Source organism: Pseudomonas sp. S2_B07, assembly GCF_054668435.1.
The window spans coordinates 4,842,200-5,071,869 of record NZ_CP162769.1 but is presented as its reverse complement, the minus strand read 5'-3'; the positions used below and the strand labels follow the sequence as shown (position 1 = coordinate 5,071,869).

Below are 229,670 nucleotides of genomic sequence, written 5' to 3'. Positions count from 1 at the left end.
AAAACCCCATCGAACAGGAAGGCACCTATCCCCTGCCCGAAGCCGAGCTTGATCGCTTCATGCTCAAGGTGCGCATGGATTACCCCGACGTCGAGCAAGAGCTGAACATGGTCCGCCAGGTCAGCCGCTCGACCCGCGCCGACATGCTCGATGTGCAACCGCTGCGCACCCTGATGCAAGCCAAAGACGTGTCGGCCTTGCAGCGCATTGCCAGCGACTTGCCGCTGGACGACCAGGTGCTCGACTACGCCGTACGCCTGGCCCGCGCGACCCGGACCTGGCCCGGCCTGATCCTCGGCGCCGGTCCTCGGGCGTCCATTGCACTGGTGCGCTGCGCCCGGGCCCGTGCCTTGCTGCGTGGCGGTGAATTTGTGATTCCGGACGACATCAAGGGCTGTGCGCTGGCGGTATTGCGTCATCGCGTACGCATCGCGCCGGAGCTGGATATCGAAGGGCTGGACGTCGATCAGGTGCTCGGGCAATTGCTCGACCAAGTACCGGCGCCGCGCCTGTGAAACCCTCGCGCCTGCTGCTGATCTGGCTCGCAATCCTGCTGGCCATCGGCATCGTGCTGGGCGCGTCGCGGGCGCTGGACATCACCGTCCCATCGCCCCTTCTGTCGATCAACTGGGGACTGCTGCTGGCCCTGTTCGCGCTGGCCGTGCTCGACGCCTTGCGCCTCAAACGCCTGCCCTCGCCGCGCCTGCGCCGACACATGCCCGGCAGCCTGGCGTTGGGTCGGTGGAGTGAAGTGCGACTGGATGTTGAGCATGCGTTCACCCAACCGCTGAACGTGCAGCTTTTCGACCATGTGCCGTCGGGACTGAGTGTTGAAAACCTGCCGCTGACCGTCGAATTGCAACCCGGCCTACAGAGCCAGATGGGCTATCGACTGCGCCCGCTCAAACGCGGCCACTTCAGCTTCGAACACTGCGAAATCAGCCTGCCCAGCCCGCTCGGATTATGGTCCGACAAACGCCTGCTGAACGCAGTCGACTCCACCCGCGTCTACCCCGACTTCGCTCGCCTCTATGGCGGCGAACTGTTGGCGGTGGACAACTGGATCAGCCAGCTCGGTGTACGCCAAAAACAACGTCGGGGGCTGGGCCTCGAATTTCATCAACTGAGAGAGTTCCGTGAAGGCGACAGCCTGCGCCAGATCGACTGGAAAGCCACCGCCCGCCAACGCACACCCATCGCCCGCGAATATCAGGACGAGCGAGACCAGCAGATTATCTTCATGCTCGACTGCGGCCGGCACATGCGCAGCCAGGACGGCGAACTCGCGCATTTCGATCACGCACTCAATGCCTGCCTCTTGCTCAGCTACATCGCCCTGCGCCAGGGCGATGCGGTGGGTCTGAGTACGTTCGCCAGCGACCGCGCGCATTACCTGGCCCCGGTCAAAGGCACTGGCCAATTGAACGTCTTGCTCAACAGCGTCTACGACCTCGACAGCACCCAACGCCCCGCCGATTACCAGGCGGCCGTCACGCAACTACTGGCCCGCCAAAAACGCCGGGCACTGGTGGTGCTGGTCACCAACCTGCGCGATGAAGATGATGAAGAGTTGTTGACCGCGGTCAAACGCCTGAGCAAGCAACATCGGGTGCTGGTGGCGAGTTTGCGTGAAGACTTGCTCGATCATTTGCGGCACGCGCCGGTGCAAACCTTGCCGGAGGCGCTGACGTATTGCGGGACGGTGGATTACCTGAATGCACGGGCAGAACTCCATGAGCGGTTGAGCGCTCATGGAGTGCCAGTGCTTGATGCCCAACCAATGGAGTTGGGGGCAGAATTGGTGACTCGCTATTTAGGTTGGAAAAAAGCCGGAACAATTTAATGGCGAGCCGCAATTGATTGGTCTGGTCTTGAGATGCAAATAAATACTGTAAACGAGCACTAATCACTTCCGCTCATCCTAAAAATCGAAAAAAACCTGACTAACAGCCTCATATCTCAATCACAAGGAATTGTTCATGGACGAGAAAACTATATTCGCTTCAGTGCTGACGAAAATCTATGAGAACCAACTGGCGCTGGGAGCGGCAGTAGAAGAGCTATCAAATTGGGTGGAGCAACATGGGGCTATCGAAGTAGCGGGTAACATCCAAGGTGCGCTGGAAGCACTCGATCGAAACCAAGAATTTATAACGTTGGCACTCCTCTCTATCTCTACAGATTTTAATGAACCACGGAATCCAAAAAAGCCCGGATCCTAACGCCTAGCTAACCTTCAATTTCCTGCCGTCTTTCCTCAGCTGTTCCCCTAGCGCTTTATCGCCTAATAGCTAGGGGAAGATGCTCCGCCACGCGACGTCATACATTCATGACAGGCAACCCACTTTTTGCACCCGCCACATGGTGGAGCATAGCCGTGCAAACGACTACATAATGAAGCGCCACTGCCTACAGATCTCATCGACCCTGTCTGATTGTGGCAAGCCCCGTCCCAACATAAGGTTCTCCTACCGACCGCCACCCATTTCGTCTCGTACAGAAGTGGTGTAGCCCAACAAGGAGTGAACCAATGCCCCCCAGATCCGTGTTACCCAGAATGAATCTTCCTTCCCCCTACAGTTTCCTCGATTCGAGAAAACTCCACGAAGCTGCCAAAAAAGCTCTAGATCACTATCTCAAACGGAAAAACACTGAATCGTGCTTTGCCGACGAAAGCGCTAATGAGGAAAGACACATGAAAATGTTCACCGTTGTCCCGGACGCCAATCCCGAAGCCTTGACCATCGAGACCTACGAAACGTTTTCGACGGTCAGCATTTTGCTACTCGACCTAGCTGAAAGCCTGGACAACACGCCGCGGCATCTGGCGATGGCTATTTATCGGATGAGTGAGTTGGGGTTGATGCTGGTGGAGCGGTCGCTGGATAACGAGAAGGCGATCAAGGTAACCGCCGCTTAACTACCCGTCGATTGTGCTGACGTCTTCGCGGGCAAGCCCGCTCCCACAGGGATCGGCGGCGAACACACAGTTTTGTGAACGACGCCAGACACTGTGGGAGCGGGCTTGCCCGCGATGGCGATGGTGAAAACGCCAATGAACTTCAGGCAGACGCCGGCATCGGCTGAAAACTGAAGTACTGCGTCAGCGCCTCCACCAATTGCCCATACTCCGGCGGTGCCCGTTGCAGGCTGAACCCGGCGTCGTAATGGTGGGGGGTTGCGTCTTCATGGCACCACAGGCAACACGCCGTGAGGTCAATGACCTGCTGGCAACCGTCGGTGGCGGGGATTTTCAGACGCAGGTCAAAGTCGACACCCACCATCATGGGCAACTGACTGATGAGCATCAGCCCGTCTGCAGACACGTTGCCGAGAAAGCCGATGGGTTTGTCGGTGACGCTGTTGAACACTCTCAAGAAATACGGCAGCTGATGCCGCTCGATCCGGCGGTCGGTAAACATGCGCAAATGGCCCAGCAAGGCCCTTAAGCAGGGCCGCACTAATGCTTCGGAACGGGCTCTTCCATTTCGTCCATGGAAGTGAACACGCTCTCCCCGTTCCCGGTGCGACAGTCCGTGCAACCGCTGACGCTTACTCCTGCCGATCACAGGTATGACCTCGGCTTTAAAGGCAAGGCTCTAAAACCGATCTCCTGGACTATAGCTCACCCCCGCCGAGCGGCCAGGGAAAACGGCAATCAGTACGTCGCCGGGCGTGGGCTCGCAGCGTTGCGCAATGGGTAATGGCCCGTACTCTGCAGGGTTTCCAGACGAGCGCGGGCGCGGTAGGCGTATTCGCTTTGCGGGTAGGTGGCAATGATGTACTGGTAAGTCTGCGCCGCATCGACGAACAGCATCTGCCGTTCCAGGCACTGGCCGCGCATCATCGACACTTCCGGCCACACATAAGGCCGCGCACGGCTGGAGCGCTCGACTTTCGACAGTTCGAGCATGACCTGCTCGCAATTGCCACGGTCGTAGGCGCTGTACGCGAGGTTTAAATGATGGTTCATCGACCAACGGGCACAACCCGTCACACTGAGGGCAAGGACGGCAATGAGCGCAAATCGCATGGGGGGATCTCCTGTCTTGAGCGCTGTATCGGCCTGCTGGCGAAAATCTTCAGGAATGTTCATTTCAATAAACAAACGAAAAAGTAGTGCATACGAACAATGACTACACCCACGGAGCATAGTAGCCTCACTCAGCGCTTGAACTCAGGAGTCTTTGAATGTCCGTCCGTCGTACCAAAATCGTCGCTACCCTTGGCCCGGCCAGTAACTCGCCGGAAGTTCTCGAACAGCTGATTCTGGCTGGCCTGGACGTCGCCCGCCTGAACTTCTCCCACGGCACCCCCGACGAGCACAAGGCTCGCGCGAAGCTGGTGCGTGACCTCGCTGCCAAGCACGGCCGCTTCGTTGCCCTGCTGGGTGACCTGCAAGGCCCGAAAATCCGTATCGCCAAATTCGCCAACAAGAAGATCGAGCTGAAGATCGGTGATCAATTCACCTTCTCCACCAGCCATCCTCTGACCGAAGGCAACCAGCAAGTGGTCGGCATCGACTACCCGGACCTGGTCAAAGACTGCGGCGTGGGCGACGAGCTACTGCTCGACGACGGTCGCGTGGTAATGCGCGTTGATACCGCCACCGCCACCGAGCTGAACTGCACCGTGCTGATCGGCGGTCCGCTGTCCGACCATAAAGGCATCAACCGTCGCGGCGGTGGTTTGACCGCACCGGCCCTGACCGAGAAAGACAAGGCCGACATCAAACTCGCTGCCGAGATGGAAGTCGACTACCTCGCCGTGTCCTTCCCGCGTGACGCCGCCGACATGGAATACGCCCGTCAACTGCGCGACGAGGCCGGCGGTACTGCCTGGCTGGTGGCGAAGATCGAACGCGCCGAAGCCGTGGCTGACGACGAAACCCTCGACGCGCTGATCCAGGCGTCCGATGCGGTCATGGTTGCCCGTGGTGATTTGGGTGTGGAAATCGGCGACGCTGAGCTGGTGGGCATTCAGAAGAAAATCATTCTGCACGCACGCCGCCACAACAAGGCTGTGATCGTGGCGACTCAGATGATGGAGTCGATGATCCAGAACCCGATGCCGACCCGCGCCGAAGTGTCCGACGTGGCCAACGCCGTGCTCGACTACACCGACGCCGTGATGCTTTCGGCCGAAAGTGCTGCCGGTCTGTACCCGCTGGAAGCTGTTCAGGCGATGGCGCGCATCTGCGTCGGCGCTGAAAAGCACCCGACCAGCAAGACTTCCAGCCACCGTATCGGCAAAGTGTTCGAAAGCTGCGACCAGAGCATCGCGCTGGCGGCCATGTACACCGCCAACCACTTCCCGGGCGTGAAAGCGATCATCGCCCTGACCGAAAGTGGCTACACGCCGTTGATCATGTCGCGCATCCGCTCTTCGGTGCCGATCTACGCGTTCTCCCCACACCGCGAAACCCAGGCCCGCGCGGCCATGTTCCGGGGTGTCTACACCGTACCGTTCGACCCGGCATCGCTGCCGCCTGAGCAAGTCAGCCAGGCCGCGATCGACGAGTTGCTCAAGCGCGGCGTTGTGGAGAAAGGCGACTGGGTCATCCTGACCAAAGGCGACAGCTACCACACCATCGGCGGCACCAACGGGATGAAAATCCTGCACGTTGGCGACCCGATGGTCTGAGTGACCGGCCGCTGAAAAACAAAAGCCCCGCCATGTGAATGGCGGGGCTTTTTGCATTCTGGTCAAACAGCTGGGTTGTCTGGGCGGGCCTCATCGCGGGCAAGCCCGGCTCCCACAGGTTTTGAGTCGAACTCCAGTTTGTGATCACTACCCACCACTGTGGGAGCCGGGCTTGCCCGCGATGAGGCCGGCCCAGTCACCGAAGATTCAATGCCGCTTGATAAACCCGGTCAACGCCGCCAACGCTTCTGGCGACCGCAGCCGCTGGGTGAATAACGCGCCCTCTTCTTCTATCACCTTGCGCAGCAATTCCCGGTCCGGCGCTTTCATCAATTGCTTGCTGATGCGCACCGCTTCCGGTGGCAACGATTCAAAGCGCAACGCCATCTCCCGCGCCTTGGCCAACGCCGCTTCGCCACTGCCCAACGCCTCGGTGGCAATTCCCCACTCGGCCGCTTGTACACCGCTGAACCCTTCACCCAGCAGCAACAACTCCGCCGCTTTGGCATGCCCAATCAAACGCGGCAGGAGCAGGCTGGAGCCGAATTCCGGACACAACCCGAGATTGACGAACGGCATCCTCAGGCGAGCATCCCGACTGACATACACCAGATCGCAATGCAGCAGCATCGTCGTGCCAATCCCCACCGCCGCACCCGCCACCGCAGCGATTACCGGTTTACGGCATTCCAGCAAATTGAGCATGAAATGAAACACCGGGCTGTCGAGGTTGCCCGGCGGTTGCTGGATGAAGTCGGCGATGTCGTTGCCGGCGGTGAAGCACTCGGCGCTGCCGGCGATCAGCACGGCGTTGATTTCAGGGTCGGTGTCGGCCTGCTTCAGCGCTTCGGCCAAGTGGCTGTACATGGCGCGCGTCAGGGCGTTTTTCTTTTCGGGGCGATTCAGGCGCAGCGTCAGCACACCGCGTTCGCGTTCAATCTGGATGGCATCGGTCATGGTGGGTCTCGCGTCTGAAAAAATCAGCGCTCAACCACGAGGCAGGAACACATCGGCCAGCAGTTGATTGCGCGGCAAACCCGCGAGGTACAGGCGCCGGGAAAAGGCGTCGACACTGTCGGGGGCTCCGCAGACTAAGGCCAGGGTTTGCCGGGAGACAAGCCGCAGTTGCGCCAATGCCTGCGGCAACTCGGCCGGGGTCCAGTGTTCGACGCTGAGGTTTTCACGGCCCTCGGCGATGGCTTGCAGGGGTTTGGCCAGGTAATGCTCATTGGCATCATGGGCAAGGTGAATGACGCGGATAGCGCCCTGATGATCCTGACGCAAGGCTTCGCGCAAGACTCCGAACAAAGGGCCAAGACCGGTGCCGGCGGCCAATAGCCACAGCGGTCGAGTGTGCCAGTCCGGATCGTAATGCAAGGCCCCGCCGCGCAGTTCGCCGAGGCGAATCGGGTCACCGATTTTCAGCTGACGGGCCGCATCGCTGAATGCCCCCGGCTGACGGCAATCCAGGTGAAATTCCAGAAAGCGGTCTTCTTCCGGCAGGCTGGCCAATGAATAAGGCCGCGCCACGTTGCCGGCCCACAACACCAGATGTTGCCCAGCGCTATAGCGCAGCGGACGCTCGGGGGTCAGGCGCAAACGCAACACACTGGCGCTCAACCAATCCACGGCGGCCACCTCGGCCGGGCGACCGTCCTGTTGCGGGTCGAAGGTGTGCACGTGCAGGTCTTCGACTACCTGGCATTGGCATGCCAGGCGCCAGCCTTGTTGGCGCTGCTCGGCGCTCAAGGCATCCGGGCGGCTGTCGCCCGGCAAGCCTTGCACACATTGCACCAGGCAGGCATGGCAACTGCCGGCACGGCAACTGTAGGGCACCGGCACGCCGTTTTGATTCAAGGCGTCGAGCAGGTTGCTGCCCGGCGCCACCGTAAAGTGGCGCTCGCCGACGCGTAACTCAGGCATCGACGTTCTCCCAGGCCGCCGCGCACCGGTTGCGCCCGTCACGCTTGGCGCGGTAAAGCGCCTGGTCCGCGCGCTGCAAGGCATCGTCAAGATCGTCGCCCAGTTCCAGCAATGTCATGCCCGCCGACAAGCTGAGATGGGCGACATCGAGGCCGATCAACTCGACATCGGTGAAGGCGATACGCAACCGTTCACAGCACGCGGTCAAGCGTTCGGCATCGCAATCGGGCACCAGCACCACAAATTCTTCGCCGCCATAACGCGCCAACACGTCGCCGTCGCGCAGGCATGCGGTCGCGACACCGGCAAAGGCTTGCAAGACCTGATCGCCCGCCGCATGGCCGTGCACATCGTTGATGCGTTTGAAGTGGTCAAGGTCGATCAAGGCAAGGCCATGCATCACGCCGGCGTCCATGGCATTGAGTTCGCGGGAGGCCAGGCGCAGAAAATGGCGGCGGTTGAACAGCCCGGTGAGTTCGTCGGTGGCGACCAGGTCTTCGAGCTGGCGCATCATCCCGCGCAGGGTGTCCTGGTGCGCTTGCAACGCGAAGCGCCGTTGCCGCATGCGTTGACGCGACGCCTGGACATAGCGGGCGTAGAGCACCAGCCAGATCAACACGATAAACAGCACAGACACTTGCAACCCGGCCAGCGCCGGGTCGGGCAATTGAAAGCGGTAGCCCTCCCACAGCGTGATCGCGCTGAAACTGAAAAACACCAACAGCGCACACCGCACCAACGCTCGACGCGACAGATGGAACAGCCCGAACAGCAGAATCAGCACATAGAACACCAGGAACGCGCCGCGTGCTTCATCCAGATTGGCGATCAGCCAGGTTTGCCAGCCCAGCCCCATCAGCACTTGCACTTCGGTCAGGCTGGGGTCGGAAAAACGCAGGTTGCAGCCGCTGTAAAACACCGCGAACAACGCCGCCTGGCTGATGATCACCATGGCCGTGCCGACAGCAACACTGGTTGCGGGTTCGTTGTAGTGGCCGGTGAAAAATGCCAGCCACAGCAACATCAAAGCCAGGGCGTAAGTGCCGGCAGCGAGGGCAAAGCGTTTGAGTAAAAGCCGTTGGATGGCGTTATGGGTCAATCGTTGACTCACCATGCGAAAAGAGGCTGTTTGAGTGTCCTACTCTACAGGCCGTCTGCCACTTTAGTGGCGAGCCGGACAAATGACCATTCAATTTTCGGGGCAAAAAACTGGCGTCAAAAGCATGGCCCGTTTTCCCTAAAATTCAACCCTTGCCCCGATCCCTGTAGCCGCTGGCGAAGCCTGCGGCTACAGGGATCGGGGCATTATGCGACCAACGATTGACTGCCGGCGCGTGTACCCGCCCGCGAGGCGCGGTATACTGCCGCGCCTTTTTAGCGTCGCGCCAGCAGCCCCGGCGTGCCCTGACTCTTCGAGCCAGCTTCAAGTTGCAAGCTCCAGGCAGCAAGCTCAAAGCAGTACACACACTGCTCTTGCTTGCCGCTTGTAGCTCAAAGGAAGCTAGCTCGAAGAGCTATTGAATGTTCCCGTCTTTTAGAGGAGCGCGACTCATGACCGTGATCAAGCAAGACGACCTGATTCAGAGCGTTGCCGACGCCCTGCAGTTCATTTCCTATTACCACCCCGTTGACTTCATCCAGGCGATGCACGAAGCCTACCTGCGTGAAGAATCGCCGGCCGCCCGCGACTCCATCGCACAAATCCTGATCAACTCGCGCATGTGTGCCACCGGCCACCGCCCGATCTGCCAGGACACCGGCATCGTCACCGTGTTCGTTCGTGTGGGCATGGACGTACGTTGGGATGGCGCCACCATGGGCCTGGACGACATGATCAACGAAGGCGTGCGCCGGGCTTACAACCTGCCGGAAAACGTTCTGCGTGCCTCGATCCTCGCCGACCCGGCGGGCGCTCGTAAAAACACCAAGGACAACACCCCGGCCGTTATCCACTACTCCATCGTTCCGGGTAACACCGTGGAAGTGGACGTGGCAGCCAAGGGCGGCGGTTCCGAGAACAAGTCGAAAATGGCCATGCTCAACCCATCCGACTCGATCGTCGACTGGGTATTGAAGACCGTTCCGACCATGGGCGCCGGCTGGTGCCCACCGGGCATGCTCGGCATCGGCATCGGCGGCACCGCCGAGAAAGCCGCGGTGATGGCCAAGGAAGTGTTGATGGAATCCATCGACATTCACGAGCTGAAAGCGCGTGGTCCGCAGAACCGTATCGAAGAGATGCGTCTGGAGCTGTTCGAGAAGGTCAACCAACTGGGCATCGGCGCCCAGGGCCTGGGTGGCCTGACCACCGTGCTCGACGTGAAGATCATGGATTACCCGACCCACGCCGCTTCCCTGCCGGTGTGCATGATCCCGAACTGCGCCGCCACCCGTCACGCGCACTTCGTGCTCGACGGTTCCGGCCCGGCCTCGCTGGAAGCGCCACCGCTGGACGCCTACCCGGAAATCGTCTGGGAAGCCGGCCCGTCGGCTCGTCGCGTCAACCTCGACACCCTGACCCCGGAAGAAGTGCAGAGCTGGAAGCCGGGCGAAACCGTCCTGCTCAACGGCAAGATGCTCACCGGTCGCGACGCCGCGCACAAGCGCATGGTCGAGATGTTGAACAAGGGTGAAACCTTGCCGGTGGACCTCAAGGGTCGCTTCATTTACTACGTCGGCCCGGTTGATCCGGTGCGCGAAGAAGTGGTGGGCCCTGCCGGTCCGACCACCGCCACGCGGATGGACAAGTTCACCCGTCAGATCCTTGAGCAAACCGGTCTGTTGGGCATGATCGGCAAATCCGAGCGCGGCCCTACCGCTATCGAAGCGATCAAGGACCACAAAGCCGTTTACCTGATGGCAGTCGGCGGCGCGGCTTACCTGGTGGCGCAAGCCATCAAGAAATCCCGCGTTGTTGCCTTCGCCGAACTGGGGATGGAAGCCATCTACGAGTTCGACGTGAAAGACATGCCGGTGACGGTTGCGGTTGATAGCAAAGGCGAGTCGGTACACATCACCGGTCCTGCGATCTGGCAGAAGAAGATCAGTGAAAGTCTGGCAGTAGAAGTGCAGTAAGCGCTTCAAGCTGCTGATAAGGCCGGGGCCTCTTACAGAGGACCCGGCCTTTTTTTCGGCCAAGTTTTAATGTCATATTGTGTTTAGCAAATCGGTCGAAAAATCGGCATAGCCTCAAAACACTTGAATGAACGAAGCAGCATGAAAGGTGCTACCCAGGCGTGGCTCATGATTTCAGGCTCTCCGTGCTATCGTGCGCGCCCGTATTGCTAACTGTTTCCGACACCATGTTTGCTCGTTCGCGCACATTACGCCTGACGCTATACACCTTGCTGATCGTTGCCGGTGCCGTACTGGCCGCCGGATTTGCCCTGCGCCACACCGAACGCCAGGCCTTAGTTGAAGACGCCGCGCGCGCCAATCAGCAATTGGCGCTGTACGCCAATTCCCTGCACACCCTGATCGACCGCTACCGCGCCCTGCCTGCCGTGCTCGCGCTGGACCCGGAGTTGCGCGCCGCCCTCAACGGCACGGTATCGCCAGAGCAACAGGACGCACTGAATCGCAAGCTGGAAAAAATCAACGGCGCCGCCCAGTCCTCGACCCTCGAACTGCTCGACCGCACCGGCCTCGCCGTGGCCGCCAGCAATTGGCGTTTGCCCAGCAGTTACGTCGGCCACAATTATGGCTTTCGCCCCTACTTCAGCGAGACCCGCACCCAAGGCACCGGGCGCTTTTACGCGGTGGGCGTGACCAGTGGCATTCCGGGGTATTTCCTGTCCAGCGCAGTCACCGGCGACAACGGCGAGTTTCTCGGTGCCATGGTGGTGAAGCTCGAGTTTCCGGAACTGGAACGCGAATGGCGCCAGGGCAGCGACACGCTGCTGGTCAGTGACGCACGCGGGATCATCTTCATCGCCAACCAGCCGGGCTGGCGTTATCGCTTGTTGAAACCGCTGGACGACAACGATCACGCCGCGCTCAAGGCGACCCGCCAGTACGACAAGCAACCGCTGACACCGCTTGAGTTTCAATCCCTGCGCCGCTTCGACGACAACAGCGATCTGGCACGGGTGGTCGGCCCTGACGGGACGGCGGATTACCTGTGGGAATCGCTGCCACTCGCCACCGAAGGCTGGACGCTGCACCTGTTGCGTCGCCCGCAAGTCGCGTTCGAAGACAGTCGCAATGCCGCGCTGGCCGCTGCCGGGTTATGGCTGGCGTTGGTGTTTCTGTTGCTGTTCCTCAATCAACGCTGGCGCCTGGCGAAAATGCGCCAGCGCAGCCGCGAAGAGCTTGAGCAACTGGTGGAAGAACGCACCCGCGACCTGCGCACCGCTCAGGACGGGCTGGTGCAATCGGCCAAACTGGCGGCGCTCGGCCAGATGTCTGCCGCCCTCGCCCATGAAATCAATCAGCCACTGACCGCCCAGCGCATGCAGCTTGCTACTCTGAGGTTGCTGCTCGATCACGGTCGGGTTGACGACGCTTACAAGGCGCTGAAACCGGTGGACGACATGCTCACACGCATGGCCGCCCTCACCGGCCACCTGAAAACCTTCGCTCGCAAAAGCCCCAGCGGCCTGCGCGAACGACTGGACCTGGCGGCGGTGGTCGACCAATCGTTGCAGTTACTCGATGCGCGACTGCGCGATGAACAAGTCAGCACGGTGCTGCACCTGACGCGCCCGGCGTGGGTGCGGGGTGATGCGATTCGTCTGGAACAGGTGCTGATCAACCTGCTGCGCAATGCCCTCGACGCCATGCACGACAAGCCCTGCAAACGCCTGGAAATCCGCCTCGAAGCCGACGAACAATTGTGGCGCCTGACGGTCAGCGACAATGGTGGCGGCATCGCCGAAGAACACCTGCCGAACGTGTTCGATCCATTCTTCACCACCAAACCGGTGGGCGATGGCCTGGGGCTTGGGCTGGCGGTATCGTTTGCCATCGTTCACGAAGCGGGCGGACGCCTGAGTGCCGATAATCACGGCAACGGCGCGGTGTTCACCCTGACCTTGCCCATCGATCTGGAGGCGCCTGCCGCATGCTGAATTCAGTGATGGTGGTCGACGACGAAAGCAGCATTCGCAGCGCCGTCGAACAATGGCTGAGCCTGTCGGGTTTCGAGGTGCAGTTGTTCAGTCGCGCCGATGAATGCCTGGCGCAATTGCCCGCGCATTTTCCCGGGGTGATCCTCAGCGATGTGCGCATGCCCGGCATGACCGGGTTGGAGTTGTTGGCCGAAGTCCAGCGTCGTGATGCGGACTTGCCGGTGATTCTGTTGACCGGCCACGGCGATGTGCCGATGGCGGTCGAAGCGATGCGCGATGGCGCGTATGACTTTCTCGAGAAGCCCTTCAGCCCGGAAACCCTGCTGAGCAGTTTGCGCAGGGCGTTGGACAAGCGTCGGCTGGTTCTGGAGAACCGTGCCCTGCACGAACAGGCCGACAACCGCGCCAAACTCGACGCCACCCTGCTCGGCGTGTCCCGTGGTTTGCAGACGCTGCGTCGGCAAGTGCTGGACCTGGCGGCGTTACCCGTCAATGTGTTGATCCGCGGTGAAACCGGCAGCGGCAAAGAGCTGGTCGCGCGTTGCCTGCATGACTTCGGGCCGCGAGCCGACAAGCCGTTTGTGGCGCTCAACTGCGCGGCGATTCCGGAGCAGTTGTTCGAAGCTGAATTGTTTGGCCACGAGAGTGGCGCGTTCACTGGTGCTACGGGTAAACGTATTGGCAAGCTTGAATACGCCGATGGCGGCACGCTGTTTCTCGACGAAATCGAAAGCATGCCGCTGGCCCAGCAGGTGAAGTTGCTGCGGGTGTTGCAGGAGCAGAAGCTTGAGCGCTTGGGGTCGAACCAGAGTATTCGCGTGGATTTGCGGATCATTGCCGCGACCAAGCCGGACCTGCTGGATGAGGCACGGGCCGGGCGTTTTCGTGAGGATTTGGCGTATCGATTGAATGTCGCCGAGTTGCGGCTGCCGCCGTTGCGTGATCGGCGCGAAGACATTCCGTTGTTGTTCGAGTCGTTTGCACAGCAGGCTGCCGAGCGTTTGGGCCGGACCTTTCCACCGTTGACCGGGCCGCAGTTGAGTCATCTGCTGAGCCACGACTGGCCGGGCAATGTGCGCGAACTGGCGAACGTTGCCGAACGGCAAGTGCTGGGGCTGGGCGAGCCGGAACCGGCGGGGATTGATCCGGGGCAGTCGCTGGCGGCGCAGCAGGAAGCGTTCGAAGCGCATTGCCTGCGCGCGGCATTGACCCGGCATAAGGGCGATGTGAAAGCAGTGCTTGAAGAGCTGCAACTGCCGCGCCGGACCTTTAATGAAAAGATGCAGCGGCATGGACTGACGCGCGAGATGTTCCTGACTGACAGCTGATATTTGTGGGGCCTGGACTGGCCCCATCGCGAGCAGGCTCACTCCTACATTTGAATCGTGTACACCGTCCCCCTGTAGGAGTAAGCCTGCTCGCGATGAGGCCGGCCCATGCAAAGCAATTCCATACCCGCTAAGCAAAAATCCGCTCATACCCCATCCAACATAAGCGGATTTCCGCTCACCCAATTCGCAAAACCCCTCTAAACCGCCCCTCTCCCCCTTGGCACACCTCCTGCTATAGCCCCCACAGGCTGCGTTTCAACGCGCTCCACAAAAACAATTAAACGAAGGATCCTTCAATGGATAACTCCAACGCCCTGCCCCTTGGGTCGGCTGCCGTGCCGGCTAAAGAAAGAACCACTGCCAGTCGCATCAAATCGATTTTCAGCGGCTCCGTCGGCAACATGGTCGAGTGGTACGACTGGTACGTCTACGCCGCCTTCTCCCTGTACTTCGCCAAGGCCTTTTTCCCGAAAGGCGACACCACCGCCCAACTGCTGAACACCGCCGCGATCTTCGCTGTGGGCTTCCTGATGCGCCCGATCGGTGGCTGGCTGATGGGCCTCTACGCCGACAAGGCCGGGCGCAAGAAAGCGCTGATGGCTTCGGTGTACCTGATGTGTTTCGGCTCGCTGCTGATCGCCCTGAGCCCGGGTTATGAAACCATTGGCATCGGCGCACCGATCCTGCTGATTTTCGCCCGTCTGCTGCAAGGCCTGTCGGTCGGTGGCGAGTACGGCACCTCGGCGACGTACCTCAGCGAAATGGCGACCAAGGATCGTCGCGGTTTCTACTCCAGCTTCCAGTACGTGACCCTGATCTCCGGCCAGCTCATCGCCCTGGCGGTGCTGATCGTGCTGCAACAGACCCTGACCACCGAACAACTGTACGACTGGGGCTGGCGCATCCCGTTCGCCATCGGCGCACTGTGTGCCGTGGTCGCGCTGTACCTGCGTCGTGGCATGGAAGAAACCGAGTCGTTCACCAAGAAAGAGAAGGCCAAGGAAAGCGCGATGCGCACCTTGATGCGCCATCCCAAGGAACTGATGACCGTGGTCGGCCTGACCATGGGCGGTACCCTGGCGTTCTACACCTACACCACCTACATGCAGAAATACCTGGTGAACACGGTCGGCATGAGCATCTCCGACTCGACCACGATTTCGGCGGCGACGCTGTTCCTGTTCATGTGCCTGCAACCGATCATCGGCGGGCTGTCGGATAAAGTCGGTCGTCGGCCGATCCTGATTGCCTTCGGTATTCTGGGGACGCTGTTCACCGTGCCGATCCTGACCACCTTGCACACCGTTCAGACCTGGTGGGGCGCGTTCTTCCTGATCATGGCGGCGCTGATCATCGTCAGCGGCTACACCTCGATCAACGCAGTGGTGAAGGCCGAACTGTTCCCGACTGAAATCCGTGCACTGGGGGTTGGCTTGCCTTACGCCCTGACCGTGTCGATCTTCGGCGGTACGGCTGAATACATCGCGCTGTGGTTCAAGAGCATCGGCATGGAAACCGGGTATTACTGGTATGTCACGGCGTGTATTGCGGTGTCGTTGCTGGTGTATGTGACCATGAAAGATACCCGCAAGCATTCGCGGATCGAGACTGACTGACCGCTGGATTGAGGGTGGCTGTACTGGCCTCTTCGCGAGCAGGCTCACTCCTACACTGACCGGGTTCTTTTCATGAGAATGCGGTCAAATGTAGGAGTGAGCCTGCTCGCGATGGGGACGCCTTGGTCTCAAGTCAACTCAGCAGCCGTCCGCTTCCCATATTTATTCTGAGCAAACGAAGCCCCCGCAATCATCACCACCAGAATCCCCGCCAACACCCAGGCCCGAATCGTCGGTCAGGTAATCACCCAGCGCCGTGCCCAAGGTGTTGGAAAACAGAATCGCCATCCAATAGAACATCTCGCCGCGAAAGGTCTGGACCTTGGTGACGTTCAGCGAATCACCGCTCAAGCGCCACGCCGCAAAAATCCCGATCAGGATCGCAATCAGGATCATCGAACCGGTGGCGTAGCCCAGGCCGAGGGTGCGGTCCATGAAGTCCGACATCGTGGTGCCGGCCGTACTGGTCGCCAACACGTTCGCCGCCGATGGCTATGTCAAAACCGGCTCGGCGTCCTACGAGCACGGCGCCAGTGCCCCCATCGAACGTACGCATTCTGACAGCTTCGACAAAACCGGCACCGCCGAAGCGATCGGCTGATCACAAGAGCCCCCCCTGTAGGAGAGAGCCTGCTCGCGATGGCGGTGTGTCAGTCACATAAATGCTGAATGACACACCGCCATCGCGAGCAGGCTCACTCCTACATTGGAATCTCATTGCTGGAAATTATCGGCTCGGCCTTGCACCATGGTGGTCTCCCGAGAGCTCCTGGAATGAACCCCATGCCCGACGACATCCACTATTACGAACCCGCCAACGGCCACGGCCTGCCCCACGATCCGTTCAACGCCATCGTCGGCCCGCGCCCTATCGGCTGGATTTCCTCGCAGGATGCCAATGGCCGCTTGAACCTTGCCCCGTACAGTTTCTTCAACGCGTTCAACTACATTCCGCCGATCATTGGTTTTTCCAGTGTCGGGCGCAAAGACAGCCTGAATAACATCGAACAGACCGGCGAGTTCGCCTGGAACCTCGCCACTCGACCATTGGCCGAGCAGATGAATCAGAGCTGTGCGATGGTCGGGCCAGAAGTGAATGAATTCGAGTTGTCCGGATTGACGCCCGCCGCCTCGACAATCATTCAGGTGCCACGGGTCGCCGAAAGCCCGGTGTCCTTTGAGTGCAAGGTCACGCAGATCATCCAGTTGCAGCGCGCGGACGGGAATGTGGTGCCGAGCTGGCTGATTCTCGGCGAAGTGGTCGCCGTGCATATCGCCAAATGGCTGTTGAAGGAGGGGGTCTACGACACCGCCGCGGCAGAACCGATTCTGCGCGGCGGCGGGCCGGCGGATTATTTTCAGCTGGGGCCAGAGGCGTTGTTCAAGATGTATCGCCCGGGGGCGAACAGGTAACTCACCAGAGCAGGTCGGTGTCTTCCTTGACGTCCTTGAGGCGGGTCAGCTCTTTGGCGGCGGCTTCATCGGCTTCATGGGCGGTCTTGAAGGTCTGGTCTTCGAGGACTTTGTGAAAGCGCGGTGCGCCTGCGCCACCCAGGGCTTTGACGGCGATGGCGGCGTGGTATCCACCCTCACCCGGTACTACTGCGGAAACGGCTTCGAAGTGTTCAAAGGCTTTACGTGCCATGTCGCGGATCCTGGCTGGTTGATAATGCGGTCATTAAACCCTCAACCCGCCATTTTGTGTACCCACGACTGGGTCTGACCCAAGGCCTGGGCCGCCGACACTTCCTTGAAGGTGTGGAAATCCAGGCTGTTGACCACCAGGTCCTGCACCAATTCGGCAAACACGTCCATCGCCGGGGTGCTGAAGTACGCGGTCATGGCCTGCTGGTTGATCCAGAAACCGGACACCAGCCACAACTCGGTATCGCATTGCGACTGTTGCAGGGTAAAGCTCAGGCAACCCGGTGCAGTGCGCGTCGGCTCGATCAGGGCGCTCAGGCGCGCACCGAGTTCCACCGAACGCCCGGCGTGGGCACGGACAAAAGCCATATGACTGACGGGGATCTGCGTAGACATGTTCAACCCTCCCAGGTACTCGAGTGGCAGCCGTGGGACGGGCTGCGACAGGATCAAAGGTTAATCGCGCCCCCGCCAGCGCGGTTAGTCGATTCCTGCCGGCTTGTTGCACAATCCTGCGCGCGTCGTAAAAAACCTCTACCCGCCGGCAAAAAGTTTTCAGGCCAATGAAACAGGGCTTTCAAGCAAGTTTTGCGGGGACTGCCCACTGCCAGAGGCACCGCTAATTCACCCCGTGCAGAATCAGGCAAGGTTGAGGCAGGATGTGTCTACCGCTTCGTCTTGCACAAACATAAGCTGAGCCCATTATCCACGCCCCACCGAGGATGCCTTGCATGTCGTCGCTCGATCATTTTCAAGCCCCGCTGGATGCCGAGATGGAGAAACAGCGCGCGGAACTGGCCGCGATCATCCGTCGCTATACAACCGATGATGGCAATTATGAGACCGCCGTCGGCTCGTTGTTCATGGCCAAACACAGCAAGTCCCACGACTTTGCACCGGTGCTGGCGCAACCGGCGTTGTGCATCATGGCGCAGGGGCGCAAAGAGGTGCGGCTGGCGGACGAATACTTCAATTACGACCCGCTGCACTACCTGGTGGTCTCGGTCTCGATGCCCCTGAGCGGCAGGATCGTCAATGTCACCTCGGAAGAACCGATTCTCTCGGTGCGGCTGGACATCGACCCAGCGGAAATCAGCGCGCTGATTGCCGATGCCGGACCTTTAGGTGTGCCGACCCGCCCCACCGGTCGTGGCCTGTATGTCGAGCGGGTCGACAGCGCCATGCTCGATGCCGTACTGCGTCTGGCACGTTTGCTCGACACCCCGAAAGACATCGCCATGCTCGCGCCGTTGATTCGTCGGGAGATTCTTTATCGGTTGTTGCGCAGCCCGCAGGGGCATCGGCTGTATGAGATCGCGATCGCCAATAGCCAGAGCCATCGCATCAGCCAGGCGATCCAGTGGCTGAACGGCAACTATGAGCAGCCGCTGCGCATTGATGATTTGGCGAAAGAGGTGAACCTGAGCGTGTCGACGTTGCATCACCGGTTCAAGGCGATGACGGCGATGAGTCCGTTGCAGTATCAGAAGCAGTTGCGGTTGCAGGAAGCGCGGCGGTTGATGCTGGCGGAAGGGTTGGAGGCTTCGGCGGCGGGGTATCGGGTGGGGTATGAAAGCCCTTCGCAGTTCAGCCGTGAATACAGTCGGTTGTTTGGGGCGCCGCCGTTGCGGGATTTGGCGCGGTTGCGGTTGAGTATCTGATCCAGAGTTTTCTGGTGTGGCGGATGGCCCCATCGCGGGCAAGCCCGCTCCCACAGGGAATTATTGGCAGTCACAAAATGGCGCGAACACCGACGATCACTGTGGGAGCGGGCTTGCCCGCGAAGAGACCAGCAAGGCTGGCATCAATCCTGAATCAGGCACCGAGTACGCGGCAAGCCTCAGCCGGCAACGTCACCGACACCGGGTTGCCAATGCTCAACCCGAACCCCTGGCACGGTGTGCTCAGCGCGGTAAACGACACCCCGGAACACTCCACGGTGGTTTCAATCGTCGCGCCGATATCACGCACGAACGTCACCGTACCCAGCAAACGATTCCCCGCCGTCGCCTGCGGGTGCGACAGTTGCAGGTCTTCCGGGCGAATCAGCATCTTCACTTTCTCGCCGACCACAATGCTGCTGCAGATCGGCACGTCCAGTGCATCGCCCCCCGGCAGACCGACCTTGCCATTGCCCAACGCCGTGGCCGGGAAGATGTTGCCGGAACCGATAAAGTCCGCGACAAATTCGTTGGCCGGGTGGCGGTAGATTTCAATCGGCGTGCCGACTTGCTGCACACGGTGCTCGCCCAGGACCACGACGATATCGGCCATGGTCATGGCTTCACGCTGATCGTGGGTCACCATGATCGTGGTGATGTTCAGGCGTTGTTGCAGCTGACGGATTTCCACCTGCATCGACTCGCGCAGCTTGGCGTCCAGCGCCGACAGCGGCTCATCCAGCAGGAGGATTTTTGGTCGCGAAGCAATCGCCCGGGCAATCGCCACGCGCTGACGCTGACCGCCGGAGAGTTTGGCCACCGGGCGATCAATCATTTCCTGCAGCTGAATCAGCTCCAGCAACTCCACCACACGCGCCTGCTGATCAGCCTTGCTGACGCCACGCAGTTTCAGCGGATAGGCGATGTTCTCGCCCACGGTCATGTGCGGGAACAAGGCCAGGGATTGAAACACCATGCCGAAATTACGCAGATGCGCCGGGGTGTGGCCGATGTCTTCACCGTCCAGGCGAATCTCGCCGCCGGTGAGGGTTTCGAGGCCGGCGATCATGCGCAGCAGCGTGGTTTTACCGCAGCCCGACGGGCCGAGAAAACACACCAGTTTGCCCTCGGGCAAATGCAGGTTTACATCCTTTACCGCGCAGGCCGAGCCGTAGTGTTTCTCGACGTTTTCCAGAATCAGACCAGACATGTGAATCACCTCAAGAAATCAGAACGAAACGCCACCTTCACCAACCAGCTTCTCCAGCGCCCAGATCAGGACGAAGTCGATCAGCACGATCAGCACGGCAAACGAGAAAACGGTAGGGTCGAGCGAAGACACGGTGCGGCTGTACATCCAGATCGGCACGGTCATGACGTCGATGGTGTAGAGGAAATAGGTCACGGTGAATTCGTTGAACGAGACGATGAACGCCAGCAGCATCCCCGCCAGGATCCCCGACTTCATCAACGGCACCACCACATCGACAATCGCCCGGGTCGGCGAAGCACCGAGCATTTGTGCGGCCTCCTCGACTTCGCTGCCGATGGACAGCATCGCCGCGGTGCAGTTTTTCACCACGAACGGCAACGCCAGAATCACGTGGGCAATCACCAGCCGCGAGGTGGTCATCTGGAACGGCAGGCTGTCGAACACCAGCAGCAACGCCAGGCCCAACACCACCATTGGAAACACCAGCGGCAACGACATCAGTTGCAGCGCCACGGCCTTGCCGCGGAACTCGCAACGGGTCAGCGCGTAAGACGCCGGCACGGCGATGATCGTGGCGAAAACCATGGTCAGGCACGCAACCATCAGGCTGGTGGTCATGGCTTTGCCCAGGCTCAGCACGTCACTGGCGTCCGGCGAGACGAAGGTGTGCCAGGCCGCTTTGTACCATTGCAGGCTGTAGCTGCTCGGCGGGAAGTCGAGGTTCGACGAGCCGCTGAACGACATCACGATCATGGTCAGGATCGGCAACACCGCCAGCAGCAGGATGAAGCCGGAGAGGATGCCGGCAAACTTGCCGGTTTCGCCCGGCAGCAGCCCGTAACGTTTCTTGGTCAGGGTACTCATTGCGAAGCCTCCAGCATGCGCCGACGGCGGCCAGTGATGTATTCGGACAAGGTCATGATCGCGAGCGTGGTGACGATCAGCACCACACCGGCGGCGGACGCGGCGGGCCAGTTCATCAGCGGGGCGATCTGGTCATGGACCATCACCGCCAGCATCGGCACGCGTCGACCACCGAGCAGCAACGGCACCACGAAACTGCTGGCGTTGTAGGCGAACACCAACGTCGCGCCGGTGATGATCCCCGGCATGCTCATCGGCAACACCACCTGGCGGAACACCTGGAAGCGACTGGCGCCCAGGGTCGCAGCGGCTTCTTCGTAAGTACGGGCGACGCCGCGCATGGCGCTGGCGATTGGCAACACAGCGAGCGGGAACGCGGTTTGCACCAGGCCCATCAGCACGCCGTTCTGGTTGTAGAGCAGCATGATCGGACGCTTGATCAGACCGAGGCCCATCAACGCCTGATTGAGCATGCCGCCCGGACCGAGGATCACCAGCCAGCCGTAGCTTTGCAGCAGCAGGTTGACCAGCAATGGCAACAGCACCGCGGCGAGGAACACCCGGCGCACGAACGGTGAGGTCAGGCGCGACATGGTGTAGGCCACCGGGATCGCCAGGACCACAGCGATCGCTGCGCTGATCAGTGCCAGACGCAGGGTCAGCAGCAAGGATTTGAGGTAATACGGTTCCAGCAATTGGGCGTAACTGGCCAGGCTGAACCCGGTCCATTCCGCGCCTTTGGTGCCCACGCTCATGCGCAGGACCAGCAGGCTGGCGGCGATCAGCACACCCAGAAACAGCATCGACGGCGACAGGAAAAACCAGGCGCGGGTCGTTGGCGAAACACCCCGACGGGCACGCTCGGGGGCGATGCTTACCGGATGAGTCAAAGGTTGGTGTTCCATAGCAAGGGTCTCGTCAATGGAAAGCAGCTGACCAACACACCTTTCAAAACCACCACGAACCCTGTGGGAGCGGGCTTGCCCGCGATAGCGATCTGTCAGTCACATCAATATCGACAGGGAGGCCGTCATCGCGGGCAAGCCCGCTCCCACAGTGTTTCGCAGTGTTCTAAAAACGTGTGTTCGTCACTCAATCAGGAAGAAAAGATTTCCGTGTAGCGACGAATCCATTGGTCATGCACGGTGGCCAGGAAGGCGTTGTCGTGCATGATCGCCTTCTCGGCAATCTGCTCTGGCGTGAGGATGTACGGGCTCTTGCGCGCTTCGGCGGAGATGATCGCCTTGGCGTTGACCGGGCCGTTGTAGATGTCTTCAGCCATCTTGCCCTGCACCAGCGGGTCCAGAGAGTGGTTGATGAAGGCGTACGCCATGTCGGTGTCGCCCGGACGGTTCTTCGGCATCACCGATTGCATCAAGTCGGTGTAGAAACCTTCCTTCATGCCAAAGGTTGCGCTCAGGCCGTAGGCCGGGTCGCGGATCTGTTTCGGGAAGAATGCCGGTGCGTACAGGCCGCCCATGTCCAGCGAACCGGTGCGGAACAGCTCGGCGATCTGGTTCGGGTTTTCACCCAGGGTGACCACGCGATCTTTCAGCTCGGCGAGTTTCTTGAAGCCCGGCTCAATGTTGTGCTCGTCACCACCGGCCAGTTTGGCGGCGATGATGATCAGGTCCATGGCCTCGGTCCAGTTCGGCGGCGGCAGGAAGATGTTTGGCGCAGCGTCGGCATCCCACAGGGAGGCGTAGCTGGTTGGCGCTTCTTTCTGGGTGCGGGTGCTGTAGACCAGGCTGTTGCACCAGAGCAGGTAACCGATGCCGTGGCCATTGGCGCCGGTGCGGTATTTTTCCGGGACATCGACCAGGTTCGGGATGCGGTTGAGGTCGGGTTTTTCCAGCAGGTTGGCGGCGGCCAGACCTTCGGCGCCGACGCCGGCCAGGGTGATGATGTCGTACTGCGGACGATCACCGCCGGCCTTGAGTTTGGCGACCATTTCCGAGGTGCTGCCGGTGCGGTCAGCGATGACTTTGCAGCCGTACTTGTCTTCGAAGGTCGCGGCGATGTTGCGCAGGGCTGCCAGGCCAGTGTCATCGGACCAGGTCAGCAAACGCAGGGTCTTGCCCGCAAAGCGTGTGTCGCTGGCATTGGCCTTCATGAACGGCATGCTCATGGCGGCCGCTGCCACCGAGGCTACGCCTACGGTCTTGATGAATTGACGTCTGTTCAGATCATGTTCGCCCATTACGGACTCCCTTTGTTTTTGTAGGTATAAGGCAGGTCGAAACTGTTGCATCCGCGCGACCGGATCTGCATTAGCCCCCGTATTTTCGGGGGTTTGGCTGAACCGGCAAGTTCATCCTGAGGTCGTGTAAAACACCTGACTATCGATAAAAACTCATCGAAGCCATGACGCCAGCGCATGCCTCCTTTCGAGGCATGCGCTGACCTTTTTCGTGCCGTCAGACCGCCCGAATCACGTGTTTGATTTCCTGGAACGCCTGCAAGCCCCACGGCCCCAACTCGCGGCCGATGCTGCTCTGCTTGTAGCCGCCCCAGGCGGTTTGCGGAAAGATCACCTGCGGCGCGTTGATCCACACAAGGCCCGCCTGCAAAGCGTTGGCGACCCTATCAGCGGCCTCGACATTACTCGTGACCACGCTGGCCACCAGGCCGAACTGACTGTCGTTGGCCAGGGCAATCGCCTCGGCTTCAGTGGCAAAACTGCGCACGCAGATCACCGGGCCGAAAATCTCTTCACACCACAGCGCACTGTCGAGGGGCACTTCAGTGAAGATGGTCGGCTGCAAAAAATAACCGCGCGGCAGGTCGGCCGGACGATTGCCACCACAGATCAGCTTGGCGCCGGCGCTCAAACCACGATCGATGTGGCCGAGCACACGCTGGTATTGCGCCTGATTGACCAGAGCACCCATCTCCACCGCCGGGTCGAACGGGTCGGCCACGCGAATGGCTTCGGCGCGCGCCTTCAGGCGCAGCAGGAATTCATCGGCCAGTTCATCGGCGACCAGCACACGGCTGGTGGCGGAACACATTTGCCCGGCGTTGAAGAAACCACCGCCACAGGCCACTTCCACCGCCAGGTCGAGGTCGGCATCGGCCAGCACCAGCAACGACGATTTGCCACCCAGTTCCAGGCTCACGCCTTTGACGGTTTCCGCCGCACGCTGCATGACTTGCACGCCCACCGCGTTGCTGCCGGTGAAAGAAATCTTGGCGATGCGCGGATCAACCGACAGTGGCGCGCCAACGGCCAGACCGGTGCCGCACACCAGGTTGAAAACGCCGGCCGGCAACCCGGCTTTAGCGATGATCGACGCCAGTTCCAGTTCCGGCAGCGGTGTCACTTCCGAAGGCTTGAGCACCACGCAGCAACCGGCGGCCAGGGCCGGGGCGAGTTTCCACGCGGTGGTGACCATCGGGAAATTCCACGGCACGATCAGGCCGACCACACCGGCCGGCTCGCGGCGCAGACGCGCGCTGAAATCGTCGCTCGGCAATTCAACGGGGCTGTCTTGTTTAGCGTCGAGGCCTTCGGCCAGACCGGCGTAATACTCAAACGTCGCGATCACGTCGTCGACGTCGATGGCCGCTTCGAACAATGGCTTGCCGTTGTTGCTCGACTGCAAATGCATCAACTGTTCGCGACCGGCCTGCACGCCTGCGGCGATTTTGCGCAGGATCGCGCCGCGCTCGGCTCCGGTGGTTTTCGACCAGGCGGCGAAGGCGTGGGTGGCCGCGCTCACCGCCTGATCGACAGACTGTGCATCGCCGCCATTGACCGTGGTCAACAAGGCTTCGGTCGCCGGGTTGATCACACGCAAGTGTTCGTGGCCGGCCGACCATTGGCCATTGATGAACAGACCGTCGAGCGTGGTTGGAAAACTCATTTCGACACCGCCTTCATCCACTGGGTCTGATCAATTTCAATCAGGGTCGGGCCTTGGCGATCCGCCGCGGCACGCAGCGCTGTGCGCAGTTGCTCGACGCCGCTGATGGCTTCCGCCGCGCAGCCCAAGGCCTTGGCCACACCGATGAAGTCCGGGGTGTAGATGTCCACGCCGACCGGCTCGATGGCGCGGTTGACCATGTATTTCTTGATCTCTTCGTAGCCCTGGTTATTCCACAGCAGCACGATCACCGGGGTGCGCGCTTCAACGGCACTGGCCAGTTCCGGCAGGGTGAATTGCAGGCCGCCGTCGCCGATCAGGCACACCACCGGAGGACGCGAACCGCCTTCGACGCTGCCGCCGAGCCAGGCGCCAATCGCCGCCGGCAAAGCGTAACCCAAGGTGCCGTAACCGGTGGACGAGTTGAACCAGCGACGCGGGCGCTCGGGGTTGAAGGTCAGGTTGCCGGTGTACACAGGCTGGGTCGAATCGCCGACGAATACCGCGTCTGGCAGCTCGTGCAGGACGGTTTCGAGAAAGCGTGTTTGCGCCAGGGTCGGGGCATCCCAGCTCTCGGCGAGTGCCTCACGCAAACGGGAGGCACGCACCTGACCCCAATCATTGGCGCGCTCGGCCAGGGACTTGTGGGACAGCGCGCTCAGCAATGCCTGAGCAGCGTTGCGCGAGTCGGACACCAGCGCCACGTGCGGCGGATAGTTGCGCACGGTCTGGTCCGGGTCGATGTCCACGCGCAGCAACAGGCCAGGAATCTCGAAACCACCGGCGAAGGTGACGTCGTAGTCGGTCTCGGCCAGTTCGGTGCCGATGGCCAGGACCACGTCGGCTTCGGCCACCAGTGCGCGAGTCGCGACCAGGCTCTGGGTCGAACCGATCAGCAACGGGTGACTGGATTCGAGCATGCCTTTGGCGTTGATGGTCAGGGCCACCGGCGCGTCCAGCAGTTCGGCCAGTTCAGTCAGTTCGGCAGCCGCATCGATGGCACCGCCACCGGCGAGAATCAGCGGGCGCTTGGCGCCGGCCAGCAATTCGGTCATGCGCGAGACGGCGGTCGGCGATGCACCGGCGCGGTCAATGTTCACCGGTACGCTGGTCAGCAGGTCATCGGCTTCTTCAACCAGCACGTCCAACGGAATTTCGATGTGCACCGGACGCGGACGGCCAGCCTGGAACAGCGCAAAGGCACGGGCCAGCACGCCCGGCAACTCGGACGCCGACATCAGGGTGTGGGAGAACGCCGCCACACCGGCGACCAACGCGCCCTGGTTCGGCAGTTCATGCAGCTTGCCGCGACCGCCGCCCAACTGGCTGCGCGATTGCACGCTGGAGATCACCAGCATCGGGATCGAATCGGCGTACGCCTGGCCCATCGCGGTGGTGATGTTGGTCATGCCAGGGCCGGTGATGATGAAGCACACACCCGGTTTGCCGCTGGTGCGGGCATAACCGTCGGCCATGAAACCGGCGCCCTGTTCGTGACGCGGAGTGACGTGGTTGATGCTCGAACGGGCCAGCCCGCGATACAGCTCCACGGTATGAACCCCGGGAATGCCGAACACCTGCTCAACCCCGTAATCTTCGAGTAACTTGACCAATACTTCGCCGCACGTCGCCATTGTGTTTTGCCCTTCTTGTTCGTTTGAGACGCCGGGCCTGCGCAGTGTTTATGATGAGTGGGCAGGTCCAGGGATGGCCTCATTGGAACGGGCGACACGTAGCCGCAACAATGGATAAAAAGTCATACTAGCCATGTCCTCACGTCATACCTTGGATCCCAATGAAACGACTGCCTCCCCTGCCGGCGCTGCACACTTTTCTGATTACCGCGCAGTGCTGCAACTTCACCCGGGCCGCCGAACAGCTGCACATCACCCAAGGCGCGGTAAGCCGGCAGATCGCCGGGCTCGAAGATCACCTCGGTTATGAACTGTTCATCCGCCAGGCTCGCGGCCTCGATCTGACGGCCGAAGGACGGGAATGGCTGCCACGGGTGCAGCAGATTTTCGGCCTGATCGATGAGGCCGTTGAACAGATCGGCGAGAAGCGCGAAACCCTGCAACTCAAGGCGCCGACCTGCGTGATGCGCTGGCTGTTGCCGCGTCTTTTGCAGTGGCAACGGGAGCGGCCGGACGTGCCGGTGGAACTGACCACCACGGTCAAGCACGGCGTGGATTTTCATCGTGAGCAGTTCGATGCGGCGGTGATGTACGGCGTGCCACCGGACAGCACGTTGGCCTCGCAACGCCTGTTTGAAGAAATATTGACGCCGGTCTGTTCCAAACCGCTGCTTGAAGGCCCGGTGCCGTTGCAGACCCCGGAAGACCTTCAGCGGCACATGCTGCTGCACCCCACCCGTGATGAGCGTGACTGGAAAGCCTGGCTGGCCACGGCCAATGTGCGACTGAACAATGTCAGCAAGGGTCAGCACTTCGAAACCCTGGACCTGGCGATGTCGATGGCCTCACAGGGGACGGGGGTAGCGATTGGCGACTGGTCGTTGATTGGCGATGACTTGAGCGCCGGGCGACTGGTGATGCCGTTTGAGTTGAAGGTGAAAACGGGGTTGGCGTATTACCTGGTTTTGCCGCACAAGCCCGCACCTTCGCCGAAGTTGCAGGAATTGTTGGGGTGGTTGGTGGAGCAGGCTCAAGCGCGGTGAAAGCCTAAAATCTTGCTGCAATCCCCTTGTAGGAGTGAGCCTGCTCGCGATGGCGTTGGGTCTGTCGACATCACTGTTGAATGATCAACCGCTATCGCGAGCAGGCTCACTCCTACAGGGGATCGGTGATCTCAGTAGCCTACTGTGAACCGCTGGCGCGAGTGCTTCGGCACGTCCACTTCATCGATCATCGCAATCGCATAGTCGGCAAACGTGATCCAGCTGCGCCCTTCACGGCTCACCAGCAAATCATCCTGGCCGATCCGGAACACCCCCGTGCGTTCCCCTTCGACAAACTCCGCCGACGGTGACAAGAAGGTCCAGTCCAGGTCCTTTTCCTGTCGCAGGTTCTCAAGGAACAACGCCCCGGCACCCGCCTCGGCTTTGTACGCATCGGGAAAGCCCTCGCTGTCGATCACGCGAGTTCCGCCCGGCAACAACAACGAACCGGCACCGCCCACCACCAGCAGACGTTTCACCCCGGCCTTTTTCACCGGCCCGATCACCGCCGCGGCGGGCAGCGTCGAGAAATGCGCGGCGCTGATGACCACGTCATGACCCGCCACAGCGGCTTGCAACGCTGCGCCATCAAGGGCATCGACATGCTTGCTGACCACACCGGCACGCTGACCGATCTTCGACGTGTCGCGGGCAATGGCGGTGACGCTATGACCACGACGCAGGGCTTCTTCCAGCAATTGGCTGCCGGCACGGCCAGTGGCCCCGATGATTGCGATTTTGCTCATGACGTTCTCCAGTTGGCTTGGATGTAGATGTTGATCGTTCCCACTCTGCGTGGGAACGATCATTCACAGGTGTCCGGTCATTCGCCCCACTTCATCTCGCCCTTGGCGACTTTGGCGCTCAGCTCCAGCGAGCTTTCTTCGCCCAGCGTCGGGAAGCGTTTTTTCATCGCGGCGATCAGTGCGGCGGAATCCTTGGCCTTGGCGGTTTCTTCGTCGAACGCCTTGATGTATTCAGCCGTGAACCGCACTGCCGCCAGGGAGCGGGCGCTGTCACCGAGGGAATGACCCGGCACGATGGTGTTCGGTTTCAAGGTTTCGATGGCGTGCAGCGTCGTCAACCAATCGGCGTGGGACTGCGGGGTTTGCGTGTCGGCCATCCAGACATGGATGTTTTCTGCCACAACCACCCCACCGACAACCGCTTTGATCGATGGAATCCAGACGAAGGTGCGGTCCGGCTGCTTGCTGTCCAGCCCCACCACCTGCAATTTCTGCCCTTCCAGTATCAGGCTGTCGCCCTTGAGCACGCCGGGCACGATGGTTTTCGCCGGTACGTCAGCGCCCATTTTCGGGCCCCAGAACGCCAGTTTGCCGTCGACGGTGTGCTTGATGTGGTCCACGGTTGGCTGCGAAGCCAGCACTTTGGCGTTGGGGAACGCGGCGGTCAGGGTGTCGAGGCCGAAGTAATAATCCGGGTCGCCATGGCTGATGTAGATGGTGGTCAGTTGCTTGCCGCTGGCGCGGATTTTCTCGACCACCTGCTCGGCTTGGGATTTGCCGAACTGCGCATCCACCAGAATCGCTTCTTTCTCACCGCTGACCAGCACCGACGTCACCGGGAAGATCGCCTTGTCGCCGGGGTTGTAGACATCCAGGGTCAGGGTCGAGGCCGCCGCTGCATGGGCCGCGAAGCCGAGAGCGGCGGTGGCCAGCAAAATACGCTTGAGGGTGGTGAAACCGATCATCTGTTGCTCCGTAATCCGAATGCCATGCTTGGCGATGGGAGGGAGCTTAGTTGCATGACTCAGTACAAAAAATGCGATGCTTGAACATAGTTTGTTTCTGAAAGCGGGCAAATCATGGATCGTCTTCAAGCAATGCGCGTATTCGTCACGGTGGTCGACCTCGGCAGCCAGTCGGCCGCCGCCGATCATCTGGACCTGTCACGGCCGGTGGTTTCACGTTATCTGGCGGAACTGGAGGACTGGGTCGGTGCCCGGTTGATGCACCGCACCACCCGCAAATTGAGCCTGACCGCCGCCGGCGCCGAGATGCTGCCCCGCTGTCGGCAGATGCTCGACTTGTCCACCGACATGCAAGCCGCCGTGAGCGAGCCGGACGATGCACCGCGTGGGTTGCTGCGCATCAGTGTCAGCACTTCGTTCGGCCAGGCGCAACTGGCGGACGCCATGGCGGCCTACGTCAAACGTTACCCTGGCGTCAGCATCGACCTGCAGATGCTCGACCGCACCGTGAACCTGGTGGATGAGCGCATCGATCTGGCGATCCGCACCAGCAACGACCTGGACCCGAACCTGATCGCCCGACGGCTGACGGTCTGCCGCTCGGTGATCTGCGCCTCCCCGGGCTACCTGCGCGAACATCCAGCGCCGCAGCGGGTCGAGGACCTGAGCCAGCACAATTGCCTGACCCATTCCTACTTCGGCAAAAGCCTTTGGCATTTCGAGGAGGACGGCGAGCCGGTCTCGGTGACGGTACAAGGCAACATCAGCGCCAACGAAGCCAGCACCTTGCTGCGCGCAACTATCGCCGGCGCCGGGGTGGCGATGCTGCCGAGTTATCAGGCCGGTGTGCATATTCACAGCGGCGAACTGATCCGCCTGTTGCCCGAGGCCGAGCCCCGGCAGATGAATATTTATGCGGTGTATGCGTCACGCAAACACATGCCAGCGGCGTTGCGCAGCCTGCTGGATTTCCTGGTGCTCAGATTTCCCGAAGAACCAGCGTGGGATATCGGCCTGTAACTCGCCGCAACCTTTGAGCTCGCTCCCACAGTAGGCACATCAGTGTTCTGAATATCGGGGTACGTACGATGCAGCTTTAGTGGCAACTCACCCGCGCTGACCTATGCTCAAAGTAATACCCAAGGGTATTTCGTTCAGAGGTCCACGCCATGAACATCAAAACAAGAAGGTACCTCACCATTTTCATCACCTGCGCGGTGACGCTGGTGCTGTATGGCACCGCAGCCTGGCGGGTCGAACAGGCACGGCAACTGCCCCGTGAATTTGCGAGCTGCAACTTCGAACGCTGCATCCCCCACAACGCGACCCTCAATGCCCTGCGGTGACCCAGGGGATCAGGCCTCGTTGTCCTGATCGGCCTTCAAGCGGTCGCGGAACGCCTTGGGCGAAATGCCCACGCGACGCCGGAACAGGCGTGTGAAGTTTGTAGGATCGGAAAACCCCAACACATCGGACATTTCATAAATGGTCATGCTGGTGTAGGTCAGCAACCGCTTGGCCTCCAGCAATTGCCGTTCGTGCATGATCTGCAACGCCGGTTGCCCCGCCAGTTCACGGCACGTGCCGTTGAGGTGGGACACGGAAATCCCCAGCCGATGCGCGAGGTCTTCGACCTTGACGTGCTGACGGTAAGTCTCTTCCACCAGCTGGATAAACCCGTTGAGGTATTCCCGGGCGCGCTGCGGACGCTGGCTGGCGTTGCGGCGGGTGATCACCTGCCGGCTGACCCAGACCATGATCACGCTGACCAGTGAATGCATGAGCATTTCACGCGCCGGTTGGTGACCGGTGTATTCGTCTTGCAGCGCTGAAAACAGGCTGTTGAGGTAGTCACCGTCCTTGCCCGCCGGGTAGCTTTCAGCCTGGGCCAGCGCATTCACCGAGTTGCCCAGTTGCGCTTGCAGATGGGCGATCAGCGGCGCGGCGAGGGTCAAGACAAACCCTTCGACGTCTTCGGAAAATCGATAACCGTGCACCGACAACGGCGGCAGGATCAGCACGGTCGGCTCAGTCAGTTGCGTGCGTTTACCTTCGATCTCAAGCTCTGCCTGACCTTTGAAGATGAAGAGTAACTGACACAAATCGGCGTGACGGTGGGGTTTGATTTCCCATTGGTGTTCGCGGCTGCGTTTGGAAATGGTTTCGCAGTGCAGCAAGTCGGGGGTCGGCCAGTCCAGGCTTTCACCGTAGAGCTTGAACACTGGAATCGAAGGCAGGTCAGGCTTGTTCATCACTTCAATCCAGGCCTCGGGGGGTTACGGGCGATAATCGCACCGATTGGCAGAAAGAACAGGTATCGGCTCAGTTTTCACCTTCAATTGACAGACCCGCAAGGGAAAAATGCAAGCACTCGATCCATAAAAATAATTCACCGGCCTTGGTCGCGTGGAGCTTGCGAGTCCTGACAACAATGAAAACGCTGAAAACCCAAATCGCCATCATTGGCGCCGGTCCTGCCGGTTTACTGCTCGGTCAATTGCTGCACAACGCCGGTATCGACACCCTCATTCTTGAACGCCAGAGCCCGGATTATGTGCTCGGGCGAATCCGTGCCGGGGTCCTTGAACAAGGCATGGTAGAGCTGTTGCGTCAGGCTGGTGTGGGTCGGCGGATGGATGCCGAAGGCCTGGTGCACACCGGCTTCGAACTGGCACTCGATGGCCGTCAGGTACACATCGATTTGCAGGCATTGACCGGCGGCAAAACCGTGATGGTGTATGGCCAGACCGAGGTCACCCGTGACCTGATGGCCGCTCGTCGGGAGGCCGGCGCGCAGACGATTTATGACGCCGTCAACGTCATGCCACACGGGATGAAAAGCGCAGAACCTTTCGTCACCTTTGATAAGGATGGCGAGACGTATCGCCTCGATTGCGACTACATCGCCGGGTGCGACGGTTTCCACGGTGTGGCGCGCCAATCGATCCCCGACGACTGCCTCAAGGTGTTCGAGCGGGTCTATCCGTTTGGCTGGCTCGGCATCCTCGCCGACACGCCGCCGGTGCACGAAGAACTGGTGTACGCCCGCCACGAGCGCGGTTTTGCTTTATGCAGCATGCGCTCGGCGACCCGCACCCGGTATTACCTTCAGGTACCGGCCGAGGACCAGGTGCAGGACTGGTCGGATCAGCGTTTCTGGGACGAGTTGAAATTGCGCCTGCCGCCAGCGTTGGCAGCGTCGTTGGTCACCGGCCCGTCCATCGAAAAAAGCATCGCGCCGTTGCGCAGTTTTGTCGTTGAACCGATGCAATTCGGGCGCATGTTCCTGGTCGGCGACGCGGCGCACATCGTCCCGCCCACCGGCGCCAAGGGCCTGAACCTGGCCGCCAGTGACGTCAGCACGTTGTTCAATATTCTGTTGAAGGTCTATCGGGAAGGACGCGTGGATTTGCTGGATAAATACTCCGAAATCTGCCTGCGCCGCGTGTGGAAAGCCGAGCGGTTTTCCTGGTGGATGACGTCTATGCTGCATCGCTTTGACGACCATGACGCGTTCAGCCAGCGCATCAGCGAGTCGGAACTGGACTACTTTGTCGGCTCCGAAGCCGGTCGAAAAACCATTGCAGAAAATTACGTCGGGCTTGCGTACGAGGCTATCGAATAGCTTGCTACCGACTTACACTGCGAGCATTCCCGCTCGCCTTGCCACTTGCGGGTCCATCTCTGCCCGCAGGTTTTACCGTGACCAATCTCAACCAGCCTGAGACGCCCAAACCGGCCATTCGCAGCGTGCTGATCGCCCTGATGCTGGCGATCTTTCTCGGCGCGCTGGACCAGACCATCGTCGCTGTCTCGATGCCGGCGATTTCCGCCCAGTTCAAGGACGTCAGCCTGCTGGCCTGGGTGATTTCCGGGTACATGGTGGCGATGACGGTGGCGGTGCCGATCTACGGCAAGCTCGGCGATTTGTATGGTCGGCGCAAGCTGATGCTGTTCGGCATGGGCCTGTTCACCCTCGCCTCGTTGTTCTGCGGCATGGCCCAGAGCATGGAGCAATTGGTGCTGGCGCGGATCATTCAGGGCATCGGTGCCGGCGGGATGATTTCGGTCAGTCAGGCGATCATCGGCGACATCGTCCCGCCCCGGGAGCGCGGTCGTTATCAGGGTTACTTCAGCAGCATGTACGCCGTGGCCAGCGTGGCCGGCCCGGTGCTGGGCGGTTACATGACCGAGTATTTGTCGTGGCGCTGGGTATTCTTGATCAATCTGCCCCTGGGACTGGGTGCCTGGGTGGTGGCCCATCGAACGCTGGTCGGGCTGCCGGTGCCGCAGCGCAAACCTGTGATCGACTACCTCGGCACGTTGCTGATGATCATCGGCTTGACCGCGTTGTTGCTGGGCATCACGCAGGTCGGTCAGGGTCATTCGTGGCGCAGCGCGCAAGTGCTGGGACTGTTTGCCGGCGCGGTGGTGATTCTTGGGATGTTCGTCTGGCATGAGCGCCGGGCACGGGAGCCGTTGTTGCCGATGCATCTGTTCGCCAACCGCAACGCGATTTTTTGCTGGTGCACGATTTTCTTCACCAGTTTCCAGGCGATCTCGCTGATCGTGCTGATGCCGCTGCGCTTCCAGAGCGTCACCGGCGCCGGTGCCGACAGCGCCGCACTGCACCTGTTGCCGCTGGCGATGGGTTTGCCGATTGGCGCCTATTTTGCCGGACGCCGGACCTCGGTGACCGGGCGCTACAAACCAATGATCCTGAGCGGCGCGGCGCTGATGCCGATGGCGATTCTGGGTATGGCGTTCAGCCCGCCTCAGGCGTTTGTGCTCAGCAGTTTGTTCATGTTGTTGTGCGGGATCGCCAGCGGCATGCAATTCCCGACGTCTTTGGTCGGCACACAGAACTCGGTGGACCAGCGCGACATCGGTGTCGCCACCAGCACCACCAATCTGTTCCGCTCCCTGGGCGGCGCGGTGGGGGTGGCGTTGATGTCGGCGCTGCTGCTGGCGTTGTTGCAGGATTCAAGCTTCGCGCACATTGCCGGTTCGTCGCTGATCGTCGAGGGCAGTTCCGGGAATGTCTTGCTCGACGGTTTGAACGCCGCGCCGGGCGATGCGCAAAACGCCTTGCGTGCGGAGTTGTTGCTGACGTTCAGGTATTTGTTGATGGTGAGTGCGGCGGTGTCGTTGCTGGGACTGGCGGCGGCGATTGCGATGCCGAATATGTTGCTGCGGGGGCGGGAAGACAAGGTCCGGTAGACACACCGAGTCGTCTGCCAATCGCGAGCAGGCTCACTCCTACAGGGGATCTCCGGTGCTCACAATATTTGTGTACGGGCGGAGATCCAGTAGGAGTGAGCCTGCTCGCGATAGCTATCTGTCAGTCACAGTGATTCAAGGGCTGTAATACCCGACTGCCACCAGAAAATGCCCGACCTTCTTCAGGTAGGCATGCTTGTCCTCAACCTTGTTGGTCACCGGGTTTTTCCAGCGGTATTCGTATTCGCCGTAATCCTGCTTGGCCATCAACGCCAGGATAGGCTCGCCCACCGGTTTGCCCTCCGGGTCCTTGATCTTGCCGAAGTCGGTGTTGATCAGCCGCAGGTTGGTGCCGTGGGCCACGTAGCGTTGGGTGTCCAGGTTGACGACGAACACGTACAGGTCATCCTGCAGGTAACCGCCCTTGAGGGAATTGATCGCGGTCAGTGTGCCCTTCTCGTCCTTGGCCAGATCGGTCGCGGCTTTGTTCAACAGCGCCATCGCCTGTTCCGCTGACGCCCGTGGCAGGTAGTAACCGACCGCCAGAATCCGCTGACCGACGCGCTGATAGAACACATGTTTGCGCTCGACCTTGCCGTCAGACCAGTTCTGCCAGCGGTATTCCGCCTGCTGGATGCCATTGCCCTCCGGCACTTTCAAGGCGTCCTTGAAGGCTTTCTGCAAGTCCGGCCCGAGGGTCTCGGTGACATCCCGCCCGATCAATGCCGCCGACGGCCCGCCACTGGCGAGCATCACGCCCTTGGTATCGACCACGAACACATAGCGATCCTTGTCGACAAACTCGCCCTGACGGCTGAACGCCGCAAAGGCCTTGTCGCCATTGTCATGGTAGTAAGCCAGGGCTTTTTCCAGCAAGGCTTTGGCGGCCTGGCTGTCATCCTTTTCCGCCGTGGCGGCGTGAACCTGCCCCAGGCACAGCAAAAGCATCCCGCCCAATAAGGCCAGTTTGTGCAAAACCCCCATAGCGCATCCCTCGTTCTTGTCGGTGTTTCAAGAGCGTAGACGGCAATGGGAGATACACCCGGTCCTGAAGCAGCGGTCGAGCCTTGGCGAGGCTGCGTCTGCGGTCTACCTGAAAGACCGCTGGGTAGATTTTACGACTGCTTCGCAGCCGGACGCCGCCTCGCTGGAGCTCGACAGCGGCTACAGGGGCCCGGGGGTTACTGGCGGGCGCGCAGTTGCTGCTGCAGGTTCTGGATCTGCGCCTGAAGGGTGTTGATGTTGCGGGTGACCTGGGCGCGGAATGCGTCGAACTCGGCGGTATTGGTGGAGCCTTGCGCTGCGGCCGGGCGGTTGTCCTGCTCGCTTTTGAGCACGATCATGTCTTGTTCCAGGCGCTCGATCGCGGCGCTTGGGTTGCCTTGTTTTTTCAGCGCGACGATATCGGCGCCGAGGCTTTTAAGCTGTGCGTCGAATTTGCTGCTGTCGTCCGGGGCGCTTTTCAGGGCGGTCAACTCAGTGCTCAAGGCTTTTAGCTGCGCCTGCAACTGAGTATTGGCCGTCTGATGCTCGGTGCTCTGGGCGGCAAGCTGCGCCAGACGTTTATCCAGGTCGCTGGTTTGTGCGGTCATTTGCGCCAGGCGCTTGTCCAGATCGGTGGTCTGACCGACAACACCCTGCTGCTGTTTGCTCTGATCCAGCAGTTTGGTTTCCAGATCCTTGATTTGCAGTTTCAGCGCTTCGCTGTCGCTGGTGACGTTGGTCTGGCTGGCGACGACCTTGCCGGAAATATCCTGCAAGCGTCCCGCCGCTTCCTCACTGATGCGCGCGAAACTTTCCTGGGTTGCGACCAGTTGTTGTTCCATCAACGAAATCTGCTGAAAACTCCACCAGGCCAGGCCCGCAAACGCAAAAAACAACGCGCCGACCAATGCCCACAGCGGGCCGGTGCTGGCGCTTTTGACCTTCACCACCGGCACTGGACGGGAATGCACGCTGGTACGGACGGTGGGCGGAAAATCATCATCGTCGAGGCTGTCGGCACGCAGGCTCGGGACATCATCGAAATCGTCGTTGGCATCGTTACGCATGGACATTGAGTCAACCTTTGTGGAACGCGGTGATGGCTTTATGCGGCGAGTATAAACCCCACTGCCGCACCGATTGACTCTCTATACCCCACTCGGTTCAGTGCGGGCAGGCAGGTCCTGGCACGTCAGCGGATGTCCTGGGCCTTCCACCAACTGCAAAATTCATCGAGGGCGGCCCAGACACTGACTTTCGGATCGTAGTCCAGATAATGCCGGGCGCGGCTGATGTCCAAGGTGAAATTTTTGTTCATGACCTGCATGCCCAGTCGCGACAAGGTCGGCTCGGGGCGCCCCGGCCACAGCTTGCACACCCCTTCGTTGAGTGCCGCGACGGTGTAGCCCAGACCGTAGGAACGGTAGCGCGTCACTTGTGGGACTTGCATGTTGCGCATGACGTAATTGACCACGTCCCACAACGGAATCGGCGTTCCGTTACTGATGTTGTAGGCCTTGCCCAAGGCCGAGCCACTGGCGAGCAAACTGCTGAGCAACGCTTCGTTGAGGTTTTGCACGCTGGTGAAGTCGACCTTGTTCAGGCCGTTGCCGATGATCGCCAAGCGTCCTTTGCGCTGCATTTTCAGCAGGCGCGGGAAGATGCTCATGTCACCCGCACCCGTGACGAAGCGTGGGCGCAGGGCCAGGGTTTCGAGGCCGAACTCCTGGGCGCCAAAGACTTTTTGCTCGGCGAGGAATTTGGTGGCCGCATAGGGATGCTTGAAGCGCTTGGGCACTTGTTCTTCGGTCAAACCCAGATGATCACGGCCATCGAAGTAGATCGACGGCGACGACAGGTGCACCAAGCGCCGAACCCGCTGTTTCAGGCAGGCTTCAACCACGTTTTCGGTGACCTGAACGTTGCCTTGATGAAAGTCCTGATAACGCCCCCACAGCCCCACCGCCCCCGCGCAATGGACCACGGCTTCGACGTCTGAACACAGGTCGCGCGCCAGTTCCGGGTCGCTCAAGTCGCCCTGAATGAACTCGGCGCCACGGCGCACCAGGTGTTCGACGCTTTCGGCCCGGCGACCGTTGACCCGCACGTCCAGGCCCTGCTCCAGGGCGAAACGCGCAAAGCGTCCGCCGATGAAGCCGCTTGCGCCGGTGACCAGAATTTTCATGTAGTGCTCCACAAATGCAGCGGTGAGCTTCAAGCCACAAGCTGCAAGTTAAAAACGATCCGCAAGCGCTTCACTTGCCGCTTGCAGCTTGACGCTTACGGCTGTGTCCAAGGCACCAGCCATTGCTTCGACGAACGCACCAATTGATCGGTCAACAACCCCAGAAGCTGACCGCCATTGCGCCAATGATGCCAGTACAGCGGCACGTCGATGGGCTTATCTGGCAAAAGCTCCCGCAAAACACCACGTTCCAGTTGCTCGCGCACCTGCAATTCCGGCACCAGCCCCCAACCGAGACCGGCCTCGGTCAAGCGTATGAAGCCTTCAGACGAGGGACATAAATGGTGCTCAAAACCGCCGTCGACCCCAAGGGAGGCGAGGTAGCGATGCTGCAGGAAATCGTCCGGGCCAAACACCAAGGCCGGGGTTTTCGCCAGTTGATCGGCGCGAACACCTTCCGGGAAATGGCGCGCGATGAACGCCGGACTGGCCAACGCCCGATAACGCATCGCCCCCAGCAAAACGCTGCGGGCCCCGGCCACCGGGCGTTCACTGGCGCAGACACAGGCCGCCACTTCGCCGGCGCGCATGCGTTTGAGGCCGACGGTCTGGTCTTCGACCACCAGGTCCAGCAACAAATGTTGTTCGGCACAGAAATCGCCCACCGCTTGCGCCCACCACGTGGCGAGGCTGTCGGCATTCAAGGCGATGCGCAGGCGCTCCGGCAGCCCTTCTTCATCCAGCGCTGGCACCAGGGTTTGCAAGTCGCGCTCCAGCAAACGCACTTGCTGCACATGGTTGAGCAGGCGCCGTCCAATCTCCGTCGGCGCCGGCGGTGTGACCCGCACCAGCACCGGCTGGCCGACCCGCGCCTCCAGCAGTTTGATCCGCTGGGAGATCGCCGATTGCGACAAGCCCAGCACCTGCGCGGCCCGTTCGAAACCGGCCTGCTCGACCACGGCGGCCAGGGCAGAGAGTAATTTATAGTCGAACATCAGTTTTCCTAATGAGCGATCAGCATGATTGGTTTTTCTTATACAGGTTAGCAGCGGAGAATGCCCAGCAAGATCTCTTCAACAAGGAACACCGACATGGCTGGCGAAACTTCATTGGCAACCCTGCTGCGCAGCATGAGCCCGCAACTCAACGCCGGCGAATACGTGTTCTGTACCTTGCGCGACGGCAAGCTGCCAGTGGGCCTTGAGATCGTCGGCAGCTTTCGCGAGCAGGAAGGTCTGACCGTGATCCTGGAACGTTCCCACGCCGAACAGGCCGGTTTCAGTTTCGACTACGTCGCGGCCTGGATCACCTTGAATGTGCATTCGGCGCTGGAAGCGGTCGGCCTGACCGCCGCCTTCGCCACCGCATTGGGCAAGGCCGGCATCAGCTGCAACGTGATCGCCGGCTATTACCACGATCACCTGTTTGTCGGTCAGGCCGACGCCCAACGCGCACTCCACGTGCTGCGGGACCTGGCGGCCAACGCGGAGTAAACCTTATGTGGCAAAGCTATGTGAACGGCCTGTTGGTGGCCGCCGGGCTGATCATGGCGATCGGCACGCAGAATGCGTTTGTGCTGGCGCAAAGTCTTCGTCGCGAACATCACTTGCCAGTGGCGGCACTGTGCGTGGCTTGCGATGCCTTGCTCGTGGCCGCCGGGGTGTTTGGCCTCGCCACGGTACTGGCGCATAACCCGACCCTGCTGGCGGTTGCCCGTTGGGGCGGCGCGGTGTTTCTGATTTGGTACGGCAGCCAGGCACTGCGCAGGGCTTTCTCGAAACAGAGCCTGCAAAAGGGTGAAAACCAGACCGTGCGTTCACTGCGCGCGGTGATGCTCAGCGCCCTGGCCGTGACATTGCTCAACCCGCACGTTTATCTGGACACGGTGTTGCTGATCGGCTCCCTCGGTGCCCAACAAACCGAACCCGGCGCTTATGTGGTGGGCGCGGCCAGTGCTTCGTTGCTGTGGTTCTTCACCCTGGCGCTGGGCGCGGCATGGTTGGCGCCCTGGCTCGCGCGGCCAAGCACCTGGCGGATTCTTGATCTGCTAGTGGCGGTGATGATGTTTGCGGTGGCGTTTCAATTAATCGTCACCCCCTGAATATTCCAAAAGGCTCTGGAACCTCTATCCCACACAGTTGTTGCGTGGTTATGCCGCACCCCCGGTGCTATGATCCGATCCGATGCGCCGCAAAGAGTACAAACTCCCCGGCGCTTGTCTGGCCGCCCGTGATCGGCCTTGCGCTCACCGCAACTGACCTGATTAGGAGAATCATCATGGCTTTCGAATTGCCGCCGCTGCCTTACGCACACGATGCCCTGCAGCCGCACATTTCCAAGGAAACTCTGGAATACCACCACGACAAGCACCACAACACCTACGTCGTGAACCTGAACAACCTGGTGCCAGGCACCGAGTTCGAAGGCAAGACCCTGGAAGAAATCGTTAAATCTTCCTCGGGCGGCATCTTCAACAACGCCGCTCAGGTCTGGAACCACACTTTCTACTGGAACTGCCTGGCGCCAAACGCCGGCGGTCAACCTACCGGCGCACTGGCTGAAGCCATCAACGCTTCGTTCGGTTCGTTCGACAAGTTCAAGGAAGAATTCAGCAAGACTTCCATCGGCACCTTCGGTTCCGGTTGGGGCTGGCTGGTGAAAAAGGCTGACGGTTCCCTGGCCCTGGCCAGCACCATCGGCGCCGGCAACCCGCTGACCAACGGCGACACCCCGCTGCTGACCTGCGACGTCTGGGAACACGCCTACTACATCGACTACCGCAACGTTCGTCCGAAATACGTCGAAGCGTTCTGGAACCTGGTCAACTGGAAATTCGTGGCTGAGCAGTTTGAAGGCAAAACCTTCACCGCTTAAGATCGATGCCAGACAAAAAACCCGGCTTTTATGCCGGGTTTTTTATTGCCTGGAGAAATGTGTCGACTATTCGGGCGCCTTCGCGAGCAGGCTCGCGAAGAACGATAACGCGGTCTACGCCGGATCGACTTTATCCAAGGCCCGGTTCACCGCCAACTCCGCCAGCATGATGATCTGCTGAATCGCCAACACCGTATTACGCTGCGGGCCGATCAGGTTCGCGGCGAAATCGCTGGTCATGACGCTGGCAGAGGCCAGTGACTCGCAGGCCTGGGCCAGGAGGCTTTCGGTGTCCATGTTGGGAGCGATCATGTACATCGTGCTGGGGCGGCGGGGTTTTTCGGTGTATTGGGACTGGGGGATCGAGGTAATAGTCGAGTGCGCGTTTGATGGCTTCGCGGTCTCGCAGGAGAGCTTCGGATTGGGTTTCTTCGGCGTCTGGGTCGGTGGTGTTCAAGGGTGGATCGGGAATCAATTTGTCCATTGTATTTCTCCAGCGTTGGGGCCCCCACTTGCCGCTTCTCACACGGCGAAGAGGTGGCAGCTATGTGCGAGGTGAGAAGACCGGTTATGGACACCCGGCCGGACCGAAGTCCGCCCGCACACAGCCGCCATAACGCAATTACTGGCAGCGAGTAAGCTGGCGGCGATTATGCGTGTACAGACACTGGATGACCATAAGTTGCCGGGCTCTCACACCCGGTCGCTGAGTTTTCAGCGACAGCCAGAGGTTAGAGACAGGGCTTCCTACCCAGCAACCTGAAAAATGCGTGGGAAATCTCTGCGTTTTTTACACATCGTTCAACACAAAAAATGGAACGCGGAGCGTCCCCGGCGGCATTCCCACGCGGGAGCGTGGGAACGATCATTCGGTGTACAGCCGCCGCTTCTCACCACTCATCAGGCCGAGCGTTAGCTCGCCTGCCGCTTTTGATTCACCCGCCCCCTTGGGAGGCTGAGTGGAGGTGTGCATCCGGGGAGTGGCGCGTAGCGCCGTTCGACGCAGTCGAACACGCTGCATGTAGGTCGTAGCGGCCGAGCCTTAGCGAGGGGCCGGACGCTCGGGGCGAGACCTTTTGGTTCCTTTTGGGACGTTCCGCGTTTGCCAAAAGGGACTCGCTGTAAGAGCGAAACCATTAGCGGCCGTTACCGCAGAAATGGATATGTACACCACCCCCTTGCCCCAACGCCATAGCCGGCTACCATCAACCGAGAAGGAAAAATTATCCCAATCCCCTCAAGTTGAAGGACCCAACTACCGACACAGTACTAATAGGACAAACACCCCGGACAACAGCAAATCGGCCACGCCCACAGACAAAATCCCCTGTGAATAAATGTCCCTTTGACTGCCAACACGGGATTGCCAATACTCATGGCAACTTGATGCTACCCGCACGGAACAAGGAATAACCCTTTGAAGCTGGAACTCAAGAACAGCTTGTCGGTGAAGTTGCTCCGGGTCGTGCTCCTGTCGGCATTGATCGTCGGCGTGGTCTTGAGCTGTGCGCAAATCGTTTTCGACGCCTACAAGACACGCCAGGCCGTAGCCAACGATGCCGAACGCATCCTCGACATGTTCCGCGACCCCTCTACCCAGGCCGTCTACAGCCTGGACCGGGAAATGGGCATGCAAGTGATCGAAGGCCTGTTCCAGGACGACGCCGTGCGCCAGGCCTCCATCGGCCATCCCAACGAAGCCATGCTCGCGCAAAAAACCCGCGAATTGCAGCATTCCCACAGCCGCTGGCTGACCGACCTGATCCTCGGCAAGGAACGCACTTTCACCACCCAACTGGTCGGTCGCGGCCCATATAGCGAGTATTACGGCGACCTGAGCATCACCCTCGACACCGCCACCTACGGCCAAGGGTTCATCATCAGCTCGGTGATCATCTTCATTTCCGGCGTGTTGCGCGCCATGGCCATGGGCCTGGTGCTGTACCTGGTCTATCACTGGCTGCTGACCAAACCGCTGTCGCGAATTATCGAGCACCTGACCGAAATCAACCCGGATCGCCCCAGCGAACACAAGATTCCGCAACTCAAGGGCCACGAAAAGAACGAACTGGGCATCTGGATCAACACCGCCAACCAGCTGCTCGAATCCATCGAACGCAACACCCACCTGCGCCACGAAGCAGAAAACAGCCTGTTGCGCATGGCCCAGTACGACTTCCTCACCGGCCTGCCCAACCGCCAGCAATTGCAGCAACAACTGGACAAGATCCTGGTCGACGCCGGCAAATTGCAGCGTCGGGTCGCGGTATTGGTGGTGGGCCTGGACGATTTCAAAGGCATCAACGAACAGTTCAGCTACCAGACCGGCGACCAATTGCTGCTGGCGTTGGCTGACCGGCTGCGCGCTCACAGCGGTCGCCTCGGCGCCCTCGCCCGTTTGGGTGGTGACCAGTTCGCCCTGGTCCAGGCCGATATCGAACAACCCTATGAAGCCGCCGAATTGGCGCAAAGCATCCTCGATGATCTGGAAGCGGCGTTTGCCCTCGACCATCAGGAAATCCGCCTGCGCGCGACCATCGGCATCACTCTGTTCCCCGAGGACGGTGACAGCACCGAGAAGCTGCTGCAAAAAGCCGAGCAGACCATGACCCTGGCCAAGACCCGCTCGCGCAACCGCTATCAGTTCTACATCGCCAGCGTCGACACCGAGATGCGCCGCCGTCGCGAACTGGAAAAAGACCTGCGCGATGCGCTGGCCCGCGATCAGTTCTACCTCGTCTACCAACCACAAATCAGCTACCGCGACCACCGGGTGGTGGGCGTCGAGGCGTTGATTCGCTGGCAGCATCCCGAGCATGGCTTGGTGCCGCCGGACCTTTTCATCCCCTTGGCCGAGCAGAACGGCACCATCATTGCCATCGGCGAATGGGTGCTGGATCAGGCCTGCAAACAATTGCGCGACTGGCACGATCAGGGCTTCCCCGACCTGCGCATGGCGGTGAACCTGTCTACCGTGCAACTGCACCACGCAGAGTTGCCACGCGTGGTGAACAACCTGCTGCAAATGTACCGCTTGCCACCGCGCAGCCTGGAACTGGAAGTGACCGAAACCGGCCTGATGGAAGACATCAGCACCGCCGCCCAGCACCTGCTGAGCCTGCGTCGCTCCGGCGCATTGATCGCCATTGATGACTTCGGCACCGGCTATTCATCACTGAGCTATCTGAAAAGCCTGCCGCTGGACAAGATCAAGATCGACAAGAGCTTCGTGCAGGACCTGCTCGATGACGACGACGATGCCACCATCGTTCGCGCGATCATCCAGCTGGGCAAGAGCTTGGGCATGCAGGTCATTGCCGAAGGCGTGGAGACCGCCGAGCAAGAAGCCTACATCATCTCCGAAGGCTGCCACGAAGGTCAGGGCTATCACTACAGCAAGCCACTGCCGGCCCGTGAATTGAGCGCCTACCTGAAACAGGCCCAGCGCAGCAACGCGGCTATTTTGTAGGCCTGCGACAGACGCAGCCTCGTTTCACTCGACAGCTCCCACAGGCACACGTGGTCCTGTAGCAACTGTCGAGTGAAACGAGGCTGCGTTTATTTTTGATCCCCGCCCCTGTGCGAATAAGAAATATTTCCACCTGCACTCTTTACACATAATGCGAAAGATTTGCATTATGTCGCAGTTTTGCGCGCGTGAAGCGCCCTTCCACCCCTCTCGAAGCAGGATGTTCGCCATGATTCGTATGCCTCTGGCTACCGCCAGTCTGTTGGCCATCGCTATTTCCCTCGCCGGTTGTGGCGAAGGCAAGGACAAGACCGCCGCCGCGCCAGCGCCGACTCCGGCCGCCAGCACCGTTGCTGCGCCAGCTGCTGCCAGCAAAGTCGATGAAGCTGCCGCCAAAGCCGTTGTCGCGCATTACGCCGACATCGTCTTCGCCGTTTACAGCGATGCCGAATCCACCGCGAAAACCCTGCAAACCGCCGTCGACGCTTTCCTCGCCAAGCCGGACGCCGACACCCTCAAAGCCGCCAAGGCTGCCTGGGTCGCGGCCCGCGTTCCTTACTTGCAGAGCGAAGTGTTCCGCTTCGGCAACACCATCATCGACGATTGGGAAGGTCAGGTTAACGCCTGGCCACTGGACGAAGGCCTGATCGACTACGTCGACAAATCCTACGAACACGCACTGGGTAACCCGGGCGCCACCGCCAACATCATCGCCAACACTGAAGTCCAGGTCGGCGAAGACAAGGTTGACGTGAAAGACATTACCCCGGAAAAACTCGCCAGCCTGAACGAGCTGGGCGGTTCCGAGGCCAACGTTGCGACGGGCTACCACGCCATCGAATTCCTGCTGTGGGGCCAGGACCTGAACGGCACCGGCCCAGGCGCGGGCAACCGCCCGGCTTCCGACTACCTGGAAGGCAAAGGCGCGACTGGCGGTCACAACGATCGTCGCCGCGCTTACCTGAAGTCCGTGACCCAACTGCTGGTCAGCGACCTGGAAGAAATGGTCGGTAACTGGAAGCCGAACGTGGCTGACAACTACCGCGCCACCCTGGAAGCCGAACCGGTGGATACCGGCCTGCGCAAAATGCTGTTCGGCATGGGCAGCCTGTCCCTTGGTGAACTGGCGGGCGAGCGCATGAAGGTGTCCCTGGAAGCCAACTCTCCAGAAGACGAACAGGATTGCTTCAGCGACAACACCCACAATTCGCACTTCTACGATGCCAAAGGCATTCGTAACGTGTACCTGGGCGAATACACCCGCGTCGACGGCACCAAAATGACCGGCGCCAGCCTGTCGTCCCTGGTGGCCAAGGCCGACCCGGCTGCCGACACCGCGCTGAAAGCTGATCTGGCCGCTACCGAAGCCAAGATCCAGGTCATGGTTGACCACGCCAACAAGGGTGAGCATTACGACCAGTTGATCGCCGCCGGCAACACAGCGGGCAATCAGATCGTCCGTGACGCCATCGCTTCGCTGGTCAAGCAGACCGGTTCGATCGAAGCCGCCGCTGGCAAACTGGGTATCAGCGACCTGAACCCGGACAACGCTGATCACGAGTTCTGATCAACGCTGGCCAAACAAGAAGGCGACCTTAGGGTCGCCCTTTTTACGCCTGTTTTTTGGGTGATGCTGATGGCCTCATCGCGGGCAAGCCACGCTCCCGCAGGTTCGGTGCAAAACCCTGTGGGAGCGTGGCTTGCCCGCGATGGCCGCGACTCGGTCTCAAGTCAAACCTTGCCCCACATCAAGTAAACGATAATTCCTCTTATTCAAACTCCCGTGCCCTGTTAGACTTTGCGCCCTTGTTTTGCTCGTCTCGCAGGATGTCTGATGCCCCCGCTGCTGCTTCGCTTGTCCGCACTGTTAATGGCCCTGGGCCTGAGTGCCTGCGATGACGCCCCGCGTTTTACCAAGGCCGAACCCGGTGAAGCCCGGTCCGGTGGCAGCGCGACCGTGCGCAAGACCGATCAGAACTCGTTTTCCCTGCCGTCCGCCAACCTGCCGCCATCACGGCGTGTGGACTTCAGCGTCGGCAACAGTTTCTTCCGCAGCCCGTGGGTCATCGCGCCGTCGACCACCACTGCTCGCGACGGCCTCGGCCCCCTGTTCAACACCAACGCCTGCCAGGGCTGCCACATCAAGGACGGGCGCGGCCATCCGCCACCGCCCGACGCGCCAAATGCGGTGTCGATGCTGGTGCGCCTGTCGATCCCCAACGCACCGGCCTATGCCAAGGTTATCGAGCAGCTCGGCGTGGTGCCGGAGCCGGTCTATGGCGGTCAGTTCCAGGACATGGCCGTGCCCGGTGTTGCACCGGAAGGCAAGGTGCGCGTCGATTACACGCCCGTTGCGGTGCGATTCAAGGACGGCACCGAAGTCGAACTGCGCAAACCGAGCCTGAACATCACACAATTGGGTTACGGCCCGATGCACCCCGACACGCGGTTCTCGGCGCGCGTCGCCCCGCCGATGATTGGCCTGGGTTTGCTTGAAGCAATCCCCGACGAGGCGATCCTGGCCAATGCCGAAGCGCAGGCGAAGGACAAAAACGGCATCGCCGGACGCCCGAACCGGGTCTGGGATGACGCCCAGCAGAAAACCGTCCTCGGCCGATTTGGCTGGAAAGCCGGGCAACCGAATCTCAATCAACAGAATGTGCATGCGTTTTCCGGCGACATGGGCCTCACTACCAGCCTGAGACCGTTTGACGACTGCACCGACGCGCAAACCGCCTGCAAACAGGCACCCAATGGCACCGGCCCTGACGGCGAGCCAGAAGTCAGCGACAACATCCTGCGCCTGGTGTTGTTCTACAGCCGAAACCTTGCCGTACCGGCCCGCCGCGATGTCAGCGCGCCCGAAGTGCTGGCCGGCAAAAACCTGTTTTTCCAGGCCGGATGCCAATCCTGCCACACGCCGAAATACACCACCGCCGCCAACGCCGCCGAACCGGAACTGGCCAATCAAGTGATTCGCCCGTATAGCGATCTGCTGCTGCATGACATGGGCGACGGCCTCGCCGACAACCGCACCGAATTCCAGGCCAGTGGCCGCGACTGGCGCACCCCGCCATTGTGGGGCATCGGCCTGACGCAAGCGGTCAGTGGCCACACCCAGTTTTTGCATGATGGCCGCGCGCGCAATTTGCTCGAAGCCGTGCTCTGGCATGGCGGCGAAGCGACGGCTGCGCAGCAACAGGTTTTGTCTTTCAATGCCGAGCAGCGCGCTGCGTTGCTGGCATTTTTGAACTCACTTTAAACACTTATAAAACATCGGGAGCCCGACATGTTCCGCCCCAAATTGTTGTTCACCAGCCTTGCCGCACTCGCACTGGGCGCCTGCTCACCGCAGGACCCGCAAGCCGTGACGTCGGCCGCTATCGCCAAATCGGTGATCCTGCCGACCTACACCCGCTGGGTTGAAGCCGACCGCCAATTGGCCGCCAGCGCCCTGGCCTACTGCGAAGGCAAGGAAAACCTCGACACCGCCCGCACCGACTTCCTGCACGCGCAGAAAGCCTGGGCCGAGCTGCAACCGCTGCTGATCGGGCCATTGGCCGAGGGCAACCGTTCGTGGCAGGTGCAGTTCTGGCCGGACAAGAAGAACCTGGTCGGCCGTCAGGTCGAGCAATTGGTCACCGCGCAGCCGCAGATCGATGCCGCCGCCCTGGCCAAGTCCAGCGTGGTGGTTCAGGGCCTCTCGGCCTATGAATACATCCTGTTCGACAGCAAGCCGGACGTCGCCAACGACGCACAGAAAGCCAAGTATTGCCCGCTGCTGAAAGCCATCGGCGAACGTCAGAAACAACTGGCCGAAGAGATTCTGCAAAGTTGGAACAACACCGACGGCATGCTCGCGCAGATGAGCAAATTCCCGAATCAGCGCTACGCCGATTCCCACGAAGCCATCGCCGACTTGTTGCGTGTGCAAGTCACCGCCATCGATACCCTGAAGAAAAAACTCGGCACGCCAATGGGCCGCCAGAGCAAGGGCGTGCCGCAGCCGTTCCAGGCCGATGCATGGCGCAGCCAATCGTCCCTGACCGGTCTCGAAGCCAGCCTCGCCGCGGCCAAAACCGTGTGGGAAGGCGTCGACAACAAAGGCCTGCGCGGTCTGTTGCCGAGTGATCAAAAGCCGTTGGCCGACAAGATCGATGCCGCCTACGCCGCCTCGCTGAAACTGTTCGCCAGCAACCAGCGTTCGCTGACCGAAATGCTCAACGACGATGCCGGGCGCCAGCAACTCAACGATCTCTACGACAGCCTCAACGTTGTCCACCGCCTGCACGAAGGCGAACTGGCCAAGGCGCTGGGCATTCAACTGGGCTTCAACGCCAACGACGGTGACTGATGAGGACGAGTGCCATGCTGCGACGTCAGGTTCTGACTTTAGGTAGCTTGCTGCTGGGAGCAGTGACACTGGGCGGCTGGACGCTGTTCAAGCAAAAGGACAAAAGCCCGCTGCTGCTGTCGGCGCGGGACGACACCGACGGCAAGCATTACGCCGTCGGTTATCGGCTGGACGGCACCCGGGTGTTTGCCACCCAGGTCGGCCAGCGTTGCCACGACATCATCAACCACCCGACGTTGCCGATAGCGCTGTTCGTGGCCCGTCGTCCGGGCACCGAGAGCTACCTGATCGACTTGCGTGACGGCACGTTGCTGCAAACCGTGACGTCGCTGCCGAACCGGCATTTCTACGGGCACGCGGTGATTCACAAGAGCGGCGACTGGCTGTACGCGACCGAGAACGACACGTCCGATCCGGGCCGTGGCTTGCTCGGTGTGTATAAGTTCGAAGGTGAGCGGCTGGTGCACAGCGGCGAGATGTCCACCCATGGCATCGGCCCGCACCAGGTGTCGTGGATGCCCGATGGCGAAACCCTGGTGGTGGCCAACGGCGGCATTCGCACCGAGGCCGAAAGCCGGGTCGAGATGAACCTCAACGCCATGGAACCGAGCCTGGTGCTGATGCAACGCGACGGCACGCTATTGAGCAAGGAAACCCTCGCCCAGCAGATGAACAGCGTGCGGCATCTGGGGATCGCCAGCGACGGCACCATCGTTGCCGGTCAGCAATTCATGGGGCCGTCCCATGAGTCGTCGGAGCTGCTGGCGATCAAGCGTCCTGGCCAGCCGTTCGCGGCATTTCCAGTGCCCGAGCATCAGTTGCAGGCGATGGGGCATTACACCGCCAGCGTCGCGGTGCACAGCGAACTGCGCCTGGTGGCGTTGACCGCGCCACGGGGCAACCGCTTTTTCATCTGGGACCTGGACAGCGGCGAAGTGCGCCTGGATGCGCCCCTGCCCGATTGCGCCGGGGTCGGCGCCGTGGCCGACGGGTTTGTCGTGACCTCGGGTCAGGGCCGCTGCCGGTATTACGATTGCCGCCAGACAACGCTGGTTGCAAAACCATTGGAGCTTCCGGCGGGGCTTTGGGATAACCACCTTCACCTCATCTGAGCCCGTTTCCTGTGGCGAGGGAGCAAGCTCCCTCGCCACAGGTTATTCATCGTTCGTTAGTCCCCTTGAGTGACAGGCGCTCCAAGGCCTCGCCTGTAATTTCTTCCAGTTGGAATCACCCTGCGACTCAGATAATGTGCCCCACTGTCTCACCTGATTTTCTCCAAGGAACTGGAAATATGCTGCGTCGCCGCATGCTGATCATGTTGGGTGTTGTTCTGCTGATCGTGCTGGTCCTGGCCGGTTATAAAGCCTTCTCCATCTACACGATGATTCAAGGCTTCTCCGCGCCAAAACCGCCGATCAGTGTTGCCGTGGCCACCGCCACCGAACGGCCGTGGCAAGCCCGCCTGCCCACCGTTGGCACGCTCAAGGCGTTGCAGGGCGTGGACCTGAGCCTGGAGACCGACGGCACCGTCGTCGACTTGCAGTTCGAGTCAGGGCAGAAGGTCAAGGCCGGTCAACCGCTGCTGCAGCTCGACAGCGCCGTGGAAAGAGCCTTGCTGGAAACCGCGCTGGCCGACCTCGGGCTGGCCCAGCTCGATTACGGTCGCGGCAGCCAGCTGGTCGGCAGCCAGGCGATTTCCAAAGGTGAATTCGACCGACTGTCAGCCGTGCAGAAAAAGAGCAAAGCCACGGTCAATCAGCTCAGGGCCGCGCTCAGTAAAAAGAGCATCGCCGCGCCCTTCAGCGGGACCATCGGCATTCGTCAGGTGGACGTCGGTGACTATGTCGCCACTGGCACCATGATTGCCACCCTGCAAGACCTCAGCAGCCTCTATGTAGACTTCTTCGTGCCCGAGCAGTCGATCCCGAAGATCGCCCTCGGCCAACCGGTGCAGGTCATTGTCGCGGCCTACCCGACGCGGACCTTCCCCGGCACCATCAGTGCGATCAACCCGAAAGTCGAAAACAGCACGCGCAACGTTCAGGTCCGCGCGACCCTGGCCAATCCTGACGGCACGTTGCTGCCGGGGATGTTCGCCAGCCTGCAAGTGTTGTTGCCCGACCCGCAGCCGCGCATCGTCGTGCCGGAAAGCGCGATCACCTACACGCTGTACGGCAACTCGATCTACGTCGTCGCGCAGAAAAAAGCCGAAGACGGCAGCCTGGAAAAAGACGACAAGGGCCAACCGATCCTGATCGCCGAACGCCGTTTCATCGAAACCGGTGAGCGTCGCGACGGGCTGGTGATGATTACCAAAGGTGTGCAGAACGGCGAAAAAGTGGTCACGGCCGGCCAGATCAAACTGGACAACGGTGCGCACATCGCGATCAGCGACGACAAGACCCTAGCCGAGAAGAACAGTCAGCCGCGCGCGGACTGATCAAGGAATCCCCATGGCTTTTACCGACCCGTTCATCCGCCGCCCGGTCCTCGCAACCGTGGTCAGCCTGTTGATAGTGCTGCTGGGCTTCCAGGCCTGGAGCAAGTTGCCGCTGCGCCAATACCCGCAAATGGAAAACGCCCTGATCACGGTGACCACGGCGTACCCCGGGGCCAACGCCGAGACCATCCAGGGCTACATCACCCAACCGATGCAGCAGAGTCTGGCGAGTGCCGAGGGTATCGACTACATGACGTCGGTCAGTCGCCAGAACTTCTCGGTGATCTCGATCTACGCGCGTATCGGCTCCAACAGCGACCGCTTGTTCACCGAACTGCTGGCCAAGGCCAACGAGGTCAAGAACCGGCTGCCTCAAGACGCCGAAGACCCGGTGCTGAGCAAGGAAGCGGCCGACGCCTCGGCACTCATGTACATCAGTTTCTTCAGCAAGGAGTTGAGTAACCCGCAGATCACCGATTACCTGTCGCGGGTCATCCAGCCGAAACTGGCCACCCTGCCCGGCATGGCCGAAGCCGAGATTCTCGGCAATCAGGTGTTTGCCATGCGCCTGTGGCTGGACCCGGTGAAGCTGGCCGGTTTCGGCCTGAGCGCCAGCGACGTGACCAACGCGGTCCGCCAGTACAACTTCCTCTCCGCCGCCGGCGAAGTGAAAGGCGAATACGTCGTCACCAGCATCAATGCCAACACCGAGCTCAAATCCGCCGAAGCCTTTGCTGCGATTCCGCTCAAGGTCGACGGCGACAGCCGCGTGCTGCTCAGCGATGTCGCGCGGGTGGAAATGGGCGCGGAAAACTACGACACCATCAGTTCCTTCGGCGGCACCCCCTCGGTGTACATCGGCATCAAGGCCACGCCGGGCGCCAACCCGCTGGACGTGATCAAGGAAGTGCGCAAGATCATGCCGGACCTGGAAGCCCAGTTGCCGCCGAACCTCAAAGGTGAAATCGCCTACGACGCCACGCTGTTCATCCAGGCCTCAATCGATGAGGTGGTGAAAACCCTGTTCGAAGCGGTGCTGATCGTCATCGTCGTGGTGTTCCTGTTTCTCGGGGCGCTGCGGTCGGTGGTGATTCCGGTGGTGACCATTCCGTTGTCGATGATCGGCGTGATGTTTTTCATGCAGATGATGGGTTACTCGATCAACCTGCTGACGCTGCTGGCGATGGTGCTGGCCATTGGGTTGGTGGTGGACGACGCCATCGTCGTGGTGGAGAACATTCACCGGCACATCGAAGAAGGCAAAACGCCTTTTGACGCGGCCATCGAAGGTGCCCGGGAAATTGCGATGCCAGTGGTCTCGATGACCATCACCCTGGCGGCGGTTTATGCGCCCATCGGTTTCCTGACCGGGCTGACGGGCGCGTTGTTCAAGGAGTTCGCCCTGACCCTGGCCGGGGCGGTGGTGATCTCCGGCGTGGTGGCGCTGACACTGTCGCCGATGATGTGCGCCTTTTTGCTGCGCCACGACGAAAACCCCAGCGGCCTCGCCCACCGCCTCGACCTGATTTTCGAAGGACTCAAGCGTCGCTACCAAAGCCTGCTGCACGGCACGCTGAACACCCGGCCGGTGGTGCTGGTGTTTGCGCTGATCGTGCTCTGCCTGATCCCGGTGCTGCTCAAATTCACCAAGTCGGAGCTGGCACCCGACGAGGATCAGGGCATCATTTTCATGTTGGCCAACGCCCCGCAACCGGCCAACCTCGACTACCTGAACACCTACACCGACGAATTCATCACCATTTTCAAAGCGTTTCCCGAGTACTACTCCTCGTTCCAGATCAATGGGTTCAACGGCGTGCAATCGGGGATTGGCGGTTTCCTGCTCAAACCGTGGAATGAACGCCACCGCACACAGATGGCGATCCTGCCCGAAGTCCAGCGCAAACTGGAGAGCATCGCCGGGTTGCAGATCTTCGGCTTCAACCTGCCCTCCCTGCCCGGTACCGGCGAAGGCCTGCCGTTTCAGTTCGTGATCAACACGGCCAATGATTACGAGTTGCTGTTACAGGTCATGGACCGGGTGAAAAAGCGTGCCATGGAGTCCGGCAAGTTCGCCTTCGTCGACGTCGACCTGGCCTTCGACAAACCGGAAGTGGTGGTCGATATCGACCGCGCCAAAGCGGCGCAGATGGGCGTGTCCATGCAAGACCTGGGCGGAACCCTGGCGACGTTGCTGGGTGAGGCGGAAATCAACCGTTTCACCATCGAGGGCCGCAGTTACAAGGTCATCGCGCAGGTCGAACGCCCGTTCCGGGATAACCCGGACTGGCTGAACAACTATTACGTGAAGAACAACAAGGGCGAATTGCTGGCCTTGTCGACCCTGATCACCGTCACCGACCGGGCGCGACCGCGACAGCTGAACCAGTTCCAGCAACTCAACTCGGCCATCCTTTCCGGGGTGCCGCTGGTCAGCATGGGTGAAGCCCTCGACACCGTGCGGCAGATCGCCCGGGAAGAAGCCCCGGCGGGCTTCGCCGTCGACTATGGCGGCGCATCACGGCAATACGTTCAGGAAGGCAGTGCGCTGTGGGTCACCTTTGCCCTGGCGCTGGCAATCATCTTTCTGGTACTGGCTGCGCAGTTTGAAAGCTATCGCGACCCGCTGGTGATTCTGGTGACCGTGCCGCTGTCGATTTGCGGGGCGCTGATTCCGCTATTCCTCGGCTGGTCGAGCATGAACATTTATACCCAGGTCGGGCTAGTGACGCTGATCGGACTGATCAGCAAGCACGGGATCCTGATCGTCGAGTTCGCCAACCTGCTGCGCAAGGAAAAAGGCCTGACGGCTCGCGAAGCGGTGGAGGAAGCGGCGGCGATCCGGCTTCGCCCTGTGCTGATGACCACGGCTGCGATGGTGTTTGGCATGGTGCCGTTGATCCTTGCCACGGGCGCGGGGGCGGTGAGCCGGTTTGATATCGGGACGGTGATTGCTACGGGGATGTCGATCGGGACGTTGTTTACCTTGTTCGTGCTGCCGTGCATCTACACCTTGCTGGCCAAACCCGCCCCCAAAGAACACGTATAACCCCCCTGTAGGGGTGAGCCTGCTCGCGATAGCGGTGGATCAGTCGACTTCACTGGTGACTGGCACACCGCTATCGCGAGCAGGCGCACTCCTACAAGGGGATTTGTTTTGGGCAAAAAAAAGGCCTCGCACATGCGAGGCCTTTTATTTTGGCTTCAATCTGGTCAACTTTGCGGCCTCATTCCCTGGGCAAGCCCGAACATGAGCAACAGCAAATCATGGTCAGGTTGCGCAGCAACGGAGGCTTTGATAGCGCGTGGTAATGGACAGTGAGCATCGCTGCTCACTGAACTGAGGACCTGCGTGCGTGGCTGCTCCCAGGCAGCCACCGCCAATGAAGCAACTGCCAAGGCTCCAACTAAAAACAAACCTCGTGCAATTTCGAGTTTCATCGCTATAAACCTTTGATAGCGCTGCCAAACGCCGTCTCATAAAAGTAGACGAGTTTTTTCCAGTCCGCATCGCTGAATGACGAATGGCGACGCAGTTGCTTCATGTCATGCGCGGCCGCTTGGGAAGCGGTCATACGCTGTCGGCACTTCTCCAGATCGATCAAGGCGATTTCGACCTTGGCCGATTCGCCTTCGCCGGTCACTCGCAAGAACACGTGCTTGATGTAGATGCAGCTGTGCTGCCAACGCCCCTTGTGCATGCGGGCGAGGTTCTCGGCCAAATCCTTCAACACACGATCATTTACCGCCTCGCCATGGCGCTCGCGACCACCACCGGCGTACCAGTGTTCGATTTCCTCGAAGCCATCCAGCGACTTGGTCACCAGCAACGCGCGCCATTTGTGCACAGGGTCGCGCTGTGCGCCGCAGAAAACGATTTCAGGAACACGCACGCCAAGCTTGCGCAGGCCGATCAGTGCATCTTGCTCGCGCAACACAGTCGGACGGCCAAACGGATGCAGCCAGCTGCGATAGATGTGGCCGGTCTGGCGCTTGGCATAGAGCAGTTGTCCATCACTGCCCATGACGCGCTGCACGCCACTTTCCCCGCCACGGCGAACGTTGGGTTCTTCTACCCATTCACCACGCTGATTCCAGAAAAAGTCGAAGCGGTCCTTGGGAGCGACTTCCGTTTCTGCTGCACATTGCACTGCCATCCTGTTACCTCTTGCGTAATACGTAAACGCGCCACATGGCGTAGAGCGGTATAAAGTCCAGTTTTTCCTGGATGCGGAAACCCGCTTGCTCGAATTCTTTTTCTACCGTTGCAGCCGGTAACACAAAGCGGTTTTGGTAACCTTCCTGCCCACGCCGCGCTTCTGAACGCTTGCGTTTCCAGGCCTTGAAGTTGCCGTCCACCCACAACGAAATGATCACGCTGTCACGGGTGACACGTTCGAATTCGCGCAGAATCGCCAGTCGATGCTCGGCTTCACCGATGTGGTGCAACAAACGCATGCAGAAAATGCTGTCGACGGCGTTATCAGGCAAGGCGATGTCGAAGGCAGAAGTGTGCAAGGGTTGTACCCGTTTCACCACGTCGGCGGGTTGTGCCTGGCAAGCGATCTTCACCATTGATTCAGAGTTGTCGGCGCCGATGATTGCACGGTTAGCCTTTTCCGCCAGCATTGGCCAGAAACGCCCTGCACCGCAGGGCAGGTCGAGTACCAGTCCGGGCTCGCCGGCCATCGCCAGCGCCTTGCGTGCCAGCTGTACGTCGCGCCAGTGGGACAGTTTGCGACCGAGGCCATCCTGATGCTTTTGCAGATAACGCTTAGCGTGTTGATCGTCGTATTTTTCGGAAAAATCGAGTTTGATCGGGCCGTCCATCATCAGGTCTCCTGAAATGCTGATGTCACCAACCTTAGGTAGTCTAGTGTCAGAGTCAGGTCATTCATTTGTGAAAATTTCGTTGAGGGAAACCCCGAACTATTTCAAGGTTTTACAGGATAACAACGATAGCTCAGGGCCATCGAACTGCAACCGTTCACTCAACCAGCCTCCGATGCGTTTAACTCGACCTGAAAACGACAGCCATTGGGCTCCATGGTCGTCAGGCTGACGGTCCAGCCCTGGTTCTCACAAATCCGCTGCACCAGCGACAACCCCAGACCAAGACCCTCACCCCGTTTTTCCGAACCCCGCACGAACGGCTCGAACATCGCCTCGCGTTTTTCTTCGGGAATGCCCACCCCGCTGTCCTCGACCACAAACCCCGTGGCGGTGAGGGTCAGGCGGATGAAACCGTGTTCGGTGTAATGCAGCGCGTTGCGCAACAGGTTGCCCATTACCGCATGCAGGAGCGTTGCGTTGTAACGGGCAGATGGAGGGGGACCCGGTTCGAAAATCAGTTTCAGCCCCTTGGTTTCGATCGGTTCTCGCCACAGCGTGAGCAAGCCGTCGGCAACCTGTTTCAGGTTCTGCTGCGGCGACATGCTGGCGTCTTCACGCTGTGCACGGGCCAGCATCAGGAAGGTTTGCACCAGTTCACGCATCTCTTCACAGGCCCGGGCAATGCGTTCGACCTGGGCGTGGCCGCGCTGATCGATCCCGGGATTTTCCAGCAGTAATTCACAGGAACTGGCCAACACCATCAAGGGCGTACGCAGTTCGTGGCTGACGTCACTGGTAAACAAGCGCTCGCGGGTCAGCGCCTGGCGCAAACGCCCCAGGGTGGCGTCGAAGGCGACGGCCAGTTCGCCCACTTCGTCTGCGGCATAATCCGGTGCCAGCGGCGGCGCCAGCCCCAACAGTTGATCGCGATGGCGGACCTGGCGGGCCAGTCGTACCACGGGCGCCATGACTTTGCGCGCCAGGACCCAGCCGAGAAAAACCGCCAGCGCCAGGCTCAGGACGAAGCCGACCAGCACCACGGCAAACAGCACCCGCTCACGCTCTTCGAAATCGCTTTGGTCTTGAAGCAGCACATAGCGCCGACCGTCGACGATTTCGACCATGGCGTGATACGACAGCTGATCGCGGAAAACTTCGTGAAAACCCGAATCGAGGTTGCGCAGATCCTTGGGCAGCTCGAAATCCCCTGCCCCGCCACTGAAGTAGAACAGTTGATCCGGCTCGGGGCGGTGGCTCCAGTCCGACATGCTGTCCATCAGCAACAGACGCTGCAGATCGCCACCCAGTCCGGACGAAATCAGCTTTTCTTCCACCACGTGTACGGTTGCCACAATGCCCATGGCAAAGGCACCGGCCACCAATGCGCTCATCAGCGCAAAGGCGATGATGATCCGTTGAGCAAGGCTCTGCTTAAACTCCATCACGGCCCTCGGCCAAGCGATAACCCACACCGTGAACGGTTTGCAGCAATGGCTTGGCGAACGGCTTGTCGATCACCTGACGCAGTTGATGGACGTGGCTGCGCAGGCTGTCACTGTCCGGGCAGTCATCGCCCCACAGCGCTTCTTCGAGAATTTCCCGGCGCAGCACGTGCGGGCTTTTCTGCATCAGCACGGCCAGCAACTTCAGGCCCACCGGGTTGAGTTTCAGCAGTCGCCCTTCGCGGGTCACTTCCAGGGTGTCGAGGTCGTAGGCCAAATCGCCGACCTGCAACGTGCGACGGCCGCCACCTTGGGTGCGACGCATCACCGCCTCGATCCGCGCGGCCAGTTCAGACAGGGCAAACGGTTTGATCAAGTAATCGTCGGCGCCGGACTTGAAGCCTTGTAGCCGGTCGTCGAGTTGATCGCGGGCGGTGAGCATGATCACCGGCGTGTCGCGGCGGGCGTCTTCGCGCAGGCGCTTGCACAGGGTATAGCCGTCGATGCCGGGCAGCATGATGTCGAGCACGATCAAGTCGTAATGCTCGGTGGCCGCCAGGTGCAGGCCGGACAGACCGTCTTGTGCGCAATCCACGGTGTAGCCTTTGAGGCCCAGGTAATCAGCCAGATTGGCCAGGATATCGCGGTTGTCTTCAACCAATAGAATTCGCATGGGCACTCCTCGGTAACACAGTAACAGCCGTCTTGGCCCGCGCAGCTTAAGGCCAAGTGTGGCTGAGGACTAGGGTTTCGCTTCGCAGAATCAATTTGTGCACGCAAATGGTACGGTTGACACCTTTTTCACTATCGATTCACACCCTGGCAACAGCATCCAGGCGAGAATTTCGCGCTGAATGATAATAAGGAAGGTATACACAATGGATTTTTTAAGGACGGCGCCAATGCGCTTTCTCTTGCTGGTCACCGGCGCCTGGCTGGCGATTTTCTTTCTGACACGAACGGTGCTGCTCTTCACACACCTGGACGAGGCCGGCAGCGGCTTCCTGTCGGTGTTCGGCATCGGCTTGCTGTATGACCTGGGCTTTATTGCCTACGCGGCATTGCCCATGGGCCTCTACTTGCTGCTGTGCCCACCGGCGCTGTGGCGTCGCCGCGGTCATCGCTGGTTGCTTCAGGGCCTGCTGACGGTCAGCCTGTTCGCCATGTTGTTCACCGCAGTGGCCGAATGGCTGTTCTGGGATGAATTTGGCGTGCGCTTCAATTTCATCGCCGTCGACTACCTGGTGTATTCCGATGAAGTGCTGAACAACCTGCTCGAGTCCTATCCGATCGGCAAATTGTTGAGCCTGCTCGCGGTCCTGGCGGTCGGCTTGAGCTTCGTATTGCGTAAACCCTTCAATGCCGCGATGAGCGCCCCGTTGCCGCCGTTGCGCGGGCGTCTGCTGAATGCCTTGGGTTTATTGATCGTCGCCGGTTTGAGCCTGCAACTGCTCAGTCAGGATTCACCTCGCGCCCAGGGCGGTAACGCCTACCAGAACGAGCTGTCGAGCAATGGCCCGTACCAGTTTTTCGCAGCGTTCCGTAACAACGATCTGGATTACCCGCAGTTCTACAGCACGCTGCCGGCCGACGTTGTCGCTCAGCAGATTCGGGCCGAGCTCAGCGAGCCCAATGCACGTTTTGTCAGCAATGACCCGCAAGACATCCGCCGGGACATCGATAACCCCGGCACGCTGCGCAAACCCAACATCGTGCTGGTGACCATCGAAAGCTTCAGTGCCAAGTACATGGGCAGCAATGGCGACCAGCGTAACCTGACACCTAACCTCGATGCCCTGCGCCGGCAGAGCCTGTATTTCAACAACTTCTACGCCACCGGCACCCGTACGGATCGCGGCCTGGAAGCCATCACGCTGGCCATTCCGCCAACGCCGGGGCGCTCGATCGTCAAGCGCATAGGCCGTGAGAGCGGTTTTGCCAGCCTCGGCCAACAGCTCAAGGCCGTGGGTTACGACAGCGTGTTCGTTTATGGGGGACGCGGTTACTTCGACAACATGAACGCGTTCTTCAGCGGCAACGGTTACCGCGTGGTCGACCAGAGCAGCGTCGATGAAGCCGAGATTCACTTCAAGAACGCCTGGGGCATGGCCGACGAAGACCTGTACACACAGACGCTGAAACTGGCGGACGCCGACTATGCGAAGCAACAGCCGTTCCTGCTGCAACTGATGACCACGTCCAACCATCGCCCTTATACCTACCCGGATAACCGGATCGACATTAAATCCGGCAATGGCCGTGACGGCGCAGTGAAGTACACCGACTATGCCATTGGTCAGTTCCTCGATCAGGCACGCAAAAAGCCGTGGTTTGACAATACAATCTTCGTCTTCGTCGCCGACCACACCGCGGGCAGCGCCGGTAAAGAAGATTTGCCGATCACCAACTACCAGATTCCGCTGTTCATTTATGCACCGAAGTTGATCGAAGCCCGAGAGACGGCACAATTGTCCAGCCAGATCGACCTCGCCCCCACGTTACTGGGCTTGCTGAATCTGGATTACGAGTCGACATTCTTTGGTCGCAACCTGTTGCAGGACAATCCACTGCCGCCACGCGTGGTGGTTGGCAACTATCAACACCTGGGGTTGTTTGACGGCAAGGATCTGGCGATCCTTAGCCCGCGCCAAGGATTGCGCCGTCACGATGACGCGTTGACAGAGAGTCGCGAGTCCCGTGCCACGGCCAATGATCCATTGATCACCCGGGCGATTACTTATTACCAAACGGCCAGTTATGGCTTCAAGCAACAGCTGCTTGGCTGGAAGGCGCCCAAGGAGGGTGCAGGCCAAGTCAGCGAACGTTAACCGAATCGCCCCGGGCTGATGCCCCGGGGGTTTTTCCTTTGTTCAGGATCCACCATGTCATCAACCGTTGTCCGTCCTGCCTCACGCCCGCTCAATTTCTGGGTGTGCCTGGGCGTGCCCGCCGTCGCGGCGATCATTTTGGTACTGCTCGAACTGACGTCCCTGGACATGGACCTCGCCAAGCTGTTCTACGATCCAGTGGCAGGGGATTTCATCGGACGCCACAGTTACTTCCTGGAAGACATCCTGCATGACCGCGCCAAGCAGGTAGTCATCGCCTTTTCCGTGTTTGCGATCATCGGCTTTATCGCCTCTTTCTTCGTGGACAGGCTCAAGCCATTCAAACGGGAACTGGGCTGTCTGGTGCTGTCGCTGGGTCTGGCAACGTCCTTTGTCACCCCCATGAAAGCAGTGACGGCGGTGCAATGCCCATGGAGCCTTGAGCAGTTTGGCGGCCACGAGACCTACAGCGAATTGCTGAGCCCTCGCCCGCACACGAATAAACCTGGCCGCTGCTGGCCCGGTGGTCATGCCGCCACCGGTTTCACCCTGTTTGCCCTGTTCTTTGTGTTGCGTGACCGTCGTACGCGCATGGCGCGCGCGGCGTTTGTCTTCGCCTTCGCCTTGGGCTCGGTGTTCTCGATTGGCCGGATGATGCAGGGTGCGCACTTCTTTTCGCACAACGTATGGACTGCGATTTTCTGCTGGCTGATTTGCCTGGGATCGTATTACTACGTGCTTTACCGACCTGCTTCCAAAGTTGCGTCGATGGCCAAAGCGAAAACAGTCAACGCCTGAAACACAGATCAAAAACCTACAGGGATCACGCCGTACCTGTAGGAGCGTGGCTTGACCGCGAGGGCGGCGACGCGGTCTCCTGACTGGCCCGATATGAGGGGCAATAAAAAACCCCGCCTGCTTTCGCAGGCGGGGTTTTTTAGTACAGGGGTAAGGCTGGCTTACATCATGCCGCCCATGCCGCCCATACCGCCCATGTCTGGCATGCCGCCGCCAGCTGGTGCGTCGTCCTTGATCTCGGCGATCATGGCTTCGGTGGTGATCATCAGGCTGGCAATCGACGAAGCCGCTTGCAGAGCTGAACGAGTCACTTTAGCCGGGTCCAGGATACCCATTTCGATCATGTCGCCGTATTCGCCGGTCGCAGCGTTGTAACCGTAGTTACCCGAACCCTGCTTGACCTTGTCGACCACTACGCTTGGCTCGTCGCCGGAGTTGGCAACGATCTGACGCAGTGGCGCTTCAACAGCGCGACGCAGCAACTGGATACCAACGTTCTGGTCATCGTTGTCGCCTTTCAGCTCGGAGATAGCCTGCAGAGCGCGAACCAGTGCCACGCCGCCGCCAGGTACCACGCCTTCTTCAACGGCTGCACGGGTAGCGTGCAGGGCGTCTTCAACGCGGGCTTTCTTCTCTTTCATTTCAACTTCGGAACCGGCGCCAACCTTGATCACCGCAACGCCGCCGGACAGCTTGGCCAGACGCTCTTGCAGTTTTTCACGGTCGTAGTCGGACGAAGTGTCAGCCACTTGCTGACGGATCTGCAGAACGCGAGCCTGGATGTCAGCCTCAACGCCGGCACCGTCGATCACGGTGGTGTTTTCTTTGGACAGGATCACGCGCTTGGCATTACCCAGGTGTTCCAGGGTAGTGCTTTCCAGGCTCAGGCCGATCTCTTCGGAGATAACGGTACCGCCAGTCAGAACAGCGATGTCCTGCAGCATGGCCTTGCGACGGTCGCCGAAGCCTGGAGCCTTGACGGCTGCGACTTTAACGATGCCACGCATGTTGTTCACAACCAGAGTCGCCAGGGCTTCGCCTTCAACGTCTTCGGCCACGATCAGCAGTGGACGGCCGGCTTTGGCAACGGCTTCCAGTACTGGCAACATTTCGCGGATGTTCGAGATCTTTTTGTCGACCAGCAGGATCAGCGGACCGTCCAGCTCAGCAGTCATGGTCTCTGGCTTGTTGACGAAGTACGGAGACAGGTAGCCACGGTCGAACTGCATGCCTTCAACAACCGACAGTTCGTTTTCCAGGCCCGAGCCTTCTTCAACGGTGATCACGCCTTCTTTACCGACTTTTTCCATGGCTTCGGCAATGATGTCGCCGATGGAGTTGTCGGAGTTGGCCGAGATGGTGCCGACCTGAGCGATTGCCTTGGTGTCAGCGCAAGGCTTGGACAGGGCTTTGAGCTCTTTGACGATCGCGATGGTCGCTTTGTCGATACCGCGCTTCAGGTCCATCGGGTTCATGCCGGCAGCGACGGCTTTCAGGCCTTCGTTGACGATCGATTGAGCCAGAACGGTAGCGGTGGTGGTGCCGTCGCCTGCGTCATCGTTGGCACGGGAGGCAACGTCTTTGACCAGCTGCGCGCCCATGTTTTCGAAGCGATCTTTCAGCTCGATTTCTTTGGCAACGGAAACGCCGTCCTTGGTGATGGTCGGAGCGCCGAAGCTCTTCTCGATGATCACGTTACGGCCTTTAGGGCCCAGGGTCGCTTTTACTGCGTCAGCCAGGACGTTCACACCGGCGAGCATTTTCTTGCGGGCGGAGTCGCCGAATTTAACTTCTTTAGCAGCCATGATCGATATTCCTTAAATACTTTGTAGTAGCGGGAAAATGAGCGGGGTATCAGCCTTCGATAACAGCGAGAATCTCGTTCTCAGCCATTACCAGCAGGTCTTCGCCGTCAACTTTCACGGTGTTGCTGCCGGAGTACGGGCCGAACACAACCTTGTCACCCACTTTAACGGCCAGTGCACGCACTTCACCGTTGTCCAGCACGCGGCCGGTACCGACAGCGAGGATCTCGCCGCTGTTGGCTTTTTCAGCAGCCGAACCTGGCAGGACGATACCGCCAGCGGTTTTCTTTTCTTCTTCGCTGCGACGGATGACGACGCGGTCATGCAGAGGACGAAGCTTCATTGTCGATCTCTCCTAATTGTGGTTTTCATCGGCCGGTGTATTCCCGGCGGGTTTAACAAATCCGGCGGTGCCGGGTGCGGCTCGACAAGCGAGACGCGGAAGTCTGTCTGGCGTGATCGCCAGAAACCTTGCGGTGACCGTTACATAAGGGCGCATAAGCTTATTACAAGGGCGGGGATCGAAATTTTTTACATCGATGACCCGAAACAGACACGGCACCCGAAGGTGCCGTGCAGGTGAAACGTTTTACTGGGGGTCGCGGTGTTCGAACTCGCCTTCGATCACATTGGGCTCACGGCCCAGCGGCTCGCGTGGAGCAGGACCGCCACGCGGCTGCAGGTCGTCGGCGAAGGCACGCTGACGGATCGCGGCTTCTTCGGCGCGCTGGCGCATTTTGTTGGCCAGCAGTCGACGGGAGATCGGCAGCAGCATGATCAGACCCAGCACGTCAGAGACGAAGCCCGGCAGGATCAACAGACCGCCTGCCAGGGCCAGCATCAACCCTTCCAGCATGGTCTGGGCCGGCAGCTCGCCGCGATTCAGGCTTTCACGGGCACGCAGCGCAGTGGCCAGACCGGCGATGCGCAACACGAACACGCCGAGCATCGAGCCGAGAATGATCAGCAGCAAGGCCGGGAAAAACCCGATGGCGCCACTGACTTTGACGAATACGAATAGCTCCAACACCGGGAACAGTACAAAGAGCAATAAAAAAGGGCGCATCAAATGGTTCCTCAACGCAAGAATGCCTTGCCAGTTAGCCTTAGATGACGTCGCCCTTTCGTGAATTCAAGCGTCGGCGACTTCTTTTTTGGGCCAATGCTCGGCGTGAGCCAGGAAAACCAAGGCTTCCCGGACTTGTGTCGGCGTATTACAAGGTGCTTGAAACGGCAACCAATACAGCGCCTGACCGATGCGTAAATGCATGCCTTCGGTGTCGATGCCGGCCAGTTGCGCCGGTTCGGTTTTCGGCAGGCCCGCCAGGTCGACGTAGTGCGCGATGGCTTTGGCGTGATCGGCATTCATGTGCTCGACCATGCTCACCTCGGCTTTGCCGGCAAACGGGTTGGCCAGAGTCAGGTGATCAACCCAGTGAATTGCGCCGAAGCCACCGATGTAGCGGTGACGCACGGGTTTGAGCACCCAGAAATCGAAATCGTGAGCCTTGTGATAGCTCTGCGATTCAGGGAAATAGCGGTAGTAACGCTCGGCGGCCGCTTCAATGGCCGCTTCGTCCTCGAGCTTTTCTGCTTCGGCAAGGTACGTCAGCCGACCAACGGCTTGCACGTCATCGGCCTCGCGCTCGCCCACGAACAGCGAACATTTCGGGTCTTTTTGCAGGTTGTGCGTGTGCTGGGCGATGCGGCTGATAAGGATCAGCGGCCGGCCCTGCTCGTCCAGGCAGTAAGGAACCACCGAGCCAAACGGGTACCCCGGCATCGACTTGGAGTGGGTCGAAAGCACTCCCCGGTATTCCTTGAGAAGCAATTCTCGGGCATTCTTGGCCGCTTCAACGCTCAATTTATGACTCCTTATATAGAATCCGTCGAAAAAACGGACAGGCGCCTGGGGATAAGTATCCAGTACGCCGTCGGGGCAGTTCTCATGTGCAGCCAGGCCACATCAGGCGCAGATCGAGAGGCCCTCTACTAGGAAACCACTCTGACCTGCTATTGGGGCATGCGAATGCAACTCACTGACAAAGTAATCATTATCACTGGCGGTTGCCAGGGTTTAGGCCGTTCGATGGCCGAGTATTTCGCAGGTAAAGGCGCGAAGCTGGCGCTGGTGGACCTGAACCAGGAAAAACTCGACGACACCGTCGCCGCGTGCAAGGCCAAGGGCGTCGAGGCGCGCAGCTACCTGTGCAACGTCGCCAATGAAGAGCAAGTGACCCACATGGTCGCCCAGGTCGCCGAAGATTTCGGTGCGATCCACGGCCTGATCAACAACGCCGGCATCCTGCGCGACGGCCTGCTGTTGAAGGTCAAGGACGGCGAAATGACCAAGATGAGCCTGGCCCAATGGCAGGCGGTCATCGACGTCAACCTGACTGGCGTGTTCCTGTGCACCCGTGAAGTCGCGGCAAAAATGGTCGAGCTGAACAACAGCGGCGCGATCATCAATATCTCCTCGATTTCCCGTGCCGGCAACGTTGGCCAGACCAACTACTCGGCCGCCAAGGCTGGCGTGGCGGCAGCGACCGTGACCTGGGCCAAGGAACTGGCGCGCTACGGCATTCGCGTGGCGGGCATCGCCCCGGGCTTTATCGAAACCGAAATGACGCTGGGCATGAAGCCTGAAGCGCTGGAGAAAATGACGGCCGGTATTCCGCTCAAGCGCATGGGTAAACCGGAAGAGATCGCCCATTCGGCGGCGTACATTTTCGAGAACGACTACTACACCGGCCGGATCCTCGAAATGGATGGCGGGTTGCGAATCTAAGGCAACACCCAAAACCCTGTAGCAGCTGCCGAGGCACGAGGCTGCGTTGTGTGTCCGCAGGACCGCCCTCGGGGGCCGCTGCGCAGCCCAACGCAGCCTCGTGCCTCGGCAGCTGCTACAACATCACCATCAGCGAATCAATCGTCGCTGATGGTGATGTTCGGCATCGCCGGCGACGCCGCTTCCTGCAACACGATCCGCGCGCCGACGTGGCGAGCGAGTTCCTGATACACCAACGCAATCGGGCTGTCCGGCTCGGCGATCACGGTTGGCTTGCCGCCATCGGCCTGTTCGCGAATGGCCATCGCCAGCGGCAACGAGGCCAACAGTTCGACGCCATACTGGTTGGCCAGCTTCACACCCCCGCCTTCACCAAACAGATGCTCGGCATGCCCGCAGTTGGAGCAGATGTGCACGGCCATGTTTTCTACAACGCCCAGCACCGGGATATTGACCTTGCGGAACATCTCCACGCCTTTGCGCGCGTCCAGCAACGCGAGGTCTTGCGGGGTCGTGACGATGACGGCACCGGCCACCGGGACTTTCTGTGCCAGGGTCAGCTGAATGTCACCGGTGCCTGGCGGCATGTCGATGACCAGGTAATCGAGGTCGCCCCATGCGGTCTGGGTGACCAGTTGCAGCAGCGCACCGGAGACCATCGGCCCGCGCCAGACCATCGGCGTGTTGTCGTCGGTCAGGAACGCCATCGACATCACTTCAACGCCATGGGACTCGATCGGCACAAACCACTTCTGATCCTTGACCTTTGGTCGGGTGCCTTCGGGGATGCCAAACATGATGCCCTGGCTCGGACCGTAGATGTCCGCGTCGAGAATCCCGACCTTGGCACCTTCACGGGCCAGCGCCAGCGCCAGGTTCGCGGCGGTGGTGGACTTGCCCACGCCGCCCTTGCCGGACGCCACGGCCACCACGTTTTTCACGTTGGCCAACCCCGGGATCTGCGCCTGAGCCTTGTGCGCGGCAATCACGCTGGTGATGTCGACACGGGCCGTCGTTACGCCGTCGAGGCCTTCGATAGCCATTTGCAGCATCTGCGACCAGCCGCTCTTGAACAGGCCGGCGGCGTAACCCAACTCCAGCTGGACGCTGACACGATCACCCTGGATGTCGATATTACGTACACATCCGGCGCTGACCGGGTCCTGGTTCAGGTAAGGGTCGGTGTATTGGCGAAGGACGGCTTCCACCGCTGCGCGATTGACGGCGCTCATGGGCAACTCCGATAGCAAGACTGGAAAATCAGGCGGGTATCCTACGCCGGACATACATTTGTGGCGAGGGCGCTTGCTCCCGCTCGGCTGCGAAGCAGTCGCAATCAGGCAGACGCACTCCTTCCGCCGAAAACGGGTTGCAGGGTTTGGGGCGGCTTCGCCACCCAGCGGGAGCAAGCTCCCTCGCTACACACAAGCATTTTCACGCTGTTACTGCCTGTTCACAGGTTTGGGCATTCGATGCAACCGGAAACAGGCTCACAGGGTGAAAAATATGCGCCGGCGCTTTATAGTGGCCGACCTCCGTTTCATCAAGTAGCCGAGCCCCATGTCCGAGCCACGCAAGATCCTCGTCACCAGCGCCCTGCCCTATGCCAATGGTTCGATCCACCTTGGCCATATGCTGGAATACATCCAGACCGATATGTGGGTGCGCTTCCAGAAGCACCGCGGCAACCAATGCATTTATGTCTGCGCTGACGACGCCCACGGTTCGGCGATCATGCTGCGCGCGGAAAAAGAAGGCATCACCCCGGAACAACTGATCGCCAACGTCCAGGCTGAACACAGCGCCGACTTTGCCGACTTCCTGGTGGACTTCGACAACTTCCACTCCACTCACGCCGAAGAAAACCGTGAGCTGTCGAGCCAGATCTACCTGAAGCTGCGCGACGCCGGGCACATCGCCCAGCGCTCCATCACGCAATACTTCGACCCGGAAAAGAAAATGTTCCTGGCCGACCGCTTCATCAAGGGCACTTGCCCGAAGTGCGGCACCGAAGACCAGTACGGCGACAACTGCGAAAAATGCGGTGCGACCTACGCGCCCACCGACCTGAAGGACCCGAAGTCGGCGATCTCTGGCGCCACGCCGGTGCTCAAGGATTCCCAGCACTTCTTCTTCAAGCTGCCGGACTTCCAGGAAATGCTGCAAACCTGGACCCGCAGCGGCACCCTGCAAGACGCCGTGGCCAACAAGATCGCCGAATGGCTGGACGCCGGCCTGCAACAGTGGGACATCTCCCGCGATGCGCCGTATTTCGGCTTCGAGATTCCAGACGAGCCGGGCAAATATTTCTACGTGTGGCTGGATGCGCCGATCGGCTACATGGCCAGCTTCAAGAACCTGTGCGACCGTACGCCGGAACTGGACTTCGACGCGTTCTGGGGCAAGGACTCCACCGCCGAGCTGTACCATTTCATCGGCAAGGACATCGTTAACTTCCACGCCCTGTTCTGGCCAGCGATGCTTGAAGGCGCGGGCTTCCGCAAACCGACCGGCATCAACGTGCACGGCTACCTGACCGTCAACGGTCAGAAAATGTCCAAGTCCCGTGGCACCTTCATCAAGGCCCGGACGTACCTGGATCACTTGTCGCCGGAATACCTGCGCTACTACTACGCGGCCAAGCTGAGCCGTGGCGTCGACGACCTCGACCTGAACCTCGAAGACTTCGTGCAGAAGGTCAACTCGGACCTGGTCGGCAAAGTCGTCAACATCGCCAGCCGTTGCGCCGGCTTCATCCATAAAGGCAACGCCGGTGTACTGGTGGCCGGTAATGCCGCACCTGAGCTGACCGACGCGTTCCTGGCTGCTGCGCCCAGCATCGCCGAGGCTTACGAGGCTCGCGACTTCGCCCGCGCCATGCGTGAAATCATGGGCCTGGCCGACCGTGCCAACGCCTGGATCGCCGACAAGGCCCCGTGGTCGCTGAACAAACAGGAAGGCAAGCAGGACGAAGTCCAGGCCATCTGCGCCTTGGGCGTCAACCTGTTCCGCCAGTTGGTGATTTTCCTCAAGCCGGTCCTGCCGTTGCTGGCCGCCGACGCCGAGGCGTTCCTGAACGTCGCACCGCTGACCTGGAACGACCACGCCACCCTGCTCAGCAACCACCAGCTGAACGAGTTCAAGCCGTTGATGACCCGTATCGACCCGGTGAAAGTGCAGGCCATGAGCGACGCGTCGAAAGAAGACCTGACCGCCAGCGCAACCGATACCGGCGAAGCTGCACCGGCCGGCAACGGCGAACTGGCCAAGGATCCGCTGTCGCCAGAGATCGAGTTCGACGCGTTCGCTGCGATCGACCTGCGCGTCGCACTGATCGTCAAGGCTGAACACGTGGAAGGCGCCGACAAGTTGCTGCGCCTGACCCTGGACATCGGTGACGAGCAACGCAACGTGTTCTCCGGGATCAAGAGTGCTTACCCGGACCCGTCCAAGCTCGATGGTCGCCTGACCATGATGATCGCCAACCTCAAGCCACGAAAAATGAAGTTCGGCATCTCCGAAGGCATGGTGATGGCGGCCGGTCCTGGCGGTGAAGAAATCTACCTGCTCAGCCCTGACAGCGGCGCCAAGCCGGGTCAGCGCATCAAGTAAGGTCGTGCTGTAAACCGATCCCACAGTCGTGCCTGACGCGACTGTGGGATTTTCATATCTGGCCCACCCTCCGTCCTTGCCGGATAATGCCTAAGCTTTTTAGACCACTCGTTAAAAAGCCCCCGTTCTTGCCGGCACGATCATGACCGAGATACTTCTTACGCTTATCAGCGCTGCCCTGATCAACAATGTCGTGTTGCACTGGCCGCTGGGCGCCGATCCGCTACTGGGCAACGCGCATCGGCAAGTTCATGCACTGGGCATTGCGACCACCTGTTTGATGCTGCTGGTTGGCACGCTGGGCTATAGCGCTGACCGTTGGATGCTGGTGCCGCTGGAGCTGACCTCGCTGCGTCTTTTCGTGTTCCTGCCCTTAAGCGTGTTGCTGATCTCACCATTGTTGAAAGCGCTGTCGCGGCTGTTGCCCAGATTGGTGTTCGACGGGCTCTGGCCGCTTCTTTTGGGCAATGCTGGCGTGCTCGGGTTGACGTTACTCAACGCTCAGGACGACAAGGGATTCTTTCACGCCGCCTTCCTGTGCCTCGGCGCCGGGCTGGGGTTTTGGCTGGTGCTGAGCCTGTTCAGCGATTTGCGCCAGCGCACACTCGATAACGATATCCCCCTGCCCTTTCGTGGCCTGCCGATCGAGCTGATCGGCGCCGGACTGATCGCAGTGGCATTTCTCGGATTTAGCGGACTGATCAAAACATGAGTCTGATTCAACGCATCGACGCCCTCCTGCCGCAGACTCAATGCGGCAAGTGTGGCCACCCCGGATGCAAGCCCTACGCCGAAGGCATCGCCAGCGGCGAGCCGATCAACAAGTGCCCGCCCGGCGGCAGTGAGACCATTGCGGCATTGGCCGACCTGTTGAAAGTACCGGTGCTGGAACTGGACACCAGTCGCGGTTCAGCCCCGGCGCAGATTGCCTATATTCGCGAAGCCGAATGCATCGGTTGCACCAAATGCATCCAGGCCTGCCCGGTCGACGCCATTGTTGGCGCGGCCAAGTTGATGCACACGGTAATCATCGACGAATGCACCGGTTGCGACCTCTGCGTGGCGCCCTGCCCGGTGGACTGCATCGAGATGCGCCCGTTGCCGCTGGCCACGGTACTGCCGATTGTCGGAGGCCTGGCCTTCAGCCTTGAAGAGCAACGCGCTCGCGCCGCCAAACGCAACCATGCAAGGCGCCGCTTTGAACAACGCAACGCCCGCTTGCAGCGCGAGGAACAACAGAAAATCGCAGAACGTCAGGCCCGCGCCCAACGCGCTGTTGCACACAGTGAAGTGACGACGGCTGACCCGGTGCAAGCGGCGCTTGAACGCGTGCGCGCACAAAAAGCGGCGAACGCTGATGCGGCGTTGAAAAAGGCCAAGATCGATGTGGCGATGAGTCGGGCGCAGCTGAACAAGTCGCTCAAGGCCTTCGGGCATCCACCGACCTTCGAGCAGCAATCGCAACTGATCGTGCTGCAACAACAGTTCGAGGCCGCCGAACAGGCTTTGGCGCAACTGGAAAGCACTTCAGCAGCCCCCCGACGCCAGTGGTCCCGGCGAAGGATGCCGAGTTGAAGCGGGCGAAGATTCAGTTGGCCATGCGTCGCGCCGAACTCAAGAAAGCCCAGACCAACGAAGCACCGGCCGAACAGCTCGAAGCCCTGCAACAAGCGCTCAATGAGGCGGAACAGGCGTTGCACGTCGCGGAAGCGGCGAGTGAACAACCGCTGCCGGACCTGACACGCATCGAAAAGCGCCCCATCGACAGCCAGCTTCGACAGCTGAAAACCGAATTGGCCTACGCCCGTGCCGACGTCAGCAAACTCGAACGAGGTGCGGACACCCCGAACGAATTGATCGCCAAGGCCCGCGCGCGGCTGCTGGAAGCCCAGCGCCAGGTGGATGCCTATGTCGCCCCTTGAATCGGTGGACGAACGCCTCCAGCAGGCCATGAAGCTGGTGTTGCTGGCCACCGTGCCGGGGATGCTGACGTTGTTTTGGCTGTATGGCTGGGGCGTCTTGATCAACCTGATACTGGCGGCCGCCACCGCGCTGGCGGTTGAAGGTGCCGTGTTGCGACTTCGCCGGCGTCCGCTCAAACCCACGTTGAGCGACGGTAGCGCGCTGGTCAGTGCGACGTTGCTGGCGCTGGCATTGCCGCCGTACTGTCCGTGGTGGTTGACGGTCTGTGCAGCGGCGTTCGCGATACTCGGCAAACAGTTGTATGGCGGGGTGGGCAAGAATCCGTTCAACCCGGCGATGCTCGGTTTCGCTCTGGTGCTGGTGACGTTTCCCCAACAGATGACGCACTGGCCATCCTCCCACGGCATGGACTTGCTCGGCGGCCTGCAACAGATATTCGGCTTCAACCTCAGCGCGACACCAGACGCTTGGGCCCAGGCCACCGCACTGGACAGCCTGCGCATCAACAAAAGCCTGACCATGGACGAACTCTTTGCCGGCAACCCGGCATTCGGTCATTTCGGCGGACGCGGCGTGGAATGGGTCAACCTGGCTTTTCTCGCCGGCGGCCTCTTTCTCCTGCAACGTCGAGTGTTCAGCTGGCATGCACCGGTCGGCATGCTCGCCAGCCTGTTTGTCATCAGCCTGCTGTGCTGGAACGGTTCGGGCTCCGATTCCCATGGCTCACCGCTGTTTCATCTGCTCACCGGAGCCACCATGCTGGGGGCTTTTTTCATTGTCACTGAACCGGTGTCCGGGGCAAAAAACGCAGGTGCCCGATTGCTCTTTGGTCTCGGTGTCGGCTTGCTGACTTACCTGATACGGACCTGGGGCGGTTATCCGGACGGATTGGCATTTGCCGTGCTGCTGATGAACCTTTGTGTACCGGCGCTGGAGCGTTTTATCGCGTCCAGGCAAGAGCCAGTGACCCCATGAACCGAGCGTCCAGTGTGGTGATTCTGGTGTTACTGGCCGGATTGGGAATCGGCGCGACTTACTTCGCGCACCACAGCAGCGCCCCGCGCATTGCGGCAGAACAACGGCTGATCGACAGTCGCAACCTGCTGGACCTGCTACCGCCGGAAAACTACGACAATCAACCACTGGAACAGCCGCTCGACCTCGCCAACATCCCGTTGGCCAACAGCACGCTGCTGGGCGGCAACCTGGCGACCAAGGCCGGCCAGCCGAGCGCGGTATTGCTGCGCAGCCAGACTCTGGGCTATGAAGGCAAAATCGAGTTGATGATTGCCATCGATGCCAACGGTAAGTTGTTGGGGGTCAAAACCCTCAAGCAATCGGAAACGCCGGGGCTGGGGGGCAAGATCGCCGACTGGCCGAACGCATGGCTTCAGGTGTTTACCGGTAAGTCCCGCAACGACCCCGGCGACACGGGCTGGGCCTTGAAAAAGGATCAGGGACAATTCGATCAGGTGGCAGGGGCGACCATCACTTCAAGGGCGGTGATCAGCGCCATTCATGACGCCTTGCGCTACTTCGATGAACACCGCGATCAATTGATCGGGAGTGGCGCCCATGACTAAGTCATCGACCCTGCAAAACTCACTGTTGCTGGCGCCCCTGATCGGCGCCACGACCTCCTGGACGGCGGCGCTGGGACTGTGGCTGATGTTCATCGTGGTCATCAGTGCTTACGGCATTGGCATGTGGGCCTTGCGATCGCGACTGGTGCCGTCCGCCCGCTTGCTTGCCAGTATCCTGCTGGCCGCCACGCTCACCAGCTGCGCGCAAATGGCCGCACAAGTGTTGTCACTTCAATCGCACCAGCCTGTGGCCCTTTACGCAGGACTGATCGCCCTGCAGTGCGTTGTGCTGGAATACAACGGTTTCTTCCAGAGCCCGCGCCGTGATCGCTTGCGCCTATGCGCCGTGTTTGGCGCATTGATGCTGGGCCTGGGCCTGCTGCGAGAGCTCCTTGGCAACGGTGGTCTGCACCTCGCCACGCTAGTCCCCGGCGGGTTCATCCTGCTGGGAGTGTTGATTGCCGCACGTCAGGCATGGGCTCGCTCGACGCCCTCACATTGATTGACTGTTTTTTAGGGAAACGCATCGCCCATGAATGCCGCAAAACGTTTGGAAATTTTCCGCCGGTTTCACGAAGACAACCCGGAACCCAAGACTGAACTGGCCTATTCGTCGCCCTTCGAATTGCTGATTGCCGTCATTCTTTCTGCTCAGTCGACCGATGTCGGCGTCAACAAGGCCACCGCCAAACTCTATCCCGTGGCCAACACCCCGGCGGCGATCTACGCGCTCGGCGTCGAAGGGCTGTCGGAATACATCAAGACGATCGGCCTGTTTAACAGCAAAGCGAAAAACGTGATCGAAACCTGTCGCTTGCTGGTGGAACGCCACGGCGGTGAAGTCCCGCAAACCCGCGAGGAACTGGAAGCGCTCCCGGGCGTCGGCCGCAAGACGGCGAACGTGGTGCTCAATACCGCCTTTCGCCAACTGACCATGGCCGTGGACACCCATATCTTCCGGGTCAGCAACCGCACCGGAATTGCTCCCGGCAAGAATGTCGTCGAGGTTGAGCAGAAACTGATGAAATTTGTACCCAAGCAATACCTGCTCGACTCGCATCACTGGCTGATCCTTCACGGGCGTTACGTTTGCCTGGCCCGCAAGCCCCGCTGCGGCAGCTGCCGGATCGAGGACTTATGCGAATACAAGCAAAAGACCTCGGACGATTGAGGCGCTATTAAAATTATTGATGCATCGATTGAAAAAATCTTTTTTACCCGCCGGGCGATTATCGATATAAGGGGCGCCAAAGGCAGTCTTAGCCTGGAGTTGACCTATGAGCACTGGCAAAGAGCAATTGGACGTAGAAGACGACTTCACACCCGTTGAGGCCGAAGACGCTGAACCGGTGGTAGAAGTGGCAAAGACCAACCTGAGCAAACGTCGCACCATCGACAACCTGCTGGAGGAGCGCCGACTGCAAAAGCAATTGGCCGACTACGATTTTGACCTGTAACCCCTAAAAGCCTCCCGAAACGGAGGCTTTTTACTAAGCGCCAATCACTGATGAGCACGGCGTCATCAGACGTGGGTGGCACTTATACCAGGCCATTGCGTTGAGCCAGTTCGATCAGGTCGACCAGGGAGCGAGCATTAAGCTTCAACAACAGGCGGGTTTTGTAGGTACTGACGGTTTTATTGCTGAGAAACATTCCATCGGCAATCTCCTTATTGGTCTTTCCTCTGGCCAACTGTTGTAAAACCATCATTTCGCGTCCGGACAAACGATCCACCATATCGGCTTCACTGGCATTGCCAAGACTTGACCGCACGGTATGCAACGCTTGATTCGGAAAGTAACTGTAGCCTGACAGCACGGCTTTTATTGCACTGAGCAACTCAGTCAGGTCCTGTTGTTTACATACATAGCCAGCAGCCCCCGACTGCATGCAACGCATGGAAAAATGCCCCGGTGCCTGTGAAGTCAATATCAGCACTTTAAGTGGCATCGCCGTCGATGTCAGTCGCGCAATGACCTCCAGCCCATCCAGCTTGGGTATTCCAATATCCAGAATGACAATGTCCGGCATTAGTTCACGGGCCAGTTGTAATGCGTCCACGCCGTTATCTGTTTCTGCAATGACTTCGTAGCCATGGCGCTCCATTAGCATACGCACCGCAAGACGAATGACGGGGTGATCATCCACGATCAGCACTTTATTCATGGGCAAGTCCAATTTCGCTGTTCGAATTTTTAGAGCCCGCACAATAGCCTAGTCGCTTCATCCATGGCATGCCGCCGCCCTCAGCCACCCACAACCAGAGACATTTCTTACAAATTTAAAAGATTGGTCCTACAAATTTCTTAAAACAAATTGCATCCTGCACGGTATCAAATTTCGCGCACCCAGCCTTCCGGCCATTTTTCCGTACCGAATTACGGCAATAAAAAACATTAATCCATCACGCGCGCGCCTCCGACAAAAAAACCAGTACTCAGCTACACTCGAAAACTGGCAAGACGCTCCCCTCAATAGAAAACCTTACACAAAAAATATCATCTTCCGGCACAACAAATTACTTATTTCAGGACACACTTAAAAATCAGACAACCCACAATGTTTTCCAGCAAAACATGCCACACAAAAAAACAACACTCAAACACTTACGCCACCTCACCAAAACTTTAAAACATACAACTCGAAATCGGAGAATTCCCCAACTATATTGCCAGCAGCTTTCGCACAACAGATTCCAACAACCCAACAAACAAACCTTTAAACCATCGAGCAAAAGTTAATACCACAATGAGCAAAGACCATTATGAAACCCAAAAGAAAAATGACGACCCCCATGACTATCATTGCAATATTCGCGACACTGTCTGAAGCATCCGCGGCTCTTTCATTGCCCTTTCTCGGCGATGAAGAACGAGCGCTGTACATCTGGTTTCTGATCAGCTTTCCGTTTTATTTGCTTTTCCTGTTCTTCGTGACCCTTAACTTCAATTATCGGTCGCTTTACGCGCCTTCTGATTTTGAAAAGGGAGAGCACTTTTTAGCTGTCATGAAAAGCGCTGATCGCAAGGACAACACTGCCTCCATGCCTAATCTTGCGGCCCGGCATTACGTCTGCCTGCCTGAACGGCTGAAGGATCTGCACATCGTCGATACGCGCGTAACGGGTCAGCCGTTAGCGTTCAGCTCACTGCTGGAGAGCATTCAGCCCCCACAGAAAAACCTCGCGCAAGTGATCGTATTTCTCACGTGCGGCGACTCGGAGACATCGCTGAAAGAAAGCGTGCTCAAGCATTCGAAACTGACAAGGAAGCGCAGCGGTTCTATCTTCTGCGTTGCTTATAATTCGAGCTCTCAAGCGCTGACAATCATTGGGCAAACGTTTTATCCGGCAGAGACCGGCAGGTAGCTCTTGAAGAGCAAAAGGAGAGAAAAGCAGCAGAAAGGCGTAACAGGCATCAAGAACAAGCTGAATGCTCGAAGAATGCCAGGTAGAACATCCCCATTACGAGGTGTGGCCTTGTCACCGACAAGGCCACACTTCTATTACCAACGGCAAAGGTCTCAGAACAGCTTGCGGCCTTTGTTCGCGGCAATGCGCATACGCAGGGCGTTGAGCTTGATGAAGCCCGCTGCGTCGGCCTGGTTGTAAGCACCACCGTCTTCTTCGAAGGTCGCGATATTGGCGTCGAACAACGATTCGTCAGACTTGCGACCGGTCACGATCACGTTGCCCTTGTACAGCTTCAGGCGAACAACGCCGTTCACGTGGGCCTGGGACGCATCGATCATCTGTTGCAACATCAGACGCTCAGGGCTCCACCAGTAACCGGTGTAGATCAGGCTGGCGTATTTCGGCATCAGCTCGTCTTTGAGGTGAGCCACTTCGCGGTCCAGGGTGATCGATTCGATCGCACGGTGAGCGCGCAGCATGATGGTGCCACCAGGCGTTTCGTAGCAACCACGGGACTTCATGCCCACGTAACGGTTCTCGACGATGTCGAGACGGCCGATACCGTGTTCACCACCGATACGGTTCAGGGTCGCCAGCACGGTGGCCGGGGTCATTTCGACGCCGTCCAGTGCGACGATGTCGCCGTTACGGTAGGTCAGTTCCAGGTATTGCGGTTTGTCTGGAGCGTTCTCCGGGGAGACGGTCCATTTCCACATATCTTCTTCGTGCTCGGTCCAGGTGTCTTCCAGCACGCCGCCTTCATAGGAGATGTGCAGCAGGTTGGCATCCATCGAGTACGGGGATTTTTTCTTGCCGTGACGCTCGATCGGGATGTTGTGCTTTTCAGCGTAATCCATCAGCTTTTCACGGGACAGCAGGTCCCATTCGCGCCACGGAGCGATCACTTTCACACCTGGCTTCAAGGCGTACGCGCCCAGTTCGAAACGAACCTGGTCATTGCCCTTGCCGGTGGCACCGTGGGAAATGGCGTCAGCACCGGTTTCGTTGGCGATTTCGATCAGGCGTTTGGCGATCAACGGACGAGCGATGGAAGTACCCAGCAGGTACTCGCCTTCGTAAACGGTGTTGGCGCGGAACATCGGGAAAACGAAATCACGCACGAATTCTTCGCGCAAGTCGTCGATGTAGATCTCTTTGACGCCCATGGCCTGTGCCTTGGCGCGCGCAGGTTCGACCTCTTCGCCCTGACCCAGGTCAGCGGTGAAGGTCACCACTTCACAGTTATAAGTATCCTGCAGCCACTTGAGGATCACCGAAGTGTCCAGGCCGCCGGAATACGCCAGAACGACCTTGTTTACGTCCGCCATGCCATCACTCCACGGGGTTCTACGGAAAGCCGTGAAGTCTACCGGTCATACGAAATAATTTACAGTGTCGCGACAGCTTATGACGACGAAGCGACAGATTCTGTCGATCGGGCGACGATTTCAGCAGGCTCAGGAGGTCGTCGCAGCGCTTCCCGGTGTCGCCCCTTGAGGCGCGACTTTCTCCGTCGGCGCGACGCGTTCCAGACGCACGGCAACCCGGCGGTTCTTCGCGCGGTTGGCGGCGTTGGTGTTGGGCGCTAAAGGGTAACGCTCGCCGTGGAAGCGCATGGTGATCTGCGATTCCTGAATGCCGTTGGCCTTGAAGTAATCCATCACCGCCAATGCACGCCGGCGTGACAGTTCACGGTTGGCCAGACGATTGCCGCTGTTGTCGGAGTGCCCGTCGAGCTCGATGTGATTGACCGATGGATCAGCCTTCATGAACTCCAGCATCACTTGCAACTGCGCCTTGGCATGCGCATCGAGATCGATGCCTTCAGCACCCGTGAAGGTGATTTCGGACTGTTTGACCTGTTCGAAATTCTTCGGCAGCAGTTTCGCCACGCAGCTTTGGTAATCATTGAACGCCTTGCTGAACTTGACCGGCAACAGCCGTACCTCCGAGACCCTGCCATCACCTGAGGCATGCCGGATCACTGGACTGCGGCCATCGATCAAGCCACTGATCAAGCGCCCGGCCTGAGCTTGCGAGCTGTTGAACAGCACATTACCGCTGCCCAGGCGTACCAAACCCAGATTGATGTCGCCACGCCCTGGTTGCCACGGCGCGGCGGCCGCCAGCAAGGTTGCCGAACCGCCCCCAATCATCGCGTTGTAGGTGTTCAGACGAAATATCGCCTGCTCACCGGCACGGCGTACGAATTCACCCGACCCGAAATCGGTGATCGGCTGAGTCAGGCGGCATTCGAACTTGTCACCTTCGACCGTCCACTCGATGCTCTCCAGACGCGTCTGGAAAGTGAGCGCCATCGCAGGAAGGCTGGCAAACACGCTGAGCAAGGCTAAATAACGCTGGCGCACGGGAGGCTCCACTGGCTTCTACAACAAAAAGACCGACACACGCATGTTTCCGGCATACCTGATTCATATCGGTAGGTTCCTGTAAAACTTGATAGCGAGTGCCTGCAAGAGTCTTTTCCGGTAGCATTCCCCTGAGTTTGACCCGCCTGGAATCCCCTCATGTCCGACCGCCTGACCCTGCTGCGTCCCGACGACTGGCACATTCATCTTCGCGATGGTGCCGTGTTGACCAATACCGTTGCGGATGTTGCGCGCACCTTTGGTCGCGCCATCATCATGCCCAACCTGGTACCTCCGGTGCGTAACGCCGCTGAAGCCGACGGCTATCGCCAGCGAATCCTTGCTGCACGCCCGGCCGGCAGTCGCTTCGAACCGTTGATGGTGCTTTACCTGACCGACCGCACCCAGCCCGAAGAAATTCGCGAGGCCAAGGCCAGCGGTTTCGTGTACGCCGCCAAGCTGTACCCGGCCGGCGCGACCACCAACTCGGATTCTGGCGTCACCAGCATCGACAAGATCTTCCCTGCGCTCGAGGCCATGGCCGAAGTCGGGATGCCGTTGCTGATTCACGGTGAAGTCACCCGTGGCGATGTCGACGTGTTCGACCGCGAAAAAATCTTCATCGATGAGCACATGCGCCGTGTGGTCGAGCGTTTCCCGACGCTTAAAGTGGTGTTCGAACACATCACCACCGCCGATGCCGTGCAGTTCGTCAACGAGGCTTCGGCCAACGTCGGCGCAACCATCACCGCGCATCACCTGCTGTACAACCGCAACCACATGCTGGTGGGCGGGATTCGGCCGCACTTCTATTGCCTGCCGATTCTCAAGCGCAATACACACCAGGAAGCCCTGCTCGACGCCGCCACCAGCGGCAGCGAAAAGTTCTTCCTGGGCACCGACTCGGCCCCCCATGCCCAGCACGCCAAAGAAGCCGTGTGTGGCTGCGCCGGTTGCTACACCGCGTATGCGGCCATCGAGATGTACGCCGAAGCGTTCGAACAGCGCAACGCGCTGGACAAGCTCGAAGCCTTCGCCAGCCTCAACGGCCCGCGTTTCTATGGCCTGCCAGCGAACACCGACCGCATTACCCTGGTCCGCGATGAGTGGACCGCCCCAACCAGCCTGCCATTTGGCGAGTTGACCGTTATCCCGCTGCGCGCCGGTGAAAAACTGCGCTGGCGCCTGCTGGAGGAACACGCGTGAGTGAAGACCATTTCGACGACGAACAGGACGGTCAAGGCGGTGGAGGCGGTCCTCGTCATCCAATGGCAGCCAGATTCCGTGGCTACCTGCCGGTCGTCGTCGACGTAGAAACCGGTGGTTTCAACTCGGCCACCGACGCCCTGCTGGAAATTGCTGCAACCACCATCGCCATGGACGAAAAAGGGTTTGTGTACCCCGATCACACCTACTTCTTCCGTGTAGAGCCTTTTGAAGGCGCAAACATCGAAGCAGCGGCGCTGGAATTCACCGGAATCAAACTCGATCACCCGCTGCGCATGGCCGTGAGTGAAGAAGCGGCGCTGACCGATATTTTCCGCGGCATCCGCAAGGCCCTGAAAGCCAACGGCTGCAAACGGGCGATTCTGGTCGGCCACAACAGCAGCTTCGATTTGGGCTTCCTCAACGCAGCCGTCGCACGCCTGGACATGAAACGTAACCCGTTTCATCCGTTCTCCAGCTTCGACACCGCGACCCTTGCCGGCCTGGCCTACGGTCAGACCGTGCTGGCCAAGGCCTGCCAGGCAGCGGATATCGACTTCGACGGTCGCGAGGCCCACTCGGCTCGTTATGACACCGAGAAGACGGCAGAGCTGTTCTGCGGCATCGTCAATCGCTGGAAACAAATGGGCGGCTGGGAAGATTTCAACGACTGATCTGTCGCTGATGAATCCCGCGCATAAAAAAACCGGCCACTGAGGCCGGTTTTTTTATGCCTGACGCTTGGGCTTACAGCGCCGCAGCGTGCTCGGTCAGGTAAGCAGCAACGCCTTCTGGCGAAGCGTTCATGCCCTTGTCGCCTTTTTTCCAGTTGGCAGGGCAAACTTCGCCGTGCTCTTCGTGGAATTGCAGAGCGTCGACCAGACGGATCAGCTCTTCCATGTTACGGCCCAGCGGCAGGTCGTTGATGATCTGCGAACGGACAACGCCTTTGTCGTCGATCAGGAACGCGCCACGGAAAGCCACGCCGTCAGCGGACTGAACGTCGTAGGCCTTCATGATTTCCTGCTTGATGTCGGCAGCCATGGTGTAGCGAACCTGGCCGATACCGCCATTGTTCACCGGGGTGTTGCGCCAGGCGTTGTGGGTGAAGTGCGAGTCGATCGACACGGCAACCACTTCAACGTTGCGGGACTTGAAGTCAGCCATGCGGTTGTCCAGAGCGATCAGCTCGGACGGGCAAACGAAGGTGAAGTCCAGTGGGTAGAAGAACACCAGGCCGTATTTGCCTTTGATGGCCGACGACAGGGTGAAGCTGTCTACGATTTCGCCAGTGCCGAGGACGGCTGGAACGGTGAAGTCCGGGGCTTGTTTGCCTACGAGTACGCTCATTGGATATCTCCTGGTCTATTAACGTGAAGAACTGGATTCGCATCAGCCTGCCACCCTCAGGCGACAGCCCTGTGACACGATCCCCTTCGAAGGACCGACCATCATACACGGCGTTTTTAGGCTGTCCTCAACGGTTTTTTTCAGGAGGAGCAAAATTGCCGTAATGACCGTTACTGGCAGATTGCCTGATTGAAAACCGTTCGTCGGTCACGCCCGCTTATATCGCAAAGCTTTCAGAAACCACTTTGACAATCATTCTCGTTAACATTAAGATCCATCGCAATTGAGTCACAACCAGCGACGGTTTTTTCTTATGTATGTCTGCCTCTGCACTGGCGTCACCGACGGTCAAATCCGCGATGCAATCTATGAAGGTTGCTGCAGCTATAAGGAAGTCCGTCAGGCCACCGGCGTAGCCAGCCAATGCGGCAAATGCGCCTGCCTTGCAAAGGAAGTGGTTCGCGAAACCCTGACCAAATTGCAATCGGCCCAGGCAGCCATTCCTTTCCCGGTAGAATTTACTGCCGCGTAAAGCCCCTGTTTCAAAGAACCGGACTTGATGTCCGGTTTTTTTATGTCTGAAAATCAATCGCTTACGCTCCAGACGCGGAACACAAACATTCTTATTCAGATTAATTTTCATATAAGTTTCAATAACTTAGGTTTGACACCCTTACATACGCAGCTCAAACTCAGCCTTATTGACAGCTACTCAGGGCAGGACCCCATCATGAAAGGCGACGTTACAGTCATCCAGCATCTCAACAAGATCCTTGCCAATGAGCTGGTCGCGATCAATCAATACTTCTTGCATGCGCGCATGTATGAAGATTGGGGCCTGAACAAGCTGGGCAAGCACGAGTACCACGAATCCATCGATGAGATGAAGCACGCGGACAAGCTGATCAAGCGCATCCTGTTCCTTGAAGGCCTGCCGAACGTCCAGGACCTGGGCAAGCTGCACATCGGCGAGCACACCAAGGAAATGCTTGAGTGCGACCTGCGTATCGAGCGCACTGGCCATGCCGATCTGAAAGTCGCCATCGCTCATTGCGAAACGGTCGGTGACTTCGGTAGCCGTGAACTGCTCGAAGACATTCTCGAATCCGAAGAAGAACATATCGACTGGCTGGAAACCCAACTGGGCCTGATCGATAAAGTCGGTCTTGAGAACTACCTGCAATCGCAGATGGGCGAAGACGAGTAAGTGAGCGCCCGCTAAACTCGAGACATTAAAAAGCCCCGCACTCTTTTAAAGAGGCGGGGCTTTTTTATTGCCTACAAATACCGAATCAAGCTTCGGTCTTGTTGGCAGCGGCCGCTTCAACAGCGGCTTTGATCGTGGTCTGCAACGAACCGTCAGCAGCCATTTCAGTCATGATGTCGCTACCGCCGACCAGCTCACCACCGACCCACAGTTGCGGGAAGGTTGGCCAGTTGGCGTATTTTGGCAGGTTGGCGCGGATTTCCGGGTTCTGCAGGATGTCCACGTACGCAAACTTTTCGCCACATGCCATCACGGCCTGCGCGGCTTTCGCGGAGAAGCCACACTGCGGGGCATTCGGCGAACCTTTCATGTAAAGCAGAATGGTGTTGTTAGCAATCTGCTCTTTAATCGTTTCGATGATATCCATGGAGCACCTCGGCTGAACTTTCCGACTCAGAGGTCGGCACGGTGGCGCATTGTAACGGAAACCCGAGCGCCATGCTCGGTCTCCCCGACAGACACGATCACGCCGCCGCCACGGTGACCGGCACGCCGTTCAACGCCGCATTCCCCGACAACTCGTCGAGCAGACATTCATCGGTCAGGTCATTGGCGCTGGATCCCGGCTGGCCACTGGCAATCGTCATCTGCACACCCGGCCGCGCATGCCCCCAGCCGTGCGGCAGGCTGACCACGCCTTTCATCATGTCCAGGCTGGCGACCACTTCCACTTCAATCATGCCCACCCTCGAACTCACCCGCACGCGCTGCCCGTCGCTGAGTCCGCGACTGGACAGGTCGTCGGGGTGCATCAGCAATTGATGACGTGGTTTGCCCTTCACCAGGCGCTGATAGTTGTGCATCCACGAGTTGTTGCTGCGCACATGACGGCGGCCAATCATCAGCAACTGATCAGCGGCCGGTGCTTGTAGTGCGGCGAAACGTGCGAGGTCGGCAAGGATCGCCGGCGGCGCTGCCTGCACTCGCTGATTGGCGGTTTTCAAACGTGGCGCGAGGTTGGATTTCAACGCGCCCAGGTCGACCCCATGCGGATGGTCGAACAAGGTGGCCAGCGACAGTTTGTGTTCCGACGCATCGCCATACAGCCCCATCCGCAAGCCAAGGTCGATCATTTGCGCGGGCGCAATCGTCGGTTTCAGTTCTTTGCCAGTCTTCGCCGCAAACGCCTTGGCCAGGCCGACAAAGATCTCCCAGTCATGCAACGCACCTTCCGGCTTGGCCAGAATCGCCCGGTTGAAACGCGTCACGTTGCGTACCGCGAACATGTTGAACGTCGTGTCGTAGTGATCGTTTTCCAGCGCCGAGGTCGAGGGCAGAATCAGGTCGGCATAGCGCGTGGTTTCATTGATGTACAGGTCGACGCTGACCATGAATTCCAGACCATCCAGCGCTTGTTCCAGTTGCCGGCCATTGGGTGTCGACAGCACCGGATTGCCAGCGACGGTGATCAGGGCGCGAACCTGCCCTTCCCCTTCGGTGAGCATTTCTTCAGCCAGCGCCGATACCGGCAACTCGCCGGCGTATTCCGGACGTGCGGACACACGGCTTTGCCACCGATTGAAATGCCCGCCCGAAGTCGACGCCACCAGGTCCACCGCCGGCTCGGTGCACAACGCACCGCCGACGCTATCAAGGTTGCCGGTGACCAGATTGATCAATTGCACCAGCCAATGGCACAGCGTACCGAATGCTTGGGTCGAGACGCCCATGCGGCCGTAACACACCGCGGTCGGCGCCGCCGCAAAATCCCGCGCCAGTTGGCGGATCTGTTCGGCCGGTACGGCGCACAACGGGCTCATGGCTTCGGCGGTGAACGTGGCGATGGCCTGGCGCACGTCATCCAGACCGTCGACCGGCAAATGACTCTCACGCGTCAGGTTTTCAGCGAACAAGGTATTGAGCAGCCCGAACAACAACGCCGCATCGCCACCGGGACGCACGAACAGGTGCTGATCGGCCATCGCGGCGGTTTCGCTGCGACGCGGATCGACCACCACCACTTTGCCGCCCCGGGCCTGAATCGCCTTCAAGCGCTTTTCCACATCCGGCACGGTCATGATGCTGCCGTTGGACGCCAGCGGGTTACCGCCCAGGATCAGCATGAAATCGGTGTGATCGATGTCCGGAATCGGCAACAACAATCCATGGCCGTACATCAAATGACTGGTCAGGTGATGCGGCAACTGATCGACGGACGTCGCGGAAAAACGGTTACGGGTTTTCAGCAGCCCCAGGAAATAATTGCTGTGGGTCATCAACCCGTAGTTGTGCACGCTGGGGTTGCCTTGGTACACCGCCACCGCGTTCTGCCCGTGACGCTCCTGAATCGCTGCGAGGCGTTCGGCTACCAGGCTGAAGGCGTCTTCCCACGCGATAGGTTGCCATTCGCTGCCCACTCGCAGCATCGGCTGACGCAGACGATCCGGATCGTTCTGAATATCTTGCAGGGCCACCGCCTTGGGGCAGATGTGCCCACGGCTGAACGTATCCAGCGGATCGCCCTTGATCGAGGTGATCTGCACCGCGCCGTCGGCTTCAGTGGTTTCGAGGGTCAGGCCGCAAATGGCTTCACACAAGTGGCAGGCACGGTGATGGAGAGTCTTGGTCATGGCCAGTCTCTGTCTTGTTCTGAGCGGGCAATAGCGGCCGCGGGATCAAAACTATGGCGCCAGACACGCTCCTGCGCCAGCGACGTTCGTCTTGTGAATCGGCGCCCATCAGGCCAGCCGATGGCCGTTTGCACTCAGTTCGGCGGCAAACCGGGTGCCGCCTGTAACTGGAGTTCCTGAAGGGTTTCGACTTGTTCCTGGGGAACATGCACGCCGGTGAGCTCGCCGATCAGTCGCCAATGCTCGTCGAGCCCGGTGCTGATGGTTGCCATGCGATCAATCATTCGTCGACCGGCGGCGTTGGTCACTTCGTCTTCGCTGCGCATCAGCTCGAAGCACATCGAGGTCATTGAGGCGGTGAGGTGGGTCAGGGAGCGGGCCGTGAGGCCGAGTAAATCCATTAACAGCTGTTCTTTCGATTCCATTTCGAAGGCTTCCTGCGTCACTCGTCAGGTAGTTATAACCCAGCACTTTGCATTAGCAAGTGTTTCAGGCCAGACACCGAGAAAGCTCGGAGATGAAGACACACCTCACTGACTGGCGAGGCATTCCTCGAATCAATCTGCACTCGTGTCGCCCTTGAAATTCTTCACGCCAATAAAAGCACCGACGATGGCCCCCACCACAGCGCTCGGAACGCCGGGGTAAATCGTGCTGGCGATGATCGCGAAGCCCATGACCGTGGACAGCACTGCCGTATCAAACGCCGGAGAGACCCGGCGAAGTCGTGTCAGGCCTGCGTATCCGGTTTTATTGATCGACATACAGCGGGGTCCCTCCTTGGGAGTGTCTGACTAGATTCAGTCGACTTTACGCAATGAGGCGCAGATTACCTGAGTGCCGCCTGATTCCCGCACGCAAAACCCTAACAACAGACAACGTAACCCTTGAGAAAACAAGCCATCTTCGGCGCATAGCCCCCGGGCAGAAGCACGCGCTCAATGCGCGAGCCTGAACAAAGGGGTGGTTGCATACCCGCTTCGGCACCGTGTACAAATGCTGAGCGACGAGGATCAAACAACCTTCGCTTGCATCGAACGGTTGCAGCGCTGCAACCTTTCGAAGCGGTAAAAATGAGCCCCCTATTGGTAAGACGCGACATTTAATTATAAGATCGCGCCTTCCCCTATTTCGTCGCCCCGTGCGGCTTACGCCGCAGGTCTCGCCCGTTGTTCCGTTAAACAAGGCTTTGAGCATCTGCGGTTTGTAGCAAAAAGGTAGTCAATGATGAGCGCAAGGCACTTTCTCTCCCTGATGGATTGCACGCCCGAAGAGCTGGTCAGCGTGATCCGTCGAGGCGTTGAGCTCAAGGACCTGCGTAACCGCGGCGTACTGTTCGAGCCTCTGAAAAACCGCGTCCTGGGGATGATTTTCGAGAAGTCCTCGACCCGAACCCGGATCTCATTCGAAGCCGGCATGATCCAGCTCGGCGGCCAGGCGATCTTCCTGTCGCCGCGCGACACGCAACTGGGCCGTGGCGAGCCGATCGGCGACTGCGCGATTGTCATGTCGAGCATGCTCGACGCGGTGATGATCCGGACCTTTGCCCACAGCACCCTGACTGAATTCGCGGCCAACTCCCGCGTGCCGGTGATCAACGGCCTGTCCGATGACCTGCACCCGTGCCAGTTGCTGGCCGACATGCAAACCTTCCTCGAACATCGCGGTTCGATCCAGGGCAAGACCGTGGCCTGGATCGGCGACGGCAACAACATGTGCAACAGCTATATAGAAGCGGCGATCCAGTTCGACTTCCAGCTGCGCATTGCCTGCCCTGAAGGTTACGAGCCCAACCCTGATTTCGTGGCCAAGGCCGGCGATCGCGTGACCATCGTCCGCGATCCAAAGGAAGCCGTGCGCGGCGCTCACCTGGTGAGTACCGACGTCTGGACCTCCATGGGCCAGGAAGAAGAAACCGCCAAGCGCCTGAAGCTGTTTGCGCCCTACCAGGTCAATCGCGCGCTGCTCGACCTGGCTGCGGACGACGTGCTCTTCATGCATTGCCTGCCGGCCCACCGCGGCGAAGAGATCAGCGTCGACCTGCTCGACGACAAACGCTCGGTCGCCTGGGATCAAGCCGAAAACCGTCTTCACGCGCAAAAGGCCCTGCTCGAATTTCTCGTCCCGCCTTCGTATCACCACGCATGAGCCAGCCATTACTGCTTAACCTGCGTAACCTCGCCTGCGGCTATCAAGACCAGCGGGTCGTGCAGAACCTCAACCTGCATTTGAATGCCGGTGACATCGGTTGCCTGCTCGGCTCTTCGGGCTGCGGCAAAACCACCACGTTGCGGGCGATCGCCGGTTTCGAACCGGTGCACGAAGGTGAAATCACCTTGGCCGGCGAGACCATTTCCCGCGCCGGTTTTACCCTCGCCCCGGAGAAACGCCGGATCGGCATGGTGTTTCAGGACTACGCTCTGTTCCCGCATTTGAGCGTGGCCGAGAACATCGCCTTCGGGATCCGCAAGCATCCGCAAAAGGAGCGCGTGACCGAAGAGCTGCTGGAACTGGTCAACCTGAAGAACCTCGGCAAGCGCTTCCCGCATGAACTGTCCGGCGGCCAGCAGCAACGTGTTGCACTGGCCCGTGCACTGGCGCCGGAACCCCAACTGCTGTTGCTCGACGAACCGTTCTCCAACCTTGATGGCGAGCTGCGACGCAAGCTCAGCCATGAAGTGCGCGACATTCTCAAGGCCCGTGGCACCAGCGCGATTCTGGTGACCCACGACCAGGAAGAGGCGTTCGCGGTCAGCGATCATGTCGGTGTGTTCAAGGAAGGTCGGCTGGAACAGTGGGACACGCCTTACAACCTGTATCACGAACCGCAGACACCGTTTGTGGCCAGCTTCATTGGCCAGGGTTACTTCATTCGTGGCCAGTTGAGCAGCCCGGAATCGGTACTGACCGAGCTGGGTGAATTGCGCGGCAATCGGGCTTACACCTGGCCGATGGGCGGCGCGGTGGACGTGTTGCTACGCCCGGACGATATCGTCTATGCCCCGGACAGCCCGTTGAAGGCGCGAATTGTCGGCAAGTCCTTCCAGGGCGCGTCGACGTTGTATCGGTTGCAGATGCCAACCGGGGCGCAGCTGGAATCGATTTTCCCGAGCCATGCTGATCATCAGGTCGGTGCTGACGTCGGCATTCGTGTGGCGGCTGATCACCTGGTGTTGTTCCAGGCGTCCGGCAGCGTTGCCGCGCAGATTCCGGCCGTCGAATCGGGTGTGCGCCGCTACAGCAACGCCAACTGATACATACGGACCACCTGTAGGAGTAAGCCTGCTCGCGATGGCGGTATGTCAGTCAACGAAGATGTCGACTGATATACCGCCATCGCGAGCAGGCTTACTCCTACAGGTGTTTTGCGTTAAGCCAATATCAGTGTGCCGCTCGCAACGAGCGTCGCATTGCCGCCAATCTTCACCCGATCACCTTCCAGCCGGCAGAACAACTCCCCACCCCGTTTCGAACACTGATACGCGGTCAGGGCCGATTTACCCAGCCGTTTCGACCAATACGGAATCAGGCTGCAATGGGTCGAGCCGGTCACCGGGTCTTCGTTGATACCAATCGCTGGCGCGAAATAGCGAGAGACAAAATCATGCTTGCTGCCTTTGGCGGTCACGATAGCCCCGGGCCACGGCAGCTTCGCCAATGCGAGCATGTCTGGCTGGCAATCGAGCACAGCCTGTTCTGACTCCAACACCACAAACAACTCGTTTGACCCCAGCACATCGACCACTTCGACCCCCAAGGCGCGCTCGACGTCCAGAGTGACGCCGACCTCCGAAGGCGTGATCGCCGGGAAGTCCAACCATAAACGCCCACCTTCGCGGCTCACGCTCAACGGGCCGGACTTGCAAATGAAGTCCAGGCGTTCGGCAGGTTCTTTATAGATCTCAAACAACACATAGGCGCTGGCCAGCGTCGCATGGCCGCACAACGGCACCTCGGTGGTCGGGGTAAACCAGCGGATGTGCCAGCCCTGCCCTTCACGCACCACAAAGGCGGTTTCGGCGAGATTGTGTTCGGCGGCGATTTTCTGCATCAACTCATCGGCGAGCCAGGCATCGAGTCGATAGACCATCGCCGGGTTGCCACTGAACGGCCGATCACTGAACGCGTCGACCTGGTGAAATTCAAGCTGCATGACCTTCTCCCTTTGTCAGATCCCCCAGCATGCCGCGCCAGGCTGACTCACACCAGTGACAGAGAAGCCGAATTTCCACCATACAGACCCGTCTGGATAAGCCTCAATCAGACGCGACTGATATCGGCGAACTTGGCTTGGGTATGTTCGGCCAGCACCGCTGGCGCCAATTCCACTTCCAGACCACGTCGCCCCGCACTGACAAAAATACTGGCGAAAGGCTGAGCCGAGTTATCGATGAAAGTACGCAAACGCTTCTTCTGCCCCAACGGACTGATTCCGCCCAGCAGATAACCCGTCGCTCGCTGTGCAGCCGCCGGATCAGCCATTTCGACTTTTTTCACGCCCGCCGCATGCGCCAGATGCTTCAAGTCCAGACTCCCGACGACCGGTACCACCGCCACCAGCAATTCACCTTTTTCACTGGCCGCCAGCAAGGTCTTGAACACCTGCGCCGGATCGAGCCCAAGCTTCTCTGCGGCCTCCAACCCATAGGACGCGGCCTTTGGATCATGTTCGTAACTGTGCACGCGATGTTCGGCTCGAACTTTTTTCAACAAATCCAATGCGGGGGTCATGACAGCTCCAGACTGGGCGGCAGTAGAAAAATCCTGCGCTGGATTCTAGGACATTGCCTCGCAAAAGGCTCTATTGCGGCCCTGTTTTAAAGGGCTGGCGCCGACTTTTACCGTTCGTCCGCGCAGGAACCACTGCGTGAACAATACGATCATTCACCTGACTAATAGTTGGATTGTGACCGACAGTTCACTTTCGACCTTTGACAGCAGTGTTTCTTGTCTATATTTTTTCGAATCTGAATACAGCACGAAAAGTCCTACAGCAGCACCCGGCAGTAAACCAAGTCCAGGATGGGGATCCTGCCTTGGTGGAAATCGCGCTTGGACCATGATGAAAAAAGCGCCAGACAACAAAAACAATTGAGGTTTTCAATGACAACTGCTTTACAACAACCGTCGCTCTCGAGCCAATGCATGGCCGAGTTTCTGGGCACTGCCCTGCTTATCTTTTTCGGCACCGGTTGTGTTGCCGCGCTCAAGGTCGCGGGTGCCAGCTTTGGCTTGTGGGAAATCAGCATCATCTGGGGCGTCGGCGTCAGCATGGCAATCTACCTGACCGCCGGGGTTTCCGGGGCGCACCTCAATCCTGCCGTGAGCATTGCGCTGAGCATTTTCGCGGACTTCGAAAAGCGTAAATTGCCGTTTTATATCCTTGCCCAAGTGGCAGGCGCCTTTTGCGGCGCACTGCTGGTCTACACGCTGTACAGCAATCTCTTCTTCGATTTCGAACAAACCCACCATATGGTCCGCGGCACTCAGGCCAGCCTGGAATTGGCGTCGGTGTTCTCGACCTTCCCCAATCCAGCCCTGACCACGGCCCAGGCGTTCCTGGTGGAAGTGATCATCACCGCGATCCTGATGGGCGTGATCATGTCCCTGACCGATGACAACAACGGCCTGCCCAACGGTCCGATGGCACCGCTGCTGATCGGCCTGCTGATTGCGGTGATTGGCAGCTCGATGGGCCCGTTGACCGGCTTCGCGATGAACCCTGCGCGTGATTTCGGACCGAAGTTGATGACTTTCTTCGCCGGCTGGGGTGAAATTTCCTTCACCGGCGGGCGTGATATCCCGTACTTCCTGATTCCTGTTTTTGCACCGATTGTCGGTGCCTGCCTCGGCGCTGCCGCCTATCGCGGGCTGATTGCCCGCCATCTGCCCAGCGCCACACCTGCTACAAAGGAAGCAACACCGGCCATTGACGGCAAACCAAGAACTTCTTGATACCGTAGGCGCGTGACCCTGCCCCTGTGGCGCGCGCCTGACCTCACTCCCTTTTTTCGTCCAAGGCAATCGACATGACCGACACTCAGAATAAGAACTACATCATTGCCCTCGATCAGGGTACGACCAGCTCGCGCGCGATCATTTTCGACCGCGATGCGAACGTGGTCTGCACCGCCCAACGCGAATTCGCCCAGCATTACCCGCAAGCCGGCTGGGTCGAACATGACCCGATGGAAATCTTCGCCACCCAAAGCGCCGTGATGGTCGAGGCCCTGGCACAAGCCGGCCTGCATCACGATCAGGTCGCAGCCATCGGTATCACCAACCAGCGCGAAACCACCGTGGTCTGGGACAAGACCACCGGCCGCCCGATCTACAACGCGATCGTCTGGCAGTGCCGCCGCAGCACCGAGATCTGCCAGCAGCTCAAGCGTGACGGTCACGAGCAATACATCAGCGACACCACGGGCCTGGTCACTGACCCGTACTTCTCCGGTACCAAGCTCAAGTGGATCCTCGACAACGTCGAAGGCAGCCGCGAGCGTGCGCGTAACGGCGAGCTGCTGTTCGGCACCGTCGACAGCTGGCTGATCTGGAAATTTACCGGCGGCAAAGTCCACGTCACCGACTACACCAACGCCTCGCGCACCCTGCTCTTCAACATCCACACCCTGGAGTGGGACGCGAAGATGCTGGAGGTGCTGGATATTCCGCGCGAAATGCTGCCGGAAGTTAAATCCTCGTCCGAAATCTATGGTCACACCAAAAGCGGCATCGCCATCGGCGGTATCGCCGGTGACCAGCAAGCCGCGCTGTTCGGCCAGATGTGCGTCGAGCCAGGCCAGGCGAAAAACACCTACGGCACCGGTTGCTTCCTGCTGATGAACACTGGCGACAAAGCGGTGAAGTCCAAGCACGGCATGCTGACCACCATCGCCTGCGGCCCTCGCGGCGAAGTGGCGTATGCGCTGGAAGGCGCGGTATTCAACGGCGGCTCCACGGTTCAGTGGCTGCGTGATGAACTGAAAATCATCAATGACGCCCACGACACCGAATACTTCGCCAACAAGGTCAAGGACAGCAACGGCGTATACCTGGTGCCGGCCTTCACCGGCCTGGGCGCGCCGTACTGGGACCCGTATGCCCGTGGCGCCCTGTTCGGCCTGACCCGCGGTGTGCGCGTGGATCACATCATTCGTGCTGCCCTGGAGTCGATTGCCTACCAGACCCGCGACGTGCTCGACGCCATGCAACAGGATTCCGGCGAACGCCTCAAAGCCCTGCGCGTGGACGGTGGTGCGGTAGCCAACAACTTCCTGATGCAATTCCAGGCCGACATCCTCGGCACTCACGTTGAACGTCCGCAAATGCGTGAAACCACGGCACTCGGCGCCGCTTACCTGGCCGGTCTGGCGTGTGGCTTCTGGGGCAGCCTGGAAGAACTGCGCGGCAAGGCCGTGATCGAGCGCGAATTCGAACCGACCCTGGACGAAGCCGCGAAGGAAAAACTCTACGCTGGCTGGAAAAAAGCCGTCAGCCGCACCCGCGATTGGGAACCCCATGAAGGCGCTGAATAAGCCAACAACAGGTTCACAGTAGGTTGTAACTGGTCGGGAGCGGATTCCTGCGGCATCATGGGCAAATTTTGCACGGCAGCCCAAAGGAAGCCCCATGAATCTGCCTCCCCGTCAGCAGCAAATCCTCGAACTGGTTCGCGAACGCGGCTACGTCAGTATCGAGGAAATGGCCACGCTGTTCGTCGTCACACCGCAAACCATCCGCCGCGATATCAATCAGCTGGCGGAAGCCAATCTGTTGCGTCGCTACCATGGCGGCGCGGCCTACGATTCCAGTGTCGAAAACACTGCCTACGCCATGCGCGCCGATCAGATGCGCGATGAAAAACAGCGCATCGGCGAAGCCATTGCCGCCCAGATACCCGATCACGCCTCGTTGTTCATCAATATCGGTACCACCACCGAATCGATTGCCCGGGCGCTGCTCAACCACAATCACCTGAAAATCATCACCAACAACCTGCACGTGGCCTCGATGCTCAGCGCCAAGGACGACTTCGACGTTCTGCTGACCGGTGGCAACGTGCGGCGCGACGGCGGTGTGGTCGGTCAGGCGAGTGTCGACTTTATCAACCAGTTCAAAGTCGACTTCGCGCTGGTGGGCATCAGCGGCATCGATGAAGACGGTAGCCTGCTGGATTTCGATTATCAGGAAGTGCGGGTGTCGCAGGCGATCATCGCCAATGCGCGGAAAGTGATTCTGGCGGCGGACTCCAGCAAATTCGGGCGCAACGCCATGATTCGCCTGGGGCCGATCAGCCTGATCGATTGCCTGGTCACCGATCAGCAGCCAGTGCCGGCGTTGGCGCAATTGTTGAGTCAGCACAAGATTCGACTCGAAGTCGTTTAACCCTCTCCGCAACAGATCATTCCCACGCTCCGCGTGGGAATGCCCGTCTCACCTCAACGCCGACGCAGAGCGTCTTTTGATGCATTCCCACGCAGAGCGTGGGAACGATCTGTGCGCGAATGTTCGAAAATTTTCCTTTAACCGCCCTTCGATCAGTTTTTTCAATCGAAGTTAGCTGGCTGTGGGCGTCTTTATGGGCTACCATTTTCGCAAATGAACATTAATGTTCGAATTCAAATACATAATACAAGCACCGAGGCCAGCCGATGCCCACTTCTACCTTGCCTACGCCCCCTCTCGCTGAGGTCTACGACATCGCCGTCATCGGTGGCGGGATCAATGGCGTAGGGATTGCAGCGGATGCCGCCGGCCGCGGTCTTTCGGTGTTCCTTTGTGAAAAGGACGACCTGGCCAGCCACACGTCCTCAGCCAGCAGCAAGCTGATCCACGGCGGCCTGCGCTACCTCGAACATTACGAATTCCGCCTGGTGCGCGAAGCCCTTGCCGAACGCGAAGTGTTGCTGGCCAAGGCGCCGCACATCGTCAAGCAGATGCGCTTCGTGTTGCCGCATCGCCCGCACTTGCGCCCGGCGTGGATGATTCGCGCCGGCCTGTTCCTGTATGACCACCTCGGCAAACGGGAAAAACTGGCAGGCTCGAAAAGCCTCAAGTTCGGTGCGGACAGCGCACTGAAAAGCGAAATCACCAAAGGCTTCGAATACTCCGATTGCTGGGTCGATGACGCGCGCCTCGTTGTGCTGAACGCCATGGCCGCCCGCGAAAAAGGCGCCCACGTTCACACCCAGACCCGTTGTGTCAGCGCTCGCCGCACCAAAGGCCTGTGGCACCTGCACCTGGAACGCGCCGATGGCAGCCTGTTTTCGATCCGCGCCAAGGCCCTGGTGAATGCGGCCGGCCCATGGGTGGCCAAGTTCATTCGTGACGACCTGAAGATGGAATCGCCGTACGGCATCCGCCTGATCCAGGGCAGCCACCTGATCGTGCCGAAGCTGTACGAAGGCGAACACGCGCACATTCTGCAAAACGAAGATCAGCGCATCGTCTTCACCATTCCGTACCTGAACCACTTCACCCTGATCGGCACCACCGACCGTGAGTACACCGGCGATCCCGCCAAAGTGGCAATCACCGAAGGCGAAACCGATTACCTGCTCAAAGTGGTCAACGCCCACTTCAAGAAGCAGATCAGCCGCGACGATATCCTCCACAGCTATTCCGGTGTGCGCCCACTGTGCAACGACGAATCCGACAACCCGTCGGCCGTCACCCGCGACTACACCCTGGCGCTGTCGGGCACTGGCGAAGAAGCACCATTGCTGTCGGTGTTCGGCGGCAAGCTGACCACCTACCGCAAACTGGCCGAATCGGCGCTGGCACAACTGGCGCCGTACTTCACGCACATCAAGCCAAGCTGGACCGCCACCGCCACGCTGCCGGGCGGCGAAGACATGACCACCCCGCAAGCCTTGTGCGCCCTGATTCGCGACAAGTATGACTGGGTACCGACCGAAATCGCCCGCCGCTGGGCCACGACTTACGGCAGCCGCACCTGGCGCATGCTCGAAGGCATACAGAACCTGAGCGACATGGGTGAACACATCGGCGGCGGCCTCTATACCCGCGAAGTCGATTACCTGTGCAGCGATGAGTGGGCGACCACCGCGCATGACATCTTGTGGCGCCGCAGCAAGCTCGGGTTGTTCACCACCCCGGCGGAACAGCAGAAGCTGGCGGATTACCTGAGCAAGGTCGAACAGAACCGCAGCAAGATTGAAGCGGCCTGATTTTTTGGCGGCTTAAACGAAAGCCCCTGAATCCTGAGATTCGGGGGCTTTTTTGCTGAGGGTGTTCAGCTCGCCAGGTGCAACAGTAGAAAATCAATAAAGGCCCGTGATTTGTGCGGCAGATGCGCGGTATTGGGGAACACCACGCTGATCGATTGCGAAGGCAGCGAATACGCCGGCAACAACCGCACCAGACGCCCGTCGGCGATGTCCTCTTCGACCACCCACGCCGGCAAGACCGACACGCCCAGCGACGACAATGTCATCGAGCGAATGGCCGTAGAGGAGTTCGATTCAAAATGGCTGGTCCCTCCAATCTCGACATTCAGCCCTTCGCCGTCGCGAAAAACCCACTGCGTTGGCCCCTGCAGATTGCTGTTGGCGATCCACGGCACAGCGCTCAGGTCCTGTGGTTCATGCACAGGATAACGAGCGAGAAACGTTTCCGTGGCCACCAGTACAATTTCATAGTCCGCCAGCTTGCGACTCTTGAATGCCGAGTCTGCCAAGTTGCCCAGCCGGATAACCAGATCGAGCTTTTCGGCGACCAGATCATTCAGGGAAGAGTTGAAGTTATAACACAATCGGATTTCCGGATAACGCTCAGAGAACAACGGTATCAGCGGGAGAATAAACTTCTCACCGTATTCACTGGTTGAACTTATACGTAACTTTCCGGACACCCGATTATTGCCTTCCAATACATGATCAAAGGCATTATCGATATCCGCGACAATCCTCTTGAACTCTTCATAAAAATCCTGACCTATTTCAGTCAGAGATATAGTGCGCGTATTGCGGATCAACAAGGTCGCAGACAGCACCTCCTCCAGCGCCTTGACATGCAGGCTGGCCATGGCCTTGCTGATACACAGGTAATTCGCAGCCTTGGTAAAAGAACCAAAATCGACCACCGCGAGAAATGTCTGAACCCGATTAAGATGAGAGTGCATGGTGATATGGCTCACTGTTAAATCCTGTCAAACACTGTTTTAAGCATCGTCATATCGACACTTCAAGTCTATCGCCCCTATGCTGCACGGCAAAGGGGATACACCATGAACTATCGCTATAAAATCGCGCTCATTTTTCTGATCGGCTTCTTTATTGACTGCATCAATATATTCATGTCCGCCGTGGCATTGCCAAGTATATCGGCAACTTTAAAAGTCAGTACTGCTTCCGTGGCATGGGTCGCCAATGCTTACATTCTCGGTTTGACGTTGATCATTCCGGTGAGCACCTGGCTGGCCGGACGTTTTGGCAGCCGGGAAATGCTCACCGCATCGATGCTGGTGTTTACAGGATCGGTATGGATGTGTGGATTGGCCGACAGCTTCCACGAACTGGTTATCTGGCGTTTCGTGCAAGGGGTTGGCGGTGGCTTGTTGATCCCGGTCGGCCAGGCGCTGACCTTCAACCTGTTTCAGGGCGAGCAGCGGGCGAAGATTTCCACGCTGGTGATGGCTGTCGCACTGATCGCGCCGGCGATTTCGCCGACCGTGGGCGGGATCATCGTCGACAGCAGCTCCTGGCGCTGGGTGTTCTACAGCAACATTCCGTTTTCGCTGATCGCCGCCGGGCTGTCGTGGTTCTGGATCAAGGAGACCAAACCGAGCAGTCTGCCACGTCCGGATATCAAAGGTCTGTTGCTGGTCAGCGCTGCACTCGCCAGTTTGTTGATGGGCATGTCGCTGTACGGCGGCGACTACCCGGCGCTGGCGGCGCTGGCCTGTGTAATGGCAGGCCTGATGTTCATCGCTTTGTACTTGCGGCACTACCGCCGTTGCGGCAACGCGATCATCGAACTGAGCCTGCTCAAAAGTAAAAAGCTCAGTACCTCGATCTTCATCTATTACGCGATTCCCGGTGTGTTCACCGGGGTCAACCTGATGAGCATTTTCTTCCTGCAGAACACCCTGCAGTTCAGCGCCAGGCTGACCGGAATGTTCATGATTCTCTACGCCATCGGCGCGTTCATCGCGATGACCATTTGCGGTCGAGTCTACAACCGGATCGGCGCCAAACGCTTGTTCACCCTCGGCATGCTGCTGCACAGCGCTGGCATCGCCACGCTGATGCTGGTGAATGCGCCATCGGATCTCTGGGTAATCGTCATCGCGTACAGCCTGATGGGGATCGGCGGCGGCATCGGCGCCAACACCGCGCAGACCACTTCACTGATGGACTTTGCCGGGGGCGATACACACAAGGCCAGTGTGATCTGGAACATCAACCGACAGATGTCCTTCAGCTTCGGTGCCGCGCTGTTTCTGATGATCTTCAACCTCCTGCTCAAGCAGCTCGACATCACGGCGGCCTACCACGCGACGTTTGCGATTGCGGCGCTGATCGGGTTGTTCCCGCTGTTTCAGATGAGCCAATTGAACCCTCCAAAGGAATGCCATGAACAACAACCTGGTTGAACAAGCACACCACAGTATTCATCACGTCCATGAACTGATTCATCGCGTGTTTACCGATGAAGACGGTGCCGGTGAAGCGACCCTTACACCGCTGATGGAGGTCTTTGCCGAGCACTTCAGCATGGTCACCACTTCAGCTGCAGTGATCGGACACGTTCAGGTCGAGCAGCTGTTCAAAGGCGCGGTCGGCGCCCGAAAAGGCCTTGAGATCATGATCAGCGATCTGCACACGGTCTGGCACGAAGGCGTGACCGTGGCGCTGCGCTACAAGGAAACCCATCGTCTGAATGACGTCGAAACGTCGCGCATCTCGCTCGCGATCCTGCGTGTTCAGCACGACCACGTCCAATGGGTGTATCTGCACGAAACGGATGTGCGCCCCGTCGCACCTGTTATTCGTATTTGATTGCTTGCCGGTCTGGCACGGAGTTCAACACGTTCGGTTTTCCGAACGTGACCTTGCAGTCGATTCGGTTAACCGGATCATTTGAGCGGACAAATAACGCCATAAATATTTAATTTCCTTACAAATCAACACGTTGACCTGTCTCGCCTGGCCTGGCACGAGTCATGCTCTACACTTCTTCGACGAATGCCTGTTGCGCCTCTTCAGGAGCCCACCAGCATTCGAAGCACAAAAGGGCCGACCAACTGGCTCCATAAAAAAAACAATGTCGAGGAAAATTTGATGCGCATCGTTCCCCATATCCTGGGCGCAGCCATTGCTGCCGCTCTGATCAGCACTCCGGTTTTCGCCGCCGAACTCACCGGCACCCTGAAAAAGATCAAAGAGTCCGGTGTCATCACCCTCGGGCATCGTGACGCTTCCATTCCGTTTTCCTACATCGCGGATGCTTCCGGCAAACCGGTCGGCTACTCCCACGATATCCAGCTGAAAATCGTTGAAGCCATCAAGAAAGACCTGGACATGCCCAACCTCCAGGTCAAATACAACCTGGTGACCTCGCAGACCCGTATCCCGCTGGTGCAGAACGGCACCGTGGACGTCGAGTGCGGCTCCACCACCAACAACGTCGAGCGTCAGCAGCAAGTTGACTTCTCCGTCGGCATCTTCGAAATCGGCACCCGTCTGCTGTCCAAGAAAGATTCGCCGTACAAAGACTTCACCGACCTGAAAGGCAAGAACGTCGTGACCACCGCCGGCACCACGTCCGAGCGCATCCTCAAGTCGATGAACGCCGACAAGCAAATGGGCATGAACGTCATCTCTGCCAAAGACCACGGCGAGTCCTTCCAGATGCTGGAATCGGGCCGCGCAGTTGCCTTCATGATGGACGACGCCCTGCTGGCAGGCGAAGCCGCCAAAGCCAAGAAAGCCGATGACTGGGCCGTCACCGGCACTCCACAGTCCTACGAAATCTACGGCTGCATGGTCCGCAAGGGCGACGAGCCGTTCAAAAAGGCTGTGGATGACGCCATCGTCGCCACCTACAAGTCGGGCGAGATCAACAAGATCTACGACAAATGGTTCATGGCACCGATCCCACCTAAAGGCCTGAACCTGAACTTCCCGATGAGCGACGAGCTCAAGGCCCTGATCGCCAATCCGACCGATAAAGCGGCTGACGACAAGAAGTCCTGATTTTCTGACTAACCTTATCTCCTGAGAGGGCCGCTGCCCTCCCAGGAGTTTGTCACTCCCTGCTGGCATTTTTGGAAACACTCGAACCGGTGGCTGTCGAGCCGGTGGCGTGTGCCCGACTTTCAAGTCGGGCGGGAACGGAGCTTCCCCAGGCGGGCACTTGTACATCGATCGATCTGAGGGGAGACCCTAATGAATTACAACTGGGACTGGGGCGTGTTCTTCAAGTCCACCGGCGTTGGCAGCGAGACCTATCTCGACTGGTACATCGCCGGCCTGGGCTGGACCATTGCCATCGCCATCGTGGCCTGGATCATTGCCCTGACACTGGGCTCGATCCTGGGTGTCATGCGCACCGTGCCGAATCGCATCGTATCGGGCATCGCGACTTGCTACGTCGAACTCTTCCGTAACGTGCCGCTGCTGGTTCAGCTGTTCATCTGGTACTTCCTGGTGCCCGATCTGCTGCCGCAAAACCTGCAGGACTGGTACAAACAGGACCTCAACCCGACCACTTCGGCTTTCCTCAGCGTCGTTGTCTGCCTGGGCCTGTTCACTACCGCTCGCGTTTGCGAACAAGTGCGCACCGGCATTCAGGCCCTGCCCAAAGGTCAGGAAGCCGCGGCCCGCGCCATGGGGTTCAAGCTGCCGCAGATCTACTGGAACGTGCTGCTGCCCCAGGCCTACCGGATCATCATTCCGCCGCTCACCTCGGAATTCCTCAACGTGTTCAAGAACACGTCCGTGGCCTCGCTGATCGGTTTGATGGAGCTGCTCGCGCAGACCAAACAGACCGCCGAGTTCTCTGCCAACCTGTTCGAGGCGTTCACCCTGGCGACCCTGATCTATTTCACCCTGAACATGAGCCTGATGCTGCTGATGCGTCTGGTCGAGAAGAAAGTCGCCGTACCGGGCCTGATCTCCGTAGGGGGTAAATGATGGAATTCGACTTCTCGGGCATCATCCCTTCCCTGCCGGGCTTGTGGAACGGCATGGTCATGACCCTGCAACTGATGGCGCTGGGCGTGATCGGCGGGATCATCCTCGGCACCATCCTGGCGCTGTGCCGTCTGTCCCACAGCAAACTGCTGTCGAACCTGGCCGGCGCGTACGTTAACTACTTCCGCTCGATCCCGCTGCTGCTGGTGATCACCTGGTTCTACCTGGCGGTGCCGTTCGTACTGCGCTGGATCACCGGCGAAGACACCCCGATCGGCGCATTCGCCTCGTGCATCGTGGCCTTCATGATGTTCGAAGCCGCGTACTTCTGCGAAATCGTCCGGGCCGGTGTGCAGTCGATTCCCAAGGGCCAGATGGGCGCAGCCCAGGCGCTGGGCATGACGTACGGCCAGATGATGCGTCTGATCATCCTGCCGCAAGCGTTCCGCAAGATGACCCCGCTGTTGCTGCAACAGAGCATCATCCTGTTCCAGGACACCTCGCTGGTTTACGCGGTCGGCCTGGTGGACTTCCTCAACGCCTCGCGTGCCAGCGGCGACATCATTGGCCGCTCCAATGAGTTCCTGATCTTCGCAGGTCTCGTGTACTTCACAATCAGCTTTGCCGCCTCGCTGCTGGTCAAGCGTCTGCAAAAAGGTTTGCCGTATGATCTCTATCAAGAACATCAACAAGTGGTATGGCGACTTCCAGGTACTGACTGATTGCAGCACCGAGGTCAAAAAAGGCGAAGTGATCGTGGTGTGCGGGCCGTCCGGTTCCGGCAAATCCACCCTGATCAAATGCGTCAACGCACTGGAACCGTTCCAGAAAGGCGACATCGTGGTCGATGGCACGTCCATCGCCAACCCGAAGACCGACCTGCCGAAACTGCGTTCGCGCGTGGGCATGGTGTTTCAGCACTTCGAACTGTTCCCGCACCTGACCATCACCGAAAACCTGACCATCGCGCAGATCAAGGTGTTGGGCCGCAGCAAGGAAGAAGCCACCAAAAAAGGCCTGCAACTGCTTGAGCGCGTCGGGCTGTCGGCCCATGCGCACAAGCATCCGGGCCAACTGTCCGGTGGTCAGCAACAGCGTGTGGCGATTGCCCGTGCGCTGGCGATGGACCCGATCGTCATGCTGTTCGACGAACCGACCTCGGCGCTCGACCCGGAAATGGTCAACGAAGTGCTCGACGTCATGGTGCAACTGGCCCACGAAGGCATGACCATGATGTGCGTGACCCACGAAATGGGCTTCGCCCGTAAAGTGGCGGACCGTGTGATCTTCATGGACGCGGGCAAAATCATCGAGGACTGCCAGAAAGAAGAGTTCTTCGGCGACATCAGCCACCGTGCCGAGCGGACACAGCACTTCCTCAACAAGATTTTGCAGCACTAAGCACCGGGCACTCGCTCGAGACCACACAAATCACCTGTGGGAGCGAGCTTGCTCGCGATGGCGGTCTGACATTCAACATCAATGTTGACTGGGCTGGCCTCATCGCGAGCAAGCTCGCTCCCACAGGGGGCGCCGGTGGTTCGTGATCAAGTGTTGTGGTTGACCCAAGGCATCTGTGATGAAATGCGACCCCTCTCTCCATCGCGCAGCGCCGCCATCACTCGCCGTGAAACCCCGTCTGATTCGCCATCTGTTCCTGCCGCCGCTGATCATCACCCTGATGATCGGACTGGGTTACGCCGGCTTCTGGATCAGTGAACACTACGGCATTCGCAGCCTCAGCGAGAACGGCCAGCGGCAGCTCGAACTGCACGCCCGCGCCGTCGAGAGCGAGATCAGCAAATACACCTACCTGCCCAGCCTGCTCGAACTCGAATCCAGTGTATCGAAACTGCTGGCCGACCCATCGCCGGAACACCGGCAAACGGTCAATGATTACCTTGAAGGCCTGAACCGGCGCAGCCGCAGTCGGGCTATCTATGTGATGGACACCACCGGTCGCGTCATGGCCACCAGCAACTGGCGCGATGTCGACAGTTACCTCGGTGAAGACCTGTCCTTCCGCGCCTATTTCCAGGACGCCATTCGCGGCCAGCCAGGTCGTTTCTACGGCATCGGCAGCACCAACGGCGAACCCGGTTACTACCTGGCCCACGGTCTGGAAGAGCACGGCAAGATCATCGGCGTTGCGGTGGTCAAAGTGCGCCTCGAAGCCATGGAAGAGCGCTGGCAGCGGGCGCGCCTCGAAGCGTTTGTCAGCGATGAAAACGGCATCATCATCCTCTCCAGCGATCCGGCGCGGCGCCTGAAGTCAGTCGTGCCGTTGAGCGACGAGACCAAGGAAAAACTCGCCCGCAGCCTCCAGTACTACTGGTTCCCGCTGAACGAACTGCAACCGCTGGCCCGTGAAACCCTGGCCGAAGGCGTGGAAAAACTGACCTTCCCGGCCAACAGCGAAGTGGAGTCCGACGAAGAGGACATCAGCTACCTGGCCCAGACCCGGCCCCTGAGCGACACGCCGTGGAATTTCACCCTGCTCACGCCGCTGCAGGATTTGCGCCGCGAGGCGATCAACCAAGGAATTCTGGTGGCGGTGGCCTTTGCTCTGGTGGCGTTCCTGCTGATTGCCTGGAACGAGCGGCGCAAGGTCATCGCCACCCGCCTCGCCGCCCGGGAAGCCTTGCAGGAAGCCAACAATCAACTGGAGCGTCGGATTACCGAACGCACCACCGACCTGCGCGCCAGCAACGAGCGGCTCAAAGGTCAGATCCGCGAGCGCCGACAGGCTGAAGAGACGCTGCGCCGCGCCCAGGATGAACTGGTGCAAGCCGGCAAACTCGCGGCCATCGGCCAGATGTCGACCAGCATTGCCCATGAATTGAACCAGCCATTGGCAGCGCTGCGCACCTTGTCCGGCAACACCGTGCGCTTTCTGGAGCGCGGTCAGCTGGATGTCGCCAGCACCAACCTCAAGACCATCAACGAATTGATCGACCGCATGGGCCGCATTACCGCCAGCCTGCGCTCCTTCGCCCGTCGTGGTGACGACAAAGGCCAGGCCTGCCTCGGTAAAGCCGTGGACGCGGCCTTGCAACTGCTCGGCGGTCGGGTGGAAAGTGTTCATCTGCAACTGCATCGGGAGTTTTCCGATGTGCAGGTGCAGATTGACCAGACCCGCCTCGAACAGATTCTGGTCAACCTGATCGGCAATGCCCTCGACGCCATGCAAGCCCAGCCGGTGCCGGAACTGTGGCTGGAAGGCGACGAATTCGACGGCAAATATCGCCTGCGCGTGCGCGACAACGGCCACGGCATTGACGCCGAAGCGCGCAAGCACCTGTTCGAACCGTTCTTCACCACCAAACCCGGCGAACAAGGGCTGGGCCTCGGCCTGACCCTGTCCGCCAGCCTGGCCGCCGCCACGGGCGGACATTTGGGTGTCGAACACCCGGCCAGCGGTGGTACCACCTTCGTCCTCAGTTTACCGTTGGTAAGCCCCATTCTCGCCGAGCCAATATGAACAACGACCTTAGTGTGCTGATCGTCGAAGACGACCCTCATGTACTGCTCGGCTGCCAACAGGCGCTGACCCTGGAAGACATTCCCTGCGTCGGAGTCGGCAGCGCCGAAGAAGCGCTGGAACGTGTCGGCGACAACTTCGCCGGTATTGTCATCAGCGACATTCGCCTGCCCGGCATCGATGGCCTGGAACTGCTGAACCGGCTCAAGGCCCGCGACCGCAGCCTGCCGGTGGTGCTGATTACCGGTCACGGCGACATCTCCATGGCGGTCGGCGCGATGCAAAAAGGCGCCTATGACTTCATGGAGAAACCCTTCTCCCCGGAACGTCTGGTGGACGTTGCACGCCGTGCATTGGAACAACGCAGCCTCGCCCGCGAAGTGTCTTCGTTGCGCCGGCAATTGGCCGAGCGCGACTCGCTGGAAGGCCGGATCATCGGCCGTTCGCCGGCCATGCAGAACTTGCGCGAGTTGATCGCCAACGTCGCCGACACCTCGGCCAACGTGTTGATCGAAGGCGAGACCGGCACCGGTAAAGAACTGGTCGCGCGTTGCCTGCATGACTTCAGTCGCCGCCACACCAAACAATTCGTCGCGCTGAACTGCGGCGGCTTGCCGGAGAACCTGTTCGAAAGCGAAATTTTCGGTCACGAGGCCAACGCCTTCACCGGCGCCGGCAAGCGGCGAATCGGCAAGATCGAACACGCCGACGGCGGCACGCTGTTCCTCGACGAAGTCGAAAGCATGCCCCTGCCGTTGCAAATCAAATTGCTGCGGGTGTTGCAGGAACGCACCCTCGAACGCCTCGGCTCGAACCAGAGCGTGGCGGTGGATTGCCGGGTGATCGCGGCCACCAAATCCGACCTCGCCGAAACCAGCAAGGCCGGCGAATTCCGCAGCGACCTGTATTACCGCTTGAACGTGGTGACCCTGGAACTGCCACCGTTGCGCGAACGGCGCGAAGACATCCTGCAATTGTTCGAGCACTTCCTGCAGCAGTCCTCCCTGCGCTTTGATCGCGCAGTGCCAGAACTGGACAACCAGACCCTGTCGAACCTGATGAGCCACGACTGGCCGGGCAATGTGCGGGAACTGCGCAACGTCGCCGAGCGCTTCGCCCTCGGCCTGCCGGCCTTCAAGAAAACCGGGGCCAGTGGCAGCAATCAGGGCCTGGCGTTCGCCGAAGCGGTGGAAGCCTTCGAACGCACCTTGCTCGGCGACGCCTTGCAACGCAGCGGCGGCAACCTGACCCAGGCCAGCCTGGAACTGGGCATGGCCAAGACCACGCTGTTCGACAAAGTCAAAAAGTACGGGCTGAGCCACTGATGGATTTGATGCTCAAAGCGGCACTGGGTGCGGCGGTTGTATTGATTCTGGCGGCGCTGGCCAGGACCAAAAACTATTACATCGCCGGGCTGGTGCCGTTGTTTCCGACCTTTGCCCTGATTGCGCATTTCATCGTTGGCAAAGGGCGCTCGGTGGAAGATTTGAAGACCACCATCGTGTTTGGGATGTGGTCGATCATTCCGTACTTCGTTTACCTGGCGACGTTGTACGTGATGGTGGACCGGATGCGGTTGGAGGCTTCGTTGGCCGTGGCGGCAGTGGGTTGGTTGATCGCGGCCACCGTCCTCGTCACTGTCTGGGTCCGCCTCCACTCCTGACACCTCGCAATTCCCAGTGGGATCTCCATCAGGCTCACTGGCCCGGCCCTTGCATTTACCACCCAAAGCCCTCCCGGCCGGTCTTCATGTTCGATGACGCCGGTGTCCGGGAGGATCCGCCAAGGGTGAATCCTGACCGTGCCTATCCTAGATCCCGACCTGACCGTCACTGTCATTCTGCTGGTCGCCTTTTCCATCGTGCTGGACGTCATCGGCCAGCTCTGTTTCAAGCTCGGCCTGGACCGTTTGCCGGAACTCGAAGGCGGGTTCCGGCTGAACGCCTTTTGGGGCCAGGTGTTCAACGCACCGCTGCTGTGGTGCGGAATCGGCGCTTATGCGCTGGAGTTTTTCGTCTGGCTTGAAGCCTTGTCCCGCGCCCCGCTGAGCCTGTTGTTCCCGGCCGGAGCGCTGGCCTATTGCGGCGTGGTGCTGGCGGGCAACGTGGTGCTGGGCGAAACCGTCAGCCGCCGACGCTGGCTGGCAACCTTGGTGATTACGGTGGGCGTGATGCTCGTGTGTGCCGGCCATGCCTGATTCCAGACCGATGGATTGGCTGCACGGGCGGCTCGGTACCGTGGTGCTGTGGGCGCTGCTGATTGTTCTGGAAAGTGCCGGGCAGATTGCGACCAAGGTCGGCGGCGATCAATTGGGGCAGATGACGTTCACCCTGCAATGGCTCCAGGCCGTGGTGGTCGACCCCGGCGTACTGAGTGCCGTGGGCTGCGGTATCGGGGCATTTTTTGTGTGGATGCTGATTTTGCGGCGCAGCAGTTTGTCGCTGGCGTTTCCACTCAGTTCATTGGTGTTTGTCGGGGTTCTGCTCGGCTCGTGGCTGGGGTTGGGGGAGCAGATCAGCGGGCTGCACTGGCTGGGGGTGGCGGTGATTATTGGCGGGATTGCGTTGCTGGCTGAAGGTGAAGAAACCTGAGACCTCACTTCTCCCACAGGGATTGCGCGTCCCGGTCACTGGAACTTGTAAGCAATAGCCGCCTGCACTGCCCCCTGATTGCTATCCCCAACCTGTTTGACGATGCTGCTATCCGCCGCCGAACCCGTCAGGTGTATCCAGCTCGCACTGGTCAGCAACGACCAGTGCGGCGCCAGCGGAAACTCAAAGCTCTGGGTCAGCGCCACATTCTGCCAACCGCCCCCAGCGTTATACGACCGAACCCCGGAAGCCAACGACTCATCCCCACTCACACCAAAAAACGCCTGATTCTGCCGGGCATTGGCGAAGTGCGCCGTCACATTGGAGCTGCCAATCACCCCGCCCCCCACGGGATAACCCACCTCCCCGCCGACCCGGCCCAACACCCCGCCACGGGCGCCGACCGCTTGCCCGACCGAGGCAAACACCCGCCAGAAATCAGCCGGCGCGTACTGCACAAATCCACCCACTTCGCCCATGTCCGGCACGTCGTGCAAGCCTTGCAGCTCACCGTTGGCAGTCCGTCCCGGCAGGTAATTTACGAACGGTCCGGCGCTGAAACCGTTGGCCTTCAACGCATTCCAGGTCAGGCCGTCATCCGTGTTGAGGCTGACATCCCCCCAATCCAGATCTAGGTACGGCACCGGCCGCACTTCGTAGCGACTGCCGCTCGGATCGTGTGGCTGATAGCTGAGACCCGCCCCGGCCTCGCCGGTAATGCCAGCCGCTGAAACACTGGCCGACAGGCACGTCAGCGCGGTGAATAGAACAACAGTGATCCTCGACATGAGGCCATTCCTTGTACGGGACAGGCGCGCATCAATCCCCTTTTCACCTCCCCCGCGCAAGCACTCATGTTGTTTGTAGCGACCTACAAAAATTGTAGCTTCGCAGCACCCAACTCCTGCAAAAACCCCAGCACTGCTGGGCCAAACCCGGTTGGCACAGTCTCTGCTCTATCCCTTTGGCAAGCGCAGACAGCGCGCAACGCCCAATAGGTACTGCAGATGATTGACTGGCATATCGTGTGTGATTTCGACGGGACCATCACCCGCACCGACGTGATCGACAGCATCCTCCAACGTTTTGCCGACCCGAGTTGGGAAGCGATCGAAAACGAGTGGCTGGCCGGCAATATCGGTTCCCGTGAATGCCTCAGCCGCCAGCTCGCGCTGGTCAAGGCCACACCCAATGAACTGCTCGGGTTCTTCGACTCCATCGAGATCGACCCGGACTTCCCCGACTTCGTCGACCACACCATCGGCCTCGGCGCTTCGTTTGAAGTGGTCAGCGACGGCATCGAACAAGGCATCGCCCGGATTCTGGCGCGCAACTATGTGAGCCTGTTGCCGATCCTCGCCAACCGCTTGCGTCAGCTCGACCACGACAGCTGGCGCATCGATTTCCCCCACGCCAGCGACGCCTGCCGCGCCGCTTCCGGCAACTGCAAATGCAAATCCACCCCCAGCACTAAACGCGTGCTGGTGATCGGCGATGGCCAGTCCGACATGTGCGTCGCCGCCACCGCCGATTTCGTGTTCGCCAAGGATCGCCTGGCCGAGCACTGCGAGCGCAACGGCATTCCTCACGCGCGCTTCGACAGCTTCGCCGAACTCCCCGCGTTGCTGGCCCTGCTTCCCAACGCCAGCGCTGCCAATGCCGAAACTTTCAACACAGAAAATCAGGAACTCTTCCACCATGTCTGATAGCCGAATCGCCACCCCTGAAGACCAGATCCTCCTGGATAAAGAAGCCAAATACTGCTCGTACGGCGACACCGTTCACTACATCGACCCGCCGCGTATTTTCAGCCGTTGCAAAGGCTCCTACGTCTGGGACACCGAAGACCAGGCCTACCTCGACCTGCAAATGTGGTACTCGGCCGTCAACTTCGGCTACGCCAACCCACGCCTGAACACTGCACTGAAACAACAGATCGACACCCTGCCGCAGATCGCCAGCCAGTACCTGCACAAAGGCAAGATCGAGCTCTCGGAAATGATCGCGGTCGATGCCAAGAAGAAGTTCGGCCTCGACGGTCGCGTGCACTTCAACGTCGGCGGTTCGCAGTCCATCGAGGACTCGCTGAAAGTCGTGCGCAACGCCACCAACGGCAAAAGCCTGATGTTCGCCTTCGAGGGCGGTTACCACGGCCGTACGCTGGGCGCCTCGTCGATTACCTCCAGCTACCGCTATCGCCGCCGCTATGGCCACTTTGGCGAGCGCGCCAATTTCATCCCGTTCCCGTACCACTTCCGAGGCCCGAAAGGCATGACCAAGGAAGAGTACGGCAGCCAGTGCGTGCAGCAATTCGCCCGCCTGTTCGAGACCGAATACAACGGCGTCTGGGACCCGAAAGTCGGCCAGAGTGAATACGCAGCCTTCTACGTCGAGCCGATCCAGGGCACCGGCGGCTACGTGATTCCGCCGATGAACTTCTACAGCGAACTCAAGCATGTGCTGGATCAGCACGGCATCCTGATGGTGGTCGACGAAATCCAGATGGGTTTCTACCGCACCGGCAAGCTGTGGTCGATCGAGCACTTCGACGTCAAACCGGACGTCATCGTCTTTGGCAAAGCCTTGACCAACGGCCTCAATCCGCTGGGCGGCATCTGGGCCAAGGAAGAGCTGATCAACCCGAAAATCTTCCCGCCAGGTTCGACCCACTCGACCTTCGCCTCCAACCCGTTGGGCACGGCGGTGGGCCTGGAAATGTTCAAGATGACCAGCGAGTTCGACTACGGCGCCATGGTGATGAACAAGGGCAAGTACTTCCTCGAAGGCCTGAAAGACTTGCAGAAGCGCTACCCGATCATCGGCGACGTCGACGGCCTGGGCCTGGCCCTGCGCTGCGAAATCTGCGGCCCGGACGGTTTCACACCGGACAAGGCGACCCTGGATTTCATGGTCGAAGAAGGCATGAAGGGCGACATCGAAATCGACGGCAAACGCCTCGGTTTGATTCTCGATGTGGGCGGTTACTACAAAAACGTGATCACCCTCGCGCCTTCGCTGGAAATCAGCTACCCGGAAATCGACCTCGGCATCGCCCTGCTCGACCGCTTGCTTGATCGGGCCATGAAACGATGAATGCCGCAGAGATCGACATGGGCGAAGGCAGCGCCGGTTTCGTTCTCGGCTCAGGGGAGGTCGCGGTGTTGTTGATCCACGGCCTCACCGGCACCCCGACGGAGTTGCGTCGGGTGGCCATGGGCCTGGCCAAGGCCGGGTGCACGGTGTATGTGCCGACCCTGGCCGGCCATTGCGGGAACAACGCCGACCTGCAAGCCACCGGTTGGCGCGACTGGTATGAGAGCGCGCGCAACACCTTCGTTGGCGTGCGACGCAAGCACCCGCATGTGTTCGTCGGCGGTCTGTCCATGGGCGCGGTGTTGTCGATGTACCTGGCCGCCGAACATCCGGGGCAGATCGAAGGGTTGTTGCTGTACTCGACGACCCTGCGCTACGACGGCTGGAACATGCCCTGGGTGGCGAAATTGAGCAGCCTGGTGATGTCGATTCCCTACGGCGTGCACCTGTGCCGCTTCAACGAAAAATCACCGTTCGGCATCAAGGACGAACGCTTGCGCGCCATCGTTGAACGACAGATGAAGGCCGGTGAAAGCAGCAATGCTGGACTGCTGACCATGTCCGGGGTCAGTGTTCGCGAACTGCATCGGCTGGTGGCGGCGGTGAAAAAACGCATGCCGCAGATCACCACTCAGGCGTTGGTGCTGCACTCGAAGGAAGACGACATCACCAGCGCATGGAATGCCGATTACGTGGAGCGAAAACTCGGTGGTCCGGTGGTAAAGGTGCTGCTCGACGATTGCTATCACATGATCACCGTCGACCTGCAATACCGCCGCGTGGTGGAGCTGAGCGCCGATTTCATCCAGCACCGTTTCATGCAACAAGGCTACGCCCCGCAACCCGTGCGCAAGGAATATCGCCAATTGGCCTGAACACGACCTGTAGTTGACTCATGTAGCCGCTGGCGAAGCCTGCGGCTACAGGGATCGGTGGCGCCTTTTCCGGGGCGAAGTCGGCTACTGTATTGAAACGGTTTATCCAATCGGACCTGCTGCGATAAGCGAAACCCAATGCCTAAAGAATCACCCGTCATCGCCCGACCGTTCACCCTCTCCGGCTGGAGCCTGCAGCGCAAACTGGTGCTCGCCTTCTGGTTGGTCAGCGTGATCCCGACCATGATCGCCGCCGAACTGGCCGCCACCACGCTGTCGCAGATTTTCGACAGCAACGTGCGCATCTGGCTGCAGGAATCGACCAAGATTGTCGAAGACGAAATCAGCGAAATTCTCCACGAAAACGCCCGAGCGGCGCAGTTGTTCCTGCGATATACCCGCCCGCCCACGGATCGACTATCGACCCGACACGATCAACTGACCGCCGACATCGCTGACTCGATGGGCATCGACGTGGTGGCCCTGGTGCGTAACAGCGATCACCAAGTGCTGTTCAGCACCGTCTCCGACGACATCACCCGCCAGATCAGCACCGCCCCCAAAGCGGTGTTGCAGACCCTGCAAGTCGGCGGCGTGGCAACCGGCACGGTGGTCTCGACCTTCGAGACCGAACAGCAAGGCATCGACTACAAACTGGTGGTCGCCACTTACCTGGACAGCAGTTTCCTCACCAGTGTGGCCGATGTGCATTCCCTTGATTTGCGCTTGTACCTGGCCAAGGCCAATGACTTTTCGGAAGTCTTCTCGACCCAGCGCTTCGAAGATCACCCGGCGACTGTGCCGGAGAACATCGAACAGATCCTGCGCACCACCAAGCAACCCATCGAACAATTCACCAACCGCTACAGCGGTATCTATCAGCCGATATTCAACGAAAACGGCCAGTTGCAAGGCGTGATTTTCAGTGGCCTGCTGCGCCACTCCAGCCTGGTCGGGCTGGTGAACCAGAGCAACCTGTTCATCCTGATTTTTCTGCTCAGTTCGGCGGCGTCCCTGGCGGTCGGCTGGCTGGTGTCGCAGCGCCTGACCAAGCCGTTGCGCGGCCTGGCTAAAGGCGTGCAAGCGGTGATTGCCGGTGATTACCGCCAACGCCTGGTGGTCACCGGCGGCGACGAACTGGCGGAACTGAGCAGCACCTTCAACCACATGAGCGAACGCCTCGGCGAGTTGCAACACCTGGAATCACAGCTGCGCCGTCGCGACCGTCTGCATGCACTGGGCGAAGTGGCGATGGGCCTGGCCCATGAAATCCGCAACCCGCTGGGCATCATCAAAACCGCCACGCAATTGCTGCACCGGCGCGCCGATTTGCCCGAGACCGACAAGCGTCACCTGGAATACGTGGTCAGCGAAGTCAGCCGCATCAACGACCTGATCACTGACTTTCTCGACTTCGCCAAGCCCAGCGCACCGATGCGCTCGACACAACTGGCGCGTCCGCTGGTGGATGAGCTGATCGGCTTCTGCGCCCCGGAACTGGCCAGCCACCACATCGAGGTGCGCATCGACGACCAAGCGCCGGCCGCGACCCTATATGCCGATGCGCGGCAACTCAAGCAGGCCGGGCTGAACCTGATCGTCAATGCCATCGACGCCATGCCCGAGGGCGGTCGCCTGACGGTCGGGATCAGCAGCGAACAGCACTACACCGTCATTCGCATCAGCGACACCGGCCAGGGCATCGCCCCGGACATGCTCGAACGGATCTTCACGCCGTTCGTCACCACCAAGGCGTCCGGTACCGGGCTGGGTCTGGCCAAGGTCTTCTCGATCATGGAAAGTCATGACGGACGCATCGAATGCGTCAGTGAAAAAGAGGCCGGGGCGACCTTCACCTTGTACATCCCGGCCAACGACGAACACTTCGACAGGGGCAGTGATGACACATAACGTACTGGTGGTCGACGACGAACCCAAACTGTGCGACCTGCTGGCATCGGCCTTGAGTCAGAGCGGCATTCAGGTGTTCACCGCCAGCAATGGCCTGCACGCACTCAAGGTGCTGGAGTGCGATGACATCGACCTGGTGATCAGCGACTGGCGCATGCCCGGCATGGACGGCCCGCAATTGCTCGCGGAAATCAAAACCCGCTACCCGCACTTGCCGGTGATCGTCATGACCGCCTACAGCACGGTGAAAAACGCCGTGCAGTCAATGCGCAACGGTGCCTTCGACTACATCGCCAAGCCGTTCGACATCGACGAACTGGACATCACCGTCAACAAAGCCCTGCAATTTCGCGACATCCTCAAAGACAACCAGCGCATGCGCGCCGAGCTCGACGAACACCAGCAGATCGACAGCCTGATCGGCGACAGCCCGAACTTCCGCCGGGTGCTGCACGCCATCGACTCGGTGCGTGAAAGCAACGCGACCATCCTGCTGACCGGCGAGAGCGGCACCGGCAAGGAAATGGTCGCCCGCGCCATCCACAAACACGGCAATCGCGCGGACAAGCCCTTCGTCGCGGTGAACTGCGCGGCGATTCCGGAAGGCCTGCTGGAAAGTGAAATGTTCGGCCACCGCAAAGGCGCGTTTACCGGCGCCGTGGCGGATCGGGTCGGGCGTTTCATGCAGGCGGACAAAGGCACGCTGTTTCTCGATGAAATCGGTGAAATGCCGCTGGCCTTGCAGGCGAAAATCCTGCGGGCGTTGCAGGAGCGAGTGATCGAACCGGTGGGCGATCCGCGCGAGCGCAAAGTGGATGTACGGGTGATCGCGGCGACCAACAAAAACTTGCTGGAGGCGGTGGCGAACAAGGAGTTTCGCGAAGACCTTTACTACCGCCTCAATGTGTTCCCGATTCCGTTACCGGCGCTGCGCGAGCGGGTCGAAGACATCGCGCCACTGGCCCGGCATTTCGCCCAAACGCTGGGGGTCACGGCGGGCAAACGCATCACCGGTTTCAGCGCCGAGGCGTTGCAGGCAATGGCCAATTATTCGTGGCCGGGGAATATTCGAGAACTGCAAAACTGCGTGGAACGCGCGACCATCGTCGCGTCGGCGGCGGTGATTGAAGAGGAGGATCTGCCGGCGTATTTGTTTGCGTCACAATCGGCTGACCGTGGTGTTCTGGTTGCGGAGGGCAGCGTGCCGGCGGACCTGGAAGCGGCACTGGCGCAAGTGGAGAAATCCTACATTCTGGCGGCGTTGGCGCAGAGCAATGGCGTGCAGGCGGCGGCGGCGCAGTTGATCGGCATCTCCGAGCGCAGCTTTTGGTATCGGCTGAAAAAGCTCGGCATCCACGTCGACAAAATCGTCCGCTGAATCTTGTGGGGGCGGCCTCGCTCCCACAAGGTCGCATCAATGCCCGTAAACCTTCTGCAACTGCGCTTGGGTCAACGCGTCCTCAAACGGCACCGGCACCGATTTCACTGCCCCGTAAAGGTTGCGATAACGCCAGTAACTGCCATTGTTGGCCAATTGATAGCCCCGCTCGACCACACGCTGGCCATCGAGGCTATAACGCAAGGTTTCCTGGGCTGCCGCTGGCGGTGTCGGTTGCATCAGGTCGGTGGACAGAACGCGCATCGATTCATCGATACACTCGTCGAGCACCGCCGTGACCTTCGCCAAATCGAGGCTGCCGTCATCGATGCATTCCTTGCCACAGCGCCGAATCGGCTGGCTGACGACTTCGATGCGCATGCGATACAGCGCCGAACCGGCAATGTCCTGGACTTGCACCTGATTGATCAACACAAAGCTGCCACGATCCGGGGTCAGCATCAGCTTGGGTTCAATCACCAGCCGCGCGGTGACCTGCCCCTCTCCCTGCTTGAACCCGGCCACTTGCGATGCCTGTTGATAACGCTGTTGCAGACGCTCCTGCAACGGAACGCCTGCCAGTAAGTCGGCCATCGGTCGCGCCTCGTTGAGCGCGGCTTTTTCCGCGTCGCGCTGCAAGCTGCCGCTGCCCATCTGGGTGTTGATCAGGCTGGCCAACAACAAGCCTGCCACCCCGGCACTGTTGCCTGAACTGGCCACCAGATTCTGACTCGATGAAGCTGCTTGCAGGGCGGCCTTAGAGTCAATCACGGTGCTGGCACCGACAAAGGTTCGCGGCAGCTGCACGTCGACCTTAAGCCCGTGGGCCTGCACGTAAGGCAAGGCACTTTGATCCTTGAAACCGGCCTCAGGGGCCGGTTTTTGCGCACACCCGGCCAGCATCAGCAGGGCCAGGGCACCGGCCACCGTGGGCAGACGCATCATTGCGCGAACGGGGTGATCATTTGCTGACGGCTATTGTCCATTGCCTGATAGAACGCGTTGGACAGGTTGGCATAGGTCGGCTCGTCCCACTCGCCCTGGGCGGCCTGGGTAGCGACAAAGGGTTTGAACCACAACAGTTTGTTGTCGGCCAGATCGATCACCATGCCCTGCCCGCCCACCTGCGCCATCGGCACGCTGGTCGGCACGACGCTGTAGTAGCTGCGGGTAGCGCCGGTGGCGTAGACATTCACCAGCAGCAGGCGATCGACGCCGTAGGCGTTCTTCACCGGCGTCATGTCCCGGGTCATGTAGCCTTCGCGGAAACTGGTTTCCTTATAGGCCTTCAAGTCGACCGGCTCGTTGATCCGTTTGGCTTTGTAACCCTTGGCCTGCAGTTTGGCGACAATCACATCCGGCAAGGTTTTAAGATCGCTCACTTGCCATTTTTCGACGTTGTCACTGAGTTTGCTGTTTACGCCCTTGTTGATGGCGTAATCGATAATCCCCTGATTGCCGGTCAACGCCAGCACCGGTTCCGGCACCACTGTAATCGCCACGCCGATAGTCGGTTCCTTGGCATCCCAGAATTGCTGGTCCAGCGGTACAGGAGGTTGCACGTGAGCACAGCCAGTGAGGGTCAGGCAGGCGAGCACTGTCAGCGCAGCCCAGGTGCGTAGAGCGTGAAAAGTCATGGATCAAGTCCCTATGATTATTAGCGGTGCTGTCTGTGTCGGCAGCACCACGAACAACTGTAGTGGCACATTGATATTTTTTGCCCAGCCGTCGTCAGTTGACCGTTCCGCCCTTCGCCTCACTCATGATCTGCCGGATCGCCCCGACAAATGTCTCCACCGGCTGCCCGCCAGTGACGGCGTACTGCCCGTTGAACACCACCGTCGGCACTGAACTCACGCCACGGGTCAGCCACAACTTCTCTTCCGCCACCACCTCTTTGGCGTATTCACCCGACGCCAGAATCGCCTCGGCCCGTTGCCGATTGAGGCCGACGCTTTCAGCAATCTGCGCCAACTGCCCGTGATCGGACGGGTTGCCGCCGTCGGTGAAATACGCCTTGAACAGCGCCTCTTTCAGGTTGAACTGCAAGCCTTCCAGCCCTGCCCAATACAGCAAGCGATGAGCATCAAAGGTGTTGTAGATGCGGCTATTGCCGTCGGTGCGAAACGCAAACCCGACCTCGGCGCCACGGGCGCGGATCATTTCGCGGTTCTTCTGCGATTGCTCGGGCGTCGAGCCGTATTTTTCGCTGATGTGTTCGGTGATGTTCTGCCCTTCGGGGCCCATCTTCGGATTCAGCTCGAACGGCTGGAAGCGGATCTCGGCCTGGACCTCATCGCGCAGAATCTCCAGCGCCCGGGTCAGGCCGTACAGGCCGACAACGCACCAGGGGCAGGACACATCGCTGACGAAATCGATTTTCAAAGGGGTACTCATCACACACCTCGCTGGCTGAATTGTGCGGGAAAGCTGGAACGATACACCTGACTGAGCCGAGGTGGCAGCCGGGCTTGCCCGCAATGGCGGTGTATCTGTCGACATCTGCTGTGACTGACACACCGCCATCGCGGGCAAGCCCGGCTCCCACAGGTTTTGCAGTGTTTTGGAGCGTGTGTTTAGTTCTGTTTAGGGTTACTTCCTGAAAGCTACAGCGCCTTGCGCCGTCGCCTACAACCACGTCAGAATCCGCCGGCTTGTGCGCCTGGAGGGCCGTCGGTAACTTGGTCCTGTCACTGATTTCCAGTGATCGGGTTTAGTAGCCCGGGTAGGTTTTATTGGATGCACAAGTGTCATTCAGTCAGGTATCCGCCTGCACTTGATGGTGGCTGTGCGCTTGGCGCCCTCGGGCGCGCCGGTTTGATTCCTCCCGGTCTACTAACCTGCGCACAGCCGCCACCCATTCCGTTTAGTAGCGAGAAGGTAGCGGCTCTACTAGAGGAATTTACATATGTTCAAAGTAACGTCGAACCCACCGGAAACCGACGACGTTTCCCCCTACGAAACCCCAGCGTCCAAAAAACTCAACAAAGCCGCCGACCGCGCCCTCGATTACTACCTCAAACCGGTCATCCCCAAAGACACCCCGCGCAAACCCGGCACGATCTACTTCGTCGCCCCCGACACCGACCACGAAACCCTGCTGGTCAATGCCAGTGAATCCCTGGCGTCAGCGAGCGTGCTGTTGAGCAACTACGCCGCAACGGTTGACGGCACCCAGCGCAACACCGTGCTTGGCATTCAGAACTCCGTCATGTTGGACGAACTGGCGGTGAACCTGATGCTGGATAACGTCGTCCCCACGTAATACAAAACAGGCTCGCTCCTACAGTTTGGATGGGGGTTACAGGAGATTGGGGGATGGAACCGGGTCGATCTGCGCCCAATGCGAAGTGTCTTCGCGGTGGGTCTGCAAGTACGGCAACACCGCCGCCAGCAGCGGTGCCTTGAACGCTTCCTGGAAGCGATGCGCCAACCCCGGAATCAGCACCAGTTGACTGCCCCGAATGTGCGCCGCCAGATGCACGCCATGCATCACCGGCAACAACGGATCAGCCGTGCCGTGCACCACCAGCGTCGGCACGCGCAAGTGGTTGAGCAAATCCACACGACTGCGCTCGGCGAGGATCGCCATGATCTGACGCTTCACGCCTTCGGGGTTGAACGCCCGGTCGTAGGACAGCGCCGCTTGATGCAGCAATGCTTCGCGGTCATCCGTCACGGAAGGACTGCCCAGCGCCGCGAGCAAGTCCGCCTGCTGTTCCAGCGCCACTTCCCGATTCGGCGCGCCGCGGCGCGACAATAACTGCACCAGCGCCGCACTCGGCGCCGGTAAGCCTTCGGCCCCGGAACTGGTCATGATCAGCGTCAGGCTTTCCACACGCTGCGGCGCCATCGCCGCCATGTGCTGGGCAATCATCCCGCCCATGCTCGCGCCCAAAACGTGGAATTGTTCAACGTGCAGCGCGTCCATCAAACCCAATGCATCGTCGGCCATGTCGGTCAGGGTGTACGGCGCCGACACCGGCAAGCCGAGTTTGTAGCGCAAGGCTTCGAAGGTCAGGTTGGCCTCGGCCGGGGTCTGGCGCCAGGTGGACAGGCCGACATCACGATTGTCGTAACGAATCACCCGAAACCCCTGCTGACACAGCGCCACCACCACCTCGTCCGGCCAATGAATCAACTGCCCGCCCAGGCCCATCACCAGCAACAACGCAGGGTCCGACGCACGGCCGATGCTCTGGTACGCCAGGCTCACCTGCGCCAGATCAACGTGTTCGGTGGGTACGTTGACATCACAACGAGACGCCGCGAAAGACGGCAGGCCGAACAGCAGCGCGGCCAAAAAGACAATTCTTGAAAAAAATCCAGTACCCATGAAAAACACCAAAACGCAGAACCCCAGTAGAGCGCGAGTCTGATGAAGTTTGTTCAAGCGCGCTGCCACAGTTACGTGACAGTTTGATGAAGAGTGCTGAACGGTCGCGAGATGCGTCGACCGCTACCGCTGGTCAGAAAACAGTCTGAACCTGTTATTTCTGACAGTAGCCAGTCGGCGACTTTAAGCGTGCAATCTGCCTCTGACGCGACACCACCGAACCGGTTCGCGCGCGTGTGTGGATTGGAGAACGTCATGACGGCACTGTTCATTTACTCGCCACAACAACTGGCGGCGCTGCAAAAGGAAAGCCCGCAACAACAGGTCGATGTGTTTGCCGAGGTCAGGTCCAATGGCCTGTTCACGGAGGATGGCGTACTCAGAATATTCCCGATCATGATTGCTGGCTGGCATGCGGTCGACTACCCCCGGGCCTTGCGTGGGGTCAACGCCGATGAAACCGCCGGCCCCGGACTGGGGTGGTGGGTGCTTTTCCCCTCCTACACGTTAATGGACGCGTTTGACACGCTGCGCCTGTATTTAGGCAAGCGATTGCTGCCCGGTGAGGAGCCGGATCCGGCAGACACCGGCCAACTGATCAAGACTGTCATTGTCCCTGTCGATCACGGTCACCAGAACATCGCCAGCGTCATCGCAAGGATCACTGTCGAAAAACCGGGTATCCATCACCTGTGGTACACCGTCGAGCGTACCAGCGGGAATGGCCCGGAACGCTCGGACCCCATCACCGTATGGTTCAAGCCGACCTTCCCGGACAGCCTCGATCCAACCGGTCAATCCAGTGAGCGCGTGCCTCTTGAAGCCCCACGCTTCCCGCAGGTGATTGATAAAGAGATGGCCGGCGCCGGTGTTGACTTCATCATCCCTGCCTGGCCAGTCATGACTTCGGGCGACCGGATCAAACTGATGATCGATACCCAGATCGTCGAATTCGTCATCACTGCCGAACACGTCGGTCAGGACATCGTGGTGTTCGTCTCCTCGACGATCCTCAAGTCGATCGGCCCGGCCGACCCGCTGCTGGTGAGTTACACCCTTCATGACCAGGTACACAACAGCAGTTTGACGTCCAACATCGGCGTGGGTGCGCTGCAACCGGACACGACGTACCTTGAAGCGCCTTCAGTGCCGCTCGCCGTTGACGATGTTCTCGCCATTGATGATCTCGACGGCGCAGCCATGGACGTTGACGTACTGGTAAGGCGTGCAGACGTCGTCGCGGGCGACAAAGTCGAATTGACGCTTTATGACGCCTCGACCGGGATCAGCGAAGTCTTTGGCCCGCAGGATTACAAGGCCGGGGTCGTGACATTCAGGGTCCCTATCGAACTCGTGAAGAAACTGGCCCCGACCACCATCAAGCTGAGCTACCAGCGAATCCGAATGGTTGCGGGTTCACCAGTACGGACACCGTCATACCCCTACTCTCCACGGCTTATTGGCGAAAAGTACCGCGCGCCGGCCCCTACGGCTCCGCAAGCCCATGGGGCGGTCTTCCCTCCAGGACTGGTAGAAACTGTTGTCTATGCCGGCCCCGGAATCGAGGGCCTGGAAGTCGGTGACAAGGTGACACTGAACTGCCTGAGCACCAGCGCTGGCGGCACCACTCGGCTGCAAACCTTCGAGCGATTTGTCACCCGTTCAATGGACATTCCCGGTGTAGGTATCGTGGTGCCGTTCGATTGGGAAACAGCCCACTTCGATACTTACCCGAACGGTTCGGTGGAGCTGTCGTATACGGTGACCGGCATCACGCATGCGGCACCATTGGAGTCTTACGTCCGGCGCCTGCGCATCGGTCAGGTGACGGATATCCTGGAAGTCATCGATATCGGCAAGGATGAAAACGGCGTACTCGACCCCAAAGATATTCCCTTCGGCACACCTGCCATTTGCCCGGCCAAGGCCCACACGCGCATTGGCGATACGGTGCACCTGGAGGTCTGGAAGCAGGGCAATCCGCTCGATCCGCAAGATGCCCTCGTTTTTGAGGATTCGTTACCCATTACCGCCAGCAATGTCAGCAAAGACATTGAGTTTCGGCTGGCGCAGGAGCTGATCAATCCACTGCTCAATCGAATTATCGGTGTGGACTGGTACATCGCCCGTCACCGCGAACTCCCGCTGACAGCCCCCGAACGGGTGCTGCGAATCGGGGCCAAAGCCTTGGTACTGCCGGCGCCTGAACTGTTGCAGGCATCGCCTGGCAATATCATCAACCCGCAAAACACCCAGCAAAACGCCACGGTCAAAGTCACCTATACCGGAATGAACCCCACACACCGTGTCAGCCTTTTCGTCAAAGGACGTGAGGGGTTTGGCAGCCCTGCACTGGCGACACTTCAAGGCAGCGCCAGTGGTTCATTGCTGTTCACCCTGCCGCTGACCGCCGTCCCCGCCAACATGGGCACATTCATGTCCTTTTGGTATGTCGTGACGCAGGAAGGCATACATGACCAAAGCTCCGCGCCCACGAAGTATGAGGTCACCGCTATTTCCAACGAGGATATCAACTACCCGCGCATGACCATCAAGGAGGCGCCGGATCACAAGACGCTGAACCTCAACCATTTCACGGGGGATGCACACTGGACACTGACTCCATGGATCTTCATGGCCATAGGGACACGGATGCGCGTGGCGTTGAGTGGCCAACAATCCGACGGTAGCGAATACGTCCTCCTGTTGTTCGACGGGGTGATTAACGCCAACCATGTGAACACCGGATTAAGCGGTGTCATCAGCCGGGAGCCACTGAAACTGTTCAAGGACGGTACTCAAGTATTCGGCCTGTCGATTGCCAACTTCAGCGACAAGGGAGGCGTTGATACGTTCTTCCCCCTGCGGGAACTGACGATCAAATCGGAAATGCTGGCAACGCCGATGATTACCCAGTTGATCGACAATCAAGGCCCACTTACCGGGCAGGTCAGAGAGGGTGGGACATGCGATGACCCCACTCCTGAATTGGTCGGTACCGCAACACCCAGAAGCGCGGTGAGCCTGTTCAACGGTGCGGCCCCCTTGGGGTCAGCTGTCGCAGACGATAATGGCATCTGGAGGACGCAAGTTTCTGTCGGAACGGGCAGCCATGGCCTGATCGCAAAAACGGCCGATGGACAGCAGGCGTCGACGCCCTGGCAAGTCACGGTGCAGGCAGACCTGAATTCCGTGACCGATTTTTTAAACGGCAATTTCAATGGTTGGGCATTGGGCGCTGGAGCACAAACAGGCCGATTGCTGGGCACAGCCCCCAACTATCTCTTTCACATCTGGACACCTGGAAAAATAAATAACTCAGGCGTGTTGTTCACCCGCAACTTTGCGTTGGTGAGTGGCGCGCAATACCAGTTTTCCTGCCAGCTATACAACACCGCCGTGAACGGTTACGACGTCGACCCGAAAATAAGTCTGCATGTCGACAACATGCTCAATACCCCCGTCGTCAATATTTTCAAACATACCGGCTGGATTACGGTGGCAGGCAGTTTTACTGCCTCCGCGGCTACCGCCAACTTCCACATCACCAATCACGAGCCTGGAGACATCGGCAATGATTTTTACATTCACGCACTGACCGTCAGGCAGCTTTCGAATTAACCGATTGATCGACACGGCCTAGCCACCAAAGCCACTGCAACCCCGCTGAACAGGGAGGCTTCAGCGGCTTTGGTCGTACTCGCTTGGCAATGCGATAACTATGTAGTGCCATGGACCCGGACAGATTTTCTTTAATGGCGCTCTTCAAGAGCGGATACGCCGCTCCCTGCACAGAGCCACGTTGTCATGAAAGAAAGTGCGTTCAGTCCCCTGCCCGTCTCTCCGCCAATCACGATGGCGGCCCATCCGCCCCTGAAGCACAACCCCGATGAAAGCCTGTTACTCAGCGCTACGGCGCGCTGGCGCGACAGCAGCCAGGGCTTGCAAGCGTTGTTTGCCGCCGCCCCCCTGAGAAACCACCGTCAGGACCCATCGCTCATCCACCGCTGGATGGCCTATTGGGACGCCCGGGCACCCGGTACGCCAGTGTCGCGACGCGAGCGGGCGGGTCAGTTGTACTGCAGCCATTTCGAGGCCTGTGCCCAAGTGGCGTTCGCGCGCAGAACCCTGACGGCAGAGCAGTTGCAGACACTAGTGCTGATCCCTTCCCCTCCCGATTCCGGTCTGCGCCTGAATGATCAACCCATCCACATCGAGCAGTTGACCCTGATACTGAGCGACAGCGGCACCCTGAAACTCCCGGCTGCCTGGGTCATCAGCGTGGGCGAACGCCAACCCGTCGCGCAGTGGCTGTATTTGCCGAGCCGGGCGGTTCCCATTCAGGTCTTCAACCAGCGCAGTGACATGGAAGACTGGTTGTCTGAACAATCTCTCGTCCCGCAGGGCCTGCCTGATGATGACGTGCGTTTTGAATACGGCGCGAAAGATCAGCCTCTGACGGTCGGCATCACTGAGCGGCTGTTACACCCGCAGTACGCGGACGCCGTCGTTTTCGCCTTACCTCCAGACCATGAAACCCTGCCGCCAGACAACCCTGCCGGGGAGGATGAACAGCCGCTGTTCGACAGCCTGTTTGCCGATATACCCTGGCCCCAGCGCCAGGCTTCGCTGAACCGCCAGCGCGATGCACTCGAGACGCTGCTGGGCGATCAACTCGAAAGCGACCGGCAACAAACATTCAAAGAGGCCTTGAAGGCGCTGGAGACGGCAGAGCAAGTCGCCGATACGGCCGCGTCCACCCTGCTTTACAGGGCGCGCACCTTCGACTTCGTGACCATCAACCGCGAGTTCAGTGCGCTCTATCAGGCGCACAAGGATGGCCTGCGTGCCGAGGCCCAGCTTCAACTGGCGCTCAAACAGCTCAACAGCGATGAATTCAGCCTGCTTGAAGCGGTGCTGGACTCGCCGCTCTCGGCCGATCGTGACTCAGCCATTACCGCCGCCAGCTTGACGCTGTCGATGACAGAGGCAAACACCGGCGTCAAAACCGAAGAACTCATCGGCCCTTTCGTCATTACCCGAGCGCCGCTCGATGCCGCATCGCCGCGCAGTCTGTTGCTGTACTGGCCCGGCGCCGGCGGCGGTTTGCAACGGTTCGCCAATTGCACAGAACTGGAACGCCAGGTGTTCAAGATTCAGGACGGGGACACGGTTCTGGGCTTGAAAATGAACACAATCGAGACCGACCCGCTGCACTACAGCCTCAACAAAAAAACGAGTCATTTCGAAGAACAAGCAGCGCACATACGCCAACAATTTCCTGATGCAGCCCAGGCTCAACAGCGTGCAGATGAACTGGAAAAGCTGCGCAAAAAAACGCTGGCCGCCTTGCAAGTCCCGGTGCCGGCCGCCAGGAGCCAGGCCTTCTCTCACCTGTTGGAACAAAGCCGTAGCGCGACCCTTTTCTCTTTGCTGCCCACCTGGATGGCCAGGTTATCGGGAGCCGAACGCGTTGAGCTCAAGGGTTTGTTCGAGGGCTACATTCTGGCGATGCGCCGTAGTCATGAACAGCTGGAGATCGCCCTCCCCTCCCGTGACGATTTCACCCGCCAGCATGTGCAAGCCCGTCTGCGCAAAGACTTCTCGCTCAAGGGGCACTTTGACGTACAAATTGACCTGCCTGACTCGGTCCTGCTGAAAAAACAACTGTCGGATGGCGCAGCCCCGGGAACCCCGCAGAAACTCGTCGCAGTGCCCAGTGCAAGCCGCAGCAAAATGTCACTCGAAGAACTTGTCCAGCTCAACGTCGACAATACGCCCTCGATGCGGCTGGACCCCCTGTCACTGCGATTGGGATTTATGCGACTTGAAATCACGGTGACGGATGAAACCGAACGCCAGGCGTTGGCAAGGGGTATCACCCAGCCCTGGCTGCGCAAGATGGTGCCCGAGCTGGACTTGCCCCAAGGCTACGAAAACCTGATTCGCGATGCCTTCATGGGCTCGACCAGCGAGACCGCTTTCGTAAAAGAGCACCGGCGTGAATGCCTGATCGAGCCCTGGCGCCTGATGCTGCAATTGCAGGGGGCCTGCGCTCGCCTGCAAAAGCGGATCAATCAACACGAATGGCAGATATTGAACATCGCCATTGATGCTGACACCCCGCAGGCCTGGAACGTTGAAGGCAAGCGCATTGTGCTCCTGCCGGCGTACCTGAGCGCCGGTGGCAAGGACACACCAAACGAGGGCCCCACCACGTTGTTGGGGGTGACGTTCATTCAAGAGCAAGTCAGCGGGATTACCCTGCTGTATCTGCCGGACAGTCCTGACGGCCAGTGCCTGCGTCGCTACGACAATCTTGAGGCGGCTCGCCAGGCCTTGTTCAATGCGTGCCTGCGCAGTGAGATGGTCAGTTATCTGGCAGGACGCGCCTTGCAAGGCACGGTGAGCGCTCATGAAAGCCGCATCAACCAGGCTGTGCTCAAGCATTTCAACGCGATGATCGGGATCGGGCTGCCCTGGCCGAAAACCACATCACTGTCGTCCCATTTGCTCAACGCGCACATGGGACGACTGATCGAAGCGCATCGCGCAACCTCCCGTTCCAACGATGCCTTGTACCTGGAACGCTACGCGCTCAGCGGTCCGAGGGCGTTCAACTACATGAAAATGGCCTTGAGCATGGTGCCCTTTGTCGGCGCGGGCATCGCACTCTACGATGCCTGGCACAGCGCCAACCACGCCGTCGCGGCCCTGTTGCGCGGTGAGGCAGGCGACGGCCTGACGGAGATTGAATCGGTGTTGCTGTCGCTGATCGATGCCGCCATGGACGTTCTTCCTGGCGCGTCCGCAGGATCCCGGTCAGCCAAGGGCGCCCGTTCACTCACGCGGCTTCGTCAAATCCAGGCATTGGGCAAAAGCGCAGGAGCGTTGCAAGGAAGATCAAGGCGCCAAGCGCGGCATGGCTTCAATCGCTTCGCCGGTTACGACTACCAAAAGCCGATCTCTCTTGCCGGCTTGCAACCGGCCACCCACGGGATGTACCGCAACATTTACCGGCACGCAGACGGCGACTTTATCGTTCGACAGGGGCGCATCTTTCAGGTTGAACGCAGCACGGATTCACGTAACTGGCGACTGACCGGCACGCCCCAAAAAACCTATAAACAACCCATCGGCCTTGATGAGGCGGGCCGTTGGGACACTTACTTCGGTGTCTACGGAGTGACCTTTGAGGGTGGCGGACTGGGAGGCGGTGGGGTGCTCGGGCATCTGGCGGACGGGCTAGACCCGCTCTGGCCGGCGGCCATTCGCGCACGCCTGCCACGCTGGTGGGCCGATCATGCCTTTCGCCGCCATCACCAATTGACCGAAGCCGTCGATGAATTTGCTCCGACACTCGACGCCCAAGTCCTGCGGACCAATGCCTTGATCGAGCAGTACAACATCAGTATCGAAACTCATCGCCCGACGCTGATGCCGGCGACAGAAGCCGCGTGTATCGGCGACATCGAACTGGCCAGCAGGCACTACCAGACGCTGGTTGAACTTTCGCCCCTCACTCACGGCAACAAAAAGCGCGTGCTGCGGGACATGCAGAGCCATGACGCTTCGTTGATCGCTGACCGGTACAAGCAACGGGTGTTCTTTGCCAATCATCGAGCCGATCCGTTGGTCGGCAGGATCGACGATCTCATCGGGCGCCTGGACGCACTGCCTAACTCCGCGCTCAGCGAACGCTTCCGTATTCTGCAAGACATCAGAAAGGTGCGTGTGGACTTCATGCACGAGCTGGATCAAATCGATGCCGCCATGCGCAATCTCAACCTGTGGTACGAACGCATAACGGTCAGCAGTCACAAGGCACAACTGACCGGCGAAGTCATGATGTTGAACAAGCGGCTCAGCGAGACCAACCTGCTCTACTTGAGAACCGGCCACCTGCTGGAAATCGTCAAGCGCTATGACACCACCCGGGAGATCTCCTGGTTTTATCTGCAAGGACAGGCGGAGAATCTGCGGGCCAAAGTCGATCGCGCCTTGTTCACCCAATACAGCCTGCCGGAAGTCACCGCCACCAGAACCCAGCGCAACCAGATCTTGCTGGAGTGCCTCGATCTCTACAGAGAATTTCGTCGCAACATGAACGCCTGGACCGCCAGCTATCCGCAGCACTTCCATCTGGACGCCGTGGCGCCACTGCTGGAGGGTATCGAGAAAATGGCCGAACGAGCGCGCAGGGCCATCGATCAGCCGGTCCCCCCTTCCCCCGGCGGGCAACGCAGTAAAAAAGTCTTCACCACCGAAGATGATCATTTGCTGATCGGGGTGGAGCATTGGGAGTCGACCACCCAGACGCACCGATACACGCTGACGGGGCGGGGCGGATACGAGGAAATCTGGGAACTGGGCGTCAACGGCAAGTCTCGCCTGCTGAATCCGCAGACACAGACGTCTGGAGCGCCACAAAGAAACCTTCAGGCCTTGGTCGAAGATGCCAATAACCGTCTGCAGTCCCAGGAAACCTACAAGGCCAGGGTTCAAGCGTATGCGGCTCAGGACATGCTTGGAGTCGATCTGGAGCACATGATGGTCAGCGAGGCCAGCGAGCTGAACCGTCGCGCCCTCACTATCGAAGAACTTGCCCCGCACAATTCCATCATTGAGCAACTGCGCGACAAGGCCACGGAACTCACGGCTACCGGTCGTCAAATGCGTACCCGCCAGTCGATACGTACGCAAAAACCTACCGATAGCATGCTCGACGACCTGATCAGCCAAAACGCAGTGCAGATTCGCAAAACGGCGCCGATGAAAAATCTTGGCAAACGCCCTGACGGACGGATCGATTACCTGCAGGAGTACCAAGTGTGGGACCTGACGGCCACGCCGCCCAAGGTGCTGTGGTACGCCCACTTCCACTACAGCAAACCCGCACCGGCATTCGCTGAATTCGAGAAAGCGCACTTGAAACTGCCCGAGCACCGGTATCTGACCCACGCCGACAACGCTGCCCTGCCCTACGCCGATATCGGCAAAAGATCAGTAGCACTAAAGCATTTCGAGCCGCTGTAAAACGGGAAACGGGAGCGGTTTTCCGCTCCCGTTTTGGGATTTTTATGCCAACTGGCTGCGCAATTGTCGCGCCGCCGCCACCATATTCACCAACGCGGCTTCGGTCTCCGGCCACGCTCGGGTTTTCAATCCGCAATCGGGGTTCACCCACAGGCGCTCGGCCGGAATCCGCTTCACGGCTTTGCTCATCAACTTGACCATCTCGGCGGTGTCCGGCACCCGTGGCGAGTGGATGTCGTAGACGCCCGGGCCGATGTCGTTCGGGTAGTCGAAGGCTTCGAACGCTTCCAGCAACTCCATGTCCGAACGCGAGGTTTCGATGGTGATCACGTCAGCATCCATGTCGGCGATGGCCTTGATCACGTCGTTAAATTCGCTGTAGCACATGTGGGTATGGATCTGGGTTTCATCCCGCACGCCGGACGCGCTCAAGCGGAACGCTTGCACCGCCCAATCGAGGTATTCCTGCCACTGCGCCCGACGCAGCGGCAAGCCTTCGCGGAACGCGGCTTCATCGATCTGCACGATCTTGATGCCGGCGTTTTCCAGGTCCACCACTTCATCACGCAGGGCCAGCGCCAACTGCTGCGCCTGGATTTTGCGCGACACGTCTTCACGGGGAAACGACCACATCAGCATGGTCACGGGACCGGTGAGCATGCCTTTCATGACCTTGTCGGTCAGGCCCTGCGCATAGGTGATCCAGTCGACGGTCATCGCCTTCGGACGGCTGAGGTCGCCGTAGATGATTGCCGGTTTGACGCAGCGCGAACCGTAGCTCTGCACCCAGCCGAAACGGGTAAACAGGTAGCCGTCCAGTTGCTCGGCGAAGTACTCGACCATGTCGTTGCGTTCGGCTTCGCCGTGTACCAGTACATCGAGGCCCAGGCGTTCCTGGATTTGCACGGCGTGGCGGATTTCACTGTGCATGGCGTCGGTGTAGTCGTTGGCCGACAGCTTGCCTTGCTTGAACGCCTGACGCGCCAGACGGATCGAACCGGTCTGCGGGAACGAACCGATGGTGGTGGTCGGGAATGCCGGTAATTTCAAACGTGCGCGTTGCTGTTCGATGCGCTGGGCAAACGGCGAATGGCGTTGGCTGTCTGCTGCGCCGATGGCGTTGATGCGCGCCTGCACGGCGGCTTTATGGATACGCGGCGACTCGGCGCGACTGGCTTGAATCGCCCGGCTTTCGGCCAGTGCGGTGTGAACTTTGGGTGATTGCGGATCGTTGAGGGCGTCGCGTAACACGGCGATTTCGCCACACTTCTGCACAGCAAATGCCAGCCAGCTTTTCAGTTCCGGGTCGAGTTTGTCTTCGCGCTCCAGATCCACCGGGCTGTGCAGCAACGAACAGGAACTGCTGACCCACAGGTTGTCGCCAAAGCGTTCCTGGGCCGGTTGCAGTTGCGCCAACACTTGTTCCAGTTCACAGCGCCAGACGTTGCGACCGTTGACCAGACCGACCGAGAGAATCTTGTAGGTCGGCAGACGATCCAGCACCTGGCCCAGTTGATCCGGGGCGCGCACGGCGTCGATGTGCAAGCCTTGCACCGGCAGGCCGACGGCCAGCCCGAGGTTGTCTTCCAGACCGCTGAAGTAGGTCGCCACGAGTTTTTTCAGCGGTGAGTATTGAAGGATGTGGTAAGCGCGTTCGAACGCATTTTTCCAGGATTGCGGCAGGTCGAGGGTCAGGATCGGTTCGTCGATCTGCACCCATTCCACGCCTTGTGCGGCAAGGCGGCCGAGGATTTCGTTGTACACCGGCAGCAGGTGTTCCAGCAGGTCGAGTTTGTCGAAGTCGTTGCCTTTGGCCTTGCCCAGCCACAGGTACGTCAGCGGGCCAATGATGACCGGTTTGACGTTGTGACCGAGGGCCTTGGCTTCATCCACTTCGTCGAACAACTGTTCCCAGCTGAGTTTGAATTGCTGGTCAGCGCTGAATTCCGGGACCAGGTAGTGGTAGTTGGTGTCAAACCACTTGGTCAGTTCCTGGGCGTATTGCGCGGTGCCGTGGTCGCCGCCGCAGCAGTTCGCACTGGCACCTCGGGCCATGGCGAACAGGGTGTCGAGGGTCGGCTGGCCGCTGGCATCCCTGGCGCTGTCGAAACGCTCGGGGATCACGCCGAAGGTCAGGGAATGGGTCAGCACCTGGTCGTACCAGGCGAAGTCGCCGACCGGCAGCAGGTCGATGCCGGCGTCTTTCTGCAGTTGCCAATGGGTGGCGCGCAGTTGCCGGCCGACACGGTTCAGCGCGTCCTGATCGAGATCGCCCTTCCAGTAGGATTCGAGGGCTTTTTTCAGTTCGCGGTCCGCGCCGATGCGTGGGAAACCGAGGGTGTGGGCCAGCGCCATGGTGAATTGCTCCTGTAAAAGATGGCGCTATTGTCGACAGCCAAGCCAACATGAGACAAACTCAACCTTTTCGTGTTGATCACAAGTTTTCCTCATGGAGCCATCCGGTGCTTGAAATCCGCCACCTCAAGACCCTGCACGCCTTGCGTGAAGCCGACAGCCTGGTCGATGCCGCCGACCGTTTGCACCTGACGCAATCGGCGCTGTCCCACCAGTTCAAGGAACTGGAGGAGCGCATGGGCATGCCGCTGTTCGTGCGCAAGACCAAACCGGTGCGCTTCACCAGCGCCGGCCTGCGCCTGCTGCAACTGGCCGACGCCACCTTGCCGCTGCTGCGCGGCGCCGAGCGTGACATCGCGCGATTGGCCGGTGGCACCGCCGGGCGTTTGCACATGGCGATCGAATGCCACAGTTGCTTCCAGTGGCTGATGCCGACCATCGACCAGTTCCGCGATGCGTGGCCGGAAGTCGAACTGGACCTGGCGTCAGGGTTTTCCTTTGCACCGCTACCGGCGCTGGCCCGTGGCGATCTGGACCTGGTGGTGACCTCTGACCCGCTGGACATCGCCGGGATCACCTACGTGCCGTTGTTCACCTATGAAGCCATGTTGGCGGTGGCCAACCAGCACCGCTTGGCGAGCAAGGCGTACATCGTGCCGGAAGACTTACTCACGGAGACGCTGATCACTTATCCGGTGGAACGAGATCGGCTGGACATCTTCACCCGTTTCCTCGAACCGGCCGACATCGAACCGGCGCAGGTCCGTACCTCGGAACTGACGGTGATGATGATGCAACTGGTGGCCAGCGGTCGCGGCGTGTGTGGCATGCCGCATTGGGCGCTGCATGAATACAGCTCGCGGGGTTACGTGAAGGCCAAGCGGCTGGGTGAAAAAGGATTGTTTGCGACATTGTATGCGGGGATACGCGCGGACATGCTGGATGCGCCGTACATGCGTGATTTCTTGCTGACGGCGAAGGACACGTCGTTCTCGACACTGGATGGTGTGAGCGCCGTCAGATAACACAACACTCCTACAGGGGAATTGCGGTGGGTTCAGATTTCCCGCCACATGTGGATTTTGTCGAAGTATTCCTCGCCCACCCGCACCGCCAACGGTTCCAGGCCGAACTGGATAAAGCCGCAACGCTGGTACAGGTTGAACGCCGCGTCATTACCGGCAGTGACGGTCAGCTGAATCACCTTCAGCGCCGGATGCTGCTGCGCCTCGGCCAATGCCGCCTGCACCAGTTGAGACCCCAACCCGCGCTGGCGAACCGTACCGGACACGTACATGCCAAACAGTGTCGCCTTGTGCCGGGCCTTTTCCCGAGGCTCGAAGGCGAGACCGACGATGCCGGCCAACTTGCCCTCCTCGAATGCCCCGAACACCACATCCAGCTTGCTGGTCAGGCGCCCTTCCCACCAGCTCAGCGGCATGGCGGCGCGTTCGCGCACACTCGACGTAAAAGCCTGCGGATGCCGGTCATAGGCTTCGAGCATCAGCTCCCGGTAAGCCAGCGCATGACTGGCGTCCAGCCGTTCAATCCACATGATCAAGCCGCCCTGCGTTGCTCAAGCATCAGCCGCACCGCCAGCGCCGCCAACACAAACCCCATGACATAACGCTGCAGCGCCAGCCAGGTCGGGTTCCTGACGAACCACGAGGCGATGCCCGCCGCGAACAGCGCGATGAGCAGGTTGACGCAGAAACTGACGCTGATCTGGGTCAGGCCGAGGATGATGCTTTGGCTGAACACCGAGCCGTGTTCAGGGTTGATGAACTGTGGAAACACCGACAGGTAAAACACCGCAATCTTCGGGTTCAACGCGCTGGTAAGAAAGCCCATAGTGATCAGTTTGCGCGATGAATCCGGTGGCAACTGCTGCGGTTCGAACGGTGAGCGGGCACCGGGTTTGACTGCCTGCCAGGCCAGCCACAGCAAGTACAACGCCCCCGCCCACTTCAACACTTCATAAGCCATCGGCACGGCCAGGAATACCGCGGTCAAACCGGCCGCCGCCGCGAACAAATGCACGAAGAACCCCGCGACCACGCCGAGCAAAGACGTCACACCCGCCTTGCGCCCCTGGCAGATCGAACGGGAGATCAGGTAGATCATGTTCGGCCCCGGCGTCAGCACCATCAGCAACGCGGCAGCGGCAAAAATCAGCAGGTCTTGAAGCGGGATCATGGGCAATCCTTCGTCCGGAAATGATCAGGCAGGTTCGGTCAGCGATGCTCGATAAAACGGCAGGATCAGGTCCCGTGTCAAGGGTGCCAGCCTGACACCGCCGTCGGTGGCCGGGTCAATCCAGATCACTTCTTCGATCTCGGCTGCGGGGGTGACGTCGGCATCGATGGTCAGCAAAAACAGCTCGGCCTGTACGACAAACCCCGGCTCGTTGGCCGCCGGTGCCGAGAATTGCCCAAGGTAACTGGCGTGCGCGGGGTCGATGAGCAAACCCAGCTCTTCTTCCAGCTCGCGGGCCAGGGCGTGAACCGGTTGCTCATGGGCTTCGATCTTGCCGCCCGGTTGCATGAAGGCTTGGGTGCCGCGCTTGCGCACCAGCAACGTACGGCCGTCGGGACCGATCAACAGGGCAGCGGCGATGCGGATGATGCGTGGCGAATCAGCGGATGCAAGGGTCATGGATCGCAATGGGCCTTGGGTAAAAGCCGCAAGGTTCACATAACCCTTGAGCATCGTCACGGGGAATATCCGCACTCACCGCCGATCCCCTTGTAGGTGTGAGCCTGCTCGCGATAGCGGTGTATCAGTCGACATCAATGGTGAATGCCGGACCGCTATCGCGAGCAGGCTCACTCCTACAACGGTTTTTCGGTGTCAGGAATTCAGGTGGCTTCCTGGAAATCCATTTCCGGAGGCTGGCGACGGAAACCGCCAGTCAGCACCGCCAGGTACACCACGCCAATCGCCAGCCAGCTCAGGCCCAGGTAAATCGCCAGGTGATCGAGACTGACCATCAGCCACAAGTCTGCCGCCAGGCCGATGAACGGGAATATCAGGAACAGCAGCAGTTCACGCGGGCCTTTTTTCTCGCCGCCGATCCAGTAGTGAAAGATCACCGACAGGTTGACCAGGCTGAAGGCGAGAAATGCGCCGAAGTTGATGAACGAGGTCGAGGTGGTGACGTCCAGTTTCAGCGCCAGCAACGCGACGACGGCGCACAACAGGATGCTGTTGACCGGGGTGCCGAAGCGTTCGTGCAAGGTGCCGAAGAACGATTTCGGCAGCACACCGTCGCGGCCCATGGCGAACAGCAGGCGCGAACCGCTGGCCTGCGCCGACAGGCCCGAGGCGAACTGGCCGACGATCAGGCCGATCAGGAAGATCGAGACGAACAGGTCGCCGCCGATGTTGCGGGCGATTTCATAGGCCGCCGAGTCGACGTTGTCGAACTGGAATGACGGGTGTGCGACCTGTACGAAGTAGGAGACGCTGACGAAGATCAGCCCACCGATCAGGGTGATCAGCATGATTGCCCGTGGGATGGTGCGGCGCGGGTCGCGGGTTTCTTCGGTCAGGGTGCTGACCGCGTCGAAGCCCAGGAACGAGTAACAGGCGATGGCCGCGCCGCTCATGATCAGCGGCATCTGCATGTCGCCGTTGAAGAACGGTTTGATCGACCACAACGGCGTGCTCGCATCGCCACCGACGTAGTGGATGCACAACACGACGAAGGCGATCAGCACCAGGGCCTGCACCAGCATCAGCAAGGCGTTGATGCCGTTGGCCAGCTTCAGGCCGACGATGTTGATCGCGCTGGTGATGCCGATGAACGCCAGCACCCACAGCCATTGCGGCACCGCCGGGAACGCGGAGTTGAGGTAGGCGGCGCCGATCAGCCAGATCGCCATCGGCAAAAACAGGTAGTCGAGCAGCACCGCCCAACCGGCGATGAAGCCGAGCTTCGGGCTGATGGCTTTGCGTACATAGCTGTAGGCCGAGCCCGCGACGGGGAATGCCGAGGCCATTCGGCCGTAGCTCATGGCGGTGAAAAACATCGCCACCAGTGCCGCGAGGTACGCGGCCGGCACCATGCCGGCGGTGGATTGAGCGAGGATGCCAAAGGTGCCGAGCACAATGATCGGCGTCATGTAGGCAATGCCAAACAGCACCACCGAACCCAATGACAGGGTGCGTTGCAAACGAGCCATGAGCGACTACTCCGAATTTATTAGATTTATGGCAGAGCCGAGTTCGGCGCTAAATTTCGCGGGTTACGTTGTTGTTTTTGGTTCAAGGGACAAACAGGTGTGTCGTCTGTCAGGGCCTCATCGCGGGCAAGCCCGCTCCCACAGGGATCCTTGTGGATACAGATTTTGTGAATGACATAAATCCTGTGGGAGCAGGCTTGCCCGCGAAGGCGTCAGTCCCGACAACACAGAATCCGGATCAGCGCGAAGGAATCAGCAGCTCCCGAACCCCGCAAGCCCGCTCCACAATCTCCCCCGGCAACTTCAGCCGTTGATCATCCAGATACCGGTAGTCCTTGCGTGCTGCCTGCAACCGGTTGAAATCCAGCTCAACCGTGAATTGCCCCTCATGGCGTCCCGCTTCGAACAACAGCGTGCCCAGCGGATCCACCAGCGCACTGCCGCCAGCGAACACCAACCCGTCATCACCCGCTTCCACCCGATTGACCATCAGCGCAAACGCCTGGTTTTCCTGGGCACGGGCCATGATCGCGGTGCGATGCGTCGGGCCGTAGGGGTCCATGTTGCCGTTGGTGACGATCAGTAATTCGGCGCCCAGTTGCGCAAGGGCGCGGGCGGTTTCCGGGAATTCGATGTCGTAGCAGATCAGCAGGCCGACCCGCACACCGTTCCACTCGCAGGTGGCGTAACGGTCGCCGGGCTCGAACACGCCGCGATCCGAGGCCCACAAATGCGTCTTGCGGTATTTCAGCGCGATGCCTTCGGGGGTGATCAGCAGCGTGGTGTTGTAGAAGCGACCGTTGTCGTTCTCGGCCATGCCGATCACCACGGCGATGTTGCGCTCACGGGCGGCGGCGAGCACTGCGCTGACGGTCGGGCCGTCCAGTGGTTCGGAGGTTTGCGCCACGGTGTCGGCGGTCGGAAAGCCCATCAGGTGGGTTTCCGGGAAGACGATCAGTTGCGTGTCGGCAGCGCAGGCCGCAATCGCCACCAGGGCGCGTTCGAGGTTGTACGCGGTGCCGTTGTCACGGCCCGCCAACTGGGCGAGTTCGACTTTCATCGGTATTCCTTGTTCTTGGGGAGGCCGGGCGGCAGAAAGATTGCCCGGCCGGTTTCTGTGCGCCAGTATGCGCAGCAAGCCAGCGGCCGGGGAATCACGCCGCTGGGGTAACCCGATAGGGGTAGAGGCATGACACTTTCGCTGGACGACATCGCTTGGCACCGCTCGGTCGGTCAACTGATCGACGCCCTGGACAAGCCCAATTTCTGGACGCAACTGGTGCGTCTGCTGGATCAGTACGTGACCTTCGACAGTTGGGTGGCCCTGCTTTTCAGCGCCGACCAGCACCCGCAAGTGTTCGCCGAATGCCCGGGTGAGGACGGCAGCCCGGATCAGCTGTTTCAGGATTATCTGCGCGGTTTGTATCTGTTGGACCCGTTCTACATCGCCTGTCGCGAGCAGTCGCGCACCGGCCTCTATCGCCTGTCGGAAGTGGCACCGGAGCACTTTGAGCTGACCGAGTATTACCAGCGCTACTTTCGTCTGAATGTGGTCGCTGATGAAATCCAGTTCAATTGCCAGCTCGAAGGCGACCGCACGTTGTGCCTGTCATTGGGCAGCAAGCAACGTTTCAGTGGCCAGCAGATAGCCTTGCTGTCGCTGATCCAGCCGTGGGTGCTGGGCCTGTTGCGCCAGCGCCTGCCCTATGAAATCAACGAAGTCGTGGCCCTCGCGCCGTCGCCACCGCAACCCGACTGGCGCGTGCAGCTGGAAGCGTCGGTGCAGCAACTCAAAGGCGCGCAACTGACCGCCCGGGAACTGGATGTCGGGCGGTTGATGCTCAGCGGTTGCTCCAGTAAAGAAATCGCCCGTAAGCTGGAAATCTCCGTGGAAACCGTGAAAGTCCATAAGAAACACATGTACAGCAAGCTGGGGATCAAATCCCAGTCCGAGCTGTTTTCGATTTTTCTGCAGGCACAGAATGCCTGATACACCGCTCTCCTACAGAGATCTCTGTGGCCACAACCGAGTCCGACCCCAAGGAAACCGTATGAGCCTGTCACTCCTGAGCCGCTACGCCTTCTTTGCCGCTTGCGTGATCTTCACCCTCGCCAGTCTGCCTTTCCTCGAATACGACTGGCTCTGGCCGATCACCGCCGTCACCGGTGTGCTCAGCCTGATCGGCCTGTTCGATCTGCTGCAAAGCCCCCACGCGGTGCGCCGCAACTACCCGATCCTCGGCAACATTCGTTACCTGGTGGAGGGCATTCGTCCGGAAATCCGCCAGTACCTGCTCGAATCCGACAGCGATGCCCTGCCCTTCTCCCGAGCCCAGCGCTCGCTGGTCTATTCGCGCGCCAAGAACGAAAGCGCCGACAAGCCCTTCGGCACGCTGATCGATGTGTATCAATCAGGCTTCGAGTTCATCGGCCACTCGATGCGCCCGGCGCCGTTGAGCGACCCGAGCAGTTTTCGGGTGATCGTCGGCGGCCCGCAGTGCACGCAACCGTACTCGGCCTCGGTGTTCAACATCTCGGCCATGAGTTTCGGCTCGCTCAGCGCCAACGCGATTCGTGCGTTGAACCAGGGCGCCAAGCTCGGCAATTTTGCCCATGACACCGGCGAAGGCAGCATCAGTGCTTATCACCGGGAAAACGGCGGCGACCTGACCTGGGAACTCGGCAGCGGCTACTTCGGCTGCCGCACCGCTGACGGGCGCTTCGACCCGGAACGCTTCGCGGCCCAGGCGCAAACCCCGCAAGTGCGCATGATCGAAATCAAGATGAGCCAGGGCGCCAAGCCCGGCCACGGCGGGATTCTGCCCAAGCACAAAGTCACCAAGGAAATCGCCGAAACCCGCGGCATCCTGATGGGCGAAGACTGCATCTCGCCGTCGCGGCACAGCGCGTTTTCCACGCCGATCGAACTGATGCACTTCATCCAGCAACTGCGAGAACTGTCCGGCGGCAAACCGGTGGGCTTCAAGTTCTGCCTCGGTCACCCGTGGGAATTCATGGGCATCGCCAAAGCCATGCTGGAAACCGGCATCCTCCCGGATTTCATCGTCGTCGACGGCAAGGAAGGCGGCACCGGCGCCGCGCCGGTGGAATTCACCGACCACATCGGCGTACCGATGCGCGAAGGTTTGTTGTTCGTGCACAACACACTGGTCGGCCTGAACCTGCGGGACAAAATCAAACTCGGTGCCAGCGGCAAGATCGTCAGCGCCTTCGACATCGCCAGCGTCCTGGCCATCGGTGCCGACTGGGCCAACTCGGCACGCGGCTTCATGTTCGCCATCGGCTGCATCCAGTCGCAGAGCTGCCACACCAACAAATGCCCGACCGGCGTCGCCACCCAGGACACCTTGCGCCAGCGCGCACTGGTGGTCCCGGACAAGGCCCAGCGGGTGTTCAACTTCCACCGCAACACGCTCAAAGCCCTGGCTGAAATGTTGGCGGCGGCGGGTCTCGATCACCCTTCGCAGTTGTCGGCCAAGCATCTGGTACGACGCATGTCGGCGACCGAGATCAAGTTGTTCTCGCAGCTGCATGTGTTCCTGAAACCCGGGGAGTTACTCACCGGTGAAGTGAACGGCGAGTTTTACTCGCGGATGTGGCAGATGGCGCGGGCGGACAGTTTTGAGCCTAATGAGGTGGCTGGTGCGTAATGAGTGCTTGCGCGCCAATCCCGACAGGGGTTGGCGTTGCAGCGCGTATAAACAGTCGAGCTTCTACGTCACCTCCATCAATCATCATTGTTTGGTTCCAGTATTGCGCGAGTACCCTTTCATCTTTCGCTGGAGTTTTATCTGTTATCCACCAGACTCGTTTGGTCGTGGGTGCCCACACCGTAAAGTCCTCGAAGATGATGTGATTCGAACGTCGGGGCAGAAGCGCCCAGCCACCCTGATCAGGATAGCCCCAGAGCACCGGTTTATTTGAAGGGGTGTAAATCCTCGGTTGCGTGCCTGTGGTGTTGTAGTACGTAAACGGCAAGTACCAGGACAAACTGTCGATCATGATCTCGTCACCCGGTCGCCAACTACGGTTAATCATGGCCGCCACCCTATCCATTTTAATATCCATGCCATTGCCATCTTGGTAGTACTTGAAAAGCCCCAGCACTTCTCCGGTTAAAAACACGGTCAAAACGCCCATAGCAAGAACACGCTTTTGCGGTAACCAGAAACTTAGAGCAACAGCAACAATAAGCGGTAACCCGAGGGCTGCGAATAAAAGGTATCTGGGGACAAACGCAGGTGCTAACAGAGCGATCAAAAAAAGCGTAATAGCCGGTACAAAAAAATACCCGACCAGAAGCCCCCTGTAACGACGGTCACTCTGATCGTTCAACAACACCGATGCTGCGCACACAAGGATCAACAGTGTTGGCAGCACGCGCCATCCTGACTCTTCCGCTACCACGTTACTCATCACCATGAACGGCCAGACGACCGTCAAAACGGTGTGCCACGTAAGCGGTGGTATCCATTCGAACCCGCACCTTCGTAGCAGATGCTCAAGGAAATGAGGCAGCCACGGCAGGAACAGCAAGACAATCAAACCGTTGGCCAATACCCATGCCCGATCAGATACCCCTCGCGCTCGCCACCAGAAAAGCCAATGCACCAAGACACACAGCCCGGCGAAGTAATGCGTATAGAAAGCCGCGGTCATCAACAGCACATACAGGATCGCAAAGCGTTTTCGCTGCGGTGCATTGACCCAGCACACCAACGCCACGGTCGCGGCCATGAGCCAAAAACCGAGCGTCGTGTACATGCGGATTTCCTGGCTATAGCGAACCGAAATCGGCAGCAATGCCAGCAACACAGCCGCAATCCAGGTCGCCCTGCGCGTCGCTATCAGGCTCATCAGTTTGATGCTGAGCAACAAGGTGCCGACATCGGCCAGGGCACTCAGCGATCGCGCTGACAACACACCATTGCCGAACACCAACATCCAGTAATGCAGCAACACATAGTAGAGCGGAGGATGAACATCCCGCGCCGTGGTGGACCAGATTTCCGCAGGCGAACGCTCGGCTAGCAGCAGGCTGTAGGCTTCGTCGTACCAGACACTCGGCGTGGTGATGGCGTGAAATCTCACGAATAACGCGATCGCCACCACCACAGACAGCGCCGCCACCTCCCCAGTACAGCGCGAAATTTTCACGCCTCGCGCTCGTGCAACAAGACCAATCTCGAAAAGATGATTCCGCAGATCAGACTCAAGACCGAAAACGAGCCGACGGTCAACAGCCCATGGACCTTCCAGACATCGGCGTAATGTCCAACAACGAAACTCATGACGCCCATAAAGAAGACATACAGCAGATAACGAAGTACCGACGTCCCGGCTTCAAACGTGTACAGCGCATGAACATAGAAGGAAAACGTAGCTGCCACACAAAATGCCGAAAGGTTACTGGCCGCCTGACTTATTCCGGCCGCTGTGTTCAGAATATAAAAGAGCTGCCAATGAATCAGTGTATTGGCCACGCCAACCACCGCGTAGGTGGAAAACTCTTTCCATAAGGCTTTCATGTCCGTTCCCTGGCTGTTTGCTGTTTCAGGCGTCAACCTAAAGCCAGCGCAAGATGTGCGTCTACTGTCAGAACTAACAGGTAGCGCAGCCTTCCAGACCAACGGTCGATTACCACTGCAGCGTGGTCACCCGAGGCGGCTCCTTCATGACGATGAATCCGTAATCCCCCAGCAGATAAATGCGATAGAACAGGCTGTCCACCAGCGGTGGATAACCCTGGTACCCCACCCACGTGGCGTTGCGCCGTTCCTTTTCCCTGACCACGTTGGTGATGCCTGTTTTCGGCAGGTTTTCCGCGAGCATGTAGAAGTCGATGTTCAACAGGTAGTGCAATACCGGCAGTTGCTTGAATGACCCGGCGGCGGCCACCAGCCAGTGATCCGAATAACTGACCGACAGGTAAATGCGCTTGGCGTTGCGCAATGCGGGGCGGGAGGCGATGTCGGCACTCAAGGCATACAGCGCGTTGGTCGAGAAGGTCTTTTGCAAGGTCAGTACGCGGCCATAAGCGAAGGACAACGAGAGCGTCGCCAACAGCGGGATTAACAACAGCAAGGGCAGCTTTCCATGCAATGACGCCAGCACCCGATGACTCAGGTAGAACAGTAAAACCAGCACAACGCCAAAGCCCATCAAGGTTCGTGCGCCTTCATTGAAGTCGCGGAAAAACAACGAGATGCCGGGAACGAGCAACATCAAAACCGGCAGCATCAACAGACACGCAATACCGATCACCGCTTTGTGCAGGCCCGTGTCCCATCGCGCCAGCACACCCCGCCCCACGCACACACCACCGGCGATGGCGCACAACAACAGCGCGCCGAATACCCAGGCAAACCCGCCATGAAACAGCAGCACGATTTTTTCCAGGACCCGGCCGGCATTGATTTCAACTTGCAGCAGCGGCGCGGCCGCACCGTTCAACATCGAGGTGCGGGTTTGACTCATGCAGGCAAACGCCGTGGCGTAATAGATCAAGCCTGCCAGCACCAACTGCGCGACTTTCCAGCCGAGCAATCGGCACCACGCGGGCCACGATAATCGATCGTTGGCGCCCCGCAGCAGCTCCAGGCAACAGAGCCCGAGAAACACATTGATGCTGATCTGATAAAGGCCGATGGCCAATGCGATCAACAGTGCCGGAACCGTGAGTTGCTGGACGCGCGAGAGGCTGCGGAAGGTAATCGCGTAGATCACCGCGACCACGCTCAGCGCCATGGTCGGGCCGTCGTATTGGTACGACAGGTTTTGCAGGAAAAACGGGTTGTACCAAAGTGGCAGCAACACCAGGCAATGGCCGAACGTCGGTTCGGGGAAATAATGGAACGTCAGGCGCGTCAGGGCGGCGCTCATGGCCAGGGTGGCAATCAACAGGGGCAACGGAAAAATATTGGGCGCGGCACCGCTGAAGGTCAGCAGGTAATAGAACCATTGCGCGAACAGGCGGCCCTCCTCCGTCCACGCCGCACCGGCAGCGAGGGAACGCCAGTTGTCATCGATATAGGGGTAATCCGCGAGGATCAGCGGCAGGGCATACAGCAGCGTCGCGAGAAGAAACAACAACCAGACCTGACGGCCTGCGAGTTCTTTGTCGAGCCAATCGCTGATCTTCATGCCGGCGCCTCATGGGAATTCCGCCTTCAATCGATAAAGCTTTGAACCCGACGGTAGCCAGAGATCGCGGGGCCGCGCGGCTTTTAGACAGGCGGTTATCGTTCGGCGATGCTCAGAGACATTCGGTAATACCCGGACTTTTGCAATTACCCGTAAATCACGGCACCCTGCGCGCCGCCGATGTGCGGCGCGTTACCCTTTGTGGCGCCGTTCGCTCCTACTTCAAAACCGTTCAAGAGCCCGCCGCCATGACGACTGAACGCGATCACCGAATCGACTTTTTCCGAGGCCTGGCACTGATCTTCATTTTCTGGGATCACGTGCCCCACAACCCCATGGGTCAAATCACCCTGCGCAATTTCGGCTTCAGCGATGCGGCGGAAATCTTTGTGTTCCTGGCCGGTTATGCGGCAGTCCTGGCCTACGGCAAGATCCTCGCGCGCGACGGTTATCTGATCGCCTGCGTGAAAATCCTGCGCCGCGCCTGGGTGCTGTACGTGGTGCACATTTTCCTGCTGGCGATGCTGATGGGCATCGTGTTTTTCGCCAACAGCCATGTGGAAACCCGTGATCTGGTCGAGGAAATGGGCCTGCACCACTTCATCAGCAACCCGCAGCAAGCATTGACGGATGAACTTCTGTTGCGCTTCAAGCCGAACCTGATGGACCCGTTGCCGCTGTACATCGTGCTGCTGGCCGGGTTGCCGCTGGTGCTGCCGATGCTGGTGCGCAAAGCGTGGGCGGTGGTGGCGGTGTCGTTGACTGTTTACCTGCTGGCGCCTTCGTTTGGCTGGAACCTGGCCGCGATCAAGGACGGCGTGTGGTACTTCAACCCTGTCACCTGGCAACTGCTGTTTGTGCTCGGTGGCGCAGCGGCGATTCACGGGCAAAAGCCCCGGGCGGCCGAGACGCGTCCGCTGCTGCGCCAGCCGTTGTTTGTCGGTGCGGCGATGTATGCGGTGCTGGCCGGGGTGATCACCGTGTCCTGGCGCTGGCCGGAAATACATGATGCCGTGATGCCAACGATGCTGAGTAATCTGCTGTACCCGATCAGCAAGACCGACCTGTCGCCGGTGCGCCTGCTGCACTTTCTGGCCCTGGCGTATGTCACGGCGAAACTGTTGCCAGACACGGGCTGGACGCAACACTGGCTGGCCCGGCAATGCTCGCGCATGGGGCGTTATTCGCTGGAGGTGTTCTGCCTCGGCGTGTTACTGGCGCCGTTGGCCGACATGGTCAACGCCCTGACCGACGATGCGTTTGCCATGCAAATTTTCACCGCACTGGTGGGGGCCGGGTTGATGGGGTTGTTGGCGGTCTGGCTGGAGTTCAATAAACGCCTGACGCGATCACCGCAAAACGCAATCGCCTGAAACCAAAAAGCCCCGGTCATCTCGACCGGGGCTTTTTGCATTTCAAACGTTACGTCTTACGAAGCCGAATGCACCGCGCCTTGCGACGCATTGGTCGGTTGCAACTTGAACACGTAGAACAACACCGTCAGCAGCACCAGGAACGCCGGGCCCACATACAGCGCCACGCGGGTGTCCGGGAAGTACGCCATCAGGCCGACCACCAGCACCAGGAACGCCAGCGCCAGGTACGAGCTGACCGGGTACAGCCACATTTTGTATTTGAGGCCGGCACGTTCGCTGGCGCTCAGGCCTTGGCGGAATTTCAGCTGGGCCAGCAGGATCATCACCCAGGTCCAGATCGCACCGAAGGTGGCAATCGCGGTGACCCAGACGAAGACCTTCTCCGGCACCAGGTAGTTGAGCAACACGCCCAGCAGCAATGCGCCCATCGACAGCAGCAAGGCGCGACGCGGCACGCCGTTGCTTGAAGTCTTGGCGAATCCGGCCGGGGCCTGGCCGTTCTGCGCCAGGCTGTAGAGCATGCGCCCGGTGCTGAAGATGCCGCCGTTGCAGGACGACAGCGCGGCGGTGATCACCACGAAGTTGATGATACCGGCGGCGGTCTTGATGCCCAGACGCTCGAACGTCATCACAAACGGGCTGCCCTGGGTGCCGATTTCGTTCCACGGGTAGATCGACAGAATCACGAACAGTGCGCCGACGTAGAACAGCAGAATCCGCCAGAACACCGAGCCGATGGCATCCGGGATGGTCTTCTGCGGGTTCTTGGCTTCACCGGCGGTCAGGCCGATCATCTCGACGCCAAGGTAGGCGAACATGACCATTTGCAGGGACATCAACACGCCTTGCACGCCATTAGGCATGAAACCACCGTGAGCCCAGAGATTGGAAACCCCAAGCGCCACGCCGTCGTTACCGAAGCCGAACGCGATCACGCCGATGCCGCCAACCACCATCGCAATAATGGTGACGATCTTGATCAGGGCGAACCAGAATTCGAATTCACCGAAGGCTTTGACCGCGATCAGGTTGATGGTGCCCATGCTGATCAACGCCGACAGCGCCCAGATCCAGCGCGGCACATCGGGGAACCAGACGCCCATGTACACCGCTACCGCCGTGATTTCCGCGACGCAGGTTACCAGCCACAGGAACCAGTAATTCCAGCCGGTCAGGAAGCCCGCCAAGGGGCCGAGGTAGTCTTGGGCGTAACGGCTGAACGAGCCGGCGACCGGGTTGTGCACGGCCATCTCGCCGAGGGCGCGCATAATCACCAGGATCGCCAGACCGCCGATGATGTAGGAGAGCATGATGGCGGGGCCGGCCATTTCGATGGCCTTGGCCGACCCCAGGAACAGACCGACGCCGATACAGGCACCGAGTGCCATCAAGCGAATATGCCGTTCGCCGAGTTCGCGTTTAAGCGGGCCGCCCTGAGCGGTCTCGCCGTGGGGCAGGTGATTGCCAGCTGGCATAGGGACATCCTCGTCTTGTTATTGGATATAGCCACCGAGTGTCGAAGCGCTGACCGATAAGCCATTGCTTGCCTGAAACCGGCCGTACTTCGTGAGCAGGACCGTCCTGTAGGACAAAACCTCCAGGATCAGCGGGACGTGCAGTATAAAAAGCATTGCCCAGGTGTTTTCACTCAATAAACCACAAAATGCAGCCACAACTCTCGGCAAAAGACGGTTTTGCGGAGAGGGTTTAACTGGCTAAAAGTGATTTCACCCGTGACAGAAAACGGCGCCGAGTATTGCACAGCATTGGTGCATCGTCATGCCCAGACCTTCGCCGCATTTACCTTGGGAGGTGTCTAGCTCAGCCATTCCAGACACCAACCCCCTGTGGCGAGGGAGCGTGCTCCCGCTCGACTGCGTAGCAGTCGCAATTCTGTGTTCAAAGGATTATCTGAAAGAACGTCATTGCGCTTATTGGTCTGCTTCGCAGACCAGCGGGAGCAAGCTCCCTCGCCACAGAGACTGTTCCTTCAGATGATTCAGACATTTCACTCAGAACTTGAAGCCACGCAGAAACGAAAGCATGGCTAAGGTGAACTGGACTATCAGCTCAAGGACGCAAAGGAATGCATCCACGCCCAAATTCGCACCTGCTGCGCCATGGACGCTGTTCGGAACCTGGCAGGGCCTATCTCATCACTGCAGTTACTCATCAGCGCCGTCGAATCTTCACTGATTGGCAAAAGGGCCGTTTGCTGGTCGCCGAGCTCAGGCGAGCCCACGAAGAGAAGTGGGTCAATTCGATAGCCTGGGTCGTCATGCCGGATCATTTCCATTGGCTGGTGCAACTCGAACAGCGCACCATGGCGCAACTCATGCAGGCCATCAAATCACGCAGCACGCTCACCATTAACCAGGCCTCAAACAGTCGAGGAGCCTTCTGGCAAACCGGCTATCACGATCGTGCAATCCGCGATGGCGAAGAACTCCTGCCGTTCGCCCGATACATAGTTGCCAACCCGTTGCGTGCCGGGCTGGTGGAAAAAATCGGTGATTACCCCCTCTGGGATGCCTGTTGGTTGTAACACTACCCAAAGGCCACTACGGCCCTGTGGCGAGGGAGCTTGCTCCCGCTCGGCTGCGCAGCAGTCGCAAAACCTACGACCCCATTTACCTGAAAAACCACGATTGCCAGGTTTGGGGCCGCTTCGCAGCCCAGCGGGAGCAAGCTCCCTCGCCACAAAAAACAAAACAGATTGGAAAATTGTGCACTCACAATTTTTTCACCATCGCCAACCACCGTCTAAGCTTCAGACAAGTCAGATCAATCTGCGTGAATGGATCAATCGGCTATGGGCGCTTTGTGGCAAACCGATACGAGTAAAACTGTGGTCCCGACTGAACGTGTGGATGAAGCGCCGTCACCTGAAAAACCTCGCCCCAGTCGTGTCAAACACGGCTGGAAGGCGTTTTGGTTGTTGCTGCTGATCATCGCGATTGTCGTGGGACTGGCGGCAGCCAAGGAAATGCGCACCTCCAAATTCCAAGCCCGGGAAGTCAGCAAGTTTGCGGCGTCCCTGAGCTATTCCCTGGAACCAGGCCCCAGCGATGCCATCCGCTACCCTGGCGCCGGGCCTTTTGATTTGCGTCTGGGCTACAGCTCACTGGATGAGTTCCTGCCCCGGCTGCTCAAGCGCAATTACGTGATTGCCGCCCAAACCCGTTTTTCCCAAAAGTTGATGGACTACAGCGGCAAGGGCCTTTTCGTGCCCTACGCCGAGAAAATCCAGGCCGGCCTGTCGATCACCGACTGTCGCGCGATGCCGCTGTACCAGTTCAAATACCCACAACAGCTTTATTCAAGCTTTGATGCGATCCCGCCGGTGGTGGTCAACAGCCTGCTGTTCATCGAGAACCGCTTTCTGCTTGACCCCAAGCAACCCTTGGCCAACCCCGCCGTGGACTGGCCGCGCTTCGGCATGGCCGCGTGGTCGCAGGTGGCCAAGTTGATTCACCTGCCGGGTCAATCGGCGGGCGGCAGTACCCTGGCGACACAGCTTGAAAAGTATCGGCATTCGCCCGATGGCCTGACGGTGTCGGGTGCGGAAAAGATCCGGCAGATGATCTCCGCCACCGTGCGGGCCTATCAGGCAGGTCCGGACACCCTCGAGGCCCGGAAAAATGTGGTCCGCGACTACCTCAACAGCGTGCCGCTGTCCGCCGTGCCCGGTCACGGTGAAGTGCATGGCATGGCCGAAGGGTTGCGCGTCTGGTACGGCGCCGACTTCGACAAGGCCAACGAAACGCTGGCCAGCCCTGCCACCGATCCAAAGACGATGGCCGCCAAAGGTCTGGCCTTGCGTGAAATACTGTCATTGATGATTGCCCAGCGTCGCCCTTCCCACTACCTGACCAAGGGCCGTGATGAACTGGCTGACCTCACCGACAGCCACATTCGCCTGCTCGCCCAGAACAACGTGATCGATGCGCCTTTCGCGGCAGCGGCACTGGCCAGCAAGGTGACTTACCGCGACTGGCAAACCCAGCCGACCATTCAGCCGATCGAAACCAACAAAGGCATCAGCGTGGCGCGCAGCCGTCTGGGCGGGTTGCTCAATCGTCCACTGTACGACCTCGACCGCCTCGACCTGTCCGCCACCAGCACCCTGCAAGGTGAATTGCAAAGCCAGGCTACCGAGTACCTCAAGCGCCTGGCCGACCCGGTGTTCGCCACGCAGATCGGCTTGATGGGCGAACGCCTGCTCACCCCCACCAGCACCACTCAGGTGCGCTACAGCTTCACCCTGTTTGAACTGACGCCGGACGGCGCGCGCGTGCGGGTGCAAACCGACAGCACCGACCAGCCGTTTGACATCAACGAAGGCAGCAAGCTGGAACTGGGCTCCACCGCGAAAATGCGCGTGCTCACCACCTACCTGCAAATCATGGCGGAACTGCACGATAAATACGCCGGGATCAGCATCCCGGAACTGAAGAAAGTCGATGTCCCCGATCAGGACCGCCTGAGCCGCTGGGCGGTTGACTACCTGATCGAAAACAAGGATCGCAACCTGCCCGCGATGCTCGGTGCCGCGCTGGATCGCAAATACTCGGCCAGCCCTGGCGAAGCGTTTTTCACCGGTGGCGGGTTGCACGTGTTCCATAACTTCCGCAAGGAAGACAACGGCCGCATACCGACCCTGCGCGATGCCCTGCGTGAGTCCATCAACCTGCCGTTCATTCGGCTGATGCGCGACCTGGTGCGCTACACCACCTATTCCGGCCCCAACAACAGCGCCGAACTGCTCAAGGACGACCGCGATCCCCGGCGTCAGGAATACCTCGCCGATTTCGCCGACAAAGAAGGCACTTCGTTTCTGCTGAAGTTCTGGAAAAAGTACAAAAACAAGGACACCCAGGCACGGCTCGACACCTTCCTCGACGGCATGCGCCCGACGCCGATCCGCCTGGCAGCAGTGCACCGGTATCTGCTGCCACAAGCCAGCCAGGAAAGCTTTAACACCTTTGTGCGCTCGCACCTCAAAGGCGCCAAGCTCACTGAAAAACTCACTGACGAACGCCTGCAACGGCTGTACGAAAGCTACAGCCCGGGCACCTACGACCTGCCGGACCAGGGTTTCATCGCCAAGGTTCACCCGCTGGACCTGTGGCTGATGGGTTACCTGCTGAACAACCCTGACGCCAAGTGGAGCCAGATTGTCAAAGCCAGCCAGTTCGAACGTCAGGAAGTCTATAGCTGGCTGTTCAAAAGCAAGCACAAGGGCGCCCGCGACAGCCGTATTCGCACCATGCTCGAGATCGAAGCATTCCTCGACATCCATCAACGCTGGCAGAAAGTCGGCTATCCGTTCGATCACCTGGTGCCGTCGCTGGCCACCGCCATTGGCAGCTCCGGCGACCGTCCGGCAGCGCTGGGCGAGTTGATCGGCACCATTCTCAACGATGGCGTGCGCATGCCGACATTGCGTATCGACACGCTGCATTTCGCGGCGAATACGCCATACGAAACCAAACTGATCAATGACCCGGTCGCCGGCAAACGGGTGATGCCGTCCGAAGTGGCCACGGCCATGCGCGAGGCCTTGTCGCAAGTGGTGGACGCCGGTACCGCCAAACGTGTTTCCGGCAGTTTCATCACCCCCGATGGCAAACCCCTGGCGATGGGCGGCAAGACCGGGACCGGGGATAACCGCATCGAAGCCATTGGTTCCGGCGGGCGGATTCTGAGTTCGAAGTCAATCAACCGCACGGCCACCTTCGTGTTCTATATCGGTGATAGCCACTTCGGTACGTTGACCGCCTTCGTGCCCGGGCGCACCGCCGAGGCCTTCAAGTTCACCTCCGCGCTGCCCGTGCAGGTGCTCAAGGGCATGGCACCGATTCTCACGCCTTATCTGCAACCGGGTACGCATACGCAATGCCTGCCAGTGGAGGTCGCACGGCGCTGAAAAAAAGGTGGTAATTACCTATTTTCGGCATTGGTAATTCCAATGCTTTTGGGCGGCTGACACTGATTAAGCAGCGGTAATTCAGGCTTTTACTTTGAGCCTCGGGCGTTAGGCTGGTCACTCCACTTAACGCTCAAGGTTTATTAAAAGCATGACTGACTTACACGGACGTATATCAGCGCGACCGACACCGGGGGCCAATGACAAAAAAGGTCGCCACTACGATTTCATCAAAAGCCGTATCCATCCCACGTTCAAGGACGCGTCAGTGCGACGGATCCGGGAACTGAGCCTCACGCAAACGGCTTCAGGGTATTGGGCACAGAACATCAGGGGGTTCGATCACACCCCGCTACAACACGCCAACCTCGACCTCTGGTCCGCTCAAAACACCGTCGACCGGGTCATGGACAAGGTCCGAGGCGTTTACGAGTTCGCCGAACCGTTGCTGACCAGAGCGTTGCTGGAACAGTTCGGTGTCGACGTCGATGTAAAGACCACTTACCTGCACCTTTATCTACCCAAACAGCTTCCCTGGTATGCCAGCCACCTCAACGGCGTGGTGACCCGCACCGTTTCACTACTCGACGCGGCCCTGCATAACTTCGCGAGCCACGAAACCTGCGAGGCGGACTCGAACTTCATCAGCCAGCCCGATGCCCGCGGGCATTTCGACACCCTGGCGATCAAACGAAAAATGTCCATCGCCCAGTTCCAGACCCTGTGTCGCACGCTGGACATTGGCGCGCGCTACACGAAATACCTCGAAGAACAGTTGCGGCCCAGGGATGGCCTCGCCCAGGTGGTTTTAAAACACAAGATCATCGAGAACGAGAAAGCCGCGTTTAAAGCCGCCGCCAGACTGGCCGTCCTGAAGGGCGACATCGACGCCGATGCCGGTGACCTGATCCTGATGATGCTCGATGGCCAGCGCAACCTCACCCGCAAAGGCCGAATCATGCAGTTCGCCAAACTGTCCATGCTCGACAGCCAGCTGACCGGCATCGTCTTGATTACGCCGGATCTGAACCGGGTCCATGAGGTGGTGCCGATCTTCGCGTATGTCCCACAAGACCCCGAGCACCCGCTGAAAGAGTACCCCTCGACCCTCGCGCTGATGAAAGAACTGACGCGTCAGCTGCGCGACAACGATGTCATCTCCTCCACCGGCATGACCTACCAGCAATTCTTCAGCCGGTTCGTCGATCAATCCGATCGGGGGCATTTTTTCGGCGGGCTGCCACAACGCCTGTTTCAAGTGAAATGGCATCGCAAAGAGCCGCTGGACCCGAGGCCGAGCTGGCGCGAAGAGGCTATCACCGCCCCTCGTCTGCAGTTCAACACCGCACCGATCAGCGGCGAACTCTGGCAGTACCTGTTCGAGCAAAAGCTCAACAAGGTCCTCAATGACGCCCGTCACATCGCCGTATCAACCGCCGATGCCGATACTCATGCACGATGGGCCTGGTGGGAGAACTTCAAGAAAATCGTCTCGGACATCTTCAACATCGCCCTGATGGTCGTCACGCCGTTCGTGCCCGGACTGGGTCAGCTGATGATGGGCTACATGGCTTATCAGATGGCCAGCGACGCCATTGAAGGCCTCGTCGACATGACCCTGGGACTGTGGACTGAAGCCACCGAACACATTGTCGGCCTGGTCACCGATGTTCTTCAGCTGGAAGCGTTCGCCGCCGGTGCGCAGATCGGTGCGCTGGCACGCCTGAAACTGTCGCCGCTGATCGAAGGCATGAAACCGGTCACGCTGCCCAACGGCGAACCCCGGTTGTGGCACCCCGACCTGAAACCTTATGAATGGCCCAATGTGCAGTTATCGCCGGACTCCAGACCTGACGCGCTGGGGCTGCACGCTCACGAGGGCGAGGCTGTTCTGCCGCTGGATGACAAGCACTACGCCGTGCAAAAGGATCCGCAAACCGGCAACTACCGGGTCAAACACCCGCATCGCGACAATGCTTACCTGCCCGAGTTGAAACACAACGGCCTCGGCGCCTGGACCCATGAAGCCGAGAACCCGCGAGCCTGGGATCGTCCGACGTTGATGCGCCGTCTCGGCCACACCGTGGAGGGCTTCAGCGACACGGAACTCGAAGCCGTTCGCATCGCCAGTGGTACCGACGACGGTGCGCTGCGCCGGATGTACGTCGACAATACGGCCCCGCCACCGTTACTCGACGACAGCCTCACCCGCTTGAACATCCAGCGCCAGACCCGCCAGGCCATCAGGAGGATTCGCTCAGGCCAGCCTCTGGATCCTTCTTCCTACTGGTTTGAACCGCTGGCGACTTACCTGGACGGCTGGCCCGCGGATAAAGCCCTGAAGGTCTACGAAAACGCCGACATGAGCGGCCGGTTCCGCCAGTACGGCAACGCCGATGCGACGGCCGAACAGACCCTGTCCACCAGTTTGTCGAACCTCATGAGCGAGCAATTTGCACCAGACCTTGTCGGGTTTCTCAACGAAGAAGAGCTGCACGCCGTGCTCGGTCGGTCCACCGCCCAACGTGAACGGGTGCAAGCCTTGCGCAATCGTCTGGCGGACGAAGCCGATCGACTGAACCCAGACATCATCAATCAGCTTTACCAAGGGGCCCAGGCGTTCGACGATCCGCCGCTGCGACTCATGCGCCATACCTTTCCCGAGTTGCCGTCCCGTGCCGCAACGACGCTGCTGAACACCACCGACGCTGCCGACCTCAAGCGCATGATTCAAACGCAACGACTGCCCTTGAGCCTCAAGAGCCGCGCCCGTGAGGCGGCCTTCGAAGCCCGGACGAACCACGCCTATGAAGGTTTCCATGACGGCGCGCAGTGGGTGGCGCAAACCGAAAGCCTGGTGCTGAACGCCTTGAGGATTCATACCGACACGTTCGCGCAATTGCGCATCGAGGTTCGCGAAGGCAACGATGCCGGCCCCTTGCGCAGCCGTGTGGGTGCCGAGGGCGCGTCGATGGTCCGGGTGTTGGTCAAGGACGATGGCAACCGGTTCGAAGTCTGGGACGGTGACAACCGAAAACTGCACGACGCCACTGATTTTTACGAAGCCGTTCTCAACGCCTTGCCGGAAAACAAACAGGCGCAGTTGGGTTATCGGCCAGGCCAGGGGGGCTTCTTCAAGCAATGGGTGATGGCCAAGACCGAGACACCGGCGCAGCGCCGCACGGCGCTCGCCGCACCGCCGATCCGTCCGCTGGCTGACCATGAAGACATGATCCTGTTGCGCGGTCCCGGCTTCTCCACCGTTGCCCCCACGCTCACCGAACGGGTGCAGGATATTTACCCTCACTTCAACGACCGCGAGGTCAATACCTTCGTTCGATCCCTGGGTTCGCAGGAGCAAGGGCATCAGACACTGACCCGACTGGACCGCGAACTGGACGACCTGCGTGTGCTGTTCAATCGCTGGCGCTACCAGCAGCCGGATACCTGGGGCCCTGATCAACACGGGTTCGTCAACAGTGGCGGCTTGCACATTGCCGAACGGTTAATCGATTGTTTCAAACGCAAGCCCACGGTCTTTGGTGAACGTAGCATCACGGCCGACGGCGGGTATGCGCTGGACCTGTCCACAGAGTTCAAGTCGCTTGACCTCGAACGCTGGTGGAAGGAGCTGCCGGATATCAAGCGCTACCTCGATCAGATCAGCACCTTGAATCTGGACCGCACGACCTTTTTTGAAAGCGGTCCCGGTCTGCTCAGTGACTTCCCTCATCTGCAGCAACTGAGTGCCCGCAATTGCGGCTTGACCCGACTCCCCGACGCCATCGGCAAAATGCACCACCTGCGGACGCTGCGGTTGATGAACAACAACATCACGTTGACCCCGTCTGCCGTCGAGCAACTGCGAAACATGACCCGCATGGAAACCCTCAGGCTTGATGACAACAGGCAGTTGGGCCGGCTCCCGGACGTCGGACGCATGCCCAGACTGAGAGTCCTGAGCTTGAGCAACACCGGGGCCACCGCCTGGCCCGATGGCCTGTTCGGGCCTTTCAACAAACGTCGACCGCGGGGCTTCTTTCTGGATTTGCAGGAGAACCCGATCAACGTCATTCCCAAGGTCGTGCCCGGCTCGGAAGATGCCTTCCTCCTGGCGCGGACCCGCTTGTACGACGAGCGGCTCTCGGAGGCCAACCGGATCACCTTCAAAGCGTATCGACGATCCGTCGGCATCTCGCCAGAGCAGGTCTACGCCTATGCGGCACGGGACACGATGAACCTGTGGCCCATGAACGATGACTCGACATGGTGGAGTGCCGAGGTCTCAGGGCTGGGTACTTTCCGGGAGGAAGCCTGGCACGAATTGATGACCGAGCCTGGCTCCGAGGATTTTTTTGCCTTGATCCAGAAACAGACCCGCTCGGCCGATTACAAGGCCGGTGGTGATTTGCGTCAGCAGCTCAGCAATCGGGTATGGCGCATGATCGAAGCCATCGACCTGGACACCGGATTGCGCAAGGACCTGTTCGAAATGGCCAGGGCGCCTACTACCTGCGCCGATGCCGGGGCTCAAGTATTCAACCACATGGGCATCAAGGTGCTCGCCTCCGAAGCCTATGCCTTGTCGACGTCCAACGCCGTGCTTGAAAGCAAACTGGTGAACCTGGCCAGAGGTGCTGCTCGCCTCGCGCGCGTGGATGACATTGCCCGTGCCGATTTCGGCAGCCGCCCGGGCAATCCGGATGAGGTCGAGGTGTACCTCGCCTACGAAACCGGCCTGGCTCAACGCCTCGGCTTACCGTGGCAATCGGAGACGATGCTGTTTCGCACCATCGCCGGTGTGAACGCCAAAACCCTCGACACCGCCTTCGAGACGGTGATGTCGATGGAGGCCGGCGATGGGTTGGTCAACGACATGATCGAACAGCCGTTCTGGCAGAAATACCTGCAGGACACCTATCCGAACGAATTCCGGCGCAATGCCCGGTTTTACGAAACCAAGAGCGACTTGCTCGATGAGTTACGCGAAGTCCAACACACCTGGGCCCGTTCCAGGGACCAGCAAATTGCACAACGACGCGCCCTCAAACAGCGTCTGCAAGACCTCGCCCGGCGCCTGAATATCGATGACAGTTTGGTGTTGACGGGCCAGGACATGACCGATGAGGTCTACGGCCAATTGCTGCACGACATGGGTTACGAAGAAAAAGAGCTGAGCCGAAAACTCACCCGCGAAGCGTTGCAAAAACACGCACAGCAATAAACGGCAATCCCTGATGCATCGGGTGATGCATCAGGGTTCACGCTTAACCCACCTGCGAATCCCAAACCACCGTGACAGTGCCCGAGTACGTTCTGGCGACACCGGGCTTGATCATCTCCTCGACCTCATCCTGCGCAATTTCGAAGTGCAACGTGCCCGGTTTGCGATCGACATAAAAGCGCGGCTGGAACAGCTCGGTACCAATGCCGTCGCGCCGTAACGGCCGGCGGCTGACCGGTTGATCGGTGGCATCCACCAGGCCATTGGGCAGGGTCACGCTGACGTCGAGCGGCACGATATGGCCCGAAACCGGGTCGCGCACCGAGCAGCGGTTGCCATCGGTGCTGTACTGGCAGTCCAGGTTCATCTTGAAGCGACTCGATGAAGACACATTGAACGTCTGATCACGAAACAGCCGTGTGGGCTTGCGCCCTTGGGTCAGCCAGGCTTGCCAGCCGCCCTGCGGTACCAGCTCAACGCGATTGCCACCGGGTGGAATCTCGACCTTGAGGGTGTGCCGAACATCCAGGGAGAAGTTGAGGGTCAGTTGGTTGTCACTGGGGATCATGACATCGCCCATGTCGAAATCCTGACGTGGACCGACGGTGTACGGCATGGTGCCGGTGTATTTGCCCGACTTCATGGTCAGGGGGTTAGGCGTGCGCAGCTCATAAGCGAACACGAAGTAAAGGTAGCGAAAGGAAAGCGGAATATCGAACTTCGCCGTCTTGCTGCACACGCCCACCCCTCTGGCGACTCGCCAGAAACTGTTGTAGCCCGAGGGCCCTGCCGAGTGCCAACCCACACTTGAACAGGGTATCGGCGCATAGGCCCAACCGCCACCTACCCACAAGTCATCCCACCAACCTCCTCCGGTCAGTTCAGTGACAGGGCGGGGAATCGCAGCTTCGTGCCCGATCCCGCCGATACGAATGGAAAGCACCTCGCTATCACCCGACTCGTGGGTAACCACCACCTCTCTCCAGTCCGAGGGAACGCGGGCCATTCCTCCTTGCCGCGGGTCCGCATGGTTGGCCAGGATTGGCGCATTCGCCGTGAAGGAAATAGGCGCAATAAGGCTGAACAGCTTATAGGGCGCACAGGCTTGTGGAATCTGCCGGCAAAAACCTTCGGACGGGGTCATGTTAACGAACACGTTATTATTCGGCTCCGACGAATCCGGCTCGAACACCGCTTCGATGTCCATCACAGCGGCCTGTATGGGCAAGGCAAACACCGCACACAGCAGGCTGGCCGATGCAGCCCCCTTCAACGTCCGGGCTGATCGCTTATTCAATAAATTCATCATTTGGGCAACACCGCGTTGAAGACCATGTTGACGCTTCCAAAATAGTTGCCGGGTTTGTAAACCCCATCGGCGGGTGGCACAGGCAGCACTTCCAGTAAAACCCGCTTGCCCTGCGCGGCGTCGATCAGCGAAACCACCTCGCGGCTTTCCCCCTCGTTCAACAACTTTTCGTTGAACAGCACGCGCAATCCAATGTCATGGGCCTGCGTCCCGTTAGACAAGTAAGGCCTGCCCTCAAGGCGGGCTTCGATGGAACCGGCTTCGCTCTTCACATCGAAATACTTGCGCAAGCCGCCCAGGGTCGAGGTCGTCAGATTCCATGGCAATGACTGTTCGCGGTGAATCCAGCCGGGGTCTGCGGGAATGACGTAAAACGCCTGGCTCGGGACCGTCACGAATACTTCAAAGTGCTGCACTTCGCGGGCCGCGAACGCACCCTGGCAGGCCATTGCCGACACCATCAGGACCGTCAGTTGTCTGAACATACTCATCAGCCTTTCACATCGAGTTTCTTGCGGCTCTCGCCTTCAACCAGCGTGAAGCGGTACTCGCGGCCAGCCTGTTTCTCGAACTCGAAATGGCGGCCGGCCAGAACATGATGCTTGGTGGTCGGCTGGCAGTCCTGGTCATTCTTGACCGAGCAATCCTTGAACTCATCGATCACCACCACGGTGTTGCCGGTATTGCGGATCCGGTACCTGGCCGCCTCGTTTTCGATCACGCTGGCGTAACGCGGGGCCTTGGGGCGAACGAAAAACACCGCGCCATACCCGGCCAGCACCGTGACCCCGGCGGACAGGGCTTTCTTGTACTGCTCACGCTCCTCGCCGGAGACGGCGAATTCGTCTTCCTTCTCGGGCACCACCGGTATGAAACGCACACGGAAATAGCGCTCTTTGTCGCGCTCGCCCATGTACAGCAACCGCGTGCCCTGCATGCCACTGGCGGGCACGATCAGTCGCGCCGGGCTGGCCATCAAGCCATCCCGGGAATTGCCCTCGGCATTGGATTTGAGCGGCACCTCCCGCGACTTGCCATCGGCGTCGTAGAGGATTTCAAGGATGTTGACCTTGACGAAAGCGGTGCTGTCGCCGCCGTTATAGACGCGTTTCAAAAAGGTACTTTTGTCACCGTCCAGGTAGTCGTAGACCGTGCCGATATTGATGTTCGGCCCGGCATGTGCCGTCTGGGTGAACAAACAAAAACCAATCAGTGCCAACCGACGTTTCATCGTCATTTACCTCATAAAAAAATTCGGGGTGTCGGGCATCAGCCTGCCGTCGGCGTCTCAAGCGTCAGGTCCGCCAGGGTGTCCGGCGTGCAACGCAGATCGCCAATCATCAGCACGTTGTTTTCCGTGCGGCCACGGCTCGGGTCGAGGCGGAACTGGCACAGCAACTGGTTGCCGTGGCGCACTTCCAGGGTCGGGGAACCGGCGTTCATTTCCATGGAGAAGAAGCCGTCCACCTCACTGACCCCGCGACTGGCGTGGTTGATGATGTGATGGCCCTTGAGCGGGTTGCCCTGGGGGTCGATCAGGCGACCGAGGACAGTGAGGGTTCGCATCACGCGAATCTGGCGATAATCCACGCCGCCCTTGTTCAGGTGATAACTGGAACGAACCGGCTGGATGGTCGCGGCAGGCACGTGGTTGCCTTCGAAATCGAAACTGACGGAGCTGCTTTTGTAGGCCGTGATCGGCACAAAATTGCGTCCGGGCTTGAGGACTGCGCTGCCACCGCTCAGATCGTCGGCACGTAAAGTGATGTCTTCGATGTCCGATTCGACATCGATGATCATGCCCGCACCGTTGCGGTGGTATTGGCTGGTCACGACCATTTTTTGCCCGCCGACGGCGACGGTGCTGTCGAGGTTCAGACCACCGGTGAAGTCGTTGTTGTAAGAGGAGCGCTGGATAAATCCGTCGGCGTTGGCCAGGTCCGATTGCATCGTCGCCATCGCGTTCATGCCGATGCCATAGGTGTCGGTGATCGCCGTGGCGGAAACGCTTTGCAGCAGGTGGTCCTGCAAGTCTTTGCGGTAAGTGATCGAGGCATTGTTGTCACGCCCGCCATCGCGATCGGTGCGGGTGCCGATGCTGCCGGACAACTGTTCTCCCGGGCCACCCAGCGCCACGCTCACGCTCAGGTCAAGGCCGCGATTTCGATCATTGCCCGAACTGACGCTGCCCGGCCTGTCGAACAGCGACAGGCGCCAATTGGCGTCGCTGCCAAACAGTTGCGTGCGTTGAGTCCAACCCAGGTCCACGCCGACGCCTTCGGTGTTGCCTTCACTGTGGGACACCCGGGCATTGACCGAACTTTTGCTGGTGAGGCGATGATTGAGAGACAAGGACGAGTTACTGGTCTGACCGATAAATACATTGCGCTGCCGCACGCGCGTGCCGTCGGGCAAAGTGTCGTAGAGCCGGGTGGTGTCGAGCCAGCTGCGGTTATGGCTGGCGACGAGGCTGCCGCTGCCGTAGGAATAAAGCCCCTGCACGTCGAAACCGGTGCCGTAGTCCTCGGTCTTGTAGACGTTGGCGAAGACGCTGGCGTTGTGGACGATGGCCCAGTCGACCGATGTGCCGTATTGCAGGGTGTCTTTCACTTGCCGACCCGACAGGCCGAGAATCACCCGCGGGTGCAGCAGGAAGTTGAATGCGGCGCCGGCAGTCATGTCGCCATCGGCCTGCTCATCCCAGTTGCTGAGCATTTTCGATTCACGCCCGGCAAACAGGTTGTAGCGCCAGCGCTCGTCATGATTGCGCCAATTGTTGGGCTTGTAGACCAGCTCCTGCGTGCTGGAGGTGATCTGGCCGTCTTCGATCAGCCGCACTTCCACGTCATAGATGCCGCCGGGCAATGGCCGCGTATCGAGGGTCTGCAAACCGGCGGGTATCGCCTGAGTATTGATCAGCAAGCCGTCGCGGTAGATCTCCACCGAGCCCTGACGATTGGCCGTGACATAGATCGGGTAGACCGCCGGTTTCGGGTTATTGATGGCCAGGCTGTCGGAGCTGCCGTACATGACGCCGAGCGCGGTGTCGGGGCTGGCGCCGAAGGAGCGCGGCTGACGGGTCAGGCCTTCCGAGGTGGGCGTGAACAAGCCCAGGCGCAGGAAGTTGCCTTCCAGTTCGCGCTGGGTAAAGAGCTCGTGCATGGCGTGATAGAGCTGATTGTCCACACCACCGAGGCGTGACAACTGCAGGTTGACCGCCTGGGTCCAGTTGCCCAGGCTGCTGCTCGCTTCCAGACCGTATCGACCACCGAGGTCCTGGTTCTGGCCGCCATTGAGGTTCAGCTGGTTGCGCACGATCAACCCGGTGCTGCCGCCTTCGGGCTGGTTGTAATAGCGCTGCACCTGATCATCGCGTTCGGCGTTTTGCGTGAGGATCGACACCAGCGAGTTTTCCAGGCTGTAGTGCACGGCCAGCAGTTGTTCGGGGCAATTGGCTTGGCAGGCGCCCAGCACCACGCCTTGTTTCAGGTAGTTGGCCCAGATGTCGCGCTCGCTGGGCTTGATCATGCTGTCGCTGACATCGGTGAAGTCAACGAGGGTTATTCGATCGTCGCGGGTCAGCACGACCATCGCCTCACCGAGAAACTGTTGATCAAGTTCCACGCGCACCGCCAGCGGCACATCAAAGAAGTGCTCTTCGAACTCGCTCGGTAATCCCTTGGCCTGCGCAAGTAAACTTCGGGGTGTGTGGCCGTTGTCCGCTGGCGCGGCCAGGGCAGTCGCACAAAAACATAGGGCAAGCGCCGTCGCGATGGGAGTCATCGGGAACATGAACGAAATACTCTGAAGATAAATTCGTTGAAACCCGATCGACAGGCACAACCTCCCTGGCGATCGGTGAACGTTGCCAAGTAAGACAGAACTTACTTACAGCACGCGCTTACTTCAGATGCGCGGAATGGCATCAAAGATGACGACCGGGTTGGCGGTGTAGATCCCCACCTGACTGTTGCCCGGCTTCTCTGCCGTAATCACCAGGTCGGCGCGCATGCCACCGTTGGACTCGGCGTCGCCGACGACTTCCTGAGAATCAGCGGTCAATGGCGTGCCATTGAAGGTGTAAGTCAGAGGAATGTTCAAGGCTGGATTACCATTGAACAGCGGAGTAGGACCGCCCACGACATAAGCGCCGACCGAGCCATTGGTGTGTTGAACATCATAGGTGCCACGGACTTCCGTCAGGGTGCCGGAGCCGACGACATACTGCATTTTCTCGTCTTTGCCGAAGTCTTTGTCTACAGGCTGAGCGTGGAAGACCTTGCTCGGAATATCAGCGGTAATGTTGATGGAGGTGCGCGATTCTTCCGCCGCGAACGCCATCGAAGTGCTCAGGGCCAGAAGGGTCATCGGAACGGCGATTGCAAACGTCTTGAACATTATTGTGTACCTGTATTTTTTCAAAGGATTGGACCGAGGAAAGTTGGGCAAGCGGAAATCTCTCCATACGGTGATGGCGATTTCGCTTAACTTTCGACGCCAAAGAATGATCGTCCAATCCCATGAGAAAGTAAGTACGCAACTTCCGAAGAACATGTAGTAACAACGGCGTTCGAACAATAGGAAAAACACTGGAAAAACGCCAACTCGATTGTTTTACCCTCAGAGAAATACTACACACAGTTTTCACCTGAAAAAGCACACAGATAGGAACTAATTGAATTCCAAAAGATGAAGACTACTTATCTTGCAACAGCGGAACAATTATCAATCGATGAGCCTCCATGATTAGTTTAATTGCTCTAAAAGAGCAACCCATACCGTATTCCTCTTCGCTCAGCGCGTCTGGCCCTCAAGCGGTGGCGCAGACCGACCATTGGTCCAGTAGGCTTGCGCTCGCATAAAGATATATCTTAAGTTGTATCTAAACACGACGAGAGAAGACGCAAAAATGAGAGACCATCATTCCCACCGAGACCATAGCGACAGCCGCGACGGCTTCGAGAAACGCCCTGGCCCCGGCCGTGAACGCGGTGGCCGCGGCCCCCGGGTGTTCGCCCCCGGCGACCTGAAACTGCTGCTGTTGGCGTTGATCGCGGAGCAGCCCTGCCACGGCTATGACCTGATCCGTCAGATCGAAAGCATGTTCGACGGCGCCTACTGCCCCAGCCCCGGCGTGATCTACCCGACCCTGACCTTTCTCGAAGAAAGCGAAATGATTCTGGGCGATGCCGAAGGCGGCAAAAAACGCTACACCGTCACCGACGCCGGACGCCTGTCATTGACCGAACAGGCGATTGCGCTGGACGGCGTGCGGATGCGCATCGAGGTCAGCAAGCGCTCGTTGCGCGGTCATGACCGCCCCGCCGAGATCCACGAGGCGGTGCACAACTTGCGTCACGCCTTGCAGATGCACCACGGCCGCTGGAGCCCGGAAGAAATCCTGCGGGTGCGCGACCTGCTCAACAACACCGCCAAGGCCATCGTCGACGGCCCTGCCGTTCAACCCGTTCAGGAGCAAGCCGAATGAGTGAAGTGATCGTGCAATCCATCCACCGTGTCATGCATGAAATCAAACGCCGTCGTCTGCAAGTGTTGCGCGTGGTCGACCTGACGCCGCGCATGCGCCGGATTACCCTGGGCGGGCCGGAGCTGGCCGGCTTCGTCAGCCTCGGTACGGACGACCACGTCAAACTGCTGTTCCCGCAGACCGCGGCGGAACACGCGGCGCTGGAAACGCTGGTGCTCGGCGCGGGCAAGGACAACGGGCCGATGCCAGCGATGCGCGACTACACGCCACGTCGTTACGACCTCGACACGCTGGAACTGGACATCGATTTCGTGCTGCACGGCGACGGCCCTGCCTCGACCTGGGCCGAGCAAGCCAAACCCGGCCAGTTCCTGCACATCGGTGGGCCACGCGGCTCGATGATCGTGCCGGACATGTTCGACAGCTACCTGCTGATCGGCGACGAAACCGCCCTGCCCGCCATCGCCCGTCGCCTCGAAGGCCTGGCGGCCAATCGCCGTGCGCTGGTGGTTGTGGAAGTGGAGAACGGCGCTGAACAACAACGCCTGGAAAGCGCCGCGCAGGTCCATGTGATCTGGGTGCTGCGCGAGGGCGGCAAGGACAACCTGCTGACGACCGTGAAGCAACTGCAAGTGCCGAGCGGCAATCTCTATGCGTGGGTGGCGACGGAGACCAAAGTGTCGCGGCAGATTCGGCGGGTCTTGCTTGATGAGCACGGCTTGAATGAGCAGAGGGTCAAAGCAGTCGGCTACTGGCGATTGGATGACAGCGACGATGAATAACTAAAGGTTACCTGTCTTCCCTGTGGCGAGGGGACTTGCCCCTTCGCCACAGCAGCTCCCTCGCCATAGTTCAGGTTCACTTTCGGGCAAGCCACCGATCCAGCCCGATCACCATCAGCGCAACGATCACAAACCCCACCAACAATCCCCCCGCATTCACAAACACCTGTGGATAACCCAACTTATCCACATCAATGAACGGATAGGGATAAACCGCCAGCAGATGCCCGCGCCACAACACATAGGCGAAGTACCCCAGCGGGAAAATCACCCACAGGCCAATGTGCCGCAGCCGTAACGTACCTTTGGGCACGCACCGCCACCAATAGGCCAGAAACAGCAGCGGCATGATGTCGTGCAGCACTTCATCCGCCAGGAACTGCCAGCCTTCGGGGTGCCACAAATGCCGCAGCAACACGCTGTACGCCAGCCCCACCACAGCGATGCTCACGGCAATCGCGCTGCTCACCCACGGCTGCAAAAACCAGCGTCGAGCCGCAGACTCGCGAGACGTCCATTCGCAGGTCAGAACCGTCGCCACCAGCGTGTTGGTCAGCACCGTGAAATAGCTGAAAAAGCTCACCAGACCGCCGATCAACCTGGCATCCAGCGTCCAGCGCGAATACAGAATCAGGTACAGCTGAATGGCCAGTCCCGCCCAGCCCAGTACCGCCGCAGCGGCCACAAAACGATGCCTCGCGACCGAGCCCTGCATGTTCAGACCGGTCGCTTGGTGCGCATCAACTTCACGTACAAACGCTCGACTTTCTCCCGGGCCCACGGGGTTTTGCGCAGGAACGTCAGGCTCGACTTGATGCTCGGGTCGCTCTTGAAGCAGCGGATATCAATGCGCTCGGCCAGCCCCGACCATTCGTAATGTTCAACCAGGGCGTTGAGGATTTGTTCCAGCGTCACGCCATGCAGCGGGTTGTTGTTCTGTTCGGTCATGCCGGGCCTTCGAGCGATGTAAGGAGTGGGAAGCCGCGCACCTTAGCCGAGGGTGTGATCGGGTGGAAGCGCTGCGTGCGCTATCAGTCAATGTAGGTGACGTTGAAGATCGCCGCCCGACACTGTTACCAAATCTGAAACGATCCATGTCCATAAAAGCCCTTTCTCTATTTGTAACAGAACATTATCCTTGCGCCGCCAAGCTGAAACGCTTCTTCAAACTGCTTTACGCCCTGCTGCACTCCATAATTCCCTAGAAAAAGACCCAGAATTTCTTCTCTATGCCTTACTTTCAAACTTCGCGAGACAGCGCTGTCTGCACAGCTATCGCCAGCCGAAAAGCCCTGAACCTGATCGGTGGACTCACCGCACTGGGCTTTGCCACCTGCACCCAGGCGGCGCCCGCCTTCGATAGCGATTCACCGTGGATGCTCGGCGACTGGAACGGCACGCGCACCGAACTTGCGGAAAAAGGCTACGACTTCAAAGTCGATTACACCGGCGAAATGGGCAGCAACCTGCATGGCGGCTACGACCATGACCGCACCGCGCGCTACAGCGACCAGTTCGGTTTCGGCACGCACCTGGATTTGCAGAAAATCCTCGGTTGGGACGACGCTGAATTTCAGCTGACCATCACCGAGCGCAACGGCAACAACATCAGCAACGACCGCATCAACGATCCGCGCGTGGGCGGCTTTACTTCGGCCCAGGAAGTCTGGGGCCGTGGGCAAACCTGGCGCCTGACGCAGATGTGGTACCAGCAGAAATTCTTCGACCAGAAGCTCGACATTAAGGCCGGTCGTTTTGGCGAAGGCGAAGACTTCAACAGCTTCCCCTGCGACTTCCAGAACCTGGCGTTCTGCGGCTCCCAAGTCGGTAACTGGGTCGGCGACGTCTGGTACAACTGGCCGGTCAGCCAATGGGCGTTGCGCGTCAAATATCACCTGACACCGGAGCTGTATGCGCAGGTCGGTGCCTACGAGCAAAACCCGTCGAACCTGGATCGCGACAACGGTTTCAAGCTCAGCGGCAGCGGCACCCAGGGCGCGATTTTGCCGGTGGAACTGGTGTGGACGCCGAAACTCAACGGCCTTCCGGGCGAATACCGCGCCGGTTATTACTACAGCAGCGCCAGCGCCACCGATGTCTATAAGGACAGCAATGGTCAGCCGGCGGCCCTGAGTGGCGAAGCCTATCGCAGTGCATCGAGCAAACACGGCGTGTGGCTTGGCATTCAGCAGCAGATCACCAGCGTCGCCAGCGATAACAGCCGTGGTTTGAACGTGTTTGCCAACGGCACGATGCACGACAAGAAGACCAACGCCATCGACAACTACGTCCAGGCTGGCGTGGTCTACAAGGGCTTGTTCGACGCGCGCGCCAAAGACGACATCGGCTTCGCCCTGGCCCGGGTTCACGTCAACCCGGCCTACCGCAAAAACGCCGAGGCGACCAATCAGGCCCGCGCCGTCTTCAACTACGACGATCCGTCGTACCTGCCGCCGCAAGACACTGAATACAGCGCCGAGCTCTATTACGGCGTGCATGTGACGAACTGGCTGACCGTGCGCCCGAACCTGCAATACATCCGCCATCCCGGTGGCGTGGACCAGGTCGATGACGCCCTGATTGGCGGGATCAAGATCACTTCATCCTTCTGACCCACCCCCCCTATAGGAGCAGAGCTTGCTCACGATGACAGAGTGTCAGTTGACGAAGATGCGGTCTGACACACCGCCATCGCGAGCAAGCACTGCTCCTACAAGGGTTGCAACACCTGAACAAGCTCTAACCAAGTTTCACTTTTATAACTGAACCATGCCCACGCCAGATCGTCATCTACAGTGAACTTGCGCGGGACTACTTAAAACGTCACGGAGAACCACACTATGAGCACTGATGGTGCTTTGAGTCGAAGCCGTCTGTTGCCGAGCCTGCTCGGCATCCTGCTTCTGCTAATGGGCCTGGCCATGCTGGCAGGCGGGATCAAGCTAAGCATGCTCGGCGGCTCGCTGTATTACCTGCTGGCCGGTATCGGCCTGACGCTGACCGGCGTGCTGCTGATGATGGCCCGCCGCGCTGCGCTGGGCCTGTACGCATTGGTGCTGTTCGCCAGCACCGTTTGGGCACTGTGGGAAGTCGGCCTCGACTGGTGGCAACTGGTGCCGCGCCTGGCGCTGTGGTTTGCGCTGGGTATCGTCATGCTGCTGCCATGGTTCCGTCGCCCGCTGCTGCGCGAAGGTGCTGCACCGATGGGCACCGGCGCCCTGAGCGTCGCCGTGGTCGTGGCGGGCGTGGCCGCATTGGCCAGCCAGTTCACCAGCCCGGGTGAAATCAAAGGCCAACTGGACCGCGACAGCGTGCCCGGCATGACCAACACCGCGCCGGCCATGCCCGACGGCGACTGGAACTCCTACGGCCGCAGCGCTCACGGTGATCGTTACTCGCCCCTGGCACAGATCACCCCGCAAAACGCGCACAAACTGGTCCCGGCGTGGACTTACCGCACTGGCGACCTGCCGGGTCCGAACGATCCGGGCGAGACCACCGCTGAAAACACCCCGCTGAAAGTCAACGGCATGCTGTACGTGTGCACGCCGCACAGCCAGGTGATCGCGCTGGACCCGGACACCGGCAAGGAAATCTGGCGTTTCGACCCTAAGCTCTCCACGCAAAACGCGGCGAACTTCAAGGGGTGGGCGCACATGACCTGCCGTGGCGTGTCGTACCACGATGACGCCGTCTACGCCTCCGAGCAGAGCCCGACCGGCAGCGCCAGCGCCGCTGTCACCAACGCCTGCCCACGCCGGATCTTCCTGCCGACCGCCGACACCCGTCTGATCGCCCTCAACGCTGACACCGGCAAGATGTGCGAAGACTTCGGCGACAAGGGCCAGGTTGACCTGCGCGCCAACATCGGCGGCTTCACCGCCGGCGGTTACTACTCCACCTCGCCTCCTGCGGTCACCAAAGACCTGGTGGTGATTGGCGGCCACGTGACTGACAACGTCTCCACCGACGAGCCAAGCGGCGTGATCCGTGCGTTCGACGTGCACACCGGCAAACTGGTGTGGAACTGGGACAGCGGCAAGCCGGACGACACCACGCCGATTGCCGAAGGCCAGACCTACACCCGCAATTCGCCGAACATGTGGTCCATGTTCGCGGTCGACGAAAAACTCGGCATGCTCTACCTGCCGATGGGCAACCAGACGCCGGACCAGTTCGGTGGCGCTCGCACCCCTGAATCGGAACTGCACGCCGCCGGCCTGACCGCGCTGGACATCGCCACCGGCAAAGTGCGCTGGCACTTCCAGTTCACCCACCATGACCTGTGGGACATGGACGTCGGCGGCCAGCCAACCCTGATGGACCTGAAAACCGCTGACGGCGTGAAGCCGGCGGTACTCGCGTCCACCAAGCAAGGCAGCATCTACGTGCTGGACCGCAGCACCGGCAAAGCCATTGTGCCGATCAACGAAGTGCCGGTGCCACAAGGCGCTGTCGCCGGTGATCACACCTCGCCGACCCAACCCAAGTCCGACCTCAACTTCATGCCGCCGCCGTTGAAAGAGCGCGACATGTGGGGTGTCACGCCGTTCGACCAACTGGTCTGCCGGATCACCTTCAAATCCCTGCGCTACGACGGCCCGTTCACCCCGCCATCGCTGCAAGGTTCGATCGTTTATCCGGGTAACTTCGGCGTATTCGACTGGGGCGGTGTCTCGGTGGATCCGGTGCGTCAGATCCTGTTCGTGAACCCGGACTGGATGGCCTTCAAATCGAAGCTGATCCCGGCTGCGGAAATCGCTGCCCAAGGCCCGCGTAAAAGCGAAACCGAAGGCGTACAGCCAAACAAAGGCGCGCCGTACGGCGTCGTCCTCGAACCCCTGCTGTCGCCGATGGGCCTGCCGTGCCAGGCTCCGGCGTGGGGTTACGTGGCCGCGGTCGATCTGACCACCCATGAAAAAGTCTGGATGCACAAGAACGGCACCGTGCGCGACAGCTCACCGGTTCCGATCCCGTTGAGCATGGGCGTACCCAGCCTGGGCGGCACCTTCACCACCGCCGGTGGCGTCGCGTTCCTCAGCGGCACCCTCGACCAATACCTGCGCGCCTACGACGTGAAAAACGGCAAGCAACTGTGGGAAGGCCGCCTGCCGGCCGGCGCCCAAACCACACCGATGACCTACACCGGCAAGGACGGCAAGCAATACGTGCTGGTTGTTGCCGGCGGTCACGGGTCGCTGGGCACCAAGCAAGGCGACTATGTGATGGCGTACAAACTGTCCGAGTAAGTTCTAGCGGCGGTTAATGGAAAGGCGACTCCTGCGAGGGGGTCGCCTTTTTTGTGGCCACTATTTTTGTCACCCCACTCCTACAATTGGACTGGGTTCATCTGCTACTGCTGGGTCGGCTATCAGGCGGGCAAGTTGGCGCGGTGCATCTACACTGGACAGGTCAACACACTCACCTGTCCAGACCCTGAACACACACCTTGAAATATCCCGTGCCATTGAAACCACCCCCCACCTGCCCCATCTAACACCCATACCCCATTGCGCAGGTGCCCCATGAGCGACCAGCAAGACTTCCCCGAAGACCCGAGCGAGTACAACGAAGCCGAGCAAATCGAACACCACGCCACCGGCAAAGGCCTCGCCCTGCCCGGCCAGAACCTGCCGGACAAGGTCTACATCATCCCGATCCACAACCGCCCGTTCTTCCCGGCCCAAGTACTGCCGGTCATCGTCAACGAAGAACCCTGGGCCGAAACCCTCGACCTGGTCAGCAAGGCCGATCACCACTCCCTGGCCCTGTTCTACATGGACACGCCCCAGGAAGACCCGCGCCATCTCAACACCGGCGCACTCCCCGAGTACGGCACCCTGGTCAAGGTGCACCACGCCAGCCGTGAAAACGGCAAACTGCAATTCGTCGCCCAGGGCCTGACCCGGGTGCGCATCAAGACCTGGCTCAAGCACCATCGCCCGCCGTACCTGGTGGAAGTCGAATACCCGCACCAGCCCACCGAGCCGACCGACGAGGTCAAGGCTTACGGCATGGCGCTGATCAACGCGATCAAGGAACTGCTGCCGCTCAACCCGCTGTACAGCGAAGAGCTGAAAAACTACCTCAACCGCTTCAGCCCCAACGACCCGTCGCCGCTGACCGACTTCGCCGCCGCCCTGACCTCCGCCACCGGTGGCGAACTGCAAGAAGTGCTCGACTGCGTGCCCATGCTCAAGCGCATGGAAAAAGTCCTGCCGATGCTGCGCAAGGAAGTCGAAGTTGCGCGCCTGCAGAAAGAGATTTCCGCCGAAGTTAACCGCAAGATCGGCGAGCATCAGCGCGAGTTCTTCCTCAAGGAACAACTCAAGGTCATCCAGCAAGAGCTGGGCCTGACCAAAGACGATCGCAGCGCTGACATCGAGCAGTTCGAGCAACGCCTCACCGGCAAAGTGCTCTCGCCGCAGGCGCAGAAACGCATCGAAGAGGAAATGAACAAGCTGTCGATCCTCGAGACCGGCTCGCCGGAGTACGCGGTCACCCGCAACTACCTCGACTGGGCGACCTCGGTGCCGTGGGGCGTGTACGGCGAGGACAAACTCGACCTCAAGCACGCGCGCAAGGTACTGGACAAACACCATGCCGGCCTCGACGACATCAAGGACCGCATCCTCGAATTCCTCGCGGTCGGTGCTTACAAAGGCGAGATCAGCGGCTCTATCGTGCTGCTGGTCGGCCCGCCGGGCGTGGGTAAAACCAGCGTCGGCAAGTCCATCGCCGAATCCCTTGGCCGGCCGTTCTACCGCTTCAGCCTCGGCGGCATGCGCGACGAAGCCGAGATCAAGGGCCACCGCCGCACCTACATCGGCGCGCAACCGGGCAAACTCGTACAGGCGTTGAAAGACGTCGAAGTGATGAACCCGGTGATCATGCTCGATGAGATCGACAAGATGGGCCAAAGCTATCAGGGCGACCCGGCCTCGGCGCTGCTGGAAACCCTCGATCCGGAACAGAACGTCGAATTCCTCGACCACTATCTGGACCTGCGTCTGGACCTGTCGAAAGTGCTGTTCGTGTGCACCGCCAACACCCTGGACTCAATCCCCGGCCCGTTGCTGGACCGGATGGAAGTGATTCGCCTGTCGGGTTACATCACCGAAGAAAAAATCGCCATCGCCAAGCGTCACCTGTGGCCGAAACAACTGGAAAAGGCCGGCGTGTCCAAAGGCAGCCTGAGCATCAGCGACAGCGCGCTCAAAGCCTTGATCGACGGTTACGCCCGCGAAGCCGGTGTGCGCCAGTTGGAAAAACAACTGGGCAAACTGGTGCGCAAAGCCGTGGTGAAATTGATCGACGACCCCAAAGCCGTCATCAAACTCGGCCCCAAAGACCTCGAAACCTCACTCGGTCATCCGGTGTTCCGCAACGAGCAAGTGTTGTCCGGCACCGGCGTTATCACCGGTCTGGCCTGGACCAGCATGGGCGGCGCGACCTTGCCGATCGAAGCGACGCGGATCCACACGCTGAACCGTGGCTTCAAACTCACCGGGCAATTGGGTGATGTGATGAAAGAGTCGGCGGAAATCGCCTACAGCTACGTCAGTTCCAACCTGAAATCGTTTGGCGGCGATCCGAAATTCTTCGACGAAGCCTTCGTCCACCTCCACGTCCCGGAAGGCGCCACCCCGAAAGACGGCCCGAGCGCCGGCGTGACCATGGCCAGCGCCCTGCTCTCGCTCGCACGCAACCAGCCGCCGAAAAAAGGCGTGGCCATGACCGGCGAACTGACGTTGACCGGGCACGTCCTGCCAATTGGCGGGGTACGCGAGAAGGTGATAGCGGCGCGGCGGCAGAAGATCTTCGAGTTAATCTTGCCGGAGCCTAACCGTGGCAGCTTTGAGGAGCTGCCGGATTATCTGAAAGAAGGGATCACCGTGCATTTCGCCAAGCGCTTTGCGGATGTGGCGAAGATATTGTTCTGATCGTTAGGTAGTGCCTGGACCACTGCTTTCGCGAGCAGGCTTGCTCCCACTGGGTTATTGCAATCCATTGTGGGAGCGGGCTTGCCCGCGAAGGCGTCGGCACTGACGGCGCAAATCCCCAGCGCTGTCACACTTTGTCTCATCTTCAGTTATGCTCGCCGTTCGTCGTGAACGCCGGAGCCGCTGACCCTATGTCCCCCACTCGCTTGTTTGTCCCCCTCGCCCTTTCCTTGCTGGCCGCCTGCGCCACGCAGCCGAAACAGAACGTGACCGTGGAAAAACAAAGCCAATGCCCGGTGAAACTCAACAACGGGCAAAACCTGATCCTGACCCTGCCGAGCAACCCGAGTACGGGTTACCGCTGGGCGATCCAGGATTCGGCCGGTGGTGTGCTGCATGCGCTCAGCCCCGAGGTGTACAGCAACCCCGAGGACGCCGGCATCGTCGGCAGCGCCGGTATTTCGACCTGGCGCTTTCAGGCGTTTGCCGCCGGCACCGGGCGTTTGCGCCTGACCTCGCAGCAGCCTTGGGCGCCGGAAGTGTTGCCGGTGGACACCTTCGATTGCGCGATTTCGGTTAACTGATCGTGGGCTGGCTGATTCTGGCGCTGATGGGCGCGGTGACCTTCCTGTATGGCGTAAGCGTGCACGCGACGTTGCTTTGTCTGCTGGTCAAACCGTTGCCAGTACTGGCCCTGCTCGGTTGGCTGCATGACGCGCCGCCCAGCGACTATCGACGCTGGATCAGCCTTGGCCTGATTTTCTCGCTGCTGGGTGATGTGTTGCTGGCCTGGCCGGGGGATCTGTTTGTGTTTGGTCTCGGGGCGTTTCTGGTTGCACACCTGGCTTATCTCAAAGCCTATTTGAGCGATTGCCGGCGGTTGGCGGCGTTGCCCTTGGTGATTGCCCTGGGCGTCGGCGCAGTATTGTTGGGGATTTTGATTTCCCACGGTCTCGGCCCATTGCTGGTTCCGGTGATTGTTTATGGCCTGGCCATCAGCGCAATGCTCTGGCGGGCACTGGCTCGCTTGGGCACGGAGGTGCCAAAACGCTCGGCACTGCTGGCGGCGGCAGGTGCGCTGGCGTTTGTGTTCTCCGACAGCGTGATTGGTATCAGCCGCTTTGTGGCGCCGTTCGATGCGGCGCCTTACGTGATCATCGTCAGTTACTGGCTGGGGCAGTGGGGGATCACGGCGTCGGCGTTCGGCCCCCAGTATCAAGCACGCCACACGCTGTAGCAGCTGCCGAAGGCTGAGTTCGAGGGCAAAGCCCTCGCCTCCCAAACAACATCAATCGTACTTAAGTGACGCAAAACAAGGCACGACTGCTTCGCAGCCGAACGCAGCCTTCGGCAGCTGCTACAGGATTGCGTACGCCTTCGGCGCGGTTTATCAGACAACCCGCGCATCCCCCCGTCAATTTGGCTAAAATGCCGGCCTTTTCCACCAACGCCGCTGGAACCGCCGTGAGCAAAGAACCCGATCGCCTTTTCGCCCAGCCTTTGGCCCAGGTGCCTGACTTCGCCTTTAACGAGGACGTGGTGCGGGTGTTCCCGGACATGATCAAGCGTTCGGTGCCGGGCTATCCGACCATCGTGGAAAACCTCGGCGTGCTCGCCGCGCAATTCGCCCAGCCCAACAGCGTGCTCTACGACCTCGGTTCGTCCCTGGGCGCTGTGACTCAAGCCTTGCGCCGACACGTGCGCACCGACGGTTGCCGGGTGATCGCTGTGGATAACTCGACGGCAATGGTCGAACGCTGCCGCGAATACCTCAACGGTCAGGACTCGATGTTCCAGGAGTTGCTGCCCGTTGAAGTAATCGAGGGCGACATCCTCGCCCTCGACTTCCAGTCCGCCTCGGTGGTGGCGTTGAACTTCACCCTGCAATTCATCGCCCCGGACCAGCGCACGGCATTGCTGTCGCGCATCCGCCAATCGCTGTTGCCGGGTGGCGCGCTGATCCTGTCGGAGAAGCTGCGTTTCAACGACCCCGAAGAACACGCGCTGCTCACCGACCTGCACGTCGCCTTCAAACGCGCCAACGGCTACAGCGAACTGGAAATCGCCCAGAAACGCAGCGCCATCGAAAACGTCATGAAGCCCGACAGCCTCGAAGAACACCGCGAGCGCCTGCTGGCCGCCGGGTTCTCGAAAGTCGTGCCGTGGTTCCAGTGTCTTAACTTTGCCTCGTTGATTGCCTTGCCATGATTGATCTGTCCCCCCTCGCCCGCCGTCTGGCCGGTACACCACTGGCCGCCTGGGCCAACACCCTGCAAGCGCAACTCGACAAGAAAATGGATAAGGGTCATGGCGACCTGGAACGTTGGCAGAGTGCACTGGATGCATTGCCGAAGATTCAGCCGAGCGAAGTCGACTTGCTCAACGGCCTGATGCTGGACACCGAGTGCGACGACGAAACCCGTGCGCAAATGCGTACCGCGCTGATGGGTTTATCGCCATGGCGCAAAGGACCGTTTGATCTGTTCGGCGTGCACGTCGACACCGAATGGCGTTCAGACTGGAAATGGTCGCGTGTTGCACCGCATCTGGATCTGAAGGGCAAACGCATTCTTGATGTAGGTTGCGGCAACGGTTACTACATGTGGCGCATGCTCGGCGCCGGTGCCGACAGCGTGATCGGCGTTGACCCGAACTGGCTGTTCTTCTGCCAGTTCCAGGCCGTGCAGCGCTACCTGTCAGAACCGAATGCCTGGCACCTGCCATTCCCGTTCGAAGACTTGCCGCCGGAGCTGGAAGGCTTCGATACGGTGTTTTCCATGGGCGTGTTCTATCACCGCCGTTCGCCGATCGAGCATTTGCTGGCGCTGAAGGATTGCCTGGTCAAAGGCGGTGAACTGGTGCTGGAGACGCTGGTGATCGAAGGCGATCAGCAGCAGGTGCTGGTGCCGGAAGACCGTTATGCGCAGATGCGCAACGTGTGGTTCCTGCCGTCGGTGCCGGCGCTGGAATTGTGGTTGCGCCGTGCCGGGTTTACCGATGTGCGTTGCGTGGACGTGAGCGTGACCACGGTCGAGGAACAGCGCGGGACGGAGTGGATGAAGTATCAGTCGCTGAGCGACTTCCTGGATCCGGACGATCACAGCAAAACGATTGAAGGGCTGCCGGCGCCGATGCGTGCCGTCATCGTGGCCCGCAAGTAAACCGAAGCTTTCAGCAACACCGAAGATCAAATGTGGGAGCTGGCTTGCCTGCGATAGCGGAGTGTCAGACAGCAAAGATGTCGACTGTCAGCCCCCCATCGCAGGCAAGCCAGCTCCCACATTGATCGGGTTCTCAAGTTCACTCCTCGGTGCGACTCAATCTGCTGGCTTGGCTCTTCGGGCCTTGAAAAACTCGCTAAGCACCGCCCCGCACTCCTGCGCCAACACCCCGCCTTCAAACAACACCCGGTGGTTCAAAAACCCTTGGGTGAAGAACTGCCCCTGACTCTGCACAATCCCGGCCTTGGGCTCCAGCGCGCCATACACCACCCGCGCAATCCGCGAATGCACGATCAGGCCGGCGCACATGCTGCACGGTTCCAGCGTCACGTACAGCGTGCTGCCCGGCAGACGATAGTTGCTCGCGGCCAAGGCTGCGGCGCGGATCGCGACCATTTCAGCGTGGGCACTCGGGTCGTTGCCGCTGATCGGGCAATTGAAGCCGCGACCGATGATCTCGCCGTCCTGCACCAACACAGCGCCCACGGGCACTTCACCCAACGCTGCGCCTTGTGCAGCCAAGGCCAGGGCTTCGCGCATGAAGTCGCGATCACGGCTGCGGTCGATGATCGCGGCGGGACGTATCTGACGCATCAGGCCACCTCGATAGCGGCCATCAGGCCGGTTTCCATGTGATCGATCACATGGCAATGGAACATCCAGATGCCCGGGTTATCCGCTACCAGCGCCACTTGCGCACGCTCGTTCTTGCCCAACAGATACGTGTCGGTGAAGTACGGAATGACCTTGTGCCGGTTCGAGGCAATGACTTTGAAGCTCATGCCGTGCAAGTGAATCGGGTGCTGATACTGAGTCATGTTCTTCAATTCGAAAATGTAGCTCTTGCCCTTCTCAAGCTTGGCAATCGGGCGGTCGGCGCAGGTCTTGTCCGTGATGTCCCAGGCCTTGCCGTTAATCTGCCACAGGCTCGGCGGTTTACCGTTGCCGACGTTGACCGACACCGAGCCCACCCACTCGAAATTGAAGTTGAGTTTCTCGGCGTTGGCCAGGTCCGGCTCGGCGATCGGGTTCGCAGGCAGTGCCGGCGGCCATGGTGTCGGCGCGTCGGTATTCGCCACTGAGCGCAAGGTGCCCAGGCGAACCGGGCCGTTGCGCAGGGACAATTCCTCACCGGCCGGCGGCGCCTTGATCGCCAGGCAAATACGCATGCCGGGGCCAAGCCAGTATTCCTTGCCCAGCGGACGCGGCTCGATGGGATTGCCGTCCAGTGCGTAGATCTGCGCTTCGACACCGGGGATGTTGAGGCGATACGTCAGCGTGTTATCGAGGTTGAGTATGCGCACGCGGGTGATCTGCCCGGCGGGCAAGTCGATCACCGCCTGCGAGACGCCATTGATGGTCGACAAACGTCCCGCCGTACCGCCGCGCGCGGCTTCACGAGGAATGCTGAACGCAACGAAAGCACCCTCTTCATCGACGTGCCAGCTCTTGAGGCTCAGGGTTTTCTCGTACTTGAAACCGGTCGGCTCACGCTCTTCGATGATCAGCGGACCGACCAGCCCGCGACCGAGCTCTTCGCTGCTGTTCACGTGCGGGTGATACCAGTAGCTACCGGCGTCGGGCACGCGGAATTTGTAATCGAAGTACTCACCCGGCAGCACCGGCAATTGCGAGACGTACGGCACGCCATCCATCTCCAGCGGCAAGCGGATGCCGTGCCAGTGAATGGTGGTCGCGACCGGCAGGTGGTTGATGAAACGCACTCGCAGCCAGTCGCCCTGGCGAACCCGCAACTCGGTGCCCGGCGCCGAGGGGCCGAACGCCCAGGCTTCGGTCTTGTGCCCGGCCACCAGTTCGACGTCCAGCGGCGCTGCGATCAGCTCGTAGTCGTGACCTGCGTCAGCGTCAGCCATCTTGCCCAGCCAGTACCGCGACGCGCCCCCCGCTCCGACACCAACGACAACAAGACCGGCCAGGCCACCGAGGATTTGGCGACGGGTAAACGACATGAACTTAACTACCTCACGTATCAGCGACAGGCACGAGGGCCTGCAAAAGGCGAATACGATACACCTGCGGTTGAGAAACAGTAAGGGTGGGGCGGCGGATGGCCGCAGCAGATGCGATCTGCTGCGAGACCTTACACGGTCACGAACGGCATGTGGGCATAACTATGTAGTGCACTTGCCTTGAGCTAACGGGTCATCCTCACAGCCCATTTCTCAAGGAGCGAGAGCATGCCTGTTGATCAGAATACCGAAGCGTTACCCAATGCTGCCGACAAGGAGCGGCTGAAAACGATTGCCCCCGTCGTTGTGACGGCCTGCCCGGGCTTGAAGGATGAAGCCCACGCAGTCGCCAGCGAAATCCTGAACAAACACGGCATCACCGGCATGGACCCGGATGAGGTCTGGTGGCATCGGTTCGACAACGTCTCGGCCAGCAGCAACACGGCCTTTCTGAGTTGGGAGCACGCCCCCAAACCCTGTGAATCATTGACCCTGACGCAACTGGTCATCCAGGGATACCGCGTGACCGATCAAGACGACGCCCTCGAACTGAACAGTAACGGCGGGTTTTACACTGAGGATGCAAACGCCAGCATTTTCAATGAAACCAATGAAGTGCGGATGTACCCCAGCAAGGTCCTCACGGACCTGTGGGAGATGAACCTCAGTGAACGTTATCTGAATAAACTGAACGCGTTCTGGGCGACTCATCTCGATGACTTCCGGACCCTGGCCAAATCCAACTACCTCAGCAAAGCCGTCGAGGCGCGTCAAAACGGCCAACTGCAAGAGGAGGATTTCCAGACCGTCGTCAGGGCCGTCGTCGGTGGTGCAACCTGGCCGATCACCCTGGCGACCCTGCAGTCCCAAACCGCTTCGCCTGCAGATCTACGTATCTGCGCGCTGGATGTCGCAGGTCATGTCGCCACCGATATTCTGCGCATTGTTGACCGCAATGGTCGACAGATCACTTACGTTCCCGGTGCCGCACAGGCTTTCCACGTGCAGCCGACAGCGACGGACATGCACTGGTGGATCTTGCTGCAAATGAATGAAGAGCAACCGCGCACGGAGTTCATGACCCATTTCCCGCTGTCGGTACGCAAGGAAGTCCACGACAACATCACCCCGCTGATGAACCAGTTGGTCGGCACCTGGGGAAAATACGACCACCATTTGATCAATCAGAAAAACATCACCATCAGCGGCGATCCCTTCACATGGCAGAGCCGGGCGGTCCAGAGCACGATGCTGGAAGAGGCCGATCTGACGCTGGTGACTCACGGACAAATGCGTAAACAACTTTGGCTGGGTTACCTGGCTGCCGGGCTGCATGTGTTTGGCCCCTTGGCGGTGATGGGTTGGCCAATCGCGTTGCCGGTGATCGGGGCCAGTATCGCCGCGATGGGCTTGAACATCGACAAGGCGGTCAATGGCAAAACGGCGGCGCAACGCAAGGCTGGCGTCATCGGCGCGGTGCTCGATGGCATCAATGCCCTGTTCAATATCCCGATGCTCAAGGAAGCCAGCGTTCTGGAAGAAGTCGGGGCTTCAGTGGATGCCGCCGAAGCCGCCGAAATGGCTTCGCTGAGGGAGTCGGACAGTGCCGCTGAATCTACCGTAACGGAAGATCCGCGTGAGCTCGACAGCGTAGAGTCGAGTCGCCCGCAACCCGAAGGGTCACCTTTATCGCCGAGCGAACCGGTTGAAGTGCCTGAACAATGGCAATGCCATGAGCCACTGGAAAGCGAAATGCTGTCTGCCCAGAGCGGTAAATTTCAGGGGATCTATTCGCTCCATTCAACCCCATCGACCGCAATCAAGATGAACGACGCAGCCTATTACGTGCGTTTCGAAGGCGACGCCAACGGTGCCGGCAAATGGGCAATTATTGATCCAGAAAACCCCGACGCTTTCTCGGGCACGTTCCCCGTTCGCCTGAACGCTGACGGTCAGTGGGAGCTGATACCCCGCACAGGACTGAAAGGCGGAATGCAATCGCCGACCACCAGCGAGTTGGGTGAGCCCTCTCTACCCCAAGACGGGGCATGGGCGCAGGAACCCGGTACTTATGTAAAAAAACTGCGAACGCCCCGCATGAGGGAATGGGCCCTGGGCGGTCCGGATGAGTTTATTACGGTTATTGAGGAAGAAGGACAGGAAGTACGGACCAGTCGATTTGCCTGGCATCAGCGCATTGCTCGTAACCGGCTGATACACGATGCCGAAGCCTATTACGAAGCTCATCCACCGTTGCCCCCCGTGCAAACGTCTTCCCCTCCTCCGTTCAAAACGGCGGCCGAGCTGTTTCAAACAGTATCCGAACAAAAGTCCGGGTTGGTCTTGGGCCAGACACCGGGCAGCCTCGCCGGTAGAAAATTGCTGATCGAAAATATGCCGACACTGGCGAAACTTGGCTTCAAGAGGCTCTATCTGCAAGAGCTGCTGACCAACGCCAATCAAATGGATCTGGACACTTTCGCTCGCACCGGGGAAATGCCCGCAGAGCTCGAAGACTACCTGCAAAAACTCGATCTCAAGACGGGTCACGACCCGGAGGGCAAGTTCACTTCCCTGGAACTCGTGAAGGCCGCCAACGCGCAGCATATCCGCGTTCAAGCCGTCGACTGCGCGATTACTTACAACATCAACGGTCATGTCAGCCTCGAGCCGCAACAACAAATGGCACGAAGTTTTTTTGCCAGCGAAGTCATTCAACTCAATGAGCAGGCGCACGGATCAGCCAATTGGGTGGCGTTGGTCAATCGGGAAAACATGAGTTCCTTCAGGCGTTATCAAGGCATCAGTGAACAGGTGGGCGCTGTGAGTGTGCGCATCGATGAGGTGAGCCCCGGACTGGCGGAGCCCATTACAGCCGACTCCGGCGCAGCGGTGGTGTATGAGGACTCTGCGGACACGCCTGTCTATGATCTTCAGGAAGCCCCCTTTGAGGGCTCGAACACCGTAACGTCATCCATCAAAGGCGATTGGCGGTTACAAGTGGAAAACCCATGGACCTATAGATCCTCGACGAACCTCAAAGCCCTGTTGCCGGAGCCAGGCATGTACACCTTTCAGCGTTCGGACAGTGCCGTGCTTTTGGTCTATCGCAATGGCAACAAGCAGATAGAAGAAACCATTATCAAAACGATGCCCGGCGGATACATCGAACTCGATTCCCCTATATGGCCGGACTTCGTCTTCAAGCCTTTCAATAATCTTGAAGCGCTGAAGAATGCACTGGCCGCAAAGGGCATGAGACTCATGGGTTGGCCTGCTCAACCGTCCAAAGCGGTGGATACCGTTGAACAAGTCGCAACTCAGAACATAACTTCCGAGGCATCAGGGACAAGCGAGGTGCTCGAAAAGCTCATTCCGACTCTGCCTGATATCGAGCCACAGGCCTCGGTGCCGGAGCACTGGCAGAGTAATGAAATTCTGGAAAGCCAGGCCCTGCTGGCCACCGACGGAAAATTCAAGGGCATTTATTCACTGAACTCAAACCCGTCCACCGCGATCCTCATGAACGATCAGGCTTACTACGTTCGTTACGAAGCCGATATCAATGGCGGCGGCACATGGGCCATTATCGACCCGGCTACCCCCCATGCCTCCACGGGGTCAATGCCGGTGCGATTGAATGGCGAGGGCGAATGGGAGCTGGCGCCCAATGCCGGATTGAAGGGCGGCGGCAAAAACCTCAGCAAGCCTGTTCCCGGCCCCTCGAAGCCGACGAATCATGTCCGGCCAACGCCTGATTTTTCCAGGCACTTGACGAGATACGACGCCCCCAATGGACGCTCGCTGAACTTCCTGGCTCTGGGAAAGCCCGAAACCCATATAAAAGTCGTTGCCGCACCTGGCGGGGTCCTCAGAGGGGTTTCCCCCTATGAAGAGTATGTCGCCGGGCGTAGAGCGGTCCTGATCAGGGATGCCATCAGATTCCAGATCCCGAAGAATTTTTTTGCCTCGTTACCGGCCCGCCCGATTCAGCCCGTCATCACGCCCTCCACGACCGTTACGGAGCTCATCGAGAAAGTATTCAACACCGCGCCCGGTCTGGTAATCGGTGAGAGTCAGGACCGCATTGCCAGCATGCGGTTCCTGATCGAAAACATGCCGACGCTGGCGAAGCAAGGCGTCAAGACGATCTACATGCATCGCCTGCTCAACGACTTCAATCAAGTCGACCTGAACGATTTCGCCGAAACCGGGGACATGCATGGGATGCTGGGGAAGTACCTGCAAAAACTGCCAGGCGATCCTGCGGGACAGTTCACCCCCCTCGAAGTCGTCAAGGCCGCCCAACAGAACGGCATTCGAATCCAGGCCACCGATTGCCTGGCCAGTTATCGCTATACAGACTCGAATTTCCGCGCCATCTCACGGCAATCCGTCAGGACCTACCTCACCCATACCATCATGAAGGCCACACAAGCCCGCAATGGTGGCGGCAAATGGGTGGTAATCACCGACCAGGAGAGTGCCAACACGTTCAGGGGAATGGCCGGCATCAGCGAAACCGAGGGGGGTATCGGTCTACGCATCGAAGAAGTGGGCCCTGACCAGCGTCAGCACCTGGACATCGACCATGGCATCGAAGTCGGCCGTGAAGTTACAGAAATCGCGCCCCTGATGGGCGGTAATGTCGACACCCTGTATGCCGACATCAGCCTGCAGATTCCAACTCAGTTCATTCAGCGATCGCCCGAGCAAATCAACGAGCTGCTGTTCCGCCAAGGCATGTTCACCATTGAAAGTTCGGAGGACACGTTGACGCTGATTCATCGCAGCCGGACCAACCAGATTGTGCGAACGATGATTGCGCGAACGGCGGATGGCGGCTTTCTGATTAACCGTCCTGCCTGGACTGCCGTGCATCAGATCACCTACGCGAATCTGATCAACCTTGTCCACGCACTCAACCGCATGGGCCTGACCCTTGAAGGGCGCCTGCCCTCTGTAGCGGCCTGATCGCAAAAAGGCCCCGTGAACTTGCGCTCACGGGGCCTTTCAGGTGTTACGGACGATCAGTTTAAACCGGGATCACTCCCACTCGATCGTCGCTGGTGGCTTGCTCGACACGTCATAGGTAACGCGGGAGATGCCTTCGATTTCGTTGATGATGCGGCCGCTGACGGTTTCCAGCAGTTCGTAAGGCAGGTGAGCCCAACGCGCAGTCATGAAGTCGATGGTTTCCACCGCACGCAGGGCCACGACCCAGGCGTAACGACGGCCATCGCCCACAACGCCAACCGATTTCACTGGCTGGAACACCACGAACGCCTGGCTGACCTTGTGGTACCAGTCGGCTTTGCGCAGTTCTTCGATGAAGATGTGGTCGGCACGACGCAGCAGGTCGGCGTATTCCTTCTTCACTTCACCGAGGATGCGCACGCCCAGGCCCGGGCCCGGGAACGGGTGACGGTAGACCATGTCGTACGGCAGGCCCAGTTCCAGGCCCAGACGACGGACTTCGTCCTTGAACAGCTCGCGCAGGGGTTCAACCAGCTTGAGGTTCATTTCTTCCGGCAGGCCGCCCACGTTGTGGTGCGACTTGATCACGTGAGCCTTGCCGCTTTTGGCGCCAGCCGACTCGATCACGTCCGGGTAGATGGTGCCTTGGGCGAGGTACTTGATGTTGTCCAGTTTGTTCGACTGGGCATCGAAGACGTCGATGAAGGTACGGCCGATGATTTTGCGTTTCTTCTCTGGATCGCTTTCGCCAGCCAGGTTGTTCAGGAACTGGTCTTCGGCGTTGGCGCGGATCACCTTGACGCCCATGTTCTCGGCGAACATGGCCATCACTTGCTCACCTTCGTGCAGACGCAGCAGGCCGTTGTCGACGAAGACGCAGGTCAGTTGGTCGCCAATGGCTTTGTGCAGCAGTGCGGCAACCACCGAGGAGTCAACGCCACCGGACAAGCCGAGCAGTACGTTGTCGGTGCCGACCTGGGCGCGGATGTTGGCAATGGCGTCTTCAGCAATCTTCGAAGGCGTCCACAGGGCTTCGCAGCCGCAGATGTCGAGGATGAAGCGCGACAGGATGCGACCACCCTGCTTGGTGTGGGTCACTTCCGGGTGGAACTGCACGCCGTAGTAGCCGCGAGCGTCGTTGAACATCCCGGCGATCGGGCAGCTTGGCGTACTGGCCAGGATGTGGAAGTCCTGCGGCATCTTGGTGACTTTGTCACCGTGGCTCATCCACACGTCGAGGCCAAACAGGCCGTCGGCGTCGATATGGTCTTCGATGCCGTCGAGCAGGCGGCTCTTGCCGACGACGTCAACGCGAGCGTAACCGAACTCACGCAATTCGGAACCTTCGACCTTGCCACCCAGCTGTTCAGCCATGGTCTGCATGCCGTAGCAGATACCGAAGACCGGTACGCCCAGGTCAAACACCGCTTGCGGGCAGCGCGGGCTGTCAGCGACGTGCACGGACTCGGGGCCGCCGGCGAGAATGACGCCTTTTGGAGCGAATTCGCGGATCGCTTCGTCGTCCATGTCGAACGGATGCAGTTCGCAGTACACGCCGATTTCACGCACACGGCGGGCAATCAGCTGGGTGTACTGGGAACCGAAGTCGAGGATCAGGATGCGGTGGGCGTGAATGTCGAGGGCCATGATTCAGTCTCGTCTAAGTAATTCAGAAACAGTCGTGATTCAGAAACAACTCGGGGCTGAATAAAACAGCCCCGGTTACTTAACTTTTTGCTTGAAGCCTCAACCTACGCGGTAGTTTGGCGCTTCTTTGGTGATTTGTACGTCGTGAACGTGGGACTCGGCCATGCCAGCACCGGTGATCCGCACGAACTCAGGCTTGGTGCGCATTTCTTCGATGTCGGCACTGCCGGTGTAGCCCATCGAGGAACGCAGGCCGCCCATCAGTTGATGGATGATGGCGCTCAGGGTGCCCTTGTAAGGAACACGCCCTTCGATGCCTTCCGGAACCAGTTTCTCGGCGCCTGCCGAGGAGTCCTGGAAGTAACGGTCGGAGGAACCTTGAGCCTGGGACATGGCGCCCAGCGAACCCATGCCACGGTAAGCCTTGTACGAACGACCCTGGAACAGTTCGATCTCGCCCGGCGCTTCTTCAGTACCGGCGAACATCGAGCCCATCATCACGCAGGAAGCACCGGCAACGATGGCCTTGGACAGGTCACCGGAGAAACGGATGCCGCCGTCGGCGATCAACGGAACGCCAGTGCCTTCAAGGGCAGCGGCGACGTTGGCGATGGCACTGATTTGCGGAACGCCGACACCGGCGACGATACGGGTGGTGCAGATCGAGCCAGGGCCGATACCGACCTTGACGGCGTCAGCGCCGGCTTCGGCCAGGGCCTTGGCGGCAGCGCCGGTGGCGATGTTGCCGCCGATGACCTGCACTTCAGGGAAATTCTGTTTGACCCAGCGAACGCGGTCGATCACGCCTTTGGAGTGACCGTGAGCGGTGTCGACCACCACCACGTCAACGCCGGCATTGACCAGGGCTGCGACGCGATCACCGGTGTCTTTACCGGTACCGACTGCAGCGCCTACACGCAGACGACCTTGATCGTCCTTGCTGGCCAGTGGGTAAGCCTTGGCTTTTTCGATGTCGTTGACGGTCATCATGCCTTTGAGGGCGAATTTGTCGTCGACGATCAGTACGCGTTCGATGCGGTGCTTGTGCAACAACTCGCGAACGTCGTTCTTGTCCGCGCCTTCCTTGACCGTGACCAGACGCTCTTTAGGCGTCATCACTTCACGGACGGAGACGTCCAAGCGGTTCTCGAAGCGCACGTCACGGGAAGTGACGATGCCGACCAGGTCGCCATTGTGCAGTACCGGAACGCCGGAGATGTTGTGCATGCGGGTCAGTTCGAACAGTTCACGAACCGTGGCGTCAGCCTCGATAGTGATCGGGTCCTTGACCACGCCGGCTTCGTAACGCTTGACCTTACGCACTTCGGCAGCTTGCTGCTCGATGGTCATGTTCTTGTGGATGATACCGATGCCACCTTCCTGAGCCATGGCGATTGCCAGACGGGCTTCAGTAACGGTGTCCATGGCGGCAGAAACCAGAGGAATGTTCAGCTCGATGCCACGGGTTAGGCGGGTCTTGAGACTGACTTCGTTAGGAAGTACCTCGGAATAACCGGGCACTAGGAGAATGTCGTCGAATGTCAGAGCTTCTTGGCTGATACGCAGCATCGCGGGGGCTCCCGAGCGGGAAAATGGAAGCGCGCCATTATAGTCAGACACCCCCTCGGGTTCAATGTAAAACTCTGTCTATTATTAGCATTACTGATATACGGGATTTCTCGCGGCCTACAATTCAACTTTGACCCAACTCACCGGCTGATCCAGCCAATCGGCAAATTCGTCGATAAAGCTCTGCTTGAACCCGGCTTCTGCCCAGTTATTGAAGATGAATCCGAGGTTGGAAAAACCGCATTCCTGAAGGAACAGAAACCCGTTGATGTCATCTTCATGCCCGCATTCTGGACAGGTGAAGTTGTCGGTGCGGCCGGGCATCCAGTCTTCCAGGCTTTCGAACAGTGCTTCGCCGACTTCCTTGCGGCATTCGGCGCAGCCCGCCTCGCTCAGGAAACCTTTGGCCGGCGTGTAGATGCAGCGCTTGGTGATGATCTCCAGACCATTGATTGGCTCGCCAAATGGCAGTGCTTCGGGGTGCAGGACCACGGCGCGGGCACCGTCGGCGATGGCGTGTCCCATGCGATTGCCGGTGCGGCCGCACGTCGTGAGCTCTTCCTTGATGATGTTTTTGCGCACCAGCCACCGCACGACCGCCCGGGCCCGGGGTTCGTGCACTGGCAGCGTGGAGATTTTCGGGACGATGATGCTTTGGGAATTCATGGCACAGCCCTGCAAATACTGAATATTCACCCTTGTAGGAGTGAGCCTGCTCGCGATAGCGGTTTAACATTCAATAATGTTGTCGACTGATACACCGCTATCGCGAGCAGGCTCACTCCTACAGGATTTTCGGGCGGCAGCTTAATCCCTGACATGCTCAGGTCAAGTGCTCAAGTAACGTCCGATCAAGGCAATCCCGCTGGCCAGTACCAACCAGGTCACCAGTCGCACAAACGCTTCGCGCGATAACCTCATGGTCAATCGCCGCCCGATCCATAGCCCCAAGGCCATGGCCGGCAACAAACACAACGCCAATACCAACAAGGGTAGCTCGGCGTACACACCTGCGACGGCAAACAGGCTCAAGCGCACCACCGTGCTGCAACTGATCAGCGCACTCTGGGTTGCGCGGGCCGCCTCTTTGGGCAATCGGCTGTTCAAATAGATCGCATATAAGAAGCCGCCACTGCCAAACAACGCCCCGAACATCCCGCCCACCGCGCCCATCGGCACCGCCCACGCGGCGGATAACTGTGTCGGACGGGTTTTGACCCACAGGCTGTAAATCGCATAAGCACTGATAAATAGCCCCATCAGCAGCAGCAAAACGTCGGATTTCAGGTTCAGCAGAAAGATCACCCCCAGTGTGCACCCCACCGCCATGCACGGTAGCAACCGCAGCAACTCGGGTTTCGCCACATCACGCCGCGAGGGCAGCAGATTGCCGAACGCCGCGACAAAATCCAGCAGCACCAGCAATGGCACGATCTTCGACAACGGCATGAACAAAATCAGAATCGGCCCCGCCACCAGCGCGGTGCCGAAACCGGCTATGCCGAACACGATATAAGCCAGAGCGATGCCCAGCCCGATGATCAGCCAATCCGTTGTGCCGAAGGGCCATTGGTGCAACATCTCAAACAGGTTCATCTGCACGCCTTCATTAATTACCTGTGATGACTTTAGCCAGCGCCGAGTCTTGCGACTAATATCTTCAAAGTCGCCCTCTCATCTCAAAAAGGCATGCCTCGTGCTTTCAACCCGTCAATTGCGTTACTTCGTGGAAATCGCCGAGTGTGGGAGTTTCAGTGCAGCCGCTGAGCGTTTGTTTGTCGCGCAGTCAGCCTTGAGCCGGCAGATCAAGGACATGGAAACCCGTCTGCAAACCCCCTTGTTCGAACGCACTGCACGTCTGCCCCGGCTGACGGCGGCCGGTGAAGCCTTCCTGCCCAGGGCCAGAAACCTGCTGATCGAATTGACCAAGGCCAGTGAGATGACTACCCAGGTCGGAAATGGAGAACTCGGCACCTTGCGTCTTAGCCACTCAAGCACCGTGCCCATGAGTGGCCGCCTGCTGCGAGGCATCAGCGGCTATCTGAGCCAGCATGTCGGCGTGTCCATGGAGATCGCCAAGCTGTCTTCCGAAGCGCAACTTGAAGCGTTGGCCGACAGTCAGCTGGATGTCGGACTGCTGCGGCTGCCGGTATTGCGCCAATGTGAAGGCGTGCAGATTGTTCCGTTGTACAGCGAACGCTTGCTGCTGGCCGTTCCCCCCAATCATCGACTGGCTGTGGATAACTCCGCTCAGGGCATCGATCTGGCGCAACTGAAGGATGAAGCCTTTATCTCCATTCCTCATCCCCAGCGCGGCGGCCTGAGTTATCTATCCGCCGAGCTGTGCATGCGTCAGGGTTTCTTCCCGAGAGCGGCCCGAGTGGTGTCGCGCAAAACCACACAACTGCAATTGATTCAGGCCGGGTTCGGCATCGCCCTGCTGCCGGAATCGATGCGGGACATTGCGCCATCTGACATTCACTTCCTGCCCCTGGCAGACCCGGATTGCCTCAGCACCGTCGCCCTCGCCTGCCGGCAGAATCCCACGACGCTGGTTCAACACTTCATCAATGTCTGCACAGATCATTGTGGGAGCGAGCCTGCTCCCACAGGGGATTTGCGCTGACTCATGGAGATTCGAAGTCGAATGCCTTTAAACTGCGCCCCATGATTAAAGATCCCTTTGCAAGACTCGGCCTGGACCGTGAAGTCCTGACTGTCAGCCAGCTCAACGGCCGCGCGCGGGTGTTGCTCGAAGACGTGTTCAGCAATATCTGGGTCGAAGGCGAAATCTCCAACCTCGCCCGCCCGGCGTCCGGCCACGTGTATTTCACCCTCAAGGACAGCGGCGCCCAAGTGCGTTGCGCACTGTTCCGGCAGAACGCTGCGCGGGTTCGCCAAGCCTTGAAGGATGGCCTGGCGGTCAAAGTCCGCGGAAAGGTTTCGTTGTTCGAGGGGCGCGGCGATTATCAGCTGATCCTCGACACCGTGGAGCCGGCCGGTGACGGCGCACTGCGTTTGGCCTTCGATGCCTTGAAGGAAAAGCTCAGCGCCGAAGGTCTGTTCAGTGCCGAGCGCAAAGTGGCGCTTCCAGCGCACCCTCAACGCATCGGCATCATCAGTTCGCCGACCGGCGCAGTGATTCGCGACATTATCAGCGTGTTCCGCCGCCGTGCTCCGCAGATCCAGCTGACGCTGATTCCCACCGCCGTGCAAGGTCGCGAAGCCACCGCGCAGATTGTCCGCGCACTGAAACTGGCGGACGCCCGTGGTTTCGACGCGCTGATCCTGGCCCGTGGCGGCGGCTCGCTGGAAGACCTCTGGTGCTTCAACGAAGAAGCGGTGGCCCGCGCCGTTGATGCCTGCGTCACACCGATTGTCAGCGCTGTCGGTCACGAAACCGACGTATCGATCAGTGACTTCGTGGCCGACGTTCGCGCCCCGACGCCCTCCGCTGCCGCCGAACTGCTCGCACCGGATTCCAGCGATCTGGTGCGCAGGGTCGAAAGCCTGCATCGCCGGCTGGTGATGCGCATGCGTGACCGCTTGATGCGCGACCGCCTGCGTCTGGAGGGCATCTCTCGCCGCCTGCGCCACCCCGGCGAACGCCTGCGCCAGCAAGCGCAGCGTCTGGATGATCTGGACATGCGCATGCGGCGCGCCTTCGAACGCAGCCTCAACACCCGTCGCGAACGTTTGATTCGCCTGGAAACCCGCCTCGCCGGGCAACATCCTGGCCGGCAACTGGCGATGCTCCGCCAGCGCCTCGACAGCCTCGCCGAACGCCTGCCCCGTGCCATCCGCGAAGGCCTCAAGTCGCGGCGCCTGCAACTGCAAAGCCAAGTGCAGACGTTGCAGGTGGTCAGCCCGCTGGCGACCCTTGCCCGTGGTTACAGCATTCTGCTGGACGAGCGCGGCAACGCGATCCGCAGCGCCGAACAAACCCATAACGGTCAGCGCCTGAAGGCCAAGCTCGGCGACGGCGAACTGCAAGTTCGGGTCGAAGACAATCATCTGACGCCTGTCACCCTTTCTTTACTGGATTGATCCATGCCGCGTTTTTTAGCTCCGCTGCTGTTGCTGTGCCTGACCTTCAACGCCCACGCCGACAGCTACATCACTCGCCTATTGAACAAACCGGTGCCGGGCGGCGTGGCCGTGGTGGATCTGGGCGCCGCTGCCCAGGCGCCAAAAGCCAGCTATCAAGGCAAACCGGTGCTGGTGGTCAAGGAACAGAACAACTGGCTGGCGATTGTCGGCGTGCCGTTGACCGTGAAACCGGGCACGCAGCAGATCAGCAGCGGCGGTCGCAGCCTGAACTTCACCGTCGGCAACAAGAAATACCCGGAACAACACATCACCCTGAAAAATACCCAGCAGGTCAATCCGAACCCGGACAACCTCAAGCGCATCGAAGGCGAACTGGCCGAGCAGATCCAGGCCTACCGCAGCTTCAGCCCGAACACTCCGAGCAACCTGTTGCTGGACAAACCGGTCAACGGACCGCTGTCGAGCAAGTTTGGCGTGCGCCGCTTCTTTAATGGTGAAGAGCGCAATCCGCACGCGGGGCTGGACTTCGCCGTGCCGGCGGGTACGCCGATCAAGACGCCGGCCGCGGGCAAGGTGATTCTGATCGGCAACTACTTCTTCAACGGCAACACGGTGTTTGTCGATCATGGCCAGGGCTTTATCAGCATGTTCTGCCATATGTCGAAAATCGATGTGAAGGTTGGGCAGCAGTTGGCGCGTAGTGGAGTGGTAGGCAAGGTCGGTGCGACTGGCCGTGCGACCGGGCCACATATGCACTGGAATGTCAGCCTGAATGATGCGCGGGTGGATCCGGCGATTTTTATTGGGGCGTTTCAACCCTGAATTGTGTGCAAAGGCTGATGGCCTCTTCGCGGGCAAGCCCGCTCCCACATGGGATCTCCAACCCTGTGGGAGCGGGCTTGCCCGCGATGGCGGCATCACAGACGCCTTCTATTCAGCCTCAAGATCCTCAATCCCATGGGCTTCCCGGTCCGCCAGGCAATGCCTGATCCACTCCTGAGTCTCCGCCGAAAACCCCGCCAGTTCCTCAGACGTGATCAACTCCCGCGCGCACAACCCAAGCAAGTGCGACCGCGCCTCATGCCGTGAAAACCTGAACACACCAAACGCCCAATACAGCTCCTTTTGCCTGCACTGAAGCAGCTCTTCAGTGGCTTCAATCCGCTCGTAAGGCGTCAGGCTTTTATCCGCCACGGTGCGCTCGACCTCCTCCATGATCCGGATACACATCCGCTCATGGGCCAACGGCCGCAACGCGCTATACCGCTTCCAGTCCGACTCGTTCATGTCCGACTCCTGCCTTGATCAGGCTTTAAGCATAGCCGCGCTCAAGCGGCCGTCATCGCAATTCTACAATTGCGCAGTGCTCAAACCTCGCGCAATCATCAAAACAATCAGCCCCGCTCACAGCAATAAAATCTCGATAAAACTGCCTTTTCGGGTATTCCTCTCAATTTTTTTCGACCGCTTGCCATCCTTCACCCTCGCGGTTAGGGTTGAAGGCATGAAAACCTTTCACACCCTCATTCAGCTTCGCCAGCACCGCAGCCTGTGCCTCGTCAGCGCACGACTGCCAGGCTGAATCGCGGTGCCTCGCCCTACGCTTTTCCCCAAGAACATTTGATCCACCGGCAGGCCGCCTTTTTTCGGCCCACACAATAAGGATTCCCCCGATGAGCATGCTCAAAGACCCGTCTTCGAAATACCGTGCGTTCCCGACCATCGATATCCCGGATCGCACCTGGCCGTCGAAGACCATCACCGCCGCGCCGATCTGGTGCAGCTCTGACCTTCGTGATGGCAACCAGTCGCTGATCGAGCCAATGGATGCGGTCAAGAAGCTGCGCTTCTGGAAAACCCTCGTGGCTGTCGGCGTGAAAGAAATCGAAGCCTCGTTCCCGGCGGCATCGCAAACCGACTTCGATTTCGTGCGTACCCTGATCGAAGGCAACCACATCCCGGACGACACCACCATTCAGGTGCTGACCCAGGGCCGTGAAGACTTGATCGAACGCACTTTCGAATCCTTGCGCGGCGCGAAGAAAGCCATCGTTCACCTGTACAACGCGACCTCCCCTTCCTTCCGCCGGATTGTCTTCAATCAGGACAAGGACGGAATCAAGGAAATCGCCGTCAGCGCGGCCAAGCTGTTCGTCAAATACGCCGCCCAGCAGCCAGACACCGAGTGGACCTTCGAGTACTCGCCAGAGACGTTCAGCGCCACCGAACTGGAATTCGCCAAGGAAGTCTGCGATGCCGTGATCGAGGTCTGGAACCCGACGCCTGAGCACAAGATGATCCTCAACTTGCCTGCCACCGTCGAATGCGCCACCCCGAACATCTACGCTGACCAGATCGAATGGTTCGGCCGTCACATCAACCGTCGTGACAGCGTGATCATCAGCCTGCACACCCACAACGACCGTGGCACCGGTGTCGCTGCTACCGAATTGGGCCTGATGGCCGGTGCCGACCGTGTCGAAGGCTGCCTGTTCGGCAACGGGGAGCGTACCGGTAACGTCGACCTCGTGACCGTGGCGCTGAACCTCTACACCCAGGGTGTTCACCCTGAGCTGGACTTCTCCGACATCGACGGCGTGCGCAAAGTCGTCGAAGAGTGCAACCAGATTCAGGTGCACCCTCGTCACCCGTACGTTGGCGACCTGGTGCATACCGCATTCTCCGGCTCGCACCAGGATGCGATCCGCAAGGGCTTCGCCCAGCAGAAACCGGATGCCCTGTGGGAAGTGCCGTACTTGCCGATCGACCCGGCCGACATCGGTCGTAGCTACGAGGCGGTGATCCGCGTCAACAGCCAGTCGGGCAAGGGCGGTATCGCTTACCTGCTGGAACAGGAATACGGCATCAACTTGCCACGCCGCATGCAGATCGAGTTCAGCCAGGTTGTACAACGTGAAACCGATCGCCTCGGCCTGGAAATGACCGCTCAGCAAATCCACGCCTTGCTGCACAGCGAGTACTTGCAGGCCAACACCCCGTACGCGCTGGTCAGCCATCGCCTGCAGGAAGAAAACGGTCACAGTGCGGTGGAAGTGGAAGTCTCGAGCAAAGGTCAGGGCGAAACCAACCTGCACTGGCGCGGCAAGGGCAACGGCGCGCTGGAAGCCCTGGTGGCCGGCCTGCCGATTCCGGTGGAGATCATGGACTACAACGAACACGCGATCGGCGCGGGCACCAATGCCAAGGCAGCGGCCTACATTGAACTGCGTGTGAACGGCGAGCGTGCGGTGCACGGTGTGGGTATTGATGAAAACATCACCACGGCCAGCTTCAAGGCCCTGTTCAGCGCGCTGAACCGCTCGCTGAGCCAGCCGGAAGCCAAAGCGGCGTAAGCGGTCGCTGAAATGCAAAAGGCCCCAAGGTACTAACCTTGGGGCCTTTTTGTTTGCCTGCTGTTTTTGTGCTGACCGTCCTGGGCGCATCGCGAGCAAGCTCGCTCCCACAGTGGATTTTGGTGTACACAAACTTTGCGTTCACATCGATCAATGTGGGAGCGAGCTCGCTCGCGATGAGGCCGGTTCAAACGGCAAGGATGTCAGGTGAACTCGAAGGTATCAGCGTCAAGGTTCGCCGGGAAACGCGTGCGATAGGCCTGCAGGTCCGCAGCGTTCAGCACCACTTGAAACACGCCGTCGGCTTCACCGGCACTGAGCAGGGTTTCGCCCTGGAAATCCAGTACCTGACTGTCACCGGTGTAGGCGAAGCCTTTGCCATCAGTACCGATGCGATTCACCGCGGCCACGTAGCAGAGGTTTTCGATGGCCCGCGCCGGCAGCAAACGGTTCCAGTGCTGACGCCGTGCACCTGGCCAGTTGGCGGTGTACAGCAGCAAGTCGGTGTCTTGCGCATCCCGGCTCCAGACCGGAAAGCGCAGGTCGTAACAAATCAGCGGCCGCACGCGCCAGCCCTTGAGTTCGAACTGCACCTGACGCTCGCCCGGCGTGTAATGGTTATGCTCGCCAGCCATGCGGAACAGATGGCGCTTGTCGTAGTGCCACACCTCCCCGTCCGGCCGCGCCCACAGCAGGCGATTGCGATGACTGCCGTCTGCGGTTTGAACAATGATGCTGCCGGTGATGACCGCGTCGAGTTTCGCCGCCTGAACGCGCAGCCACTTGCTGGTCGGACCGTTTTCCGCCTCCGCCAGCGTTTCCGATTCCATGGAGAAACCGGTGGTGAACATCTCCGGCAGGATGATCAGGTCCGCGCCGCGCGCCTGGTCCAGCAGCTGCTCGAAATGCTCCAGATTGGCTTGCCGGTCGTGCCAGGCCAGCGTGGTCTGGATCAACGCGACATTCAGGTTGGGCAGTGCACTCAGATCACGCATAGTTTTGCCGCTGCTTCACGCAGGGTCTCCTCGCGTTTGGCGAAGCACAGGCGCACCAGGCGCTGGCCTTCGGGTGGGGTCTGGTAGAACACCGAGATCGGGATGCTCGCGACGCCATGTTCGCGGGTCATCCACAATGCCATCTCGACGTCATTGAGGTCCGGGCGGATCTGCGAGTAGTCGACCAACTGGAAATAGGTGCCGGTCACACGAGTGAAACTGAAGCGCGATGGCGTCAGCAAATCGCAGAACATATCCCGCTTGGCCTGATAGAAACCTGGCAACTCTTCGATGTGTTCCGGGTGCTCCGCCATGAAGTCAGCCAAGGCAAATTGCAGCGGAGTGACGCCGCAGAAACTGACGTATTGATGCACCTTGCGCAGCTCGGCGGTGAGTGCCGGCGGTGCGACCACATAGCCGGTTTTCCAGCCGGTAACGTGATAAGTCTTGCCGAAGGAGCTGACCACGAACGCGCGCTGATACAGCTCTTCGTGATTGAGCACACTGACGTGAGGCACGCCGTCAAACACCAGGTGTTCGTAGACTTCGTCGCTGACCAGATAGATGTCGCGACCCCGAATCAGGTCCGCCAACTGATCCAGCTCGGCCCGGCTGATCAGCGCCCCACTCGGGTTGTGCGGCGAGTTCAGCACGATCATCCGCGTGCGCGGGGTAATGGCGTCAGCCAGTTTCTGGAAGTCGATGGAGAAATCGTTCAGCCCGAGCTGCACGTGCACGCAGCGTCCACCGGCCAGTTCCACCGACGGCTCGTAACTGTCGTAGCAAGGATCGAACACGATGACTTCGTCGCCGCTGTGGATGACCGCCTGAATCGCGCAGAAGATCGCCTGGGTGGCGCCAGGAGTGATGGTCACTTCGTGATCGGCATCGACGTTGACGCCGTAGCTGCGAGCGATCTTCGCCGACACTTGCTGCCGCAGAGCCGGCAGGCCGGTCATTGGCGAATATTGGTTATGGCCATTGGCGATGTGCCGGCCGACTGCATCGCACAGGGCTTGCGGGGCATCGAAATCGGGAAAACCCTGGGACAGGTTGATCGCCCCGGTTTGCGCCGCGAGTTGAGACATCTGAGTGAAGATAGTGATGCCGACATTCGGCAGCTTACTGGTGATCATCGGTAGCCCCTTGCAGGTGAGCTGCAAGTTTCAAGCGACAAGCTGCAAGCGGTCAAGCCTCAAACCTTCAGGCACAAAAAAGGGCCCCTGACAGGACCCTTTCTTGCTTCGACTTGAAGCTTGCTGCTTGAAACTTAAAGCTGCTTCTATTTCTTATCGCGGCGCTTTTTGTCGGCCTTTTTGTGGTGCGACATCATGCGACGCTTCTTGTTGACCTGGCGGTCGGTCAGCGTGGTCTTTTTGCCTTCGAACGGGTTCTCGCCGCCCTTGAACTCGATGCGGATCGGCGTACCGACCAGCTTCAAGACACGACGGTACGTGTTTTCCAGGTAACGAACGTAAGACTTCGGCACCTTCTCGATCTGGTTACCGTGGATCACGATGATCGGCGGGTTCGCACCACCCAAGTGGGCGTAACGCAGCTTGATCCGGCGGTTGTTGACCATCGGTGGCGCGTGCTCACCGACAGCATCTTCCAGAATCTGGGTGAGGCGGTTGGTCGGCCAACGGGTCACGGCGGACTTGAACGAGTTCTGTACTGAGGCGTAGAGGTTGCCCACGCCCGTGCCGTGCAGGGCCGAGATGAAGTGGATGTCGGCGTAATCAACGAAGAACAGTCGGCGTTGCAGCTCGACCTTCACGAAGTCGCGCTCGCTCGGCGTCATGCCGTCCCACTTGTTGATCGCGATCACCAGCGCACGACCCGACTCAATGGCGAAGCCCAGCAGGTTGAGGTCGTGGTCCACCACGCCTTCGCGGGCGTCCATGACGAAGATCACCACGTTGGCGTCTTTGATCGCTTGCAGGGTTTTGACCACGGAGAATTTTTCAACTTCTTCGTGGATCTTGCCGCGCTTGCGCACACCGGCGGTGTCGATCAGCGTGTACTTCTCGTCGTTACGCTCGAACGGGATGTAGATACTGTCGCGGGTGGTGCCGGGTTGGTCATACACGATCACCCGGTCTTCACCGAGCATGCGGTTGACCAGGGTCGACTTGCCGACGTTCGGGCGACCGATGATGGCGATCTTGATACCGTCTTTTTCGCTTGGGCCAGGAATGCGCTTGGCTTCCTCACCTTCGGCAACGATCTCTTCTTCGCCGTCTTCCGGCTCTTCCTCGTCTTTCGGGAAATCGCTCAGGGCGATTTCCAGCATCTGGGTGATGCCACGACCATGAGCACCGGCGATAGGAATCGCGTGGCCCATGCCCAACGGGGCGAACTCGGCGCGGGCCATTTCAGGGTCGATGTTGTCGACCTTGTTGGCAACCACGTAGGAACGCTTGTTACGTTTGCGCAAATGCTCGGCGATCATCTGGTCGGCGGCGGTGAAACCAGCCTTGGCATCTACCAGGAACAGAACGACATCCGCTTCTTCAATGGCCAGCAGCGACTGCTCGGCCATTTTTTCGTCCATACCGTGCTCGTCACCGGAGATACCGCCGGTGTCGACCAGAATGTAGGAACGCCCTTGCCACTTGGCCTCACCGTATTGGCGATCACGGGTCAGACCGGACAAGTCGCCGACGATGGCGTCACGAGTCCTGGTCAGGCGGTTGAACAAGGTGGACTTGCCGACGTTCGGTCGGCCCACCAGGGCGATTACGGGAACCATGCGGCTCTCCACTTCGTTATTTCAGAAAATACAAAAGCCGCTGCGAGGCAGCGGCTGGTGCTCGGGGCAACGCTTGAGGGCGCTGCGAACCCCGTGTTACGGGGCTGCCTGGGGATTAACCCCAAGCATAGTCAAACCTTTACTTAATGGTCAGGGCTTCCAGTTTGCCGCTGTTGCCATACACATAAATCGTGTCACCCACCACCAGCGGACGGGCACGCAGGCCGTCGCTGTCAATCTTTTCGCGGCCGACGAAACGACCGTCCACCTGGCTCAGCAGGTGCAGGTAGCCTTCCATGTCGCCGACTGCAACGTAGCTGGAGAACACTTCCGGAGCCGACAGTTGACGACGGGCCAGCGAGTCGTTGCTCCACAATGCAGTGGTGGAACGCTCGTCGACGCCTTCAACCGTGCCCGCAGACAGGCTCACGTAGACGTTGCCAAAGCCCTGGGCGACACCGGCATAGCTGGAAGCATCACGCTGCCAGAGCTGACGACCGCTTTCCAGGTCCAGTGCCGCAACGCGACCCTGATAGCTGGCAACGTACAAAGTACCGCCGGACAGCAGCAAGCCGCCGTCGATATCGACCACACGTTCCAGCTCCGAACGACCTTGTGGAATCGCTACTCGCTGTTCCCACACCGGCACGCCGTTGGTGATGTCCAGAGCGACCACTTTACCGGTCGACAGGCCAGCCAGCGCAAGGCGGTTGGTCACGATCGGTGCGCTGGTGCCGCGCAGGGTCAGGACCGCAGGCGTACTGTCATACAACCAGCGCTGGTTGCCGGTCGCGGCATCCAGACCGATCAGACGGTCGTCCTGAGTCTGAACCACAACCACGTCACCGTTGTTGGCCGGCGGTGCGAGGACTTCACTGGTCACGCGAGCGCGCCATTTCTCTTCACCGTTGATCGCGTCCAGTGCAACGATTTCGCCTTTGAGCGTGCCGATCATGACCAGCCCGTAACCCACGCCAACGGCGCCGGAAACGGGCAGTTCGAGATCTTTCTTCCATTTGACGTCGCCATTGCTGCGATCCATCGCGACCACCACGCCAGTGACGTCGGCAGCATAGATGTTGTCGCCATCAATCGCCGGTACCAGCATGTTGTAGGTTTCGCCCTGACCGTCACCGATCGAACGACTCCACTGCTTGTGCAAGACCACTTCTTCTTTGAAGTCGACGAGCTCGGCAGGCGGCAATTCTTTTTTGCTGTTGCTGCTGCAACCCGCGGCCAAAATGGCCAGGGCCAGCAATGCTGCATGTTTCCAACGAATCACGTCACGCATCCCCTTTGGCCAGATCGTCCAGCTTGATTTGTAGGCCGCCGACCGCCGCTTCATCCGACAGGGCTGCCTTGGCTTTTTGATACGCCGTGTTCGCTTCGTCGGTACGACCCAACTGCACCAGCAGGTCGCCTTTGAGTTCTTCACGAGTGGCCAGGAATGCTTTGTCGGCATCGCCTTCGAGCAACTTCAGGGCTTCATCGGCCTTGTTCTGCGCGGCCAGTACCTGCGCCAGACGCTGACGGGCGATTTCACCCAGCGCCGGGTTGGCCGGTTTGGCGACAATGGCTTTGAGCTCGGTGGCGGCGTCGTCCAGCTTGGCGCTGTCGACCGCGACTTTCGCCACGAACAGGCTGCCGTATTGTGCGTAGGCACTGCCGGCGAACTCGCTGTTGAGCTTGCCAGCCAGGTCGGCAACACGGGCTGCGTCAGGCTTGCCGTCAGGCGTCAGCGTGGTTTCGAGCAGTTGCTGATAGAGCATCGAGGCGCCTTGCGACTGATTGCTCTGATATTTGTGAAAGGCTTGCCAGCCGAACACGATGACCAGCGCCAGCAGGCCGCCAGTAACCAGGGGCTTGCCGTTGCGTGACCACCAGTCCTTCAAATCCGCCAGTTGTTCGTCTTCGGTACTCGACACCCCAATACTCCTTAATCGCTAAATCGGCTGTTTGACAGCTTCAACCCTGCACGACGCAGGTGGCCAGGTGTGCAGCAAGCGCATCCCAGGCAATGCTTTGTTGTTCGCCCTGGCCACGCAGGGGTTTGAAACCTACCACTTGCTGGGCCATCTCATCGTCACCGAGGATCAGCGCATACAGCGCACCGCTCTTGTCGGCCTTCTTGAACTGGCTTTTGAAGCTGCCGGCGCCGGCATTGACTTGCAGGCGCAGGTTGGGCAATTGATCACGAACACGTTCACTCAGGGTCAGGCCGGCGAGTTCCGCCGCTTCGCCGAAGGCGCAGAGGTAGACATCGACCTGACGGGAGATTTCTTCCGGGATCTGCTCCAGGGTCTCAAGCAACAGCACCAGGCGCTCGATGCCCATGGCGAAACCAACGCCCGTGGTCGGCTTGCCGCCCATCTGCTCGACCAGACCGTCATAACGACCGCCGGCACACACGGTGCCCTGGGCGCCCAACTTGTCGGTGACCCATTCGAAAACGGTCTTGCTGTAGTAATCCAGCCCGCGAACCAGCTTCGGGTTGATCACATAAGGAATGCCGGCGGCGTCCAGACGAGCCTTGAGGCCCTCGAAGTGCACGCGGGACTCATCGTCCAGGTAGTCGGCCATTTTTGGCGCGTCGACCAGGATCGCTTGGGTGTCGGCGTTCTTGGTGTCCAGAACCCGCAACGGGTTGGTCTTCAGACGGCGTTGGCTGTCTTCGTCCAGCTTGTCCAGATGCGCGGACAGGAACTCGACCAGCGCTTCACGATAGCGACCGCGCGATTCGGCAGTGCCCAGGCTGTTGAGCTCGAGCTTGACCGCATCACGGATGCCCAACTCGCCCCACAGGCGCCAGGTCAGCACGATCAGCTCGGCATCGATGTCCGGACCGTCGAGGTTGAACACTTCGACACCGATCTGGTGGAACTGGCGATAACGGCCTTTCTGCGGACGCTCGTGACGGAACATCGGGCCGATGTACCAGAGTTTCTGCACCTGGCCACCACCGGTGATGCCGTGCTCAAGCACTGCACGCACGCACGCAGCCGTGCCTTCCGGACGCAGGGTCAGGGAGTCGCCGTTGCGATCTTCGAAGGTGTACATCTCTTTTTCGACGATGTCGGTCACTTCACCGATGGAGCGCTTGAACAGCTCGGTGAACTCGACGATCGGCATGCGGATCTGCTTGTAACCGTAGTTATCCAGCAGACGCGAAACGGTGCCCTCGAAATGACGCCACAGGGGAGTCTGTTCGGGCAGGATGTCGTTCATGCCACGAATGGCTTGCAGAGACTTGCTCACTTTAAATCCTTAAATTCGTTCGGCTCAGCCGCGGGCGATGACTGCCGCGTCGGCTTCGACTTTCTCGGCCGCTTTCTGGCGGATCAAGCGTTCAAGCTCATCCACCAGATTGTCATTCGTCAGTTTCTGCGACGGCTTACCGTCGATGTAAATCAGGTTGGGCGTGCCGCCGGTCAAGCCGATATGGGCTTCCTTGGCTTCACCCGGCCCGTTGACCACGCATCCGATGACCGCGACATCCAGCGGCACCAACAAGTCTTCGAGGCGCCCTTCCAGCTCGTTCATGGTCTTGACCACATCGAAGTTCTGCCGCGAGCAGCTCGGGCAGGCGATGAAGTTGATGCCACGGGAACGCAGATGCAGGGATTTGAGAATGTCGTAGCCGACTTTCACTTCCTCGACCGGGTCAGCCGCCAACGAGATGCGAATAGTATCGCCAATCCCTTCGGCGAGCAGCATACCGAGGCCCACGGCGGATTTCACTGTGCCTGAACGCAAACCACCCGCTTCGGTGATACCCAGGTGCAGCGGCTGGACGATTTCCTTGGCCAGTAAACGGTAGGCTTCGACGGCCATGAACACGTCAGAGGCCTTCACGCTGACCTTGAAGTCCTGGAAATTCAGGCGTTCGAGGTGCTCGACGTGACGCAGGGCAGATTCAACCAGCGCTGCCGGGGTCGGCTCGCCGTACTTCTTCTGCAGGTCTTTTTCCAGGGAACCGGCGTTGACGCCGATGCGGATCGGAATCCCGCGATCACGGGCGGCATCGACTACCGCGCGGACGCGGTCTTCGCGACCGATGTTGCCCGGGTTGATCCGCAGGCAGTCCACACCCAACTCGGCCACGCGCAATGCGATCCGGTAGTCGAAGTGGATGTCGGCCACCAAGGGCACTTTGACCAGTTTCTTGATCTTGCCGAAGGCTTCGGCGGCATCCATGTCTGGCACGGAAATGCGCACGATGTCGACGCCAGCGGCTTCCAGACGATTGATCTGGGCCACGGTGGCGGCAACATCATTGGTATCGCTGTTGGTCATGCTCTGCACAGCGATAGGCGCATCGCCGCCAACAGGCACGTTACCGACCCAGATCTTGCGGGATTCGCGACGTTTGATTGGAGATTCGCCGTGCATGACTTATTGACCCAACTTCAGGCGAGCAGTCTCGCCACTGGTGAACGGAGCGACATCAACCGCCTGACCGTTGTAGCTGACCTGCGCACCACGGGCGAAGCCCAGACGCACGGCAAACGGCGGCTTGCCGCTGACGGAAACGCTATCGCCTTTACGCTTGAGACCACTCAACAGCACCTTGCCGGTGCCATCGGTCACTTGCGTCCAGCAATCGGCGGTGAACTGCAGCTGAACCTGGCCCTGACCGGCTACTGGAGCCGTCGCAACCGGTGCCTGTGCGGCAGGAGCAACCGGAGCGGTCACTACCGGTGCCGGAACCGCTGGAGCAGCCGGCGCCGGAGCAGTCGGCGTCGCAACCACTGGGGCAGTGTTGTGCGCTGGAGCAGCAACAACAGGAGCGGCGTTGTGCGTCGGAGTCACCGGTGTCGATACTACCGGAGCAGCCGGCGTGGTTGCTTCAGCTTCAGCCGGTGCTTCAGAGGAGGTCTCGGCTTGTGGCAATGCCAGCGAAGTAGTCCCTTCCGCCTGACCTTCCGCGACGGCCTGGTCTTCCGGCTCGTCCAGCGGATGGATCTGGGTGGTGCCGTCGGCGCCTTCAACTTCTACATGTTCCGGGGCGAGGCCGATCGAATCCTTGGTGCGCAGCGAGGTTTGATCCTGCCACCAGACAAAACCACCCCCAATCACCGCGATCAGCAGCAACAGGCTGACGATGCGCAAAATAGTATGGGAAACCCGTACCGGCTCTTCGATACGCCCCAGGCTGTGAACGCTGCTGCCCTGGGAATCGGTGCCGGTGGACTGGTCGAACTGCTGGACGAGAACGGCCTGGTCCATGCCCAGCAATTTGGCGTACGCACGGATATAACCGCGAGCAAAGGTATGCCCAGGCAGCTTGTCGAATGCGCCGGCTTCAAGATTGCTCAAGGAGGTGACGGTGAGGTTGAGCTTGAGGGCCACTTCGGCCAGCGACCAGCAATTGCTTTCGCGGGCCTGGCGCAAAGTCTCACCGGGGTTAACGCGATTCGCTGCTACAACTTCGGGATGCGCCGCTTTCATCATTGCTCCGACAGGTATTGCTGATATTCCGGCGTACCGGGATAGAGTCGTTTTAGTTGCAGGCCTGCACTTGCGGCCTTGTCGCGATCTTCGAACACATTTGCCAGCCGAACGCCGAGCAATAGACTACGTGCATTTTGCTCGGCCAGCAGGCTAAAACGATCGTAATAGTCACGCGCGGGCACATAATGCCTGTCTTCGAAGGACAACTCAGCCATTTCGAGCAATGCACGTGGCTGTTGGCGATTCAAACGCAGGGCTTTTTCGAGTTGCTGCTGTGCAAGATCACGCTCGCCCAACTTTGAAGCGGTCATGCCCAGGTTCTCGAATACTCGCGAACGCTCAGGATACAGCGTATCGGCGGCGGCCTGTTCAAAGCGCTCGTACGCCTCTTTGTAGCGTTTTTCCTCGAAGAGGAAGCTGCCGTAATTGTTCAGGATTCGTGCGTCGTTGGGGCGGGAAGACAATGCCTTGCGAAAATGCTGGTCGGCCAGTTCCGGCTCCATTTCAGCCTGAAACACCAGACCCAGCGCGGCGTTGGCATCAGGGTCCGAGTCATCCAGCTCCAACGCCTTTTTCAGCGGGACCTTGGCGCGTTCGGTCATGCCCTGCTGCAAGTACCCCAGGCCCAGCTGTACATAAGCCACACGCGCTTCATCGCGCCCCTTGCTGGTCTTCATCGGGTTGAAATCGCCCGACAGGACACAACCAGCACATAGGCTGGCCCACAGCAAAAGCAGCGCGAAGCGCAGGGACATAGAGATCCTCTCTTTAATTATTTCGCAGCGTTTGTAGCCATATCGTTCTCGGCGCTCAACTCGCGCACGGCGATATAACGTTCGCTGCGACGGGTGCGATCCAGCACCTGCCCTACCAATTGGCCACACGCGGCATCGATGTCTTCACCGCGAGTGGTGCGTACGGTGACATTGAAGCCTGCATGGTGAAGCTGATCCTGAAACCGGCGAATCGCGTTGTTGCTCGGGCGCTCGTAACCGGAATGCGGGAACGGGTTAAACGGAATCAGGTTGATCTTGCACGGGATGTTCTTGAGCAGCTCGATCATCTCAACGGCGTGTTCAACTTTGTCGTTGATGTCCTTGAGCAAGGTGTACTCGATGGTCAGCACGCGTTTTTCGCCCAGGGACGACATGTAGCGCTGGCACGACTCGAGCAGCATCTTAAGCGGATATTTCTTGTTGATCGGCACCAATTGGTTACGCAATGCGTCATTCGGTGCGTGCAGCGACAACGCCAGGGAGACGTCGATGTGCTTGGACAGCTCATCGATCATCGGTACCACGCCGGAGGTCGACAGGGTCACACGGCGCTTGGAAATGCCGTAGCCCAGGTCGTCCATCATCAAGTGCATGGCCGCGACGACGTTGTCGAAGTTCAGCAGCGGCTCGCCCATGCCCATCATCACCACGTTGGTGATGGCACGGTCGGCAGTCGCCGGGATGCTGCCAAACGATTTATTGGCAATCCACACCTGACCGATGACTTCGGCGGCGGTGAGGTTGCTATTGAAACCTTGCTTGCCGGTGGAGCAGAAACTGCAATCCAGGGCACAGCCTGCCTGGGACGAAACGCACAGAGTGCCGCGCTTGCCCTGGGGAATGTACACGGTCTCGACGCAGCTGCCGGATGCCACGCGCACCACCCACTTACGGGTGCCGTCGGTGGAAATGTCCTCGCTGACCACTTCAGGACCGCGAACTTCAGCAATCACCTTGAGCTTGTCGCGCAAGGCTTTGCTGACGTTCGTCATGGCGTCGAAATCATCGACGCCAAGGTGGTGAATCCATTTCATTACCTGACCGGCACGGAAACGCTTCTCCCCGATCGAGTCGAAGAATTTTTCCATTTCCTGTTGAGTCAGACCCAGCAGGTTGGTTTTTACAGTCGATGTAGTCATGGATTCACCTTCACTCTTAAGCCAATGCTTAGCGAGTGGTTACTTCAGTAGCTGCGAAGAAGTACGAGATTTCGCGAGCAGCAGCGGCTTCGGAGTCCGAACCGTGTACAGCGTTGGCGTCGATGGAGTCAGCGAAGTCAGCGCGGATGGTGCCGGCAGCAGCTTCTTTAGGGTTGGTAGCGCCCATCAGCTCACGGTTCAGAGCGATAGCGTTTTCGCCTTCCAGAACCTGAACAACAACCGGGCCGGAGATCATGAAAGCAACCAGGTCGTTGAAGAAACCACGAGCGCTGTGCTCAGCGTAGAAGCCTTCAGCTTCAGCTTTGGACAGTTGCTTCAGTTTCGAAGCTACAACGCGCAGGCCTGCTTTTTCGAAACGAGTGGTGATCTCGCCGATGACGTTTTTTGCAACAGCGTCAGGCTTGATGATGGAGAAAGTACGTTGAACAGCCATGGTGTAACTCCAGAAACGGTAATTTGTGAAAAATTAAACCCGCGAATTATACGCGGGTTCTTGGGTATTGCCTAACCTGCAGCGTGGCTCAGTCGCGTTCTTCGATCCAGTGGGCCTGAATGGCCTCCAGAATCTTTTCGCCACTATGCTCAGGCTTGTCGTCGAAATCGGGCAATTCCATAACCCATTTGCGCAGATCGACGAAGTTGATCGACATAGGGTCAACATCGGGCTTGCTTTCAGCCAGCTGGATCGCAATCTCCAGCACATCAGTCCACTTGAGACTCATGACAATTCCTTGAATCAGTGCGGCGCTTCGGCTGCGTGGTTGAGCGAGTATTTCGGAATTTCGACGGTCAGGTCTTCCGTGCCGACTCTGGCCTGACACGCCAGGCGGGACTGAGCTTCCAGCCCCCAAGCCTTATCAAGATAGTCTTCTTCCAGCTCGTCAGCCTCTTCCAGCGAATTAAAGCCTTCACGAATCAGGCAATGACACGTGGTGCAGGCACAGACGCCACCACAGGCACTTTCCATCTCGATGTGGTGTTCGTGCGCCAGTTCGAGGATGGAAATGCCGGGCTCAGCCTCTACAACCATGCCGTCCGGGCAAAACTTCTCGTGTGGCAGAAAAATGACCTGCGGCATCGTTATTCCTCAATCTCGTTCAGGTTGCGCCCCGCCAGCGCGGCTTTCACCGTCGAGTCCAGGCGGCGGGCAGCAAAGGCATCGGTCACTTGCGACAGACGCTTGGTCTGCTGCTCGATGGCGTAACCATCGGTACCTTTCATCAGTTCGGCCAGTTCCTGCATCTGCAACTCGATGACCATGCGCTCTTCGGCGTCGAGCAGGCGCTCACCGTCGACATCAAGGGCGGCCTGCACCGCCTCGATCAGGCGCTGTGCATCGACTTGCTGCTCACGCAGTACACGGGCGACTTTATCGTCATTGGCGTGCTGGAACGAATCCTTGAGCATCTTGGCGATTTCGCCGTCGGTCAGACCGTAGGACGGCTTGACCTGAATGCTCGCTTCAACGCCCGAACCCAATTCACGGGCCGAAACGCTGAGCAGACCGTCGGCATCAACCTGGAAGGTCACGCGAATCTTCGCCGCACCGGCCACCATCGCTGGAATGCCGCGCAATTCGAAGCGTGCCAGGGAGCGGCAGTCGCTGATCAGCTCGCGCTCGCCCTGCAATACGTGGATCGCCATGGCCGACTGGCCATCTTTATAAGTCGTGAAGTCCTGGGCGCGAGCGACGGGAATGGTGGTGTTGCGCGGAATCACCTTCTCCATCAGGCCGCCCATGGTTTCCAGCCCCAGGGACAACGGAATCACGTCAAGCAACAGCAGTTCATCGCCATCGCGCTTGTTGCCAGCCAGCGTATCGGCCTGGATCGCGGCACCGATGGCCACCACTTGATCCGGGTCGATTTCAGTCAGCGGCTGACGACCAAAGGCTTCCGCGACCGCTTCGCGAACGCGAGGCACACGCGTCGAACCACCGACCATGACCACCGCGTGCACTTCTTCCAGCTCAACACCCGAATCACGCACGGCGCGGCGGCAGGCTTTCAGGCTGCGAGCGACCATCGGCTCGATCAGCGCATCAAAGGTTTCGCGGGTCAGCTCGGCTTTCCAGCCGCCATGAGCCACTTCAACCGACGAGGCGGTGGTCAGCGCTTCTTTGGCGGCACAAGCCGCTTGCAACAGTTGACGCTGCGCCCCCGGATCGAGGTCGGCGGACAGACCGGCGCTCTCGATGATCCAGCCAGCGATCGCGTGATCGAAGTCATCGCCGCCCAGCGCGCTGTCGCCGCCGGTAGCCAAAACTTCAAACACGCCGCCGGTCAGGCGCAGAATCGAAATATCAAAGGTGCCGCCGCCCAGGTCATAAATGGCGACCAGGCCTTCAGCGTGTTGATCCAGACCGTAAGCCACAGCGGCGGCGGTTGGTTCATTGAGCAAACGCAGCACGTTCAGACCGGCGAGCTTGGCCGCGTCCTTGGTGGCTTGACGCTGCGCATCATCGAAATAGGCGGGAACGGTAATCACCGCGCCGACCAGCTCGCCACCCAAGGTCGCTTCAGCGCGCTGACGCAGCACTTTGAGGATATCGGCGGAGACTTCGACCGGGCTTTTCGGCCCCTGCACGGTGTCGATGAACGGCATGTGCGACTCGCCACCGACAAAGCGGTACGGCAGTTGATCGCCCAATTGCTTGACGTCGGACAGACCACGACCCATCAAGCGCTTGACCGACAGCACGGTGTTCAAGGGATCTGTGGCGGCAGCCAGTTTGGCGGACTCGCCGACTTCGACGCGATCTGCGTGATAACGCACGGCAGACGGCAGGATGACCTGCCCGTCAGCGTCGGCCAGAGGCTCGGAAAGACCACTGCGCAACGCAGCGACCAGCGAATTGGTAGTGCCCAAGTCGATCCCCACAGCCAGACGACGCTGGTGCGGTTGAGGACTTTGGCCGGGTTCGGCGATCTGCAGTAGGGCCATTGGTATCAGGACTTATCTGTATATCAGGCGTGCGACCGGAGCGGCACTGGGTTAATCGTCGAGGCGCTCTTCTAACTGGCGCACTTCGTAGGTGAGCTTGTCGAGGAACTGCATGCGCCGCATCAGGCGTTCGGCCTGCTCACGGTGCGCCGCATCATTCCAACAAGCCGCGAAGCTTTGGTTCAGTACATCCTGGGCGGTTTTCAAGCGACGCTTGAACGCTGCAACACCGGCCAGATCAGCACTGTCTTGCAGGTCTTCGAGCTCTTCACGCAGCTCCATCTGCTGCAGCAAAAACTCCGGATCATGCACCGTGACCTCCAGCGGCAGCTCACCACCGTTCAAGGCGAGCAAGTAACGCGCGCGCTTGGGCGGACTTTTGAGCGTCTGGTAGGCCTCGTTGAGGCTCGCGGATTGCTCTAGCGCCAACCGCTGCTCACGCTCGGAAGCGTCAGCAAAGCGGTCCGGATGAACACTGCGCGCCAACTCACGGTAGCGCGTAGCCAGCTGGTCGAGGTCCAGATTGAAACTCGGTTGCAGCTCAAATAAAGCGAAATGACAAGGAGTACCCACGACAAGCCTCAGATGTTGAAGCTTTCGCCGCAGCCACATTCACCGCGTACGTTGGGGTTGTTGAACTTGAAGCCTTCGTTCAACCCTTCCTTGACGAAATCGAGCTCGGTGCCGTCCAGGTAGGCCAGGCTTTTCGGGTCGATAATCACTTTTTCACCGTGACTTTCGAACACCTGATCCTCTTCAACCACCTCGTCGACAAACTCCAGCACGTAGGCAAGGCCGGAACAGCCTGTGGTGCGAACACCCAGACGAATCCCTTCACCTTTGCCGCGCCCGTCGAGGGAGCGCCGCACGTGTCGAGCAGCCGCTTCTGTCATGCTGATAGCCATCGGTGACTCCTTACTCGTCGCCAAAACCTGAAAGTCAGATCAAGCCTTTCTTCTGCTTGTAGTCACGAACGGCCGCTTTGATAGCGTCTTCTGCGAGTACGGAGCAGTGGATTTTCACTGGCGGCAAGGCCAGTTCTTCAGCCAGCTGAGTGTTCTTGATGGTCTCGGCTTCGTCCAGGGTCTTGCCCTTCATCCACTCGGTAGCGAGGGAGCTGGAGGCGATAGCCGAACCGCAACCGTAGGTCTTGAACTTGGCGTCTTCGATGATGCCTTGCTCGTTGACCTTGATTTGCAGGCGCATAACGTCGCCGCATGCTGGAGCGCCGACCATGCCGGTGCCGACATCAGGATCTTCCGCGTCCATCTTGCCGACGTTGCGCGGGTTTTCGTAGTGGTCGATGACCTTTTCGCTGTAAGCCATGATGCTTAATCCTCACTCATCAGAGAGTCGCTCTTTAAGCCCTGCCAACCTGGGTTGTACAGGGCCGGTTCGCGGCGACTTGAAATCAGTGTGCCGCCCACTCGATTTTCGAAATGTCGACACCGTCTTTGTACATGTCCCACAGCGGCGACAGAGTGCGCAGCTTGGTAACGGCCTCGCAGACTTTCTGCGCGGCGTAATCGATTTCTTCTTCGGTGGTGAAACGGCCGAAGGTGAAGCGAATCGAGCTGTGTGCCAGTTCGTCGTTGCGGCCCAGGGCGCGCAGTACGTACGAAGGTTCAAGGGACGCCGAGGTGCAGGCCGAACCGGACGAAACCGCCAGGTCCTTGAGCGCCATGATCAGCGACTCGCCTTCAACGTAGTTGAAGCTCAGATTCAGGTTGTGCGGTACACGAGCGGTCATGCTGCCGTTGATGTACAGCTCTTCCAGGCCTTCGACCTGTTTGAAGAAGCGGTCGCTCAGGGCTTTGATGCGCACGTTTTCGGCAGCCATGTCTTCTTTGGCTACGCGGAAAGCTTCACCCATGCCGACGATCTGGTGGGTCGCCAGGGTGCCGGAACGCATGCCACGCTCGTGACCGCCGCCGTGCATGGTCGCTTCGATGCGAACACGCGGCTTGCGGCTGACGTACAGCGCGCCGATGCCTTTAGGGCCGTAGGTTTTGTGGGCAGAGAACGACATCAGGTCGACTTTCAGCTTCGACAGGTCAATGTCGACCTTGCCGGTGGACTGAGCCGCGTCGACGTGGAACAGAATGCCCTTGGAGCGGGTCAGTTCGCCGATGGCTTCGATGTCGTTGATGGTGCCGATTTCGTTGTTCACGTGCATGACCGAGACCAGGATGGTGTCGTCACGCAGCGCCGCTTCGATCATCGCCGGCGTTACCAGACCATCAGTCTGAGGCTCGAGGTAGGTCACTTCGAAGCCTTCACGCTCCAGTTGGCGCATGGTGTCGAGGACAGCCTTGTGCTCAATCTTGGTGGTGATCAGGTGTTTGCCTTTGGTCGCATAGAAATGCGCCGCACCCTTGATTGCCAGGTTGTCGGATTCGGTGGCACCGGAGGTCCAGACGATTTCACGCGGATCGGCGTTGACCAGGTCTGCGACCTGACGACGGGCGTTTTCGACGGACTCTTCAGCTTTCCAGCCGAACACGTGGGAACGGGACGCCGGGTTACCGAAGTTTCCGTCAACCAGCAGGCATTCACTCATTTTTTGCGCAACACGCGGATCAACCGGGGTGGTCGCAGAGTAATCAAGGTAAATCGGCAATTTCATGGACTATCTCCTAAATCAGGCTGGCTGGCGTGCCGTTAGCTCTTTGGCTGTCATTCGACGGCGGACGCTTCAATCTTGTCCAGGCGTGGCGCCTTGCTGTTGCAACGGCGCTGGTCCTGACGCTGGGCTATGTCTTGTACCTCACGGCGAGTCACAAGGTCAGCCAAGCTGATACCGCTCAGAAATTCGTGAATCTGCAGGCTCAAGTCGCACCACAAGTGGTGAGTCAGGCAGGTGTCGCCTGAATGGCAATCGCCTTGGCCCTGGCATTTGGTGGCATCTACTGATTCGTTCACCGCATCGATCACCTGGGCGACCTGGATGCCCTGCATCTCGCGGGACAGTTGGTAGCCGCCGCCCGGACCGCGGACGCTGGACACCAGATTGCTACGGCGCAATTTGGCGAAAAGCTGTTCGAGGTAGGACAGGGAGATGCCTTGGCGCTCGGAGATATCGGCCAGGGACACCGGCCCGTGCTGCGCGTGCAACGCCAGATCGAGCATGGCGGTCACGGCGTATCGGCCTTTTGTAGTCAGTCGCATGGACAATTACCACGGAGTTCGGAATGGGGCGAGTATGCAATTCCCGAGTGTTTAAGTCAACTATAAGACCTAGTACTTTAGTCAGGTTTACCCGCAAAAGAGCGGCCGCATCATAGCAAAGGCTGGACGGTTACAGCCAGCAATTGCGCGTTATCGTTCATCGCGGGCAAGCCCGCTCCCACAGGGTCCCGTGTGAACACTGAGATACCTGTGGGAGCGCGCTTGCCCGCGATTGAAGTCGACCCGGTCTAGCTCGCCTGGCTCTGATCCTTGTCCTTCACACAGGCGAAGTCTTCTTCGCGCAGTTCAGGCAGGTCCTTGGCACAGTAATTACTGCCCAGATCCTTCAGTGCGCCGCACATCCCCTCCAGACGACCATCGACCGCCTGCAAGTGATCCAGCAACTGACCAATGGCACGCGCTACAGGGTCCGGCATGTCTTCGCCGACACCGTAGGCATCGAAGCCGATTTTCTCGGCCATGGCCTTGCGCTTGGCATCCTGCTCGTCATCGGACTTGACGATGATCCGCCCCGGAATACCGACAACGGTCGCGCCGGCAGGCACTGCCTTGGTCACTACGGCGTTAGAACCAACCTTGGCACCCGCGCCGACGGTAAACGGACCCAGCACCTTGGCGCCCGCCCCCACCACTACGCCATCTTCAAGGGTCGGGTGACGCTTGCCCTTGTTCCAGCTGGTGCCGCCCAGCGTCACACCTTGATAAAGGGTGACGTCATTACCGATCTCGGCGGTTTCACCAATAACGATGCCCATGCCATGGTCAATAAAGAAGCGACGACCGACCTTGGCACCCGGATGAATCTCGATCCCGGTCAGCCAGCGACCGAAGTTCGACACCAGTCGCGCCAGCCATTTCAGCTCTGCGCGCCACAAGACCGACGACAGACGGTGAATCCAGATGGCATGCATGCCCGGGTAGCACGTCAGAACTTCAAAAGCGTTACGCGCCGCCGGGTCTCGATGGAATACGCTTTGGATATCTTCACGCAAACGCTCAAACATCATTAATCCTTCCGCTTTAGAAGCTCGCCACGGGCCGCTTTTTGGGTTTCCGTGAGGATGCCACGCAATATGTTCATTTCCGCCCGGCTGACCGAGCTACGTCCGTACAACCGGCGCAGGCGCGCCATCAAGTGCCGTGGTTTTTCCGGATCGAGGAATTCGATGGCCACCAGGGTGTGTTCCAGGTGCTCATAGAATCGCTCCAGCTCATCCATGGTCGCCAGTTCACCACTTTTGGTGGACGCCACTTCATCCTTCTCGACCTTGCTCGGCTGCCCTTGGGCCGCGAGCCAGGACATGCGCACTTCATAGCCCAGCACCTGCACCGCCGCCCCAAGGTTCAGCGAGCTGAACTCAGGGTCTGATGGAATGTGCACGTGATAATGACATCGCTGCAGCTCTTCATTGGTCAGACCGGAATCTTCACGACCAAACACCAAGGCAATCTCGGCGCCCTGCCCGGCTTCTTCCACCACTTTCACACCGCATTCGCGGGGATCGAGCAGCGGCCAGGGAATGCGCCGGTCGCGAGCACTGGTGCCGAGCACCAGATTGCAGCCGACCAAGGCATCTTCCAAGGTGGCGACGACTTGCGCGTTTTCAAGGACATCCCCGGCACCGGAAGCACGAGCGTCGGCTTCGTGATGCGGAAACTGCCGCGGTTCGACCAGCACCAGCCGCGACAGGCCCATGTTCTTCATGGCACGCGCAGCCCCGCCGATGTTGCCGGGATGGCTGGTATTGACCAGGACGACACGAATGTTATGCAGCACGGGAGGCAGTCTCGAACACAGAAATAAGGAGCCGAATCTTACAGTTCCTCCGGGTGTCCCGCCTCAAAAATAACTGTTCACTTTTGACGGCGTTCAATGTCGGCATGCTGCGCTGCCGCTTCTCCCCATAGCAAGCCATGAGTCGGCGCGGCGCCTTGCCCGCCAACATTGACCACTCGTCAAAAAGTGAACGTATTTCTGAGGCGGGACACACCGTTAAGCTATGAAAGCGAACACCGACCTTCTCCTGTAGAAAAGTTCTGATAGAATGCTCGGCTTTCTTTAACAACCTTAGGTGACACATCCATGCAGCCCATGCTGAATATCGCGCTGCGCGCCGCCCGCAGCGCCAGTGAATTGATTTTCCGCTCCATCGAGCGCCTGGATACCATCAAGGTCGACGAAAAAGACGCCAAGGATTACGTATCCGAGGTGGATCGCGCCGCCGAACAGAAAATCATCGATGCGCTGCGCAAGGCCTACCCGAACCACTCGATCCTGGGTGAAGAAACCGGCATGCACGCCGGCAACGGTATCGAAGGCGAAGAATACCTGTGGATCATCGATCCGCTGGACGGCACCACCAACTTCCTGCGCGGCATTCCTCACTTCGCTGTCAGCATCGCCTGCAAATACCGCGGTCGCCTGGAACACGCTGTTGTTCTGGACCCGGTTCGCCAGGAAGAATTCACCGCCAGCCGTGGTCGCGGCGCTCAACTGAACGGTCGTCGTCTGCGCGTCAGCGGTCGCACCAGCCTGGACGGCGCCCTGCTGGGTACCGGCTTCCCGTTCCGTGACGACCAGATGGACAACCTCGACAACTATCTGGGCATGTTCCGCGCCCTGGTTGGCCAGACTGCCGGCATCCGTCGCGCGGGTTCGGCGAGCCTGGACCTGGCCTACGTGGCTGCCGGTCGTTTCGACGCATTCTGGGAGTCGGGCCTGTCCGAGTGGGACATGGCTGCAGGCGCCCTGTTGATTCAGGAAGCCGGTGGCTTGATCAGCGACTTCACCGGTGGTCACGAATTCCTTGAGAAAGGCCACGTCGTTGCCGGTAACACCAAATGCTTCAAGGCAGTTCTGACGGCGATCCAGCCGCACCTGCCAGCCTCGCTGAAGCGCTAAGCCTCCAGCGAAAGAGAAAGCACCCTTCGGGGTGCTTTTTTATGCCTGCGATTTGGGTATTACCCCCAATCCTTGTGGGAGCCGGGCTTGCCCTCGATGGCGGTTTCGCCTGCACCCTTCATGGTGACTGACACATTGCTATCGCGGGCAAGCCCGGCTCCCACAGGGTTTTACGGTGATTCATGAATTCCAGGCACAAAAAAAGCACCCCGAAGGGTGCTTCTTTTTAAACGCTTAAGCCTGAAGATTTAGCGGTTTTCTTCGTTCTGCGACAGGACCAGCTTGCCTTCCTTGTCGACCGGGATCTGGTTGCCCGGATCACGATCCATCCGCACCTTGCCTTCCTTGCCATCCAGCGAATAACGAACATCGTAGCCAACGACCTTGTCGCTGATGTCATTCACTGTATTACAGCGAGTTTGAGTCGTGGTGTAGGTGTCACGCTCTTGCATGCCTTCCTGAACCTTGTTGCCTGCATAACCACCGCCGACAGCGCCTGCGACCGTAGCAATCTTCTTGCCGGTGCCGCCGCCGATCTGGTTACCCAGCAAACCACCTGCTAATGCACCGACCACCGTACCGGCAATCTGGTGTTGATCCTTGACCGGCGCTTGCCGAGTCACTGCGACATCCTTGCAGACTTCACGTGGCGTCTTGATCTGTGTCTTGACCGGTTCAACGGCTAGTACTTGCGCATACTCAGGGCCGCTTTTAACCAGGCTGTAGGTGGCAACAGCACCCCCGGCAGTCACACCGACAGCACCCAATACCGCACCAACCAGCAACGACTTGTTCACATGAACCTCCTGACCATCACATGCGGGACAAACCCGCGCTTCTCCCAGCCTTGGAGCATAAAAAAAGGCGCGAGTTCAACTCGCGCCTTTTTTGGCAGTCCGCGGGAAAGCGATGGCCGTTATGGACGGTCGTCGACTTCCTTCTCGGTTGCCGCAGGAGGAATCAGATCCTCACTGTTCAGGTTCAGCCAGATCAGCACCACGTTCGCGATGTAGATCGACGAGTAAGTACCCGCCAGAACACCGATGAACAGGGCAATGGAGAAGCCGAACAGGTTGTCACCACCGAAGAACAGCAGGGCCGCAATCGCCAGCAACGTGGAGATCGAAGTCGCCATGGTCCGCAGCAGGGTTTGCGTGGTCGAGATGTTGATGTTCTCGATCAGGTTAGCCTTGCGCAGTACCCGGAAGTTCTCACGAACCCGGTCGAATACCACGATGGTGTCGTTGAGCGAGTAACCAATGATCGCCAGTACCGCCGCCAGCACCGTCAGATCGAAAGTGATCTGGAAGAACGACAGGATACCGATGGTCACGATCACGTCGTGGATCAACGAAACGATCGCACCGACCGCAAACTTCCACTGAAAGCGGAATGCCAGGTAGATCAGGATGCCGCCCAGCGCCATCAGCATGCCGAGGCCGCCCTGGTCGCGCAGTTCTTCACCCACCTGCGGGCCGACGAACTCGACGCGCTTGACCGTCGCCGGGTTGTCGCCGCCGACTTTCAGCAGCGCTTCTGCCACTTGATGACCCAACTGTGGATCTTCACCCGGCATACGCACCAGCAAATCGGTAGTTGCACCGAAGCTCTGCACGATGGCTTCGTGATAGCCCGATGTCACCAGTTGCTCACGCACCTTGGTGACGTCAGCCGGACGCTCGTAGGTCAGCTCAATGAGCGTACCGCCGGTGAAGTCCAGGCCCCAGTTCATGCCCTTGTGGAAGACGCTGAAAATGGCCAGCGCCGTAAGGAACAATGTGACGCCGAACGCAAAGTTGCGAACGCCCATGAAGTTGATTGTACGTAACATGGCAGCCCCTTAAATCCACAACTTCTTGAAGTCACGACCGCCGAAGATCAGGTTGACCATCGCGCGGGTCACCATGATGGCCGTGAACATCGAGGTAAAGATCCCGAGGGACATGGTCACTGCGAAGCCTTTGACCGGGCCGGTGCCCATCGCAAAGAGAATCCCGCCGACCAACAGTGTGGTCAGGTTGGCGTCGAGAATCGCGGTGAATGCCCGGCCGAAGCCTTCGTTGATTGCCCGTTGTACGGTCATGCCCGCCGCGATCTCTTCACGTATCCGCGAGAAGATCAGTACGTTGGCATCGACCGCCATACCCATGGTCAATACGATACCGGCGATACCCGGCAGGGTCAGCGTTGCACCCAGCAAAGACATCAAGGCCAGCAGCAGCACCATGTTCACCGCCAGCGCGACGGTGGCAATGATGCCGAAGAAGCGGTAGATGGCGATGATGAACAGCGAGACAAACAGCATGCCCCACAGCGAAGCATCGATACCCTTGACGATGTTGTCGGCACCCAGGCTTGGACCAATGGTGCGCTCTTCAGCGAAGTACATTGGTGCAGCCAGACCACCGGCACGCAGCAGCAGCGCCAGTTCGGACGACTCGCCCTGGCCGTTCAGGCCAGTGATGCGGAACTGAGCACCCAGCGGCGACTGGATGGTCGCCAGGCTGATGATCTTCTTCTCTTCTTTAAACGTCTGGACCGCAACGTCTTTCTCGACGCCGTTGACCATTTGCTTGGTGTAGGTGGTCACAGGGCGTTGTTCGATGAAGATCACCGCCATGCTGCGACCGACGTTGCTGCGAGTCGCACGACTCATCAGCTCGCCACCGTGGCCATCCAGACGGATGTTCACTTCTGGCGTGCCGTGCTCGCCGAAGCCAGCCTTGGCGTCAGTCACTTGGTCACCGGTGATGATCAGGCCACGCTCGATCTGTGCCGGCGGACGCTTGCCTTCACGGAACTCGAAGGTTTCGGAAGTGGCTTTCGAAGCACCTGGCTCAGCCGCCAGACGGAACTCGAGGTTGGCCGTCTTGCCGAGGATACGCTTGGCTTCTGCGGTGTCCTGAACGCCCGGCAATTCAACCACAATGCGGTTGGCGCCCTGACGCTGAACGATCGGTTCGGCAACACCCAGTTCGTTGACGCGGTTACGTACCGTGGTCAAGTTCTGCTTGATGGAGTATTCGCGGATTTCCGCCAGCTTGGCTGGGGTCATCGCCAGACGCAGCACCGGTTGACCATTCAGGTCGGCCGGAACAATGTCGAAATCGTTGAAGTTCTTGCGGACCAGCGCACGGGCCTGTTCGCGGGTTGCTTCATCACTGAAGCCCAGCTGAATGGCACCGTTGAGTTGCGGCAGGCTGCGATAGCGCAGTTTCTCTTTACGCAACAGGCTCTTTACATCGCCTTCGTACACTTTCAAGCGTGCGTCGAGGGCTTTGTCCATGTCCACTTCCAGCAGGAAGTGCACACCACCGGACAAGTCCAGACCCAGCTTCATCGGGTGCGCGCCGAGGCTGCGCAGCCACTGCGGCGTGGTTTGTGCCAGGTTCAGTGCAACGACGTAGTCATCACCCAATGCCTTGCGCACGACGTCTTTGGCCGGCAGCTGATCTTCAGCCTTGGTCAGACGAATCAGACCGCCCTTGCCATTGGCCGCCAGCGTGGCTGCCTTGACGTTGATCCCGGATTCCTTGAGCGCTGTGCTCACGCGATCCAGATCAGCCTGATTGACCAACAGCGCAGTACTTGCACCGCTGACCTGAATGGCCGGGTCATCAGGATATAGATTGGGAGCGGAATAAATCAGACCGACCGCCAGCACCGCCAGGATCAGAATGTATTTCCACAGAGGGTATTTGTTCAGCATCACGCCGCCCGTTTATGACGCGGGGCGCCTTGCGCGCCCCGTCGATTGAATATGAAGTTGAAACTTAGATCGCTTTCAGCGTGCCTTTTGGCAGCGTCGCGGCAATAGCGCCCTTCTGGAACTTCATTTCGACAGTGTCGGAAACTTCCAGAACAACGAAATCGTCTGCCACTTTAGTGATCTTGCCGGCGATACCACCGGTGGTCACAACTTCGTCGCCTTTCTGCAGGCTGCTCAGCAGGTTCTTCTGTTCTTTGGCGCGCTTGGCCTGTGGACGCCAGATCATCAGGTAGAAGATGACCAGGAAACCGACCAGGAAAATCCACTCAAAGCCGCCACCCATTGGGCCTGCCGCAGGTGCAGCAGCGTCAGCCATGGCATTAGAGATAAAAAAGCTCATTTAGCACTCCAGTTGCAAATGTTGAATCTTGGGGTCAGAAAACTCAGTCCAAAGGCGGAACAGGTAACCCGCGTTTGGCGTAGAAGGCATCGACAAAGGCGGCCAATGTACCCTGTTGAATAGACTCGCGCAAACCAGCCATAAGCACCTGGTAATGGCGCAAATTGTGGATGGTATTCAACATGCTACCCAGCATTTCGCCGCACTTGTCCAGATGATGCAGATAAGCACGGGAGAAGTTCTGGCAGGTATAGCAATCACAGGTCGGATCGAGCGGCGAATCATCATGGCGATGGAACGCGTTACGGATCTTCAGCACGCCGGTGTCAATGAACAGATGCCCATTGCGGGCATTACGGGTTGGCATCACGCAATCGAACATGTCCACACCGCGGCGCACACCCTCAACCAGATCTTCCGGTTTGCCAACGCCCATAAGGTAACGAGGTTTGTCAGCCGGCATCTGACCCGGCAGGTAATCCAGCACCTTGATCATTTCGTGCTTGGGCTCGCCCACCGACAGACCGCCAATGGCCAGGCCATCAAAGCCGATCTGATCGAGGCCTTCCAGGGAGCGCATGCGCAGGTCCTGGTGCATGCCGCCCTGAACGATGCCGAACAGCGCCGCCGTGTTGTCGCCATGGGCTTCTTTCGAGCGCTTGGCCCAACGCAACGACAGCTCCATCGACACGCGAGCGACGTCTTCGTCAGCCGGGTACGGGGTGCATTCGTCGAAAATCATCACGATGTCCGAACCCAGATCACGCTGGACCTGCATCGATTCTTCCGGACCCATGAACACTTTGGCGCCATCCACCGGGGAGGCGAAGGTCACGCCCTCCTCCTTGATCTTGCGCATGGCGCCCAGACTGAACACCTGGAAACCGCCGGAATCAGTCAGAATCGGGCCTTTCCACTGCATGAAATCGTGCAGGTCGCCGTGCTTCTTGATCACTTCGGTGCCAGGACGCAGCCACAAGTGGAAGGTGTTGCCCAGAATGATTTCCGCGCCGGTGGCGACGATATCCCGCGGCAACATGCCCTTGACGGTGCCGTAGGTGCCCACCGGCATGAACGCCGGGGTTTCTACGGTGCCGCGTGGAAAGGTCAAACGACCGCGACGAGCCTTGCCGTCAGTAGCAAGTAACTCAAACGACATACGACTTTGGCGACTCATTCTGTTTCCTCTGGGCCACGTGGTGCGGGGTTACGGGTGATAAACATCGCATCACCGTAGCTGAAAAAGCGGTATCCATGCTCGACGGCCGCTTTATAAGCAGCCATGGCTTCGGGATAACCGGCGAATGCCGAAACCAGCATCAACAGCGTGGATTCAGGCAAATGGAAGTTGGTGACCAGGGCATCGACCACATGAAACGGGCGGCCCGGGTAGATAAAGATATCGGTGTCGCCACTGAACGGCTTGAGCACGCCATCGCGCGCAGCACTTTCCAGCGAACGCACGCTGGTGGTCCCCACCGCCACCACGCGACCACCGCGAGCGCGGCATGCAGCGACGGCATCGACCACGTCCTGGCCGACTTCCAGCCATTCGCTGTGCATGTGGTGGTCTTCGATCTTCTCGACGCGCACCGGCTGGAACGTACCGGCGCCGACGTGCAAGGTCACGAACGCGGTCTCGACGCCCTTGGCGGCAATCGCCTCCATCAGCGGCTGATCGAAATGCAGCCCCGCCGTCGGCGCCGCCACCGCGCCCAGGCGCTCGGCGTAGACCGTCTGATAACGCTCGCGGTCCGAGCCTTCATCCGGGCGGTCTATATAAGGCGGCAACGGCATGTGCCCGACGCGGTCCAGCAGCGGCAACACCTCTTCGGCGAACCCCAGTTCGAACAACGCATCGTGACGCGCCAGCATTTCAGCCTCGCCACCGCCATCGATCAGGATCTTCGACCCCGGCTTCGGCGACTTGCTGGAACGCACATGGGCCAGCACGCGATGACTGTCGAGCACGCGCTCGACCAGGATTTCCAGCTTGCCGCCGGAAGCCTTCTGGCCAAACAGCCGCGCCGGAATTACCCGGGTATTGTTGAACACCATCAAATCGCCCGGGCGCAAATGCTCGAGCAAATCGGTGAATTGACGGTGTGCCAGGGCGCCGCTGACCCCATCAAGGGTCAACAGGCGACTGTTGCGACGCTCGGCCAAAGGGTGGCGGGCGATCAGCGAATCTGGGAGTTCGAAAGTAAAGTCAGCAACGCGCATGATGGGGTTCGTCTAGCAGGGGCCGGAAGTCTAGCCGAAATAGTGAAAATTCTCTATGTACCTGATTGACCGACGGTAATCTCATCTCTATACTTCGCCGCCATTGAGCCCTGATGGCGGAATTGGTAGACGCGGCGGATTCAAAATCCGTTTTCGAAAGGAGTGGGAGTTCGAGTCTCCCTCGGGGCACCAAAATTAAGAAAGGTCTTGCTTAGCAAGGCCTTTTTTTTCGCCCACAGAAAAGTGAGCTTGCTTACCGCTGTCGTGTAGCAGCTGCCGAAGGCTGCGAGCTTTTGATCATCGTATTCTTGGCCGGTACGACCCTTATCAAGGATTCATCCCATGGAACTGCTGCTGGAAACCGTCGCCCTGTTCTGCCTCAAGCTAGCTTATGAGACTGAAGATTCGAGTCCGATTCTTCGGGATGATCCAATCATGAGTGATTATGAGCGGGAGGTTTTTGGGTTGTTGGTGCGACGGGGGGATATTGAGGGGATTCAATTCAGAGTCATGCGCTGTGCAGGTTTGGCACTTAATGCTTCAGGCGGCGTTGATAAGGTCTTGGGCCGTGAACTGCATAGGTTAGCGGCTGATTTCGACTCTGCGCAGACGATGGAACAGCTCGAGGCCCCGCTCCTCGCGCTCAAAAGCTATTTGAAAGATGCCCAGTGAAGCGGCTGTCAAGAGTAGGCATGCCAAATGTACGCACTGACTCGGAACGGCATGCTTTCACGAATGACAAATTTGTTCCATTTCCTCTTCCCCGGAAATAAGATATCAGACAATCTAGGCCGGACCTTTGAGTTCGGTTAAAAACAGCCATTTTGGAAATTCGTAATACAAGGAGTTAATCCAAACAAATGACACCAAAAATTCTTTCATTCATTTCCACCATTCTCCCAGTAACACTACTATTTTTATCGTTCATGGTAAAAATGTCTATCGAGCGCGAAGTAGATCTACCCAAAGCACTTCAAAGCCTTATTGAGCTACCAACCGACATAATGTTTCTATCATCCAGCCTCCTTATCGCATACATAATTTCCAACAAAAACAATGCTGAAAACGGCCTTGCAGGACTGTTAGGCTTGTTAGGATGCGTAATAATATCAGTATTAGTAGTTTTAATTTGGAGAAAAGCAGAAAATCAGCTTTCAAAAAAATCCTGGCATGCTCTTTGGTTGTGTATAGCAAGCTACTTAACAGCAATACCAATTCTAGTCATCACCGTTTTTATAAACATTGGACAAGGCGCCTAACATGGACATAAATAACGTCTTACTTTCAATTCTAATCGCATCAATCTGCACAACAATCCCAATATTATATCTATTCATAAGATCATATATAAGAAAAAATGAACATAGCTTAGAAATGCAAAAAGTAGAGCTGGAGATGTTTAGGCAATCTCTGGAGAATTCGATTTACTCATCAAATGACAAACTAGTCTCAAACAGAGCCCGCTGGAAAGATGTTAACCATATGCTTTTTGAGGCAGCACAAAGAAACATAGTAAGAAAACCAGATCAAAACTCGTACCTAGAATCGCTCTCAATCGACCGAGACGACATAAAAATCTCATCGAAAAAAGCTTTTTTACTTGCACCTATAAATCCAAGGTTTAGCTCGCAGATAGGACAAATTAAATCTGCGTGCGCAAGCATAGGTGTTGAATGCGAGACTGCTGACGAAGAGTACATTTCCGGCCCGATACTTTCGGTAATTGTAAAAAAAATGCTATCGGCAAGTCTCGTGATAGCTATTATTGACGGTCGAAACCCAAACGTTTTCTACGAATTAGGATTGGCGCACGCCTTTGGAAAGACAGTTGTGATGGTCGCAGGAGGATTAGAAGACATTCCATTCGATATTCAGAGCCAAAGACTTGTTTTAGTAGACTGGAAAAGTAAAACCTCAATAGACAAGATACGCAAAGCCATATCAGAATCTATATTCTGGACCTCGAACAACTAACAAGTGACAAGTGACAAGTGACAAGTGACAAGTGACAAGTGACAAGTGACAAGTGACAAGTGACAAGTGACAAGTGACAAGTGACAAGTGTAAACAGTTTACTGAGTGGTCTGTTTACGTCAATTATCCAAGGCGATTTAACGACGCCAGTTTTTCCGGTGTTTACCACTCATCCCAAAAGTTGACCGCTCCACTATTTGGAGCAAAGTCCCCATTAGCCAGTCTCAAGTCAAGTCTAAAAGCCAGATCGCCCTGTAGCTTTTACTGCAGGGCGTCCCTTTATTTCAAACTGCCTGATTGCACCCATCGAACCCATTTTCCGATCATCGGCTACGACCGAATCGTGCCAGACGCCCATTTGCGTCAAGCGGTGGAGATGCAGCATGCGCCGCCCTGGCAGTTAACCACCAGAACACTATTGTTCAATCCCCACACTACCGCCAAAACCGCACGACTCCCGCGCCATGCTTTATATATTATGATTAGGCATTTTTAATGCCAAAAGAACAATATTCCTTTACCTTTACTCAGTTATTATAGGAACAGCCCTTACACTCGCAAATCTGGACATTCCGAAATGCACTTTGTGCACTGGTTCGCCAATCGTCCAATGGGGTTTAAATCCCAACATCAAGATCGACCTATGAATATATGCAGCAATTGTATCTGGCTTTGGCAGACCATCATCATCCAACTCAAAGCTCAACCACCCCTCGTTGATCAGTGGTTTAACATGAGCAACGCCTTCAACTTCATTAACATCGTGATGAGTCTCTATATGCCCATCAAGAAAAGGACTCAACAAAAAACCTACTGGAATACTTATTGCTATTTGAGCTATCTGTTCAAATGATGAAAAAGCTGCGCCACCGGTGAAAACCACATACAGCCTTGCGACCCCTATGACATCGGCCTTAAATGCAGATGCACGACTCGCAACAACTAATCGAGTCAGATCATTGGTTGAATTACTCTCGAAGAATTCAAGCTGTGCTTCAGCCCATTCCTTCATAGTTTTCTCAGATGCTAGAAAACCGTTAATGTCGCGACTCGCAGTTTTAGGGCTACACTCGACATAACCTATAATACTGCCTTCGGATCGAGTGGAATTACTGACCACCATCCCACCAATAGTTTTAACCCCAAGCATTTTGCTATCAGAGTCAAGCTTACAAGCAAGTGCTGCGTATCCCAGAATCCTTCCATCCTCCTGAATAACTCGCATACGCGGTGCCGCTTCATTTATTTCCGTTTCTAGAGCCTCGACTCCGAGCGGATATTTTTTACCACAGCCTATTTCTCTCAAAATAGACTGACAATCTAATGTCCCCCGACTGACGTCTTTATGAATCAATTCAAGCTCACCGGCTTCAACGCCAAAAAAAACATCGACATCTAAACCCACAACAAGTGCTGAAACAAACTCTTTTAATGGCACACGCCCCTTAACCGCGTTGCGACCATTACTAGTCAGGGGAAGGCAGGCGTCAGCCCCAAGCACATCAGAAACAAGTGCAAATCGAATTTCTGTTGAGGTATTAGTGGGCAGTTTAGAGCTTCTGTCCTCTTTAAACAGCGGTCGCAACGTCAAACCCTTTGAAAAACAAAGAGCACAAGAATAGTTTCTATTTTCTCTCCAGCGGCGAGTACTAACCTCAACGGCACTTGCAGCCATAAATATCGAATAAAACCCAATACCAAACTGCCCTATAGATTGAAATTTTGAAGAACGGAGCCCTGGCAATTCAGCCTGTAAAAACTGTGAACTCCAAAAACTGGATCCAAAATCAAGAAATGAACCTGTAAGGACAGACTTTGACATACCAACGCCATCATCCGATATCGAAATTTCTGATATCCCAGATTGATTTCTTAAAAATTTTACGATGATTCGCCCTTGATACCCTTCATCGAGGTATCTCCTAGCAACAATAGCATCACGAGAATTTTGGATTAGCTCTCGCAGAACCACTTCCAACTTCCTATCGTCTCCGTACAGTTTCTCACCGCCCAAACTCCCGACCAACCTTTCAATATCACTAACATGCAACTGCGTATTATATGGCGTCCACCCAAAAACACGAATATAGCTCTGAAATTCATCAATACGCCCAGCACCAGCAACCGTTCGAACTTTAAATGATCGTGAGACAAAAGGAGCTCTACCCTCAAGAAGCTCATTACACGCTTTAATTTCAGAATCAATCATCAAAACAGTATCATAAGCGACCCACCATGCATCCGCCTCACCCTCCAAATAGGGCATTGTGGATGTATATACAACACTTCGTCCTGTTGAATCAGACAAATCACGTTGAGGTCCGGATATTTTGTTTTGAGCCAGCCAATGGTTAAGCGAAATCCCAGCGCGACGATTTAATGCCAGAAGAAAATCAGGAGCTCGTGCACTACTGATATGTGCAGCATCGGCGACTCGTAGCAAACAAGCAATTTTTATTGGGTCGACCGTCCAAGAATAAGGAAGAAAATCCGGCGAGTTAAACTGAATGCTCAACCTCTCCGATACACTTCCAATATCCCAATGATGGCTAGCTGCAATTAGCCCTATCAGCTCACCAAGGTGCATTCTTATAGACTCGTCTGAAATCAGATAAATCTCATCGGTTCGACCTGGGACTTTCCAACTTAGCCCAATCATCTGAGCGGCACGACTTGCATGCATTTGTCTTATCGCAGAAAAATCCGCCGCAGCCTCGGCTTCGAGTATAGGTAGCTTTCGACCGAGCTCAAACGCATACGCATCTTTCCAAACAACCGTTGAGCGAACACCGTCTTGGCCACCCTCATATGCTTCCCAGCACATTGCGGAGTCATGCAAAAGTATTGCACCGCCAAGAATAAATGTTTCAAGTGGATTTAAAGGGTAATCCTCTCCCGCAATTATATCAGCAGTTGTCCAAAGCGCATCAAGATGACTAACATCATGCACAGTTAATCCCGGTAAAACTTCACCTATTTTAGAAACTAACATTGCAACCTTTTCACGAAATCTTAAAAACTCCGCTTTCAAACGAGAAACTTCATCAGAGTGCAGTGAACGCTCCCCCTCAAAAGCGTTTCTCCAGATACTAGTTCTTTTAACCTGCTCCAAAGACATTATCATCCCACCCTAGGTAAATTTTTTTAGCATTAGAAATAAATCAACACATTACTAGTTACCAGTTTTTTTTCAACTACATTCCCATTCTGCCCACGTAAACTCTTTCACCGCACGGTTCCCACAAATTCATCGAGCAATTTCTTACCCGATTCACCACTCAGTCCCTCTTGAGGATTTGACTACGGTCACTTGGGAAGGCAAAACAGCATTCATCCTACAGATGATGAAAACGTGGACTATCACCCCATCGCCCAACCCAAATGATACCGGACGTTAAAAGAGTGGAATTTCATCCATTCCGACGTAGCGATGAAAAATACTTCTCCGATCTTTAGAGCGCCACTTTTCACCGGATAGCCTTGTAGCGACTTTGTGAGAGTTGCAGGGAAAGACCATGGAGGTTACCCTCCCACCGTCGCTGCCAATTCAGCGACCGGGTGTGGTAACCCGAGTTATTCAAGGCGCAACAGCGCCCCAGACACGTCATCAGGCGCTTTTTTTATGCCTGCGGCGTGAGTCATGGCGGCTGTGCGTGGGACGCCTTCGGGCGTGCCGGTTTCCTTGATACCCGGTTTACCACCCTGCGCACAGCTGTCACCCATTCGTGTGGTAACGAATCTGGCAGCTCCACATATCAAGGAGTCTGATAATGCGCAGCATCAATCCGTACAAATTTTGGCTTTTCCCTCAACGCGACGCTCAGTTGCGTAACGCCCCACTGTCCACCCTCTCCCACCGCCTCTCCCTCATCGGAGGTGGCCAATGACCGATCAATCCGAGCTGAAAACCATCGGCCTAACCCCTGCCATTTACTGCGCCGATCAACCACTCTTCCACGTCACTCGCGGCGTTCCCCTCGGCGATGCCTTATCCATGGCTTCTGACTTTCTGTTTCTCGCCAAGAAGCTGAATGAAGATGCCGCGTACGCAACAGACACAGACCGCCACGCCTGGGCTGCGCATTATTTGACGGCGATGAGTAAGGCGGTGGTTGATGATGCGGTGAAGGTGCTTGGGCGGGGGCGGGGTTCTGCGGCGGCGGCTGAGCGGGCGGCGGCTACGTCTGAAGGGTAGTGGTTCAAAAATGAGGTGAGTGGGCTGCTTGTGATGATGGCGGTAGATTCAGCATGAATGTTGGCTGGTCTGGCGCTTTCGCGGGCAAGCCCGCTCCCACAGGGATTGCGGTTAGCTGGAGGCCGTTGTTAGCCCCGAGTTTTCGGGGCTTTTTCGTGTTGGGGTCAGAGGACGTGTTGGGAGATCAGTTTTGAGATTTCTACCATGGATGTCCTGCCGGTGAATTCGAACTTCACTTTTCCCAACGACGAAAAGTAGATCTCCAGCTCTGAATCCAGGTCGAAGGTGCCGGACGTTTCCACCGAGTACGCCACGATGTTTTTGTAGGGCAGTGAGGTGAAGTCTTTTTTGCTGCCGGTGAGGCCCTGCACGTTGACGGCGATGATGCGTTTGTTGGTGAACACCACGCCGTCACGCATGGATTTGTAGGCGTCGATGACGTGTTCGCCGTCGAGCAAAAGGTCGGTAACGCGTTGGGCGTATTCTTCGTTTTGCTTGAGTTTGAAGAAGCCCTTGTTGTTGAAATCAATCATGTGTCGCTCCTGTTATTCAATCTGTATCGGTCCTTTGGTCCCGGCATCGCTGTCCATCCAGTAGTCCTGATTCTGCAGGCTTCGATCGCCCTGGAGGGTGAAGAGGATGTTGCCCTGGCGAAACTGCAGCGTGCCGTCGGTACGCTTGGCTTTGACCTGTTTGCCGTTGACCCACACTTGTTCCTTGGCATCGATGCGGATGGTGGCGACAGTGGCGCCGGCATCGCTCTTGGCCACCCATTGCCCGACGTAGGGGGTTGGGGCGCTTGGGCTGTCCGCGGCGGGGTTGGTGAAGCCTGCCTTGGCGTTTTCTGCCTTGCTCTTGTGGATATCGCAGCCTTGGGTTTCGCTGACCTGAGTGCAGCCGGATTGCTCCAGTTGTTTGCGATAGGTGTCGTTGATGGCGTAGGCCGGGGATTGCGCCGCGATCAGGATGACCAGCGCAGGCAGGATGAGTCGGTTCATGTGTGCTCCTTTGCGATCTCGTCGGACGGCATCGTACGTTTACGGTAGCGGGCGAGTGTGCCGCGCTTGTACCACAAAACATTTCAGACAATGCGCGCCGTGGTCAGTGCTCTTCTAGACTTAACGGGTGGTCGTGGAAAGAACCAAACACGTCGCTTTGGTGCAGTCGAATCAATACCAGCGTGGCAAGCTCCCTCAATGCCCTATAAACGGTGCGGCAAAGACCGCGCCGGGCACAACAAGATGCCCGCTCAGGGTGCCCTGGCCAACGGCCTGACAATGCCACGATACCGTGACGTGGTGTGAATGCCGCAGCCGACACTTTCGGACGACCGACAACCGCCTGGTTTGTCCGTGACCGTGAGGAATGCTGTATGCCTGATGAGATGTTGCAATTGCCTATGGTCAACAGCGTGCTGGAGCGCCACAAGGGCTCTGCGGGTGCACTGTTGCCCATCCTCCATGAGATTCAGGCCGGTATCGGTTACATCCCCGATGCCGCCATCCCCGAGATAGCCCACGCCCTCAATCAGAGTCAGGCCGAGATTCGCGGCGTGATCAGCTTTTACCATGATTTCCGCACCGCGCCGCCGGCCCGGCATATCCTGCGGTTGTGCCGGGCGGAGTCGTGCAAGAGTCGCGGCGCCGAGCAGTTGGCCGCGCAGTTGCGTGATCGTCTGCAACTGGATGATCACGGCAGCAGCGCCGATGGCAGCATCAGTTTGCGTCCGGTGTATTGCCTCGGTGCCTGCGCCTGTTCGCCGGCGCTGGAGCTGGATGGTCAGGTGCATGCGCGGCTCAGTGCCGAGCGTCTCGATGCGTTGCTCGACGCTTGCCGGGAGGACGTATGAGCCTCTATTTATCCTGTGATTCCCTGGCCCGTGCCGTGGGTGCCGATGCGGTGGCGTCTGCACTTGCCAGTCAGGACCTGCAACGCACCAGCTCTCGCGGCCTGTACTGGCTGGAACCATTGCTCGAAGTGGACACCCCGCAAGGCCGTATCGGCTTCGGCCCGCTGACCGCTAGCGATGTGCCGTCGGTGCTCGATGCGCTGCAAGGCGACCCGTCCTCGCACCCACTGGCCTTGGGCCTGGTGGAAGAATTGCCGTATCTCAAGTCTCAACAACGCCTGCTGTTCGCCCGCGCCGGCATCACTCGTCCGCTGTCGCTGGACGATTATCGGGCCCACGGCGGTTTCGAGGGTTTAACCAGAGCTGTCACTATTGGCGGCGATGAGACCGCGACCGCGGTGTTCGATTCGGGCTTGCGTGGGCGTGGCGGCGCCGCCTTCCCCGCCGGGATCAAATGGCGCACGGTGCGCGCTACCGAGGCGGCGCAAAAATACATTGTGTGTAACGCCGACGAAGGCGACTCCGGCACGTTCGCCGACCGCATGTTGATGGAAGGCGACCCCTTCCTGCTGATCGAAGGCATGGCCATTGCCGGCATCACCGTCGGCGCCAGTTACGGCTACATCTATGTGCGCTCGGAATACCCACAGGCCGTCGCCACGCTGAATGAAGCGCTGGAGATTGCCCGGACCAACGGTTACCTCGGCGCCAATGTCGGCGGCAGTGGTTTGGCCTTCGATATGGAAGTGCGTGTCGGGGCCGGCGCTTACATTTGCGGTGAAGAAACCGCGCTGCTGGACTCGCTCGAAGGCAAGCGCGGGGTCGTCCGCGCCAAGCCGCCGATTCCCGCGCTGAAGGGCCTGTTCGGCCTGCCGACGCTGGTGCACAACGTGCTGACCCTGGCCTCGGTGCCGCTGATTCTGGCCAAGGGTGCGCAGTTCTATCGCGATTACGGCATGGGCCGTTCCCTGGGCACGATGCCCTTCCAGTTGGCGGGCAATATTCTTCACGGTGGCCTGGTAGAACGGGCCTTTGGCCTGACCCTGCGCGAACTGGTGGAAGACTACGGCGGTGGCACCGCCAGTGGCCGACCGCTGAAAGCCGCGCAGGTCGGCGGTCCGCTCGGCGCTTGGGTGCCGCCGTCGCAATTCGACACGCCGCTGGATTACGAAGCGTTCGCCGGGATCGGCGCGATGCTCGGTCACGGCGGCGTGGTGGTCGCGGACGACAGCCTGGACATGGCGCAAATGGCGCGTTTCGCCTTGCAGTTCTGCGCTGAGGAATCCTGCGGCAAATGCACGCCGTGCCGTATCGGCTCGACCCGGGGCGTGGAGGTGATCGACCGTCTGCTGGCCGCGCCGGACCAAAGTGGTCGCGATGAGCAGGTCATCATCCTCAAGGACCTGTGCGACACGATGCAATACGGTTCGCTGTGCGCCTTGGGCGGCATGGCCCCCTTTCCGGTGGTCAGCGCCCTCAAGTACTTCCCCGCCGACTTCGGTCTGCAATCTTCGGAGGCCGACCAATGATTACCCTCTTCGACCCGAAAACCGACATTGATCTGGGCACCCCGGCCCGCGACAGCGACGTGCAGATAACCCTGAGCATCGACGGGCGCAGCATCAGCGTGCCCGAAGGCACTTCGGTGATGCGCGCCGCCGCGTTGATGGGCACGACCATTCCGAAACTGTGTGCCACCGACAGCCTGGAAGCCTTCGGCTCCTGCCGCATGTGCCTGGTGGAGATCGACGGCATGCGCGGCTATCCCGCGTCTTGCACCACGCCGGTCACCGAAGGCATGACCGTGCACACCCAGACGCCGAAGCTCGCGACCCTGCGCCGCAACGTCATGGAGCTGTACATCTCCGATCACCCGCTGGATTGCCTGACCTGCTCGGCCAACGGCAATTGCGAGCTGCAAACCGTCGCCGGCCAGGTTGGCCTGCGAGAAGTGCGTTACGGCTATGAAGGCGACAACCATCTGGCCGATGTGAAAGACACTTCCAACCCCTACTTCGACTTCGACCCGAGCAAGTGCATCGTCTGTAACCGCTGCGTGCGTGCCTGCGAAGAAACCCAAGGTACCTTTGCCCTGACCATTACCGGGCGCGGTTTCGAATCCCGGGTCGCGGCCGCCGGTGGCGAGAACTTCCTCGATTCGGAATGCGTGTCCTGCGGCGCCTGCGTGCAGGCCTGCCCTACCGCGACGCTGATGGAAAAAAGCGTGGTCGAACTGGGTCAGCCCGAGCACAGCGTGATCACCACCTGCGCCTATTGCGGCGTGGGCTGCTCGTTCCGCGCCGAGATGAAAGGCGACCAACTGGTGCGCATGGTTCCCGACAAGAACGGCCAGGCCAACCACGGCCACTCGTGCGTCAAAGGGCGCTTTGCCTGGGGTTACGCCACCCACCCGGATCGCATCACCACACCGATGATCCGCAAACACATCAACGACCCGTGGCAGGAAGTCAGCTGGGATGAAGCGGTGACCTACGCCGCCAGCGAATTCCGCCGGTTGCAGCAAAAATACGGCCGCGACTCCATTGGTGGCATCACCTCCAGCCGCTGCACCAACGAAGAAACCTACCTGGTGCAAAAACTGGTGCGCGCCGCCTTCGGCAACAACAACGTCGACACCTGTGCGCGGGTCTGCCACTCGCCGACCGGTTATGGCCTGAAACAAACTTTGGGCGAGTCCGCCGGCACTCAGAGCTTCGACTCGGTGATGCAGGCCGACGTGATTCTGGTAATGGGTGCCAACCCCAGCGACGCCCACCCGGTGTTCGCTTCCCAGCTCAAACGTCGCCTGCGTGAAGGCGCGCGATTGATCGTGATCGACCCACGCCGCATTGATCTGGTGGACTCGGTGCATGCCCGCGCCGAACTGCACCTGGCCCTGCGTCCGGGCACCAACGTCGCGATGCTCAACGCCTTGGCCCACGTCATCGTCACCGAAGGCCTGCTCGATCAAGCCTTTATCGACGCCCGTTGCGAGGGTAGCGATTTTGCCCGCTGGAGCGAGTTCGTCAGCCGTGCGGAGAACTCACCGGAAGTGCTGGCCGCCGTCTGCGGCGTAGACGCTGCCGACATCCGTGCCGCCGCTCGCCTGTACGCCACCGGTGGTAATGCGGCGATCTACTACGGCCTCGGCGTCACCGAACACAGTCAAGGCAGCACCGCGGTCATGGGCATCGCCAACCTGGCCATGGCCACCGGCAACATCGGTCGCGAAGGCGTCGGCGTGAACCCGCTGCGGGGACAGAACAACGTTCAGGGCTCGTGCGACATGGGCTCCTTCCCCCACGAGTTGCCCGGCTACCGGCACATCTCCAACGAAGTGGTACGGACGCAGTTCGAGCAGGCGTGGAACGTCACCCTGCAACCCGACCCGGGCCTGCGCATTCCGAACATGTTCGAGGCCGCCCTCAGCGGCAGTTTCAAGGGCCTGTATTGCCAGGGCGAGGACATTGCCCAGAGCGACCCGAATACCCAACACGTCACCGCTGCCCTGTCGGCCATGGAATGCATCGTGGTGCAGGACATTTTCCTCAACGAAACCGCCAGGTTCGCCCACGTATTCCTGCCGGGCAGCTCGTTCCTGGAAAAAGACGGCACCTTCACCAACGCCGAGCGACGCATCTCCCGGGTGCGCAAGGTCATGGAGCCACTGGGTGGCAAGGCTGACTGGGAAGGCACCGTGGCCCTGGCCAATGCGTTGGGCTACCCGATGAACTACAAACATCCGTCAGACATCATGGACGAAATCGCCAGCCTGACGCCGACGTTCACCAACGTCAGCTACGCCGAACTGGATCGCCACGGCAGCCTGCAATGGCCGTGCAACGCCGCAGCACCGGACGGCACGCCAACCATGCACATCGAGGAATTCGTGCGCGGCAAGGGGCGTTTCATGCTCACCGGTTACGTGCCTACCGAGGAAAAGGTCAATAACCGTTATCCGTTGCTGCTGACCACCGGGCGCATCCTCAGCCAATACAACGTCGGCGCTCAGACACGGCGTACCGAAAACGTTGCCTGGCATGACGAAGACCGTCTGGAAATTCACCCGACCGACGCCGAGAGCCGTGGCATCAATGAGGGTGACTGGGTCGGCATCGGCAGCCGCGCCGGGCAGACCGTACTGCGTGCGCGGGTCACCGAACGGGTCGCGCCGGGCGTGGTGTACACCACGTTCCACTTCCCGGAATCGGGGGCCAACGTGATCACCACCGACAACTCCGACTGGGCCACCAACTGTCCGGAGTACAAGGTCACTGCCGTGGAGGTCAGCCGCGTCTACCACCCTTCCGAGTGGCAAAAACGCTATCAGGCCTTCAGTGACGAACAGGATCGTTTGCTCAAGGAACGCCGGCATGCCCGTGGCGCTAAAGCGGAGGTGCGCCGATGAGCACTGAAAACCTGATCAAGATGGCCAACCAGATCGCCCAGTACTTCGCCACCGAACCGGACCAGCAAGCGGCCGTGCTCGGTGTGCGTAATCACCTGCAGATGTACTGGACGCCGGGCATGCGCAAGGAATTGCTGGCCTGGCAGACGGAGCATCAGGGGGCGGACATGCATCCATTGGCGCAGGCGGCGGTCAGTGGGGCGGGCTGGGCGGCATAGGTCTGGATTGACCTTGAAGATCACCCAACTTGTAATGAGGGAGCTTGCTCCCTCATTACATTGGATTCGCGCTGCGACTCAATCAAATCGATATAAACCCACAACGCCCTTCAGCTCAGAGCCACTGATTTGATATCGTGCCTGCCATCGCCTCACCTCAACAAAGACCCACGACGTTGTTAACAGGGAAGATGGAATGCAGTTAATCAGTATGTTGATGTTCTTCGCTGCATCAGCAGGGATGTGGATTTGGGTTGTGAAGAGCCGTGGCCCGTTGAATATCTGGCTGGCGAACCTCTCGGGTGCCGTGGCCAGTTTCATCGTCGGGACTGCGGTGCTGATTCTTTGCTCGAGCTGGTTAACCCCGGACGCCCCCGTCTCGCGAGCCCCGGCCTTTGCGCTTTATACGCTGATGGCATTTATGGGCACTCTGATCGGGACCTGGCTCTTGGTATTCACCAAGTGCAACCAGGAACAATCCCCCGCTTATCGACATTTTGCTGCGGCAGCGTGCAGCCTGGTGGCCGCACTGGTTGCGCTGGTGGTGTCGGTCACGATCTTTCCCCTCAAGTAACCCCCATCGGGCAATTGATGAAGTTCAGCCAGAGCTCTGCGCTATCATCGCCGGCCTGTGCGCCAAGAGCCTTGAACCCGGATGTCCGTATCTCTGCCTTTGTCTGATGACTGCCACTCACTGCCACCGGTGCTGGTCGGCCCGCTGTTGCGGCGGCTGGAACCTGCGCGGCTGGTCATGTGGCTCGTGGGATCCCGGGCGCTGTCGCTGACGTTGCGCCTGCAAGACTGCGCCGACATCCGACTGGATGCCGGACAGTGCACCGTCATCCCGATCGGCACTCACGCGTTTATCCACTTGATCGATGTGCCGCTGGCGACCGCCCTGCCCTGCGACACCGTGATCGAATACGACCTGTTGATCGACGGGACGGGCATCGCCGAGTGGGCCCCGCATTTGCTCTACGGCGAAGCACGCTGCCCGAACTTCGTCCTGCGCTCGCGCATTGATCAATTGCTGCATGGCTCCTGCCGTAAACCCCATCACCCGGCCACCGATGGCTTGCTCTGTGTCGACGGTCTATTGGCAACGGAACATGACGCATCGCAACGCCCGGCGCTGTTGATGATGAGCGGCGATCAGATTTACGCCGACGATGTCGCGGGACCGATGTTGCGGGCAATTCATGCCTTGATCGAGCGGTTAGGACTGTTCGAAGAACACCTCGAAGGCGCCGTGGTCAGCGACAGCGCCAAGCTTTATGAGCACCCGGCCAGCTACTACCACCGTGCGGATTTGTTACCGGCGCTCAAGAGCAATGAAACCCTGCGTGATCGATTTTTCGGCGGCGCGCGCAAGCCGATCTTCACCAGCAGCAGTGCCGACAATCACTTGATGACGTTCGCTGAAGTGATGGCCATGTATTTGCTGGTCTGGTCGCCGACGCCCTGGAGATTGATCGCCCCGCAACCGCCTGCGCTGACGCCTGAGAGACGCAAGCGTTATGCCGCTGAACAGACCCATATCGATGGCTTCAAGTCCGGCCTGGGCGGTGTCGCCCGGGCCATGGCGCATCTGCCGTG

At 59.2% G+C, this 229,670-nt stretch carries 201 protein-coding genes, 1 tRNA gene and 3 pseudogenes (2 of these 205 running past the window's edge); 103 read left to right on the top strand and 102 right to left on the bottom strand.

The features are described from left to right. The 4 genes from AB4N43_RS23345 to AB4N43_RS23330 all read left to right on the top strand — a co-directional run. Window positions 1-515, top strand: partial view of an AAA family ATPase gene (locus tag AB4N43_RS23345; RefSeq protein WP_027922910.1) — the 3' portion only. Its footprint begins 487 nt before the window's first position; 515 of the gene's 1,002 nt are visible here — the last part of the coding sequence; its start codon lies beyond the left edge, outside the window; the stop codon is at window positions 513-515. After that, window positions 512-1,843, top strand: coding sequence for a DUF58 domain-containing protein (locus AB4N43_RS23340; RefSeq protein ID WP_460151988.1), 1,332 nt, complete (start codon window positions 512-514; stop codon window positions 1,841-1,843). The genes AB4N43_RS23345 and AB4N43_RS23340 overlap by 4 nt, the downstream gene beginning before the upstream one ends. A gap of 136 nt (window positions 1,844-1,979) precedes the next feature. Then, complete coding sequence (locus tag AB4N43_RS23335; RefSeq protein WP_027922908.1) at window positions 1,980-2,222, top strand: hypothetical protein; 243 nt, start codon at window positions 1,980-1,982, stop codon at window positions 2,220-2,222. Window positions 2,223-2,530: 308 nt separating this feature from the next. Beyond that, window positions 2,531-2,920, top strand: coding sequence for a DUF6124 family protein (locus AB4N43_RS23330; protein ID WP_460151987.1), 390 nt, complete (start codon window positions 2,531-2,533; stop codon window positions 2,918-2,920). A gap of 142 nt (window positions 2,921-3,062) precedes the next feature. Here AB4N43_RS23330 and AB4N43_RS23325 read toward each other — a convergent pair whose 3' ends face one another. After that, window positions 3,063-3,422, bottom strand: coding sequence for a PilZ domain-containing protein (locus AB4N43_RS23325; protein ID WP_027922906.1), 360 nt, complete (start codon window positions 3,420-3,422; stop codon window positions 3,063-3,065). A 236-nt stretch (window positions 3,423-3,658) separates the two neighbouring features. After that, complete coding sequence (locus AB4N43_RS23320; RefSeq protein ID WP_027922905.1) at window positions 3,659-4,033, bottom strand: tetratricopeptide repeat protein; 375 nt, start codon at window positions 4,031-4,033, stop codon at window positions 3,659-3,661. Between the two features lie 158 nt (window positions 4,034-4,191). Here AB4N43_RS23320 and pyk point away from each other — a divergent pair, with 158 nt between their 5' ends. Next, window positions 4,192-5,643 (top strand): pyruvate kinase, encoded by a 1,452-nt coding sequence (pyk, locus tag AB4N43_RS23315; protein ID WP_027922904.1) that lies wholly within the window; start codon window positions 4,192-4,194, stop codon window positions 5,641-5,643. A 207-nt stretch (window positions 5,644-5,850) separates the two neighbouring features. Here the strand turns inward: pyk and AB4N43_RS23310 are convergent, their stop codons facing one another. Genes AB4N43_RS23310 through AB4N43_RS23300 form a run of 3 tightly spaced genes read right to left on the bottom strand, consistent with a single transcriptional unit; the run spans window position 5,851 to window position 8,665 of the window. Then, window positions 5,851-6,600 (bottom strand): enoyl-CoA hydratase-related protein, encoded by a 750-nt coding sequence (locus AB4N43_RS23310; protein WP_410922448.1) that lies wholly within the window; start codon window positions 6,598-6,600, stop codon window positions 5,851-5,853. A gap of 30 nt (window positions 6,601-6,630) precedes the next feature. Further along, the gene (locus AB4N43_RS23305; protein ID WP_027922902.1) at window positions 6,631-7,566 is read right to left on the bottom strand and encodes an iron-sulfur-binding ferredoxin reductase; all 936 of its coding nucleotides are present in this window, start codon (window positions 7,564-7,566) and stop codon (window positions 6,631-6,633) included. Continuing rightward, window positions 7,559-8,665: a GGDEF domain-containing protein gene (locus tag AB4N43_RS23300; RefSeq protein WP_027922901.1), complete on the bottom strand. Its 1,107-nt coding sequence runs from the start codon at window positions 8,663-8,665 to the stop codon at window positions 7,559-7,561. Before AB4N43_RS23300 ends, AB4N43_RS23305 begins: the two co-directional genes overlap by 8 nt. Window positions 8,666-9,117: 452 nt before the next feature. On the opposite strand from AB4N43_RS23300, the gene AB4N43_RS23295 reads away from it, so the two are divergent. From AB4N43_RS23295 to AB4N43_RS23280, 4 genes are all read left to right on the top strand, one after another. Further along, window positions 9,118-10,641, top strand: coding sequence for a fumarate hydratase (locus AB4N43_RS23295; protein WP_019581511.1), 1,524 nt, complete (start codon window positions 9,118-9,120; stop codon window positions 10,639-10,641). A gap of 227 nt (window positions 10,642-10,868) precedes the next feature. Next, window positions 10,869-12,635: a sensor histidine kinase gene (locus AB4N43_RS23290; protein WP_027922900.1), complete on the top strand. Its 1,767-nt coding sequence runs from the start codon at window positions 10,869-10,871 to the stop codon at window positions 12,633-12,635. Then, entirely contained in the window at window positions 12,629-13,963 is a 1,335-nt protein-coding gene (locus AB4N43_RS23285) for a sigma-54-dependent transcriptional regulator (RefSeq protein WP_059182251.1), read from the top strand. Before AB4N43_RS23290 ends, AB4N43_RS23285 begins: the two co-directional genes overlap by 7 nt. 299 nt (window positions 13,964-14,262) lie before the next feature. Then, window positions 14,263-15,582 (top strand): MFS transporter, encoded by a 1,320-nt coding sequence (locus tag AB4N43_RS23280; RefSeq protein ID WP_027922898.1) that lies wholly within the window; start codon window positions 14,263-14,265, stop codon window positions 15,580-15,582. A 207-nt stretch (window positions 15,583-15,789) separates the two neighbouring features. Here AB4N43_RS23280 and AB4N43_RS23275 read toward each other — a convergent pair. Further along, window positions 15,790-16,059, bottom strand: a pseudogene (locus tag AB4N43_RS23275) (hypothetical protein); the annotation flags it as partial. Between AB4N43_RS23275 and AB4N43_RS23270 the strand changes: the two are divergent. Both AB4N43_RS23270 and AB4N43_RS23265 read left to right on the top strand, forming a co-directional pair. Then, window positions 16,016-16,183 (top strand): hypothetical protein, encoded by a 168-nt coding sequence (locus AB4N43_RS23270; RefSeq protein ID WP_032833476.1) that lies wholly within the window; start codon window positions 16,016-16,018, stop codon window positions 16,181-16,183. The pseudogene AB4N43_RS23275 and the gene AB4N43_RS23270 overlap by 44 nt on opposite strands. Before the next feature lie 182 nt (window positions 16,184-16,365). Then, window positions 16,366-16,995 (top strand): flavin reductase family protein, encoded by a 630-nt coding sequence (locus AB4N43_RS23265; RefSeq protein WP_194940561.1) that lies wholly within the window; start codon window positions 16,366-16,368, stop codon window positions 16,993-16,995. Between the two features lies 1 nt (window position 16,996). On the opposite strand, the gene AB4N43_RS23260 is transcribed toward AB4N43_RS23265, so the two are convergent. Further along, window positions 16,997-17,227 (bottom strand): hypothetical protein, encoded by a 231-nt coding sequence (locus tag AB4N43_RS23260; protein WP_027922895.1) that lies wholly within the window; start codon window positions 17,225-17,227, stop codon window positions 16,997-16,999. Window positions 17,228-17,268: 41 nt separating this feature from the next. Continuing rightward, window positions 17,269-17,622, bottom strand: coding sequence for an antibiotic biosynthesis monooxygenase family protein (locus AB4N43_RS23255; protein ID WP_410922452.1), 354 nt, complete (start codon window positions 17,620-17,622; stop codon window positions 17,269-17,271). A gap of 335 nt (window positions 17,623-17,957) precedes the next feature. On the opposite strand from AB4N43_RS23255, the gene AB4N43_RS23250 reads away from it, so the two are divergent. Further along, complete coding sequence (locus AB4N43_RS23250; protein WP_460151986.1) at window positions 17,958-18,887, top strand: AraC family transcriptional regulator; 930 nt, start codon at window positions 17,958-17,960, stop codon at window positions 18,885-18,887. A gap of 154 nt (window positions 18,888-19,041) precedes the next feature. Here AB4N43_RS23250 and AB4N43_RS23245 read toward each other — a convergent pair whose 3' ends face one another. The 6 genes from AB4N43_RS23245 to AB4N43_RS23220 all read right to left on the bottom strand — a co-directional run bounded on the left by AB4N43_RS23245 (window position 19,042) and on the right by AB4N43_RS23220 (window position 26,464). After that, complete coding sequence (locus tag AB4N43_RS23245; protein ID WP_027922892.1) at window positions 19,042-20,097, bottom strand: ABC transporter ATP-binding protein; 1,056 nt, start codon at window positions 20,095-20,097, stop codon at window positions 19,042-19,044. A gap of 18 nt (window positions 20,098-20,115) precedes the next feature. Beyond that, the gene (locus tag AB4N43_RS23240; RefSeq protein ID WP_027922891.1) at window positions 20,116-20,964 is read right to left on the bottom strand and encodes an ABC transporter permease; all 849 of its coding nucleotides are present in this window, start codon (window positions 20,962-20,964) and stop codon (window positions 20,116-20,118) included. Continuing rightward, the gene (locus tag AB4N43_RS23235; protein WP_027922890.1) at window positions 20,961-21,869 is read right to left on the bottom strand and encodes an ABC transporter permease; all 909 of its coding nucleotides are present in this window, start codon (window positions 21,867-21,869) and stop codon (window positions 20,961-20,963) included. The genes AB4N43_RS23240 and AB4N43_RS23235 overlap by 4 nt, the downstream gene beginning before the upstream one ends. 191 nt (window positions 21,870-22,060) lie before the next feature. Then, window positions 22,061-23,164: an extracellular solute-binding protein gene (locus AB4N43_RS23230; RefSeq protein WP_027922889.1), complete on the bottom strand. Its 1,104-nt coding sequence runs from the start codon at window positions 23,162-23,164 to the stop codon at window positions 22,061-22,063. A gap of 217 nt (window positions 23,165-23,381) precedes the next feature. Then, a complete protein-coding gene (locus AB4N43_RS23225) occupies window positions 23,382-24,830 on the bottom strand; it encodes an aldehyde dehydrogenase family protein (RefSeq protein WP_460151985.1) in 1,449 nt (482 codons plus the stop codon). Then, complete coding sequence (locus AB4N43_RS23220; RefSeq protein WP_460151984.1) at window positions 24,827-26,464, bottom strand: 5-guanidino-2-oxopentanoate decarboxylase; 1,638 nt, start codon at window positions 26,462-26,464, stop codon at window positions 24,827-24,829. The genes AB4N43_RS23225 and AB4N43_RS23220 overlap by 4 nt, the downstream gene beginning before the upstream one ends. Before the next feature lie 161 nt (window positions 26,465-26,625). On the opposite strand from AB4N43_RS23220, the gene AB4N43_RS23215 reads away from it, so the two are divergent. After that, window positions 26,626-27,507 carry a LysR substrate-binding domain-containing protein gene (locus tag AB4N43_RS23215; protein ID WP_027922886.1) on the top strand — a complete coding sequence of 294 codons (882 nt, stop codon included), beginning with the start codon at window positions 26,626-26,628 and terminating at the stop codon, window positions 27,505-27,507. A gap of 131 nt (window positions 27,508-27,638) precedes the next feature. Here the strand turns inward: AB4N43_RS23215 and AB4N43_RS23210 are convergent, their stop codons facing one another. Both AB4N43_RS23210 and AB4N43_RS23205 read right to left on the bottom strand, forming a co-directional pair. Continuing rightward, entirely contained in the window at window positions 27,639-28,253 is a 615-nt protein-coding gene (locus AB4N43_RS23210; protein ID WP_460151983.1) for an NAD(P)-dependent oxidoreductase, read from the bottom strand. 77 nt (window positions 28,254-28,330) lie between these two features. Further along, window positions 28,331-29,218, bottom strand: a complete 888-nt coding sequence (locus tag AB4N43_RS23205; protein WP_460151982.1) for an MBL fold metallo-hydrolase — start codon at window positions 29,216-29,218, stop codon at window positions 28,331-28,333. Window positions 29,219-29,332: 114 nt separating this feature from the next. Between AB4N43_RS23205 and AB4N43_RS23200 the strand changes: the two genes are divergently transcribed. Further along, on the top strand, window positions 29,333-30,238 hold the full coding sequence (locus AB4N43_RS23200) for a LysR family transcriptional regulator (protein ID WP_460151981.1): 906 nt from the start codon (window positions 29,333-29,335) through the stop codon (window positions 30,236-30,238). A gap of 149 nt (window positions 30,239-30,387) precedes the next feature. After that, a complete protein-coding gene (locus AB4N43_RS23195) occupies window positions 30,388-30,564 on the top strand; it encodes a hypothetical protein (protein WP_460151980.1) in 177 nt (58 codons plus the stop codon). Between the two features lie 9 nt (window positions 30,565-30,573). On the opposite strand, the gene AB4N43_RS23190 is transcribed toward AB4N43_RS23195, so the two are convergent. After that, on the bottom strand, window positions 30,574-31,470 hold the full coding sequence (locus AB4N43_RS23190; protein ID WP_027922882.1) for a helix-turn-helix domain-containing protein: 897 nt from the start codon (window positions 31,468-31,470) through the stop codon (window positions 30,574-30,576). Between the two features lie 179 nt (window positions 31,471-31,649). On the opposite strand from AB4N43_RS23190, the gene pobA reads away from it, so the two are divergent. Both pobA and AB4N43_RS23180 read left to right on the top strand, forming a co-directional pair. Further along, window positions 31,650-32,843, top strand: a complete 1,194-nt coding sequence (gene pobA / locus AB4N43_RS23185; protein ID WP_059182247.1) for a 4-hydroxybenzoate 3-monooxygenase — start codon at window positions 31,650-31,652, stop codon at window positions 32,841-32,843. Window positions 32,844-32,920: 77 nt separating this feature from the next. After that, window positions 32,921-34,438, top strand: a complete 1,518-nt coding sequence (locus tag AB4N43_RS23180; protein WP_460151979.1) for an MDR family MFS transporter — start codon at window positions 32,921-32,923, stop codon at window positions 34,436-34,438. A gap of 135 nt (window positions 34,439-34,573) precedes the next feature. On the opposite strand, the gene AB4N43_RS23175 is transcribed toward AB4N43_RS23180, so the two are convergent. The 4 genes from AB4N43_RS23175 to AB4N43_RS23160 form a co-directional block, all read right to left on the bottom strand. Continuing rightward, complete coding sequence (locus tag AB4N43_RS23175; RefSeq protein ID WP_460151978.1) at window positions 34,574-35,422, bottom strand: cache domain-containing protein; 849 nt, start codon at window positions 35,420-35,422, stop codon at window positions 34,574-34,576. Window positions 35,423-35,619: 197 nt separating this feature from the next. After that, window positions 35,620-36,495, bottom strand: coding sequence for a coiled-coil domain-containing protein (locus AB4N43_RS23170; protein WP_027922878.1), 876 nt, complete (start codon window positions 36,493-36,495; stop codon window positions 35,620-35,622). 119 nt (window positions 36,496-36,614) lie between these two features. Next, window positions 36,615-37,607: an NAD-dependent epimerase/dehydratase family protein gene (locus tag AB4N43_RS23165; RefSeq protein ID WP_027922877.1), complete on the bottom strand. Its 993-nt coding sequence runs from the start codon at window positions 37,605-37,607 to the stop codon at window positions 36,615-36,617. A gap of 95 nt (window positions 37,608-37,702) precedes the next feature. Further along, window positions 37,703-38,602 carry a LysR family transcriptional regulator ArgP gene (locus tag AB4N43_RS23160; RefSeq protein WP_059182246.1) on the bottom strand — a complete coding sequence of 300 codons (900 nt, stop codon included), beginning with the start codon at window positions 38,600-38,602 and terminating at the stop codon, window positions 37,703-37,705. A gap of 96 nt (window positions 38,603-38,698) precedes the next feature. Here AB4N43_RS23160 and AB4N43_RS23155 point away from each other — a divergent pair, with 96 nt between their 5' ends. The 3 genes from AB4N43_RS23155 (at window position 38,699) to AB4N43_RS23145 (ending at window position 40,481) form a co-directional block, all read left to right on the top strand. After that, complete coding sequence (locus tag AB4N43_RS23155) at window positions 38,699-39,100, top strand: ACT domain-containing protein (RefSeq protein ID WP_460151977.1); 402 nt, start codon at window positions 38,699-38,701, stop codon at window positions 39,098-39,100. Window positions 39,101-39,105: 5 nt separating this feature from the next. Next, complete coding sequence (locus AB4N43_RS23150) at window positions 39,106-39,708, top strand: LysE/ArgO family amino acid transporter (protein WP_027922874.1); 603 nt, start codon at window positions 39,106-39,108, stop codon at window positions 39,706-39,708. Between the two features lie 176 nt (window positions 39,709-39,884). Next, the gene (locus AB4N43_RS23145) at window positions 39,885-40,481 is read left to right on the top strand and encodes a superoxide dismutase (protein ID WP_008034365.1); all 597 of its coding nucleotides are present in this window, start codon (window positions 39,885-39,887) and stop codon (window positions 40,479-40,481) included. 114 nt (window positions 40,482-40,595) lie between these two features. On the opposite strand, the pseudogene AB4N43_RS23140 reads toward AB4N43_RS23145, so the two are convergent. Beyond that, a pseudogene (locus tag AB4N43_RS23140) lies at window positions 40,596-40,965 on the bottom strand (DUF6124 family protein). Between the two features lie 933 nt (window positions 40,966-41,898). Here AB4N43_RS23140 and AB4N43_RS23135 point away from each other — a divergent pair. The 7 genes from AB4N43_RS23135 to AB4N43_RS23105 all read left to right on the top strand — a co-directional run bounded on the left by AB4N43_RS23135 (window position 41,899) and on the right by AB4N43_RS23105 (window position 53,793). Further along, window positions 41,899-43,950 carry a putative bifunctional diguanylate cyclase/phosphodiesterase gene (locus AB4N43_RS23135; protein ID WP_027922873.1) on the top strand — a complete coding sequence of 684 codons (2,052 nt, stop codon included), beginning with the start codon at window positions 41,899-41,901 and terminating at the stop codon, window positions 43,948-43,950. Between the two features lie 229 nt (window positions 43,951-44,179). Next, window positions 44,180-45,517, top strand: a complete 1,338-nt coding sequence (locus AB4N43_RS23130; RefSeq protein WP_059182244.1) for an imelysin family protein — start codon at window positions 44,180-44,182, stop codon at window positions 45,515-45,517. A gap of 267 nt (window positions 45,518-45,784) precedes the next feature. Next, window positions 45,785-47,212 (top strand): di-heme oxidoreductase family protein, encoded by a 1,428-nt coding sequence (locus AB4N43_RS23125; RefSeq protein ID WP_194940565.1) that lies wholly within the window; start codon window positions 45,785-45,787, stop codon window positions 47,210-47,212. A gap of 27 nt (window positions 47,213-47,239) precedes the next feature. Further along, window positions 47,240-48,304 carry an imelysin family protein gene (locus tag AB4N43_RS23120; RefSeq protein WP_027922870.1) on the top strand — a complete coding sequence of 355 codons (1,065 nt, stop codon included), beginning with the start codon at window positions 47,240-47,242 and terminating at the stop codon, window positions 48,302-48,304. Between the two features lie 14 nt (window positions 48,305-48,318). Further along, window positions 48,319-49,416, top strand: a complete 1,098-nt coding sequence (locus AB4N43_RS23115; RefSeq protein ID WP_027922869.1) for a DUF1513 domain-containing protein — start codon at window positions 48,319-48,321, stop codon at window positions 49,414-49,416. Window positions 49,417-49,595: 179 nt separating this feature from the next. Then, on the top strand, window positions 49,596-50,744 hold the full coding sequence (locus tag AB4N43_RS23110) for an efflux RND transporter periplasmic adaptor subunit (RefSeq protein ID WP_027922868.1): 1,149 nt from the start codon (window positions 49,596-49,598) through the stop codon (window positions 50,742-50,744). A 13-nt stretch (window positions 50,745-50,757) separates the two neighbouring features. Further along, on the top strand, window positions 50,758-53,793 hold the full coding sequence (locus tag AB4N43_RS23105; protein ID WP_027922867.1) for a multidrug efflux RND transporter permease subunit: 3,036 nt from the start codon (window positions 50,758-50,760) through the stop codon (window positions 53,791-53,793). Window positions 53,794-53,957: 164 nt separating this feature from the next. Here the strand turns inward: AB4N43_RS23105 and AB4N43_RS23100 are convergent, their stop codons facing one another. The 5 genes from AB4N43_RS23100 to colR all read right to left on the bottom strand — a co-directional run bounded on the left by AB4N43_RS23100 (window position 53,958) and on the right by colR (window position 57,692). Then, the gene (locus AB4N43_RS23100; protein ID WP_081743926.1) at window positions 53,958-54,185 is read right to left on the bottom strand and encodes a hypothetical protein; all 228 of its coding nucleotides are present in this window, start codon (window positions 54,183-54,185) and stop codon (window positions 53,958-53,960) included. 2 nt (window positions 54,186-54,187) lie between these two features. Then, complete coding sequence (locus AB4N43_RS23095; RefSeq protein WP_027922866.1) at window positions 54,188-54,901, bottom strand: lipopolysaccharide kinase InaA family protein; 714 nt, start codon at window positions 54,899-54,901, stop codon at window positions 54,188-54,190. A gap of 4 nt (window positions 54,902-54,905) precedes the next feature. Next, window positions 54,906-55,574 (bottom strand): class I SAM-dependent methyltransferase, encoded by a 669-nt coding sequence (locus tag AB4N43_RS23090; protein WP_059183060.1) that lies wholly within the window; start codon window positions 55,572-55,574, stop codon window positions 54,906-54,908. A gap of 161 nt (window positions 55,575-55,735) precedes the next feature. Further along, the gene (locus AB4N43_RS23085; protein ID WP_059182242.1) at window positions 55,736-57,019 is read right to left on the bottom strand and encodes a sensor histidine kinase; all 1,284 of its coding nucleotides are present in this window, start codon (window positions 57,017-57,019) and stop codon (window positions 55,736-55,738) included. Beyond that, window positions 57,009-57,692, bottom strand: a complete 684-nt coding sequence (gene colR / locus AB4N43_RS23080) for a two-component system response regulator ColR (protein WP_007948597.1) — start codon at window positions 57,690-57,692, stop codon at window positions 57,009-57,011. Before colR ends, AB4N43_RS23085 begins: the two co-directional genes overlap by 11 nt. Before the next feature lie 205 nt (window positions 57,693-57,897). Between colR and AB4N43_RS23075 the strand changes: the two genes are divergently transcribed. Both AB4N43_RS23075 and AB4N43_RS23070 read left to right on the top strand, forming a co-directional pair. Further along, a complete protein-coding gene (locus AB4N43_RS23075) occupies window positions 57,898-59,847 on the top strand; it encodes an LTA synthase family protein (protein ID WP_460151976.1) in 1,950 nt (649 codons plus the stop codon). Window positions 59,848-59,901: 54 nt separating this feature from the next. Next, window positions 59,902-60,645: a phosphatase PAP2 family protein gene (locus AB4N43_RS23070; RefSeq protein ID WP_027922862.1), complete on the top strand. Its 744-nt coding sequence runs from the start codon at window positions 59,902-59,904 to the stop codon at window positions 60,643-60,645. Window positions 60,646-60,806: 161 nt separating this feature from the next. Here AB4N43_RS23070 and groL read toward each other — a convergent pair whose 3' ends face one another. From groL to AB4N43_RS23050, 4 genes are all read right to left on the bottom strand, one after another. Continuing rightward, complete coding sequence (gene groL, locus AB4N43_RS23065; protein WP_027922861.1) at window positions 60,807-62,450, bottom strand: chaperonin GroEL; 1,644 nt, start codon at window positions 62,448-62,450, stop codon at window positions 60,807-60,809. Window positions 62,451-62,499: 49 nt separating this feature from the next. Continuing rightward, the gene (locus AB4N43_RS23060; RefSeq protein ID WP_019827816.1) at window positions 62,500-62,793 is read right to left on the bottom strand and encodes a co-chaperone GroES; all 294 of its coding nucleotides are present in this window, start codon (window positions 62,791-62,793) and stop codon (window positions 62,500-62,502) included. Between the two features lie 246 nt (window positions 62,794-63,039). Next, window positions 63,040-63,516, bottom strand: coding sequence for an FxsA family protein (locus tag AB4N43_RS23055; protein ID WP_027922860.1), 477 nt, complete (start codon window positions 63,514-63,516; stop codon window positions 63,040-63,042). A 66-nt stretch (window positions 63,517-63,582) separates the two neighbouring features. Then, window positions 63,583-64,314, bottom strand: coding sequence for a HugZ family pyridoxamine 5'-phosphate oxidase (locus tag AB4N43_RS23050; RefSeq protein ID WP_027922859.1), 732 nt, complete (start codon window positions 64,312-64,314; stop codon window positions 63,583-63,585). Between the two features lie 165 nt (window positions 64,315-64,479). On the opposite strand from AB4N43_RS23050, the gene AB4N43_RS23045 reads away from it, so the two are divergent. Beyond that, window positions 64,480-65,238 (top strand): SDR family oxidoreductase, encoded by a 759-nt coding sequence (locus tag AB4N43_RS23045; protein ID WP_027922858.1) that lies wholly within the window; start codon window positions 64,480-64,482, stop codon window positions 65,236-65,238. Window positions 65,239-65,375: 137 nt separating this feature from the next. On the opposite strand, the gene apbC is transcribed toward AB4N43_RS23045, so the two are convergent. Then, complete coding sequence (gene apbC / locus AB4N43_RS23040) at window positions 65,376-66,470, bottom strand: iron-sulfur cluster carrier protein ApbC (RefSeq protein WP_027922857.1); 1,095 nt, start codon at window positions 66,468-66,470, stop codon at window positions 65,376-65,378. A 328-nt stretch (window positions 66,471-66,798) separates the two neighbouring features. On the opposite strand from apbC, the gene metG reads away from it, so the two are divergent. The 8 genes and pseudogenes from metG to AB4N43_RS23000 all read left to right on the top strand — a co-directional run bounded on the left by metG (window position 66,799) and on the right by AB4N43_RS23000 (window position 73,813). Further along, the gene (gene metG, locus AB4N43_RS23035) at window positions 66,799-68,850 is read left to right on the top strand and encodes a methionine--tRNA ligase (protein ID WP_460151975.1); all 2,052 of its coding nucleotides are present in this window, start codon (window positions 66,799-66,801) and stop codon (window positions 68,848-68,850) included. A 142-nt stretch (window positions 68,851-68,992) separates the two neighbouring features. Then, a complete protein-coding gene (locus AB4N43_RS23030; protein ID WP_027922855.1) occupies window positions 68,993-69,562 on the top strand; it encodes an electron transport complex protein RnfA in 570 nt (189 codons plus the stop codon). Then, window positions 69,559-70,772, top strand: a pseudogene (gene rsxB / locus AB4N43_RS23025) (electron transport complex subunit RsxB). The gene AB4N43_RS23030 and the pseudogene rsxB overlap by 4 nt, the downstream one beginning before the upstream one ends. Then, a complete protein-coding gene (locus AB4N43_RS23020; protein ID WP_059182239.1) occupies window positions 70,759-71,748 on the top strand; it encodes an RnfABCDGE type electron transport complex subunit D in 990 nt (329 codons plus the stop codon). The pseudogene rsxB and the gene AB4N43_RS23020 overlap by 14 nt, the downstream one beginning before the upstream one ends. After that, on the top strand, window positions 71,745-72,356 hold the full coding sequence (locus AB4N43_RS23015; RefSeq protein ID WP_027922852.1) for an RnfABCDGE type electron transport complex subunit G: 612 nt from the start codon (window positions 71,745-71,747) through the stop codon (window positions 72,354-72,356). Before AB4N43_RS23020 ends, AB4N43_RS23015 begins: the two co-directional genes overlap by 4 nt. Then, window positions 72,349-72,858, top strand: a complete 510-nt coding sequence (locus tag AB4N43_RS23010; protein ID WP_194940573.1) for an Rnf-Nqr domain containing protein — start codon at window positions 72,349-72,351, stop codon at window positions 72,856-72,858. The genes AB4N43_RS23015 and AB4N43_RS23010 overlap by 8 nt, the downstream gene beginning before the upstream one ends. Before the next feature lie 30 nt (window positions 72,859-72,888). After that, window positions 72,889-73,527: an endonuclease III gene (nth, locus tag AB4N43_RS23005; RefSeq protein ID WP_027922850.1), complete on the top strand. Its 639-nt coding sequence runs from the start codon at window positions 72,889-72,891 to the stop codon at window positions 73,525-73,527. Between the two features lie 106 nt (window positions 73,528-73,633). Next, complete coding sequence (locus tag AB4N43_RS23000) at window positions 73,634-73,813, top strand: PA3496 family putative envelope integrity protein (protein WP_059182237.1); 180 nt, start codon at window positions 73,634-73,636, stop codon at window positions 73,811-73,813. An 82-nt stretch (window positions 73,814-73,895) separates the two neighbouring features. On the opposite strand, the gene AB4N43_RS22995 is transcribed toward AB4N43_RS23000, so the two are convergent. Next, window positions 73,896-74,522, bottom strand: a complete 627-nt coding sequence (locus AB4N43_RS22995) for a response regulator transcription factor (RefSeq protein WP_007943575.1) — start codon at window positions 74,520-74,522, stop codon at window positions 73,896-73,898. A gap of 595 nt (window positions 74,523-75,117) precedes the next feature. Here AB4N43_RS22995 and AB4N43_RS22990 point away from each other — a divergent pair. After that, window positions 75,118-75,723: a hypothetical protein gene (locus tag AB4N43_RS22990; protein ID WP_194940632.1), complete on the top strand. Its 606-nt coding sequence runs from the start codon at window positions 75,118-75,120 to the stop codon at window positions 75,721-75,723. A gap of 155 nt (window positions 75,724-75,878) precedes the next feature. Here AB4N43_RS22990 and AB4N43_RS22985 read toward each other — a convergent pair whose 3' ends face one another. Both AB4N43_RS22985 and AB4N43_RS22980 read right to left on the bottom strand, forming a co-directional pair. Next, window positions 75,879-77,096, bottom strand: coding sequence for an argininosuccinate synthase (locus AB4N43_RS22985; RefSeq protein WP_027922848.1), 1,218 nt, complete (start codon window positions 77,094-77,096; stop codon window positions 75,879-75,881). A gap of 129 nt (window positions 77,097-77,225) precedes the next feature. Next, complete coding sequence (locus AB4N43_RS22980) at window positions 77,226-78,137, bottom strand: flagellar protein MotY (RefSeq protein ID WP_027922847.1); 912 nt, start codon at window positions 78,135-78,137, stop codon at window positions 77,226-77,228. A gap of 159 nt (window positions 78,138-78,296) precedes the next feature. On the opposite strand from AB4N43_RS22980, the gene pyrC reads away from it, so the two are divergent. Together pyrC and rnt are read left to right on the top strand one after the other, a co-directional pair. Further along, window positions 78,297-79,343, top strand: coding sequence for a dihydroorotase (gene pyrC, locus AB4N43_RS22975; RefSeq protein WP_460151974.1), 1,047 nt, complete (start codon window positions 78,297-78,299; stop codon window positions 79,341-79,343). Continuing rightward, window positions 79,340-80,017: a ribonuclease T gene (gene rnt, locus AB4N43_RS22970; protein WP_027922845.1), complete on the top strand. Its 678-nt coding sequence runs from the start codon at window positions 79,340-79,342 to the stop codon at window positions 80,015-80,017. Before pyrC ends, rnt begins: the two co-directional genes overlap by 4 nt. A 73-nt stretch (window positions 80,018-80,090) precedes the next feature. Here the strand turns inward: rnt and AB4N43_RS22965 are convergent, their stop codons facing one another. After that, window positions 80,091-80,693 (bottom strand): peroxiredoxin, encoded by a 603-nt coding sequence (locus AB4N43_RS22965; RefSeq protein WP_194940574.1) that lies wholly within the window; start codon window positions 80,691-80,693, stop codon window positions 80,091-80,093. 313 nt (window positions 80,694-81,006) lie between these two features. Between AB4N43_RS22965 and AB4N43_RS22960 the strand changes: the two genes are divergently transcribed. Further along, entirely contained in the window at window positions 81,007-81,225 is a 219-nt protein-coding gene (locus AB4N43_RS22960) for a bacterioferritin-associated ferredoxin (protein ID WP_007943567.1), read from the top strand. 198 nt (window positions 81,226-81,423) lie between these two features. Further along, complete coding sequence (gene bfr, locus AB4N43_RS22955) at window positions 81,424-81,900, top strand: bacterioferritin (RefSeq protein ID WP_027922842.1); 477 nt, start codon at window positions 81,424-81,426, stop codon at window positions 81,898-81,900. Between the two features lie 85 nt (window positions 81,901-81,985). Here bfr and grxD read toward each other — a convergent pair whose 3' ends face one another. The 4 genes from grxD to AB4N43_RS22935 form a co-directional block, all read right to left on the bottom strand. Further along, the gene (gene grxD / locus AB4N43_RS22950) at window positions 81,986-82,327 is read right to left on the bottom strand and encodes a Grx4 family monothiol glutaredoxin (RefSeq protein ID WP_007943565.1); all 342 of its coding nucleotides are present in this window, start codon (window positions 82,325-82,327) and stop codon (window positions 81,986-81,988) included. 97 nt (window positions 82,328-82,424) lie between these two features. Further along, on the bottom strand, window positions 82,425-84,530 hold the full coding sequence (locus tag AB4N43_RS22945; RefSeq protein WP_194940575.1) for a molybdopterin oxidoreductase family protein: 2,106 nt from the start codon (window positions 84,528-84,530) through the stop codon (window positions 82,425-82,427). 134 nt (window positions 84,531-84,664) lie between these two features. After that, window positions 84,665-84,955 carry a hypothetical protein gene (locus AB4N43_RS22940; RefSeq protein WP_027922840.1) on the bottom strand — a complete coding sequence of 97 codons (291 nt, stop codon included), beginning with the start codon at window positions 84,953-84,955 and terminating at the stop codon, window positions 84,665-84,667. A 132-nt stretch (window positions 84,956-85,087) separates the two neighbouring features. Further along, entirely contained in the window at window positions 85,088-85,294 is a 207-nt protein-coding gene (locus AB4N43_RS22935) for a hypothetical protein (RefSeq protein ID WP_059182233.1), read from the bottom strand. A 463-nt stretch (window positions 85,295-85,757) separates the two neighbouring features. Between AB4N43_RS22935 and argF the strand changes: the two genes are divergently transcribed. Together argF and AB4N43_RS22925 are read left to right on the top strand one after the other, a co-directional pair. Then, a complete protein-coding gene (gene argF / locus AB4N43_RS22930) occupies window positions 85,758-86,678 on the top strand; it encodes an ornithine carbamoyltransferase (RefSeq protein ID WP_059182232.1) in 921 nt (306 codons plus the stop codon). After that, window positions 86,675-87,784 (top strand): ABC transporter ATP-binding protein, encoded by a 1,110-nt coding sequence (locus AB4N43_RS22925; protein ID WP_027922838.1) that lies wholly within the window; start codon window positions 86,675-86,677, stop codon window positions 87,782-87,784. The genes argF and AB4N43_RS22925 overlap by 4 nt, the downstream gene beginning before the upstream one ends. A gap of 116 nt (window positions 87,785-87,900) precedes the next feature. On the opposite strand, the gene AB4N43_RS22920 is transcribed toward AB4N43_RS22925, so the two are convergent. Then, a complete protein-coding gene (locus AB4N43_RS22920) occupies window positions 87,901-88,683 on the bottom strand; it encodes a PhzF family phenazine biosynthesis protein (protein ID WP_027922837.1) in 783 nt (260 codons plus the stop codon). A 107-nt stretch (window positions 88,684-88,790) separates the two neighbouring features. Further along, a complete protein-coding gene (ybaK, locus tag AB4N43_RS22915; protein WP_027922836.1) occupies window positions 88,791-89,261 on the bottom strand; it encodes a Cys-tRNA(Pro) deacylase in 471 nt (156 codons plus the stop codon). A 136-nt stretch (window positions 89,262-89,397) separates the two neighbouring features. Here ybaK and AB4N43_RS22910 point away from each other — a divergent pair, with 136 nt between their 5' ends. From AB4N43_RS22910 to glpD, 5 genes are all read left to right on the top strand, one after another. Then, window positions 89,398-89,625 carry a hypothetical protein gene (locus tag AB4N43_RS22910; protein ID WP_155953711.1) on the top strand — a complete coding sequence of 76 codons (228 nt, stop codon included), beginning with the start codon at window positions 89,398-89,400 and terminating at the stop codon, window positions 89,623-89,625. An 8-nt stretch (window positions 89,626-89,633) separates the two neighbouring features. Next, window positions 89,634-90,485, top strand: a complete 852-nt coding sequence (locus tag AB4N43_RS22905) for an MIP/aquaporin family protein (protein ID WP_027922835.1) — start codon at window positions 89,634-89,636, stop codon at window positions 90,483-90,485. A gap of 74 nt (window positions 90,486-90,559) precedes the next feature. After that, complete coding sequence (gene glpK, locus AB4N43_RS22900) at window positions 90,560-92,065, top strand: glycerol kinase GlpK (RefSeq protein WP_027922834.1); 1,506 nt, start codon at window positions 90,560-90,562, stop codon at window positions 92,063-92,065. A gap of 94 nt (window positions 92,066-92,159) precedes the next feature. After that, the gene (locus AB4N43_RS22895; RefSeq protein ID WP_027922833.1) at window positions 92,160-92,915 is read left to right on the top strand and encodes a DeoR/GlpR family transcriptional regulator; all 756 of its coding nucleotides are present in this window, start codon (window positions 92,160-92,162) and stop codon (window positions 92,913-92,915) included. A gap of 266 nt (window positions 92,916-93,181) precedes the next feature. Further along, on the top strand, window positions 93,182-94,720 hold the full coding sequence (glpD, locus tag AB4N43_RS22890) for a glycerol-3-phosphate dehydrogenase (protein WP_027922832.1): 1,539 nt from the start codon (window positions 93,182-93,184) through the stop codon (window positions 94,718-94,720). 65 nt (window positions 94,721-94,785) lie between these two features. Here the strand turns inward: glpD and AB4N43_RS22885 are convergent, their stop codons facing one another. Beyond that, window positions 94,786-95,673, bottom strand: coding sequence for a LysR family transcriptional regulator (locus AB4N43_RS22885; protein WP_460154225.1), 888 nt, complete (start codon window positions 95,671-95,673; stop codon window positions 94,786-94,788). A 105-nt stretch (window positions 95,674-95,778) separates the two neighbouring features. On the opposite strand from AB4N43_RS22885, the gene AB4N43_RS22880 reads away from it, so the two are divergent. The 11 genes from AB4N43_RS22880 to AB4N43_RS22830 all read left to right on the top strand — a co-directional run bounded on the left by AB4N43_RS22880 (window position 95,779) and on the right by AB4N43_RS22830 (window position 105,760). Continuing rightward, window positions 95,779-97,146, top strand: a complete 1,368-nt coding sequence (locus AB4N43_RS22880; RefSeq protein WP_059182231.1) for an MFS transporter — start codon at window positions 95,779-95,781, stop codon at window positions 97,144-97,146. Further along, complete coding sequence (locus tag AB4N43_RS22875) at window positions 97,127-97,552, top strand: DUF4440 domain-containing protein (RefSeq protein ID WP_194940579.1); 426 nt, start codon at window positions 97,127-97,129, stop codon at window positions 97,550-97,552. The genes AB4N43_RS22880 and AB4N43_RS22875 overlap by 20 nt, the downstream gene beginning before the upstream one ends. Before the next feature lie 282 nt (window positions 97,553-97,834). Further along, a complete protein-coding gene (locus AB4N43_RS22870) occupies window positions 97,835-98,749 on the top strand; it encodes a glutamate/aspartate ABC transporter substrate-binding protein (protein WP_059182230.1) in 915 nt (304 codons plus the stop codon). Window positions 98,750-98,941: 192 nt separating this feature from the next. Next, a complete protein-coding gene (locus tag AB4N43_RS22865) occupies window positions 98,942-99,688 on the top strand; it encodes an amino acid ABC transporter permease (RefSeq protein WP_027922827.1) in 747 nt (248 codons plus the stop codon). Continuing rightward, window positions 99,688-100,410: an amino acid ABC transporter permease gene (locus AB4N43_RS22860; protein WP_460151973.1), complete on the top strand. Its 723-nt coding sequence runs from the start codon at window positions 99,688-99,690 to the stop codon at window positions 100,408-100,410. The genes AB4N43_RS22865 and AB4N43_RS22860 overlap by 1 nt, the downstream gene beginning before the upstream one ends. After that, window positions 100,355-101,089, top strand: a complete 735-nt coding sequence (locus AB4N43_RS22855; protein WP_027922825.1) for an amino acid ABC transporter ATP-binding protein — start codon at window positions 100,355-100,357, stop codon at window positions 101,087-101,089. Before AB4N43_RS22860 ends, AB4N43_RS22855 begins: the two co-directional genes overlap by 56 nt. Window positions 101,090-101,267: 178 nt before the next feature. Then, entirely contained in the window at window positions 101,268-103,169 is a 1,902-nt protein-coding gene (gene aauS, locus AB4N43_RS22850) for a two-component sensor histidine kinase AauS (protein ID WP_027922824.1), read from the top strand. 44 nt (window positions 103,170-103,213) lie between these two features. Beyond that, complete coding sequence (aauR, locus tag AB4N43_RS22845) at window positions 103,214-104,494, top strand: two-component response regulator AauR (protein WP_231986538.1); 1,281 nt, start codon at window positions 103,214-103,216, stop codon at window positions 104,492-104,494. Between the two features lie 8 nt (window positions 104,495-104,502). Beyond that, window positions 104,503-104,832 carry a GlpM family protein gene (locus AB4N43_RS22840; protein ID WP_460154224.1) on the top strand — a complete coding sequence of 110 codons (330 nt, stop codon included), beginning with the start codon at window positions 104,503-104,505 and terminating at the stop codon, window positions 104,830-104,832. Window positions 104,833-104,991: 159 nt separating this feature from the next. Next, window positions 104,992-105,366, top strand: coding sequence for a DMT family transporter (locus tag AB4N43_RS22835; protein WP_027922821.1), 375 nt, complete (start codon window positions 104,992-104,994; stop codon window positions 105,364-105,366). Next, on the top strand, window positions 105,359-105,760 hold the full coding sequence (locus tag AB4N43_RS22830) for a DMT family transporter (protein WP_059183058.1): 402 nt from the start codon (window positions 105,359-105,361) through the stop codon (window positions 105,758-105,760). The genes AB4N43_RS22835 and AB4N43_RS22830 overlap by 8 nt, the downstream gene beginning before the upstream one ends. A 35-nt stretch (window positions 105,761-105,795) precedes the next feature. On the opposite strand, the gene AB4N43_RS22825 is transcribed toward AB4N43_RS22830, so the two are convergent. Then, window positions 105,796-106,548, bottom strand: a complete 753-nt coding sequence (locus tag AB4N43_RS22825; RefSeq protein ID WP_027922819.1) for a MipA/OmpV family protein — start codon at window positions 106,546-106,548, stop codon at window positions 105,796-105,798. Window positions 106,549-106,767: 219 nt separating this feature from the next. Here AB4N43_RS22825 and AB4N43_RS22820 point away from each other — a divergent pair, with 219 nt between their 5' ends. From AB4N43_RS22820 to AB4N43_RS22800, 5 genes are all read left to right on the top strand, one after another. Continuing rightward, on the top strand, window positions 106,768-107,466 hold the full coding sequence (locus AB4N43_RS22820; RefSeq protein ID WP_027922818.1) for an MtnX-like HAD-IB family phosphatase: 699 nt from the start codon (window positions 106,768-106,770) through the stop codon (window positions 107,464-107,466). Continuing rightward, window positions 107,459-108,853 (top strand): aspartate aminotransferase family protein, encoded by a 1,395-nt coding sequence (locus AB4N43_RS22815; protein WP_059182227.1) that lies wholly within the window; start codon window positions 107,459-107,461, stop codon window positions 108,851-108,853. Before AB4N43_RS22820 ends, AB4N43_RS22815 begins: the two co-directional genes overlap by 8 nt. Further along, window positions 108,850-109,728, top strand: a complete 879-nt coding sequence (locus AB4N43_RS22810; protein ID WP_027922816.1) for an alpha/beta hydrolase — start codon at window positions 108,850-108,852, stop codon at window positions 109,726-109,728. The genes AB4N43_RS22815 and AB4N43_RS22810 overlap by 4 nt, the downstream gene beginning before the upstream one ends. Before the next feature lie 138 nt (window positions 109,729-109,866). Next, window positions 109,867-111,639, top strand: a complete 1,773-nt coding sequence (locus tag AB4N43_RS22805; protein ID WP_460151972.1) for a sensor histidine kinase — start codon at window positions 109,867-109,869, stop codon at window positions 111,637-111,639. Beyond that, window positions 111,629-113,017, top strand: coding sequence for a sigma-54-dependent transcriptional regulator (locus tag AB4N43_RS22800; protein ID WP_460151971.1), 1,389 nt, complete (start codon window positions 111,629-111,631; stop codon window positions 113,015-113,017). Before AB4N43_RS22805 ends, AB4N43_RS22800 begins: the two co-directional genes overlap by 11 nt. Before the next feature lie 36 nt (window positions 113,018-113,053). Here AB4N43_RS22800 and AB4N43_RS22795 read toward each other — a convergent pair whose 3' ends face one another. The 3 genes from AB4N43_RS22795 to AB4N43_RS22785 form a co-directional block, all read right to left on the bottom strand. Continuing rightward, the gene (locus AB4N43_RS22795; protein WP_027922813.1) at window positions 113,054-113,962 is read right to left on the bottom strand and encodes a hypothetical protein; all 909 of its coding nucleotides are present in this window, start codon (window positions 113,960-113,962) and stop codon (window positions 113,054-113,056) included. Beyond that, complete coding sequence (locus AB4N43_RS22790; protein WP_027922812.1) at window positions 113,959-114,654, bottom strand: hypothetical protein; 696 nt, start codon at window positions 114,652-114,654, stop codon at window positions 113,959-113,961. The genes AB4N43_RS22795 and AB4N43_RS22790 overlap by 4 nt, the downstream gene beginning before the upstream one ends. A 94-nt stretch (window positions 114,655-114,748) precedes the next feature. Continuing rightward, the gene (locus AB4N43_RS22785) at window positions 114,749-115,414 is read right to left on the bottom strand and encodes a DsbA family oxidoreductase (RefSeq protein ID WP_027922811.1); all 666 of its coding nucleotides are present in this window, start codon (window positions 115,412-115,414) and stop codon (window positions 114,749-114,751) included. A gap of 511 nt (window positions 115,415-115,925) precedes the next feature. Here AB4N43_RS22785 and AB4N43_RS22780 point away from each other — a divergent pair. Next, window positions 115,926-116,282 carry a DUF6124 family protein gene (locus tag AB4N43_RS22780; RefSeq protein ID WP_460151970.1) on the top strand — a complete coding sequence of 119 codons (357 nt, stop codon included), beginning with the start codon at window positions 115,926-115,928 and terminating at the stop codon, window positions 116,280-116,282. Window positions 116,283-116,318: 36 nt separating this feature from the next. On the opposite strand, the gene AB4N43_RS22775 is transcribed toward AB4N43_RS22780, so the two are convergent. Beyond that, a complete protein-coding gene (locus AB4N43_RS22775; protein WP_460151969.1) occupies window positions 116,319-117,353 on the bottom strand; it encodes an alpha/beta fold hydrolase in 1,035 nt (344 codons plus the stop codon). A gap of 255 nt (window positions 117,354-117,608) precedes the next feature. Between AB4N43_RS22775 and AB4N43_RS22770 the strand changes: the two genes are divergently transcribed. Together AB4N43_RS22770 and AB4N43_RS22765 are read left to right on the top strand one after the other, a co-directional pair. Continuing rightward, window positions 117,609-120,974, top strand: a complete 3,366-nt coding sequence (locus AB4N43_RS22770; protein WP_460151968.1) for a hypothetical protein — start codon at window positions 117,609-117,611, stop codon at window positions 120,972-120,974. 186 nt (window positions 120,975-121,160) lie between these two features. After that, window positions 121,161-126,389 (top strand): dermonecrotic toxin domain-containing protein, encoded by a 5,229-nt coding sequence (locus tag AB4N43_RS22765; protein ID WP_460151967.1) that lies wholly within the window; start codon window positions 121,161-121,163, stop codon window positions 126,387-126,389. Between the two features lie 42 nt (window positions 126,390-126,431). On the opposite strand, the gene metE is transcribed toward AB4N43_RS22765, so the two are convergent. Continuing rightward, window positions 126,432-128,744 carry a 5-methyltetrahydropteroyltriglutamate--homocysteine S-methyltransferase gene (gene metE / locus AB4N43_RS22760; protein ID WP_460151966.1) on the bottom strand — a complete coding sequence of 771 codons (2,313 nt, stop codon included), beginning with the start codon at window positions 128,742-128,744 and terminating at the stop codon, window positions 126,432-126,434. 107 nt (window positions 128,745-128,851) lie between these two features. On the opposite strand from metE, the gene metR reads away from it, so the two are divergent. Continuing rightward, entirely contained in the window at window positions 128,852-129,769 is a 918-nt protein-coding gene (gene metR, locus AB4N43_RS22755) for a transcriptional regulator MetR (protein WP_007944922.1), read from the top strand. Between the two features lie 32 nt (window positions 129,770-129,801). Here metR and AB4N43_RS22750 read toward each other — a convergent pair whose 3' ends face one another. The 5 genes from AB4N43_RS22750 to AB4N43_RS22730 form a co-directional block, all read right to left on the bottom strand. Further along, window positions 129,802-130,299: a GNAT family N-acetyltransferase gene (locus tag AB4N43_RS22750; RefSeq protein ID WP_027922805.1), complete on the bottom strand. Its 498-nt coding sequence runs from the start codon at window positions 130,297-130,299 to the stop codon at window positions 129,802-129,804. Window positions 130,300-130,301: 2 nt separating this feature from the next. Continuing rightward, complete coding sequence (locus AB4N43_RS22745) at window positions 130,302-130,940, bottom strand: LysE family translocator (protein ID WP_027922804.1); 639 nt, start codon at window positions 130,938-130,940, stop codon at window positions 130,302-130,304. 24 nt (window positions 130,941-130,964) lie between these two features. Further along, window positions 130,965-131,399 (bottom strand): NUDIX hydrolase, encoded by a 435-nt coding sequence (locus AB4N43_RS22740; protein WP_027922803.1) that lies wholly within the window; start codon window positions 131,397-131,399, stop codon window positions 130,965-130,967. A 203-nt stretch (window positions 131,400-131,602) separates the two neighbouring features. Beyond that, window positions 131,603-132,928: an APC family permease gene (locus AB4N43_RS22735; RefSeq protein ID WP_059182220.1), complete on the bottom strand. Its 1,326-nt coding sequence runs from the start codon at window positions 132,926-132,928 to the stop codon at window positions 131,603-131,605. 238 nt (window positions 132,929-133,166) lie between these two features. Continuing rightward, the gene (locus tag AB4N43_RS22730) at window positions 133,167-133,988 is read right to left on the bottom strand and encodes a carbon-nitrogen hydrolase family protein (RefSeq protein WP_027922801.1); all 822 of its coding nucleotides are present in this window, start codon (window positions 133,986-133,988) and stop codon (window positions 133,167-133,169) included. Between the two features lie 129 nt (window positions 133,989-134,117). On the opposite strand from AB4N43_RS22730, the gene AB4N43_RS22725 reads away from it, so the two are divergent. Continuing rightward, a complete protein-coding gene (locus AB4N43_RS22725) occupies window positions 134,118-134,918 on the top strand; it encodes a helix-turn-helix transcriptional regulator (RefSeq protein ID WP_027922800.1) in 801 nt (266 codons plus the stop codon). Between the two features lie 61 nt (window positions 134,919-134,979). Continuing rightward, on the top strand, window positions 134,980-136,599 hold the full coding sequence (locus tag AB4N43_RS22720; protein ID WP_027922799.1) for an FMN-binding glutamate synthase family protein: 1,620 nt from the start codon (window positions 134,980-134,982) through the stop codon (window positions 136,597-136,599). Here AB4N43_RS22720 and AB4N43_RS22715 read toward each other — a convergent pair. The 3 genes from AB4N43_RS22715 to AB4N43_RS22705 form a co-directional block, all read right to left on the bottom strand. Next, window positions 136,577-138,106, bottom strand: a complete 1,530-nt coding sequence (locus AB4N43_RS22715; protein WP_460151965.1) for a glycosyltransferase family 39 protein — start codon at window positions 138,104-138,106, stop codon at window positions 136,577-136,579. The two genes, AB4N43_RS22720 and AB4N43_RS22715, sit on opposite strands and share 23 nt — an antisense overlap. After that, window positions 138,103-138,477, bottom strand: coding sequence for a GtrA family protein (locus AB4N43_RS22710; RefSeq protein ID WP_027922798.1), 375 nt, complete (start codon window positions 138,475-138,477; stop codon window positions 138,103-138,105). The genes AB4N43_RS22715 and AB4N43_RS22710 overlap by 4 nt, the downstream gene beginning before the upstream one ends. A 109-nt stretch (window positions 138,478-138,586) precedes the next feature. Beyond that, complete coding sequence (locus tag AB4N43_RS22705) at window positions 138,587-140,092, bottom strand: glucosyltransferase domain-containing protein (RefSeq protein WP_460151964.1); 1,506 nt, start codon at window positions 140,090-140,092, stop codon at window positions 138,587-138,589. A 248-nt stretch (window positions 140,093-140,340) separates the two neighbouring features. Between AB4N43_RS22705 and AB4N43_RS22700 the strand changes: the two genes are divergently transcribed. After that, complete coding sequence (locus tag AB4N43_RS22700) at window positions 140,341-141,465, top strand: OpgC family protein (protein ID WP_027922796.1); 1,125 nt, start codon at window positions 140,341-140,343, stop codon at window positions 141,463-141,465. A 56-nt stretch (window positions 141,466-141,521) separates the two neighbouring features. Here AB4N43_RS22700 and AB4N43_RS22695 read toward each other — a convergent pair whose 3' ends face one another. Then, window positions 141,522-142,943 (bottom strand): amino acid permease, encoded by a 1,422-nt coding sequence (locus tag AB4N43_RS22695; protein WP_027922795.1) that lies wholly within the window; start codon window positions 142,941-142,943, stop codon window positions 141,522-141,524. Window positions 142,944-143,554: 611 nt separating this feature from the next. On the opposite strand from AB4N43_RS22695, the gene AB4N43_RS22690 reads away from it, so the two are divergent. The 3 genes from AB4N43_RS22690 (at window position 143,555) to AB4N43_RS22680 (ending at window position 152,621) form a co-directional block, all read left to right on the top strand. After that, window positions 143,555-144,013, top strand: coding sequence for an REP-associated tyrosine transposase (locus AB4N43_RS22690; protein WP_059182216.1), 459 nt, complete (start codon window positions 143,555-143,557; stop codon window positions 144,011-144,013). Window positions 144,014-144,280: 267 nt separating this feature from the next. Beyond that, the gene (locus tag AB4N43_RS22685; RefSeq protein ID WP_460151963.1) at window positions 144,281-147,397 is read left to right on the top strand and encodes a transglycosylase domain-containing protein; all 3,117 of its coding nucleotides are present in this window, start codon (window positions 144,281-144,283) and stop codon (window positions 147,395-147,397) included. Between the two features lie 151 nt (window positions 147,398-147,548). Next, entirely contained in the window at window positions 147,549-152,621 is a 5,073-nt protein-coding gene (locus AB4N43_RS22680) for an NEL-type E3 ubiquitin ligase domain-containing protein (protein WP_460151962.1), read from the top strand. A 43-nt stretch (window positions 152,622-152,664) separates the two neighbouring features. Here the strand turns inward: AB4N43_RS22680 and AB4N43_RS22675 are convergent, their stop codons facing one another. The 5 genes from AB4N43_RS22675 to AB4N43_RS22655 all read right to left on the bottom strand — a co-directional run bounded on the left by AB4N43_RS22675 (window position 152,665) and on the right by AB4N43_RS22655 (window position 158,328). Further along, complete coding sequence (locus AB4N43_RS22675) at window positions 152,665-153,930, bottom strand: hypothetical protein (protein WP_194940588.1); 1,266 nt, start codon at window positions 153,928-153,930, stop codon at window positions 152,665-152,667. Next, on the bottom strand, window positions 153,927-154,415 hold the full coding sequence (locus tag AB4N43_RS22670; protein WP_027922790.1) for a CS1 type fimbrial major subunit: 489 nt from the start codon (window positions 154,413-154,415) through the stop codon (window positions 153,927-153,929). Before AB4N43_RS22670 ends, AB4N43_RS22675 begins: the two co-directional genes overlap by 4 nt. A 5-nt stretch (window positions 154,416-154,420) precedes the next feature. Next, the gene (locus AB4N43_RS22665) at window positions 154,421-155,161 is read right to left on the bottom strand and encodes a pilus assembly protein (protein WP_027922789.1); all 741 of its coding nucleotides are present in this window, start codon (window positions 155,159-155,161) and stop codon (window positions 154,421-154,423) included. 38 nt (window positions 155,162-155,199) lie between these two features. After that, the gene (locus tag AB4N43_RS22660) at window positions 155,200-157,722 is read right to left on the bottom strand and encodes a TcfC E-set like domain-containing protein (RefSeq protein ID WP_059182212.1); all 2,523 of its coding nucleotides are present in this window, start codon (window positions 157,720-157,722) and stop codon (window positions 155,200-155,202) included. A 114-nt stretch (window positions 157,723-157,836) separates the two neighbouring features. Then, on the bottom strand, window positions 157,837-158,328 hold the full coding sequence (locus tag AB4N43_RS22655; protein WP_027922787.1) for a CS1 type fimbrial major subunit: 492 nt from the start codon (window positions 158,326-158,328) through the stop codon (window positions 157,837-157,839). 511 nt (window positions 158,329-158,839) lie between these two features. Here AB4N43_RS22655 and AB4N43_RS22650 point away from each other — a divergent pair. Both AB4N43_RS22650 and AB4N43_RS22645 read left to right on the top strand, forming a co-directional pair. Continuing rightward, entirely contained in the window at window positions 158,840-159,418 is a 579-nt protein-coding gene (locus tag AB4N43_RS22650) for a PadR family transcriptional regulator (protein ID WP_027922786.1), read from the top strand. After that, window positions 159,415-160,200 (top strand): siderophore-interacting protein, encoded by a 786-nt coding sequence (locus AB4N43_RS22645; RefSeq protein WP_027922785.1) that lies wholly within the window; start codon window positions 159,415-159,417, stop codon window positions 160,198-160,200. Before AB4N43_RS22650 ends, AB4N43_RS22645 begins: the two co-directional genes overlap by 4 nt. Window positions 160,201-160,276: 76 nt before the next feature. Here the strand turns inward: AB4N43_RS22645 and AB4N43_RS22640 are convergent, their stop codons facing one another. Further along, on the bottom strand, window positions 160,277-160,915 hold the full coding sequence (locus AB4N43_RS22640; protein WP_460151961.1) for a Pr6Pr family membrane protein: 639 nt from the start codon (window positions 160,913-160,915) through the stop codon (window positions 160,277-160,279). A gap of 2 nt (window positions 160,916-160,917) precedes the next feature. After that, the gene (locus tag AB4N43_RS22635) at window positions 160,918-161,148 is read right to left on the bottom strand and encodes a VF530 family protein (protein ID WP_007944895.1); all 231 of its coding nucleotides are present in this window, start codon (window positions 161,146-161,148) and stop codon (window positions 160,918-160,920) included. Between the two features lie 62 nt (window positions 161,149-161,210). Between AB4N43_RS22635 and AB4N43_RS22630 the strand changes: the two genes are divergently transcribed. The 8 genes from AB4N43_RS22630 (at window position 161,211) to cmoB (ending at window position 171,304) form a co-directional block, all read left to right on the top strand. Continuing rightward, window positions 161,211-161,405: a hypothetical protein gene (locus AB4N43_RS22630; protein WP_155953710.1), complete on the top strand. Its 195-nt coding sequence runs from the start codon at window positions 161,211-161,213 to the stop codon at window positions 161,403-161,405. A 24-nt stretch (window positions 161,406-161,429) separates the two neighbouring features. Next, window positions 161,430-162,812, top strand: a complete 1,383-nt coding sequence (locus AB4N43_RS22625; RefSeq protein ID WP_027922783.1) for a carbohydrate porin — start codon at window positions 161,430-161,432, stop codon at window positions 162,810-162,812. 228 nt (window positions 162,813-163,040) lie between these two features. Next, entirely contained in the window at window positions 163,041-165,449 is a 2,409-nt protein-coding gene (locus tag AB4N43_RS22620) for a glucose/quinate/shikimate family membrane-bound PQQ-dependent dehydrogenase (RefSeq protein WP_460151960.1), read from the top strand. A 276-nt stretch (window positions 165,450-165,725) separates the two neighbouring features. Further along, window positions 165,726-168,143, top strand: a complete 2,418-nt coding sequence (gene lon, locus AB4N43_RS22615; protein WP_027922781.1) for an endopeptidase La — start codon at window positions 165,726-165,728, stop codon at window positions 168,141-168,143. A gap of 191 nt (window positions 168,144-168,334) precedes the next feature. Then, window positions 168,335-168,727 carry a protease inhibitor I42 family protein gene (locus AB4N43_RS22610; protein WP_027922780.1) on the top strand — a complete coding sequence of 131 codons (393 nt, stop codon included), beginning with the start codon at window positions 168,335-168,337 and terminating at the stop codon, window positions 168,725-168,727. Between the two features lie 2 nt (window positions 168,728-168,729). Further along, on the top strand, window positions 168,730-169,380 hold the full coding sequence (locus AB4N43_RS22605; RefSeq protein ID WP_027922779.1) for a lysoplasmalogenase: 651 nt from the start codon (window positions 168,730-168,732) through the stop codon (window positions 169,378-169,380). 191 nt (window positions 169,381-169,571) lie between these two features. Beyond that, on the top strand, window positions 169,572-170,351 hold the full coding sequence (gene cmoA, locus AB4N43_RS22600; RefSeq protein ID WP_177327598.1) for a carboxy-S-adenosyl-L-methionine synthase CmoA: 780 nt from the start codon (window positions 169,572-169,574) through the stop codon (window positions 170,349-170,351). Beyond that, window positions 170,348-171,304 (top strand): tRNA 5-methoxyuridine(34)/uridine 5-oxyacetic acid(34) synthase CmoB, encoded by a 957-nt coding sequence (cmoB, locus tag AB4N43_RS22595; protein WP_027922777.1) that lies wholly within the window; start codon window positions 170,348-170,350, stop codon window positions 171,302-171,304. Before cmoA ends, cmoB begins: the two co-directional genes overlap by 4 nt. Window positions 171,305-171,460: 156 nt before the next feature. Here the strand turns inward: cmoB and tadA are convergent, their stop codons facing one another. Together tadA and AB4N43_RS22585 are read right to left on the bottom strand one after the other, a co-directional pair. After that, on the bottom strand, window positions 171,461-171,958 hold the full coding sequence (gene tadA, locus AB4N43_RS22590; protein ID WP_027922776.1) for a tRNA adenosine(34) deaminase TadA: 498 nt from the start codon (window positions 171,956-171,958) through the stop codon (window positions 171,461-171,463). Further along, window positions 171,958-173,334, bottom strand: coding sequence for a multicopper oxidase family protein (locus AB4N43_RS22585; RefSeq protein WP_027922775.1), 1,377 nt, complete (start codon window positions 173,332-173,334; stop codon window positions 171,958-171,960). The genes tadA and AB4N43_RS22585 overlap by 1 nt, the downstream gene beginning before the upstream one ends. Before the next feature lie 228 nt (window positions 173,335-173,562). Here AB4N43_RS22585 and AB4N43_RS22580 point away from each other — a divergent pair, with 228 nt between their 5' ends. Further along, window positions 173,563-178,308, top strand: coding sequence for a membrane-targeted effector domain-containing toxin (locus AB4N43_RS22580; protein ID WP_460151959.1), 4,746 nt, complete (start codon window positions 173,563-173,565; stop codon window positions 178,306-178,308). Between the two features lie 72 nt (window positions 178,309-178,380). Here AB4N43_RS22580 and guaA read toward each other — a convergent pair whose 3' ends face one another. The 4 genes from guaA to AB4N43_RS22560 all read right to left on the bottom strand — a co-directional run bounded on the left by guaA (window position 178,381) and on the right by AB4N43_RS22560 (window position 183,123). After that, window positions 178,381-179,958: a glutamine-hydrolyzing GMP synthase gene (gene guaA / locus AB4N43_RS22575; RefSeq protein WP_027922773.1), complete on the bottom strand. Its 1,578-nt coding sequence runs from the start codon at window positions 179,956-179,958 to the stop codon at window positions 178,381-178,383. A gap of 99 nt (window positions 179,959-180,057) precedes the next feature. Next, window positions 180,058-181,527, bottom strand: a complete 1,470-nt coding sequence (gene guaB / locus AB4N43_RS22570; RefSeq protein ID WP_027922772.1) for an IMP dehydrogenase — start codon at window positions 181,525-181,527, stop codon at window positions 180,058-180,060. A gap of 117 nt (window positions 181,528-181,644) precedes the next feature. Then, window positions 181,645-182,193 carry a hypothetical protein gene (locus AB4N43_RS22565; RefSeq protein ID WP_027922771.1) on the bottom strand — a complete coding sequence of 183 codons (549 nt, stop codon included), beginning with the start codon at window positions 182,191-182,193 and terminating at the stop codon, window positions 181,645-181,647. A 162-nt stretch (window positions 182,194-182,355) separates the two neighbouring features. Further along, window positions 182,356-183,123 carry a sulfite exporter TauE/SafE family protein gene (locus AB4N43_RS22560; RefSeq protein ID WP_027922770.1) on the bottom strand — a complete coding sequence of 256 codons (768 nt, stop codon included), beginning with the start codon at window positions 183,121-183,123 and terminating at the stop codon, window positions 182,356-182,358. Between the two features lie 100 nt (window positions 183,124-183,223). On the opposite strand from AB4N43_RS22560, the gene AB4N43_RS22555 reads away from it, so the two are divergent. The 3 genes from AB4N43_RS22555 to AB4N43_RS22545 are packed head-to-tail and all read left to right on the top strand — an operon-like array spanning window position 183,224 to window position 186,399. Beyond that, window positions 183,224-184,153 carry a LysR family transcriptional regulator gene (locus AB4N43_RS22555; protein ID WP_027922769.1) on the top strand — a complete coding sequence of 310 codons (930 nt, stop codon included), beginning with the start codon at window positions 183,224-183,226 and terminating at the stop codon, window positions 184,151-184,153. Between the two features lie 41 nt (window positions 184,154-184,194). Continuing rightward, window positions 184,195-185,574 carry an exodeoxyribonuclease VII large subunit gene (gene xseA / locus AB4N43_RS22550; protein ID WP_059182207.1) on the top strand — a complete coding sequence of 460 codons (1,380 nt, stop codon included), beginning with the start codon at window positions 184,195-184,197 and terminating at the stop codon, window positions 185,572-185,574. A gap of 3 nt (window positions 185,575-185,577) precedes the next feature. Then, on the top strand, window positions 185,578-186,399 hold the full coding sequence (locus AB4N43_RS22545) for a peptidoglycan DD-metalloendopeptidase family protein (protein ID WP_460151958.1): 822 nt from the start codon (window positions 185,578-185,580) through the stop codon (window positions 186,397-186,399). Window positions 186,400-186,507: 108 nt separating this feature from the next. On the opposite strand, the gene AB4N43_RS22540 is transcribed toward AB4N43_RS22545, so the two are convergent. Next, the gene (locus tag AB4N43_RS22540) at window positions 186,508-186,864 is read right to left on the bottom strand and encodes a hypothetical protein (protein WP_027922766.1); all 357 of its coding nucleotides are present in this window, start codon (window positions 186,862-186,864) and stop codon (window positions 186,508-186,510) included. Between the two features lie 386 nt (window positions 186,865-187,250). Here AB4N43_RS22540 and leuA point away from each other — a divergent pair, with 386 nt between their 5' ends. Next, window positions 187,251-188,930, top strand: coding sequence for a 2-isopropylmalate synthase (leuA, locus tag AB4N43_RS22535; protein WP_027922764.1), 1,680 nt, complete (start codon window positions 187,251-187,253; stop codon window positions 188,928-188,930). A gap of 203 nt (window positions 188,931-189,133) precedes the next feature. On the opposite strand, the gene AB4N43_RS22530 is transcribed toward leuA, so the two are convergent. The 21 genes from AB4N43_RS22530 to trmJ form a co-directional block, all read right to left on the bottom strand. Next, window positions 189,134-189,925, bottom strand: a complete 792-nt coding sequence (locus AB4N43_RS22530) for an amidohydrolase (RefSeq protein ID WP_027922763.1) — start codon at window positions 189,923-189,925, stop codon at window positions 189,134-189,136. Further along, window positions 189,913-191,061, bottom strand: coding sequence for a pyridoxal phosphate-dependent aminotransferase (locus AB4N43_RS22525; protein ID WP_027922973.1), 1,149 nt, complete (start codon window positions 191,059-191,061; stop codon window positions 189,913-189,915). Before AB4N43_RS22525 ends, AB4N43_RS22530 begins: the two co-directional genes overlap by 13 nt. Window positions 191,062-191,207: 146 nt before the next feature. Next, on the bottom strand, window positions 191,208-192,677 hold the full coding sequence (gene der, locus AB4N43_RS22520; protein WP_027922762.1) for a ribosome biogenesis GTPase Der: 1,470 nt from the start codon (window positions 192,675-192,677) through the stop codon (window positions 191,208-191,210). A gap of 139 nt (window positions 192,678-192,816) precedes the next feature. Next, window positions 192,817-193,968: an outer membrane protein assembly factor BamB gene (bamB, locus tag AB4N43_RS22515; protein WP_027922761.1), complete on the bottom strand. Its 1,152-nt coding sequence runs from the start codon at window positions 193,966-193,968 to the stop codon at window positions 192,817-192,819. Then, window positions 193,961-194,602, bottom strand: a complete 642-nt coding sequence (locus AB4N43_RS22510; RefSeq protein ID WP_027922760.1) for a tetratricopeptide repeat protein — start codon at window positions 194,600-194,602, stop codon at window positions 193,961-193,963. The genes bamB and AB4N43_RS22510 overlap by 8 nt, the downstream gene beginning before the upstream one ends. 40 nt (window positions 194,603-194,642) lie before the next feature. Continuing rightward, the gene (hisS, locus tag AB4N43_RS22505; RefSeq protein WP_059182204.1) at window positions 194,643-195,932 is read right to left on the bottom strand and encodes a histidine--tRNA ligase; all 1,290 of its coding nucleotides are present in this window, start codon (window positions 195,930-195,932) and stop codon (window positions 194,643-194,645) included. A gap of 24 nt (window positions 195,933-195,956) precedes the next feature. Continuing rightward, window positions 195,957-197,066 (bottom strand): flavodoxin-dependent (E)-4-hydroxy-3-methylbut-2-enyl-diphosphate synthase, encoded by a 1,110-nt coding sequence (gene ispG, locus AB4N43_RS22500; RefSeq protein WP_027922758.1) that lies wholly within the window; start codon window positions 197,064-197,066, stop codon window positions 195,957-195,959. Window positions 197,067-197,069: 3 nt separating this feature from the next. Beyond that, entirely contained in the window at window positions 197,070-198,125 is a 1,056-nt protein-coding gene (locus AB4N43_RS22495; RefSeq protein ID WP_460151957.1) for a RodZ domain-containing protein, read from the bottom strand. Beyond that, complete coding sequence (pilW, locus tag AB4N43_RS22490) at window positions 198,125-198,883, bottom strand: type IV pilus biogenesis/stability protein PilW (protein WP_059182202.1); 759 nt, start codon at window positions 198,881-198,883, stop codon at window positions 198,125-198,127. The genes AB4N43_RS22495 and pilW overlap by 1 nt, the downstream gene beginning before the upstream one ends. 17 nt (window positions 198,884-198,900) lie before the next feature. After that, complete coding sequence (gene rlmN / locus AB4N43_RS22485; RefSeq protein ID WP_027922755.1) at window positions 198,901-200,043, bottom strand: dual-specificity RNA methyltransferase RlmN; 1,143 nt, start codon at window positions 200,041-200,043, stop codon at window positions 198,901-198,903. 28 nt (window positions 200,044-200,071) lie between these two features. Next, a complete protein-coding gene (gene ndk / locus AB4N43_RS22480) occupies window positions 200,072-200,497 on the bottom strand; it encodes a nucleoside-diphosphate kinase (RefSeq protein WP_007903599.1) in 426 nt (141 codons plus the stop codon). Between the two features lie 88 nt (window positions 200,498-200,585). Then, window positions 200,586-200,786: a Fe-S cluster assembly protein IscX gene (gene iscX, locus AB4N43_RS22475; protein WP_460151956.1), complete on the bottom strand. Its 201-nt coding sequence runs from the start codon at window positions 200,784-200,786 to the stop codon at window positions 200,586-200,588. Between the two features lie 14 nt (window positions 200,787-200,800). Next, the gene (gene fdx, locus AB4N43_RS22470) at window positions 200,801-201,142 is read right to left on the bottom strand and encodes an ISC system 2Fe-2S type ferredoxin (protein WP_460151955.1); all 342 of its coding nucleotides are present in this window, start codon (window positions 201,140-201,142) and stop codon (window positions 200,801-200,803) included. Between the two features lie 2 nt (window positions 201,143-201,144). Beyond that, window positions 201,145-203,007 carry a Fe-S protein assembly chaperone HscA gene (gene hscA, locus AB4N43_RS22465; RefSeq protein ID WP_194940597.1) on the bottom strand — a complete coding sequence of 621 codons (1,863 nt, stop codon included), beginning with the start codon at window positions 203,005-203,007 and terminating at the stop codon, window positions 201,145-201,147. Window positions 203,008-203,058: 51 nt separating this feature from the next. Continuing rightward, window positions 203,059-203,580 (bottom strand): co-chaperone HscB, encoded by a 522-nt coding sequence (gene hscB, locus AB4N43_RS22460; RefSeq protein ID WP_027922751.1) that lies wholly within the window; start codon window positions 203,578-203,580, stop codon window positions 203,059-203,061. Between the two features lie 8 nt (window positions 203,581-203,588). Then, entirely contained in the window at window positions 203,589-203,912 is a 324-nt protein-coding gene (iscA, locus tag AB4N43_RS22455) for an iron-sulfur cluster assembly protein IscA (protein WP_027922750.1), read from the bottom strand. A gap of 34 nt (window positions 203,913-203,946) precedes the next feature. After that, window positions 203,947-204,333 (bottom strand): Fe-S cluster assembly scaffold IscU, encoded by a 387-nt coding sequence (iscU, locus tag AB4N43_RS22450; protein ID WP_003443374.1) that lies wholly within the window; start codon window positions 204,331-204,333, stop codon window positions 203,947-203,949. 85 nt (window positions 204,334-204,418) lie between these two features. Next, the gene (locus AB4N43_RS22445) at window positions 204,419-205,633 is read right to left on the bottom strand and encodes an IscS subfamily cysteine desulfurase (RefSeq protein WP_027922749.1); all 1,215 of its coding nucleotides are present in this window, start codon (window positions 205,631-205,633) and stop codon (window positions 204,419-204,421) included. Window positions 205,634-205,683: 50 nt separating this feature from the next. Further along, a complete protein-coding gene (gene iscR / locus AB4N43_RS22440) occupies window positions 205,684-206,175 on the bottom strand; it encodes a Fe-S cluster assembly transcriptional regulator IscR (protein ID WP_027922748.1) in 492 nt (163 codons plus the stop codon). A 248-nt stretch (window positions 206,176-206,423) separates the two neighbouring features. Then, window positions 206,424-207,200, bottom strand: coding sequence for a serine O-acetyltransferase (cysE, locus tag AB4N43_RS22435; RefSeq protein WP_027922747.1), 777 nt, complete (start codon window positions 207,198-207,200; stop codon window positions 206,424-206,426). A gap of 2 nt (window positions 207,201-207,202) precedes the next feature. Beyond that, window positions 207,203-207,973 carry a tRNA (cytosine(32)/uridine(32)-2'-O)-methyltransferase TrmJ gene (trmJ, locus tag AB4N43_RS22430; protein ID WP_027922746.1) on the bottom strand — a complete coding sequence of 257 codons (771 nt, stop codon included), beginning with the start codon at window positions 207,971-207,973 and terminating at the stop codon, window positions 207,203-207,205. Between the two features lie 306 nt (window positions 207,974-208,279). Between trmJ and suhB the strand changes: the two genes are divergently transcribed. Next, a complete protein-coding gene (gene suhB / locus AB4N43_RS22425) occupies window positions 208,280-209,098 on the top strand; it encodes a type III secretion system regulator SuhB (RefSeq protein WP_027922744.1) in 819 nt (272 codons plus the stop codon). Window positions 209,099-209,346: 248 nt separating this feature from the next. Here the strand turns inward: suhB and AB4N43_RS22420 are convergent, their stop codons facing one another. From AB4N43_RS22420 to queA, 6 genes are all read right to left on the bottom strand, one after another. Beyond that, window positions 209,347-209,895, bottom strand: a complete 549-nt coding sequence (locus AB4N43_RS22420; protein ID WP_027922743.1) for a glycine zipper 2TM domain-containing protein — start codon at window positions 209,893-209,895, stop codon at window positions 209,347-209,349. Between the two features lie 119 nt (window positions 209,896-210,014). Next, window positions 210,015-210,929, bottom strand: a complete 915-nt coding sequence (gene secF, locus AB4N43_RS22415) for a protein translocase subunit SecF (RefSeq protein WP_027922742.1) — start codon at window positions 210,927-210,929, stop codon at window positions 210,015-210,017. A 9-nt stretch (window positions 210,930-210,938) separates the two neighbouring features. Continuing rightward, on the bottom strand, window positions 210,939-212,807 hold the full coding sequence (gene secD, locus AB4N43_RS22410) for a protein translocase subunit SecD (RefSeq protein WP_027922741.1): 1,869 nt from the start codon (window positions 212,805-212,807) through the stop codon (window positions 210,939-210,941). 64 nt (window positions 212,808-212,871) lie between these two features. Further along, window positions 212,872-213,207, bottom strand: a complete 336-nt coding sequence (yajC, locus tag AB4N43_RS22405) for a preprotein translocase subunit YajC (RefSeq protein ID WP_007982729.1) — start codon at window positions 213,205-213,207, stop codon at window positions 212,872-212,874. A 43-nt stretch (window positions 213,208-213,250) separates the two neighbouring features. Further along, window positions 213,251-214,366, bottom strand: a complete 1,116-nt coding sequence (tgt, locus tag AB4N43_RS22400) for a tRNA guanosine(34) transglycosylase Tgt (protein ID WP_172825974.1) — start codon at window positions 214,364-214,366, stop codon at window positions 213,251-213,253. 14 nt (window positions 214,367-214,380) lie between these two features. Next, on the bottom strand, window positions 214,381-215,430 hold the full coding sequence (gene queA / locus AB4N43_RS22395; protein ID WP_027922739.1) for a tRNA preQ1(34) S-adenosylmethionine ribosyltransferase-isomerase QueA: 1,050 nt from the start codon (window positions 215,428-215,430) through the stop codon (window positions 214,381-214,383). 107 nt (window positions 215,431-215,537) lie between these two features. Between queA and AB4N43_RS22390 the strand changes: the two genes are divergently transcribed. The 4 genes from AB4N43_RS22390 to AB4N43_RS22375 all read left to right on the top strand — a co-directional run bounded on the left by AB4N43_RS22390 (window position 215,538) and on the right by AB4N43_RS22375 (window position 217,404). Beyond that, a tRNA-Leu gene (locus tag AB4N43_RS22390) sits at window positions 215,538-215,622 on the top strand. Window positions 215,623-215,772: 150 nt separating this feature from the next. After that, entirely contained in the window at window positions 215,773-216,102 is a 330-nt protein-coding gene (locus AB4N43_RS22385; RefSeq protein ID WP_460151954.1) for a hypothetical protein, read from the top strand. A 188-nt stretch (window positions 216,103-216,290) separates the two neighbouring features. Next, window positions 216,291-216,689, top strand: a complete 399-nt coding sequence (locus AB4N43_RS22380; RefSeq protein ID WP_460151953.1) for a hypothetical protein — start codon at window positions 216,291-216,293, stop codon at window positions 216,687-216,689. Window position 216,690: 1 nt separating this feature from the next. Beyond that, window positions 216,691-217,404 (top strand): hypothetical protein, encoded by a 714-nt coding sequence (locus tag AB4N43_RS22375; RefSeq protein ID WP_460151952.1) that lies wholly within the window; start codon window positions 216,691-216,693, stop codon window positions 217,402-217,404. A 523-nt stretch (window positions 217,405-217,927) separates the two neighbouring features. On the opposite strand, the gene AB4N43_RS22370 is transcribed toward AB4N43_RS22375, so the two are convergent. Next, entirely contained in the window at window positions 217,928-220,522 is a 2,595-nt protein-coding gene (locus AB4N43_RS22370) for an HD domain-containing protein (RefSeq protein WP_460151951.1), read from the bottom strand. A gap of 765 nt (window positions 220,523-221,287) precedes the next feature. Between AB4N43_RS22370 and AB4N43_RS22365 the strand changes: the two genes are divergently transcribed. Beyond that, window positions 221,288-221,599 carry a DUF3077 domain-containing protein gene (locus AB4N43_RS22365; protein ID WP_460151950.1) on the top strand — a complete coding sequence of 104 codons (312 nt, stop codon included), beginning with the start codon at window positions 221,288-221,290 and terminating at the stop codon, window positions 221,597-221,599. A 164-nt stretch (window positions 221,600-221,763) separates the two neighbouring features. On the opposite strand, the gene AB4N43_RS22360 is transcribed toward AB4N43_RS22365, so the two are convergent. Together AB4N43_RS22360 and AB4N43_RS22355 are read right to left on the bottom strand one after the other, a co-directional pair. Next, window positions 221,764-222,132 (bottom strand): PH domain-containing protein, encoded by a 369-nt coding sequence (locus AB4N43_RS22360; protein WP_027922735.1) that lies wholly within the window; start codon window positions 222,130-222,132, stop codon window positions 221,764-221,766. A gap of 12 nt (window positions 222,133-222,144) precedes the next feature. Continuing rightward, window positions 222,145-222,597, bottom strand: a complete 453-nt coding sequence (locus tag AB4N43_RS22355) for a hypothetical protein (protein WP_027922734.1) — start codon at window positions 222,595-222,597, stop codon at window positions 222,145-222,147. A gap of 374 nt (window positions 222,598-222,971) precedes the next feature. Here AB4N43_RS22355 and AB4N43_RS22350 point away from each other — a divergent pair, with 374 nt between their 5' ends. From AB4N43_RS22350 to AB4N43_RS22325, 6 genes are all read left to right on the top strand, one after another. Continuing rightward, the gene (locus AB4N43_RS22350) at window positions 222,972-223,448 is read left to right on the top strand and encodes a formate dehydrogenase subunit gamma (protein WP_027922733.1); all 477 of its coding nucleotides are present in this window, start codon (window positions 222,972-222,974) and stop codon (window positions 223,446-223,448) included. After that, window positions 223,445-224,977: a formate dehydrogenase beta subunit gene (locus AB4N43_RS22345; RefSeq protein ID WP_460151949.1), complete on the top strand. Its 1,533-nt coding sequence runs from the start codon at window positions 223,445-223,447 to the stop codon at window positions 224,975-224,977. The genes AB4N43_RS22350 and AB4N43_RS22345 overlap by 4 nt, the downstream gene beginning before the upstream one ends. Next, window positions 224,974-227,856 (top strand): formate dehydrogenase subunit alpha, encoded by a 2,883-nt coding sequence (fdhF, locus tag AB4N43_RS22340; protein WP_460151948.1) that lies wholly within the window; start codon window positions 224,974-224,976, stop codon window positions 227,854-227,856. The genes AB4N43_RS22345 and fdhF overlap by 4 nt, the downstream gene beginning before the upstream one ends. Beyond that, on the top strand, window positions 227,853-228,074 hold the full coding sequence (locus AB4N43_RS22335; RefSeq protein WP_027922730.1) for a formate dehydrogenase subunit delta: 222 nt from the start codon (window positions 227,853-227,855) through the stop codon (window positions 228,072-228,074). Before fdhF ends, AB4N43_RS22335 begins: the two co-directional genes overlap by 4 nt. A gap of 196 nt (window positions 228,075-228,270) precedes the next feature. Next, window positions 228,271-228,648 carry a hypothetical protein gene (locus tag AB4N43_RS22330; protein WP_027922729.1) on the top strand — a complete coding sequence of 126 codons (378 nt, stop codon included), beginning with the start codon at window positions 228,271-228,273 and terminating at the stop codon, window positions 228,646-228,648. A gap of 81 nt (window positions 228,649-228,729) precedes the next feature. After that, window positions 228,730-229,670, top strand: partial view of an alkaline phosphatase D family protein gene (locus tag AB4N43_RS22325; RefSeq protein WP_027922728.1) — the beginning only. The gene runs 976 nt beyond the window's last position; the window shows 941 of its 1,917 coding nt (coding positions 1-941); the start codon lies at window positions 228,730-228,732; its stop codon lies off the right edge, out of view.

What these genes read in the sequence shown, in the direction of transcription:
- AB4N43_RS23335 (WP_027922908.1), top strand. Translation starts at nt 1,980, where the DNA reads ATGGACGAGAAAACTATATTCGCTTCAGTGCTGACGAAAATCTATGAG.
- AB4N43_RS23330 (WP_460151987.1), top strand. Translation starts at nt 2,531, where the DNA reads ATGCCCCCCAGATCCGTGTTACCCAGAATGAATCTTCCTTCCCCCTAC.
- AB4N43_RS23325 (WP_027922906.1), bottom strand. Translation starts at nt 3,422, where the DNA reads ATGTTTACCGACCGCCGGATCGAGCGGCATCAGCTGCCGTATTTCTTG.
- AB4N43_RS23320 (WP_027922905.1), bottom strand. Translation starts at nt 4,033, where the DNA reads ATGCGATTTGCGCTCATTGCCGTCCTTGCCCTCAGTGTGACGGGTTGT.
- pyk (WP_027922904.1), top strand. Translation starts at nt 4,192, where the DNA reads ATGTCCGTCCGTCGTACCAAAATCGTCGCTACCCTTGGCCCGGCCAGT.
- AB4N43_RS23310 (WP_410922448.1), bottom strand. Translation starts at nt 6,600, where the DNA reads ATGACCGATGCCATCCAGATTGAACGCGAACGCGGTGTGCTGACGCTG.
- AB4N43_RS23305 (WP_027922902.1), bottom strand. Translation starts at nt 7,566, where the DNA reads ATGCCTGAGTTACGCGTCGGCGAGCGCCACTTTACGGTGGCGCCGGGC.
- AB4N43_RS23295 (WP_019581511.1), top strand. Translation starts at nt 9,118, where the DNA reads ATGACCGTGATCAAGCAAGACGACCTGATTCAGAGCGTTGCCGACGCC.
- AB4N43_RS23290 (WP_027922900.1), top strand. Translation starts at nt 10,869, where the DNA reads ATGTTTGCTCGTTCGCGCACATTACGCCTGACGCTATACACCTTGCTG.
- AB4N43_RS23285 (WP_059182251.1), top strand. Translation starts at nt 12,629, where the DNA reads ATGCTGAATTCAGTGATGGTGGTCGACGACGAAAGCAGCATTCGCAGC.
- AB4N43_RS23280 (WP_027922898.1), top strand. Translation starts at nt 14,263, where the DNA reads ATGGATAACTCCAACGCCCTGCCCCTTGGGTCGGCTGCCGTGCCGGCT.
- AB4N43_RS23270 (WP_032833476.1), top strand. Translation starts at nt 16,016, where the DNA reads ATGAAGTCCGACATCGTGGTGCCGGCCGTACTGGTCGCCAACACGTTC.
- AB4N43_RS23265 (WP_194940561.1), top strand. Translation starts at nt 16,366, where the DNA reads ATGCCCGACGACATCCACTATTACGAACCCGCCAACGGCCACGGCCTG.
- AB4N43_RS23260 (WP_027922895.1), bottom strand. Translation starts at nt 17,227, where the DNA reads ATGGCACGTAAAGCCTTTGAACACTTCGAAGCCGTTTCCGCAGTAGTA.
- AB4N43_RS23255 (WP_410922452.1), bottom strand. Translation starts at nt 17,622, where the DNA reads ATGTCTACGCAGATCCCCGTCAGTCATATGGCTTTTGTCCGTGCCCAC.
- AB4N43_RS23250 (WP_460151986.1), top strand. Translation starts at nt 17,958, where the DNA reads ATGTCGTCGCTCGATCATTTTCAAGCCCCGCTGGATGCCGAGATGGAG.
- AB4N43_RS23245 (WP_027922892.1), bottom strand. Translation starts at nt 20,097, where the DNA reads ATGTCTGGTCTGATTCTGGAAAACGTCGAGAAACACTACGGCTCGGCC.
- AB4N43_RS23240 (WP_027922891.1), bottom strand. Translation starts at nt 20,964, where the DNA reads ATGAGTACCCTGACCAAGAAACGTTACGGGCTGCTGCCGGGCGAAACC.
- AB4N43_RS23235 (WP_027922890.1), bottom strand. Translation starts at nt 21,869, where the DNA reads ATGGAACACCAACCTTTGACTCATCCGGTAAGCATCGCCCCCGAGCGT.
- AB4N43_RS23230 (WP_027922889.1), bottom strand. Translation starts at nt 23,164, where the DNA reads ATGGGCGAACATGATCTGAACAGACGTCAATTCATCAAGACCGTAGGC.
- AB4N43_RS23225 (WP_460151985.1), bottom strand. Translation starts at nt 24,830, where the DNA reads ATGAGTTTTCCAACCACGCTCGACGGTCTGTTCATCAATGGCCAATGG.
- AB4N43_RS23220 (WP_460151984.1), bottom strand. Translation starts at nt 26,464, where the DNA reads ATGGCGACGTGCGGCGAAGTATTGGTCAAGTTACTCGAAGATTACGGG.
- AB4N43_RS23215 (WP_027922886.1), top strand. Translation starts at nt 26,626, where the DNA reads ATGAAACGACTGCCTCCCCTGCCGGCGCTGCACACTTTTCTGATTACC.
- AB4N43_RS23210 (WP_460151983.1), bottom strand. Translation starts at nt 28,253, where the DNA reads ATGAGCAAAATCGCAATCATCGGGGCCACTGGCCGTGCCGGCAGCCAA.
- AB4N43_RS23205 (WP_460151982.1), bottom strand. Translation starts at nt 29,218, where the DNA reads ATGATCGGTTTCACCACCCTCAAGCGTATTTTGCTGGCCACCGCCGCT.
- AB4N43_RS23200 (WP_460151981.1), top strand. Translation starts at nt 29,333, where the DNA reads ATGGATCGTCTTCAAGCAATGCGCGTATTCGTCACGGTGGTCGACCTC.
- AB4N43_RS23195 (WP_460151980.1), top strand. Translation starts at nt 30,388, where the DNA reads ATGAACATCAAAACAAGAAGGTACCTCACCATTTTCATCACCTGCGCG.
- AB4N43_RS23190 (WP_027922882.1), bottom strand. Translation starts at nt 31,470, where the DNA reads ATGAACAAGCCTGACCTGCCTTCGATTCCAGTGTTCAAGCTCTACGGT.
- pobA (WP_059182247.1), top strand. Translation starts at nt 31,650, where the DNA reads ATGAAAACGCTGAAAACCCAAATCGCCATCATTGGCGCCGGTCCTGCC.
- AB4N43_RS23175 (WP_460151978.1), bottom strand. Translation starts at nt 35,422, where the DNA reads ATGGGGGTTTTGCACAAACTGGCCTTATTGGGCGGGATGCTTTTGCTG.
- AB4N43_RS23170 (WP_027922878.1), bottom strand. Translation starts at nt 36,495, where the DNA reads ATGTCCATGCGTAACGATGCCAACGACGATTTCGATGATGTCCCGAGC.
- AB4N43_RS23165 (WP_027922877.1), bottom strand. Translation starts at nt 37,607, where the DNA reads ATGAAAATTCTGGTCACCGGCGCAAGCGGCTTCATCGGCGGACGCTTT.
- AB4N43_RS23160 (WP_059182246.1), bottom strand. Translation starts at nt 38,602, where the DNA reads ATGTTCGACTATAAATTACTCTCTGCCCTGGCCGCCGTGGTCGAGCAG.
- AB4N43_RS23155 (WP_460151977.1), top strand. Translation starts at nt 38,699, where the DNA reads ATGGCTGGCGAAACTTCATTGGCAACCCTGCTGCGCAGCATGAGCCCG.
- AB4N43_RS23150 (WP_027922874.1), top strand. Translation starts at nt 39,106, where the DNA reads ATGTGGCAAAGCTATGTGAACGGCCTGTTGGTGGCCGCCGGGCTGATC.
- AB4N43_RS23145 (WP_008034365.1), top strand. Translation starts at nt 39,885, where the DNA reads ATGGCTTTCGAATTGCCGCCGCTGCCTTACGCACACGATGCCCTGCAG.
- AB4N43_RS23130 (WP_059182244.1), top strand. Translation starts at nt 44,180, where the DNA reads ATGATTCGTATGCCTCTGGCTACCGCCAGTCTGTTGGCCATCGCTATT.
- AB4N43_RS23125 (WP_194940565.1), top strand. Translation starts at nt 45,785, where the DNA reads ATGCCCCCGCTGCTGCTTCGCTTGTCCGCACTGTTAATGGCCCTGGGC.
- AB4N43_RS23120 (WP_027922870.1), top strand. Translation starts at nt 47,240, where the DNA reads ATGTTCCGCCCCAAATTGTTGTTCACCAGCCTTGCCGCACTCGCACTG.
- AB4N43_RS23115 (WP_027922869.1), top strand. Translation starts at nt 48,319, where the DNA reads ATGCTGCGACGTCAGGTTCTGACTTTAGGTAGCTTGCTGCTGGGAGCA.
- AB4N43_RS23110 (WP_027922868.1), top strand. Translation starts at nt 49,596, where the DNA reads ATGCTGCGTCGCCGCATGCTGATCATGTTGGGTGTTGTTCTGCTGATC.
- AB4N43_RS23105 (WP_027922867.1), top strand. Translation starts at nt 50,758, where the DNA reads ATGGCTTTTACCGACCCGTTCATCCGCCGCCCGGTCCTCGCAACCGTG.
- AB4N43_RS23100 (WP_081743926.1), bottom strand. Translation starts at nt 54,185, where the DNA reads ATGAAACTCGAAATTGCACGAGGTTTGTTTTTAGTTGGAGCCTTGGCA.
- AB4N43_RS23095 (WP_027922866.1), bottom strand. Translation starts at nt 54,901, where the DNA reads ATGGCAGTGCAATGTGCAGCAGAAACGGAAGTCGCTCCCAAGGACCGC.
- AB4N43_RS23090 (WP_059183060.1), bottom strand. Translation starts at nt 55,574, where the DNA reads ATGGACGGCCCGATCAAACTCGATTTTTCCGAAAAATACGACGATCAA.
- AB4N43_RS23085 (WP_059182242.1), bottom strand. Translation starts at nt 57,019, where the DNA reads ATGGAGTTTAAGCAGAGCCTTGCTCAACGGATCATCATCGCCTTTGCG.
- colR (WP_007948597.1), bottom strand. Translation starts at nt 57,692, where the DNA reads ATGCGAATTCTATTGGTTGAAGACAACCGCGATATCCTGGCCAATCTG.
- AB4N43_RS23075 (WP_460151976.1), top strand. Translation starts at nt 57,898, where the DNA reads ATGGATTTTTTAAGGACGGCGCCAATGCGCTTTCTCTTGCTGGTCACC.
- AB4N43_RS23070 (WP_027922862.1), top strand. Translation starts at nt 59,902, where the DNA reads ATGTCATCAACCGTTGTCCGTCCTGCCTCACGCCCGCTCAATTTCTGG.
- groL (WP_027922861.1), bottom strand. Translation starts at nt 62,450, where the DNA reads ATGGCTGCTAAAGAAGTTAAATTCGGCGACTCCGCCCGCAAGAAAATG.
- AB4N43_RS23060 (WP_019827816.1), bottom strand. Translation starts at nt 62,793, where the DNA reads ATGAAGCTTCGTCCTCTGCATGACCGCGTCGTCATCCGTCGCAGCGAA.
- AB4N43_RS23055 (WP_027922860.1), bottom strand. Translation starts at nt 63,516, where the DNA reads ATGCGCCCTTTTTTATTGCTCTTTGTACTGTTCCCGGTGTTGGAGCTA.
- AB4N43_RS23045 (WP_027922858.1), top strand. Translation starts at nt 64,480, where the DNA reads ATGCAACTCACTGACAAAGTAATCATTATCACTGGCGGTTGCCAGGGT.
- apbC (WP_027922857.1), bottom strand. Translation starts at nt 66,470, where the DNA reads ATGAGCGCCGTCAATCGCGCAGCGGTGGAAGCCGTCCTTCGCCAATAC.
- metG (WP_460151975.1), top strand. Translation starts at nt 66,799, where the DNA reads ATGTCCGAGCCACGCAAGATCCTCGTCACCAGCGCCCTGCCCTATGCC.
- AB4N43_RS23030 (WP_027922855.1), top strand. Translation starts at nt 68,993, where the DNA reads ATGACCGAGATACTTCTTACGCTTATCAGCGCTGCCCTGATCAACAAT.
- AB4N43_RS23020 (WP_059182239.1), top strand. Translation starts at nt 70,759, where the DNA reads ATGTCGCCCCTTGAATCGGTGGACGAACGCCTCCAGCAGGCCATGAAG.
- AB4N43_RS23015 (WP_027922852.1), top strand. Translation starts at nt 71,745, where the DNA reads ATGAACCGAGCGTCCAGTGTGGTGATTCTGGTGTTACTGGCCGGATTG.
- AB4N43_RS23010 (WP_194940573.1), top strand. Translation starts at nt 72,349, where the DNA reads ATGACTAAGTCATCGACCCTGCAAAACTCACTGTTGCTGGCGCCCCTG.
- nth (WP_027922850.1), top strand. Translation starts at nt 72,889, where the DNA reads ATGAATGCCGCAAAACGTTTGGAAATTTTCCGCCGGTTTCACGAAGAC.
- AB4N43_RS23000 (WP_059182237.1), top strand. Translation starts at nt 73,634, where the DNA reads ATGAGCACTGGCAAAGAGCAATTGGACGTAGAAGACGACTTCACACCC.
- AB4N43_RS22995 (WP_007943575.1), bottom strand. Translation starts at nt 74,522, where the DNA reads ATGAATAAAGTGCTGATCGTGGATGATCACCCCGTCATTCGTCTTGCG.
- AB4N43_RS22985 (WP_027922848.1), bottom strand. Translation starts at nt 77,096, where the DNA reads ATGGCGGACGTAAACAAGGTCGTTCTGGCGTATTCCGGCGGCCTGGAC.
- pyrC (WP_460151974.1), top strand. Translation starts at nt 78,297, where the DNA reads ATGTCCGACCGCCTGACCCTGCTGCGTCCCGACGACTGGCACATTCAT.
- AB4N43_RS22965 (WP_194940574.1), bottom strand. Translation starts at nt 80,693, where the DNA reads ATGAGCGTACTCGTAGGCAAACAAGCCCCGGACTTCACCGTTCCAGCC.
- AB4N43_RS22960 (WP_007943567.1), top strand. Translation starts at nt 81,007, where the DNA reads ATGTATGTCTGCCTCTGCACTGGCGTCACCGACGGTCAAATCCGCGAT.
- bfr (WP_027922842.1), top strand. Translation starts at nt 81,424, where the DNA reads ATGAAAGGCGACGTTACAGTCATCCAGCATCTCAACAAGATCCTTGCC.
- grxD (WP_007943565.1), bottom strand. Translation starts at nt 82,327, where the DNA reads ATGGATATCATCGAAACGATTAAAGAGCAGATTGCTAACAACACCATT.
- AB4N43_RS22945 (WP_194940575.1), bottom strand. Translation starts at nt 84,530, where the DNA reads ATGACCAAGACTCTCCATCACCGTGCCTGCCACTTGTGTGAAGCCATT.
- AB4N43_RS22940 (WP_027922840.1), bottom strand. Translation starts at nt 84,955, where the DNA reads ATGGAATCGAAAGAACAGCTGTTAATGGATTTACTCGGCCTCACGGCC.
- AB4N43_RS22935 (WP_059182233.1), bottom strand. Translation starts at nt 85,294, where the DNA reads ATGTCGATCAATAAAACCGGATACGCAGGCCTGACACGACTTCGCCGG.
- argF (WP_059182232.1), top strand. Translation starts at nt 85,758, where the DNA reads ATGAGCGCAAGGCACTTTCTCTCCCTGATGGATTGCACGCCCGAAGAG.
- AB4N43_RS22925 (WP_027922838.1), top strand. Translation starts at nt 86,675, where the DNA reads ATGAGCCAGCCATTACTGCTTAACCTGCGTAACCTCGCCTGCGGCTAT.
- AB4N43_RS22920 (WP_027922837.1), bottom strand. Translation starts at nt 88,683, where the DNA reads ATGCAGCTTGAATTTCACCAGGTCGACGCGTTCAGTGATCGGCCGTTC.
- ybaK (WP_027922836.1), bottom strand. Translation starts at nt 89,261, where the DNA reads ATGACCCCCGCATTGGATTTGTTGAAAAAAGTTCGAGCCGAACATCGC.
- AB4N43_RS22905 (WP_027922835.1), top strand. Translation starts at nt 89,634, where the DNA reads ATGACAACTGCTTTACAACAACCGTCGCTCTCGAGCCAATGCATGGCC.
- glpK (WP_027922834.1), top strand. Translation starts at nt 90,560, where the DNA reads ATGACCGACACTCAGAATAAGAACTACATCATTGCCCTCGATCAGGGT.
- AB4N43_RS22895 (WP_027922833.1), top strand. Translation starts at nt 92,160, where the DNA reads ATGAATCTGCCTCCCCGTCAGCAGCAAATCCTCGAACTGGTTCGCGAA.
- glpD (WP_027922832.1), top strand. Translation starts at nt 93,182, where the DNA reads ATGCCCACTTCTACCTTGCCTACGCCCCCTCTCGCTGAGGTCTACGAC.
- AB4N43_RS22885 (WP_460154225.1), bottom strand. Translation starts at nt 95,673, where the DNA reads ATGCACTCTCATCTTAATCGGGTTCAGACATTTCTCGCGGTGGTCGAT.
- AB4N43_RS22880 (WP_059182231.1), top strand. Translation starts at nt 95,779, where the DNA reads ATGAACTATCGCTATAAAATCGCGCTCATTTTTCTGATCGGCTTCTTT.
- AB4N43_RS22875 (WP_194940579.1), top strand. Translation starts at nt 97,127, where the DNA reads ATGAACAACAACCTGGTTGAACAAGCACACCACAGTATTCATCACGTC.
- AB4N43_RS22870 (WP_059182230.1), top strand. Translation starts at nt 97,835, where the DNA reads ATGCGCATCGTTCCCCATATCCTGGGCGCAGCCATTGCTGCCGCTCTG.
- AB4N43_RS22865 (WP_027922827.1), top strand. Translation starts at nt 98,942, where the DNA reads ATGAATTACAACTGGGACTGGGGCGTGTTCTTCAAGTCCACCGGCGTT.
- AB4N43_RS22860 (WP_460151973.1), top strand. Translation starts at nt 99,688, where the DNA reads ATGGAATTCGACTTCTCGGGCATCATCCCTTCCCTGCCGGGCTTGTGG.
- AB4N43_RS22855 (WP_027922825.1), top strand. Translation starts at nt 100,355, where the DNA reads ATGATCTCTATCAAGAACATCAACAAGTGGTATGGCGACTTCCAGGTA.
- aauS (WP_027922824.1), top strand. Translation starts at nt 101,268, where the DNA reads ATGAAATGCGACCCCTCTCTCCATCGCGCAGCGCCGCCATCACTCGCC.
- AB4N43_RS22840 (WP_460154224.1), top strand. Translation starts at nt 104,503, where the DNA reads ATGCTCAAAGCGGCACTGGGTGCGGCGGTTGTATTGATTCTGGCGGCG.
- AB4N43_RS22830 (WP_059183058.1), top strand. Translation starts at nt 105,359, where the DNA reads ATGCCTGATTCCAGACCGATGGATTGGCTGCACGGGCGGCTCGGTACC.
- AB4N43_RS22825 (WP_027922819.1), bottom strand. Translation starts at nt 106,548, where the DNA reads ATGTCGAGGATCACTGTTGTTCTATTCACCGCGCTGACGTGCCTGTCG.
- AB4N43_RS22820 (WP_027922818.1), top strand. Translation starts at nt 106,768, where the DNA reads ATGATTGACTGGCATATCGTGTGTGATTTCGACGGGACCATCACCCGC.
- AB4N43_RS22815 (WP_059182227.1), top strand. Translation starts at nt 107,459, where the DNA reads ATGTCTGATAGCCGAATCGCCACCCCTGAAGACCAGATCCTCCTGGAT.
- AB4N43_RS22810 (WP_027922816.1), top strand. Translation starts at nt 108,850, where the DNA reads ATGAATGCCGCAGAGATCGACATGGGCGAAGGCAGCGCCGGTTTCGTT.
- AB4N43_RS22805 (WP_460151972.1), top strand. Translation starts at nt 109,867, where the DNA reads ATGCCTAAAGAATCACCCGTCATCGCCCGACCGTTCACCCTCTCCGGC.
- AB4N43_RS22800 (WP_460151971.1), top strand. Translation starts at nt 111,629, where the DNA reads ATGACACATAACGTACTGGTGGTCGACGACGAACCCAAACTGTGCGAC.
- AB4N43_RS22795 (WP_027922813.1), bottom strand. Translation starts at nt 113,962, where the DNA reads ATGATGCGTCTGCCCACGGTGGCCGGTGCCCTGGCCCTGCTGATGCTG.
- AB4N43_RS22790 (WP_027922812.1), bottom strand. Translation starts at nt 114,654, where the DNA reads ATGACTTTTCACGCTCTACGCACCTGGGCTGCGCTGACAGTGCTCGCC.
- AB4N43_RS22785 (WP_027922811.1), bottom strand. Translation starts at nt 115,414, where the DNA reads ATGAGTACCCCTTTGAAAATCGATTTCGTCAGCGATGTGTCCTGCCCC.
- AB4N43_RS22780 (WP_460151970.1), top strand. Translation starts at nt 115,926, where the DNA reads ATGTTCAAAGTAACGTCGAACCCACCGGAAACCGACGACGTTTCCCCC.
- AB4N43_RS22775 (WP_460151969.1), bottom strand. Translation starts at nt 117,353, where the DNA reads ATGGGTACTGGATTTTTTTCAAGAATTGTCTTTTTGGCCGCGCTGCTG.
- AB4N43_RS22770 (WP_460151968.1), top strand. Translation starts at nt 117,609, where the DNA reads ATGACGGCACTGTTCATTTACTCGCCACAACAACTGGCGGCGCTGCAA.
- AB4N43_RS22765 (WP_460151967.1), top strand. Translation starts at nt 121,161, where the DNA reads ATGAAAGAAAGTGCGTTCAGTCCCCTGCCCGTCTCTCCGCCAATCACG.
- metE (WP_460151966.1), bottom strand. Translation starts at nt 128,744, where the DNA reads ATGGCGCTGGCCCACACCCTCGGTTTCCCACGCATCGGCGCGGACCGC.
- AB4N43_RS22750 (WP_027922805.1), bottom strand. Translation starts at nt 130,299, where the DNA reads ATGTGGATTGAACGGCTGGACGCCAGTCATGCGCTGGCTTACCGGGAG.
- AB4N43_RS22745 (WP_027922804.1), bottom strand. Translation starts at nt 130,940, where the DNA reads ATGATCCCGCTTCAAGACCTGCTGATTTTTGCCGCTGCCGCGTTGCTG.
- AB4N43_RS22740 (WP_027922803.1), bottom strand. Translation starts at nt 131,399, where the DNA reads ATGACCCTTGCATCCGCTGATTCGCCACGCATCATCCGCATCGCCGCT.
- AB4N43_RS22735 (WP_059182220.1), bottom strand. Translation starts at nt 132,928, where the DNA reads ATGGCTCGTTTGCAACGCACCCTGTCATTGGGTTCGGTGGTGCTGTTT.
- AB4N43_RS22730 (WP_027922801.1), bottom strand. Translation starts at nt 133,988, where the DNA reads ATGAAAGTCGAACTCGCCCAGTTGGCGGGCCGTGACAACGGCACCGCG.
- AB4N43_RS22725 (WP_027922800.1), top strand. Translation starts at nt 134,118, where the DNA reads ATGACACTTTCGCTGGACGACATCGCTTGGCACCGCTCGGTCGGTCAA.
- AB4N43_RS22720 (WP_027922799.1), top strand. Translation starts at nt 134,980, where the DNA reads ATGAGCCTGTCACTCCTGAGCCGCTACGCCTTCTTTGCCGCTTGCGTG.
- AB4N43_RS22710 (WP_027922798.1), bottom strand. Translation starts at nt 138,477, where the DNA reads ATGAAAGCCTTATGGAAAGAGTTTTCCACCTACGCGGTGGTTGGCGTG.
- AB4N43_RS22705 (WP_460151964.1), bottom strand. Translation starts at nt 140,092, where the DNA reads ATGAAGATCAGCGATTGGCTCGACAAAGAACTCGCAGGCCGTCAGGTC.
- AB4N43_RS22700 (WP_027922796.1), top strand. Translation starts at nt 140,341, where the DNA reads ATGACGACTGAACGCGATCACCGAATCGACTTTTTCCGAGGCCTGGCA.
- AB4N43_RS22695 (WP_027922795.1), bottom strand. Translation starts at nt 142,943, where the DNA reads ATGCCAGCTGGCAATCACCTGCCCCACGGCGAGACCGCTCAGGGCGGC.
- AB4N43_RS22690 (WP_059182216.1), top strand. Translation starts at nt 143,555, where the DNA reads ATGCATCCACGCCCAAATTCGCACCTGCTGCGCCATGGACGCTGTTCG.
- AB4N43_RS22685 (WP_460151963.1), top strand. Translation starts at nt 144,281, where the DNA reads ATGGGCGCTTTGTGGCAAACCGATACGAGTAAAACTGTGGTCCCGACT.
- AB4N43_RS22680 (WP_460151962.1), top strand. Translation starts at nt 147,549, where the DNA reads ATGACTGACTTACACGGACGTATATCAGCGCGACCGACACCGGGGGCC.
- AB4N43_RS22675 (WP_194940588.1), bottom strand. Translation starts at nt 153,930, where the DNA reads ATGATGAATTTATTGAATAAGCGATCAGCCCGGACGTTGAAGGGGGCT.
- AB4N43_RS22670 (WP_027922790.1), bottom strand. Translation starts at nt 154,415, where the DNA reads ATGTTCAGACAACTGACGGTCCTGATGGTGTCGGCAATGGCCTGCCAG.
- AB4N43_RS22665 (WP_027922789.1), bottom strand. Translation starts at nt 155,161, where the DNA reads ATGAAACGTCGGTTGGCACTGATTGGTTTTTGTTTGTTCACCCAGACG.
- AB4N43_RS22660 (WP_059182212.1), bottom strand. Translation starts at nt 157,722, where the DNA reads ATGTTCCCGATGACTCCCATCGCGACGGCGCTTGCCCTATGTTTTTGT.
- AB4N43_RS22655 (WP_027922787.1), bottom strand. Translation starts at nt 158,328, where the DNA reads ATGTTCAAGACGTTTGCAATCGCCGTTCCGATGACCCTTCTGGCCCTG.
- AB4N43_RS22650 (WP_027922786.1), top strand. Translation starts at nt 158,840, where the DNA reads ATGAGAGACCATCATTCCCACCGAGACCATAGCGACAGCCGCGACGGC.
- AB4N43_RS22645 (WP_027922785.1), top strand. Translation starts at nt 159,415, where the DNA reads ATGAGTGAAGTGATCGTGCAATCCATCCACCGTGTCATGCATGAAATC.
- AB4N43_RS22640 (WP_460151961.1), bottom strand. Translation starts at nt 160,915, where the DNA reads ATGCAGGGCTCGGTCGCGAGGCATCGTTTTGTGGCCGCTGCGGCGGTA.
- AB4N43_RS22635 (WP_007944895.1), bottom strand. Translation starts at nt 161,148, where the DNA reads ATGACCGAACAGAACAACAACCCGCTGCATGGCGTGACGCTGGAACAA.
- AB4N43_RS22625 (WP_027922783.1), top strand. Translation starts at nt 161,430, where the DNA reads ATGCCTTACTTTCAAACTTCGCGAGACAGCGCTGTCTGCACAGCTATC.
- AB4N43_RS22620 (WP_460151960.1), top strand. Translation starts at nt 163,041, where the DNA reads ATGAGCACTGATGGTGCTTTGAGTCGAAGCCGTCTGTTGCCGAGCCTG.
- lon (WP_027922781.1), top strand. Translation starts at nt 165,726, where the DNA reads ATGAGCGACCAGCAAGACTTCCCCGAAGACCCGAGCGAGTACAACGAA.
- AB4N43_RS22610 (WP_027922780.1), top strand. Translation starts at nt 168,335, where the DNA reads ATGTCCCCCACTCGCTTGTTTGTCCCCCTCGCCCTTTCCTTGCTGGCC.
- cmoA (WP_177327598.1), top strand. Translation starts at nt 169,572, where the DNA reads ATGCCGGCCTTTTCCACCAACGCCGCTGGAACCGCCGTGAGCAAAGAA.
- cmoB (WP_027922777.1), top strand. Translation starts at nt 170,348, where the DNA reads ATGATTGATCTGTCCCCCCTCGCCCGCCGTCTGGCCGGTACACCACTG.
- tadA (WP_027922776.1), bottom strand. Translation starts at nt 171,958, where the DNA reads ATGCGTCAGATACGTCCCGCCGCGATCATCGACCGCAGCCGTGATCGC.
- AB4N43_RS22585 (WP_027922775.1), bottom strand. Translation starts at nt 173,334, where the DNA reads ATGTCGTTTACCCGTCGCCAAATCCTCGGTGGCCTGGCCGGTCTTGTT.
- AB4N43_RS22580 (WP_460151959.1), top strand. Translation starts at nt 173,563, where the DNA reads ATGCCTGTTGATCAGAATACCGAAGCGTTACCCAATGCTGCCGACAAG.
- guaA (WP_027922773.1), bottom strand. Translation starts at nt 179,958, where the DNA reads ATGGCCCTCGACATTCACGCCCACCGCATCCTGATCCTCGACTTCGGT.
- guaB (WP_027922772.1), bottom strand. Translation starts at nt 181,527, where the DNA reads ATGCTGCGTATCAGCCAAGAAGCTCTGACATTCGACGACATTCTCCTA.
- AB4N43_RS22565 (WP_027922771.1), bottom strand. Translation starts at nt 182,193, where the DNA reads ATGAATTCCCAAAGCATCATCGTCCCGAAAATCTCCACGCTGCCAGTG.
- AB4N43_RS22560 (WP_027922770.1), bottom strand. Translation starts at nt 183,123, where the DNA reads ATGAACCTGTTTGAGATGTTGCACCAATGGCCCTTCGGCACAACGGAT.
- xseA (WP_059182207.1), top strand. Translation starts at nt 184,195, where the DNA reads ATGATTAAAGATCCCTTTGCAAGACTCGGCCTGGACCGTGAAGTCCTG.
- AB4N43_RS22545 (WP_460151958.1), top strand. Translation starts at nt 185,578, where the DNA reads ATGCCGCGTTTTTTAGCTCCGCTGCTGTTGCTGTGCCTGACCTTCAAC.
- AB4N43_RS22540 (WP_027922766.1), bottom strand. Translation starts at nt 186,864, where the DNA reads ATGAACGAGTCGGACTGGAAGCGGTATAGCGCGTTGCGGCCGTTGGCC.
- leuA (WP_027922764.1), top strand. Translation starts at nt 187,251, where the DNA reads ATGAGCATGCTCAAAGACCCGTCTTCGAAATACCGTGCGTTCCCGACC.
- AB4N43_RS22530 (WP_027922763.1), bottom strand. Translation starts at nt 189,925, where the DNA reads ATGCGTGATCTGAGTGCACTGCCCAACCTGAATGTCGCGTTGATCCAG.
- AB4N43_RS22525 (WP_027922973.1), bottom strand. Translation starts at nt 191,061, where the DNA reads ATGATCACCAGTAAGCTGCCGAATGTCGGCATCACTATCTTCACTCAG.
- der (WP_027922762.1), bottom strand. Translation starts at nt 192,677, where the DNA reads ATGGTTCCCGTAATCGCCCTGGTGGGCCGACCGAACGTCGGCAAGTCC.
- bamB (WP_027922761.1), bottom strand. Translation starts at nt 193,968, where the DNA reads ATGCGTGACGTGATTCGTTGGAAACATGCAGCATTGCTGGCCCTGGCC.
- ispG (WP_027922758.1), bottom strand. Translation starts at nt 197,066, where the DNA reads ATGCACGGCGAATCTCCAATCAAACGTCGCGAATCCCGCAAGATCTGG.
- AB4N43_RS22495 (WP_460151957.1), bottom strand. Translation starts at nt 198,125, where the DNA reads ATGAAAGCGGCGCATCCCGAAGTTGTAGCAGCGAATCGCGTTAACCCC.
- pilW (WP_059182202.1), bottom strand. Translation starts at nt 198,883, where the DNA reads ATGTCCCTGCGCTTCGCGCTGCTTTTGCTGTGGGCCAGCCTATGTGCT.
- rlmN (WP_027922755.1), bottom strand. Translation starts at nt 200,043, where the DNA reads ATGACTACATCGACTGTAAAAACCAACCTGCTGGGTCTGACTCAACAG.
- ndk (WP_007903599.1), bottom strand. Translation starts at nt 200,497, where the DNA reads ATGGCTGTTCAACGTACTTTCTCCATCATCAAGCCTGACGCTGTTGCA.
- iscX (WP_460151956.1), bottom strand. Translation starts at nt 200,786, where the DNA reads ATGAGTCTCAAGTGGACTGATGTGCTGGAGATTGCGATCCAGCTGGCT.
- fdx (WP_460151955.1), bottom strand. Translation starts at nt 201,142, where the DNA reads ATGCCGCAGGTCATTTTTCTGCCACACGAGAAGTTTTGCCCGGACGGC.
- hscA (WP_194940597.1), bottom strand. Translation starts at nt 203,007, where the DNA reads ATGGCCCTACTGCAGATCGCCGAACCCGGCCAAAGTCCTCAACCGCAC.
- iscA (WP_027922750.1), bottom strand. Translation starts at nt 203,912, where the DNA reads ATGGCTATCAGCATGACAGAAGCGGCTGCTCGACACGTGCGGCGCTCC.
- iscU (WP_003443374.1), bottom strand. Translation starts at nt 204,333, where the DNA reads ATGGCTTACAGCGAAAAGGTCATCGACCACTACGAAAACCCGCGCAAC.
- AB4N43_RS22445 (WP_027922749.1), bottom strand. Translation starts at nt 205,633, where the DNA reads ATGAAATTGCCGATTTACCTTGATTACTCTGCGACCACCCCGGTTGAT.
- iscR (WP_027922748.1), bottom strand. Translation starts at nt 206,175, where the DNA reads ATGCGACTGACTACAAAAGGCCGATACGCCGTGACCGCCATGCTCGAT.
- cysE (WP_027922747.1), bottom strand. Translation starts at nt 207,200, where the DNA reads ATGTTTGAGCGTTTGCGTGAAGATATCCAAAGCGTATTCCATCGAGAC.
- suhB (WP_027922744.1), top strand. Translation starts at nt 208,280, where the DNA reads ATGCAGCCCATGCTGAATATCGCGCTGCGCGCCGCCCGCAGCGCCAGT.
- secF (WP_027922742.1), bottom strand. Translation starts at nt 210,929, where the DNA reads ATGTTACGTACAATCAACTTCATGGGCGTTCGCAACTTTGCGTTCGGC.
- secD (WP_027922741.1), bottom strand. Translation starts at nt 212,807, where the DNA reads ATGCTGAACAAATACCCTCTGTGGAAATACATTCTGATCCTGGCGGTG.
- yajC (WP_007982729.1), bottom strand. Translation starts at nt 213,207, where the DNA reads ATGAGCTTTTTTATCTCTAATGCCATGGCTGACGCTGCTGCACCTGCG.
- tgt (WP_172825974.1), bottom strand. Translation starts at nt 214,366, where the DNA reads ATGTCGTTTGAGTTACTTGCTACTGACGGCAAGGCTCGTCGCGGTCGT.
- queA (WP_027922739.1), bottom strand. Translation starts at nt 215,430, where the DNA reads ATGCGCGTTGCTGACTTTACTTTCGAACTCCCAGATTCGCTGATCGCC.
- AB4N43_RS22385 (WP_460151954.1), top strand. Translation starts at nt 215,773, where the DNA reads ATGGAACTGCTGCTGGAAACCGTCGCCCTGTTCTGCCTCAAGCTAGCT.
- AB4N43_RS22380 (WP_460151953.1), top strand. Translation starts at nt 216,291, where the DNA reads ATGACACCAAAAATTCTTTCATTCATTTCCACCATTCTCCCAGTAACA.
- AB4N43_RS22375 (WP_460151952.1), top strand. Translation starts at nt 216,691, where the DNA reads ATGGACATAAATAACGTCTTACTTTCAATTCTAATCGCATCAATCTGC.
- AB4N43_RS22370 (WP_460151951.1), bottom strand. Translation starts at nt 220,522, where the DNA reads ATGTCTTTGGAGCAGGTTAAAAGAACTAGTATCTGGAGAAACGCTTTT.
- AB4N43_RS22365 (WP_460151950.1), top strand. Translation starts at nt 221,288, where the DNA reads ATGACCGATCAATCCGAGCTGAAAACCATCGGCCTAACCCCTGCCATT.
- AB4N43_RS22360 (WP_027922735.1), bottom strand. Translation starts at nt 222,132, where the DNA reads ATGATTGATTTCAACAACAAGGGCTTCTTCAAACTCAAGCAAAACGAA.
- AB4N43_RS22355 (WP_027922734.1), bottom strand. Translation starts at nt 222,597, where the DNA reads ATGAACCGACTCATCCTGCCTGCGCTGGTCATCCTGATCGCGGCGCAA.
- AB4N43_RS22350 (WP_027922733.1), top strand. Translation starts at nt 222,972, where the DNA reads ATGCCTGATGAGATGTTGCAATTGCCTATGGTCAACAGCGTGCTGGAG.
- AB4N43_RS22345 (WP_460151949.1), top strand. Translation starts at nt 223,445, where the DNA reads ATGAGCCTCTATTTATCCTGTGATTCCCTGGCCCGTGCCGTGGGTGCC.
- fdhF (WP_460151948.1), top strand. Translation starts at nt 224,974, where the DNA reads ATGATTACCCTCTTCGACCCGAAAACCGACATTGATCTGGGCACCCCG.
- AB4N43_RS22335 (WP_027922730.1), top strand. Translation starts at nt 227,853, where the DNA reads ATGAGCACTGAAAACCTGATCAAGATGGCCAACCAGATCGCCCAGTAC.
- AB4N43_RS22330 (WP_027922729.1), top strand. Translation starts at nt 228,271, where the DNA reads ATGCAGTTAATCAGTATGTTGATGTTCTTCGCTGCATCAGCAGGGATG.